Here is a 177368-nt window from a genome sequence, read left to right on the forward strand (position 1 = left end):
CGGACCGCAGATGATGCCAGCCTGAGGACGAAGGCGGTCCTCGTCCTGCGCCGCCCGCGTATCCCCGCCGGCCGCGAGGCGACTTTTTCAACGACATCCGCCAGGAGCGGAACTAGGTCGCGTCCCAAGAAGCGGACGTTGCAGATGGGCGGTTTAGCCCCATACGCCGGCCGCACCGGCTCGGCGACCCGTACCGGACGTTGCCACCACACCGGTGAAGTCCACCTCTAGGACCGCCGCAACGATGGACTTATGGACACCCCATGAAGGCCGGTGCGAAGCGCAATGATCCCGACCAGGCTGAACAGGAAAGCACCGATAAAGGCGCGATCGCATTCTGCGATGTCCGATCCTCGACGAGCATCTGCGCCGCGCGGGGGGTGGTGGTCGTTGCGCCGCCAATAACCGGAACCAAGCGTGGCGCTCGCGGGGAATTCCCTTGTCGCCGTTCGTCACGGCGCTCAAGCTCGACCTGCCGGAGTAATTGCGATCCCGCCTCGCCGGCACAAGCAGCGAACGCACACCGCCTATGATCCGGGGGCGAGCAAAAGGCACCTGATTCCCCGGACGCTGTAGTTGAAACCGCCCGGGCTCGAGCGAACGTCGGGACAGGCCCAGGCGCGGCCGTCGGGGCTGGCGGCGCCCAGCACGTTAGTGAGCGGGACCGTATACCGCCGGTCGGCGATGGTGACCTCAAGTTCACCGTCGCGCATCGCCGAGACCGCTTCAGTCGGGATGGGGCGGCAATCGTTTGCGCCGCAGCACAGGGCGCCGCCGCCATTCCGGACGCCCTCCAGCCAGTCGTTGGAGGGGTTTCCGTCGGCCATAGTGTCGTGGGCGCCCGCCGGGACTCCGAACAGGAATACAGCGATCGCCAAGACGAAGCGGAAAGACTCGGAGCTGGTCATTGTGTTCCTCCATGGGTTGAGCTCGGAGGATGAACCGGGTGCGTCTGCAGCCCGTCTCGCGGCCGTCACCGCCGCGTCTTGGCTTCGTCAACCTGCCCGTTCTTCAAAAGACGGAGTAGACTGCGCCAGCCTCGGTGCTGAAAATGCGTATCGCTCTGCAGCTACTCGGAAGATTTCGCGTGCTCGATGCGAGCGGACGCGTGGCGGCGCTTCCTGATCGTGCACGATTTCTGATTGCGTTCCTGGCTCTGCAACCAACTCCCGTCCCGCGCCAAGGGGTGGCGATGCTCCTGCGCGACTGTGACGAGAGCGAACAACGCAAAACCCTCAGGCAAGCCATCTATCGCGTGCGCAGATCGCTCGGCGAGGGCGTTGTTCTAGAAGACGAACACGGAGATCTGTTCATTTGTGACGCCCTCATCGAAACGGACGCCCTCGAATTTCAGCGCTTGGCCGCAGGCGACCCCGACGCAAAGATGCGGGCGCTCGCCCTATATCGCGGACCGTTCCTGGATGGTGAGCCGTCCTTGTCTCCTGAAGCGGAGAGCTGGCTGGTCGCGCAAAGACGCGACCTCCAGGAGAGGGCGCTACGCGCAGCCTTGGACATCTGCGCAAACGACCTCGCACGAGGCGATTTCGCCGTCGGACTGGCTCATTCAAGGCGCGCGCTTGAACTCGATCCTCTCTGCGAAGAGGCCCATCGGACGGTGGTGCTATGCCTCAACGGGCAGGGCGAACGCGCCAGCGCGCTCCGCCATCTCGAACGGGCTAAGCGGCAGCTCCGTCATGAACTCGGCGTCGATGTCGACCCAGAGACTGCGGCCTTGGCGGAAGCTTTGGCCAGCCGGCCAACCGTGGCCTCCCCGCGCGCGGAGCGTTCGTCGATACGGGCGAGATCGGCGGCCCCGACCGAAAGCCGCTGGGTCGGCGGGGCCGCGGCACTTGCTGTGCTGGCCCTGAGCGCCGTCGCCTTGTTCTCGGCCGGGCCCTTTCGCCAACGCCCTTCTATCTCGTCAGCAGCCCCATCGGTGGCGGTCCTACCGTTCACGGTCGCGCAAGGCGAGGCGATGGACAAGGAAGAGGGCGAGTCGCTTGCCGCTGAGCTCGCCTCGATCTTGGCGTCCTATCCCGGTCTGAGCCTGGTTGTTGGGCGCCATGCGGTAGGACCGACGGCCATTGCTGTGGGCGAGAGTCGGGATGCGCCCTCTCAATACGTTGCGACCGGCGAACTTCGCCGAACCGGCGACGACCTGCGCGTCCGCGCGCAGCTCGCCGACACACGAACAGGCGTCTCCGTCTGGTCCGGCGAATTTACGAGCTCGAGTGGAGGATCATCCTTGCTGCGGGCTCGTATCGCGGAGAGCATCAACGAGACGCTGGTCGGGTTCACGGGCGTCATCGAGAAGGAGGAACAGCGGCAGGCCTGGCGAAAGCCTGACGGGGATCTCCTCGAGCACGACTACGCCCGCCGCGGCGAGCAGCTCCTAATGCGGTTCGATCCTCATTCGCACGCGGCGGCGCGCGAAATCTGGCGAAAGGGCCTCGACCGCTATCCGGATTCGTTGCGCCTTCGGCTCGATCTCGCATTCAGCTACCGTGCCGCAGTCGAGGCCGGTTACGGCAGCAACCCGGCAGCCGATCTGGCCGAAGCCTGCCGGCTCGGGGGCGAGGTCGCTCGGGCGCCGCGCAAGACGCGGGTCGAAGACTGGCTGAGCCACTGGTTAGAGGCCAAGCTGGCCCAATGGTGCCGGGGGGATTTCGGGCGCTCAATCCTGGAAGCGGAGGCGGCTCACGCAATGGCGCCCCACAATTCACGGGCGCAGGCGGATTTGGCGGAGCTGTTGGCCAACGCTGGGCGCGTCGATAAGGCGGCGGCTTGGCTCAAGAGCGCAATCGATCGGGACCCGGCGCCCCGAGATTGGTATTTCCGGAACTTGGCGTGGGTCTACTATCTGCAAGGCCAAGACGCCTTGGCTCTCGAGACCTTGCGGCGACAACGCGATATGCGGCCGAGCGCCCTCCTTGCGGTCCTTTATGGGCGGCTCGGTCAGCGCGACGAGGCCCAGCAGACGCTCTCGAATGCGCCCGCGATCCAAACTACGCCCAGTTTTATCCAGGAAATCCGGCGCCCTCTTTCTCCCATCCTAAAACCGACCTGGGCGCGAGACCTCAACGCGATTGGTGTCATGCACGATTGAGAGCTTGGACGGCCCAGCGGAGGGACTTGGAGCGGGCGACCGCGCCCAACCGGTTGGCCAGCGTTTTGTCTGTTCCGCCCTTCCAACCTCGCTCAGATTCGAATATCGTATGTAACCCACTTCGTTCGTTCCGCGACTCGGTCGTATAGGCCTCTGGCGCGATAGTTGTTCTCAGCCGTGATCCATCGGATTACGGATTACAGACCAGCCGCGAGCTCGGCCTTCCGCCGTGACTGCAGCGACCAGGGCTTCTGCCGCTCCCGACCCGCAGCGCTCCGGGATCCACAAAAAAGGTCATCGAGAAATCCTCCGGTTGAAGCTGACAGTGGGCGGGCGAAAGCGCGGAAATGGGCGAGGCCGATGAGCTGGCCCGCGTACTCCGCCATCAACGCCTGAACCACGTGGGCCTGGTCGTGGATCCAACTCCACACGCGATTCCGCATGGCTTCATCTTGCTCGACTCCGTAAAACGCGTCGTAGCCAGCGTAGAGCCGCGCCCAAGCATCTCCATCCGCTGTAACCGGCGGCCTAATCCTGATCTCCTGCTTCATTTCTGCATTCCCCATAGTCAAGAGCCTGACATCGACTAGTCCGAGAGTCACACAATGGCTAAGCCGCGGATCACGTCACGAGCCACGTTGTTCTGCGCGGCGATGTCCTTCCTTCGCCCGCCGGTGGGTCGCAAGCATGCGCCCAGCCCTGCGCAACCCACAGAAGCTCGCCCGCCCACAGCGCCGGCCTCCGTTCGAAGGCGCTGTAAACCAAAATCCGGCGTTTTCGCGAAGTCGTCTTCGCTGATCCGAAGCTCGACATCAAGGCAGCCCGCAGGATGCTCGAAACAATGGCGGAGGCAAAAGCGCACCTGCAAGAGACTACGCACGTCGGCGGCGCCGCGCGCTAGCTTGGCGCCTGGACCATGAAGGCCGGGCACACTCGACATGCGGTGGACGACACGGAAGAAGGTCACGATTGAGCGGGTAGCCGGCTACCACGAAGCCGGTCACGCTGTGCCTGTCCCCCCGGTCATTGCGTTGTCATGCCCGTCAGCCTGTCCGCGTACGGTGCGGGAGACACCTGCGTTTCCCCGAGCGAGATGAAGCTCAAGCCGCAGATTCGCCTGGCTGGCGGCGAGTTCCTGCCGCGAACCTAGCACGCCGAAAAGCAGAAGCGTCAAACGTCCGCTCAGGGGCAAGAGCGGTCGCGGTGTAATTCTGCTTTGCGCCAGGGATAAAGGGCACGACTGCCTCATCGCGACACTCACCGCCGAAGGCGTGGACGTCGAATCTCTTAATGCCATCCGCCGTTGGCAGCGTTCAATGTCTCGGACAACGTCTACATCGGCGCTTTCGGCTGCCGTACTGATCAGGCCACCTGAGCGACAACTTGGGTGACGTTGCACGCTCGACAAATCGGGTGCCACATCGTAGCGGGGAGCAAAGGGTAGGAGGTCTAATTGGCCCCCCAGGAGCACACGGACGTAGTGGAGCATCCCTCCCTGAGCACAAGGCATGAAAACTTCGACGTTCAGCGTGCGGCTGCCGGACAGACAATATCTGAGAAGGCTGTAGTGCCGAGCACGTAATCAAGATCACCGAAGAGCTGCTGGAAATTTGTTTAATCCTGCCCGATTGGACGCGCGCCATCTCCTGCGTCTGGAGGCGATCCTTCTGACGGTGATAAAGATCACGCGTCGTCACTTGGCTCGGTGGCCGGCGCACTTGAATCAAGTTGTAGGCCGGAGACATCGGGGTACTTGGATTTGATTGCGATCATATCTTGGGCGAGCTCGTATCTAATCCAATTGTAGATTTCACACAGCACCGTGCGCCTGTCGCTCTGTCCGAGGACAAGCTGACATTGACGCCCGGTGCGGATCACTGATTTGGATGCGGGCACCAGCGTGCCCTGAGCCAGGAGGAGAGACACGGTATTGAGCCACCCCAAGGCGATCCCTTGGCCCACAAGCGCTGCCTGTACGACGAGCGAGTAGTCGGCCAGGGCGAACTGCTCAACGCTGAATGGCTCCCCTGCGCGGGAGACGATGCTTGACCAGTCTGGCTGAGCGTCGCTCAACGTGATCATCCGGGGCAATGGATCCAACCCGATCGCGTCAGCGCGGTCCGTCGAAACGAAATTAGGTGCGCAAACGGGTAAGAGCAGTTCCTCCATCAGCGGAAGCACCTCCTCGCCGCCGGGCTCGTAATCATAGCGCATCGCTAGGTCGACCCCGTCCACCGGCCCCCGCATTGCGCCCGACATGAGCTGAAACTGGATCTCCTCGCCCGGGAACCGCTCGTGAAAGGCCGCGAGGCGAGGCATGAACCAGTGGGTCGCGAATGCGGATGACACGGAGAGCACGATGGGCCTTCGGCCGGTTCTCCGCGATTGGGTGAGCCGCGTCAGCGACCGTTCGATCTCGCTGAAGCCCTTGGTCACGGCCGCAAACAGGTCAGAACCCTCCGTCGTCAGTTCCGCGCCGGTAGGCTTGCGCAGGAACAGCTTGACCCCGAGATAGTCCTCCAGCCTACCGATGGTCCGACTCACCGCCGGTCCTGTGACGCCAAGCTCCTCCGCTGCACGAGCGAACGTGCCGCACCGAACGGCCGCCTCGAAGGCGAGGAGACCGTTTAGGGACGGAAGCAGCCGACGAAGTTTCGACATTACAGAATGTAACCCCCCGCTGAGAATTTGTCGGATTGCTGGCGCCGGGTCCACCGGCCAGTATGTGTTGCACACGCTGTCGTCGCGGCGGCCCACCGGAGTGTCGTAGAATGACTTTCGCAGACTTCAAGGTTTTGACCTTCGACATCGTCGGAACGTGCATTGATTTCGAAAAAGGCATCCTGGATGCGTTCCGCGCCATTGGCGGCGCTGCTGCGCAACGGCTCAGCGACGAGGAGATCTTCGCTCCCTACCTTGTCGGGCGTGAGAAGCTGCCCGGCCGATCGAGCGTCGTCATGAGGGACGTCTACCTTCATGCCGCCAGGGAACTCGGCCTGCCGCACGACGATGCTGCGGGAGACGCCTTCATGCGGCGCTTCTTCCAATACCCGGCCTTTCCGGATTCGGCCGAAGCGCTGCGAAGGCTGCGTCGCCGGTTCCGCCTGGTCGCCATGACGAACTTCGACCGCGTCGCTTACAGCGCCTGCGCGAACACCCTCGGGCTGCCATTTCACGACAGCGTCACGGTCGACGACGCCCAGTATCCGAAGCCCGACCCGCGCTTTTTCTCCTATAACTTGGGTCGCCAGTCCGCCTTCGGCTACAGGCAGGAAGACATCCTCCATGTGGCCCAGAGCCAGCACCATGACATCGGGGTCGCTCGCGAGCTCGGGTACAAGGTCTGCTGGATCGAGCGCCGTCAGGGCATGAAGGGGTTCGGCGGGACGCCGGAACCCAAGGCCGTGACCAAGCCAGACTTCCATTTCTCCAGCCTCGGCGAACTGGCCGACGCCGTCGAACGAGAGTTCGCCCGCTGAAGCGCCGATGGGTCCGCCGCTGATGAACAGCCTGAACCTCCCGGCTTCGCTCTGGCGAGAGACAGCGGAGCCGGGAGTAGCCTCCACCCCGCTGGCCGGCGAACAGGACGCCGACGTGGCGATTGTGGGGGCCGGGTATTCCGGCCTGTCGGCGGCGTTACGCGCGGTCGAACGGGGGCTGCGGCCGGCGGTGCTTGAAGCCAGCGAAGTCGGGTTCGGAGCCTCCGGCCGCAATGGCGGCGTCGTCTCGACCAAGTACAGGGTCTCACTGGTCGACATGGCGCGCCGGCACGGTGTGAAGACGGCGCGCCAAATGAGTCGGCTGGGGCACGAGGCGATGGATTGCGTGGCCGGCTATGTCGCCGACCTGGAAATTCGCGCCGCCGCTTTCGCCCAAACCGGGAATCTCAGGTGCGCCCACAACGCGCGCGCGCTGGAGCGGCTCGTCGCCGAGGCCGAGACGGCGCGCGGCGCCCTGGGCGACGAGAGCCTGAACGTGCTCAGCGCGGGAGCGATCGCGGAAGAGACCGGGACCGATGCCTTTGTCGGGGGCGTCCTCAACCGGCATGCGGGCGTGATCCATCCCCTGAACTACGCCCGCGGGCTCGCAAGGAGCGTTGTGCAAAAAGGCGGCGCGATCTTCGAGCGTTCCCCCGTGCTCGCCATCAGGCCGCACGGGGACACGTTCGAGCTGGAAACCTGCGGCGGGCGCCTGCGCGCGCCGAGGATGGTGATCGCCACCAACGCCTACTCGACCGTAACTGGCGCCACGGGGGCTGTGCGAGGCGCGGTCATCCCGTTCCGCAGCGCGATGGTGGCCACGGAGCCGCTTCCACCGAGCCTGTTCGAGACGCTGCTTCCGCACGGACGCAGCTATAGCGAGACCCGCCGCATGATGCGGTGGTTCCGTCGGGTCGACGACCGCGTACTCTTCGGCGGTCGCGGTGCGTTCGGCAAGGCGGACTCCGCTTCTGCTTTCGCAGCTCTTGAAACGGCCATGAAGCGCATCTTTCCCCAGCTCGCGGACAAGGCCGTCACTCATCGCTGGTCCGGCCTGGTTGCAATGACTCTCGACAGCTTGCCGCAGATCGGCCGCCTCAACGACCGAGCGGCGTTCTGCGTCGGCTACAATGGCACGGGCATCGCCATGGCCAGCCTGCTGGGACGACATGCGCTTGATCTCGCATTTGGGGATGAACCTGACCTGGGGCTGATGCGTCGTCCGCGGCCTGAGAACATCCCGTTCTCCTTCCTCCGTGAACCGGCCGTCCGGAGCGTCGCGGGCTGGTACCAGATCCTGGACCAGCTGGGGTACTAACGCGCCCCGCCCGCGGCTTGCTCCGGAAATCGGCTTACCGGACCCGCCGCGCCCCGCAAAATGCGATGTGCCACTAACGGTATACGCGCGAAGTTCGATGGGGCGCAGAAGTCGGGCTGATGTCGTAGCTCATGGGCGCCGGCATCACCGTCGCTCGGCGGCCGCGTGCTCGCGGCCGTTGACCGGGAAGGGGCGCCTGGAAGTGCCGAACTGGCCGGCGCCTTGGGGGCCGAGCGCGGGGCCTGTATCAGGCCTGGGCTTCCGGCCCGAGCCGCTGGGCCGCCACAATATCGAGTGCGGCGGCCAGGAGCCGCTGCGACGCCTCGCGGGTCATGTAGGCGGCGTGGGACGTGAGGGTCACGTTGGGCAGAGTCGTCAGCGGATGCCCGGCGGGAAGCGGCTCGACGTCAAACACGTCGAGGCCCGCGTGGCGCAGCCGACCGGACCGCAGCGCGTCGATCAACGCGGCTTCGTCCACCAGCGCTCCGCGGGCTGTATTGATCAGGATCGCCTCGGGCTTCATCAGCCCGAGGCGCCTCGCATCGAGGAAGCGCCGCGTCTCGGGCGTGAGCGCGAGGTGCAGCGAAACGACGTCCGACGTCGCCAGTAGCTCGACCATGCTCGCGGCCGAGCAGGGCAGGGCAGGGTCGACGCCGCTCCGGCTCCACGCGAGCGCCGTCATGCCGAAGCCGGCGGCGATGCGCACCATCTCCCGCCCGATGCCGCCAAGGCCGATGACGCCCAGCGTCTTGCCGCTGAGCTCGACGCCTTCACGCGGTCCCCATTCGCCCGCCCGGAGCCGCCGGTCCATGGCGGCCACGTCCCGGGCGCAGGCCATCAGCAGCGCGAAGGCGTGCTCCGCCACGGCCCGGTCGCCATATCCGGTGACGCGATGCACGGCGACGCCGACCCGTTCGGCCGCCGCGAGGTCGATGTAACTGCCGGGGCCGCTGCCCAGAAACACAATCGAGCGCAGCCGCGGCGCCTCGGCGAGGAGCTCCGCGTCCATGGCGGTGTGGCCGTTGATCACGAGCTCCGCGTCCCGCAACATCGTGGCGAGTTGAGACCGGTCGGGATCCCCGACGAAGACGTCCATCTTGGCCGCCTCTTGTGGGTGATCGCCCAGCAGCTCGCGCATCAGCGTCGTGCAATCAATGTAGCGGACAATAGTCATGCTGCTTCGCCTTCAATCCTTACTGAAAAAGCAGCGCCGCCGCAGGCGACCTCCACCCTCATTCTCTCCCCGAAGGGGGCAGAGAGGAGCGCCTGCTGCCAGCCATGACCACCGTCACAGCGCCCGGCAGAGCCGCATGGCGTCCAGCACGGCGGCATGGACATTGCGGCTCGCCACGGCGTCGCCGATGCGGTGCAGCTCGATGCGCGCCTCCGGGCGAAGGTGCAGGGGCTGCGGCTGGAGCGCCAGCAGCGCTTCGATGTCGGTGACGCCGTCATTGGCCGAGTGGGGCTTTAGCGCGTGGTAGAGATCGTCCGCCGGGCGGGTGCCGTGCTCCACCAGGATCTGGTCGGCCTCGCGCTCCATCAGCTGCTCTGAGGCGAGATTGCGGAACGTCGCCGCGATGCGGTTGCCACGGCGCTCGACCTTGACGATCTCGTGGTCGAAGGTCATCGGCACGCCGAGTTCGTAGATGCGCTTCTTCCAGATCACCCGCTCCGCGTAAGTGAGCTCCTGCGAGATTTGGGCGTCGATGGATACGAACTGGACCTTGCGGCCCTCCTGGGCGGCGAGTTCGGCGGCCTGCGGGCCCGGGTGTCGGCCAGTGCCGTCATAGACCAGGACCTCTGCGGCGAGGGGCGTCGCGCCGCCGATTACGTCCCAGACGCTGGTGCAGTGCTCGGCGCCGTCGATCCAGTCGATGTCAGGCACGCCGCCGGTCGCGACGATCACAGCGTCGGGGCTTTCGGCCAGCACGTCCTCGACCTCGGCGTAGCGGTTGAGCTCCACCCGGACGCCGAGGCGCCGGATCTCCTCGGCGCGCCAGCCCACGATGCCGATCAGGTCGCGCCGCCAGCTGGCGCGCTCGCCCAGCAGCAGCTGTCCGCCGAGCTTGGCGCCCGCTTCCAGCAGCACGACCTCGTGCCCGCGCTCGGCCGACACCCGCGCGGCTTCCAGGCCGGCCGGTCCGCCGCCCACCACCACGACCTTGCGGCCGGCCCGGTCCGAGCGCGCGATGGCGTGCGGCAGGTCCTTCTCGCGCCCGGAGGAGGGATTGTGCAGGCAATGCGGCCGAAACGGCGACTGGCAATGCGTCGCGCCCACGCAGGGGCGGATGCGGTCTTCCTCGCCGGCCTCGATCTTGCGCACGATGTGCGGGTCTGCGATGTGCGCGCGCGTCATCGCCACCATATCGAGCAGGCCCTCGCGGATGGCGTGGCGCGCCGTCGCGATGTCGGAGATGCGCGCCGCGTGGAACACCGGCAGCCCGACCTCGCGCTTGAAGGCTCCCACCTGCTGCAGCCACGGCGCGATGGGGGACGCCATGCCGGGCATGTTGGCCACCGCCAGCGCCCGCTCGGTGTCCATGCGACCGTAGATCGCGTTGAAGAAGTCGAGCATCCCGGTGCGCTCGAACACATGCGCGACCTTGATGGCGTCGCCCATGGAGAGGCCCGTCTCGCCCTCGTCGATGACATAGCGCATGCCCACGATGTAGTCGTCGCCGACCTCGCGCCGGATCGCCTCGAACACTTCGAGGCCGAAGCGGCAGCGGTTCTCCAGCGAGCCGCCATAGCCGTCTGTGCGGTGGTTCGTGGAGGGAGACAGGAACTGGCCGATCAGGTGGCCCCCGGCCAGCGTTTCGACACCGTCGAGGCCCCCCTCCTTGCAGCGTCGCACGGCCGCTGCATAGGCCTGCACGACGCGTTTGATGTCGTGCTCGTCCATCTCCTTGGGGAAGCTGCGATGCAGCGTCTCGCGCATGGCGGTGGGGGCGATGGTGGGCAGCCATTTGTCCGCATAGGGCTCGCCGCGCCGGCCCAGATGCGTGATCTGCACCATCAGGGCCGCCCCGTGGACGTGCATGCGCTCGGAAAACTGCTGCAGCCAGGGTATGATGTCGTCCGTGCCGACATTGAGCTGGCGGAAGATGTTGGGGCTGTCGGGCGCCACGTTGGACGATCCGCCGAACATGCTCAGCGCGATGCCGCCCTTGGCCTTTTCCTCGTGGTAGAGCTGGTACCGTTCCTTGGGCATGCCGCCTTCCTCCATTCCGGAGGCGTGGCTGGTGCTCATGACTCGGTTCTTCAGCACCAGGTTCTTGATGCGAAGAGGTTGCAGCAGGGGGTCGCGCGCGGCGGCGGCCGGCGCGAGGATCGCTTCAGCGAACGACATGAGATGCGCTCCGATAGGGGTTTGGGCGGGTCAGCCTTGGCCGGTGGTAGCCGGTGCGGCCGTGTTCGATCGTGGTGGTGGAATGCCGAGAAGCTGCGCTTCGCGCTCGAATGTCGCGTCGACGATTCGCGCGCAAAGCGCAGGCGCACCGGCGTTCAGCGCCGCGATGGCCGCCTCGGTGGGGCCGCCCGGCGTGGCTGTGCGGGCGACCACGTCCTCGAAGCGCGCGCCTTCGTCCAGCAGCGCCGCGAGCGCGCCGACGGATTCAGTCATCACGGCCCGAAGCTCGGCGGGATCGAGCGCCCGGGCCCGGCCGGCGTTCGCCTCCAGGAAGGAGCCGCAGAACCCGGCCAGGATGGCGGGCGCACAACCGGCGAGATTGGAGGCGATGCGGCCATCCGCCGGGTCGGTCAGCACCGGCCGGCAGAAGCGGGCCAGCAGCGCGCGCACGCGCTCAACCTGTCCGGCCGTAGCGCGCGGCCCCGGCGTCAGCAGGCAGACGCCGCGACCGGCTGCATGGGCGGGCGAGGGGATAATCTTGATGACGGGCTGCGCGCACCAGCGCCCGAGATCCTCCAGCGAAACGCCATTGGTGACGCTGACCAGGATCGCGTCCGGCCGCATTCGCGTCGCAAAGCTCTCGACCGCCTCGCGGTAGGCGCCGGACGGCAGGCACAGCACCACGAGGTCGGCGGTCGAAGCGAGCTCTTCAGCGTCGACTGCCCGGGCCATCGGCCAGTTCGCCACGCTCGCGGCCACGCGCGCCGGGTCCCGGCCGGTGGCCAGGACTGCGGTATCTGTAGCGAACCGGCCGAGCGCCGTCAGCAACACGGTCCCGATACGGCCGAGACCGACAAGGCCGACACTGAGCAAAGGAGGAGCGGATAATCCGGTCGCCATGGCTCAGGCCTTCATCGCGGCGGGCGCGGGTGCGGCGGCAGCGGCGGCCGGAACCGGGTTGAAGCACGCAAAAGCATGCGTGGGTTCGCCAAGGCGCGGCCGCTCCACGAGGCATTGCGGCAGCCGTCGGGCGCAGCGCGGAGCGTAGTGGCAGGCCCGCGCCGGGTCCGGAATGACGAGGCCCGCCTCGTCGGCGTCGCTGGCCACGGGCGCCCGGTCATGCTGGCGCGCCCGCAACAGGCTTAGCGTATAGGGATGCTTCGGGTCCTCGAAGATGGACTCCGTCGGCCCCTGCTCGACGATTCGGCCGAAATACATCACCGCGATCCGATCGCAGAGGAACCGCGCCACGCCGAGGTCATGGGTGATGAACACGAGCCCGACGCCCGTTTCACGGTTCATGCGCTTCAGCAGATTGAGCACCTGCGCGCGCACCGAGACGTCGAGCTTTGACACCGCCTCATCGGCAACGATGAAGCGCGGCCGCACGCTGATGGCGCGCGCGATGGCGACGCGCTGCAGCTGCCCGCCCGAGAGCTCGTGCGGGTAGCGCCTGGCGTGGTCCGGCGTCAGCCCCACGCGGGTGAGGAGAGACGCGACCTCGTCCGGGATCTGCTGTTTCGGCACGATGGCGTGAAGCGCGAGCGGCAGGGCCAGCGAACTGCCCAGCGTGAAACGCGGGTTGAAGGACGAGAGCGGGTCCTGGAACACCATCTGCAGATCGCGCCGGAGCGGCTTCCAGACGCTCGGCGAAGCCGCCGCAAGGTCGGTCCCGCGATAATGGATGGCGCCGGACGTGGGCCGGTGGACGCCCAGCATGGTCTTGCCCAGCGTCGTCTTGCCGCTGCCTGACTCGCCCACGAGCCCGACGATCTGGCCCGGCGCGACGTCCAGGCTGACGCCGTCGAGCGCCCGGAACACCTTGTCCTGCCCGAAGCCCGAGCGCGTGCGGAAATCCAGCACGATATCGCACAGCTGCATGGTCGGCCCAGGCTGGCCGGGGAGGGCGGTCGGCTCAGTCCCCATGGAGGAGGCACCTCGCCTGGTGGTCGGGGCCAACGGCCCGCATCTGCGGGTGGATGGTCCGGCATTGCGGCATCGATTTGGGGCAACGGCCCGCGAAGGCGCAGCCCTCGTCCGGGATGGCGCCGCCCGGCTCGCCGGCGAGCTCGAACAGGTATTCCTGCCGCTGCTCCAGCGAGATCGAGGTCTGCAGCAGGCAGGCCGCATACGGATGTTGCGGGTTGCGCAGCACCGCGTCCGCCGGGCCGATCTCGACGATCTCGCCGGCGTACATCACCGCGATGCGGTCGCAGATGTCCTCAGCGATGGCGAGGTCGTGCGTGACGAACAGCACCGAGGCCTTGAGGCGGCGCTGATGCACCCGGATCAGCTCCAGGATCTGGCGCTCGACGAGGTTGTCGAGATTGGTGGTCGGCTCGTCGGCGATGATCAGCGCGGGCCGCAGCGCGATCACCATGGCGATGAGGGCGCGTTGCAGCATGCCGCCGCTGAGCTGGTGCGGGTAGGACGACAGCACGCGCTCGGGCGCCCGGATGCCCACGTCCTGCAGCAGGCTCTCGGCCTCGGCTTGCCAGGATTTTCTGTCCGTCTCGGAGCGGCGCGCGATGGCGTGCTCCAGGTGCCACCCGATCGTCTTCGCGGGATTGAAAGACCCCACCGGGTCCTGGAAAATCATCGCCAGCTGCACGCCGCGAAGGCGCCGGAACGCCTCCTCGTCGAGATTCGACAGCTCTTCGCCGCGAAACCGGATGGCTTCGGCCTCGATCGCCGCATGGTCCGGCAAGAGCCGCAGCAACGACAGGCCGGTCACGGTCTTGCCGGAGCCGGACTCGCCGATCAGCCCGAGCACTTCCTCGTCGCCGATCGTGAAGCTGACGCCGCGAACCGCCTTCACGCGGCGTTCGCCGACCGCAAAGGAGGTGCGCAGGTTCATGACTTCGAGCAGGGGCGCGGACGCGTTCACAGTCGGGCCCTCAGCTTGGGATCCATGAGGTCGCGCACGCCGTCGCTCAGCAGGTTCAGCCCTAGTAGCGCCACCGAAATGGCGACCCCGGAGAGCGTCAGCACCCAGGGCGCGCGGCCGAAATATTCGCGGCCGTCAGCCATGATCGAGCCGAGCGATGGGTTGGGCGGCTGCACGCCGAGGCCGAGGAAGCTCAGGCCCGCCTCGATCACGATGCCGAACGCGACGGCGAGCGCGACCTGCACGAAGACGGGGGCGGCGATGTTGGGCAGGATCTCGCGCGTGATGATGCTCCAGGTCGACTGGCCCATCAGCGAGGCTGCCTGCACCCAGGGCTCGTCCTTCACCAGCACGGCCATGTTGCGGGACAGCCGTGCGAAAATCGGCGCGTAGATGAGCGCGATCGCGACCGCGATGTTCACCACCCCGAAGCCGAGCACCACCATGAGGAAGAGCGCCAGCACGAAGCTCGGGAACGAGAACAGCAGGTCGGAGACCCGCATGAGAATGGCCTGCCACCAGCCGCCGAAATAGGCGGCCATGAGACCCGCGGTCGTGCCGATCAGCGCGCCCGCCAGCACGCCGCATACGCTGACGGTGAGCGACACGCGCGCGCCGTAGAGGATGCGGGTGAGGACGTCGCGGCCGAACGAGTCGGTGCCGAACGGATGGGCGCCGCTGGGTGGGTCGAGCAGCGCCATAAAGTCGGCGTCGGTCGGCGAGTAGGGCGACAGCCATGGGCCGACGATCACGCCCGCCAGCACGATCGCGGTGATGATCGCGCCCACGAGGGCGAGGCGATTGGCGATGATGGCTTTCATGGCGCCCCCTCAGGCCTGTCTGGGGTTGAGGGCGGCGCAGACGAGGTCGACCACGAAGTTCACCAGCAGCACGCTGAGCAGGAAGGTGAGGGCGCAGGCTTGCACGAGCGGGTAGTCGCGCCCGAACGCCGCGTCGACCATCAGCGCCCCCACGCCCGGGATGCCGAAAATGCGCTCCACAACCACGGTGCCGCCAAGCAGGTAGCGCACCTGCAGGCCGATCACCGTCACATAGGGAATCAGCGCGTTTCGCAGCACGAAGTGGATGAACACGAAGGCGTCTCGATAGCCCAGCGAGCGGGCGACGCGGACGTGGTCGCGGTACAGCGTCTCCAGCAGAGCCGTGCGCAGGATGCGGGTGAAAGCCGCCGCCATCGGGGCGGCGATCGCCAGCGCCGGCAGGAAACCGCTATAGAGCGCGCCCGTAAAGGAGTCGGCCGGAGGCGTGAAGCCGTAGGATGGGAAGATCCCGAGCCCCAGCGCCAGCGAGTAGACCAGCACATAGGACAGCCAGAAATCCGGCATCGAGATGCCGAGCACCGCCAGGGAGGTCGCGGCCGTGTCGGTGAACTTGCCATGCCGCAGCGCCGAGAGCGTGCCGGCGAAAAGCGATACCGCCACGGCGATGATCAGCGCATAGAAACCGATGAACAGGGTGTTGGGCAGCCGCGATCCGATGAGGCCCATGATGGGCCGCCCGCCCGCCACCGTCATGGACTGGCCGAAGTCGCCCATCACGGCGCCGGACAGCCAGCGCCAGTACTGGACGACCAGCGGGTCGTCCAGCATCCATTTTTTGTGGAAGGCCGCGATGGCCTCCGGGGTGGCCTGGTCGCCCAGCACCGAGATGGCCGGGTCGCCCTGGCCGGCGCGCATGACGAAGAACACCGTCGCGGAGCCGAGCAGGGCCAGCAAGGCGACGCCGCCGAGCCTGCTCGAGACCCGGCCGACGCTGATCGCGCGCGCCATGTCAGTCAGCCTACCGTCATCTTCGCGAACTGGTCCGCGAAGTTGGAATAAGGGAGCTGCGTGAAGCCCTTTACGTTCGGGCGCACGAGGTTGTGCACGTTCGAACAGAAGCAGGGCAGCACCGGCATGTCCTCGACCGCCAGCATGTCGGCCTCGCGGTAGACCTGCCGTCGCTTGGCCGGATCCATTTCGCCCCGGGCCTTCTCGAGCAGGGCGTCCATCTTCGGGCTGCTGTATCCCTGGATGTTGCGGAAACCCTTGGAGCCCAGGATCTCGCCCAGATACTCGTCGGCGTCCACGAGGCCGAGCCAGCCGAACACCAGCGCGTCATAGTCGCCGACCTTGGCCTTCGCGAAGGCGGCGTTGAACTCCATGGCCTGCAGCTGGAACTTGGTCCCCAGCGTCTGGTTGACCATGCCGACCATGATCTCGCCGGTCCGGCGCCACCAGTTGGAGCCCCAGATGATCACGGTGGCTTCCGTGCCGGCGCCATACTTGGACTTGGCCAACTCTGCCTTGGCCTTTTCGGGATTGAAAGTCGTGTATTCTGACGTGAAGCCCTTGCCTTCCGGCCACAGCGAGGGCGGCAGCACGCCCGGAATGGCGACGCCCTCGCCGAAGATCGCGGCCTTCACGAGCACGTTGCGGTCGAACGCCATCGAGACGGCGCGACGGAAATGAACGTCGTCGAAGGGCGCCTTCTTCACGTTCAGGGCGAAATAGCGGGTGTTGAGGCCCGGCTGCTTGAGCACGGTGACTTCGGCGGTGCGCTTCTCCAGCCCGGGCACGTCGGCGAAGGGCGCCGTGCTGGTGAGGTCGATCTGGTTGCCCAGGATCGCCGTCATACCGCTCGACTCCTCGGCGATGAACGGGATCTTGACCGTGCGGATGGCCGGCTTGCCGCCGAAATAGCCGTCGAACGCCACGAGATCAACGCTCTCGTTCGACTTCCAGTCCTTCACCATATAGGCGCCGGTGCCCACCGGCTTGCGGCCGAAACCGTCGGCGCCTGCCGCCTCGACGGCCTTCTTGGACACGATCTGCGTGCCCGTGCGGGTGTTGGTGAGGTAGTTCAGCAGCGGCGCGTAGGGCGTCTTTGTCGTGATGCGGACCGTGTTGGGATCCACCACCGTGATCGCCGAGATAGCCGTCACCTTGCCGCGGTTGGGCGAGGCGAGCTTTTCGTCCATGAGGCGCTCGATCGAGAACTTCACGTCCTCGGCCGTCATCTCACCGCCGTCGTGGAACTTCACTCCCTTGCGCAGCTTGAACTCGGTCGTGGTCGGGTCCACCACCGTGTAGCTCTCGGCGAGGTCGGGGACGATCTCCATCTTCTCATTGAATTTCAGCAAAGCGTTAAAGACGCCGTAGATGATGAAGAATTCCGGAACGAGGCTGGCCTTGGCGGGGTCGAGCGTGTTGATGACGTTGAAGCCCGAGATGCCGGCGCGCAGCTCATCGGCCGCGAAGGCTGCGGAGCTCATCCAGGGTAGCCCGGCCAGCGCGGCCGCGCCGGTCCCGATCTTCAGCGCCGCTCTGCGGCTTATGGTGTGCTCGTTCATCAGTCCCTCCACAAGAAGGCGTCCGGCGTCAGGTCGCCGGCGCCTCGCTCCATGCACCGATCATCCGGGTTCCCGGCCGGAAGATCGCGTCCGCTTCGGCCCGGTAGGCGGCGATCTCGCGCCGCGTCCGGTCCTCGTCCCAACCCAGCAGGGCGCCGGCGTCAGCCGCCGTCTTCGCCACGACGGCGTCGTCGAAAGGATCGCTCCAGGCCACGCCGGTGCGCCGGAACATCACGTCCGCGAGAGTCTCGGCATAGGCCAAGGCGTCGGCTGCGCTTGACGCCTCGGATGAGGCGCCGGCTCGCATAGGTTTTCGCGTAGGTTGCAACTTGTGCGCCAGCGCGGCAACGACCTCGCGGCCGGCGGAGCGATGGGTCATCACCGGGCCAGCCGTCATCGCGATGGCGTTCGGCAGCCCGTCCTGGCTGAGGTCGTGCAGAACGCGCGAGCGGTTGCCGAAGGGGACCGCCTCATCATAGGTCAGGGGCCGAACGCCCGCCCAGGTGAAGCGCACGTCGGCGCGCGTCAGGCGCAGCGCCGGCAGGAGCCGGTTGGCCTCGGTCAGCAGGCCGTCGCATTCCTCTTCGGTCACGAACACCCGGTCGGGGTCATCGCGGTATTGGGTCTCGGTCGGGCCGAAATAGTGTAGATGCTTCCACGGGATGCAGTAGAACGGTTCGTCGCGGCTGTTGAGGGTGGCGATGCCCAGGCCACGGCATTCGTCCGGCAGCTTGACCACAATGTGGCAGCCCTTCGTGCCGAAGATCTTGCGCTCAGCCTGCGGCGCCGCGCCCTTGAGCAAGCCGTCCATCCAGACGCCCGCCATGACGACCACCGACTTCGCCCGCACGGTCACGGGCGCGGCCTGGTCGCGCATGTCGGTGAGCTCCACCGTCCAGGTCCCGTCCGCATCCGGGCGCGACAGGGCGGCACAGGTGTAGTTGCGCGCCGTGGCGCCTGCCCGCTCGGCGTCCGCGAGTGCGTCGACGCAGATGCGCTCGGGCCAGTCGAACTGGTACTCGCGGAAGCGGGCGACGCCGGCGAGCCGGTCCTGGTCCCGCAAGCCGCCAATTAGCGGCATCCGGGCGACCTCGGCGGGCGAGAGCCGCTCATAGTCGAGCGGCAGGTCCTTCGGCCCGAGCCCGCGCAGGAGCCGGAACGCGAGATCGACCTGCCACCCTTTGTAGGGACCGTCGCGGTAGATCGGGAAGTGCAGCTTCATGGCGACCGCCCGCGTGGGGCTCGCCTGCACGAACTCGCTGCGCGCCTCCATGGCGAGCTTCGCCATCCTGAGGGCCACCCGGAACCGGCCGGGGTGGCGAATAAAGTCCAGGATGGAGCGGCCGGGGGCGAGGTAGCGCAGTCCGCAATGCAGCAACCGGCTCGAGCGCGACGATGCGCCGGAGCCGAAGTCGCCCTTGTCGACGACGAGGACGCTGTAGCCGGCCTGGGCGAGTTCGCGCGCCGCGCTGGCCCCGTTGACGCCCCCGCCGACCACGACGGCGTCGAAGTCGGCTCCCTCGAGAGCAGTGAGCGGGGCGCGCGGCATGGTGCTAGGCCCGTGTCCGGCGATATTGCGGGATGAAGTTGGCGGAACGCACGGGGCTCGCACTCCAAAGCGTGACCCCTGCAGTGTGACGGCTTTCCGTATGCCGTCAAATACATCCAGATGCGTCGTGTATGCGTTTTGGTTATAGGCCCTTGCGGTCAAGCATCCGCTCGACCTCGGCCAGGGTTTCGCGCCGGCGCTGCCGGAGGATCCCGGCGAAATCTCGCCCGGTGCGCGACATGGGCCTGTGCGTCGGGTGCAGCATGCCGATGCGCATCTCCAGAGCGGGCTCGAAGCGCACCGGCACGATCTGGCGGTCGGCGAAGTCGAGCGCCGTGAAGGGATCGATGAAGCCGACGCCGAGCCCGTAGGAGACGAAGGTGGCCACGCCCGCGATGACCTGCGTGTCCAGAACGAGCTCGCGCCGCACGCCCTCCTTGTCGAACAGGCGGTCCATCAGGATGCGCCCGACCGTGTTGCGGGTCTGCGAGATGAAGCGCTCACCCTCCAGGTCGCGCGGGCCGACGACGCGGCGGGACGCCAGCCGATGGCCGGCGGGCACGCCCAGGAGGTAGTTGAACCGGGCGAACTCCTCCACGTCGATGCCGGTGCGCTGGAACGTCCCGGGCTCCAGCGGATATTCGGCGAAGCCGAGATCGATCTGCTGGGCCGCGGCCCATTCCTCGATCTTTGGGGACATCTGCACGTTCAGCGAGATGCGGGTGCGCGGATGGGCATCGTTGAAGGCGCGGATCGCCTTGGGCAGGAATCCCAGCGCCATCAGCGGAAAGGCGGCGAGGTTGAGGCTGCCGGCTTCGGCCGACTTGATCTCGCGCGCCAGCTCCCGGATCTTGTCGACCGATACGAAGGTGCGCTCGACCTCCTCGTGCAGCAGCAGCGCCTCGGGCGTGGGCGCGAGCCGCCCGGAGGAGCGGTCGAACAAGGTGAGCTCGAGCGAGGCCTCGAGCTGGACGATGAGCCGGCTGACCGCCGGCTGCGACACGTCAAGCAGTTCCGCTGCCCCTGTGGTGGAGCGCGCGATCATCACCGCCCTGAAGGCCTCGAGCTGTCGGATGTTCACGGCCGTTGCGGATCCGGTGGGGCGCGAGGCGCATTCTGTCGTTCCTATACGAGGTGACCTCCATCATGGAAGCCGGAACCGCGGCGGCGGCAGGCTGGCGCTGAACGCCTCGGCGGCCCGCTGGCCTGTCGGTTGGGCTGCCGAAACATTGGATCGGCACGAAGAGCCGCGGCGCGAAGGGACGGAACGCCACGCCGGAGCCGGCCCGGATGCACGCCGTCACGGAGCCCGGGCTCCACCATGGCGGAGACGGTCCGGCCCAGGCTGACGTCGATCTGCGCGTTGGCGCGCAATTGAGGGTTCATTCGTCAAAACCGGTGAGGGCCGCACGACGGGAATTCGTTAACCGAACGTTTGCACTGCAGACCTGTGCGGCTTGCCCCGGGTGCGGGCCAGACTTGAACACTGGCCCGCAAGCGAAGGCCCTCGCGCGGACAATCACGTGGCTTGATGGCTTGCTCGACAGAATCACACCGAAGTGTTACACAGGCTGGCCTCCTGGCGACAGCAAGCCATTGATATTTCTGGCGTTTAAAAGGAGAAGGGACAATCCTCTCTTGGGCGCCAACACTGTCAATACGTGTTGGTGCGCTGCCCCGGCAAGAGAGGCCAATCGCGCTCGTCGCGGCCAGAAGGAGCCCCTGGTCATGAGATGTGCTCCATCGTGGTCGAGACGGAGTTCATCGCGGCTGTTTCCATGGCGAGACGCCGGGAAAGGCGGTTGAGGGTCAGGCCGTCGGGACGGTTCCGCCGTCGATGACGTATTCGGTCCCGGTGATCGTCGCTGCCCGATCGGACGCCAGGAAGGCGATGAGGTTGGCGACCTCCTCGGGCCGCGAGGGCCGCCCGATCGGAATGCCGCCGATCGAGTCCATGATGATCTTCTTGCCGCCTTCCAGATCCGTGCCGGCCTCCTGCGCGAGGCGCGCGGCCAGGTGGTTGGAAGATTCCGTGAAGATCCAGCCCGCCGCGACGCGCACGACCCGCACAAGGCCCTCGTCAGCATGGCCCGCGAACGAGGCGTCGCGGCCCCGGCGGAAGCGGGTTAGACAAAAGAATCCCAGCGCGGTCGGGGGAGCATTGCGGCGTCTGCCCGCGCTGAGTTCAGGCCCGCCCACTTGCGCTACCTCGAGGAGCGCGTCGCCATAGTCCTAGCGGCAGGCGCCAAGCCTACTGAGGATGGGGAGGCCGGTGATGGCAGCTTCTACCTGGTCGATGTTCCCAATGCGGAAGAGGCGCGTCGCTTCCACGACGGCGATCCCTATGTCTCCGCTGGCCTGGTCACATCCTGCACGTTCAAACGTGTTCGCACCGGGTTTTCGACCGGCGCAGGGTGGCTTGAGAGCGCGATCAGTGAGCGAACGCCCCGCACGTAAGGTCACTCGCACGACCTTGGCCGAGCAGGCCTACAAGATCATCAAGGGACGCATCCTCGACCGTGACCTTCCCCCGGGCGCGCGCCTCAACATCGACGCCCTTGTCCGTGACCTCGGCGTCAGCTCGTCGCCGCTTCAAGAGGCTTTGGCCAAGCTCCAGGCCGAACGGCTTGTCGTATTCGAACTCTACAGCGGCTACTCGGTCGCGCCCGAACCGTCCCTCAGCTACCTTCGCGATCTCGTCGACTGCAGGATCCTGCAAGAGGGCCGCGGCACGGGCTCTATCCGCCGCCCGCGTTTATCAGCTTCCGGTAAGCCCGTTTTACCGGAAGGTTGAGACCAAGGCCGCAACCCGTCCGCATTGCCGCAGCACGATACAGATTGGTTCCGGGTGAGAACCTGGCCAAGGCGCACGCGGAACTAATGAATGACGAGCTACATGGACGGAAGCGGCGCCCCTGCGGCGATCATGGCCTATGCGGAGCGGGCCCGCGCCTACGCCGCCTCCTCCAAAGCAGAGAACACCAGGCTGGGATACCGGAAAGATTGCGCCGATTTCTGCGCCTGGTGCGCGGCGAAGGGGGTCCGGCCGGTCCCGGCCCAGCCCATGGTCGTGCTGGCGTATCTGATCGACGTCGCCGACCGGCTGAAAGTCTCCACGCCACGACGGCGGCTGTCTGCCATCCGAGACATGCACCGGAACGCCGGTCATGACCTTGAAACAGGTCACGCTGGATTTCGTGAGGCATGGCGCGGGATCTGCCGGACGAAGGGGGCGCCCGCGGCCAAGAAGGCGCCGTTGCTGACGACGGATCTGCGTCGGCTCGTTGCAGCCTTGCCAGCTGAGACGCTGTCTGGGGCACGCGACCGGGCGATCCTGCTCATCGGGTTCGCCGCCGCCCTGCGCCGCTCGGAGCTCGCCGCCCTGAGGGTGTCCCCCGCCCTCTGCTGCTCCTTTGTCGAACTGACCGGCGACGGGCTGTTGGTCCATGTCGCCCGCTCGAAGACCGACCAGACAGGGGAGGGGAGCACGATCGGCGTCCCCTTCGGGACTCACCCAGAGACCTGCCCTGTCCTCGCCTGGCGATGCTGGCTCACGGTCTCGGGTATTCAGGACGGCGCTGCATTTCGCCAGATCAGCCGGCACGGGCGTCTGGGCGCGCGACCGATTACCGGCGAAGCGGTCGCCTTGGTGCTGAAGCGAGCGGTCACGGCAGCGTCACGGGACGGCGGGGCAAGCGCGGAACAGGCGGTGGCGGAGGCGCGACGCTTCTCCGGACACTCCCTGCGATCCGGCCTGGCCACCTCGGCGGCGTCGAACGACGTCCCAGGGCACGTCATCCAGGCGCAGCTGCGCCACAAGAGCTTTGAAACGACGGCCGGGTACATACAGGCAGGGCGGATACGGCGTCGCGCCGGCGGGACGCATCCGTAAGTTGCAACAATCCGTTTGACACGTCCCGGGCGCCATACAAGCATGCGCGCGCCGCCATGGAGGCGGGCGTTCGCGATTTGTAGGGAGTAAAGCCATGCTGGGCGTTCGGGGAATTTTGCTTGGCTTGGCCCTGTCGCTCGGGTCCGTGGCCGGCGCGGCCGCCCAGACGGTCGAGATCGAGTATTGGCAGTATGTGTTCGACGCCCGCATCAAGGCGATGGACGAGCTGATCAAGCGCTTCCAGGCCGCCAATCCGACCATCAAGGTCAAGCACACGACCTTCCCCTACGCCGACTACCAGACCAAGATCGCCGCCGCGCTTCCGGCGGGGCAGGGGCCGGAGGTGGTCCAGCTGTTCTATGGCTGGCTCGACAACTTCGTGGGCGCCAAGTTCCTGCAGCCCCTGCCGAAGGACGCGTTTCCGCCCGCGACGATCGAGAAGGAGTTCTACCCGATCGTCTCGGCGATGAAGCGCAACGGCGACTATTACGGCCTGCCGACGGCGGTGCGGTCTCTCGCGCTCTTCTATAATAAGAAGCTCTTCCAGGACGCGGGCCTCGACCCGGCCAAGCCGCCGCAGACCAATGACGAACTGCTCGACTTCGCCAAGAAGACGGTGAAGCGGGACGCCGCCGGCAACCTGCTGTCGGAAGGGATCACGCTCGACTTCCCCGGGCAGGACTATCATTGGTGGCGCGAGACGCTTCTGCGCCAGATGGGCGGCGCGCCCTACAGCGACGACAACAAGAAGGTGACGTATGACAGCGAGGCCGGCGCCAAGGCCCTGAACTGGTACGCGGACCTCCAGCGCGTCCACAAGGTCGGCCAGGCCGGCTTCATGGACGAGGGGCAGGCCGCGTTCCGCGCCGGCCGGGCCGCCATGACGATCGACGGCAGCTTCCGCCTGGGCGCGTTCAACGGCATCAAGGGCTTCGAGTGGGGCGTCGCCGAACTTCCGGCCGGGCCGGACGGCAAGCGCTACGACTTCGCCAGCTACTGGGTGAACGCCATCACCACCAAGGCGACCGGCGAGAAGCTCGAGGCCTCCAAGAAGTTCCTCGCCTATGTCACCTCGCCCGAGGCCATGCAGGTGTGGCTCGACATGGTCGGTGAGCTGCCCGCCCGCAAGGCCGCGGCCGAGACGGACAAGAACCTCGCCAACCCCATCTACGGGCCGTTCCTGAAGGCGCTGAACTACTCCACCGCCACCGTCTTCGTCGACGAGGCGGGCCAGCGCCAGGTCGCGCTCGACCTCGCCAACCGCGTGCTGATCCAGAACCAGGACGCGAAGGCCGCGCTCGCGGAGGCGGCCAAGGCGGAGCAGGCGATCCTGGACCGCTTCTACGCGCCGAAGTGACCCGGCTGTCGAGCCTCATCGGAGGCCAGGCCGGGCTCGGGCTTCGCCAGAAACAGGTGGTCTGGGCCTGGACCTTCCTGGCCGTCCCGGTCCTGTTCTACGCGACCATCCGGTTCTACCCGACGGCGGAGGCCTTCTATCTCTCCACCACCAACTGGAACCTCCTGTCGAAGCCGGCTTTCGTCGGGCTGCTGAATTTCAGGAGGCTCCTGTCGGACCCGGTGTTCTGGCAGGTGTTCCGCAACACCGTGCTGTATCTGGCGATCGGCACGCCCCTGAGCCTCGTGCTGGCGTTCACGATCGCCTATCACCTGGACCGGGTCCGCTTCCTGCACGGGTTCATCCGGGCGCTCTATTTCCTGCCCTTCCTGACCACGGCGGCGGCCATGGCCTGGGTCTGGCGGTGGTTCTACCAACCGGTTCCGATCGGGCTCTTCAACGACGTCCTGGCCACGCTCGGGATCGCGCAGCAGCCTTTCCTGCGGTCCACCACCCAGTCACTGCCGTCCGTGCTCGCGCCGGCGATCTGGGCGGGGCTGGGCTTCCAGGTGATTATCTTCCTCGCCGGACTGCGGGCGATCCCGACCACCTATTATGAGGCGGCGCGCATCGACGGGGTGTCGGACCTGACGATCCTGAGGCGCATCACCATCCCGCTGCTGCGGCCCACCATCATCTTCCTGGTCGTCTTCTCGTCGATCGGGTTCCTGCGGATCTTCGACCAGGTCTACAACATGACCACGAACGATCCGGGCGGACCCTTGAACGCCACCAAGCCGCTCGTCCTCCTCATCTACCAGACGGCGTTTTCGTCCTTCGACATGGGTTATGCGGCGGCCCAGACCGTCGTGCTGTTCCTGGCCCTTCTCTGCGTCTCGCTCGTGCAGCTGCGCCTCTTGAGGGATCGCTGATGAGCGCCTCCGCGTTGCAGTCGCGGGCCGGCTTCGGGCGCGCCGTGGCGTGGGTCCTGCTCCTGGCGGGCGGCCTCGCCATGATCCTGCCGCTGGTGTTCATGTTCTCGACCTCGCTGAAGGAGTCGTCCGAGGTCTATGACCTGAGGCTCGTTCCGGCCCACCCGACGCTGGACAACTATGTCGCGGTGCTGTCGGACGGCCGCTTCCTGCGCTGGTTCGCCAACTCGATGGGCGTGGCGACCGTGGTGACGCTGTCCAACGTGTTCTTCGACAGCCTCGTCGGCTACACCCTGGCGAAGTTCGAGTTCCGGGGCCGCTACTTCGTCTTCCTGGCCATCCTGTCGACCCTGATGGTGCCAACGGAGATGCTGGTCATTCCCTGGTATGTGATGGCCCGCAACGTCGGATGGCTCGACACCTACTGGGGCATCATGTTCCCGGGCATGATGACGGCCTTCGGGACCTTCCTGATGAAGCAGTTCTTCGAGACCGTGCCCAACGACTTCCTCGAAGCCGCGCGCGTGGACGGGTTGAACGAGTTCGCGATCTTCTGGCGCATCGCCATGCCGCTCGTGACCCCCGCGCTCTCCGCCCTGGCGATTTTCACCTTCCTGAGCAACTGGACCGCCTTCATCTGGCCGCTGATCGTGACGACCAGCAAGGAGCTGTACACGCTCCCGGTGGGGCTCTCGAGCTTCGCGGTCGAACAGCAGATCCAGTGGGAGCTGATCATGACCGGCGCGGCTCTCGCCACCTTGCCCACGCTTCTCGTTTTCCTGGTCCTGCAGCGCTACATCGTCCGCGGCGTCGTGCTGGCCGGTCTGAAGGGTTGAACCCATGAGCCGCGATCCGCGCGCCGACGACCGATCGGTCTTTCCCGACCCCGTCTACAAGGAAACGGTGCTGAGGCCGCTCTTCGACGCCGCCAAGGCGCATCATGTCGAGGGTTTCCGCGCCATCGACCGCGCCCACCTGGTCATGCTCGCGGAGACCGGGATCCTGCCGCGCGACGCGGCCGCCCGGATCGCCGGGGCCCTGAGCGAGATCGACGCGCAGCTCGACCCTGCGGCGCTGGTCTATACGGGCGAGGTGGAGGACTATTTCTTCGCCATCGAGGCCGAACTGCGCGGGCGCCTCGGACCCGACGAGGCGGGCCGCCTGCATACGGGCCGCTCGCGCAACGACATCGACCATACGCTTTTCAAGCTCGCGTTGAAGCCGCGCGTCGACCGGTTGGCGGCCCAGCTGCGGAGCCTCGCTGCGGCGGCGCTGGACCTCGCCGAGCGGGAATCGCGCACCCTCATCGTGGCCTATACGCATGGACAGCCGGCACAGCCGTCCACCCTCGGCCATTACCTGGGCGCCGCCATCGAGGTGATGCTGCGCGACCATGAGCGCCTGATGCAGGCCCGGGAGCTGCTGGACCTTTCACCCATGGGCGCGGCGGCGATCACCACCTCCGGGTTTCCGATCGACCGCGCGCGCGTCGCCCGCCTGCTCGGTTTCCAGGCTCCGCTGGAGAACTCCTACGGGTGCATCGCGGCGGTCGACTATGTGACGGCGACGTTCAGCGCGCTGGAGCTGGTCTTCCTCCATCTCGGCCGGGTCATCCAGGACCTGCAGTTCTGGACCGCCTTCGAGGTGGGGCAGATCTACGTCCCCAACGCCTTCGTCCAGATCTCCTCGATCATGCCGCAAAAGCGCAACCCGGTGCCGATCGAGCACCTGCGCCATCTGGCGTCGCAGACGATGGGGAGGGCGCGGATGATCCGCGACGTGATCCACAACACGCCCTTCACGGACATGAACGACGCGGAAGGCGAAACCCACGAGGCCGGCTACCAGGCTTTCGAGACCGGCGGGCGCGTGCTCGACCTGCTCGCGGCGCTGCTGCCCAGCCTGCAGGTCGACGACCGCCGCGTGGCCGACACCATCCGCCGCTCCTGCATCACGATCACCGAACTGGCCGACAGCCTGGTGCGCGGCGAGGGGCTTTCCTTCCGCCAGGCGCATGAGATCGCAGCCGAGGTCGCCCGCGAGGTCGTCGCCGCCGACGGCGACCTGCCTGGCGACGGCTACGCTCCCTTCCTGGCGGCGTTCCGCCGTCACGCCGGCCGCGACCCGGCGCTGTCCGCCGAGGGCTTCGGCGAGGCCGTGTCGCCCGAGCGCTTCGTGGCGGTGCGCGAGCGCTTCGGCGGGCCGGGGCCCAGGGCGCTCGCCTCAGCGCTGGCCCGCTACCGCGAGCGGCTCGACGCCATGACGGCGGAGGCCGGGGCGATCGCCGCGCGCGAGCGGGCGGCCCGGGGCGAGTTGGACGCGGCGTTCGCCGCCCTGCAGGGAGCCGCCTAGTGGCCGCCATCGCGATCGAAGGCCTCGTCAAGCGCTACGGGCCGGTGCAGGTCGTGCACGGCATCGACATCGACGTCCGGGACGGCGAGTTCGTCGTCTTCGTGGGCCCTTCGGGGTGCGGAAAATCCACCACCCTGCGCATGATCGCGGGGCTCGAGGAGATCGACGGCGGCGAGATCCGGATCGGCGGGCGCGTCGTCAACCGGCTGGAGCCCAAGGAGCGGAACATCGCCATGGTGTTCCAGAACTACGCGATCTACCCGCATATGAGCGTGGGCGAGAATATCGGCTTCGGCCTCTACACGTCGAAGCTGTCGAAGGCCGAGAAGCGCGCCAAGATCGAGGAGGTCGGCCGCATCCTGGGACTGGAGGCGCTGCTTGAGCGCCGCCCCTCGGCGCTCTCGGGCGGCCAGCGGCAGCGCGTCGCCATCGGCCGCGCCATGGTGCGCGACCCGGCCGCGTTCCTGTTCGACGAGCCGCTGTCGAACCTGGACGCCCAGCTGCGATCCCAGATGCGGCTGGAGATCAAGCGGCTGCACCAGCGCCTGGGCGCCACGATCGTGTATGTCACGCACGACCAGGTCGAGGCGATGACGATGGCCGACAGGATCGTGGTGATGCGCGAGGGCCGCATCCTGCAGATCGGCGAGCCGATGCAGCTCTACGAGAATCCCGCCGACGTCTTCACGGCGCGCTTCATCGGCTCCCCCACCATGAACATCATGGCGGCGGAGCTGCGCGACGGCGCGGTCCGGCTGCGCGACGCAGAGGTTCGGGTCCCGCGCCAGACGCTCCCTCGATCCGGGCGCGTCTGGCTGGGCGTGAGGCCGCAGGAGCTGCGCGTCCTGCAGCCGGACGAGCCCGCCGACCTGGTCCTGACGGGGCTGGTCGCCGTCGTGGAGCCCCTCGGCCCGGAGACCTTCGTGCATGTGGAGATGGGCGATCAGCTCATCCTCGCCTCCGCGTCGGCCAAGACGCCGCCGGCGGTGGGCGGCGCCGTCCGGCTCGGCGCTCCAGCATCGGCGCTGAAGCTGTTCGACGTGGAGACCGAGCGCGCGCTGTAGCGCGCTCCCTATCCGGCTGGCGCGGGAGGACGCGCGACGACGGGGACGTAGTCCTCCAGGTCCTCGTCGTCGAATTGGACCGTGCGGCCCAGCTCCGCCGAGCGATAGAGCGCCATCAGCATGCGCACGACCTCGACGCCGTCGCAGAAGGTCTCCATCGGGACCTCGCCCTTGCGGAAGGCTTCGACGAAGTGGCGGTTCTCCAGCGTGTAGCCGTAGACGCCGGCCTCGTCCTCGAGCACCGGCATGAGGCCCTGCTCGGCGTTCTGCTTCTCGACGAGGTCTTCGCCGGCGCTGCCGGTGACGGCGCGCGACATGAAGACCTTCAGGCCCGTGCCGAGCGAGTTGAACTCCATCGCGTATTCGGGCCCCAGCAGCTCCAGCGTGATGCGCAGGCCCGCGCCCACATAGGCCCAGGAGGTCGTGGCCTCGATGATCAGCTCATGGCCGTCGGCGTCCTGCAGGGTCAGCAGCCCGCGGGCGAAGTCCTCCGCCGGGCGGCGGCCATAGTCGACCGCCGAGCCCATCGAGGCCCTCAGGCGCTCCGCATAGGCCGGCCGGGTCCATTTCAGGTTCGCCACCGTGGCGCTCGCCGAGACGAGCTTCAGCGCGTCGCGCCGCTCGCCAGGCGCGGTGAGCATGAAGCGGGCGACCTCGACGCTATGGCACATCATGTCGGAGAGCACGCCGCCGCCCTGCAGCTCTCCCTGCCAGAACCAGGGCTCGTGCGGGCCGCTGTGCTCCTCGGTGGCGCGGGCGATGTAGGGGCGCCCCGTCGTCGGCACGGCTCGCCGCCAGATGATGTCGCGCCCCCGCAGCACCGCGGTGGAGAACAGCTGGTTCTCCAGATAGCCATGCAGCAGCCCGCAGTCCTCGACCAGCTCCAGCATGCGCCGGGCCTCCCGAAGCGTCCGCGCCAGCGGCTTCTCGCACGCGACGGCGCGAAGCCCGGTCGCGCCCTGCTTCACGAGGCGGTGGATCTCGGTCATCGCCTCGATCCGGGCGTGGTTTGGATTGACCAGCCACACCGCGTCGACCTGGCCCGAGGCCAGCATCGCCTCGATGCTCTCATAGGCGACGCAGGGGCCGAGCTCCTGCTCGCGCGCCTTGGCGGCGAACGCGTCCCGCCGGCCGGGCCGGGGGCTGTAGACGCCGGTGACCTCCACGTTGCGCACGCCCGTCAGGGAGGCGAGGTGGAAATTGGCCATGAACCCGGCCCCGATGAATCCGATCCTGAGCGTGGGGATCTGTTCGCGTGGCACTCTCGTCTCCTCTGTGCGGCGCCGGCCGGCGTGGCGTCCGAGCGCGGCTGCGTCACTCGCGCGGGTTCAGGGCGTCGTTCAACGCGTCGCCGAGCATGTTGAAGGCGATCACCACGGTGACGATGGCCATTCCGGGCCACACCGCCATCCAGGGCGCCTCCACCAGGAACTGGCGCGCCGCGTCGAGCATGCTCCCCCAGGACGGGGCGGGCGGAAGCTGGCCCAGGCCCAGGAAGGCGAGGCTCGCCTCGGCCAGGACCGCGATGGCGGTCGTGAGCGCCGTCTGGACGATGATCGGCGGCATGATGTTGGGCAGGATGTAGGCCGTCAGGATCTTGGGGTGCGACAGCCCGACCGACACCGCGGCGCTGACGTAGTCCTCCTCCCGGACGGCCAGCGTCTGCCCGCGGGCGAGCCGCACGAAGACCGGCATCGCCGAGACTCCGATGGCGATCATGGCGTTCTGCAGGCTCGGACCCAGAAAGGCGGCCAGCGCGATGGCCAGCACCAGGAAGGGACAGGCCAGCAGGGCGTCGGTCAGCCGCGAGATCACGACGTCGACGACGCCGCCGAAATAGCCGGCCAGCATGCCGAAGGGCAGGCCGACCACGAGCGCGATGGCGACGGAGAGGAAGCCCGCCGCCAGGGACGCGCGCGCGCCGTAGATGACGCGCGACAGCACGTCCCGGCCGAGATCGTCGGTGCCGAACCAGTGCGCCGCCGACGGCGCCTGCCGGATGGCCATCCAGTCGGAGGCGTTTGGATCATAAGGCGCCACGAAGGGCGCGAGCAGCGCCGCGAGCGCGAAGGCGACGATGATGAAGCCGCCCACGATGGCGGCCGGCTCGCGGACGAGGCGGCCCGCGACCGTCTTGCGGCCCATCCAGCCGCGGCCCGCGAGCGGCGCGGCGACGTCCGGCGCGCTCATGTGCGGATCCTCGGGTTCAGGGCCGCATATGCGAGGTCGGCCAAGAGGCTCAGCAGCAGGAAGAACGCCGCCGCGCACATCACCACCGCCTGCACCACGGCGTAGTCGCGGCCGAACACGCCGTCGACGATCATCTTGCCGAAGCCCGGGATGCCGAAGACCTGCTCGGTCAGGACCGCGCCCGAGAGCAGCTGGCCCAGCTGCAGGGTGGCCAGCGTCACCACCGGGATCAGTCCGTTGCGCAGCGCGTGCCTCACCACGACGATGCGCTCGGGCAGGCCCTTCGCCCTGGCGGTGCGCACGAAGTCCTGGCGCAGCACGGTCAGCATGGAGCTTCGCGTGTGGCGCATGATGATGGCCGCCGACGCCGACCCGAGAACGACGCTCGGCAGCAGCATCGTCTTCAGGTTCCCCCACGGACTCTCCAGGAAGGGGACGTAGCCGCCGGACGGCAACAGGCCGAGCGTGACCGAGAACAGCAAGATCAGCATGATGCCGAACCAGAAGCTCGGGATGGACAGGCCGGCCAGGCCCAGCACGCCGACGACGTAGTCGACCATCCCGCCGCGCTTCAGCGCCGCCGCGACCCCGGCCGGAACGCCGAGCGCCAGGGCGATGATCATGGACAGGATGGACAGTTCGAGGGTGACCGGCAGCTTCTCGGCCACCATCCGGCCGATGGGAAGTCCGGTGCGCACCGAGGTCCCGAGATCGCCCGACGCGAAGGCCTTCAGCCAGATCCAGTACTGGACCGGCAGCGGCTGGTCGAACTGGTACTTGTGCCGCAGGAACGCGATGATCTCCGGGCTGCGGTCCTCGCCGGCGAGCGCCAGGGCCGGGTCGCCCGGCAGCAGCTTCTGCAGGCTGAAGACCAGCACCGACACGAGGAGCAGGGTGGGGACCGCCACCGCGACCCTGCCGGCGAGAAATCGCAACATCACGGCTCCGCGAAACGAGGTCGGGGCGGCGCGGGCCGCCCCGGGCGCGTCAGGAGGCGGGCTTGACGCCCTTCAGGCGCAAGAGCCCGTCGGGGTAGACGACGACGCCGTCGACATTGGCCCGCGCGGCGAAGAACCAGTTGGGATGGTAGATCGGGATGGTCGGGAGGTCGGCCAGGTAGATGCCCGTCGCCTTGTCGTAGAGCTGCTTGCGCTTGGCGACGTCGCCCTCCGCCCGCGCGGCGTTCAGCACGCCCTCGAGCTCCTTGTTGCAGTATTTGTTGACGTTCTGGCCGCCATTGCAGGCGAAGAAGGAGTAGAGCGTCGGGTCCGGATCGGCGCGGCCGCTCCAGTTGCCGATATACATCTCGAAATTGCCGGCCAGATAGCGCTGGATCGCGGTCGCGGTCTCGAGCGGCAGCAGCTTGACGTCGAAGCCCGCCTCCTTCGCCATGGACTGGACGATCTGGGCGACGCGGGCGTCCGTGAGGGCGTTTTCGAACGTGATCTCGACCGGAACGCTGGTCGCCCCCGCTTCCGCCATCAGCTTCTTGGCCGCCGCCACGTCGCGCGCCGGCGCCGGGTGGGTCTTGGGGTAGAACGGGTCCGAGGGCGGGATCATCTGGTTGTCGGCCGTGTATTCGCCGTTGAACGCCACCTTGTTGATGACGTTCCGGTCGATCGACAGCTCGAAGGCCTTGCGCAGGCGCGCGTCCTTCTGCAACGGGGAGTTCGCCTTCTCGGGCTCGCCGACCTTGACCATCAGGTGGGAGACCGCCAGCCCGGGCGCGCTGTGCAGCTTCAGGTTCTTGTCGTCGCGCACGGTCTTGAGGTCGGTCGGCGCGATGCGTTCGGCGATGTCCAGGTCGCCCGCCCGCACGCGAGCGAGACGCACGGTGGAATCGGGGATGTAGGAGTAGACGATCTCGTCATAGCCGTAGCGCCCGGCGTCCCAGTATCCGGGGTCCTTCTGCAGCCGGATGAGGTCGCGCGACTTGCGCTCGACGAACTTGTACGGGCCGACGCAGACCGGCTTGGCGGCGAAGTCCTCCTTCGCGCCCGCGGCGGGCGACACCATCATGCCGGCGCGGTCGCTGAGCACCGACAGGAGCGGCGCGAAGGGCTCCTTGAGGTTGAGCCGGACCTGGTCGGGGCCCAGCACGTCCACGCTGGCGACGGCCGCCAGTTCGGCCTTCCGGCGCGAGTCCTTCATGGTCAGCATGCGGTCGATGTTGAACTTCACCGCCGCGGCGTCAAAGGGCGTCCCGTCCTGGAAGGCGACGCCCTTGCGCAGCGTGAACACGACCGATTTCTGGTCGTCCGCGAAGGTCCACGTCTCGGCGAGCTGGGGAACGATGCCCAGATCCGGGCCGATGTCGACGAGCTTGTCGCACATCGCCGCGAAGACGAAGCGGCCGATATAGGTGCCGCTCGTGGCCGGATCGAGCGCGTCGGGATCGTCCTGGATTCCGACCCGAAGGGTCGTCGCATGGGCGCTCGAGAGGGCGAGGACTGGCGCGAACGCCATGGCGGCGAACAGGGACCGACGCATGCGCATGAGAAACTCCCTCTCGTCGCCGTCATTCGTGACGGCGTTCGACTTCAAGCGTCATGGATGCACGCATAGCGATGTTTGTAAAGGAGCCTGACGAATGATCGATTCAGCATGCCTCGCAGGTGCGAAAAGACCGCCAACCCACAAGCCCAAGGTTGACAGCACGACTATATGGCATCCAGTTTGTCTGCAGCCTGGACGAATTGGGTTCGCATGACAGACGCGATGACGACACCGCTGGCCCGCCAAATGTCGGTCCGCGCCGTGATGGAGACGCTGATGCGCGCCGGGCCGATCTCCCGGGCCGAGCTGGCGCGCGTCACCGGCCTGTCCAAGCAGACGGCGTCCGAGGTGGTCCGCGACCTGGAGGCGAATGGCTGGGTGCGGGAGCGCGGCCAGACGCAGGGCCTTGTCGGCCGCAGCGCCACGACCTATGAGCTCGACGTGAGCCGGGCCTATGTGCTCGGCGTCGATCTCGGCGGCACCAAGGTGCATGTGGCCCTGGCCGACCTCGCCGGCGCCATCGCGGCGGAGGAGATCGAAGCCACCGACAAGCGGGGCGGCCAGCACGTGGTGGAGCAGATCGCCGCCCTCACCAGCCGCGCCGCGTCCCGCGCGGGGGCGGACCCCCGCCGGATCCGCTATGGCGCGATGGGCAGCCCCGGCGTGTTCCAGCCCGGGTCCGGCCGCATCAACATCGCGCCCAACATCCCCAACCTGGACCGGATCGACGTCGTCCAGGCGCTGCGAGACCGGCTCGGCTTCGCGGTCGCGGTCGAGAACGACGTCAATCTGGCGGCCGTGGGGGAGCGTTGGCGCGGGTGTTGCCGGGACGCGTCCACTTTCGCCTTCGTGGCCCTGGGGACCGGCATCGGCATGGGCCTGATGGCCGACGGCAAGCTCATCCGGGGCGCGCGCGGAGCTGCCGGGGAGATCGCCTATCTGCCGCTGGGAGGCGATCCCTTCGACTCGCGCGGCTACCGCCTCGGCACTCTGGAGACCGCCATCGGCAGCGTCGCCATCCTGGAGCGCTTCCGCGGGCTGGGCGGCGAGGGCGTCGAGGACGTGCGCGGGGTCTTCGACCGGCTCGTGGACGGAGATCCGGCCGCCCGGACGACCATCGACGAGGTGGCGCGCCTTCTGGCGCAGGCCCTCATGGCCGTCCGCGCGCTGCTCGACCCCGAGCTCGTAGTGCTGGGGGGCAGCATCGGCTCGCGCCCGGAGCTGGTGGAGCGGGTGCGCGCCCTGCTGGCGGGATTCATGACGGAGCCGCTCCGGGTCGAGGCGAGCCCGCTGGGCGGCCGCGCCGCCCTCCTGGGCGCGGTCGGCACGGCGCTGTCCACCCTCTACGACGCCGTGTTCGGCCTGACCGGCCTGCCCGGGGAGCAGGCCCGTGAGGACGCGCCCGCTGCGGCGGTCACGGCGGCCTGACATGCGCCGGTCGCTCACCTTGACCATCCTGCCCGACGCCGCGGCCGTCGCCGAGCGCGTCGCCGACAGGATCCTGTCGCTCGCCGCGTCCCGCGCCCGCGTCACGCTCGGGCTGGCCACCGGGGACACCATGCGCCCCGTCTATGAGCGGCTCGTCGCGGCCGCGGCGCGCGGCGCCAGCTTTTCGGGCGCGACCTGCTTCAACCTGGACGAATATGTCGGGCTGGCGCCGGACCACCCGTCCGCCTTCGCGCACTTTATGCACCGGCACTTCTTCGACCATGTCGACGTCCCCGCGCGGGCGCGGCGCTTTCCGCCGACGGCCCCGGCGGAGGACGCCGGCCGGTACGACGCGGCGATCAGGCAGGAACGAGGCATCGACCTCCAGGTCCTGGGCGTCGGCCGCAACGGGCACATCGCCTTCAACGAGCCGGGCTCCAGCTTCGGCTCGCGCACGCGCGTCGTGACGCTGGATCCCTCCACCCGGGCCGCCAACGCGAGCGCCTTCGGGGGCGAGGAGGCGGTCCCGCGCCAGGCCGTGACGGTCGGGATCGCGACCATCCTGGACGCCCGCGAGATCCTCGCGGTGGCGACCGGCCGCGCGAAGGCCGGCGCGCTGCGCGACGCGCTGGAGGGGCCGGTGACGCCCGACTGCCCCGCTTCGGCGCTGCGGCTCCACCCCAACGCCTCCATCCTATGCGACCTCGACGCCGCATGCCTGCTGCAGGGCGCCGATGCGGCGCGCGCCCAGGACGATCCGACAGGGTGGAGACGATGCGCGATTTCATGAAGCCCGGCCGATCCGTGGCCATCGCCGAGAACGGCATGGCCGCGACGTCCCACCCGGCGGCCACGCTCGCCGCCGTCGAGATCCTGAAGGCGGGCGGCAACGCCATCGACGCCGCCATCGGGGCGGTGGCGCTGCAGGGCGTCATCGATCCGCACATGACGGGGATCGGGGGCGACTGCTTCGTCCTGTTCAAGCCGGCCAGGGGACGGCCCATCGCGCTGAACGGATCGGGCAGGGCGCCGCTGCGGGCCGAATGCGGGTGGTTCGCCGAGCGCGGGATGACCGCCATCCCGGACGGCTCGGCCCATGCGGTCACGATCCCCGGCGCGGTGGACGCCTGGCTCCGGCTCTCGGGGGACCACGGACGAAAGGGCCTGGACGAAGTGTTCGCTCCGGCCATCCGGGCCGCCGAGGACGGCTATGTGCTCACGCCGCGGGTCGCGCTGGATTGGGCCCGTTACGCCGACCGGCTGCGGGCCCACGAGGAGGCCGCCCGCATGTTTCTGCCCGGCGGGCGCGCCCCGGTCGCCGGCGACCGCATGCGCAATCCGGCCCTGGCGGCGACGCTGCGCCGGATCGCCCGGGAGGGCCGATCCGCCTTCTACGAGGGCGAGGTGGCCCAGGAACTGACTTCCGTGCTCGCCGCCAAGGGCGGCCTCCACGCCCTGGACGACTTCGCCGCGCAGGCGTCGGACTATTGCGAGCCGATCGGAGCCGCCTACCGGGGCCATGAGCTCTTGGAATGCCCGCCCAACGGACAGGGCCTTGCGGCGCTCCTGATCGCGCGCATCCTGGAGGGCTTCGATCTCGCCAGCCCGGCTCTGAGCGAAGCCGACCGCATCCATCTGCTGGCCGAGGCCACCAAGGCCGCCTATCGACAGCGCGACAGGCTGGTGGCCGATCCGGCCTTCCATGCGCTGGACGTCGGCGAGATTCTCTCCGATCGATCCGTGGCGCGCCTTCGCGCGCCCATCACCCTGGAGAAGGCGCTCGACGCCGGCGCCTTCGACGGCCCGGCTCATCGCGACACCGTCTATGTGACGGTGGTCGATCGCGATCGGAACGCCGTATCGTTCATCAACTCGCTGTTCTTCGCCTTCGGCAGCGGCGTCTACGCGCCGCGCTCCGGAGTGCTGCTGCAGAATCGGGGCGCGGGATTCAGCCTCGACCCCAAACACCCCAACGCCGTCGCTCCGCGCAAGCGGCCGATGCACACGATCATCCCCGGGATGCTGATGCGCGACGGCGAGGCCGTCATGTCCTACGGCGTCATGGGCGGCCAGTACCAGGCCGCCGGCCACGCCCACATCCTCTCGCGCATCGTCGATTTCGGGGAGGATCCGCAGGAGGCGTCGGACCAGCCCCGCTCCTTCAGCTTCGACGGGGTGCTGTCCCTGGAGCCGACCATCGCGGAGGACGTTCGGGCCGATCTCGCCGGGCGGGGCCACGCGACCGCATGGGCCGACGAGCCGCTGGGCGGGTGCCAGGCCATTGAGATCGACCACCGCAGGGGCGTGCTTCTCGGCGGCACGGACCACCGCAAGGACGGCGTCGCGCTGGGTTACTGAGGCCCGGCTGCAAGCCAAGGAGAAGCGCCAGCGTGACCGAACCCCTGCTGTCCGTCGAAGGCCTCACGCTCGCCTTGCCGCAGGACGCGGATCGCCTCCATGCGGTCGAGGACGTGTCCTTTTCAGTCGGGCGAGGCGAGATCCTCTGCCTCGTCGGCGAGTCGGGATCGGGCAAGTCGGTCTGCGCCCAGGCCCTGATGGGCCTCCTGCCGGCGGCGATCCGCCCCGTGGGCGGCGCCATGCGCTGCGCGGGGCGCGATCTCCTGGCGCTCGATGCGGAGGCGTGGCGCTCCGTCCGCGGACGGGAGATCGCCATGATCTTCCAGGAGCCCATGACGGCGCTGAACCCGGTGATGCGCATCGGCGACCAGATCGCCGAGGCCTTCGAGGCGCACGGGCTGCATGCGCCGGCGGAACGGCGGGCGCGCGCGCTCGACCTCGCGAGCGAGGTGGGCCTGCCCGACCCGGCCCGCATCCTGCGCGCCTACCCGCACGAGATCTCCGGCGGGCAGAGGCAGCGCGCGATGATCGCCATGGCCCTGGCGCTGGAGCCGGCCCTGCTCGTCGCCGACGAGCCGACCACGGCGCTCGACGTCACCACGCAGGCGCAGATCCTCAAGCTCATCCGCGAGTTGCAGCGTCGCCGGCGCATGGGCGTGGTGTTCATCACGCATGATTTCGGCGTGGTGCGGGAAATCGCCGACGCGGTCGTGGTGCTGGAGAAGGGGAGGGTGGTGGAGAGCGGTTCGGCCGCCCAGGTCCTGACGCAGCCGCGCCACCCATATACGCGCGGGCTCCTCGACGCCATCCCGTCCCTCGATCCTGCGGCGCACGCCCCCGCCGAGGCGCAACTCGTCTGCGAGGTCGCTGGCCTGACCAAGACCTACGCCAGCCGCTCGGGCCTTCTCGGCGACGTGCGGGTCGTCCATGCGGCCAAGGATGTGAGCTTCGTCATCCACCGCGGCGAGACGCTCGGCCTGGTGGGCGAATCGGGGTCCGGCAAGTCCACGGTCGCCCGGCTGGTGGTGCGCGTGCTGGACCCGGACTCAGGCCGGATCAGCGTCGGCGGAGCCGACCTGTCGGTCGTCAGCGGACCGCGCCTGCGGCAGGCGCGGCGACGCGTGCAAATGGTGTTCCAGGATCCGTTCGCGTCGCTGAACCCCAGGCGCAGGATCGGGATGAGCATCGCCGATGGTCCGATCGCGGGCGGAACGCCGAAATCCGTGGCGCTGGAGGAAGCGCGCGCGCTGCTGGCGCTGGTGGGCCTCGACCCGCGCGCCGCGGACCGGTTCCCGCACGAGTTCTCCGGCGGCCAGCGCCAGCGCATCGGCATCGCAAGGGCGCTGGCGCTGCGGCCGGACCTGATCGTGGCCGACGAGCCCGTCTCGGCGCTGGACGTCTCGGTGCAGAAGCAGGTCCTGGATCTGCTGCAGGACCTGAAGACGAGGCTCCGGCTGTCCATGCTCTTCATCACGCATGATCTTCATGTCGCCGCCCAGATCTGCGACCGCATCGCCGTGATGCGCCGGGGCGAGATCATCGAGATGCGGCCCGCGCGCGACCTCTTCGCCTCGCCGGAGCACCCCTACACGCGCGAGCTCCTCGCCGCCGCCCCGCGCCTGCCCGAGCGCCTGCGCCGAGTCCCCGACTGATCTGCGTCAATGCCTGACGGGGACGCCGCCGCTACGTGATTCCGAACGTGGCCGGGGTCCCAGCGGTGTCGCTTCTTGCATTCGTCTCGGCGGTCGCCGCGCTGCTCGTCGCGCCCGGACCCACTAACGCCTTGATGACGGTCGCCGGAGCGCAGGGCGGATTGGGCCGGGCGGCGAGGCTGATTCCGGCTGAACTGGCGGGCTACTGCACGGCGGTCTTGCCCCTGGTCTGCCTAGGCGGAAGCGTGGTCGAGCAATGGCCGGCCCTGGCTTCCGCCTTGAAGATCGTCGCGGCGGCCTGGGTGATGCGCGTCGCCCTCAGGCTCTGGCGTCGTCGGCTGGCCCGCGACCCTGTCGTGGTGTCGCGCCGCATGATTTACGTGACGACCCTGCTCAACCCGAAAGCGCTCGTCTTCGGCCTCGCCTTGCTCCCGTCCCCTGGCGACCCGTCTTTCGTCCTGAAGCTGGAGCTCTTCTGCCTCATGGTGGTGGGCGCGGGGCTCGCCTGGGGCGCGGCGGGGACGCTGACCCGACGCGGCGAGGGCGGCGGCGCCGGACTGACGACGATCCAGCGAGTCGCGTCCGTCTGGCTGGCCCTCGTGTCGGCGACGCTGATCGCCGCGGCGATCAGGGCGTAGCGCACGCCGCGGCCATTCGTCCCGCCCGCTCACAACATCGTGGAGCGGTCGCGCCCTCGCTTGCGGCGTTAAACGCGTTCAGCGAGATTGCGTTGAACGAACGCCTGAACGGCGCGGCGAGGGAGGAACTCCGATGGTGCGGCTCACCGTGAATGGGAGCGTCAGAGAGGTCGATGCGGAGCCGGACACCCCCCTCCTGTGGGTGATCCGCGAGCAGATCGGCCTGACCGGGAAGAAATATGGGTGCGGCGTGGCGGCCTGCGGGGCCTGCACGGTCCACATCGACGGCGTGGCGGTGCGCTCCTGCAGCCTCCCGGTCGGCGAGGTGAAGGCCGACCAGAAGGTCGTCACCATCGAGGGGCTGTCGCCGGACGCGTCGCATCCCTTGCAAAAGGCGTGGCTGGACCAGGACGTGCCGCAATGCGGCTACTGCCAGTCCGGCCAGATCATGGCCGCCGCGGCGCTCTTGGCCGCGACTCCCAAGCCCACCGACGAGCAGATCGCCGCGGAGATGACCAACATCTGCCGCTGCGGCACCTACAACCGCATCCGCGCCGCGATCAAGCAGGCCGCGGGCGTCGCAGGCTGACGGGGACACGCCATGACCGCTCACGCACGTCCCTCCCGCCGAACCTTCCTGGCCGGCTCCGCGGCTGCGGCCTCCGGGCTGACGCTCGGTTTCCACATTCCCTTTGCGGGCGACGCTCTCGCGCAGGCGCAGGCGCCCGAGATCAACGCCTGGGTGGTGGTGAAGCCGGACGACTCCGTCGTGGTCCGCATCGCCCGCGTCGAGATGGGGCAGGGGACCCTGACCGGCCTCGCCCAGCTCGTGGCCGAGGAGTTGGAGGCCGACTGGTCCAAGGTGACCACCGAATACCCGACCCCGGGGCAGAACCTCGCCCGCAACCGCGTCTGGGGGAACTTCCAGACGGCCGGCAGCCGCGGCATCCGCGACTCGCAGGACTATGTGCGCAAGGGCGGCGCGGCCGCCCGCATGATGCTGGTTCAGGCGGCCGCCAACGCCTGGAACGCGCCCGTCTCCGAATGCGTGGCGCAGAAGGGCGTGGTGCTTCACAAGGCTTCCGGCCGAAGCCTGAGCTACGGCAAGCTCGCCGAGGCCGCCGCCAAGCTCGAGCCGCCCAAGGATCCCCCGCTCAAGGACCCGAAGGACTGGACCATCGCCGGCAAGCCGCTGAAGCGGCTGGACACGGCCGACAAGCTCAACGGCAAGCAGGTCTACAGCATCGACGTGAACCGTCCCGGCATGCTGAACGCCGCGATCCGCGACTGCCCGATCTTCGGCGGCAAGCTGAAGAGCTTCGACGCCGCCAAGGTCATGGGCATGAAGGGCGTCCGCAAGGTGGTCGCGGTGGGCGACACCGGCGTGGCGGTCGTGGCCGACACCTGGTGGCGGGCGAAGTCGGCCCTGGAGGCGCTGCCGATCGTGTGGGACGAGGGCCCGAACGCCAGGCTCTCCTCCGCCGACATCAAGGCGATGCTCAAGGAGGGCCTCACGGCCGAGCAGGCCTTCGTGGGCAACCAGGCGGGCGACGCGAAGGCCGCCATCGCCGGGGCCGCAAAGGTGGTGGAGGCGACCTACAGCTTCCCGCACCAGCACCACGCCACCATGGAGCCGATGAACGCCACGGCGCTGTGGACGCCGGAGCGGTGCGAGGTCTGGACCGCGACCCAGAACGCGGAGGCCGCGCTGGCCACCGCCGCGGCGGCGTCGGGCCTGCCCATCGGCCAGTGCGACGTGCACCGCCTCAATCTCGGCGGCGGCTTCGGACGTCGGTCCTCCAGCCACGACTTCGTGCGCCAGGCGGTGCTGATCGCCAAGGAGCTTCCCGGCTCGCCGGTGAAGCTCATCTGGTCGCGCGAGGAGGACATGCTCCACGGGCGCTATCACCCCACGACGATGTGCAGGATGACGGGCGCCCTCGACGCCTCCGAGGCGCTGGTGGGCCTGCACATGCGCATTTCGGGGCAGTCGATCCTGGCGGGCCTCAACCCGCAGGGGCTGCAGAACGGCAAGGACCCGGCGACCTTCCAGGGCCTCAATGCGAGCGGGACGGAGGGCGTCCTCGGCTACGCGATTCCGAACCTCCTGATCGACCACGCCATGCGCAACCCGCCGGTGCCGCCCGGCTTCTGGCGCGGCGTGAACAACAACCAGAACGCGCTCTATCTGGAGTGCTTCATGGACGAGCTCGCGCTGGCGGCCGGAAAGGATCCGCTGGAGTTCCGCCGCGCGCTGCTGGCCAAGAGCCCGAAGCACCTCGCGGTGCTGAACGCGGTCGCCGAGAAGGGCGACTGGGGCAAGCCCGCCCCGGAAGGCGTGCATCGCGGCCTGTCGCAGCACATGGGCTATGGCAGCTACGTGGCGGCCTGCGCCGAGGTGAAGGTGGACAAGGACGGGACCGTGAAGGTGCTGCGCATCGTGGCGGCGACCGATTGCGGCCACGCCGTCAACCCGCAGCAGATCGCGGCGCAGATCGAGGGCTCCTTCGCCTTCGGCCTCAGCGCCGCCCTGCACGGGGAGATCACCATCAAGGACGGCCGGGTCGAGCAGGAGAACTTCGACACCTATCCGGTGATCCGGATGGACGAGATGCCCAAGGTGGAGTCGGTGATCGCGCCCTCCGGCGGGTTCTGGGGCGGCGTCGGCGAGCCGACGATCTTCGTGGCGGCCCCCGCGGTCCTCAACGCGATCGCGGCGGCGACCGGCAAGCGGCTGCGCGACATGCCGATCAAGCCCGAGGAGCTGCGGCGGGTATGACGCCGTGGGCCGGATGGGCGGCGCTGGCGCTGGTCGCCTGGAGCCAGCAGGGGGCCCTGGCCGGGCCTCCCCCGCCGGCGGGAGCGGCGGCGTGCTCGGGATGCCACGGCGCGACTCCGGGCGCATCGGCGGGTCCCGTGCTCCAGGGCCGGTCGGCCGACGAGATCGTGGCCGCCATGCGGGACTACCGCGAGGGACGGGTTCCGGCGACCGTGATGGACCGCATCGCGCGAGGCTTCAGCGACGAGGAGACCCGCGCCGTGGCGGCCTGGATCGCCGAGAAGCCGTGACGCCCGCATGACCGCGCCCCTCCACCGCAGGACCGTGATGGCGGGTCTGGCCGCGAGCCTGGCGACGGCCACGGCCCGGCCCGCCTTGGCGCAGGGCCGGGCGCGAATGGTCGTGGTCGGCGGCGGCTTCGGCGGGGCGACGGCCGCGAGGGAGCTCGCCCGGGCCGGCTTCGACGTGACCCTGCTGGATCCGGACCCGACCTACTGGGCCTGCCCGATGAGCAACGCGGTCGTGGCGGGCCTGCGCCCGATGGAGGCCCAGCGCTTCGACCGCGCCGGCGTGGCCGGGGAGGGCGTGACCATGGTCGCGCAGGCGGCCAAGGCTGTGGACGCCGCGGCCAGGAGGGCCGTCCTGCAGGACGGGACGCGTCTCGCCTATGACCGGCTGGTGCTGGCGCCTGGCGTCGACATGCGCTTCAACGCCGTCAGGGGCTATGACGAGGCCGCGGCGGAGCTGGCGCCGCACGCCTGGAAGGCGGGGCCGCAGACGCTGCTCCTGCGCCAGCAGCTCGAAGCCATGCCGGACGGCGGCGTGGTGGCCATCTCCGCGCCGGCCAATCCCTATCGCTGCCCGCCCGGCCCCTATGAGCGGGCCAGCCTCGTCGCGCATTACCTCAAGACACGAAAGCCTCGCTCCAAGTTGCTGATATTGGACGCAAAAGATGCGTTCTCGAAACAGAAGCTGTTCCAGAACGCCTGGGCGGAGCTCTATCCCGGCCTGATCGAGTGGGTGGGCCTCTCGGGCGGCGGCGCGGTCACCGAGGTCGTCGCGGCGGAGCGCATGCTGGTCACCGATTTCGGCCGCCATAAGGTCGACGTCGCCAACGTCATCCCGCCCCAGCAGGCGGCCCGCATCGCCCGCGAAGCCGGCGCGGCGGACCGGACCGGCTGGTGCCCGGTCGACCCCGTCACCTTCGAATCGCGGCTGCTCCCCCACGTCCATGTGATCGGAGACGCCGCCGTGATGGGCGGCATGCCGAAATCGGCCTTTTCGGCCAACGCGCAGGCGAAGGTCTGCGCCGCCGCCATCGCGACCCTCATGGAGGGTGGCGAGCCTTCCCCGCCCAAGCTGATCAACACCTGCTACAGCCTCGCAGCGCCGGACTACGGCGTCTCGGTCGCCGGCGTCTATCGTCCCCAGAACGGCGTGCTCGCCGATGTGGAGGGCGCGGGCGGGACGAGCCCCGTCGACGCGCCCCGCTCGCAGCGGGCGCAGGAGGCGCTCTACGCGGAGGCGTGGTTCCGCACCATCACGGCCGAGGTCTTCGGGTGAGGGCCACGTTCGCAGCGCTATGCGTGGGGGCGGCGCTCGGCGCGCCCGCAACGGCCTCGGACCGCATCGACGCGCCGCTGGACGGCCTCTCCGGCGACCCCGCCCGCGGCAAGGCCATCGTGCTGAACCGGCGGAAGGGGCTCTGCCTGCTCTGCCATTCCGGCCCTTTCCCGGAGCAGCCGTCGCAGGGCGACCTGGCGCCGGACCTCAGCGGGGTCGGCGCGAGGCTCGACCCTGCCCAGCTGCGCCTACGCATCGTCGACAGCCGCCGCCTCGACCCGGCCAGCATCATGCCGGCCTATCGCCGGACGGAGGGGCTCGCCCGGGTCGCGGCGCCTTACCGGGGCAAGCCGATCCTGGCCGCGCAGGAGGTCGAGGACGTGGTCGCCTTTCTGTCGACGCTGCGCTGAGGAGCCACCATGGCCGACATGCCCCGCTCGTCGACCCTGACCCGCCGCGGCGTCCTCGCCGGCGCCTGCGGCCTCGCGGCCTGCGCGTGGGCGCGGCCGACGCGGGCGACGCCCGCCGCCATGCAGGAGGCCATCCGGGCCTTCACCGGCGGCGCCCCGACCGTGTCCGGCGGCCTTGTGCTGGAGATCCCGCCGCTGGTGGAGAACGGCAACGCCGTGCCGCTGACCGTCCGGGCCGAAAGCGCGATGGCGGACGACGACATGGTGAAGGCGATCGCGGTGTTCAACGAGCGCAATCCGCAGCCCCATGTCGCGGTGTTCCGGTTCTCCGGCCTGTCCGGCCGGGCGGCGGCGTCGACCCGCATCAGGCTGGGCGACTCGCAGATCATCGCCGCGGTGGCCGCCATGGCGGACGGCTCGTTCCGCATGGCGAGCGCCGAGCTGGTCGTGACCCTCCCGGCCTGCGTGGAGAACTGAGATGGCGCGCGCGCTCGTCAGCGTCCCGGCCCGGGCCAAGCGGGGCGAGGTCGTCGAGATCAAGGCCCTGATCTCCCATCCGATGGAGACGGGCTACCGAACCGGGCCGGACGGAACGCTCGTGCCGCGCGACATCATCCACCGCTTCCTGTGCACCTTCGAGGGCGAGGAGGTGTTCAGCGCCGACCTGGCGCCCGCGATCTCGGCCAACCCCTTCCTCAGCTTCACCCTGCGGGCGGAGCGCAGCGGCGTCCTGACCTTCCGGTGGTTCGACGACAAGGGCGGCGGGCAGGTCGAGACGGCCTCCCTGGTCGTGGACGGCTGATGGCGAACGCCGAAAGGGGCGCGTTTCTCGCCGCCGCCGGACTGCTCGCGGTTGTCTGCGCCACGCTTCCGTCCGCGGCCCAGCAGGCGGCCGAGCCGGGACGACGCTCGGGCTTCGGCTTCATGAGCCCGCAGACCCAGGCCATGCAGCGCGACGACGCCGCCAATCCGGGCATGCTCTGGGCGCTGGAGGGCGACGCGTTGTGGCGCGCGCCGGCGGGCGAGGCCGGGCGGTCCTGCGCCGCGTGCCACGGCGAGCCTGCGTCCATGACGGGCGTCTCGGCGCGCCACCCCGCCTGGAGCGAGGCGGCCGGCAGGCCGGTGGACCTGCAGACGCGGATCAATCTATGCCGCGTCGATCGCCAGAACGCGCCGGCCTTCGCGCTGGAGTCGCGCGAGCTGCTCGCGCTGGCGACGCTGATCGGGCGTCAGTCCCGCGGGCTTCCCGTTTCCCCGCCGGAGGATGCGAGGCTCACCCCCGTCCGTCAGGCGGGCGCGGACCTCTACGCGCGCCGACAGGGCCAGCTCGACCTGTCATGCGCCGATTGCCATGACGCGCATGTGGGAGGGCGGCTCGGAGGCAGCGTCATCCCTCCCGCGACGCCCACCGGCTATCCGCTGTACCGGCTCGAATGGCAGGACCTCGGCTCGCTGCAGCGGCGCCTGCGCAACTGCCTGACCGGGATGCGGGCCGAGCCCTATCCGTTCGGCGCGCCCGAATACGTCGCGCTCGAAGCCTTTCTGGCCGAACGGGCCCGAGGCCTCCCGGTGGAGACGCCGGCCGTGCGGCCCTGAGGCTCAGCCTCAGCCCAGCACGAAGTCGTAGATCAGCTTCATGTTGAGCGCGATGATCACGAAGGCGATCAACGCCGCGCTCAAGGTCAGCCAGAGCGGAGCGACGAGGGCGCCGAGCTTGCGGCGCGAGGCCGTGAACGTCACCAGCGGGACCACCGCGAAGGGAAGCTGCAGGCCGAGCACGACCTGCGACAGGATCAGCAGCTTGCTGGTCCCGGCCTCCCCGTACCAGATCGTCACCACTGCGGCCGGCACGATCGCGATGGCGCGCGTGACCAGGCGGCGCAGCCACTGGGGCAGTCGGATGGACAGGAAGCCCTCCATCACGATCTGCCCCGCCAGCGTCGCCGTGACCGTGGAGTTCAGGCCGCAGCCGATGAGCGCGATGGCGAAGAGGCTGGGCGCGAGGGCGTTTCCGAGCAGGGGGCTGAGCAGGGCATGGGCCTCGCCCAGCTCGGCGACCTCATGCCGGCCCGTGGCGTGGAACGCCGCGGCGGCCAGGATCAGGATGGAGGCGTTGATGGTGAGCGCGAACATCAGCGCCAGCGTCGAATCGATGGTGGCGAACAGCAGCGCCTCGCGCTTCTCCGGCAGGCTGGCCCCATAGGCCCGGGTCTGCACGATCCCGGAGTGCAGATACAGGTTATGCGGCATCACGGTCGCGCCGATGATGCCGAGCGCCAGATAGAGCATGTCCGGGTTGGTGACGAGATCGGTCGTGGGAGCGAAGCCGCGCACCACCGCGCCCCAATCGGGATGAGCCATCACGATCTGCAGGCCGAAACAGGCCGCGATGATCGCCAGCACCGCGATGATGAAGGCTTCGACCACGCGAAAGCCGACGCGCTGCAGATAAAGGATCAGGAAGACGTCGAGCGAGGTGAGGAGAACGCCGAGCTCCAGCGGGATCCCGAACAGCAGGTTGAGCCCGATGGCCGTGCCGATGACTTCGGCGAGGTCGGTCGCCACGATGGCCAGTTCGGCCAGAAGCCAGAGCGCCCAGGCGACGGGGCGCGGATAGGCGTCCCGGCAGGCCTGCGCGAGGTCGCGGCCCGCTCCGATGGCCAGGCGCGCGGCGAGCGCCTGCAGCACGATGGCCATGACGTTGGAGAGCAGCGCCACGAAGAGGAGCGCGTAGCCGAAGCGCGAACCGCCGGCCAGCGACGTGGCCCAGTTGCCCGGATCCATGTAGCCGACGGCCACCAGATAGCCCGGTCCCATGAAGGCGAAGAGCCTGCGCCAGTAGGAGCCGCCCGCCTGCACCGACACGCTGGCGTGGACGTCCGACAGCGACGCCTCGCCCCGGCCCAGTCGCCAGTCGCCCTCCGTCTCCAGGCCCGGGACGCGTTGATCCATCGTGTGCTTCCTCGCTCCCTATGCGGCAACGTGAGAAGGATGGTTTAGTTGCAAATGATTTGCAAGTGCATGAACCGACGCGGGTCCGCCCCGCCTCCCGCTGCGATCTCAGGCCGGGCTGCAACCCGAGGTGGGGCTTCAGCGCCACATTTGTTGCGGCCCAGCCACAGTCACAATGCATTCGGATGACTCCATCGGCTCGCTGCAGATGCGCCAAGAAGCCGCCATAAACCGAGCGAGAATGCATGGACCTGCAATGGACTGATAATCCATCGTTTTTTGCAGCTTGGAGGCTGTTAACCGGCTCCGTTAAGTTCGGGACGGTTAATTTCAGGAAGTTGCTTGGTTGCTCATACGCGTGGCACACAACCGGTGTTTCACCGGCCAAAAGGGCAGGCGGGTCTGAACATGGACGAGCGGGTCGTCGACAAGTCCAAACTGCCGAGCCGGCACGTGACCGAGGGGCCCGAACGCGCGCCCCATCGCTCCTACTACTACGCCATGGGTCTGACCCGGAACCAGATCCACCAGCCCTTCGTCGGGGTCGCCTCGTGCTGGAACGAGGCCGCCCCCTGCAACATCTCGCTGATGCGTCAGGCGCAGGCGGTGAAGAAGGGCGTCGCGGCCGCGGGCGGCACGCCGCGCGAGTTCTGCACCATCACGGTGACGGACGGCATCGCCATGGGCCACCAGGGCATGAAGTCCTCGCTGGTGTCGCGCGACGTGATCGCCGATTCCGTCGAGCTCACCATGCGCGGCCACTGCTACGACGCCCTGGTCGGGCTGGCCGGCTGCGACAAGTCGCTGCCCGGCATGATGATGGCGATGGTGCGCCTGAACGTGCCCTCCATCTTCATCTATGGCGGCTCCATCCTGCCCGGCACCTTCAAGGGCCAGCCCGTCACCGTGCAGGACGTGTTCGAGGCGGTCGGCAAGCATTCCGTCGGCGCGATGTCCGACGAGGACCTCGAGGAGCTCGAGGAGCACGCCTGCCCGTCGGCGGGCGCCTGCGGGGCGCAGTTCACCGCCAACACGATGGCGACCGTGTCGGAGGCGATCGGCCTGGCCTTGCCCTATTCGGCGGGCGCGCCCGCGCCCTACGAGATCCGCGACAGCTTCTGCATGACGGCCGGCGAGATGGTCATGGAGCTGATCGCCAAGCAGATCCGCCCGCGCGACATCGTCACCCGCAAGGCGCTGGAGAACGCCGCCACCGTGGTCGCGGCGTCCGGCGGCTCCACCAACGGCGCGCTGCACCTGCCCGCGATCGCGCATGAGTGCGGCATCGACTTCGACCTGTTCGACGTGGCCGAGATCTTCAAGCGCACGCCCTACATCGCCGATCTGAAGCCCGGCGGCCGTTACGTCGCCAAGGACATGTTCGAGGTCGGCGGCATCCCGCTGATGATGAAGACGCTGCTCGACCACGGCTTCCTGCATGGCGACTGCATGACCGTCACCGGGCGGACCATCGCCGAGAACATGGCCTCGGTGAAATGGAACCCGGACCAGGACGTCGTCTTCCCCGCCGACAGGCCCATCACCGCGACCGGCGGCGTGGTCGGCCTGCGCGGCAACCTCGCCCCGGAGGGCGCGATCGTGAAGGTCGCCGGGATGCCGCCCGAGAGGCAGGTCTTCTCCGGCCCGGCGCGCTGCTTCGACACCGAAGAAGAGTGCTTCGCGGCGGTGAAGAACCGCGACTACCGGGAAGGCGACGTGCTGGTCATCCGCTACGAGGGTCCGCGCGGCGGGCCGGGCATGCGCGAGATGCTGGCCACGACGGCCGCGCTCTACGGCCAGGGGATGGGCGACAAGGTCGCCCTGATCACCGACGGCCGGTTCTCGGGCGCCACCCGCGGGTTCTGCATCGGCCATGTCGGGCCGGAGGCGGCGGTCGGCGGCCCGATCGCACTGTTGCAGGACGGTGACATCATATCGATGAACGCCATCGAAGGCTCCCTCACGGTGGATTGTTCCGACGAGGAACTCGCCCGCCGCAAAAAGGACTGGAAGCCGCGCGAGACGGACTACGGCTCGGGCGCGCTGTGGAAATACGCCCAGACGGTGGGGTCCGCCAAGAATGGCGCGGTCACACATCCGGGCGGCAAGGGCGAAAAGCATAGCTATGCGGATCAGTAACTCCCTGCGGTCGGGCCTCGCGGCGGCGGGCTTCATGCTCGCCTGCGCGCCCGCCTGGGCCTTGGACGCGAAGGTCCAGGGACAGGTGACGGCCGCGATTCCGCTCGACGCGTTCAAGTCGACCCGGGACGCGCTCAAGTCCGGCGTGAAGGACTACAACGCCGGCGACAAGGCGGGCGCGGTGAAGGCGCTGGAATACGCCGCCCAGCAGGGCCACGCCCTGGCGCGCTGGAAGCTCGGCCGCATGTATGCGGACGGCGACGGCGTCCCGCAGAACGACCTCAAGGCCTTCGAATATTTCTCCCGCATCGCGGACGAGAACGCCGACGAGAGCCCCGAATCGGCCAACGCCCGGGTCGTGGCGACGGCCTTCGTGGCGCTCGGCTCCTATTATCTGGACGGCATCGCCAACACCTATGTGAAGCCCAACAGCGCCCGCGCCCGCGACATGTTCCAGTATGCGGCGATGTATTTCGGCGACCCCGACGCGCAGTACAACCTGGCCCGGATGAACATCGACGGGCAGGGCGGCGCCAAGGACCCGCGCCAGGCGATCCGGTGGCTGTCGCTGGCCGCCGACAAGGGCCACGTGCCCGCCCAGGCCCTGCTCGGCCATCTGCTGTTCGCCGGGGAGGCGGGAGCGCGCCAGAAGGCGCGCGGCCTGATGTGGCTGACCATCGCGCGCGACGCCGCCAACCCCGAGCATGACGCGTGGATCCTCGAACTCCACGACAAGGCTTTCGCCGAAGCCGCCGACACGGACCGGCAGGCCGCCATGGCGTATCTCGAGCAGCAGATCCGCCGACGGCCCTAAGAGCCTGAAGTTCCAGCAGAACAGGCCGCTGCGGCTGCGCCCTACAAAGCGAGGTCGGCGCGGATCGGCACGTGGTCCGAGGGCTTTTCCCAGGCGCGGACCTGCTTGTCGATGACGCAGGTCTGGAGCCGGTCCGCCGCCTGCGGCGAGAGCAGCAGGTGGTCGATCCGGATGCCGTGGTTCTTCTGCCAGGCGCCCGCCTGATAGTCCCAGAACGTGTATTGCCCGTCCCGGTCGTCGCAGGCCCGGAACGCGTCCGTGAAGCCGAGCGCCAGCAGTTCGCGGAACCGCTCCCGCGTGCGGGGCAGAAACAGCGCGTCCCCGGCCCAGGCCGCCGGATTGTGCACGTCCCGCGGGGTCGGGATGACGTTGTAGTCGCCGGCCAGCACGAGCGGCTCCTCCAGCGCCAGCAGGGACGCCGCATGCGCGGTCAGCCGGTCCATCCAGGCGAGCTTGTAGTCGTATTTTTCGGTCAGGGGCGGGTTGCCGTTGGGCAGGTAGATCGACGCGACCCGCACCGCGCCCGTGTCGGTCGGGATCTCGGCCTCGATGTAGCGCGACTGCGTATCCTCGTCGTCGCCCGGCAGGCCGCGCATGACCTCGAAGGGCCGCTTCGACAGGATCGCGACGCCGTTATAGGACTTCTGCCCGTGGGTCGCGACGTTGTAGCCCAGCGCCTCCACGTCCGCCGTCGGGAACGCCTCGTCGAGGCACTTGATCTCCTGCAGGCAGACGACGTCCGGCTCGGCCTGTTTGAGCCAGGCGAGCAGGTGCTCCAGCCGGGCCTTCACCGAATTGACGTTCCAGGAAGCGATGCGCATGAGGGACTCCGGCGGGCTGGCGGGAAACTAGGGCCCGGAGCCCGGGTCTGCAAAGGATTTCCGGGGGCTTCTCAACCGGCGCGGATGAGCCTGATCGCGGCGTCCCGCTCGAAGAGATAGAGCAGCGCCCGCAGCGCCTGGCCCCGGTCACCGGCGAGGTCCGGATCGGTGGCGAGCACGAGCTTGGCGTCGTCGCGCGCGGCCTGGAGCAGTTCGCCGTGCTTCTCCGGGACAGCCAGGCGGAACCCCGGCATGCCGGACTGCCGCGTGCCCAGCACGTCGCCTTCGCCGCGCAGCTTCAGGTCCTCCTCGGCGATCTCGAAGCCGTCCTCGGTGCGCCGCATGGTCTCCAGCCTCGCCTTGGCGACCTCGCCGAGCGGCGCCTTGTAGAGGAGGAGGCAGCTCGACTTGCCGCCGCCCCGCCCGACCCGGCCCCTGAGCTGGTGGAGCTGGGCGAGGCCGAAGCGCTCGGCGTGCTCGATGACGATGATGGTGGCCTCCGGCACGTCCACCCCCACCTCGATGACGGTGGTCGCCACCAGGATCGCCGTCTCGCCCGCCGCGAAGGCCGCCATGGCGGCGTCCTTGTCCTTGCCCTTCATCTGGCCGTGCACCAGGCCTACGCGCGCGCCGAAGATCCGGGTGAGCGTCTCGAAGCGCTCCTGCGCGGCGGCGACGTCGAGCTCCTCGTTCTCCTCGACCAGCGGACAGACCCAATAGGCCCGCGCGCCCGAGGCGATCGCCCGGCCCACCCCGGACACGACCTCGTCGAGCCGGTCCAGCGAGACGACCCGGGTGTCGATGGGCTGGCGTCCGGCCGGCTTCTCGCGCAGGACCGAGACGTCCATGTCGCCGAAATAGGACAGCACGAGCGTCCGCGGGATCGGGGTCGCGGTCATGACCAGCACGTCCGCGGCCTCGCCCTTGCGCGACAAGGCGAGCCGCTGGTGCACGCCGAAGCGATGCTGCTCGTCGACCACGGCCATGCCGAGGTCGGAGAAGGCGACGTCCTCCTGGAACAGCGCGTGGGTGCCGAACAGGATGTCGACCTCGCCCGACGCAAGGCCCTCCAGGACCGCGCGCCGGCCGGCGCCCTTGTCGCGCCCCGTCAGCAGCGCGGTTCGCAGGCCCGCCGCTTCGGCCAGCGGCCGCAGCTTGTCGTAGTGCTGGCGGGCCAGGATCTCGGTCGGCGCCATCAGGGCGGCCTGGCGGCCCGCTTCGACGACCGTCGCCATCGCGATCAGGGCCACGACGGTCTTGCCCGAGCCGACGTCGCCCTGCAGCAGCCGCAGCATGCGCTCGGGCGCGGCGAGATCCTTCCGGATGTCGGCGATGGCGGCGGTCTGGGCGCCGGTGAGCCCGAACGGGAGCGACCGAATGAGACGCTCGGCGATGCGCCCGTCGCCGGCCTGCGACCGTCCCGCCGCCTTCTTCATGTGCTGGCGCGCCAGGAGCAGCGCGAGTTGGCTGGCCAGGAGCTCGTCATAGGCGAGGCGGATCCGGGCCGGCGCGTCGGGAGCCAGCGCGGCCGCCGAGGACGGGTGATGCAGCGCGCGCAGCGCGTCGGCGAAGGACGGCGACTTGCGCGAGCGCAGCCAGGCCGCGTCCTGCCACTCCGGCAGGGTCGGGATGCGCTCCACCGCCGCCCCGGCCGCCTTGGCGACGCTGCGCGGGCCAAGCCCGGCCGTCAGTCCGTACACCGGTTCGAAAGGCGGCATGGTTTCGACGGCGGCGGCGTCGAGCACTCGGTCCGGGTGCACCATCTGCCGCCGGCCGTCCCACATCTCGATGCGGCCGGACACCCACCGCTTCTCGCCGAGCGGCAGAAGCGCCTCCATGCGGCGAGCCGAGGCGTTGAAGAAGACCAGCGCGATGTCTCCGCTGTCGTCGCTGACCACCACGCGGTAGGGCGCGTTGCGGCGGTTCGGGGGACCGGGCCGATGCTCGTCCACCCTGACCTCCAGGGTGACGATGGCGTCCAGCGGCGCGTCCGCGATGCGGGGGCGGGCGCTGCGGTCGATGACGCCGTGCGGCAGGTGGAACAACAGGTCGACGACGCGCGCGGGCCTGCCGGGCTCTCCCAGCAGCGTGTCGTAGAGCGGCGCCATCTTCGGCCCGACGCCGGGCAGCGTGGTGACGGGCGCGAAGAGCGGGTTCAGGAGGGCAGGGCGCATGGACGATTCGCAGCCGCAGGGACGCGCAGCATACACGCGCCCGCTGGCGCAGGCCCGGCGCTAGGCCTTGCTGTGATTCGATGGAAACGCAGCATGGCCTAGGTTTTTCGGGTGTCGCACGCTGAGTGCGAAAAGCCGGATTCCACCTTTTCGCAGCATGCTCTAGGCCTTGCCGGCGCGGGCGGCCTGGAACTCCTCGACCATGCGGTCGATCGCGGGACGGCTGGTCACGCCGGCCGGGTTCGCGCGCGTCGCGAAGGCGCCCGAGAACGGAATGTAGCGCTCATGCGCCACCGTCCAGAGCCGCCGCAACTCGGCGAGGGGATCGGGATGGTCGTCCACCCGCATGTCGAGGATGGGGTATTCCTCGGTCGTCCAGATCTTGAGCGCGGCGGATTGCTTGCCCCGCTTGTCGCCGCCGGCCGCCTCTCCGGCCTCCAGCGCCAGGATCAGCCGTTCCGCCAGCGGCCGGTCGACATGGGCCTGGTAGGCGGCGAGCGTGTCGCCGATCACGGCAGGGCCGGCCAGCATGTTGCCCGCCACCGAGACGTTCTCGGCGACCAGGTGCCCGCACCACTCCACGCATCCCGGGCCGGTCCAGGCGGCGTTCCGGCCGTCCCGATCGATGACGTGCAGCTGGCGCTGGTCCCGACCTTCGTCGTGACCGGTGAGCGCCGCCACGACATGCTCGGCATGGATGCCGTCGGCCAGCATGCGCAGGCCCTTGTAGCCGTAGAGGGGGTTGATGAGGGCCTGCGTGGCGAGGGCGCCGACGCCCCCGCCGCCGAAGGGGCAGAGCGCCCCCACGGCGAAGAAGCGGGTGGCGACCGCGACGGCGAAGTGTCCGGTTTGCGGATCCTTGGCGACGATGGACCAGGTCATGTCAGCTCCAGAGGGGGCGGGGGCGCTCAGCGCCCGATCGCGTAGGCCTGCATGAGGCGCGGCGTCGCGGCGGCCTTGAGCACGCCGTCGGCGCCCTTTTCGGCCGCCGTCAGGCGCCCCACGGTCCAGGGCTCGGCGACCTCCACGTCGTGGCCGCGCCGGCGCAGCTCGGCGATGGTCGCCTCGCCCACGCTGGATTCCACCATCAGGTGGCCGGGCCTCGACTCGCGCGGGTAGAAGGAGGACGGGAAGTGCCCCGTGTGGAACAGCGGCAGGTCGATCGCCTCCTGCAGGTTGAGGCCGTGATGGACCCGGCGCAGGAACAGCGACAGCTGCCACTGGTCCTGCTGGTCGCCGCCTGGCGTGCCGAAGACGAGGGTCGGCTCGCCATCCTTCAGCGCCAGCGACGGCGTCAGAGTGGTGCGCGGGCGCTTGCCGGGCGCGAGACTCGTCGGCAGGCCGGGCTCGAGCCAGAACATCTGCGCGCGCGAGTTCAGCGGGAAGCCGAGCTCCGGAATCACCGGCGACGACTGCAGCCAGCCGCCCGACGGCGTGGCCGAGATCATGTTGCCGTGCCGGTCGATGACGTCGATGTGGACGGTGTCGCCGCGCTTGGCGGTCTTGAGATGGGCCATGGTCGGCTCGCCGGCCCCGACGCCGGTGCCCTGGTGGCGGCGGCGCGAGAGGTTCTCCAGCGTATGGCGGACCTGCTCCTCGAAACCGGGCAGCACCGACGGGCGCAGCTCGCGCGACGCGGTCTCGCCGATGAGCTTGCGCCGCTCGGCCGCGTGCGCCTCCGAGAGGAGCTGCTCGATGGGGACGTCGCAGAAATCCGGGTCGCCGTAATAGGCCTCGCGGTCCGCATAGGCGAGCTTCATGGCCTCGACCACGAGGTGGATGTAGTCCGCCCCCGCGGGGTCGAGGCTGGCGATGTCGAACCCTTTCAGGATCGACAGCGACTGCAGCAGCGCCGGCCCCTGGCCCCAGGGGCGCTGCTTGCACACCGTCCAGCCATGATAGTCATAGGTCTGCGGCGCATCGAAGCTGGCCTGCCAGCCGGCGAGGTCCTGGCCGGTGAGGACGGCGCCGTTCTTCTGGCCGCTGGCGTCCATCACCTCGGTGGTGCGGCAGAAGCGGTCGATCGCCTCCGCCACGAAGCCCTTCATGAAGGCGTGGCGCGCCGCCTCGATCTGACCCACCCGGTCGCCGCCCGCCGCCTCGGCTTCGTCTAGGATGCGCTGGTAGGTGGCGGCCAGCACGGGATTGCGGAACAGCGAGCGGGGCTCGGGGACCTTGCCGCCCGGGGTCCAGGTCTCGGCGGAGCTCGGCCATTCCTTGGCGAAGAACTCGGCCTGCGCGGCGATGCCGTCGCAGACGCGCGGCAGGATCGGATGACCGTCGCGGGCGTAGCCGATCGCCGGACCCAGGATGTCGCGCAACGGCAGGGATCCGTGCTCGCGCAGCAGCAGCATCCAGCCGTCGAACGCGCCCGGGATGACGGTGGCCAGCAGGCCGGAGCCGGGGATGAGGTCGAGGCCGCGCGCCTTGTAGGCCTCGATGGTCGCGCCGGCGGGCGTGACGCCCTGGCTGCAGAGCACCTCCACCTTCCCGGTGCGCGCCGAATAGAACACCGCCGGCGCCTCGCCGGCCGGGCCGCACAGATGCGGCTCGACGATCTGCAGCACGAACCCGGCCGCCGCGCAGGCGTCGAAGGCGTTGCCCCCCTTCTCGAGGACGGCCATGCCGACGGCGGAGGCGATCCAATGCGTCGACGTGATGACCCCGAAGGTGCCCTGGATTTCGGGACGGGTGGTGAACATGGGCGTAAGCCTTCTTGTGCGCCGGGAGAGGGATGGGGGAGCCGTCGAACCTGGCGCAGGCGCTTCGACGGCCGGACCGAAGGTCAGGTCTCGCGGGGGTCGAGCGCGTCGCGCAGGCCGTCGCCCAGGAGATTGAAGCCGAGCACGGTCAGGAAGATGCCGACGCCGGGGAACATCGACATCCACCACTGCCCCTGCTGCAGGAAGTTCTTGCCCGTGTTGAGCATCGCGCCCCAGCTCGGCGCCGGCGGCTGCTGGCCCAGTCCGAGAAAGGACAGGCTCGCCTCGGCGATGATCGCCTGGGCGATGATCAGCGTCGCCTGCACCAGGATGGGGGCGAAGATGTTGGGGATGACGTAGCGCGCCAGGATCCACCGGTCGGGCAGGCCGATGGCGCGGGCTCCCTCGACATAGTCCTCCGTCTTCACCGCCAGCGTCTGCGCACGGGTGAGCCGGGTGAAGATCGGCGCCGCCGCAATGCCGATCGCGATCATGGCGTTGGTCAGGCTCGCGCCCAGCACGCTGCCCAGCGCGATCGCCAGGATCAGGAACGGGCAGGCCAGCATCGCCTCCGTGCAGCGCGAGATCACGGCGTCGATCCACCCGCCGAAATAGCCGGCGGCCAGGCCGAGCGGCCCGCCGATGGAGACCGCGATCGTGACCGAGACGATGCCCGCCAGCAGCGACGCCCGCGCGCCGTAGACGACCCGCGCCAGCACGTCGCGGCCGAGATCGTCGGTGCCGAACCAGTGCGCCCAGGACGGGGCCTTGCGCACCAGCGACCAGGAGGTCTTGATCGGGTCGTCCGCCAGCGCATAGGGACCCAGGAACGCGATCAGCGCGAAGGCGACGACCACGGTCCCGCCGATCAGCGCGGAGCGGTTGCGCAGGAGCTTGCCCCAGACCCGGCTTCGCGGCGCCGGGATGGCCTGGTCGGCCGTGTCGAGCGCGATGGTCATCAGCGCACCTTCAGCCTGGGATTGAGCACCACATAGAGCACGTCGGCCAGCAGGTTGAGGCCGATATAGCCGATCGCGGTGCACAGGACGACGCCCTGCACGACCGCGTAGTCGCGGTTGAACACGGCGTCGACGATGAGCTTGCCGAAACCCGGGATCGTGAAGATCTGCTCGGTCAGCACCGCGCCGGCCAGCAGCTCGCCGAACAGCAGCGTGCCGATGGTCACGACTGGGATCAGCGCGTTGCGCAGCGCGTGCTTGAGGATCACGCGCGGTTCGAGCAGGCCCTTGGCGCGGGCGGTGCGCACATAGTCCTGCCGCAGCACGCCCAGCATGGCGCTTCGCGTATGCCGCATCATGGAGGCGGCGAGCGCGTTGCCGAGCACGAAGGCCGGCATGATCATGGTCTTCAGGTTCTGGGACACGCTCTCGCTCAGCGGCGTGTAGCCGGACGCCGGCAGCCAGTTCAGCTGCACCGAGATCAGGAAGATCAGCAGGATGCCCAGGAAGAAGTTGGGGATGGACAGCCCCCACAGCGCCACGGCGGTGGCCCCGTAGTCCCAGGCCGTGCCCTTGCGCACGGCGGCCATCACGCCGGCCGGGATGCCGATCAGGATGGCGAAGCTCATCGCCATGGCGGCGAGCTGCAGGGTGACGGGCAGCTTGTCCTTGATCAGCGCCAGCACCGGCACGTTGGTGCGCAGCGAGACCCCGAGATTGCCCTGCAGGGCCTGGCCCGCCCAGGCGAGGTACTGGATCGGGAGAGGGTCGTTGAGATGGTATTTCTCGCGCAAGAGCTCGATCACCGCCGGATCGCGCTCCTCGCCCGCCAGCACCAGGATGGGATCGCCCGGCAGCAGCTTCTGCAACGTGAAGACGAAAATCGACACCAGGATGATGGTGGGGATCGCGATCAGGACGCGCCGGCCGATGAAGCTCAGCATGACAAGGCTCCGCTCGCGCCCTGCGGACGCCGCCGGCTCCGCCGGGCGACGATCTCCGGTCCCTTCCCCCGTCGGGGGAAGGGCTGCACGGAGCTAAGCTGGGCGAGGCTCAGGCTCACGACTTCTTCACGTTATCGAGGCGGATCATGCCGTCCGGGTGGGGCTGGAAGCCGGTCAGCGACTTCTTCAGGCCCCAGATCCAGCTCTCGTGATAGATCGTGATCACAGGCAGGTCCTTGGCCAGGATCGCCTGCGCGGCGTCGTAGCGCTTCTTGCGCTCGTTCTGGTCGGAGATGGTGCGCGCTTCGTCCAGCAGCTTGTCCACCTCGGGATTGCAGTACTTCCAGTCGTTCAGGTTGCCCTTGCAGGTCACGAAGGCGTGGATGTTGCCGTCTGGATCGGGCCGGCCCGACCAGCCATACTGGTTGGCTTCGAAGTTCCCCTTGGTGCCCTCGTTCAGCATGGTGGCGAACTCGGTCGCCCGCAGCTGGATGTCGAAGCCGGCCTCCGCCGCCATGGACTGGATCACCTGCATGACCGCCTGCGAGCGCGGGCTGTTGGACATGGTGACCTCGAACTTGACCGGCGTCTTCACGCCGGCCTCCTTCAGGAGCGCCTTGGCCTTCTCCACGTCCCGCTGCGGGATCGGGATCTGGGCGTTGTAGTAGAAGTTCTTGGGCGAGAAGTACTGGTTGCCGGGGCTGAACTGGCCCTCGAACACGACCTGGTTGATGGCGTCGCGATCCAGCGAGAGCTCCAGGGCCTGGCGCACCCGCTTGTCCTGGCCGATCGGCGTCTTGGCGCGGTCGGAATTGGCCAGGTTGACGTTGATCGCCTGGTAGCCGAGGCCCACGGCCGACGCCGTGGTCAGGCTGGCGTCGCCCTTGGCGGTCTTCACGTCGGTCGGCTCGAGGCGCTCGATGATGTCGAGATCGCCCGACCGCAGATTGGCGAGCCGGACCGTCGAATCGGGGATCGGCAGATAGGTGATCTTGTCGAAGGAGAAAGCCTGCTTGTTCCAGTAGTCCTGGAACTTCTCCAGCACGATGCGGTCGTTCTGCACGCGCTCGACGAACTTGTAGGGCCCGGAGCAGACCGGCTTGGCGCCCAGATTGGCGCCGGCCTCCTTGGCGGCCTTCGGCGACACCATCATGCCGGCGCGGTCGGAGAGCTGCGCCAGCACGGTCACGTCAGGCTGGCTCATGACCAGCCGGACGGTCATCGGATCGACGACCTCGACCTTCTCCACCGAGGCGATCTCGCTCTTGCGGCGGGATTCCGGCAGCGTCTTGGCGCGCTCGATGTTGAACTTGACGGCCTCGGCGTCGAAGGGCTCGCCGTCGTGGAACTTGACGCCGCTGCGCAGCTTGAACGTCAGCGACTTGTTGTCCGGCGCCCACTCCCACGACGTGGCCAGCCGCGGCGTGAATTTCAGGTCGGGCGAGACGTCGACGAGCTTGTCGCAGAGCGCCGTGAAGACGATGCGGCCGACGAAGGTTCGGGCCTGGTGGGGGTCCATGACGTCGGCGTCCTCGGCGAGGCCGACCCGCAGGGACTGCGCGAAGGCCCCGCCGGCGAAACCGGCGGTCGCGACGGTGAGCGCGGTCGCGCAGGCCAGGTGGCGCAGCGTTCGATATGTCGTCGTCGTCATGGCGTCAGTTCTCCCCTGGGCGTCGTTGTCTCGATCGGCGCATCCGGCCGAGCGCCGATCTCCTGGCGCCGGCGGTGATCCTTGTAGAGCGCCAGCCTGCGCGCCTTCGCGGGGCTGTCGGCTGGTCCGAGCGCCCGGCCGGCCGTCTCCGGCGGGAGCGTCTCGTAGAAATGGCAGGCGGCGAGCCGTCCCTCCGATCCCCTCAGGAGCGGCTCCTCGACCCTGCAGCGCTCCTGCGCGAAGGGGCAGCGTGTGTGGAAGCGGCAGCCCGAGGGCGGGTTCGCCGGGCTGGGGATGTCTCCCTCCAGCAGGCGGCGCTCGGCCCGGACGCCCGGGATCGGCAGCGGGATCGCGCTGAGAAGCGCGCGCGTATAGGGGTGCAGCGGCTCCGCGTAGAGGGACGCCGTCGGGGCGACCTCGACGATCTTGCCGAGATACATGACGATGACCCGGTCGCTCATGTGCCGGATCACGGCGAGGTCATGGGCGATGATGATCAGCGTGAGGGCGAAGCGCTCCTTCAGGTCCTCCAGAAGGTTGATCACCTGCGCCTGGATCGAGACGTCCAGCGCCGAGACGGGCTCGTCGCCGATCACCAGCCGGGGCGAACTGGCGAGCGCGCGGGCGATCCCGATGCGCTGGCGCTGTCCGCCCGAGAACTCGTGCGGGTAGCGGTCGGCGTGGTCGGGGCGCAGGCCCACGGTCTGCAGCAGGTCGAGGGTCTTCTCGCGGCGAGCCTTGGCGGAGCCCTCGCCATGAAGCCACAGCGGCTCGCCGACGATGTCGGCCACCGTCATGCGCGGGTTGAGCGACGAGAACGGGTCCTGGAAGACCATCTGCATCTCGCCCCTGAGGCGGCGCAGGCCCGCGGCGTCGAGCCCGACGAGGTCCTGACCCTCGAACGAGACGGCGCCCGCCGTGGGCTCGATGAGCCGCATCAGCATGCGCCCCACGGTGGACTTGCCGCAGCCGGACTCGCCGACGATGGCCAGGGTCTCGCCTTTCTCGACCGAGAAGGACACGCCGTCTACGGCGCGGATGATGGTGGGCTTCTCGAACAGCCCGCCGCCGCTGCGGAAATGCTTTTTGAGGCCCTCGGCCTCCAGGATCGCGCTCACGCCGCCTCCGTGACGTGCAGTTCGAGCGGAGCGCGGATGCAGGCGGCCTCGTGGCCCGGCGCCACCTCGATCAGGGGCGGCGGCGCGGCCGTGCAGGCCGCGATGGCGAAGGGGCAGCGCGGCGCGAAGCGGCAGCCTTTCGGCATGCGGTCGGCGGGCGGCACGCTGCCCGGAATTGTGGCCAGGCGCTCCTCCCGGCCGGTCAGCGAGGGCAGGGAGCCCATCAGGCCGATCGTGTAGGGATGCTGCGGATCGGCGAAGATCTCGCGCACCGGCGCGCGTTCGACGATGCGGCCCGCATACATCACGGCGACGTCGTCGGCGACCTCGGCCACCACCCCGAGATCATGCGTGATCAGCAGCATGGCCGTGCCGGTCTCCTTCTGCAGGGCGCGCACGAGCGACAGGATCTGGGCCTGGATGGTGACGTCGAGCGCCGTCGTGGGCTCGTCGGCGATCAGCAGCCGCGGCCCGTTGGCGAGCGCCATGGCGATCATGATTCGCTGGCGCATGCCGCCGGAAAGCTGGTGCGGGAACTCGTCGAGCCGCTTCTCGGGGGCGGGGATGCGCACCTTCCGGAGCATGTCGAGGGCGGTTTCCCGCGCCTGCGCGGGCGTCGAGCGGCGGTGGCGCAGCACCACCTCGCTGATCTGGTCGCCGATCGTGAAGGCCGGGTTCAGCGACGTCATCGGCTCCTGGAAGATCATCGTCATCCGGTCGCCACGCAGGTCGGCCCGCTCCCGGGCCGGCAGGGACCGCAGGTCCCGGCCTTCGAACAGGATCTCGCCCGCGCTGATCTCGAGCGGAGGCGACGCCAGCAGGCCCATGATGGCGAGAGACGTGATGCTCTTGCCGCATCCCGATTCGCCGACCAGACACAGCGTCCGCCCCGCATCCAGCGAGAACGAGACATCCTCCACCAGCGTCGTCGCGTGCTCCCGGCCGCGGACCGAGATGGTCAGGCCTTCGACGGACAGGATGGGGGTCTGCTCAGCGGGCCGGGGGCGCCCGATGGGAAATGACATACGCATGCACTCGCTTGGGCGGGTTCGCCGCACTGGCATTTGTTGTGCCAGATCGTAGACCCCAGCGGCGAGGGATCAAGCTGAATTCGGCATGCGGCGAATTCGCCGATCGCCGCCCGCATGGATTGTGACAACGGCGCTTGCTAGGCTGGCTCCCACACAGAGGAGCCCGCCATGGGACTGAAAGCGCAGAAGAAGTTCGCAGCGCTGCACGAGGCCTACGAAAGCGCCCGCAGCGTGAGGGAGTACTCCGCCGTCGCGGCCCGCGCGGCCAGCCTGGAGGAAGCCGCCGCCGCGCTGCTCGCCGAAGACGGGTTGGGGCGGGCCGAAGCCCATCTGGCAGCGTTGTCGGAGGAGCGCAAGGCGCTCAAGCGCGTCCTCCGCTACGCCAAGAAGCACGGGGCCAAGATCACGCCCGAAAAGGCGGCCGCGCCGAAGCTGGTCAGCCGCAAGCGTCAGAAGACCGACGAAGCCGCGGCCTGAAGGTCAGGCCGTCACAGTCCCTTGCCCAGGCCCAGGGCGGCGGCCCAGGGAAGCGCGGTGAACATCAGCCCGATGATCGACCGCTTGAGCGACCGGAACTTCGAGCGCAGGATTCTCGAATTGGTGTAGCACTGCGTCAGCAGGTCCTCCAGGTACCCATCCTCGTCGAGCGCGCCGAACTGGCGCTGGTACTCCTGCAACGTGAGCCCCGCGACCGTCCCGAAGAAGAAGAGGGACGGCGTGGCCCGGAAGCGCGGAAACTGACCGCGCAGCAATTCGGCCAGCACGAATCCGAAGCCCGCGGCCGAAGCCGCAAGCGCGACGCCGTACGGCAACGTCCAATGGGACGGCGCTGGAATGGACGACGACAGGGCGCCCAGCATGGCGAGGCTGATGCCCAGCACCGCGGCGCTTCGCGTGTCATGCCGGGCGATCCAGTCGAGCATGCGCTGCAACGTCTTCTCGGCCCTCTCGATCTGTTCGCGCTTCATGATGCCCGGTCCGGATCCTGCGTGTTTCGACTGTATAGGGGACGTGACCGCGACGTTTCCGTCCGAGCCGGCTTGGCCCTCGCAGTGACGTACAGATGAGTCTCGTCTCTATACGATCACTTGCTGGATCTTTGAACCCATGTTGCTGAAACTGTTCTGGATTGTTCCAGAAGAGTCGGAACATGGGCTGGAGCCCCGCGTTTTCTCCCCTCGCAGGAGATCACGACATGACGCGTTCGAGATTCTGCGCCGCAAGCCTGGCTTTGGCTTTCGGCGCGCTCACCGCCATTCCCCTGGCCCATGCGGCCGCGGGCGATTCGTCGGGGGGCGGCAGCGCCGCAGGCGGCGGGGGCGCGGGCTCAGGAGCCGGAGCGGGAGGTCAGGGCGGCGGCGGAGGGGCCGTCGCGGGTCCCGGCGCGAACGGCCCGGCGGGCGGCGCCGGCGGCGCCGGCGGCGGATCCGCCGCATCGGGAGCGGGCGTGAACTCCGGCGCGGGAACGGATCGCACCGGCGAGACCGGCACGGTCGGGACGTCTCCCAATGGCGGCGACATCAAGCAGCAGGGGAACCGGAGGCTCTCTCCGACGCCCGGCAAGACCCAGTGACGGCGTCGCCGCCCGGCGCGTGAGAGAGCGACCGGCGCCCGGAACCGTTTCGGGCGCCGTCTCGCGCCGGTCAGTCGGCCGCGGGCGCCGGGGCGGAACGGCCGCGCAGCGGCCTTTCCTCCATCGCCACGAGGAAGACCAGCGCCATCGCCAGCGACGCGGCGGCGCCCTGGAACATGCGCGCGAAGGCGGCGAGCGCCCCGGGATCCGCCGCCGCATGGGCCTGGCCCGGCGTTGAGCCGTGAAGCCCCCCGACCACGCCGCCGGCCAGCAGGATGGCCCCGAACGCGGCGACCAGCAGCGCGCCGCCGAGGCTGCGGAAGAAGTTCATGCTGGCCGTCGCGGTCCCGAGCTGGTGAACCGGGGCGGCGTTCTGGATGCACACGGTCGTGACCGGCAGCAGCGTCCCGAGGCCCAGGCTGATGACGCCGAACAGGATCTCCAGCCCCACGAAAGGCAGGTCCGCGCCCCAGCGGGCCAGCGCCAGCACCGCCCCGATCGCCACCATCAGGCCGCCGATGGGCAAGCGCTTGTAGTGGGTGACGTGCGCCATGGCCCGGCCCGAAATGGTGGCGCCCATCACGGTGCCGATCATCAGCGGGATGAGCGCGAGGCCCGAGTCGCTGGCCGAAAGGCCCTTCACGGTTTCCAGATAGACGGGCGTGTAGATGGTCATGCCGATGAAGGCGCCCATGCCGAAGCAGGCCGCCAGCGTGCCGTTGCGGACGACGCCGTTGGCGAAGAGCGTGAGCGGAATGAGAGGCTCGCTGGCCGAGCCCAGCCGAAGCCCGAACGCGACCCATCCGGCGGCGGACGCGGTCAGGAGCGCGATCACCTGCCAGGACGTCCAGGAGTAGCGCAATCCGCCCCAGTTCAGGGCGAGGAGCAGGAGCGTCGTCGCCGTGATCATCAGCGCGGCGCCGAGCACGTCCAGCGAGTGCGGCCGGTTGTTCTGCGGCAGCTTGCGCAGCAGGGAGTTGGTCATCGCGAAGGCGACGATCCCGAGCGGGATGTTGATCCAGAAGATGATCGACCAGTGCAGGTGCTCGGCGAAGAAGCCGCCCAGCACGGGGCCGGCCAGGCTCGAGCTGACGAACACGCCCGCGATGTAGACCTGGTAGCGGCCCCGTTCCTTGGGGGCGACCATGTCGGCGATGATGGTCTGCGCCATCGAGATCAGCCCGCCGCCGCCGAGCCCCTGCAGGGCCCGGGCCAGGATGAGGGCGATCATGTTGGGCGCGAGCGCGCAGGCGACCGAGCCGAGGACGAACACTGCGATCCCCACCAGCATGGTGGGACGCCGCCCATGGATGTCGCTGAGCTTGCCGTAGAGGGGGGTGATGGCCGTCGCGGTCACCAGATAGGCGGTGACGATCCAGGACAGCAGCTCCGCATTCCCCAGCTCGCGCCCGATGGTGGGGAGCGCCGTCGCCACGATGGTCTGGTCCAGGGCGGCCAGGAACATGGCCACCAGGATCCCGAGGATGACGAGGCGGATCTCCTCATGGGTGAGAGCGGGGCGGATGGCGTCGGGGGGAGAAGCGTTCATGGCGTCGAGCCGCCACGCGAGCCGCTCGGCGCAGCGCTGGCAGGCTCCCTCTCTCGGGACGAGCGGGCGACGCCGATCAGGCCGCGCCGCTCTGGCTAAGGGCTGCGGCGTGGCCGCCGCGTGTCCGCAACATGGAGCGGCGGGCGGGAGAGTCCATCCCGTCCGACGCGGCGGTCCCTGCGCGGAGCGCGGGGCGGCTCTGCCCGCGACGGCGAACGGCGCGGCGTCGGACGGGTCAGCCGCCCCGCATCAGGGTCATCACATGGGCAGCGGTGGAGCGGGCCAGCCCTTCCAGGTCGTATCCGCCCTCCAGGAGCGAGACGACGCGTCCCTGGGCGTGTTTGTCGGCGATGTCCATCAGCTTCGCCGTGGCCCAGCCGAAGTCGGCCTCGACCAGATTGAGATTGGCGAGCGGGTCCCGCACATGGGCGTCGAAACCGGCCGAGATGATGATCAGGTCGGGCTGGAACGCCTCGACCCGCGGCAGCACCGCGACCTCGAACGCCTCCCGGAACTCAGATCCGCCGTCGCCGGCCCGCAACGGCGCATTGACGATGGTGTCGTGCTCGCCCCGCTCGCGGGTCGCGCCCGTGCCCGGATAGAGCGGCATTTCATGGGTCGAGCAGTACATCACGCTGGGATCGTCCCAGAAGATGTCCTGCGTGCCGTTGCCGTGGTGCACGTCCCAATCGACGATCGCGACCCGGCCGATCCCGTGCGCCTTCTGGGCGTGACGCGCCGCGATGGCGGCGTTGTTGAAGAAGCAGAAGCCCATCGCGCGCGTCTTCTCGGCGTGATGTCCGGGCGGCCGGGCCGCATGGAAGGCGTTGTCGACCTTCCCGGACACGACCTCGTCGACGGCCAGGATCGCGCCGCCCGCGCCCCGAACGGTCGCCTCCCAGGTGCCGGGCGACATGGTGGTGTCGGCGTCGAGCTGCACGAGTCCGCTGGCGGGCGCCGCGTCCTGCAGGCCCAGCACATACTCCTCCGGATGGGCCAGGCAGAGCTGTGCGATGGTCGCCTCGGGGGAGGCCTCCCGCTGCAGCGACTGGAAGCGCTCGTGCTCGAGGATGCGCTCGACGACGCGCATGCGGTCCGGCCGCTCGGGATGGCCCATCGGGGTCTGATGCCGGATGAAGCAGGGGTGGGTGATCAGCAGGGTCGTCACGTCGCCTCCCGGGGAGCGTTCTCGTTGCCGAGATTGTCGCCCCTGCGCCGCGTTCCGTCCATCCGGCAATGAGCGCGGGGCGGGTTTGCGGGAGATCATGGCGCCGGCCGAGATCCTGCCCGGGGGATACAAACCCTCGTGATGCGTCCGACACACAACAGCCTATGCGGGAATAATCTGGTATCGCTGGTCCGAGTCGCGGAAGGCGGCGATTGACGAAGGTGGTTTTTCGATGCGGCTCATGTCTCTCATGTTGGCCTTCGGGGTGGCGTCGGCCGTCGCCGGCTGCCGCTACGAACCCATCCCGGCGCCCGAGGTCAGCAGCCGCGACGCGGAATGGATGGCGCTGGTGCCGACCGCCGAGCTCTATCGCCCGTTCGAGCGCTACCGCATCGACGATCCGACCGGCGAGAAGCCCGGCACGGTCGTGGTCGACACCAAGTCGCGCTTCCTCTACCTCGTCGAGCCCAACGGCAAGGCGGTCCGCTACGGCGTGGCGGTCGGGGACGAGGCCTATGGCTGGTCCGGACGGGCCACAGTCCAGCGCAAGGCCGAGTGGCCGGACTGGCATCCGCCGGCCGAGATGATCAAGCGCTGGCCGCATGTGCACTACACGAAGGGCGGGCCGGACAACCCGCTCGGCGCCCGCGCGCTGTACCTCTTCGAAGGCAACAAGGACACGCTCTACCGCATCCACGGCACCAACGAGCCGGAGACGATCGGCAAGGCCGTCTCCTCCGGCTGCATCCGGATGCGCAACATCGACGTCATCGACCTCTACAACCGCGTCCCCACGGGAGCGACCGTCATCGTCAAGTGACGCGGGCGTCCGGCGACGCCCGGCCCTGAATCAAGAAGCCGGCGGATGGTCCCGCCGGCTTTTCCATGTCAGGGGCCCGATCAGGCCGTCTCGTCGTCGTCCCTCAGGACGGCGGGCACGTCCTTGCGGAAGCCTGCGGCGCGCAGCGCTTCGTCGATCTGCGCGCTGCGGAGCTGCGCCGTGGCGGCCGCGACCGCCGGTATCCCGATCGGGGAGTACTTGTCGACGTCCGAGGCCCGGCGCGGGTTCGAGAGCGCCTGCTGCTCGGGGGCGCGCGGTTGGGCATGGTGGGCGGGCATGATGTCCTCGTGAACCGTTTCCTCATCTCCCGGCTGTCGCGGGAGCGGGGCCAGACTGCTTCGGCAATCGAGCCGGGCGATGGCGGTCTTGTGGACGAAACGGGGCGTTGCGCCCACAAGGCCTGTCGATGCCCCTGATTGAGGCCTCACGGTTAACGAGACGTTAAGCGCCCCGTCGCAGCTGCGCCGTGCGCGGGCGCACGGCGCCGGCGATGCGAAGGGCGCGGCGACGCTTTATCCGGCGCGCAACCCGTCGCGGCGGACATGCGCCTCGAGACGGTCGAGGGCGCGCGTCAGCTTGGCGAACATCTCGTCGACTTCGCCGTCCTTGATGATCAGCGGCGGGCAGATCGCGATCGTGTCGCCGAGATTGCGGACGATCAGCCCTTCGTCCTGGGCCAGCGACGTCGCCATCGCGCCGACAGCCTGCTTGGCCAGGAAGGCGCGCTTGGTGGCCTTGTCCGCCACCAACTCGACGCCGGCCACGAGGCCCTTGCCGCGCACCTCGCCGACCAGCGGGTGGTCCTTGAGGCCGTCCAGATGGCGCCAGAAGCCGGGCAGAAGCGACTGCACGTGACCGATGATGTTGTCGCGCTGGTAGATCTCGATGGTCTTGACCCCCATCGCCGCGCCGACCGGGTGCCCCGCATAGGTGTTGCCATGGCCGAAGGTGCCGATCTTGCGGCTCTCGTCGAGCATGGCGTCGTAGATCTTCTCCGGGATCAGGACGGCCGAGACCGGGAAATAGGCGGAGGTGATGGCCTTGGCCAGCGACATGGTGTCGGGCCGCATGCCCATCGCTTCCGAGCCGAACATGGTCCCGAGGCGCCCGAACCCGCAGATCACCTCGTCGGCGATGAACAGCACGTCGTATTTGTCGAGGACCTTCTGGACCTTCTCGTAATAGGTGGGAGGCGGGACGGTGACCCCGCCCGCGCCGCCGACCGGCTCGGCGATGAACGCCGCGACCGTGTCCGGCCCTTCCTTCAGGATCATCTCCTCCAACTCGTCGGCCATCCGGGTGGCGAACTCCTCCTCGGTCTCGCCCTCGTTGGCGAAGCGGTAGTGGTGAGGGCAGGAGGTGTGGAGGATGTTGGGAATCGGAAGGTCGAAGTCGATGTGGTTGTTCGGCAGCCCGGTGAGCGAGGCCGACGCGACCGTGACCCCGTGATAGCCCTTCAGCCGGGCGATGATCTTCTTCTTCTTCGGGCGTCCGATGGCGTTGTTGTAGTACCAGATCAGCTTGACCTGGGTGTCGTTGGCGTCGGATCCCGAGGCTCCGAAAAACACCTTGGAGACCGGCATCGGCGCGATCTCCTTCAGCTTCTCGGCCAGCTCGATCGCGGGATCGTGGCTCTTGCCGCCGAAGAGATGCGTGAAGGGCAGGCGGGACATCTGCTCGCGCGCCGTCTCCACCAGCTCTTCGTTGCTGTAGCCGAGCGACGTGCACCAGAGGCCGGCCATGCCCTCGATATAGGCCTTGCCGTCGCTGTCATAGACCCAGACCCCCTTGCCGCTCTCCAGGACGAGGGGCCCCGCCTGTCGGAACGTCGCCAGATTCGTATAGGGATGGATGAGGGTCTCGACGTCGCGCGTCTGCAGATTGGTGAGCATGGCCTTGTCACGTGTCCTGTGGCGAAGGCTGCATCTTGGTGGGGCGGGCGCCGCAGGTCAAAGCCAATCAGGCTGTCGAATGGCTGGCATGTCCTGCGCGGGCCGGAGCGCGGCCATGAAAAAGGGCGCCGATCGCTCGGCGCCCCGTCGCATGCGTAAAGGCGAGGCTCAGGCCTGCTGCTGGATGGCCGAGAGCTTCCAGTCCTCGCCGGCGTCGCGCCGGAAGGTCCAGATCTCGGTGACCTCCTGCGGCTTCACCGGGTCGCCGCCCACCACCTTGCCGCTGGCGCGGTCGAAGAGGGCGTTCACGACCGAGAAGCGCATCGCCACGGTGGCGTAGTCCACCGGACCCTCGCGCCAGGCTTCCGCCAGGTCGCCCTGCAGCAGCTTCACGTCCTTAACGCGGTCGTGCTGGCCGTTGGCGCCGTTGCGCGAGAGCTCCTCGCCGAAATAGGCCGCCATCTCGGGCGTCGTGAACCGGCGCAGCGCGCCCTCGTTCTCGGCGTCCCATGCGGCGTTGACGTCGGCGAGCAGCTTCTCGAAGGCCGCATAGTCCTGCGGGCCGATCTCGAGAGGCTGGACGGCCGGCTGCGCCGGGGCGGCCGACGCGCCGCCAAGGCCCATGCCGGATCCATAGCCAGCGCCGCCAAGAGCGCCGCCGAGCCCGGATCGGGCGTTGGAGGCGGCTCCGGCCATCGCCGGGCCGTTCGGCGCGGCGGCGTTGCGCGAGCGGAACCAGCGCAGCGCCAGCATCACGAGTCCGCCGACGAGCGCGACCTGCAGCAAGAGGCCGAGGAACGACGCGACGCCGCCGAGGCCGCCGAAGAAGCCGTTGCCCATCAGCGCGCCGAGCAGGCCCGCGCCAAGCAGGCCGCCCATGAGGCCCATGCCGAAGCCGGGCCGGCCGAAGAAGCCGCCGCGCTGGCCGGCGGGCGCCTGGGCCACCGAGGACGGGGCTCCGGGCTGGGTGATCGTGCGCTCCATAGGGGCCGCGGTGCGCGGGGCGGTCGCGGTCGGCGGGGGCGCGGAGAACGTCTTCGTTCCCCGGCTGCCGAAGCTGCCGCCTTGACCGGGCCGCGCCTCGGCCGCGCCGAGGCCCAGCGCGAGCACGGCGGCGGCGGTGAGGAGAACGCGGCTGCGCCGCGACGTGATCATCGACATCATGGTCCTACCATCAGGGCCTGCGCGAGCCCCATGCCCGCGCCCGCATGATATGGGAGGAAGATTGCGGATTTGTAAGGGGTCGCTTCACGCGCTTGCGCTTCGACCGTCGCCCGACTATAAGCGCGCGCATTCCACACGCGGATTTATCGGCTCAGGCCGTTCCGGTGCCCGGGGGACAGCTCCCGGTTCACTTTCCGCGGAGGCTCAACCGGAGAAGTAGACCCCATGGCTCTGCCAGATTTTTCCATGCGCCAGCTCCTCGAGTCCGGCGCTCATTTCGGTCACCAGTCGCACCGCTGGAACCCGAAGATGCAGCAATACATCTTCGGCACCCGCAACAACATCCACGTGATCGATCTCGCCCAGACGGTGCCGATGCTGCACCGCGCGCTCCAGGCGGTCTCCGACACCGTGGCCCAGGGCGGCCGCGTGCTGTTTGTAGGCACCAAGCGCCAGGCCGCCGACTCGATCGCCGACGCGGCGAAGCGCTCGGCCCAGTACTACGTCAACTCCCGCTGGCTCGGCGGCATGCTGACGAACTGGAAGACCATCTCCGGCTCGATCCAGCGCCTGCGCAAGGTCGACGAGACGCTCGCCTCCGGCGCGTCGGGCCTGACCAAGAAGGAGCGCCTGATGCTGTCCCGCGAGAAGGACAAGCTCGAGCGCGCTCTCGGCGGGATCAAGGACATGGGCGGCGTGCCCGACCTGATCTTCGTCATCGACACCAACAAGGAGCAGCTGGCGATCCAGGAGGCCAAGCGCCTCGGCATCCCGGTGGCCGCCATCGTCGACACCAATAGCGATCCGGACGGCATCACCTATCCGGTGCCCGCCAACGATGACGCGGGCCGCGCCATTGCGCTCTATTGCGACCTCGTCTCGCGCGCCGCCATCGACGGCATCTCCCGCGGCCAGGGCGCGCTCGGCGTCGACGTGGGCGCGTTCGAGGCGCCGGTCGAGGAGGAGCTCGCTCCCGCCGACGCCGCCGCTCCGGCGGCCGGCGAGACCTTCGAGCTGCTCGCGGCTCCCCGCGGCGCCCCGGACGACCTGTCCAAGCTGACCGGCGTCGGCCCGCAGCTCGAGAAGAAGCTGAACGAGACCGGCCTGTTCCACTACTGGCAGTTCGCCGCCATGACCCCGGCCGACATCGCCCAGGTCGACTCCGCGGCCAAGCTGAACGGCCGCATCGAGCGCGACGGCTGGGTCGCCCAGGCCCGCGGCCTGCTCGAGAACGCCTGATCGGAATCTCCGGAGGGAGCGCCCGCATCGGGCGTCTCCTTCGGAGCCGGACGCAAGGTTGAGGGGGCGGGCCAGGGTCCGCCTGTCACGGGAGCGGCGAGCCGCCCCCGTGTTTTCACATGATCGATCGAAAGGTGAACCATGGCTACGATCACCGCCGCTCTGGTGAAGGATCTGCGCGAGAAGACCGGCGCGGGCATGATGGACTGCAAGGCCGCGCTCGAGGCCAATGCGGGCGACGTCGAGCAGGCGATCGACTGGCTGCGCAAGAAGGGCCTCGCCAAGGCCGCCAAGAAGTCCGGCCGCGTCGCCGCCGAGGGCCTCGTCGCCGTCGCGGTCCGCGACAACCGCGGCGTGGTCGTGGAGGTCAACTCCGAGACCGACTTCGTGGCGCGCAACGAGGAATTCCAGGCGCTCGCCCGCACCATCGCCGACGTCGCGCTGGAGAAGTCCGCCGACGTGGAGGCGCTCCTCGGCACGCACTACCCGGGCGGCGGAACCGTCCAGGACGCGGTCGCCAACGCAATCGCGACCATCGGCGAGAACATGACGCTGCGCCGCGCCGCGGAACTGCAGGTCCATAAGGGCGTGGTCGGCCAGTACATCCACAACCTCGTGGCTCCGGGCCTCGGCAAGATCGGCGTGATCGTCGCGCTGGAGTCGGAGGGCGACCCCATCGAGCTCGCCGCCCTCGGCCGCCAGATCGCGATGCACATCGCCGCCGCGAACCCGCAGGCGCTCGACGCGGCCGGCCTCGATCCCGCCGTCGTGGCGCGCGAGAAGGGCGTTCTCGCCGACAAGAACGCCGGCAAGCCGGCCCATGTGCTCGAGAAGATCGTCGAGAGCGGGCTGAAGAGCTACTACAAGGAGGTCTGCCTCGTGGACCAGGCCTTCGTGCACGATCCTTCCAAGACGGTCGCCCAGGCCGTCAAGGAGAGCGAAGGCCGGATCGGCGGCGCGATCGCCCTCAAGGGCTTCGTCCGCTACGCCCTCGGCGAGGGCGTGGAGAAGCAGGAGAGCGATTTCGCCGCTGAAGTCGCGGCCGCCGCGGGCGGCCAGGCCTGACGGTCTCTCCTTCGAACGGCGGCGCACGGCGCCGCCGTTTTTGCATGGCGGCCCTTTCGATCGCGGAGCGTGCGCATGACTGACGGCAAGCGGGTCCTGGTGAAGCTCTCGGGCGAGGCTTTGATCGCCGCTGACGGGTACTGGCTCAATCCGCAGACCCTCACCACGCTCGCAGCCGATCTGAAATCCGCCGTCGACGCCGGGTTCCGCATCGCCGTGGTGATCGGCGGAGGCAACGTCATCCGCGGCGCCAAGGTCGGGGCGGCGGGGTGGATCGACCGCGCCACGGCGGACTCCATGGGCATGCTCGCCACGGTCATGAACTCCATCGCGCTGGAAAGCGCGCTGGAGGCGGCCGGCGCCTCGGCCCGCACCATGTCGGCGGTGGCCATGCCGTCCGTCTGCGAGACGTTCGCCAGGCAGCCGGCGCTGCATCATCTCGCGAAGGGCAGGGTGGTGGTGCTGGGAGGCGGCACCGGCAACCCTTTCTTCACCACCGACACCGCCGCGGTGCTGCGCGCCATCGAGCTGAACTGCGACGCCGTGCTGAAAGCCACCCAGGTGGACGGGGTCTATTCGGCCGATCCGAAGACCCATCCGGACGCCACCCGCTACGACGTCCTCACCCATGATCAGGCGATCCAGCAGGACCTGAAGGTGATGGACACGGCGGCCTTCGCCCTCGCGCGTGAGAACCGGCTTCCGATCATCGTGGGCTCGGCGCACGGGCCGGGAGCCGTCACCGCCATCCTGACGGGCGCCGCGCCGGCGACCCGGGTGACGCCCTGACGGGGCGTCCCTTCCGTGACGCTTCTTGCGTCACCCCTTGAACCTGCCAGCGGGCGGGCGTAAGCCCATCGCGAACGGTGCAGCACGAATCCGGGTGTCACGATGAGTACTCAATTCGATCTCGGCGATCTGAAACGTCGCATGGCCGGCGCCGTTCAGGCGTTCGGGAAGGATCTCGCCAGCCTGCGGACGGGCCGGGCCTCCCCCAATCTGCTCGATCCCATCCAGGTCGACGCCTATGGCTCGCCGACTCCGATCAGCCAGGTCGCGACCATCAACGTGCCCGAGCCCCGCATGCTCACCGTGCAGGTCTGGGACCGCAGCCTCGTCGGCGCGGTGGAGAAGGCGATCCGGGACTCCAATCTCGGCCTCAACCCCGCCACCGAAGGCCAGACCATGCGCATCCGCATTCCGGAGCTGAACGAGCAGCGCCGTAAGGAGATGGTCAAGGTCGCGCATAAATACGCCGAGGAGGCCCGCGTGGCCGCCCGCCATGTCCGCCGCGACGGCCTGGACCTGCTCAAGAAGCTGGAGAAGGACGGGCACGTCAGCAAGGACGACCTCGACCGCCAGTCCGACCAGGTGCAGAAGGCGACGGACCAGACGATCGCCGAGATCGACGCGGCGCTGGCGTCGAAGGAAAAGGAGATCATGCAGGTCTAGGCGGCCGGCATGAGCATCAGCCCCATGGCGCCCAGCAGCAATCCGGGTCCTGAAGCGCTCGCCTCCCAGGCGGGCGGCGGCGCGCCGGCCCATGTGGCGATCATCATGGATGGGAACGGCCGCTGGGCGGCTTCGCGCGGGCTACCCCGGTTCGAAGGGCACCGCCGCGGCGTCGAGGCCCTGCGCCGCACGGTGCGCAGCGCCATCGACCTCGGGATCCGCTATCTCACGGTCTACAGCTTCTCGTCGGAGAACTGGCGCCGCCCGGCCCAGGAGGTCAGCGACCTCATGGGGCTCCTGAAGCGCTTCATCCGCAACGACCTCGCCGACCTCCACCGCAACCAGGTCCGCGTCAGGATCGCCGGCACGCGCGACGGGCTGTCGGAGGAGATCAAGGCGCTTTTGAGCGAGGCCGAGAGCCTGACGCGCGACAACGCCGGCCTGACGCTCGTGGTCGCGTTCAACTACGGCTCGCGCCAGGAGATCGCCGAGGCCGCCGCCGCCCTGGCGCGCGACGTCGCAGCCGGCGCGATCGACGCCTCCGCGATCACGCCCGAGGCGCTCTCCGCCCGGCTCTACACCCACGGCGTTCCGGACCCGGACCTCGTGATCCGGACCTCCGGCGAGGTGAGGCTCTCCAACTTCCTGCTGTGGCAGGCCGCTTATTCGGAGTTCGTCTTCACTCCGGTGCTCTGGCCCGATTTCGACCGTGCGGCGCTCGAAAGCGCCATCGCCGAGTTCCACGCGCGCGACCGCCGCTTCGGCGGCGTGTCCGTCAGGGTGGGAGCCAGCGCTTGAGCGACCCCGCGCCCGAAGCGGTCAAGCCGCCCAAAGGGCCGTCGGAACTCACGCTGCGCGTCCTCTCCGGCGTCGTCATGGCGGCCCTGGCGATCGGGACGGCGTGGATCGACGGCTGGAGCTTCGGCCTGTTCTGGACCGTGGCGGCGGTCCTGGTGCTGCGCGAATGGCTGTCGCTGATCGGCCTCGGCGGAACGCGGATGACGGTCTGCTGGACGGTCGGGGGACTGGCGATCGCCTTCGCCGGGACCATGGCGGAGGTCTCCGAGGCCCCGGAGCCGCGGGCCTGGGCGGCGGTCCTGGCAGGCGCGCTGCTCGTCGCCGCCCTGGCGCCCTCGCGCCGCGGCTGGGCCGCCGCTGGGGTCGTCTACGCAGCCGTGCTGGCCGTGGCGCCGATCGACCTCAGGGGCGACCCGTCCTTCGGCGTGGTGGCTATCTTCTGGATGTTCGCGGTGGTGTGGATCACCGACATCGCCGCCTATTTCGTCGGCCGCTCCGTCGGCGGTCCCAAGCTGTGCCCGCGCGTCAGCCCCAAGAAGACGTGGTCCGGCTTCATCGGCGGCGTCGCCGGCGGAACGCTCGCGGGCCTGGCGGTGGTGCATGTGGCGCGCAGCTCCTACGGCCTGGGCTGGACCTTCGGCGGCTTTGGCCTGGTGGCCCTGACCCTGGGCTCCGCCATCCTGTCCCAGGGCGGCGATCTCTTCGAATCCAGCATGAAGCGCCGGTTCGGCGCCAAGGACTCCAGCCATCTCATCCCCGGGCACGGGGGCGTGATGGACAGGCTCGACTCTTTCTGGGCGGTCAGCGTCGTGCTGGCCGTTCTTCTCTACGCCAGCCTGCCGGCCTGAAATGGCGACGCGGGTCAGCATCCTGGGGGCCACGGGGTCGATCGGTCGCTCGACCGCCGACATCCTGTGCTCCAACCGCGATCGATTCGAGGTCGAGGCGGTCGCGGGAGGCCGCGACGCGGCGGCCCTGGCCGAGATGGCGATCCGGCTCGGCGCCCGTTTCGCGGCGATCTCGGACGAGGCCGCGCTGCCCGCGTTGCGCGAGGCCCTGGCCGGGAGCGGCGTGGCCGCCGCGGCCGGCGAGGGGGCCGTGATGGAGGCCGCCCTGCGGCCGGCCGACATCGTCGTCGCCGCCATCGTCGGAGCGGCCGGCGTCAGGCCCACGCACGCCGCGGTTCAGGCCGGGCGCACGGTGGCGCTCGCCAACAAGGAATCGCTGGTCTGCGCCGGGTACGCATTCATGCGCGACGCGCGGGAGGCCGGCGCCACCCTCCTGCCCATGGATTCCGAGCACAACGCCATCTTCCAGGCGCTGGGACGGCATCGGCCGGACGAGATCGAGCAGATGATCGTGACCGCGTCGGGCGGCCCGTTCCGGACCTGGCCGGCCGAACGGATCGCCGTCGCCCGGCGCGAGGAGGCGCTCGCCCATCCCAACTGGTCCATGGGCGCCAAGATCACGATCGACTCAGCGTCTTTGATGAACAAGGGACTGGAACTTATTGAGGCGCATCATATTTTCGGCGTGGCGCCCGAGGCTCTCGGGGTCGTGGTCCATCCCCAGTCGATCGTGCACGGGCTGGTGTCGTTCAGCGACGGAGCCGTGGTGGCCGGGCTGGCCGTTCCGGACATGCGCGTCCCGATCGCGCATTGCCTCGGCTTTCCGGACCGGCTGGGGACGTCCGCGCGACGTCTCGACCTCGCCGCGATCGCGCGGCTCGACTTCGAGGAGCCGGACCTCGTCCGGTTCCCGGCCCTGAGGCTTGCGACCGAAGCGTTGCGGGCGGGGGCGGGGGCGCCGACGGTGCTGAACGCCGCCAACGAGATCGCCGTAGAGGCGTTCCTGTCGGGCGCCATCCGGTTCGGCGACATGGCGATCCTCACCGAGACGATCCTGCAGCGCTTCGGCGAGGCGCGCGAATCGGGCGTCACCGAAAGCGTCGAGGCCGCGCTGGCGTTGGACGCCGAGGTGCGCGCCGCTACCGCATCCGTGATGTCCACAGCCTGGAAATCGACGTATTAACCATCTATTCACCATTTGGCGACGCCGATCGCTGATCGGCATACATTCACGGTGATCCGCGTCGGGCCCATCGTTCGGGCGAAGACCATCTCGAGGTTATCCCATGAATCTGATTGAGGCGCTGACCGGATGGGCCGGGTCCCTGGGCGGCTATATCGTTCCGTTCCTTTTCGTCCTCGTCATCGTCATTTTCATTCATGAGTTCGGCCACTTCATCGTGGGCCGCTGGTGCGGCATCAAGGTCCAGGCCTTCTCGATCGGCTTCGGCCCCGAGCTTCTGGGATACACCGACGGCCGGGGCACGCGCTGGAAGCTGTGCGCCATCCCGCTGGGGGGATATGTCAAGTTCTTCGGCGATTCCGGCGCGGCGAGCACCCCGGACGGGTCCGCCCTGCGCCAGATGACGCCGGCCGAGAAGGCCGTGAGCTTCCATTACCAGCCGGTCTGGAAGCGCGCGGCCGTGGTCGCGGCCGGTCCGCTCGCCAACTTCATCCTGGCGATCGTGGTGTTCACGGTCATGAACCTCGCCTATGGGCGCCAGGTGCTGGTCCCGCGCATCTTCCAGGTGGTGGAAGGCAGCGCCGCGCAGCGCGCGGGCCTGGTCGACAACGATCTGGTCCTGTCCATCAACGGACGGCCGATCGACAGTTTCGGCGACATGCAGCGCCTCATCTCCACCTCGCCCGGCGCGACCCTGGCCATCGTGGTCGAGCGCGGCGGCAAGGAGCTGACCATTCGAGCCACGCCCGAGCTGAAGGAGATCACCACGCCCTTCGGCAAGCAGCGGCTCGGCATCCTGGGCGTCCAGGGTTCCCGCGATCCCGCGGACGTGAAGGTGCAGACGCTGGGCTTCGCGGCGTCCCTGGCCGGCGGCGTCAGCGAGACGTGGTTCATCGTGGACCGCACCGGCGCCTATATCGGCGGGCTGTTCGCCGGAACCGAGAGCACCGACCAGCTATCGGGGCCGATTCGCATCGCGCAGGTCTCGGGCCAGGTGGCGACGGCGGGCATCGTGGCTCTCCTCAACCTGGCGGCGATTCTCTCCGTGTCCATCGGCCTGATCAACCTGGTGCCCGTGCCACTGCTGGATGGCGGCCACCTGATGTTCTACGCCTTTGAGGCGGTCCGCGGCCGTCCGCTCAGCGAACGCACGCAGGAATTCGGCTTCAGGGTAGGCCTCGCCTTGGTGGTGATGCTGATGCTCTTCACCACCTTCAACGACGTGCTGCACCTCGTCGGCTCGCGGGGCTGACGGCCTCGGGACCTCCTCGCTTCACGCTCGAAACCGGCTCGGCCGCGCCCGCGAGGGCGCGGCCATTGCTCATTAACCATGTGCTAAGTGTCATCATCGCCACGCGAACCTGGATTCGGCGGCAAGGGCGCTTTCACCGTTTGCAGCGCCGCCGAAAGTTGGTAGATGCGACGGGTAGCTTCGGGAATTCCGGTCGGGCCCTGAGGGTTCGGACGGGAATGGTAAAAGAAATAAGGGCGGGTTACTCGATGGCTTTCGAGACTGGCGGATTGCGGCGCAGGTCGCGCGCGCTCCAGCAGACGGCGGTGAGCATCGCCCTGGTCGTCGCGATGGGGGCTCCGGCCTTCGCGCAGAGCGTCGTGGTTCAGGGCAACCGCCGCGTCGATGCGGAAACCATCCGGTCCTATGTGAATGGCCAGTCTCCGGACCAGGCCCGCCAGGACCTGATGCAGACCGGCCTCTTCTCCAGCGTGAACGTGTCCCGGCGCGGATCGCAGACGGTGGTCGCCGTTCGCGAGAACGAGGTCGTCAATCGCGTCGTCTTCGAAGGCAACAAGAAGCTCAAGAGCGACGCGCTCACCCAGGAAGTCCAGACCAAGGCCCGCGGGCCGTTCAGCCAGGCCACCGTCGATGCGGACGTGCAGCGCCTGAAGGAGATCTACAGCCGCGGCGGACGCAGCCTGGCCTCGGTGTCCTCGCGCATCGTCCCGCTCGACAATGGCCGCGTCGACGTCGTCTACACCATCAACGAGGGTGACAAGACCGGCGTGAAGGCGATCGAGTTCGTGGGCAACCGCGCCTATGGATCGGGCCGCCTGCGCGACCAGATGACCACGACGGAGAGCAACTTCCTCTCCTGGCTGAAGACCTCCGACGTCTACGACCCGGACAAGATCCAGTCCGACCTCGAACTCGTGCGCCGCTTCTATCTGAAGCATGGCTACGCCGATTTCCGCGTGGTCGGGACCGACGTGCAGTTCGACCAGGCCGCGGGCGGCTATCGCATCACCGTGACGGTGGACGAGGGCCAGCAGTACCGGGTCGGCGCCGTGGGCGTCGAATCCAAGATCGCCGACGTGGATCCCGAGCGCCTGCGCCGGCTGGTCCGCTCCTCGGCCGGCGACGTCTACAACGCCGAGGACGTCGAGAAGACGCTTCAGTCGATCACCACCGAGGTCGCGAGCCGCGGTTACGCCTTCTCGCAGGTTCGTCCGCGCGGCGACCGCGACCCGAACACGGGCACGATCAACCTCAGCTACGTCGTCGAGGAAGGTCCCCGCGTCTATATCGAGCGCATCAACATCCGCGGAAACACCCGCACGCGCGACTACGTGGTCCGCCGCGAGTTCGACGTGGGCGAGGGCGACGCCTACAACAAGGTGCTGATGGACAAGGCGGAACGCCGCCTGAACAATCTCGGCTACTTCAAGAAGGTCCGGATCTCGAACGAGCCCGGCTCCACTCCCGACCGCGTCATCGTGAACGTGGACGTCGAGGATCAGCCCACGGGCGCCTTCGCCATCTCGGGCGGCTATTCCACCTCGGACGGCTTCATCGCCGAGCTCTCGGTCACCGAGACGAACTTCCTGGGCCGCGGCCAGTATGTGAAGGCGTCGGTGTCGAACGGGCAGTACTCCAAGGGCGTGGAGTTCTCGTTCACCGAGCCTTACTTCCTGGATCGCCGCATGGCGGTCGGCTTCGATCTCTTCGCCAAGCAGAGCGACAACACCCGGTACTCCTACTACGAGAACCGCATGACGGGCGGCACCATCCGCCTCGGACTGCCGCTGACCGAAGAGACCAGCGTGCTGTTCCGGTATTCGCTCTACCAGCAGAAGATCAAGATCCCGAACACCTACAGCAAGCCGTTCAACGACTGCTTCTATCCGCTCCCCGGCCTAACCAACCCGGTCTACTCGCTGAACCCGCTCGATCCCGGCAACTGCCTGGCGAATGGCGAGGCGTCGCTGGCCTTGAAGGAGGCGGCCGGTTCGTACCTGACCTCGGCCGTTGGATACACGGTCAACTACAACACGCTGGACAACAACAAGAATCCGCGTTCGGGCTTCTACGGCGAGGTGAAGCAGGACTTCGCCGGCCTCGGCGGCGACTCGCGCTGGGTTCGCACCACCGGCGAGGCCCGCTACTATCGCGAGCTGTCCGACGACTTCGTCGGCCTGCTGAAGGTCCAGGGCGGCAACATCTTCGGCAAGGACCTGCGCATCACGGACCAGTTCTTCCTGGGCCCGAGCCTCGTGCGCGGCTTCGCTCCGTCGGGCATCGGCCCGCGCGACGCGTCGGATCCGAAGAACAACGCGCTGGGCGGCACCACCTATTTCGGCGGGTCCGCCGAGGTGCAGTTCCCGATCTTCGGCCTGCCGCGCGAGCTGGGCTTCAAGGGCGCGGTCTTCGCCGACGCCGGCACCCTGTTCGGCTACAAGGGCAAGACCAACTTCGCGGGCCTGATCCCGCCGACCGCGGTCGCGGGCTATCCGACCACGATCAACGTGATCGACGATCACCAGATCCGGTCGTCGGTGGGCGGCAGCTTGCTCTGGCAATCGCCGCTCGGCCCGATCCGCTTCGACTTGGCCTATCCGATCACGAAGGCCAAGGACGACAGAACCCAGATCTTCCGCTTCTCCGGCGGCACCAGCTTCTGATGGCGGACGGCTCCGGACCAGTGCGGTCCGGAGTCCGCCCGTCGGAGATGTGATGACAGACCCCGTCTTCTTTCGGCTCGCGACCGCGATCACGCTGACCGACATCGCGGCCTTGACCGGCGCGGTCCTTCCCGCCGATGCGGACGGCTCCTTGACGATCGAGACCGTCTCGCCGCTGGACAGCGCTTCGCCCGGCGACCTCGTCTTCCTCGACAATCCCCGCTATGTCGGCGACCTGGAGACGACGCGCGCGCGCGCCTGCCTCGTCGCCGCCAAATACGCCGCCAAGGTTCCGGCCGGCTGCGTCGCCCTGGTGACGCCGCAGCCCTACCGAGCCTGCGCGCTCGTCACGGCGAAGCTGTTTCCCGAGGCCATGCGTCCCGGATCGACCTTTGGCGGCCACGGAATCTCGCCCGGCGCCTTCGTCCACCCCGAGGCCCGCCTGGAGCCCGGCGTCACGGTGGACCCGGGCGCCGTGATCGGGCCCGGCGCCGAGATCGGGGCCGGAACGGTGATCGGCGCCAATGTGGTGATCGGTCCGCAGGTCCGTATCGGCCGCCAGGGCGCGGTGGGCCCGAACGCCTCCATCGTCTACGCCCTGATCGGCGACCGCGTGATCATCCACGCCGGCGTCCGGATCGGACAGGACGGCTTCGGCTTCGCCATGGGCCCGCAGGGGCACCTCAAGGTGCCGCAGATCGGGCGCGTGATCGTCCAGAACGATGTCGAGATCGGCGCCAACACGACCATCGATCGCGGGGCCAACCGCGACACCGTCGTGGGCGAGGGCACCAAGATCGATAACCTCGTGCAGATCGGCCACAACGTGGTGATCGGCCGCCACTGCGTGATCGTCGCGCAGGTCGGCATCTCCGGCAGCACGACGCTGGGGGACTTCGCCGTGCTGGGCGGCCAGGTCGGCGTCGTCGGTCACGTCCATATCGGCGCGGGAGCCCAGATCGCCGGCTCCAGCAGCATCGCCGAGAACGTGCCTGCGGGCGCGCGCTGGGGCGGCACGCCGGCGAGGCCGATCCGGCAGTGGTTCCGGGAGTTGACGGTCCTCAGCAATCTTGCGAAGCCGAAGGGCGGGGCCGTCGATCCGCCGGCTGAGCCCAGGGATTGATCCGCGGAGGCGACGAGCGTCGCCGCCGACCATGACGACGAGGCTTTGCCGATGACCGAGACGGAGACGACGACCCTGGGGTCCGCAGACATCATGCGTGTCATGGACCTGCTGCCGCATCGCTATCCGTTCCTCCTCGTCGACCGGATCGTCGAGATGAACGGCGACGAAAGCTGCATCGGCATCAAGAACGTCACGATCAACGAACCGCAATTCGCCGGTCACTTTCCGACCCGACCGGTGATGCCGGGCGTCATGCTGATCGAGGGCATGGCGCAGACGGCCGGCGCCCTGTGCGTCAGCGCCAAGCTGGGGACGTCACGGCCGAAGCTCGTCTACTTCATGACTATCGACAAGGTGAAGTTCCGCAAGCCCGTGGAGCCCGGCGACGTCGTCGAGTACCACATGTCCAAGCTGCGCCAGCGCGCCAACATGTGGTGGTATCGCGGCGAGGCCAAGGTGGCCGGCAAGGTGGTCTGCGAAGCCGAACTCAGCGCCATGCTGGTCACCGAGTGACCGCCATGGCCCACATCCATCCGACCGCCATCATCGAGCCCGGCGCGGAATTGGGCGCCGACGTCCGGATCGGCCCGTTCTGCATGGTCGGCTCGCAGGTGCGTCTGGGCGACGGCTCGGAGCTCATCAGCCATGTCGTCCTCGCCGGCCGCACCACCATCGGCCCGCGGGCGCGCATCTTCCCCTTCGCCTCCATCGGCCACCAGCCGCAGGACCTCAAATTTCACGGCGAGCCGTCCACGCTCGTGATCGGGTCCGACTGCATGATCCGCGAGAGCGTGACCATGAACCCCGGCACCGAGGGAGGCGGCTTGCAGACCGTCGTGGGCGACCGCTGCGTGTTCCTCACCGGCTCCCACGTGGCGCATGACTGCAAGGTCGGCGACAACGTCATTTTCTCCAACAATGTCATGCTGGCCGGCCACTGCACGGTGCAGGACTTCGCCATCATCGGCGGCGGCGCGGCCGTCCACCAATATTGCCGCATCGGCGCTCACGCCTTCATCGGCGGCCTGTCCGGCGTGGAGAACGACGTCATCCCCTACGGGATCGCGCTCGGAAACCGGGCGCATCTCGCGGGCCTGAACATCGTCGGGCTGAAACGCCGCGGCTTCTCGCGCGAGACGATCCACGACATCCGCAAGGCTTACCGCCTGCTCTTCGCCGACGAAGGCACCTTGCAGGAGCGGGTGGAGGACGTGGCCAACAGCTTCGAGGACCACGGGGTCGTGCACGAGATCCTCGATTTCATCCGCGCGGGCGGAAGCCGGTCCATCTGTACGCCGCGCGACGCCCACGAGGGCTGACCGTGGCCGAACAGCGCCGGCCCGTCGCGATCGTGGCCGGAGGCGGCGCCTTCCCGGCCGAGGTCGCCCGGGCGGCGCGGCAGGCGGGCAGGCCGGTCCGGGTGATCGGACTGCGGGGCTTTTCACCGAGATCCGTCGACGGAGAGCGCGTGCCGCTCGTCGACATGCTGGATCCGAGCCGGCTTCTCTCGCTGCTGAAGGAGATCGGGCCCGACTGCGTCGTGCTGGCCGGCTCCGTCACCCGGCCCGGGCCGTCCGCCATCGCCTCCGTCTACTCGGCCTTCCGCAACCGCGAGGAACTGGCGCGCGTGCTCTCCAGCGGGGACGACCGGCTCCTGCGCGGCGCCGTCGCCCTGGTGGAGGACGCGGGGTTCCGCGTCGTCGGCGCCCAGGAGATCGCCCCGTCGCTGCTGGCGCCGGAGGGCGTTCTCACGGCCGCCGTCCCGGAGAGCGGGCACCTTCGCGACATTGAGCTCGCCTTCGAGCTGTTGGCCGCGACGGGACGCTTCGACATCGGACAGGGCGTCGTGGTGAGCGGCGGCCGCGTCCTCGCGGTCGAAGGACCGGAGGGCACGGACGCGATGCTGGATCGCGTCGCCGGCCTGGTGCGGTCGAGGCGCGTGCGTCTCGACGGCCAGGGCGGCGTGCTCGTGAAGCGGCCGAAGCCGGAGCAGGATCTGCGGGTCGACATGCCGGCCATCGGGCCGCGCACCATCGCCCGGCTCAGCAAGGCCGCGCTGTCGGGCGTCGCCGTGGCGGCGGGCGGCGTCGTCATCGTGGATCGGGACAGCGTCGTCCGGGCCGCCGACAAGGCCGGGCTGTTCGTGGCGGGCCAACGGACATGAGCGACACGCCGCCCCTGAAAGTCGCCATGGTGGTCGGGGAGCACTCGGGCGACCAGCTCGGCTTCAAGGTCATGCGCGCCCTCAAGGAGCGGCTCGGCCCGGACGGGGTCGCCTTCTCCGGCGTCGGCGGCGAGGCGATGGAGGCGGAGGGCCTGCACAGCCTGTTCCCGCTGGCCGACATCGCCGTGATGGGCATCGTGCCGGTGATCGCCCGCCTGCCGACGATCGTCCGGCGCGTGCATGCGACGGTGGACGCGGTGCTGGCCGCGCGGCCTGACGTGCTGGTCATCATCGACAGTCCGGACTTCACGCATGCGGTGGCCAAGCGGGTCAGGCGCAAGGCTCCGGGGCTGCCGGTCGTCGACTATGTCAGCCCCAGCGTCTGGGCGTGGCGCCCCGGCCGGGCCCGCGCCATGCGGGCCTATGTGGACCACGTGCTGGCCCTGCTGCCCTTCGAGCCCGAGGCGCATCGGCGCCTGGGCGGACCGGACTGCACCTATGTCGGCCATCCGCTGATCGAGCGCCTGGACGAATTGCGGCCCACGCCTGCGGAGGCCGCCCGCAGGGCGCAGTCGCCCCCGATCCTGCTTGTTCTGCCGGGCAGCCGGCGCTCCGAGATCGCAAGGCTGCTGGAGCCTTTCGGGGAGGCCCTGGCCCTCCTGGCGCAGCGGGGTCTCGCCTTCGAGGCGGTCCTGCCGGCCGTCTCGCATCTGGCGGACTCCATCAGGGCGGCCGTCGCCGCCTGGCCGCTCCAGCCCCGGATCGTGCTGGGCGAACGAGCGAAATACGAGGCGTTCCGCACCGCGCGGGCCGCCCTGGCGGCCTCCGGGACCGTGACGCTGGAGCTCGCTCTGTCCGGCGTGCCGATGGTCGTGGCGTACCGGGTGTCCAGGCTCGAGGAGCAGTTGAAGCACCTCATCAAGGCGCCCTCGATCGTGCTGCCGAACCTCATCCTGGAAGACAACGCCGTCCCGGAGCTGCTGCAGCGCGATAGCGCTCCGGACCGGCTCGCCGAGGCGCTGGCGCCGCTGCTGGGCGAGACCGACGCCCGCAGGGCCCAGCAGGCGGCGTTCGGCCGGCTCGACGGGCTGATGACCCTTCCGGACGGCGACGCGCCGAGCCGCCGCGCCGCGCAGGTGATCCTCGACGTCGTCGCGGCGAGCCGGCGTTAGCCGGGCCGGCCGGCTTCGACGCGCTGGATCGCGAGCCTCACCGCTTCCGGGATGGGCTCGACGATCGGGACGGGCACGCGCTCGCGGATGGCGCGCGCCGCGGTCGCCAGCGGTCCGCCGCCGATGACGACTGAGCGCACGCTCCCATCCGCCGCCACCCGGCAGGCGAGCTCGAGCGCTTCGAGCAGCTGGTCCGGCCGGCTCATCAGCAGGGCGGGATCGCCCGGCGTCAGCACGGTCCCGGCGTAGCGCTCGGGCCAGGGTCCCGATGCGTTCATGAGGTCGATGGAAGCCATCAGGTCCGGCGTGGTCGTCACGATGGCGTAACGGCCGAGCGCCGACGCGGCCAGCATGGCGGCCTCGCCGATCCCGACCACGGGCGTGGGCGCCAGGGCCGCCTGCAGCGCGGCGCGACCCGGGTCGCCGAAGGCCGCGACGAGCACGGCGTCCGGCCGCAGGGCCGCGATGGCGTCCCGCATGGAGGCCACCACGGCGGCGGCGGCTGCGAGGTCCCGCTCGGTCGTGATGAGGTTCGGGCCGCGGGGCGCCGTGAGCGCGACGATCTCGACGCCGTCCCCGGCCGCCTCGACGGCGACCGCCGCCATGGCCGCGGTCGTCGCCGCGCTGGCGTTCGGATTGACCAGGACGATCCGCAGCGTCTTCGGCCTCACACGAGCTCGCCCGACCGGATGCAGGCGGCCGCATGTCCGGCGGCGACGGCGGCCAGGGGAGGGACCGCCGCCCGGCAGTCCGGCGACGCCAGAGCGCAGCGCGGCGCGAAGGCGCAGCCGGGCGGCAGCGCCGACAGGTCCGGCGGCGAGCCGGGGATGGTGTCGAGCCGGTCGCCCTTGGCCGCCCGCTCCACCCGGGACGCAAGCAGCCCGCGCGTATAGGGGTGGCGCGGCGCGCGCATGACGTCCCTGACCGAGCCGCTCTCGACGACGCGGCCCGCATACATCACCGAGATGCTGTCGGCGATCTCCACCGCGACCCCGATATCGTGCGTGACGAAGATGATGCTGAGGCCGAGCTCGCGCTGCAGCTCGCGCAGGAGAAGCAGGATCTGAATCTGGACCGTGGCGTCGAGCGCCGTCGTGGGCTCGTCGGCCAGGAGGACGCTGGGCCGGCACGCCAAAGCGAGGGCGATCATGGCGCGCTGGCGCATGCCGCCGGACATCTCGTGCGGATAGGCGTCGAGGCGCCTGTCCGGGGAGGGGATCCGCACGCGCTCGAACAGCGACAGCGCGCGCGCCCGCGCGTCCGCCGTCGAGATCGCCTCGTGCCGGCGGATCGCCTCGATGATCTGCTGGCCCACCGTGTAGACGGGATCCAGCGCCAGCATGGGCTCCTGGAAGATCATCGAGACCGTCCCGCCGCGAAAGTCGGCGAGATCGTCGCGAGACAGGGCCAGCACGTCCCGGCCCGCGACCCGGATCGCGCCGGTGACCCGCGTCCGCTTCGGGGCGTGCAGCCGCAACAGCGACCGGAGCGTCACGCTCTTGCCCGAGCCCGATTCGCCCAGCAGCGCCATGACCTGGCCCTGCGGCAGGGCCAGCGAAACGCCGTCCACGGCCCGGACGTCGCCGCGCCCGCTCTGGAAGGTGACGGTGAGGTTTTCGATCTCGACGGCGTGGCTCATGCGGCCGCCTCCGCCAGGGAGGGCGCACGGCTATGGCCCGAACCGGGGAGCGCCATCAGGCAGGCGGCGGCCTGGGAGCCTGCGATCGCCGCGAGGGGCGGCTGCGTCGAAGAGCAGACGGGCTCGGCGAAGCCGCAGCGCGTGTGGAAGCGGCAGCCGCTGGGCGGGTCGATCGGGTTGGGCGGATCGCCGGAGAGCGGCGCCTCCAGCGTGCGGGCGTCCGGGTCCATCTTGGGCATGGAAGCGAGCAGCGCCGCCGTGTAGGGGTGCGCGGGCGCGCTGAACACCGCGTCGCCGGACCCGATTTCGGCCACCTTGCCCAGATACATCACCATGACGCGGTCGACCATGAAGCGCACGACGTTGAGGTCGTGCGAGATGAAGACGTAGGTCAAGCCGAACTCGGCCTTCAGGTCCTGCAGCAGGTTGAGCACCTGCGCCTCGACGGACTTGTCGAGCGCCGACACAGCCTCGTCCAGGATCACGAGCCGCGGCTCCAGGGCGAGCGCCCGGGCGATGTTCACGCGCTGCCGCTGGCCGCCGGAGAGTTCATGAGGATAGCGACCGGCGAAGCGGACCGGCTCGAGGCCGACCCGCGCCAGCAGGTCGTGCGCGCGCCGCCGGGCCGCATCCTCCGGCACGCCGTGCACGCGCGGGCCGAAGGAGACCGAGTCCTCGTTGGTCAGGCGCGGGTTGAGCGAGGCGTAACTGTCCTGGAACACCATCTGGACCTGCCGGCGATAGGCCGTCAGGTCGAGATCCGCGCCCACCTTCTCGCCATCGAAGATCATCTCGCCCCGATCGGGGCGGATCAGCTGCATCAGCAACCGCGCCGTGGTCGACTTTCCACAGCCGCTCTCGCCGACGACGCCGAGCGTCTCGCCCTTCTGGATGTCGAAGCTGACGTCGTCCACGGCGCGGACCAGCGCGCCGCGCCCGAACAGCCCCTTTCCCTTCACCGGGAAGTGCTTCACCAGCCCGCTGACCGAGAGCAGCGGCTGGGCGGGCCCGCCGCGGTCGCGGCCGTCAGCGCCGTCGACAGGCATGCTCATGATTTCACGTCCATGGCGGAGCGCAGGCCGTCCGAGACCATGTTGAAGGCGATCGAGGTGATGAAGATCATGCCGCCCGGCAGCGCCGCGACGAGCGGCTGGTTGTAGATGGCCGTCCGCAGGGTGTTCAGCATCAGTCCCCATTCGGGCTCCGGCGGCCGGACGCCGAGTCCCAGGAAGGAGAGGCCCGAGGCCAGGATCATGGACACGGAGACGAGGCTCGTGGCGTAGACGAAGATGGGGCCGAGCACGTTGCCGAGGACGTGCACGCGGATGATCGTCCACGCATGGGCGCCCGACGCCCTGGCCGCATCGATGTAGTCCAGCGAGCGGACCTGCGTGGTGACGCTCTCCGCCACGCGCGCGATGGGCGGCACGAAGACCAGCGTCAGCGACACCAGCGCGTTGGTGAGGCCGGCGCCCAGCGCCCCGGACAGGGCGACGGCGAGGAGCACCGACGGAAAGGCGTAGAACACGTCGACGGTGCGCATGATCAGCGTGTTCGTCAGCCCGCCCGCGAAGCCGGCCACGATGCCGAGAAGGGATCCGATCACGAAGGCGACCGGCACGGGCGTCACGCCCATCAGCAGCGACAGGCGCCCGCCATAGATGAGGCGCGACAGCATGTCCCGGCCGAGTTCGTCGGCGCCGAGCGGATAGCCCGGCGTGCCGATCGGCTTGAGCCGGCGCAGCATGGAGCCCTTGGAGGGGTCCGCCGGCGCCAGATACGGGGCGAAGACCGCGATCAGCACCACCGCCACGATCACGGCCAGCGCCACCATGGCGACCGGATCGCGCGACAGGCGGCGCAGGACGCCGCTCCAATATCCGGGAGAGCGGATGACGGCGTCCGCCGCCGTAGGGGAAGGGACCGCGGCGAGGCTCATGCTCATGATCGTTGCACCCGGGGGTCGATGGCGGTCTGCAGGATGTCCACGGCCAGGTTGAGCATCACGAAGAAGAGGGCCAGGACCAGGATGGTGCCCTGCAGGAGAGGCAGGTCGCGCTGGAAGATGGCGGCGTTCAGGAGGAAGCCGGTGCCCGGCCAGGAGAACACCGTCTCGATCAGGATGGAGCCGCCCAGCAGATAGCCGAGCTGGAGGCCCATGACGGCGAAGGCCGTCGGCGCCGCGTTCTTCATCACGTGCCGGAACACGCCGCGTTCGGTCAGGCCCTTGGCGGTGAGCGCCTGGACGAATTCCTGGTTCAGGATCTCGCCCACCAGCGCCTTGACCGTCCGGGCGATGATCCCCATCGGGATCACCGACATGGTGACGGCCGGGAGCACCAGGAACCGCAGATACTCCCAATCGAAGGAGCGGCTGGCGGATCCCCCGGGGCCGCCGCCCGTCGCCGGGAACCATCCCAGCTGCACGGAGAAGATGATCACCAGCACCATGCCGAGCCAGTAATGCGGAACGCTGACGCCCAGCACGGAGACCAGCGATGCGACCCGGTCGATCCAGCCGCCGCGGAAATAGCCGGCGACGACGCCCAGCAGCGTTCCGAACACGAAGCCGATGCAGGTCGCGGCGGCGGCGAGCGCCAGGGAGTTCTTCACCGCATTGAGGACTTCGCTCGCCACCGGCCGGCCGGTCGCGATGGAGGAGCCGAGATCTCCCAGGACGACGCGGGAGATCCACAGGCCGTACTGGACGGGCAGGGGCTTGTCGAAGCCGTAAAGGGTGCGCATCTGCGCCTGCAGCTCGGCCGTGGCGTCGACCGGCAACACGGCCGTCAGCGGGTCGCCGGGCGTGATGTGGACCAGGAGGAAGCACACCAGGCTCACGCCCAGCGCCACCGGGATGACGTAGATCACGCGCTTGATCGCATAAAGCAGCATCGGTTGCCTCGGGGGACGCCAGGGCGGCCCCGGCGCCGAACCCACAGTGTGCGGAGACGGGCGCCGGGTCTTGCGAGAGGCTCGGCTACTTGGCCATCGTGATCGGCGAGAAGTCCTGGAACCAGTTCTGGGCCTGCACGAAGCCTTGCACCTTCTTGCTCATGGCGCGCGGGTTCACGTCATGCGTGACCATGAGGAAGAGCGCGTCGTCGACGTATTTTTCGTGGATCTTCTGCAGGATCGCGGTCTGCTCCTTCGGGTCGAAGCTGTTGCGGACCTGGTCGAAGAGCTTGTCCATCTCCGGGTCGCAGTAGTAGCCCCAATTGGTCCCGGTCGGCGGCGCCAGATTGCACTGCAGGTGGCGGATGAGCCCGGTGAAGGGGTCCTGGATGAAGTAGGTGTAGTTCATCCCGGTCGCGCCGCGGGCGCTCTCGTGCTTGGCGCCGGCGCGCCAGATATTGATGAGCGTGTTCCACTCGACGACTTCGAAGTCGATCTTGATGCCGATCTCGGCCAGGTTCTGCTGCACGAACTCGTTCATCGGCAGCGGCTGCATCTGGCCGGATCCGGAGGCCGAGATGAGGATCTTGGTCTTCAGCGGCTTGTCGGGGCCGTAGCCGGCCTCGGCCATCAGCTTCTTGGCGGCGGCCACGTCGTGGCTGAGCTTGAAGCTCGGCTTGCCGAACCACTGGTGGCCGGGCGGGAAGAAGCCTTCGGCCGGGATCATGAGGCCGCTCAGCAACTCCTTCAGGCCCTCGCGGTCGATGGCCAGATTGGCCGCCTTGCGCACGCGGACGTCGTTCCAGGGCGAACCTTCGACGCGCGACAGGTGCCAGGTCCAGTTATGCGGATAGGCGTTCGTCACGATGGTGAAGCTCGCCTGCTTCAGCGACGGCACGGCGTCCGGCGGGGGCGCCTCGATCCAGTCCACCTGGCCCGACCGAAGCGCGGCGACGCGGGCGTTCGCTTCCGGCAGCGGCAGCAGGACCATCCTGTCGAGCTTGGGCACGCGCGCCTTGTCCCAGTACTCCGCGTTGGGAACCATCTCGACCCGCTCGCGCGGCACGAAGGCGACGATCTTCCAAGGGCCGGTGCCGGACGGCGCCTTCGCGACCGCGTCCCAGCTCTTGCCCTGCTTCTCCCAGTTGGCGGGAGACGACATCATGATCCAGGCCAGCTGGTAGGGCAGGGTGGCGTCGGGCGTCTTCGTCGTGATTTCGAGCGTCAGCGGGTCGATCGCCTTGTAGGAGGCCACGGCCGGAATGCGCGACCGGCCCTGCGCCGACTGGCGCGGATCAAATTGCGGCGCCTCTTTTGTAAGCAGCTTGTCCAGGTTCCACACGACGGCGTCGGCCGTGAACGCGGAGCCGTCGTGGAATTTCACGCCGTCGCGCAGCTTGAAGACCCACTTGGTCTTGTCGGCGGGGTCGACCGCCCATGAGGTCGCCAGGCCGGGCACGAGGTCGGACGCCTTGGTGGCGCTGCTAAGGTCCCAGTTGACCAGCGCGTCATAGGCCGTGAACCCGAGGAAGCGCTGTCCCTCGCCGCCATTGTCGGTCTGGCCGGTGGTGAGCGGGATGTCGGAGGCGGTCATGCCGATCCGCAGCGTGCCCTGCGCCAGGGCGGGACCCGAAACGCCGAGGAACAGGCCCAATGCCGTGATGCGTCCGGCCAGCTTCAATCGTGTCATGGGTCGCGGTCTCCAACCATCTGAGACCGCGCAATTCGCAAGATCCGGGCCAGAGCTCTGGGAGCCGGGCGGGGCGGCGCGCGAAGCGTCGCCTCCGGCAGGCGCCTTCAAAACAGGCGTCCTGACCGGGGGAACGCTTCAAACGCCGTCACGCGGAAGGATCGATCAGCCCTTGGCGGCCGTGACCACGATCTCGATGAGCGCGCCGCCGCCGAGGTCGGCGACGCCCACCGTCGCGCGCACGGGCAGGTTCTCGGGCGCCAGCCAGGCGGTCCAGGCGGCGTCCATCTCCTTCTTCTTCGTCAGATCCGTGACGAAGATCGTGGCGGCGACGAGCTTGGTCTTGTCCGTCCCGGCTTCGGCGAGATAGCCGTCGATCTTCGCCAGAATCTGCTCGGTCTGGCCGGCCATGGAGGCGGTCGTGTCGTCGGCGATCGTGCCGCCGACGAAGACGAGGCCGTTGGCCTGCACGACCCGGTGCATGATGGGCGTGCGGATGGAACGGGCGATGGTCATGGATGGCGTCCTTTCTGGGGGGGAGAGTCAGGCCTGGAAGCGCTGGATGCGCAGGCCGTCGATCGGAACCTTGGTCGAGCCGGTGGCGACCAGCTCGGCCATGACGGCTCCCGCGCCGGGCCCGAGCTGGAACCCATGCGCCGAGAAGCCGAACTGGTGGAAGAGGCCGTCATGCCTGGCGCTCGGGCCGAACACCGGGAGATCGTCGCTCATGCGCGCCTCGATGCCGGCCCAGGCCCGCACGATCACGGCCGAGCGCATGATGGGGAACAGCTCCCAGACGGTCCTGGCGCTTTGCGCCAGCTTCGTCCAGTCGAGCTCCGTGCGGTTCTCGTCGGGGAACGCCCGCCCGAGATGCCCGCCGCCGATCAGCACCGTGCCGTTGGCGAACTGCTTGAAGGACAGCTTGCGGCCTCGCAGGATGACGACGGGCCGGATGAAGGGCTCGACCCGTCCGGTGATCATCAGCATCGGGGCGATCGCCTCGACCGGCACGGGCTCGCCGAGGCTTTCGGCGAGGCGGCCGGCCCAGGCGCCCGCCGCGTTGACCACCTTCGGGGCGAGGACGGCGCCGTCCGAGGTCTCGACGATCCATCGCGGGCCGTCCGCCCTCACGCTTGTCACCCGGACGCCTTCGCGCAGGTCCACGCCGAGCGACACAGCCTTGCGTTTGAACGCCTGGGTGGCGCGGAACGGGATGGCCGCGCCGTCCTGGCGGGACACCACGCCGCCCGGGCAGCTCTCGGAGATCGCGGGAGCCAGCCGGCGCAGCTCGCCGCCGTCAATCATCTCCTCATGCGTGAAGCCGCGCAGCCTGAGGTCTTCGACCCGCTTGCGGAAGACGGCGAGCTCCTCCTCGGTCTCGGCGACCAGCACTTGCCCGTCGCTGACGAAGCCGCAGTCGTCGTCCACGAGGTCCGCCACGCGACGCCAGATCGCCATCGAGTGCAGGGAAAGTGGGATCTCGGCCACGTGCCGGGCCAGCTGGCGGACCCCGCCGGCGTTGACGCCCGAGGCGTGGCGGCCGGCGTGATCCTTCTCCAGGAGCACGACCTTCATGCCGCGCAGCGCACAGTGCAGCGCGGTGGAGCACCCGTGGATGCCCGCGCCGACGATGACGACGTCGGCGGTGGTCCGGCTCACCGGCAGACCGCCTTCACGGCGGCGTCGGACTTGGGCAGATTGGCGAGCTCGCCCAGCGTCACCGGCTTCACGGGCGGCCGCAGGCGGTAGTAGCCGACCTCCGCCGGCGATGCGCCGCGCTCCTGCGCGATGATCTCCGTCACCGTCGGCCCGCACAGGCGGCCCTGGCAGGGCCCCATGCCGCAGCGCAGGAAGGACTTCATCTGGTTGGGGCCCTGAACGCCCAGCGTGCGCGTCGCCTCGCGCAGCTGGCCGGCCGTGACCTCCTCGCACCGGCACACGATCGTGTCGGCGTCCTTGGGCGCGAGGAACGCCGCCGCGGGCCGGTAGAGGACGTCCAGGAAGCGTCGGCCGCGCATCGCCTTCGCGAGCGCCGCCCGCACCGGCGCAGCGCGCCGGTCCCGCTCGCCCTGGTCGATGCGGCCGATCCGGCGCGCGGCCTCATAGGCCGCGATCTCGCCGCGCAGGGCGGCGCTCTCGGCCCCGCCGACGCCCGCTCCGTCGCCGGCGATCGACACGCCCGGCACGCTGGCCCCGAACCAGTCGTCCAGCTTCGGCGTCCAGCAATGCTGCTGCGCGTCCCAGGCCTGCTCGCAGCCGACGGCGCTCGTCATATTGACGTTGGGGATCACGCCCTGGTGCAGCAGCAGCACGTCGCAGGGGATAATCTCGCGGGCGCCGCCGCGCTCGGCGACGACCTGCCGGACGCGGCCTTCGCCCTCGGCGCGCAGGCCAGTGACGCCGCCGAGGAACCGCAGCCTGCGGCGGGCCGTCAGCATCAGCTTGAGGCCCTTCGCCAGATAAGGCGACAGGAGGAAGTCCGGCAGCGCGCCGGCCGCGGCCAAAATGTTGGCCCGCTCGGTCGTGTCCAGCACGGCCACGATGTCGGCCCCGGCGGCCTGCAACTGCGACGCGAGCAGGTAGAGCAGGGGGCCGCAGCCCGCCAGCACGACCCGGCCGTCCGGGACGATGCCGGAGGTCTTGCGCGCGATCTGCGCCGCGCCGGCCGTCATGACGCCAGGAAGGGTCCAGCCCGGGATCGGCATCGGGCGCTCCAGCGCGCCGGTCGCCAGGATCACGTTGCGCGCATCCACGAGGCGCGCCTGGCCTCCGGCCGAGACGCCGATCTCGAAGCCCTCGCCGGAGGGGAGATCCGTCCTGCCGACGGTCCAGACGGTGGCCCCGGGGGCGTAGTCCGCCGCGCTGCGCTCGAACCGGTCGACCACGTCCCGGCCGCGCCAGTAGTCATCGCCCAGCACCTCGCGGCGTTGCACGGGCGTGGTGGTGACTCCGCGATAGATCTGGCCGCCGGGGGCCGGGTTCTCGTCGGCCAGTAGGGCCGAAAGGCCGAGATCGCTGGCCGAGGCGGCGGCGGCGAGGCCGGCCGGGCCCGCGCCGACCACGACGAGGTCGTAATGGTCCTGGAGAGCGGAGACGTCGCCGATGCGGTTCATGCGCCGATCTCCGCGCCGCGGGCCTCGTCGGGCGCCTCGGCCTGGCGGGGTCCCCGCTGGGTCTCGATGTTCATTCCGTCGGCGAGCGGGACGAGGCAGCCCTGCCGGTTGCCGACCCCGTCGATGACGACAAGGCACTCGAAGCAGACGCCCATCATGCAATAGGGGCCGCGGGGCGCCCCGGACACGGGGGTCTGGCGGTTCACCGCCACGCCGTTGCACAGCAGCGCCGCCGCGACCGTGTCGCCGGCGCGCGCCGTCATCGGCGCGCCGTCGAAGGTGAAACGCAAGGGAGCGCCCGCGGGCGCGCCGGAATCACGCATGGGCCGGAACATGGAATCTCCGTGCGGTGAAGGGCCTGACGGCCTCGGGCAAGGCTCCGGCCAGAATGGCCGGCGCCAGCGTCAGGACGTGGTTGGCGGCGAGCGTGACGCCCGAATGGCAGGTGGTGACGAAGGCGCCGGGATGGGCCGTCGACTGTTCGTAGATCGGGAAACCGTCCGGGCTCATGACGCGTAGCGCCGACCATGTCCGCACGACGTTGAGGCCCGCCAGGCGTGGGAACATCCGGACGGCGCGCTCGGCCATGAGGGACACGACCGGCTGGGTCACGACGGTGTCGAATCCGAGGTCTTCCTGGCTGTCGCCGATCATGACGCCGCCCTCGTCCGTCTGGCGGACGGTGACCATCGGATGGTGCAGGAAGGGCGCGGTCTTCTCGGTGACGATCACCTGCCCCTTGCTGGGCCTCACCGGCGCATGCAGCCCCACCATGGGGGCCAGCCGGGCGTTGTCGAGGCCGGCGGCCAGCACGATCCTGGGCGCCTGGACCTCGCCCCAGGGCCCGGCGACGCGAAAGCCGCCCGCCACGGCCGTGATGCGGTCGACCGGGCGGCCGGGCCTGTAGTCCACGCCGCGCCGTTGCATGGCCTCGTGAAGGGCGCGAAACAGCCGCAGCGAGTTCACGTGGCCGTCGACAGGGCTGTAGATGGAGCCCGCCACATCCTTGCCGATGTCGGGCAGCCGGCGCTTCGTCTCGGCGTGGTCGAGCACCTCGTAGCCGTATTCGACCATGTTGATCTGGTTGTGCAGCCGCGTCATGCCGTCGACCCGCTGCTGCAGCTCCGCCTCCGAGAGGCACAGCGTGAAGCCGCCCGGCTGGCTGTGGGCCACGTCGATCCCGGTCTCCTCCTGCAGGATCCGGGCGAGGTCACGCCAGCCATCCGCCGAGCGCTTCGACCAGGCGGCGTATTCGGGCATGCCCATGCCCTTGGACTGCACCCACACGAGCGCGAAATTGCCCCGCGACGCCCGGAAGGCGACGTCTCCTTCGTCCAGGACGCAGACCCGCGCGCCGGCGCGCGCCAGACCGAACGCCATGGCCCCGCCGACGAGGCCGCCGCCGACGACGACGACGTCGGGCTCAGGCTTAGATGTGCTTGCTTGCGACACGGGAGGTCAGCCCTTTCCGGCTCCGACGAACAGGCGATCGAGCCCGAAGATACGGTCCAGCGCGAGCAGCATCAGCGCGGTGAGGGCGATGAGGCAGGCCGAGACCGAGGCGATCAGCGGGTCGATGTTGTCCTGGATGTAGAGGAACATGCGCACGGGCAGCGTGACCGTGGCGGGAGAGGCGACGAAGACCGTCATCGTGACTTCGTCGAACGAGTTGATGAAGGCCAGCATCCACCCGGAGACGACGCCGGGCAGGATCAGGGGCAGCGTGACGCGGCGGAACACCGTGGCCGGACCGGCGCCGAGCGAGACCGCCGCATGTTCGATGCGGGCGTCGATCCCGTAGGAGGCCGCCAGAACGAGGCGCAGCGCGAAGGGGATGACGACGATCACGTGGCTGAGCGCCAGCCCTGTGAAGGAGCCGGCCAGCCCGACCTGCGTGAAAAAGCGCAGGAAGGCGATGCCGAGCACCACGTGCGGCACCATCAGCGGCGACAGGAACAGCGCCGTCAGGGCCTCCCGGCCCGGAAAGCGGTAGCGCGCGATGGCCAGGGCCGCCGGGACGGACAGCATGATCGCGATGGTCGAGGACAGCGCCGCCAGCCACAGGCTCGACCAGAACGCGCGCAGGAACTCCGGATAGGCCAGGATCTGCCGGAACCAGCGCAGGCTGAAGCCATTCGTGGGCAGCGACAGATAGCCTTCCGGCGTGAAGGCGACGGCGCACACGATGGCGAGCGGCGCCAGCATGAAGGTCACGAAGGCGAGGTGGAAGGCGACCGCGAGGGGACCGTTGCGGGTCATTCGAACACCTGCGCATAGCGGCGTTCGATCAGCCGGTTGGAGCCCACGATGATGGCCACGAGCGCCACGAGCAGGAGCGTCGCCACCGCGGCGCCGAGCGGCCAGTTCAGCGTGTTGAGGAACTCGTCATAGGCCAGCGTCGCCGCCACCTTGAGGCGACGGCCGCCGATGATGGCCGGGGACGCGAAGGCGCTCGCCGCCAGGGCGAAGACGATCACCGAGCCGGACAGGATTCCGGGGACGATCTGCGGCAGGACCACGCGCCGCCACGTCGTCAGCGTCGAGGCGCCCAGCGAACCGGCCGCGTTCTCAACCTGCGGATCGAGGCGCTGCAGCGCCGCCCAGACCGCCAGCACCATGAACGGCGCCAGGACGTGGGTGAGCGTCACCACCACGCCGGTCTCGGTGAACATGAAAGGCAGGGGCGCGCTGATCGCGCCGATCCTCATGAGCCCCTGGTTCACGACGCCGGTCGAGCCGAACAGCAGCGCCCAGCCCAGCGTCCGCGCCACGACCGAGACCAGCAGCGGACCGAGGATCGCCAGCAGCGACACGCTGCGCCAGCCGGGGCTCATGCGGTTCAGCACATAGGCCTCCGGCACCCCGATCGCGATCGACGCCAGCGTGACCAGGATCGCGATGCGGAAGGTGCGAAGGAAGACCTGGAGGAAATAGTCGTCGGCCGTCATTTCGCGCCAGTTCTTCAGCGTGAACTCCGGCACGATGCCCTTGTACTGCCCCCAGTCGTAGAAGGAGAGCAGCACCGTCATGGCGAGCGGAATCAGCACCAGGCCGAGAAAGACAAGGGCGGTGGGTCCGGCCAGCCAGTAAGGCGTGAGAGGCGCCCGCTCCTTCACGACGCGCCTCCGGCCGGAAGGATCGCCGCGTCCCCGGCGGCGAAGGTGAGCGTGACGCGCTGGCCCTCGGCCGGAACCGGCGATCCGTCATTGGGCCGCACGAGCGTCACGGGGCCGGCTTCGGTGTCGATCTGCAGGAGCCAGTGCAGGCCCTGGAAGACCCGGATCTTCACCGTCCCGGAGATGCCAGGTCCGGAGGTGAGCGACAGGCGCTCCGGCCGCACCGCGATGGTGTGAGGCCCGGGCGCGGCGCCGGCGGGAGCCGGCGCCCTGAAGCCGCCCACCGTGATGACGGGCCCGTCGGCGCCCCGCGCGACGGCGCCGGCCAACAGATTGGTCTTGCCCAGGAAGTTCGCCACGAAGGCGGAGGCCGGGCGGGCATAGGCGTCGTCGGGCCGCGCGACCTGCTCCACCCGGCCCTTGTTCATCACCACGATGCGGTCCGAAAGCGCCATGGCTTCGGACTGGTCGTGCGTGACCAGGATGGTGGTGGCGCCGCTGATCCGCTGGATGGAGCGCAGCTCGATCTGCATCTCCTCGCGAAGCTTGGCGTCCAGATTGGACAGCGGCTCGTCCAGCAGCAGGATCGAGGGCTTGATCACCAGCGCGCGCGCCAGCGCCACGCGCTGCTGCTGGCCGCCGGACATCCGCTTGGGGTAGCGGTCCGCATAGCCGGCGAGGCCGACCAGGGCCAGCGCCTCGGCCACCCGTCGGTCGCGCTCGGCGCGGCTGACGTCGCGCATCTCCAGGCCGAAGGCGACGTTTTCGGCCGCCGTCATGTGCGGGAAGAGCGCGTAGCTCTGGAACACGATTCCAAGCCCGCGCCGGTTGGGCTTCACCTTGTTCAGTTCGGCCCCGTCGAGCATGACGCGGCCGGCCGTCGGCTCCACGAAGCCGGCGATCATCTGCAAAGTGGTGGTCTTGCCGCAACCCGACGGGCCCAGGAGCGAGATGAACTCCCCCTTGTCGACCGCAAGTTCGAGCGCCTCCACAGCGACATGGTCGCCGTAGCGCTTGGTCAGTCCCTCAAGGGAGATATAGGCCATGCGGGGACCGTCCGGTTCCGTGTCGCGTCGGGGGAGGGGGCCGCGGCCGAAGCCGCAGCGATCAGCGCTCGATCTCGCGGTTCCAGCGCTTGGTCCACTCCTCGCGCTTGGCGTTCACGACGTCCCAGTCGACCGCCTTCAGCGTCTTGGCCAGGTCGCCATAGGGCAGGCCCTTCTGGTCCTCGGGCGCCAGCTTGACGGTCATGTTGGCGGGACCCGTGCCGGCGCCCCTGGCGAGCGCGACCTGGATCTCGGGCGAGAGCAGGTGCTGCACGAAGGCGTTGGCCTCCTTCTCGTTCTTCGAGCCGGCGACCGGACAGGCGGCCGTGCCGAGGGCGTAGCCGCCTTCCTTCGGGTAGACGAACTCCACCGGGAAGCCCGTGTCGGCGAAGGCCTTGACACGGCCCGAGCCCCAGACCGCGAACACCGCCTGGCCGTTCTGGAACAGCTCGGTCATCTTGGCGGGGGAGGGCTCATAGGCGAGCACGTTCGCGTTGATCTGCTCCTTGAAGGCCTTGAAGCCGGGCTCGATGTCCTTCTCGCCGCCGCCGCCCAGCTGCGCCTCCGCGATTAGCGCGTGCAGGCCATAGGTGTTGTTGATCGGCGGAATGACGATCTTCTGCTTGAACTTGGGATCCTTCAGGTCCGCCCATGAACTCGGGATCGGCTGCTTGCTCTCCTCGAAGGCCTTCTTGTTGACCATGAAGCCGGTGGCCACCATGCCGATGCCGACCGCCTTGTTGGAGGAGAACTTCATCACCGGCGCCACGTCCTTGTAGACGTCGCCCGGGGCCAGTTCGCCGCAGAAGCCCAGCGAGACCGCCTGGTAGGCGGGACCGTCGTCGACGATGATCACGTCGATCTGCTGGTTGCCTTTCTGGGCCTGCAGCTTGGCGAGGGTGTCGGTGGAGTTTCCGGCCACATACTCGATCTTGACGCCGGACTTGGCCTCGAAGGGCGGGATGATGTCCTTGCGCATGGCCTGCTCGTAGGAGCCGCCATACCCCGCCACATAGAGCGTCTTCTGTTGCGCCAGCGCCTGGCCTGACGCCAGCGCCGTAGAGGCCAAAAGCAGCCCCGCCCAAACGTTCTTCATCAAGACCCTCCTGTGGCGACCGAAACCAGGGCCAGCTTGGACGGCGCGCGACCAGGGGGTCAAATCGAATGATTGCGGCAGCCCATAACGGAATGTTATGGGCTGCCCATGCTCAACCCGCGCCAGATCGAGGCCTTCAGGGCCGTCATCGTCATGGGAAGCGTGACGGGCGCGTCGCAGGCGCTCAACGTCACCCAGCCCGCCGTCACCCGGCTGATCCACGATCTCCAGCGCAGTCTGGGCCTGCCCCTCTTCGTCCGCCGCGGGTCGCGGCTCGTGCCCACCGAGGAGGCGCTGGCGCTCTATCGCGAGGTCGAGCGGCAATTCGTGGGCCTGGACCGCATCGCCCGCGCCGCACGCGACCTTCGGGAAGGCCGGGCCGGCACGCTGCGCATCGCCGCGCTCCCGGCCTTCAGCGTGGGCTTCATGCCGCGTGCGGTCGGAGAGTTCATGGTCGAGCGGCCCGAGCTCGACGTGGCGCTACGGCAGCATCTCCTCGCAGGTCGTGGACTGGATCGCGTCCGGCTTTTGCGAGGTCGGGTTCGTCCAGACCCCGATCGAATCCGCCCATCTGGACATCGAGCCCCTGGTCTCGGCGCCGGCCGTGGCGGTGCTGCCTGCCGGCCATCCCCTGTGCGCCAAGACCGTCCTCGAGCCCGCGGACTTCGCCGGCGAGCGGTTCGTCTCCCTCGAGAACAGCACGCAGCTGCGCTACCGCATCGACGCCGTGTTCTCCCAGGCGCGGATCTCGCGCCAGTCGCGCGCCGAGACGCCGCTCTCCATGATCGCCTGCGCGATGGTCGCGGCCGGAGCGGGCCTGAGCATCGTCGACCCCTTCACGGCCGCCGAATATGACAGGCGCGGCGTGGAGATCCGGCCTTTCCGGCCCCATATCCATCTGGACGTGGCTTGCATCTGGTCCGCTCGGCGCTCCAGGTCCGGCATCGCCCGGCAATTCGTGAGCTTCGTCACAGGCAAGCTCGCGAGCTTCGCCGACGTCGAGCCCTGACGACGGGATCGCTCGGCAGCCGTTCGCGGGCGGCTAGTGGGAGAGCCGCTCCTTGTCGAGCTTCAGCGTCACGACGGCGCCTTCGACGGCCCAGTCGACTGCGAGGGATCCCCCAAGCTGGCCGACCACGCTGGATCTCAGCAGCCGGCTGCCGAAGCCCGGCGCGTCCTTGGGGGCCGCCACCGCCGGACCGCCCCGCTCCATCCACACGACCGAGATCATGGGGTCCGTGTCGGTGCAGGAAATGTCCAAGGTCCCGCTGTCGGAGGACAGGCAGCCATATTTGACGGAGTTGGTGGCCAGCTCGTGGACGATCAGCGCCAGGCTCGTCGCCGCCCTCTCGCCCACGCCCATGCGCGGCACGGCCACGCGGATGCGGCCGCTGAACGCTCCCAGGTCGTCGTAAGGCGCCAGCAGGATCGAGATGAGATCGCCCAGGAGGGCCGCCGATCCCTGCTGGCCCGGCAAGGGCCTGACCATGTCATGGGCCCGCCCGAGCGCAGCCAGCCTGGCGGTCAGCTCCCGCGCCATGTCGACGGGCGTCTTGGCCGACTGCGACGTGAGCCGGGTCAGGCCGGACGCGATGGCGAGCAGATTCTTGACGCGGTGGCTCATCTCGCCGGCCAAAAGCTCGCTGCCTTCTTCGGCCTGCTTGCGTCCGGTCACATCGAGGAAGATGCCGAACATCACCCGGCCCACCATGCCGATGTCCTCGCCCTGGCCCCGGGCCGAGATCCATCGCACGACGTCGCCCACGAGGATCCTGAAGTCGATCTCGTAGTGGCCCAGGACGGCTCTCGTCGCGGAAAACGCCGCTCTCACCCGGTCGCGGTCGGCCGGGTGGATGTGGGCGGAGAGATCCTCGAAGGTGACGTGGCTGGTCGGCTGCACGCCCCACAGCGTATAGGCCCGGTCGTCCATGGTGAGGCGGTCGGTGTCGACGTTCCACGACCAGAGGGCGATGCCTGCGGCGTCGACAGCCAGCCGGAGATGTCGGGCGTCCCAGGCCCCGGGCGACCAGGGAGACTCGTCGCGCGTCACGGAGCGACAGCCGGAAGTTGATTCCACATCGCCCATCCTTCATCCGAAGAAACGCACAACTAGCACAATTGGTGCGCGAAGGTCAGGTTCCTGAGCGACACGCCGGGACAGGGGTCAGCCGCACGGCCCCGGCATGGCCCGGGCGTGCGCTCGGCGTCGGCTTTGATCGCCCGGACGGCCGCCAGTAGTCTCGACCCGGCCGGAAGCATCGGCGGACCGCCTGCTTGCGCTGAAGCGCCGAGCGTGCGCAGACGTGGAAGGGAGCGGCAGCCGTGATGAAAGAGACGAATTCCCGGCAAGTCGAGGGGGCTCCGGATGCGAGCCTTTCGCGTCATATCCTGCCGACCTCCGGCACGATGATCGGCATCTGCACCACGCTGGTCGGCCTGGTGAAGATCATCGAAGCGAGAACCGGCCCGAGCAGCGTGGACGAACTGGCCGCTCTGACCTCGCTCCTGTTCCTGGCGAGCGCCGTCATGTCCTACGCCTCGATTCGAACAGGCAGACCCCACCGGCTCGGCGAGCGGCTGGAGCGGGCCGCCGACGTCTGCTTCATGGTCGGGCTCGTGAGCGTCGTCGCGATCGCAGCCTTCTTCGCCTATGAGGTGCTCTAGCGTCCTGCTCCCGCGTGGCAGGGTTGCCGCCGGCTAGGAGGGCGTATTTGATGAGCGCCCTTCGGATCGGACGGCGCACAGGAGATCGCCATGGCCTATCAACCGCTCGCTGAGCGCTATGAGAGCGGGATGCGGTACAACCGCGTGGGCCGCAGCGGGCTCATGCTGCCGGCGATCTCGCTCGGCCTTTGGCACAATTTCGGCCATGACCAGCCGCAGGACCGGGCGCGCGCGATCTGCCGCAAGGCGTTCGACCTCGGCGTCACGCATTTCGACCTGGCCAACAATTACGGTCCGCCTCCCGGCTCGGCCGAGGCCCATTTCGGCGAGATCCTGCGGACCGACTTCGCCGGACTCCGCGACGAGCTGATCATCTCCACCAAGGCCGGCTACCGCATGTGGCCCGGCCCCTATGGCGAATGGGGCAGCCGCAAATACCTGATCTCCAGCCTGGACCAGAGCCTGAAGCGGCTGGGCGTCGACTATGTGGACATCTTCTATTCCCACCGCTTCGACCCGGATACGCCTCTGGAGGAGACCATGGGCGCCCTCGACGCCGTGGTACGCCAGGGGAAGGCGCTCTATGTGGGGCTCTCATCCTACAACTCGCAGCGCTTTCGCGATGCCGTCCGCATCCTCCGGGACCTCGGAACGCCCTGCCTGATCCACCAGCCCAGCTACTCGCTGATCAACCGCTGGATCGAGGACGACGGCTTGCTGGACACGCTCGAGCAGGAGGGGGTCGGCTGCATCGCGTTCTCGCCGCTGGCCCAGGGCCTGCTCACAGGCAAGTACCTGAACGGCGTGCCGGAGGACAGCCGGGCCGCGGCGGGCAAATCCTTGCGGCCGGCTTTTCTCACGCCGGAGAACATCGAGAGGGCGCGGGCGCTCGACGCGATCGCGCGGCGGCGCGGACAGACGCTGGCCCAGATGGCGCTGGCCTGGGTGCTGCGCGGCGGGCGGGTCACGTCCGCCCTCATCGGCGCGAGTCGGCCGGAACAGGTGCAGGATTGCGTGGCCGCGCTTCGCCATCCCGACTTCACGGCGGACGAGCTCGCCGAGATCGACCGCTACGCCGTGGAAGGCGGCGTCAATCTGTGGGCCGCGTCGGCGGAACGCTCGGGTCCGCAGCGCTGAGCCGCGCGATCAGCGCCGGCGGGTGCTGTCCCGCGCGACGATCTCGGCGGGCAGGCGCACGTCCCGGGCCGGAGGGCTCCGGCCCTCGATCAGGTCGACCAGCATGGCGGCGGCGCGGGCGCCGATCTCGCCGCGCGCCTGGCGCACGGTGGTGAGGGCCGGGTTGTAGGCCCCGGCGAACTCGATGTCGTCGAAACCCGCCACCGAAACGTCGCCGGGGACCGACAGGCCTGCCCCGACAAAGGCGCGGATAACGCCCATCGCCATCGCGTCGTTGCAGGCGAACACGGCGTCCGGCCTCGAGGGAAGCGCCAGAAGGGCTCGGGCCGCGGCTTCCCCCGCCGCGATGGAGAAGTCGCCGGGCCGGACCAGGGCGTCGTCCATGGTCAGGCCGTGGGCCGATAGGGCGTCGCTGTAGCCGGCGAAGCGGTCGTGCTCCAGCACGTTCGCGGCCGGCCCGCGCACATAGGCGATGCGGCGGTGGCCCTCGGCGATCAGGCGCTCCGTCATGGCCCGGGCGGCTTCTCGGTTGGCTGTTTCGACATGGGGCAGGCCGGACCCGGGGATGCGCTCGCAGAGGCTGACGGTGGGCACGACGATCTGGGCCCCGTCCGGCTTGGACAGCAGCCGGCCATTGAGCAGAAGCAGCCCGTCGACGCGCCCGGCGCGGACGAAATCGGCATGGTCCCGCTCCCGGGCGGGGTCGTTGCCGGTGTCGGCGATGATCAGGCTGTAGCCGGCCGAGCGCAGCAGGTCGGAGATGCCGTGAAGCACCTGCGAGAAGAAGATGTTGGACACGTCCGGCACGACCGCGAGCACGGCGTGCGTGCGGCTGGTGCGCAGGTTCCGGGCCGCGACGTTGAGCACATAGCCGGTCTCGCGGACGGCCTTCATCACCGCTTCGCGGGTCTTGGCCTTCACCTGGTCCGGGCTGGCGAGGGCGCGGCTGACCGTGGCGGTGGACACGCCGGCCCGCTGCGCCACGTCCCGGATCTTCGGTCGCGCCACCCGCTCGTCCATCCTCCGCCCCAGCCCTTCACGCAAGCCGCCGACAGTCCGCGACCTCGGCCGAGGCGCTTGACACGCGCCTCTCATATGGCACTCTAGAAAAAAATGTAATCGATTACAAATCGAAACGCGCCGCATGCAAGACGGCGTCCTGGGAGGAAGCAGCCATGGTTTTCAAGTCGCGGGATCGGCGTGCGCCGACCACTCTCCTCACCGCCCTGGCGTTGGCCGGGGCCGCGTTTTCGGCGCAGCCGGCCGCAGCGCAGGAGCTCAAGGCCGAGGTGATCCACTGGTGGACCTCGGGCGGCGAGTCCGCCGCCGTCAAGGTCTTCGCCGAGCAGTTCAAGAAGGCCGGCGGGACCTGGGTCGACACCGCCATCGCGGGCGGGGCCAACGCCCGCACCGCCGCGATCAACCGCACCGTCGGCGGCACGCCGCCCACCATGATGCAGTTCAACACCGGCAAGCAGTTCGACGAGCTGGTCGAGAACGACCTTCTGAACGACGTCGAAGCGATCGCGAACGAGCAGAAGTGGAAGGACAAGATACCCGGTCCGATCCTGGCGGCCACCACGCGCAACGGCAAGATGTTCGCCGTGCCGGTCAACATCCACGGCCAGAACTGGCTGTTCTACAACACGGACGTGCTCAAGAAGGTCGGGGCGGATGAGCCCAAGACCTGGGACGACATCATCCCGATCCTCGACAAGATCAAGGCCGCCGGCCTGATCCCGCTCGCCTTCAGCGGCCAGAAGACCTGGGAGCGCAACCTCTTCAACGCGGTGCTGATCGGGCAGGGCGGGCCGGACCTGTGGATGGCCGTGTACGGCAAGAGAGATGCGTCCGCCGTGAAGAGCCCGGCCTTCAAGTCCGTGGCCGAGACCTACGGCAAGCTGCGCAACTATGTCGATCCGGGCGCGCCCGGCCGCAACTGGAACGACGCGTCGGCGCTGGTGATCCAGGGCAAGGCGGGCTTCCAGGTCAACGGCGACTGGGCCAAGGGCGAGTTCATCGCCGCCGGCCAGACGGCCGGCAAGGAATATGGCTGCACCATCCTGAGCAAGGCCGGCGGCGGCTACGTGATGGGCGGCGACGTCTTCGCCTTCCCGAAGACCAAGGACCCGGCCGCTCAGAAGGCTCAGGTGGTCTTGGCCAAGATGATGCTGGAGCCCGAGACCCAGATCGCGTTCAACACCAAGAAGGGCTCGATCCCGGTCAGGACGGATGTGGACGTCAGCTCGATGGACGTCTGCGCCCAGAAGGGCGCCAAGATGGCCGCCGACAAGACCCAGCAGGCGCCCGCCATGGAGCTGCTGACGCCGCCTTCGGTGACCGGCGCGGTGGAGGACGTGATCTCCTCCTACTGGAACACGCCGGGCCAGAGCACCGACCAATTCGCGGACAAGTTCGCGGCGGCCCTGAAGCAGATCTGAACCGCCGCACCCCGGCCCGCCACGCATGCGGGCCGGATCCCTGCCGTTCGCTCCGGGCGCCCGGCGCCGTGGGAGGACCGCCATGCGCGTGATCAGGCCTCGCCTCGCGTCCCGCTTCGCCGCCCTGCTGGGGCTGACCCCGGCGCTGGCGATCCTGCTGGTCGTCTATGTGGGCTGCACGGCCTGGACGATCTGGATCTCGATGACGTCCTCCCGGATGCTGCCGAGCTCCAACTTCGTCGGGCTGCGCCAGTATGAGGCGCTGTTCGCGAACGAGCGCTGGCAGGTCTCGGTCGGCAATCTGGCGGTGTTCGGCGTGCTGTTCATGCTGGTCAGCATCGCGCTCGGCTTCCTGCTCGCGGTGGCGATCGACCAGCGCGTCCGGGGCGAAAACCTGCTGCGCTCGATCTTCCTCTACCCGTTCTCGATGTCCTTCATCGTCACCGGCCTTGTTTGGCAGTGGCTGCTGAACCCCACCTTCGGCATCGAGAAGATGGGCCGGGACCTCGGGTTCGCCGACTTCCGTTTCGACTGGATCGTGCGCCAGGACATGGTGATCTACACGCTCGTCTTCGCGGCCGTGTGGCACGCGGCCGGGCTCGTGATGGCGATCATGCTGGCGGGCCTTCGCGGCATCGACGAGGACATCTGGAAGGCGGCCCGCATCGATGGCTTGCCGCCCTGGCGGGTCTACCTCTCGGTGGTCATCCCGATGCTGGGCGCGAGTTTCGCGACCGCATCCGTGCTGCTCGCCACCAGCGTGGTGCGGCTCTACGACCTCTCTGTCGCGATGACCAATGGCGGCCCGGGGGTCGCCTCCGAGGTGCCGGCCAAGTTCGTCATGGACCACCTGTTCGAGCGCGGCAATCTCGGTTTGGCGACGGCGGCCGCGACTTCCATGCTGATCACCGTCGCGGCCGTGGTCGGGCCCTGGCTCTATTGGCAGAGCCGCCGGACCGGGAGGGCGCACGCATGACCGCGCCCGCCGAGAGCATGCGCCCGGCCTGGCCGGATTCGTCTACCGCCCCGCGAGCCCTGGAGCCCAGCGGCGCGCGGCCACGGCGGCTCACGCCCGCCCGGGTCGGGCTCTACGCCTTCCTGGCCATCACGGCGCTGTTCTTCCTGACGCCGCTCTACGTCATGGTCGTCACTTCGCTGAAGGACATGAGCGAGATCCGCTCTGGCGCGATCCTGTCCCTGCCGCAGGCGCCCACGGTCGAGCCCTGGATCAAGGCCTGGTCGTCCGCCTGCACGGGCCTCAGCTGCAACGGCATCAGCGTCGGCTTCTTCAACTCGGTGGCGATCCTCGTGCCGTCCGTCATCGCCTCCATCGCGGTGGGAGCGCTCACCGGCTATGCGCTGTCCTTCTGGCGCGTGAAGGGCGCGGGCGTCCTGTTCGGCGCCCTAATGATCGTGGCCTTCGTGCCCTACCAGATCTTCATCTACCCGCTGGTGCGCGTCTTCGCCTTCGCGGGCATCAACAACTCGATCCCCGGCATCGTCATCATCCACACCATCTTCGGCCTGCCGACGATGACGCTCCTCTTCCGCAACTACTTCGTCTCGCTGCCGATCGAGCTGTTCAAGGCTGCGCGCGTCGACGGCGCGGGCTTCTTCCGCATCTTCTGGTCCGTGATGCTGCCCATGGCGACGCCCATGCTGATCGTCGCCGTGATCCTGCAGGTCACCGGCATCTGGAACGACTTCATCCTCGGCCTCGTCTTCGCCGGGCGCGAGAACCTGCCCATGACCGTGCAGCTCAACAACATCGTCAATTCGACCCAGGGCGAGCGCGCCTACAATGTCGACATGGCCGCCACCATCCTGACGGCGCTCGTTCCCCTGGTCGTCTATTTCGCGTCCGGACGCTGGTTCGTCCGCGGCATCGCCTCCGGCGCGGTGAAAGGCTGACCATGAGCAAACGCTGCGACGTGTCCATCCGGGGTGTCGAGATCTCGTTCGGCTCCGTCCGCGTGCTGGAGAAGCTCGACCTCGAAGTCGCGCAATCCGAGTTCCTGGTGCTGCTCGGCCCGTCCGGCTGCGGGAAATCGACGCTGCTGAACGCCATCGCCGGGCTGATCGACGTGCAGGCCGGCCAGATCTGGATCGGCGGACGCAACGTCACCTGGGAGGAGCCCAAGGACCGGGACATCGCGATGGTGTTCCAATCCTACGCGCTCTACCCGCGCATGACGGTGCGCGGCAACATGTCCTTCGGCCTCAAGGTCGCGGGCATGCCGGCCGCCGAGATCGAGAAGCGCGTCTCGGCCGCCGCCTCGATGCTCAAGATCACCGAACTGCTGGATCGGCGTCCCGCCGAGCTCTCGGGCGGCCAGCGCCAGCGCGTCGCCATCGGCCGGGCGCTGGTGCGCGACGCCGGCGTCTACCTCTTCGACGAGCCGCTCTCGAACCTCGACGCGCAGCTCCGGGCCGAGCTCAGAGTCGAGATCAAGAGACTGCACCATCGCCTTGCAGCGACGATGATTTACGTCACGCACGACCAGATCGAGGCGCTCACGCTGGCGGACCGTATCGCCGTCATGAAGGACCGCGTGATCCAGCAGCTCGGCACGCCGAACGAGATCTATCGTCGCCCGGCCAACCGTTTCGTGGCCTCCTTCGTGGGCTCCCCCGCCATGAGCTTCGTGCCGGGCTCCTACGAGGTGCGCGACGGCTTGCCCTGGTTCCAGGCCGAGGGCGTCGCGGCGCCGTTGCAGGGCTACGGCTTCGCTGACCGCCTCCAGCCCGGAGCGCCGATCGAGCTCGGCGTCAGGCCCGAGCATGTCGAGCCCGGCCTCGAACTCAACGCCACGGTCGAGATGGTGGAGCCGATGGGGTCGGACCAGCTCGCCTGGCTGCGCCTCGGCAAGCATCCCGTTTCCATGCGCCTGCCCGCCGAGGCTGCCGCCGCGCCCGGCGCGCCCATGCCGATCCGCCTGCCGCCCGACAAGTTGAACCTGTTCGACGCCGCCTCCGGCCGGCGCCTCTGATTTTCCTGATAGGACATCCCTGATGACGCCCCTCGACGGCCTTTCCTTCCAGCTTTACTCGGCCCGCATGATGGAGCCGCTGGATGCCCAGTTCGAACTGCTCGCCGGCCTCGGCTACACCAAGGTCGAGCCCTATGGCGGCCTGCTCGGCGACCCTGACCGGCTGAAAGCGCAGCTTTCTGAGCACGGCATGACGGCGCCGAGCTGCCATGTCGGCATGGACCGCCTTCGCGCCGACCCGGTCGCCACCGTGAAGCTCTGCCGCGGGCTCGGCATCGAGACGATCTACGCGCCCGCGCCGCCTCCGGGCGAGCGCGACGGCGGGGAGGCGGAGTGGACGGCCCTCGGCCGCGAACTGAACCGCATCTCCAAGGCCGTGACCGGCGAGGGGATGCGCTTCGGCTGGCACAACCATCATTGGGAGTTCGCCAAGGCGCCGGATGGGCGGCCTTTCATTCACATCATGCTCGAGGAGGCGCCCGAGATGCTGTGGGAGGCCGACCTTGCCTGGATCGTGCGGGGCGGCGCCGATCCGATCGCCGAGGTGAAGCGCTATGCCGGACGGGTCGAGGCCGTGCACGTCAAGGACATCGCCCCGCAAGGCCAGTGCGCCGACGAGGACGGCTGGGCCGATCCCGGCCACGGCGTGCTGGACTGGAGCGCGCTCGTGCCGGTGCTGAAGGAGATCGGCGTGAAGCTTTATGTGGCCGAGCATGACAAGCCCAACGACGTGGCCCGCTTCGCCCGCCGGGCGATGACCACCGTCGCGGCGTGGCGCTGAGGAGAACACCCATGCGGGAGCTTGGAATCGGCGTCGTCGGCTGCGGCGTCATCTCGACCATCTACATGCAGAACATGCCGTCGTTCCGGGGCGTGCGGCTCGTCGCCTGCGCGGACCTCGCGCCGGAGCTGGCCCGCTCGCAGGCGGAAAAGTTCGGCGCGCGCGCGCTGACCATCGATGCGCTGATGCGTGACCCCGAGGTCGACATCGTCCTGAACCTCACGCCGCCCAACGCGCATTTCGAGGTGAGCCATGCGGCGCTTACGGCCGGCAAGCACGTCTTCACCGAAAAGCCGCTCTGCGTCTCGGCCGAGGACGGCCGCCGTCTCGTGCGCGAGGCCGACGCGCGCGGCCTGAAGCTCGGCTGCGCGCCCGACACCTTCCTGGGCGCCGGCGGCAGGCTTGCGCGCGAGACCATCGACAGCGGAAAGGTCGGCCGGATCCTGGCCGGCTCGTGCTTCCTGATGTCCCATGGCATGGAGCACTGGCATCCGAACCCCGAGTTCTTCTTCAAGCCCGGCGGCGGGCCCATCCTGGACATCGGGCCCTATTATCTCGGCGCCCTGTGCAACCTGCTCGGGCCCGTCGAGAGCGTGCAGGCGCTTTCGTCGACAGGCTTCGCTGAGCGGATCGTGTCGGCCGACGGGCCGCGCAAGGGCGACCGGATCAAGGTGGAGACGCCCACCACCGTGATGGCGCTGCTGCGCTTCGTTGCGGGCGCCGACATCGTCCTGTCGATGAGCTGGGACGTGTGGAAGCACGGGCACCCACCTATCGAGCTCTACGGTACGGAAGGCTCTTTCAGGGCGCCCGACCCGAACTTCTTTGGCGGCGTCGTGGAGGTGACGGCGCGCGGCGAGGACTGGCAGGTGCTGGATTCCTCCTCGCGGCTCTACGGCAAGCCGAACTGGCGCTCGCCGAACTGGGCGCCGAGCCTGCCGGACCGGGCGAACTACCGCTGCCTCGGCATCGCGGACCTCGCCAGCGCGGTGTTGCACGGCACGCCGCACCGCTCCTCCGGCGCCTTCGCGTCGCATGTGCTCGACGTGATGCACGCGATCCTGCAGGCCGGCGAGGGCGGCGGCGCGGTGCGCATCGAATCGCGGATCGAGCGGCCGGCGCCGCTCACCGACGAAGAGGCGGCGTCCTATTGGCGCGGCCAGGCGGCCTGAGGAGGAACGAGATGCCAGCCACCATGAAAGGGCCTGCGATCTTCCTGGCCCAGTTCGCGGGCGACGATGCGCCCTTCAACAGCTTCGACGCCATCTGCGGCTGGGCCGCCGGGCTCGGCTACAAGGGCGTGCAGATTCCCACCTTCGATCCGCGGATGATCGACCTCGACAAGGCGGCCGAGTCGCAAACCTATTGCGACGAGATCGCGGGCGTGGCTGCGAGCCACGGCCTGGCCATCACGGAGCTGTCCACGCATCTGCAGGGCCAGCTCGTGGCCGTGCATCCGGCCTATGATGAGGCCTTTGACGCTTTTGCGCCCGCCGCGCTGCGCGGCAAGCCCAAGGAGCGGCAGGAATGGGCGGTGGACCAGATGCTCAAGGCCGCCCGGGCGTCCCGCCGGCTCGGCCTCACCGGCAGCGTGAGCTTCACGGGCGCGCTGGCCTGGCCCTTCCTGTATCCCTGGCCGCAGCGACCGCCCGGCCTGATCGAGACCGCCTTCGCGGAACTCGGCCGGCGCTGGAAGCCCATCCTCGACGCCTATGAGGAGGCGGGCGTGGACCTCTGCTACGAGATCCACCCCGGCGAGGACGTGTTCGACGGCGCGACCTTCGAGATGTTCCTGGAGGCGACGGGCAATCACCCGCGCTGCGCCATCAATTACGACCCCTCGCACTTCCTGCTGCAGCAGCTGGACTACCTCGCCTTCATCGACATCTACGCCGACCGGATCCGGGCCTTCCACGTGAAAGACGCCGAGTTCAACGCGTCGGGCAGGCAGGGCGTCTATTCGGGCTTCCAGCCGTGGCTGAACCGGGCCGGGCGTTTCCGCTCGCTGGGCGACGGGCAGGTCGACTTCAGGGCGATCTTCTCCCGCCTCGCCGCCATCGGCTACGACCGCTGGGCCGTGCTGGAGTGGGAGTGCTGCCTGAAGAACGCCGAGGACGGCGCCCGGGAAGGCGCGGGGTTCATCCGCGACCACATCATCCGGGTGACCGACAAGGCCTTCGACGACTTCGCCGGCGGCGCGGCCGATCCCGCGCAGGCGCGGCGCATGCTCGGGCTGGGGAGGGACTGATGGCGCAGCATCGCATCCGCCTCGGCATGGTCGGCGGCGGGGAGGGGGCCTTCATCGGCGCCGTCCACCGCATCGCCGCCCGCCTCGACAACCGATACGAGCTGGTCGCCGGCGCCCTTTCGTCCACGCCCGACAAGGCGCTGCGCTCCGCCCAGGCGCTCGGGCTGGCGGCCGATCGCTCCTACCCGGACTTCGCCACGATGGCGCGGGCGGAGGCGGCGCGGCCGGACGGGATCGAGGCCGTCGCGATCGTGACGCCAAACCACATGCACGCGCCCGCCGCCGAGGCCTTCCTCGACGCCGGGATCCACGTGATCTGCGACAAGCCGCTCACCGCGACGCTGGAGGAGGCGCGGCGCCTGCGCGACAAGGCCCGCGCCAGCGATCGCATCTTCGCGGTGACCTACAATTATTCGGGTTACCCGCTCGTCCGCCACGCCCGCGCGATGGTGCGCGACGGCGAGCTTGGCGCGATCCGGGTGATCCAGGTCGAGTACCCGCAGGAATGGCTCTCCACGCCGCTCGAGCAGACCGGCCAGAAGCAGGCGGACTGGCGCACCGATCCGGCCCGCTCGGGCGCGGGCGGCTGCATCGGTGACATCGGCACCCACGCCTACCAGCTCGCCCATTTCGTCAGCGGGCTCGCGCCCGCGCAGGTGCTCGCGGAGGTGACCACCTTCGTGCCGGGCCGGCGGCTGGACGACAACGTCCAGGCGCTGTTGCGCTACGCCGGGGGCGCGCGCGGCGCGATCTGGGCCAGTCAGGTCGCGCCCGGCAACGACAATGGCCTGCGCCTGCGCATCTTCGGCGAGAAGGGCGGGATCGACTGGCGCCAGGACGAGCCCAACCGCCTCACCTGGGCGCCCTTGGGCGAAGCGCCGCGCCTGATCGGGCGGGGGACCGCGGCCATGAACGCCGACGGCCAGCGCGTCAACCGCATCCCGGCCGGCCACCCGGAAGGCTATCTGGAAGCCTTCGCGACGCTCTACTCGGAGGTGGCCGACGCCATCCTGGCCAAGCGCTCAGGGACGGCGCTCGACCCGGCCGTCACCTTCCCGACGATCGCGGATGGCTTCGCAGGGGTGGCGTTCGTCGATGCGGCGCTGCGCTCCAGCGCGGCCGGCGGAGTCTGGGTGGAGCCTGAGCGCTGAGGCGATGCGCCGGCGCCCGTGCGCGCCAAACTGCGACGACCATGCGAAGTCGCGGCGGCGTCGGGCCGTCCCCGTCGCTCGTGGTGAAGGGCGTACGATCTGATGGCGGTGGTTCGGGATGCGCGAGGCGAGCGCCGGCAGCCGGTCCGGCCCGCACCGTCTTCGGGCGTCCCGGCGCGCCTCTACGCGGCGCGAGCCGTCCGCGATTTCGGCGACGGATTCGTAGCCGTGCTGTCGCCCGTGTACCTGACCGTGCTGGGCCTTGGCGCGCTGGAGATCGGCGTCGTGGCCACGGCGGCGTTGCTGGGCTCGGCGGCGACGACCCTGGCCATCGGCTGGCTCGGCGGGCGGCATGACCAGCGCGCGCTCCTAGTTATGGCGTCCGCCCTGATGGGGGCCACCGGCCTCGCCGTCATGGGGGCCGAAACCTTTCCGGTGTTCCTGGTCATCGCCTTCGCGGGGACGGCCAACCCGTCCGCCGGCAGCGTCAGCATCTTCGTTCCGCTGGAGCACGCCGCTCTGTCCCACGCGGTGCAGGATGAGGAGCGCACGGCGGCTTTCGCCCGTTACAGCCTCGTGGGCGCGCTTGCGGGCGCGCTGGGCGGCTTCGCCGCGGCCGCCCCGGACGCGATGGCGTCGCTGGGCGTCTCGACCCTGACGGCGCTCAAGGCCATGTTCTTCGCCTATGCGGGGCTCGGTCTCGTCGCCGCCCTGATCTACCGCGGGATGCCCTCCGCCGCGGCGGGCGAGCCGCGCAAGGCGAGCGCCCCCCTCGGTCCCTCGAAGGGCGTCGTCTATCGGCTGGCCGCCGTGTTTTGCATCGATTCCTTCGCCGGCGGCTTCGCCGTGCAGTCGCTGCTGGCGCTGTGGCTGTTCAACCGCTTTGGGCTGTCGCTTTCGCAGGCGGGGTTCTTCTTCCTGTGGTCAGGCGTGCTGGCGGCCTTCTCATTCCCGGTGGCGTCCTGGCTCGCGGGCCGCATCGGGCTCGTCAACACGATGGTGTTCACCCATATCCCATCGAGCCTGTGCCTGGTCGGGGCGGCGCTTTCGCCCAACCTCGACCTGGCGCTGGCGCTCTTGCTGGTGCGCTCGGCCTTGTCGCAGATGGACGTGCCGACCCGCTCGTCCTACGTGATGGCCGTGGTGACGCCGCCCGAGCGCGCGGCGGCGGCGAGCGTCACCTCCGTCCCGCGCAGCCTCGCCTCGGCCGCCAGCCCGGCGCTCGCCGGGGCCCTTTACGCGGCCGGCTACGAGGCCTGGCCTTTCGTGATCTGCGGGACTCTGAAGATCGCCTACGACCTGCTTTTGCTGTGGATGTTCCGCCATGTGCGCCCGCCGGAAGAGTCGTGACGGACTCGGAGGCTGAGCCTCGAGGACGACCGCAGCTATCTCCGGACATCACGCGGCCCCCGCGCGCGGGCGGCGGAACCGTCCGCTCCAGGCGTGCGTCGGGCGCCGCCGCGCTGCTGCGACGGACCCGCCGCCGGAGGAGGGGATTGCGCCCATTCTCGGTGAACGTAGGAGCTCATGAACGCGCCTCCGGCGCTCGGCGTGCTCGCAGGTTCCGATTGGGCGAGCGAACCGGTCCAGAGCATGGCGACGATCAGAACGAGAAGGCGCAAGGTGCGTCTGCGCATGCGGCGCTCCCCCTATCGCGACGAGTCCGGCCAGGCGATGGCGCGTCCAGGCGCATTCTTCGACGATCCGCCGGCTCGCCCCTCTCCTCACGAGCCTGCTGCGCGGTGGCCGCGTCTGGGTCGGATGCGGAGGGAACGACAGGCCCGGCGAAGGCTCGCGCCTCGAAATGGACCCACGAACAGTTGGCGAATGGGCGACGATGGGCGCCAGTATCTTACTGTAACTAACCTCCGCCGCGCTGACGGCGGTGGTAGCAGGAGGCACGCCAGCGCTGCGGCCCCGGGACAACGCGGCCGTCACGTGGCGCCCTTTGCAACAGACGAAAGGCAGCCCCGTGTCCGTCGCCGTCAACCCAGCCGCCCCGCATGACCTTCCGGTTTTCATCACGGGTCCGGGGGAGACCGACCTGCTCATGGTGGGAACCGGGATCTTCCTCCTCTTCGCCGTGCTTGGGGTCGGGCTGCTGTTCCTGCGCATCCACACGCTGCCGGAGCGCATGGCTCACAAGTCCCAGAAGCTGCAATTCGAGATCGTGGCCGTGCTGGGCCTCCTGGCTCTGTTCACGCACGAGCACATCTTCTGGGTGGCGGGGCTCCTGCTGGCCCTGGTCGACCTTCCCGACTGGGGGTCGCCGCTTCGGCGGATGGCCGGTTCGCTGGAGAAGATGGCCGGGATCGCTCCGGATTCCGGGGCGGACGCCGCCGACGCGGTCGAGCGCAAGGGCGTTCCGGAGATCCACGCTCCCATCGACGACCGGGAGCGGGTCGGGGAACGGCCCCTCAAGCATGCGGAGGGCTGAGACATGCTCGAACTCATTCTCTGTTCGCTGCTGACCATCTTCCCGGACTACCTGTACAGACGGTTCGCGCAGGGCAAGCGGCTCGGCAAGGAGATCAACCTCTTCTCCGTGTGGTTCGAGCTGCGCTGGGGCCTCGTCGGCTGCCTGATGCTGACGATCGCGCTGATCACGACCGTCTTCTACAACCATCCGGCCACCACCAACGTGACCGCCTTCTTCCGCACGGTGCCCATCGTGCCTGAGGCCAACGGACGCGTGGCGGAGATCTTCATCAAGGGCAGCGAGGAGGTGAAGAAGGGCTCGCCCATCTTCCGGCTCGACAACTCCCGCCAGCAAGCCGAGGCAGAGACCGCGCGGCGCAAGGTGGCCGAGATCGACGCCCAGTTCGTGATGGCGCAGGCGGACCTGGCCGCAGCGGAAGGCCAGATCACGCAGGCGCAGGGCGCCTATGATCAGGCCCTCGACGAATTGCGCACGAAGCAGGAGCTCAACCGCCGGAACGCGGACATCGTGGCGCGGCGCGAGATCGAGAAGCTGCAAACCCTTGTCGATACCCGTCAAGGCGGGGTCGATGCGGCCCAGGCGGCCAAGAAAGCCGTCGAGACGCGCGTGTCCACGCTCCTGCCGGCCCAGAAGGCGAGCGCCGAGGCCGCGCTGGCCCAGGCGGACGTGGAGCTGAGCAAGACGGTGATCCGCGCCGGCGTCAGCGGCCGCGTCGAGCAGTTCGCGCTGCAGGTGGGCGATATCGTCAACCCGTTCATGCGCCCCGCTGGCGTGCTCATCCCTGAAGGCGCGGGCCGACGGTCGCTTTATGCGGGCTTTGGACAGATCGAGGCCCAGGTGATCCGGCCCGGCATGGTGGCCGAGGCCTCCTGCATCTCCAAGCCCTGGACCATCATTCCGATGGTGGTCACGGACGTGCAGGACTATATCGCGGCCGGACAGTTCCGCGGCGGGGAGCAGCTCATCGACGCCCAGCAGGTCGCCAAGCCGGGGACCATGCTCGTGCGCCTCGATCCGCTCTACGAGAACGGCCTCGCGGACGTCACGCCGGGCAGCAGCTGCGTGGCGAACGCCTATACGAGCCATCACGAGGAGCTGAAGAACGGCGAGCTGGGCTCGTTCCAGCGGTTCGTTCTCCACGGCCTGGACGCCGTCGGGCTCGTCCATGCGCTCCTGCTGCGCATCCAGGCCCTGATCCTGCCGATCAAGAGCCTGATCTTCAGCGGCGGCCACTGAGTCCCGTCGGCCGCCGCCCGAGGCAGGCGCGATCGACTGCGAAGCCGCACGAGCCCGGCCGCGCTGCGGCCGGCGTTCTCCCTTGTCAGAGCAGAAGAGGACCTGGGTGGACGGGCGCCCTTGGGCGCAGCCGCGCCAGGCCGTCGTGGCGGCTGCCGCGACGACCGCGCTCAGGTCTTGGCGCCCTTGTCGGTACGCCTCTTTGCGCGACCCAGATGTTCGTCCGCGTGCTTCACGTAGTCCCTGAGCTCGCCCACGAGCTCGGCCACGAGCCGATCGCACTCCGCCAGGGCGGCGGCGTTTTCGGGCGTGTGCGGGAGGGTTTCCGAAAGTCGGATCACCTCCTCGAGGTCATCGCAGAGGGTCTGGAACTCGGGGCTGTGCGCGAAGAGCTCCGCGGCGCGGCGCTCCGCGCCGAAGGCCGCTGCGATCGCGACGATCCTCTTGTGCATGGCGGCTCGCTAGAGGCGTTCCAGTTGATCAAGACAGCATGCGGCCTCGCGCGCGAACCTTGGAGTATCTTACCGTAGGAGGCGGCGCCGAGCGCCGGACCGAGCCGCCTGGTCCGGTCGCCGCCCAGGCGCAACAGTAAGATACTTCCCGCTCATTCCCGGCCCGAAGATCCTTCCAGCCTGCGTGCGGCATCCTTTTCGGCATGCCGCCTCACCCGCTAGAGGGAGGCACTCATGGCCACGGCGGCGCCCCGCATCGACCAGTTCTTTGTCCTTCACGCCACGCGCAACGACCGCTGGCAGGCCGTGGCCGACCAGGCGCGGGAATGGTGCGCAGGGGGGCAGCGCCCGGACGGACTGGTCGGGGCCGTCGACGAACTCGCCGTCCTGGAGCAGTTTCACGCCATCCCCGGAAGCCCGACGGTCGAGCGCCTGCGCGGATTGATCGAATCCGGAGATTCCGACGAAGCGGCCCGCCTCGCGCGCCATGTCGCCGAAGTCCTCATGCTGGGCCGTGGCTCGGATCTCGCCGACGAGTGGGAGGCCGAGGAAGACGCCGTCCTCGCCGACATCGTGCCCAGCGTCGTCGCGCCCGGCGAAGGGCGGCGGCCCTATTTCGAAGTGCTGTACGTCACGGGCCAGGAGGAGCCGCGCTGGAAGGCGCTGCGGGGCCAGGTCCGGCGCCTGCGCCGGCGCGAAGACCAATTCGTCTATGAGCCGGTGTTCGTCGGTTCGGTCGAGGACGCGATCTGCGCGACCGTGATCAACCCGCGCCTCGCGGCCGTGGTGATGGGCGAGAACGTCACCCTGCATTCCCGCCATGACGCCCCCGTGATCCGCGAACTGCTGGAGCATGCGTCCTACGCGAAGACCGCCGGAGGAACGGGCCTCGAACTCGCCCGGGCCCTCAAGCGGATCCGGCCGGAGCTGGACCTCTACATGCTGTCGGGCCGCAATGTGGAGGCGATCGCGGGCGACCCGCAGGCGGATGTTCTGCGGCGTGTGTTCCACTCCATCGAGGAGCCGGTCGAGCTTCACCTGTCCATCCTGGAGGGCGTGGCGGCGCGCTATGAGACGCCCTTCTTCGACAACCTGAAGAAATACGCGCAGCGTCCCATCGCCACGTTCCATGCGCTGCCGATCGCGCGCGGCAAGTCGGTGTTCCAGTCGGACTGGATCCGCGACATGGGCGAGTTCTACGGCATGAACCTGTTCCTGGCGGAGAGCAGCGCCACCACGGGCGGCCTCGACAGCCTCCTGGAGCCGACCGGCAACATCAAGAAGGCGCAGGACATGGCGGCCCGGGCCTTCGGGGCCGACCACGTCTTCTTCGTCACCAACGGCACGTCCACCAGCAACAAGATGGTCGTGCAGGCGCTGGTCAGGCCGGGCGACGTCGTCATCGTCGATCGCAACTGCCACAAGTCGCACCACTACGGCCTGGTGCTCAGCGGCGGACAGCCGAGCTATGTCGAAGCCTTCCCGCTGACGCAGTACTCCATGTACGGCGCGGTTCCGCTCGCGGCGATCAAGAAGACCCTGCTCGATTTCCGCGACGACGGCCGCCTCGATCGCGTCCGCATGCTCGATCTGACGAACTGCACGTTCGACGGGCACATGTACAACACCCGGCGCGTGATGGAGGAGTGCCTCGCCATCAAGCCGGACCTGATCTTTCTGTGGGACGAGGCCTGGTCCGGCTTCGCGCACTGGTCGCCCTTCCTGCGCCCGCGCACGGCCATGGGCGCCGCGGCGGACCTCAAGGACTGGCTGGCGAGCCGCGAAGCGCTCGACGCCTACGAGCGCCAGCAGGCCGAGCTGGGCGCCGAGCCGTCGCGCGAGACGCTGATGGGGGCCCGCCTGGTCCCGGATCCCCGCAAGGTGCGGCTGCGCGTCTACCAGACCAACTCGACCCACAAGTCGATGTCCGCCATCCGCCAGGGCTCGATGGTGCTGGTGCGCGACGTCGACTTCCCGCACGTGGAGAGCCAGTTCCACGAGGCCATCTTCACCCACGCCTCGACGAGCCCGAACCAGCAGCTCATCGGCAGCCTCGACGTGGCGCGCCGGCAGATGGAGCTGGAAGGCTACGGCCTGGTCATGAACGCCATCACCATCGCGCTCAAGATCCGGCTGGCCGTCAACGGACACCCGCTCGTCTCCAAGTACTTCCGCGTGCTCGGGGCCGACGAGATGATACCGGAGCAGTTCCGCAACTCCGGCTTCGTCGACTACCTGTCGCCGGGCGTGAACTGGGGCAAAGTGCTCCAGGCCGTGCACGAGGACGAATTCTTCCTGGATCCCACCCGCATGACCCTTGTGTGCGGCACGGCCGGGTTCGACGGCACGAGCTTCAAAGGGCTGCTGGCCAACCGCTTCAACATCCAGGTCAACAAGACGTCCCGCAACTCCGTCCTGATCCAGTCCAACATCAACAACACCCGCAGCGACGTCGCGCTGCTGCTGCGTGTGCTGGTGCAGGTGTGCCGCGAACTGGAGGAGGGCGGCGGGACATCCACGGACGGGTTCAAGCGGAAGGTCCACAGCCTCATGACCGAAGTGCCGGACCTGCCGAATTTCAGCCGGTTCCACGACGCCTATCGCAAGGACGGCGGGGCCTCGACCACCGAGGGCGACATGAGGACGGCCTTCTTCGCCGCCTATCGCGAGGAGAACTGCGAGTTTGTCCCGCTCCGCAGCGCGGAGATCGACAAGCGGCTTGAGAGCGGCCCCGAACTGATCTCGGCGAACTTCGTGATCCCCTATCCGCCGGGGTTCCCGATCATGGTGCCTGGTCAGGTCCTCACCAAGGACGCCATCGCCTTCATGCGCAAGCTCGATGTCAAGGAGATCCACGGCTACGAGGCGGCCAGGGGGCTCAAGCTGCTCAAGCCCGACCGGCTGTGAGCGGTGCTGATCGTAGTTCTCGTATGAACGGGTGACATCATGACCGACTGGTTCGTTCAAACCCTGCGCAGCTATCCGGAAATCGCGATCTTCCTGTCCCTCGCGTTCGGATACTATTTCGGCTCGTTCACCTATAAAGGCCTCGGCCTTGGGGCGGTGACCGCCACGCTGATCGCCGCCGTGATCATCGGCCAGCTTGACATCAAGATCACCGGGCCTCTCAAGCCGACATTCTTCCTGATGTTCCTGTTCGCCATCGGCTACGGCGTTGGACCGCAATTCGTCCGAGGCATCGCCAAGGACGGGATTCCGCAAGCCCTGTTCGCGGTGGTCGTCTGCATCTTCTGCCTGGGCGCCGCCTATTTCGGCGCGAGGATCGCGGGCTACGACGTCGGGGCCGCCGCCGGCCTCTACGCCGGGTCGCAAACCATCTCGGCTTCGATGGGGCTCGCGACCGACGCGATCAACCGGCTCGGATTGCCGCCGGACGAGAGCAAGAAAATCTTCGACGCCATGCCGGTCGCCTATGCGGTGACTTACCTTTTCGGCACGATCGGCTCGGCGATCGTTTTGGCCCTGCTCGGCCCGACGCTTCTCGGCATCGATCTCGAGGTCGCCTGCAAGCGCTACGAGGAGGAGCACGGGGCCAAGAAGCAGCTGGGCGGTCCTGGCACCGCCTGGCACCAGTTCGAACTGCGCGCCTTCCGGGTCCGCGAGGGCGGGCCGGTCGTGGGCAAGACGGCGCAGGAAGTGGAGGCGCTGCTTCCCGACCAGAGGGTGTTCGTCCAGCGCATCCGGCGCGACAGCCAGATCGTCGACGCGACCGCCGACACCGTGATCCAGGCGGGCGACGTGGTCGCCTTGGCGGGTCGGCGCGATGTGCTCGTGAGCCTCGCCGGCGCCGGGGCTCAAGAGGTCGACGACCGCGAGCTTCTTGCGGTGCCCGCCGAGGGCCTTGACGTCTACGTCACGAGCAAGTTCGCCGATGGAAAGACGCTCGCCGAGCTCGCCAAGGCTCCCGGAGCGCGGGGCGTCTATTTGCGCAAGATCACCCGTGGGGCCGTCGCGACCGACATCCCCATTCTGCCGGACACCCAACTGCAGCGGGGCGACATCGTCACGATCGTCGGGCGATCGCAGGACATCGCGTCCGCGACGAAGATGCTGGGCGTTCCGGACCGGGCGACCGACGTGGCGGACGTCGCGTTCATCGGCGCGGCGATCGCCATCGGCGCCCTGCTGGGAGCGACCGTCTACAAGGTGGGCAGCGTGCCGTTCACCCTGTCCACGTCGGGCGGGGCTTTGATCTCGGGCCTGTTCTTTGGATGGCTGCGCTCCGTGCGCCCGACATTCGGGCGGATCCCGACGTCCACGGTCTGGTTCATGAATTCGGTGGGCTTGAACGTGTTCATCGCCGTGGTCGGCATCGCGTCTGGGCCAGGCTTCGTAGCTGGCTTGAAGCAACTCGGCTTCAGCCTCTTCCTCTGGGGCGTGGCGGTGACCACGGTGCCGCTGATCCTTGCGATGTATGTCGGAAAATATGTCTTCCGCTTCCACGACGCCATCGTGCTCGGCTGCTGCTCGGGCGCCCGGACGACGACCGCCTCGCTCGGGATGATCAACGACCGCGCGAAGAGCCAGATCCCTGGCCTGGGCTACACGGTGACCTACGCCGTCGGGAACACCCTGCTGACGATCTGGGGAATGGTGCTGGTCATGCTGTTGGCATGACTTTCCTGGATTGGAGGTGAGATCTGAGCGCCCGCGAGCCCGTTCGGAAGCGCGGGCGCAGAGACATGGCGGCGGCGGATGCGCCGCCGATATGCAATCCTAAGATGCGATTTGAAAGGTTTTCGAGCAAGTGTTGCATCCGCGTGCTTTCGGGCCGGTCGAATCCTCCATAGGATCGCTCGTCAGGATTGTGTCGTCCGGCGGGAGGTCTTGCCGACGGCGTTCAGGTGGGGCGGGCATGACGACGAGATTCAAACTGGCGGCAGCTGTCGGCGTCCTGTCCGCAACCCCGCTGATGGCGGCGGACCTTCCGGCGCGCAAGGCCGCTCCCGTCGAGTATGTGCGCGTGTGCTCGACCTATGGGGCAGGCTTTTTCTACATCCCGGGCACCGACACATGCATCCGCGTCGGCGGCCGTATCCGCTACGAATTCCAGATGCAGACGCCCTACACGCGCAACGACGACCAGACGGGGACGCGCGGGCTGGGCCGGATCTACGCGGACGCCCGCACCGCGACCGAGTATGGCCTCCTGCGGGCCTTCGTGCGGCTCGACGTCGCCCGGCGCAACGGCGCGATCTACAGCGGCACCGCCGCGCGCATCGGCACGGCCTTCACGGGCTCGAGCGTGGACTACAACGGCGCCGCCCAGACCCAGGTCGTTCTCGATCGAGCCTTCATCCAGTTCGGCGGCCTGACGGCCGGGCGCAGCCAATCGTTCTTCGGTTTCTATCAGGGCGACCTGGAATGGGTGGGCATCACGGCAGGCCAATCGTCCCTCAATGACCTGACCAACCTGCTGGCCTACACCGCCACCCTCGGCTCAGGCTTCTCGGCCACCGTGGCGATCGAGGATCCGGTGGAGGCGCGCAACGCGATCGCGACCGCGGTCACGCCTGCGCCCGGGCTCGTTCCCACTTACGCTTACACGGGCTCCGGCGCGCCGGACCTTGTGGCCCTCTTGCGTTACGACGGCTCGTGGGGCGCGGCTCAGCTGTCAGGCGCGCTCCACCAGGTCAGGGTCGGCGAGCAGACGGCGCTCGCCAATGGCGTCACGCCTCAGGGCTTCGCGCCCTCGACCGAGTACGGCTATGCGCTGAACGCCGGCGTGAAGTTCAACCTTCCCATGATCGCCTCGGGCGATGCGCTCTACCTCCAGGGCACTTACACCCACGGCGCCAGCTCCTACATCATGGGCAACTATTTCGGCCTGGGCAAAGCCGCCGGCTGGGGCATCGGCGGCGTGGGCAATCTGGGCATGCCGGACGCCGTCGTGGCGGGGGCGGCTCCCGGCGATCTCAAGCTCACCAACATCGGTGGCGTGACGGCGGCCGCGCTGCACTACTGGGCTCCGACCGTTCGGCAGTCTCTCTTCGCCACCTACATGTCCATCGATTTCGGCGGCGGCGCCTATTATGCGGCGAATGGGTTCAGCCTCGCCTACAACGGAACCAATCCCTATCGGGACTGGCGCTACTGGGGCATCGGCTCGAACCTGATCTGGTCTCCTGTGGCCAATCTCGACATCGGCGCGGAGTTGAACTATGTCCGCGCCGAAGCCGGCCAAGGCGGCGTCTACAGCACTGTCAGCACTGATCCCCGCAACTGGGTCCGCAAGTCGGGCGATCAAGTCATCGCACGGTTCCGAATTCAGCGTGACTTCTGATTCCTGTCCGCTCGACGACGCAATGACATAAATCAGTCTCGGGAGAGCTTTCAGGAGTTTTCGTCTGGCCCAGGTGAACTAGTCCTATATGAGTTCGTAATTCAACCAATAATACGATGACTTCGCCTGCGTGTACCGTATCCTGCAATGGATAGGGGAGGCGGCGTTGTCTGATGTCACGGCGAAGCTCGGTGGTTTGGACTGCGACCTCGTCGACCGCTGCGTGGAGACCATCTGCGCCAGCACCGAGTTTCGACGATCCGAGCGCCTCAAGCGCTTCCTGCGCTATGTCGTTTCCGAAAAGCTGGCGGGCCAGGACGCGCGGTTGAAGGCGTATTCGATCGCGCTTGCGGTATTCGACCGGCCATCCTCCTTCGATCCGCAGATCGATCCCGTCGTGCGCATCGAGGCGGGGCGGCTGCGCCGCGCTCTCGAGCGCTACTACCATTCGGCGGGGAACGACGACGCGGTCTTGATCACGATCCCACGCGGCGGATATGTGCCGATGTTCGAGCTCCGCGCCGACGCCTGCCGCCATCAGGATGACGAGCCCGCGCAGGGCGCGGACGCGAACGGCATGGAGAGGAGCTTTTCCTTCGGCGGCTCTGAGGAAGGCTCCCCGAGCGCCGCGGGGACCCAGCGGGCCGCTCATGCGGCGCGGGATGGCTCCCGCCTGCGGGCGGCGACGGCGGCGCTCGTCTCGGCTCTGGCGACGGCGACGCTGGCGATCTGGATCGCCAGGGGGCCGTCGATCGATGCGGAGCATCCGGGCGCCAAGCCGCTCGTCGCCGTCACGCCATTCGCCAGCGCGCACGGCGACGAGCGCGCGAGACGGATTGCGCAGGACTTCTCGGAAGACCTGATCGATCGCCTGGCGAGGTCTGGCGAACTGCGCATTCTGGGCCGTCAGGCGGCTCGCCAGGTTGCGGATGGGGACGCTGGCGCGGCCATGTCCCGCTATCGGGTGCGCTATGCGATCGAGGGCAGCGTCTCCACCTCGGCCCGAGGCGGAAACCTGACGGCGCGTCTGGTCGACGCGCCGACCGGCGAGGTTCTGTGGACCGAACGCTATCCGATCTCCGATCCCGATATGGCGTTCGACCTCCAGGGCGATCTGGCGGCCAAGGTGGCCGAAGCGATCGGCCGACCTTGGGGAGCGATATCCCGAGTGAACGCCGAGCCCTCCGGGGCCCGGCCTAAACGGGAGGGCAGGGCGCCCCCTTTCGACCTTGAGGCCCAGGCCGCGTCGGAAGGATCATGGCGCGCGCGCTTGGACGAAGAGAACTGGCCAGGCGTTCCGGGCCAAGCGCTCAGGAACCGGCTGTAGGCCCGCATCCATCAGTCGCCTGGACCGCGCTTCAGCCCTTTGACATGCGTCAGGATCGACCGGCCGCCATCGTGGCATGCTTTGCTCATGGGACAGCCTGAACGGCGTCTAGGGGCCGTATCGCTGCCTCGCTTCGTTCCACGGCGGTCCAGCGTCGGCGACGCCGGCCCAGCCACGGACGTCGTTCATCGCAAAGGAGATCGACATGGCGGGCAAATTCCCGACAGCGCGACGGGCCTCGCGCGCCGCGCGCGTCGCCACGGTCTTGCTGGGGGCGGGGCTCCTTTCGGGGCTGGCGTCTCCAGCCTGGTCGGATGAAGAGGCCATGCAGTTGCTGAAGAAGACGAGCGACTACATGGCCAGGCAGCAGACGATCTCGATCAAGTTCGACAGCGACATCGAGATCGTGACGCCCTCACTCCAGAAGATCCAGTTCGCAAGCTCGGGAGAGGCGCTGCTCAACCGACCCGACAAGCTGCGCCTGTCGCGGCAGGGCGGCTATTCGGATGTCGAGCTGGTGTTCGACGGCGCCGTGGTCACCCTGCACGGCAAGAATGCGAAAGCCTATGTGCAGACGCCGTTCACGGGATCCATCGACGGTCTGGTGGACAAGCTCCGCGCCGAGTTCGCCGTCGACGCGCCCGGCGCCGACCTGCTCCTGGCCGACATGTTCAAGCAAATGAGCGCAGACGTCCTCGACGGCAAGCATATCGGGCAGGGCGTCGTGGATGGCGTCGAGTGCGAGCACCTGGCCTTCCGGGGTCCCGAAGTGGACTGGCAGATCTGGGTCGAGTCCGGCTCCAACCCGGCGCCCAGGAAATACGTCATCACCAGCAAGATGGTGGCTGGAGCGCCGCAATACACGCTCCGCATCAAGGAGTGGAAAGCGGGGTTGGCCGCCCAACCGGATGCATTCGCTTTCCGGCCGGGCGACGCGAAGCGGGTGGAGATGAAGGAAGCGGCGGGGTGGGACGAAGTGCCTCCCGCAGTGAGCGAGGGGACGGCGCGATGACGCGGCGAATGATTGTGCTGTCGAAATGGATCGTGGCCGGGTTCGTCGGGACGTCGGCATTCCTGGTTGCGGATCGCCCGCGCCTGTTCGCGAGCGGATCGTGGACGGCATCGGCCGAGGCCCGGGTCGGACGGCCCATGACGCCCATGAGCTACGCTGGCGTGGCGCGCAGGACCACCCGCCGCTCGGTCGCGGTGGGCGCCGCGGGCGCGGCCGCCTATGGGGCCTCCGGCTACTACGCGCGGGGCTGCACGCAGGTCGTCGACGCCTACGGGGCCGTCTACTACCGGTGCCCCTAGCGGATGCGAGCCGCAGGCTCCAGGCGGGGCCGCATCGGCGGCTCCGCTCCTTGCGCCCGCGCCATCGACGCTCGGGTTTCGCTCAGGGGTGTCGGACATGGTCGAGCGCACACCCGCCAGATGGAAGACGCCCCGCGCGGCGGCATGGGCGGGAATCGTGTTCGCCGTCGTTATCCTGGTCGCCTTCGCCATCCTCCTGCACTCCCTCCAGCCCCGGGCGGCGGACACCGGCGCGTGGGCGCGCGAGAAGGCTCACGCGGTGGGCTTCGCGCTCCAGCTGATCCCTGTCGCGGGGGTGGCCTTTCTGTGGTTCATCGGCGTGCTGCGGGACCGCCTCGGGCCCGATGAGGACAAGCTCTTCGCGACGGTGTTCCTGGGGAGCGGGGTTCTGTTCGTCGGGCTGCTCTTCGTGGCCGCGGCGGCCACCAGCGCCATGGTCTTCGCGGCGCAGGATCCCGCCTTCCTTGGCGGACCGACATTCCGGCTGGCGCGATCGCTCGCCTTCGACCTCACCAGCGTCTACGCCATGAAGATGGCCGCCGTGTTCATGTTCACGGCGTCCTCGCTGATCGTGCGGACCGGCTTCACCTCGCGCTGGACGGCGCTGCTGGGATATGGCCTCGGGCTCGCCGTGCTCATGTTGAGCCAATCGGCGCCGTGGACGCTGTTTCTGTTCCCGCTCTGGGTCCTGACGGTCAGCGTGACCATCCTGGCCGAGCAATGGCGGCGGGACGAGCCCGATCTCGCCGCGGCTAGCGAGCCCTCGGGCCCGCCGCTGGCGCCAGGGTCCTGACATGCGCCTCTGGCTGATCCCGGCCGCCTACACCGCCGCCAGCGTGGGGGCCGCCACGATCGTCCCCCGCCTCGAACAGGCCTGGGCTCCGGGACTGGTGCACGGCATGTCGGCGGCGTCGGCCACTGCGTTCCTGTCGGCGACGGCGTCCGGCATGCTGGCCATGACGGCGATCGTCTTCTCCATCGCCTTCGTCATGGTGCAGTTCAGCGCCGTCGCCTACTCGCCCCGCCTGGTCCTGTGGTTCGCGTCGCGGCCAGGCCTCTATCATGCGCTCGGCGTCTTCATGGCGACCTTCGCCTACGCGATGGCGGCCCTGATGTGGACCGATCGGGCGGGAAGCGGCTCCGCGCCCCTGATCTCGACCATGCTGGTGATCCTCTTGCTGGTCGCCAGCATGCTGGCCTTCGCCATGCTCGTGCAGAGCCTGTCGGGACTGCAGATCACCGAGGTCCTGTGCCTGATCGGCGATCAGGGCCGGAACGTGCTGGCTTCGCCCGGATCCGTCTACGGCGCGCCAAGCCGCCCCGAAGACGACCGGCCGAGCCTGCGTATGGCCGCCCTGGGGCCCCCCGTGCGCACGCTGCTGTTCCAGGGGAGCCCCCGCAGCATCACGCGGCTGGACGTGCGCCGGCTGGTCGAGGAGGCCGAAGCCGCCGGCGCCGTCTTGGTGATGGCCTGCGGCGTCGGCGACACGCTCGTGGACCAAAGCCCGATCCTCCATGTTCACGCCGCGTCGGCCGGCGGAGCGCCGGAGGTGAACGAGGCGGCCATGCGCCGCGCCATCGGCCTTGGCCGGGAGCGAACCTTCGACCAGGATCCCAAATGGGCCCTGCGGCTGCTCGTGGACATCGCCATCAAGGCGCTTTCGCCCGCGATCAACGATCCGACGACGGCGGTCCAGGCGCTGGACCAGATCGACGATCTCCTGCGCCGGCTGGCTCGGCTGCACCTGGACAATGTCTGGGTTGGCGGGGTCGACGGCGTTCCGCGCCTGTTCATTCCCCTGCCCAGCTGGGACGACATGCTGGCGCTGTCCTTCGACGAGATCCGCCAATTCGGCGCAAACTCCGTTCAGGTCATGCGCCGGCTCAGGGCCGCTCTGGTCGGCGTGCGGGACGTCGCGCCCACGCCGGAGCGGCGCGACGCCGTCGGCCGCTATCTCAACCACCTTGACCAGAACATCCGGAAATCGGCGCTGGACACGCAGGATCGGATCACCGCACGCCAGATCGACCTCCAGGGCCTGGGACTGACGCGGCTCGTCCCCAAACAGCGGCGCGGCACAGACGCCTAGACCCGGCGCCGGGTCAAAGCCTCCTCCCAGGGCGTCGCGCGTCGCCGGCTACCGCAAGGGAGCGCGAACCTCGGCGATGAACCCCGGCCCCGCCGGGGCTTAATTTCGCCCGACCGATCTTTTCCGCCTGTGCAAGGCCGGCTCAATGACAGGGGCTTGGCGATAGAGGTTCTTCAGTATCGTCGTCGCGGATTTCGGGCGAGCGGCGGCCAGTGCGGCTGACAGCCAGGCCGCTTTGGCCTGGGTGACGTGTCCACGCGGATCCAGTCCCCAAAGTGCGAACTGCCCGACGGTGTCCGTCAGATAGTCGGTCCAGTCGCGGTCGGCGCGCGCCAGGGCTCCATCAACGGTCAGCAGCAACTCGGCCTCATCCGTCGTCGCAATCCGCTGCGGGAGCACGTCGCGCTGCAGCCGGCGAAGGTCGCCAAAGCTGATGCGGTTGCTCTCCAGAGCCTTGGCGGCGAAGTCGTGAAGAGCGCTCATGCGTGATCCTCCCGTGGCTACCATGGATGACGGGCGACTCCTCGACAGGCCTGAATGCGGACCGCAGCCGGCCGAAATGCTGGCGGGGCGGTTAGGGGTTGGTGGACGCCCCGAGGATCGTCTGGAGGGCGGTCAGGGTCAACGGGAACGGACCGCGACGGGGGTGTAGGAAGCGCCGCCCCATTTGTTCCCTCGTCGAGCTTGACCGGCCAAAGCCGCTGCCTTTGAGAGTCGACCTATGCCCGACGCTGTCCCGTCCGCCATCGGATCCGCTATCGAGAAGGAACCTGACTCCTTCTGCCCGGCCACCGCCGAACGCCGGGAACGCAGCGTTTGCGTTGACGTTCACTCGTCAACCAGGCGGGTCGACATGCAAGAAAATATTGCGGAAAAGATTGCTCGCGGCGGCTATTTGGCCCGCGGCGTCGTCTTCATGATAGTGGGCGGGCTCGCGGGCCTCGCCGCCACGGGGCAGCGCGGCCAGGCGCCTGACAGTAGGGGCGCGCTTCAGACCGTGCTTTCTCAGCCTCTCGGCCGGGGTCTGCTGGCTCTCCTAGCCATCGGCCTCATGGCCTTCGCGGCTTGGCGCGTGGCGCAATCTGTGCTGGACGTCGACCATCTGGGCTCCCGGCCCAAGGCGCTGGCCCGCCGGTTTGGCTACGGCGTTGGCGCCATCGTAAATGGCGGTCTCGCGGTCTCGGCGGCTGCGCTGGCGCTCAGGTCCGCTTCGGCCTCAGGCAGCGGTGAGCAGTCTGCCCATGACTGGACCGCTTGGCTGCTGAGTATGCCCTTCGGGCAGGTTCTCGTCGCGCTCGTCGGCGCCGGCGTCGTCGCCGCAGGCCTCGGCGCCGGATGGAAGGCTTGGACGGCCGGGTTCACCGAGCACCTTGCCTGCGATCACAATTCCAGAACCTGGATCTTGCCGCTAGGACGCCTGGGTTACGGCGCGCGCGGCTTGGTGTTCGTCATCGCCGGCGGCTTCCTGTTTGCGGCCGCTGTACACGCCAACGCCCGGGAGGCGAAAGGACTGGCAGGGGCGCTTCAGGCCCTGGAACGGCAGCCCTATGGCTGGCTGTTGCTGCTTGCGACCGCGATTGGCCTGCTCTGTTTCGGGGCGTTCCAGATCGCTGCGTCCCGCTACCGGCACATCGATGCTTCCGACCTCGACCGGGCCGGCGACAGGCTGCGCCATAAAGCCGGCGCCGCGCTGGGTTCCTGATCGGAACGGTCCGGGACTTTCAAGCTTCCCGCCATTGCGCCGCACCGTTGCTTGCGGTTGCTCCGAGGGCGCGCGCGACCCGAACGCCGGAAGAGAAACCTTTGGAAGAACCGTCCATCCAACCGTGAACGAGGGCTAGGGTAGAATAGGTCGAGCAGGTCGGCCGCGGACACGACAGCGGGGGCAAGAAAGGCCGGATGCAGTCAACGGCCACGTTGGCCGCAGGGCCGCGCCGCCGGCCAGGGCTCTATCGCGCGGCCCCAGTGGCCACATCCGCAAGCGCGTCGGCGAGGCATGATCGATGATGGCCGTCGCGTCCTGTCATGGCAGGGCTCGAGAGCATGGAGTCGAGGACCGCTTCCTGAGTCGCGCCCGCAACGGCCTCGAACACAGGATCCATGCGTCGTTCGCTGAGCATCGCGGCCGGGACGACATCCCGCTTTTCGTTGTGCTGAATGCGCCGCGCCACGGTGAAACCGATCGCGACGTCGCCGCTGCCGTGGCCCCAGAAGGAGCCCAGCCGCGCCAGCCCGACCCCGGCGCGCCGGATGGCGCGGGTGAGCTGGCGATGGTCCAGCGGCAGGTCCGTCCCGACCACGATGATCACGGAGCCACGCTCGGGCGCAGCCTCCGAGGCTGGCGGGGGCGCGCGTCGCCCGTCCGGAAGCACGAGATCGCCCGCGCGGCCGAAATTGGCCAGGGTCAGGGCCCCGACGTGGAACGGCCCGCCCTTGAGATCGAGCCGACGGGAGGCGGTGCCGATCCCGCCCTTGAAGCCGAAGGCGCTCATGCCGGTCCCGGCGCCGACCGAGCCGCGTTCGAAATCCTCGCATGCGTCGGCGAGGGCTTCGAGCGCGTGATCCTGCGTCACGGCCTGCGCCTGGATGTCGCTGAGGTAACCGTCGTTGCACTCGGCAACCACCGGGTTCACGGTCGAGGTTCGCCGGCCGATGTCGGGGTTGCGGCCGATCGCGCGCCGGATCAGCGCATCCGCGCAGGCGCCGACCCCGAAGGTGTTGGTGAGCAGGATGGGCGTCTCGAGGTTCCCAAGCTCCTCGACCTGCATGAGGCCGACGCTCTTGCCGAAGCCGTTGATCACATGGACGGCGGCCGGGACCTTTTCGCGGAAGAGGTCGCCGCCATGGGGCAGCACGGCGGTGACGCCGGTGCGCAGGTCTCCCGTCGCCAGCGTCACGTGGCCGACCGTCACGCCCGGCACATCCGCGAGGCTGTTGCGCGCGCCGGTCGGCTGCGGTCCGAAGGACCAGCCGAGCGCGCGGGCCGGAGAAGGCGCCTGAGACATCGGCTCAGGCGGCGTTGTCGCGGGCGAAGCGCGCCACGTCCGCATGGGTGGCGAACCACGCGCCTGCATGGCCCTTGATGTGCGCGATGAGCTCTTCGAGGATCCAGATCCGCGACCGATAGGTGATCACGTGCGGATGCATGGTGAGCAGGAAGAGCCCGCCGTCGCGATAGGCCCGGTCGAACTCGCGCTTGAAGATGTCGAGCACCGCGGTGGGCGGCGTGTAGGGCCGCAGGGCGGTGAAGCGGTTCATGTTGAAATAGACGGCGTCGTCGCGCACCCACTCGACCGGCAGCTCGACGATGCCGGTCGGCTCGCCGTCTTCCAGGATCTCGTAGGGATCGTCGTCCGCCATCAGCGACGAGTCGTAGAGCAGGCCCAACTCGCGCTCGATCTTGAGCGTCTCCTGCGAGAAGTCCCATGAGGGCGTGCGCATCCCCACGGGCCGCACGCCGGTGATCTTCTCCAGCGTATCGGCGGCGCGGAAATGCAGGTCGCGTTCGGCGTCCGCCGGCACCTTGGTGTTGAGTTCGTGGATCCAGCCATGCAGGCCGATCTCATGGCCTTCGGCGATCACCCGCCGCTGTTCGTCGGGATGCAGCAGGGCCGAGACCGCAGGCACGAAGAAGGTCGCCGGCACGCTCTCGCGCGCCAGGATGTCGAGGATGCGCGGCACGCCCACCCGGGCGCCGTACTCCCCGCGCGACATCGCCCCGATGGACTCGCCGCCGTCGCGCAGATCGTTGGTCTCGTGGTCGCTGTCGAAGGACAGCGCCACCGCGCAGCGCGCGCCGTCCTTCCAGGCCGCCGGCTTCAACGAACGGCCCGCTCGCACCTTGTTGACCTTTTGGCGCCAGGTCTCTTCCGGCCACTGCCACGGTTCCATGGGATGTCTCCTCGATCGGGCGCCGTTCAGGCGCCTGTTGTTGGATCGGTCTTGGCGAAGTGGCACGCCGCAGCGCGTCCCGGCGCGACGGGCCGGAGCGCCGGACGCTCCACGGCGCAGCGCTCGACGGCGTAAGGGCAGCGCAGGTGGAAGTGGCAGCCCGGCGGCGGCGCAAGCGGGGAGGGGAGTTCGCCCTGGATGGGCTTGAAGCGCACCTCCGCGCCTTCCTCGAGCACGAGCTTCGGCACGCTGTCGAGCAGCGCCTGCGTGTAGGGATGGCGCGGGTCCTCGTAGACCTGCCGGGTCGGCCCCTCCTCGACGATGCGGCCGAGATACATGATCGCGACCCGGTCGCAGAGGTGCCGCACGACCCCAAGGTCGTGCGAGATGAACAGCAGCGTCAGGTCGAGCTCGCGCCGCAGCTTCAGGAACAGGTTGATGATCTGCGCCTGGATCGAGACGTCCAGCGAGGCGACCGGCTCGTCGCAGACCAGCACGTCGGGCTGCATGGCGAGCGCCCGCGCGATCGCGACGCGCTGGCGCTGTCCGCCCGAGAACTGGTGGGGGTAGCGGCTCACATAGTCGGATTCGAGTCCCACCTGCGCCAGCCAGTCGCGCACATAGGCGACGGCGTCGGCCTTCGTGACCAGCCCATGGTGGATGGGGCCCTCGGCCAGCGCGTCGCCGATGCGCATGCGCGGGTCGAGCGACGCGAAGGGGTCCTGGAACACCATCTGCACCCGCGTGGTGGTCTTGCGCGGGTTGGCGCCGCCCGTCATCACGGGCTTGCCCTCGATCGCCAGCGCGCCCTCGCTGGGCGGCAGGATGCCGGCGATCATGCGCCCGAGCGTGGTCTTGCCGCAGCCGGATTCGCCCACGAGCCCGAGCGCCTCGCCCTTGCGCAGGGACAGGTCGACATGATCCACCGCCCGAACCGAGCGGCGCTCCACCCTTCCGCCAAAGGCGGCCACGATTCGCTCGCCGAGCGGCAGGTTCGGCGTGAAGCGGCGGCTGACATTCGCGGCCGTGAGGAAGGTCTCGCTCATGCGCGCGCCCCGAGCGGGAAATGGCAGAGATAGGTGCGGTCGCCTTCAACCGCGTGCGGCGGCTCCGTGGCGCAGACGTCCTGGGCGCGCGGGCAGCGCGGCGCGAAGGGGCAGCCCGGCGGCAGCTTCAGCAGAGACGGGGTCGTGCCCGGGATGGAGGCGAGGTCCTCGCCGGCCTGCGCGATGGCGGGCAGGGAGTCCAGCAGTCCGCGGGTGTAGGGGTGGCGCGGGTCGCGCAGCACGGTCGCGGTGGGGCCGCTCTCGACGATGCGGCCCGCATACATCACCGCGATCCGGTCGGCCATGGACGACACGGTCGCGAGATCATGGCTGATCCAGATCATCGCCGTGCCGGTGTCGCGCGCCAGCGCCTTCATCTCGGTGAGGATCTGCGCCTGAATGGAGACGTCGAGCGCCGTGGTGGGCTCGTCCGCGATCACGAGGTCGGGCTTGTGCAAGAGCGCGATCGCGATGGCGACGCGCTGGCGCATGCCGCCGGAGAACTGGTGCGGGTAGCTGTCGAGCCGCCGGCCGGGATCCGGGATGCCGACCCGCTCCAGCGCCGCGACGGAGCGGCGGCGACCGTCGGGCGCCGAGACCTTCTCGTGGGCCCGCAGCGCCAGCAGCATCTGGTCTCCCACCGTGAGCACCGGATTGAGCGTCATGCTGGGGTCCTGGAACACCATCGAGATGCGCTTGCCCCGGATGGCGCGCAACTCGCCATTGGGCAGGCCGACGATGTCGCGCCCGTCGAGCTTCACTGTCCCGGCCGCGATCCGCCCTGGCGCATCGACGAGCCCGATCAGCGAGAACCCCGTGACGCTCTTGCCCGAGCCGGACTCGCCCACCAGCCCCAGGATCTCGCCGCGCTCGATCGTGAAGGACACGCCGTTCACGGCCTTCACCACGCCATCGCGGGTCGGGAACTGGGTCTCGAGGCCTGATACCTCCAGCAGGGGCGCGCTCATCGCCGCAGCCTCGGGTTCAGCTGGTCGCGGATCTGGTCGCCGACGAGGTTCACGGCGAAGATCAGGATGATCAGCGCCACGCCCGGATAGATCGAGATCCAGTAGCGGCCGGAGAGCATATAGGGGAACCCGTTGGCGATCAGCATGCCCAGGGACGGCTCCGTCGGCGGAAGGCCGACGCCCAGGAAGGACAGCGTGGCCTCCAGCGAGATCGCGCTCGCGATCTGCACGGTCGCGACCACGATCAGGGGCGGCAGCGCGTTCGGCAGGATGTGGCGGAACACGACGCGCCATGCGGGCAGGGGCGTGGAGAGCGCCGCCTCCACATAGTCCTTGTGACGCTCGGCCGAGGCGGCGCCGTGCGCGGTGCGGGCGAAATAGGCGTATTGCGCGGCGACCAGCGCGGCCACGAGCTGGCCCTTGCCCTGGCCCAGCAGCGCCGCGATCACGAAGGCGAGCAGGATGGCCGGGAATGAGAGCTGCAGGTCGATGAGGCGCATCACGGAGGCCTCGAAGCGGCCGCCCAGATAGGCCGCCGTGGTGCCCACGCTGGCGCCCAGCACGAGGCCGATCACGCCCGCCACCAGCCCCATCTGGATGGAGATGCGCAGCCCGTAGAGGATGGCCGAGAGGAGGTCGCGCCCCTGCGCATCCGTGCCGAGCCAGTGCGTGAAGCCGGCCGTGCCCACATAGCCGGGCGGACGGCGGGCGTCGCGCAGCGTCAGGCTGGCGAGGTCGTAAGGGTCCTGCGGGGTGATGAGCGGGGCGAGCAGCGCCAGCGCGATCATCAGCCCCACGATCACGAGGCCGGCCAGGGCGGCGCGGCTTTCGCGGAATTCGGCGAAGAAGCGGGCGAGGGGAGAGGCGCGATCGATCATGCCCGGCCCTTGCGCATCCGCGGGTCGAGCGCCGCGTAGGAGAGATCCACCGCCAGGTTGATGACGATGAAGAACAGCGCGACCAACATCAGGTAGGCGACCATCACGGGCCGGTCGAGCGACGTGATGCTGTCGATGATGAGCTTGCCGAGGCCGGGCCAGGAGAAGATCGTCTCGGTCACCACCGCGAAGGCCAGCGTGGAGCCGAATTCGAGGCCGAACACGGTCACGAGCGGGATCGCGATCAGCCGCAGCACGTGGCGCAGCAGCACCGTACGCTCGGAGAGCCCTGCCGCGCGGGCGAACTTCACCGTGTCGGTCAGCATCGCCTCCCGGGTGCCCGCCCGGGCGAGGCGGATCATCAGCGCGAACTTGAACAGCGCGAGGTTGATGGCGGGCAGGACCATGTGGCGCAGCCCGTCGCCGGTGACGAAGCTCCACTCGACGCCGAACAAAGGCGCGGTTGCGCCGCGGCCGCCGGCCGGCAGCCAGCCGAGGTTCACCGCGAAGGCGAAGATCAGCACCAGCCCGACCCAGAAGGTCGGCACCGAGAAGCCCAGGATCGAGAGCGCCATCACGGTCTTGGAGAACCGGCTCTGCGGCCGGTAGCCCGCATACATGCCGAGCGGCACGCCGATCAGCGTCGCGCCCAGCACCGCCGCGAGCGTGAGCTCCAGCGTCGCCGGCAGGCGCGACAGGATCAGCCGCCCCACCGGCATGTTGTAGACGAAGGACTGGCCAAAATCGCCCTGCAGCGCCCGGCCCAGGAAAGTGAGGTATTGCTCCCAGAGCGGCCGGTCGAAGCCATATTTGGCGATGGTGGCGGCGCGGATGTCCTGCGTGGCGTCAGGCGAGATCAGCACGTCGATCGGGTTGCCGATCGCGAACACGCCGGCGAACACCAGCGCCGACATGGCGAGCACCACGAGGGCGGCCTGAAGGATGCGCTGGATCAGGAAACCGAGCATGTCCAGCGCGCGTCCTCGCCGACGCGCGCCTCCCTGCTGTCCGACTTCCGTTCGACGACGTGCATCACCCCTCCGCGTGCGCGCGGCAGTCCGCCCGCAGGAAGACCTGCGGCCGCCCAAATGGTTCCGTTTGGAACTTGTTCTTCAGAATTGACGAGGGCTCAACCTGCTGTCAAGTTTCAGCGTGAACCAGTTGGGGCTGACATGACGTCGCTCCCGGGACGCCGCGAGACGCATGCTGGAACCGCATCTCCACGCCCTGTCCAACGATCCGCTCGGGACGCCTTCGGGGCTCGACCCGCTGATCGCCCAGAAGCTGTGGCGCAACCCGTGCTGGTTTTCCTTCCGCATCAACTACGTGGCGCTGCATTTCAATATCCCGGTCTATGGCTGGATCGAAAAGACCTTTGATCTGACCCGGCCGGAATTCGTGGTGCTGTATTCGCTGGGCCTGCAGGGTGGCGTGGCTGCCCGCGACATCTGCGCGTCCAGCGGCTTCCCCAAGCCCACCATCAGCCGCGCCATCCAGCAGCTCTTGAAACGCAAGCTGATCAGCCGGGACGCCGACGCCCGCGACCAGCGCAGCTACGTCTTGAACATCACCCCGGCGGGGCGGAGCATCTTCGATGCGGCCATGCCCGTCATGGTCGAGCGCGAACGCATCATGCTGGCGCGGCTCACGCCGGGCGAGCGCTCGATACTGTCCGAGCTTCTCGCCAAGGTGGTGTTCGACACGCCCAATTGGCCAACGACGATCCATCCAGAGGAACAGGCATCATGACATTCGGACGGACCCTGCGCTCGCTGTCGCTTGCGGCGCTCCTCGCTTCCACGGCCTCCGGGGCCGTGCTGGCGCAAACGCTCACCATCGGCGTACGCGCCGGCCCGGCCTCGATGGACCCGCACTTCACCGCCACCGGCGTGCAGGCCGAAGCCGTGAAGCATGTCTTCGACACGCTGGTGAAGTCCGGCGACGACCTGTCGCTGGAGCCCGGCCTGGCCGAGAGCTGGAAGGCGATCGACGACACCACCTGGGAGTTCAAGCTCCGCAAGGGCGTGAAATTCCATGACGGCTCGGACTTCACCGCCGAGGACGTGAAGTTCTCGATCGAGCGCATCCCCAACGTCACGGGCCCGAACCCCACCACCGTCTATGTGCGGCGCGTGAAGGAGATCCAGATCCCAAATCCGCTGACGCTCGTCATCAAGACCGACGGCCCGGCCCCGACGCTGCCCAACGACTTCATCCGCCTTTTCGTGGTGTCGCACACGGCCGCCAAGGACTTCTCCACCAAGGACACGGCCGGCGAAGGCTTCAACTCCGGCAAGGCGACGATCGGCACCGGCCCCTACAAGTTCGTCTCCTGGACGCCCAAGGAGGAGATGGTCCTCGCGCGGTTCGACGGCTACTGGGGCGGCAAGGAGCCCTGGGAGAAGGTCGTCCGCAAGGAGATCCCCAATGACGCCGGCCGCGTCGCGCAGCTCAAGGCCGGGCAGCTCGACCTGATCGCCCGCGTGCCCGCGGCCGACGTGCCGACGCTCGAGAAGGACAGCAAGCTCAAGGTCGTGAAGGCCGACAGCGTTTACCTGTTCAATGTCGAGTTCGACTTTCGCGATAAGCCCGCCATGGTCTCGGCCAAGGATGGCTCGCCGTTGCCCAAGAACCCCTTCCTGGACCCTAAGGTGCGCGAAGCCTTCGACCTCGCGATCGACCGCGAGACGCTGGCTGAGATCGCCATGGAGGGCATGGGCAAGCCCGCTTCGCAGCTCGTGACAGAGACGATCTTCGGCTTCAACAAGAGCCTGAAGGTGACCAAGTCGGATCCCAAGAAGGCGAAGGCGCTTCTGGCCGAGGCCGGCTACCCGAACGGTTTCAAGCTCACCTTCAGCTACACCAACGATCGCCTGGCCGGCGACGGCGCGGTGGGCGCGACCATCGCGCAGATGCTAGCCTCCATCGGCATCGACGCGCAGGCCAACGGCGCGCCGGGCGCGGTGTTCTTCCCGGCCAAGCAGCGCGGCGACTACGGCCTCGCGATGTCGGGCTGGGGCACGCTGACCGGCGAAGCCAACTACACGCTGGCGGGCCTGATGCACACCAACACGCCGGCCACCAAGATGGGCGGCTTCAACGTGCGCGGCTGGAGCAACCCGGCGCTCGACAAGCTGATCGACGCCGCCGCCGTCGAGATGGATGTCGCCAAGCGCAAGGCGCTGCTCGAGGAAGCCAACGCCATCGTGGCCAAGGAACGCCCGAGCCTGCCGATCGCCTCGCTGGTCACCGCCTGGGCCATGCAGAAGAGCAAGGTCACGATCGTGCCGCGCGCCGACGAGGACACGCTGGCGATGAACGTGAAGCCCGCGAAGTAAGTCCGAGATCTCCCCCGTCCTGGCAGCGCGCGGCTTCAGCCGCGGGCTGCCAGGTTTGTGGGGCGGCCACGGGGCCTAAGGTCGAGCTTGGCTGCCCCCCGTGTTTTAGATCAGCCGGTTAGACGGGGTTGAACCTTCTGATTGCAAGTCGAGCGCGTCTGCCAGGACAGCACTCAGGATTGGGGGAGCGGTTGCCTGGACGCCAAACCACCCACTGTTAAGTCTGTTCTGCGCCGTCTAGGACGATGTCAGCCTTTGACCCGTTGCTGACATTGCGAATGTCCGCTCCTGGGCGGCGACTTGCGAGATCTTGCGAGTGTTTCTGGCCTAGAGGTCGCTGACAGTCTAGGCAGCGTCCGCGCCCATGTATCCCAATCGGAGCATCTCGCGGGCGTCAGGGTCGGAGGCGAGGCCTTGGTGGCGAATCTCGCCCCTATCGATGACCGCGAACCGGTCGACATATTGCAGCGCCTTCACGGCCAATTGTTCGAACACGATGACGGTGACGCCCGTCTGGCGCAGCATGGCCAGGGTTTCGTAGACCTTGTCGATCAGGATCGGTGCGAGCCCGAGTGATGGTTCATCGATCAGGACAAGGCGAGGTCGCGCCATCAAGGCTCGCCCGATTGCCACCATCTGCTGCTCGCCCCCGCTGAGCGTCGCCACCGCGCGGTGTTTGCCGCTGCGAACAGCGTCGGGCATCAGCGCGTAAATCTCGGTCAGGCGCCGGGTGGTCTCCGACCGGCTTGCCCCGGCCCCGAACGCGCCGAGCGTGAGGTTCTCGTCCACAGTGAGCTGGCCGAAAAGACGCCGACCCTCCGGAATCAGGGCGACGCCCGAGCCGACCAATCCGCGGCGCCCGGCGCGCTCTGTGACGTCGGTGTTTTCCAGCAGCAGGCGACCAGCGGTGGGCCGGATCGCTCCGGCCAAGATGAGAGCCAAAGTCGACTTGCCGGCCCCATTCGGTCCGACGATGGCCGTAAAGGAACCGGCGGGCGCAGACACGGCGACGTTGTGCAGCGCTAGAACGCCATCGTAGCGATGCTCGACGCCGACCGCCTCGATCATGGGATTGCGTATCTGGGTCATGGCGGGAGGCCTCACGCTCGCTCACGCAGCTTCGATCTGGGCCGGCGCCCCGTCCGCGCCGAAATAGGCGCGGTGGACCTCAGGGTCGTGGCGGATCTCCTCAGGCGCGCCTTCGGCCAGGACCCTGCCGAACTCCAGAACGACGATCCGGTCGGCGACGCGCAGCACCTCCTGCACGGCGTGATCGATGATCAGGATCGTGACCCCGGCGTCCCGCATGCCTCTCAGGATCGCCCGGATGGCGGAGCGCTCCCTTTCGTCGAGGCCGGAGAACGGCTCGTCCATGGCGACCAGCGATGGCGCGAGGGCCAGCGTGCGCCCGATATCGGCCACCTTCTGGACGCCGAAGGGCAGGGCGCTCGGCAGAGCCTCCGCGTTCGCCGTCAGGCCGAGCGCGGAGAGGATCATGGTGGCGATCACTTCGGGAGACCTGGCCGAGAGCCCCGCCTGGGCACGGCGCGCTGCGCCGAGGCGCGCGGCCGACTCGATGTTCTCGCGCAAGGTGAGTTCGGCGAAGAGTTCGGCATGCTGGAAGGTGCGCCCCAGGCCGAGCGCCGCGCGCGCGTAGGGAGGCTGGCGGATGAGGTCGTGCGCGCCGAAGCGCACGGCCCGGGCGGCCGTCGCGCGGTAGAAACCGCCGATCACGTTAAGCAGGCTGGTCTTGCCGGCCCCGTTCGGCCCGATCAATCCCAGCGTCGCGCCGGCCGGCGCTACGAAGGAGATGTCCTGGAGCGCCTTGACGCCGCCGAAACTGAGGTCGAGCCCATCCACGATCAGGGCTTCCGTGGCCCTCGGCAAACAGGTTCGCACCAGCTCCTCGATGGCGGCGGGATCGATGGCCGAAGACTCCTGCGCGCTTTCGCCGGCTTTGCGCCTTGGGGGGCGGAGCCAGTCGGCGAGAGTCGGGACGATGCCCTTCTGCATGAAGAGGAGCACAGCCACGGTTGCGGCCCCGAACACGAAGACGGAGACGTTGGGCACCCCGCGCGCGGCCTCCGGAACGGCGACGATGAACGCCGCGCCGAGCAGGGCGCCGAGGAGGTTGCCGGCGCCGCCGACCACGGTCGCGACGATGAGCTGCACCGAGGCGTCCAGACTGAACGCGATCGGGTCGAGATAGGAGATCGTGAAGGCGATCCCCACGCCGGCGAGCGACGCGACCGCGGCGCTGAATGCGAAGGCCTTGGCGTTCTCCACATGCGGGCGCAGGCCCATGGCGGCGGCGGCCGTCCGCTGGCTCTTCACGGCCAGCCAGCGCCGGCCGATCGAGCCGGACGCCACCACGTCGACGACGATGAGGGCGAGCGTCGCCAGCGTGACGGTCATCACCACGGCGCCGCGCAGGTCCAGCGTCCGGGCGAGCAGGACGCTCCGGGCGGGGGAGACCTGGATGCCCTCGTCTCCGCCCGTGACGGAGGTCCAATGCCCGATCACCTCGGTCGCCGCCATGCAGAGCGCCAGCGTGAGCAGTCCGAAGTAGAGGATCGAAAAGCGACCGGCGCTGATCCCGAGAATGAAGCCCGCGACGGCCGACAGGGCGATGGCGCACAGGACGGACAACTCGACCGGCCAGCCATGCAGGGCGAACTGGGCGGCCGTGTAGGCGCCGATGGCCATGAAGGCCGTGTGGCCCATGGACCAGATGCCGCACAGGCCGGCCAGCAGGCTGACCGCCGCCACCGCAATGGCGTAGAAGGCGATCGAGGCGATGACGAACTGTCCATAGTCGCCGACGAGGCCTGGCCAGCCGACGACGGCGGCGACCAGCGCGCCTGCGACGAGCGTGAGGATGCGGCGGAGCGAGGCGTTCATACGCGCTCCTTTCGGGCGGCGCCCAGGAAGCCGGACGGGCGAATGAACAGCACCGCCACGATGATCCCGAACACGATGGTGTCGCGGTAATTGGCCGAGAGGTAGCGACCGGCCACGTTGTCCAGCACCCCGATCGTGAACGCGCCGACGGCCGCGCCCAGCATGCTGGTCAGCCCGCCGAGGAACACGCCCGCGAAGGCGCGGAAGAGGGGAGACAGCGTCAGGTTGGCGTTGGCCGAGCCGTCCGCGGCGAGAAAGAACGCGGCGATGGCCGCGATGCCGCAACCGATGAACCAGGCCAGCGACGCGATCACGGTCGGTCGGATCCCGATGATCCGGGCGGCGAAATGATCCTCGGCGCTGGCCCGCATGGCGACGCCGATCGCGGTGAAGCGGAACAGCCAGGCGATGGCCCCCATGGCGGCGAGCGCGATCACGGTCGCGATGATCTTGTTGAGCGTGAGCGCGACGCCGAAGATGCGGACGGTCCCGGTCGCCACCGGCGCGACCACGATGGGCCGCTGGCCCCAGATCGCGCCGATCACCGCATGGATGACGAGCCCGAGCCCGATGGTCACCACCAGGGCGATGAAGAGGCTCTTGGGGCCGGCTCCAAGCGGCCGGATCAGGAAACGCTCCGTCGCCATGCCGGCAACCCCCGCGATGAGGACCGCCAGCACCAGCGCGGCGGCGGGCGGCAGCCCGGCCGCCATCGCGGAGGTGGTGAGGAACACCGCCAAGGTGGCGGTGTCCCCGATGGCGAAGTTCACCGTGTCGGTGGAGCGGAAGATGATCACGATGCCGAGCGCGAGCAGCGCATAGGCCGATCCGCTGACCAGGCCCGAGGCGATCACGGCCGGCAGGTCGCCCATCTGATGTCCTTCCAGTTGCGTGCGGGAGCAGGGGAGCGGTCGTTCGGGCGCTTACGCGCCGGTCACCACTCGGCGGCGGTGTCGATCGGCTCGCCCACGGCCTCCCAGACGCCGTTCTTCAGGACGACCCGCTGCAGCGTGGAAAGGCCGAGCGGCCGGTCGGGCGCGAAGGTGACGGGCGGCAGGATGCCGCTGTCATAGTTCTTGAGCTTGTAGAAGCCCTCGATGAAAGTGGCGCGGTTCAGCGGCTCGTCCGCCCGGCGCAGCGCCTCGACCACCACCTTGGCGAAACCGAAGCTCAGGAGGGAGTCGAAATCCGGCTTCTGGTCCGGCGCGTATTTGGCCAGGGCGGCGCGATATTCCTTGAGCGCCGGCGTGTCGAGCGAGGCCGGCACGGTCCAGGACACGCCCTTGACGCCCTCCACGGCGGCGCCGCCCAGCAGCGGCAGCGACTGGGTGACGTTGGGCGAGTAGGTGTAGATCGGGATCTGCGAGTTTTGCTGGCGCAGCTCCTTGGCCAGGGCGGAGACTTCCTGGACAACGGCGATCTGGATGATGGCGTCGGGCGCGCGGCGCAGAACGTCGAGGGCGATGGGGGCATAGTCCTGCGTTCCCCACTTCACCGAGATCGCCTCGACCTTGGCCGACGAGTCCGCCTTGCGGATCGCCGCGACGGCGGATTCGCCCGGCTTGTGGTAGGCGGCCGGGTCCGAGTGGATCACCAGGATATTCTTGCGGCCGTCCTTGACCGCCCAGCGGCCGACGGCCGCGGCCTGGTTCTCGTAGAGCACCTGCGCGCTCAGGAGGCCAGGGCGGGGCGGGTTGTACCAGTCCTCGGCCCCCGCGTAGGGCGTCACGAAGGGAGCCTTCTCCTGTTGCAGCACATACGGGAAAGCGGCGGCGGACGGCCCCGTGCCGAACCCGACTGCGATGGCTAGAACTTCGTCGCTGCCGATGAGCTTGCGCGCCGCCGCGACGGTGCGCTGCGGATTGAAGGCGTTGTCCTCGACGATGAACTTGATCTTCCGGCCTTTCACGCCGCCCTGGTCGTTGACGAGGTTGAAATAGGCGTCGGCTCCGGCCCGAACGGGCACGCCGTAGATGGAGACCGGCCCGCTCAACGGCTGCCAGGATCCGAGCTTGATCTCCTTGTCCGTCACGCCCGGCCCGACCTGGGCGGAAGCATGCGTCCCAGTGAACAGCACGCCCGCAAGCAGCGCCGCCACGCCAGCCCAGTTCTTCATCGATTCCTCCCGGACAAGGTCTTCGCCTTCTGAGAAGAAGCCTACGAGGCTCGACAAGGCCGCGCAACTAAATTATTAGACCATATCAAAGAGCGATGATTGAGCTCCGAAGCACACAGGGGAGGAACGGATGACTTTATGTCGGGCGAGGCTTCGCGCTGGCGCGTTTTGCGCCGCTGTGCTGGGCGTTCTCGCCCAACCCGCAACCGCCCAGGAGGCGCCCGGCGTCTCCAAGACGGAGATCACGCTGGGAAGCTGGTCCGCCCTGAAGGGTCCCTTCGCGCTCTATGGCGTCCCTGGCGTGGCCGGGCAGACGGCGTTCTTCGGCCGGCTGAACGACGCGGGCGGCGTCAATGGTCGCAAGATCCGCGTCATCGTCGAGGACCATGGCTACAACCCGCAGCAGGCGGTCGCCGCCGCGCGCAAGCTGGTGGACAGCGACAAGGTTCTGGCGATTCAGGGCTCCTACGCCACCGGCCCCAGCGCCGCAACCTTTCCGTACCTGACCCAGGCGGGCGTGCCCTATGTCATGCCTTACGGCGGCGCCCTCGACTGGTACGAGCCCACGCGCCCGCTGCTCGTCGGGGCTCAAACCCTGCTCGACTATCAGGCCCGCGCCGTCGGCCGTTGGGCCGGCAAGGACAACTTCAAGAATGTGCTGGTGATCCACGCGGCCGCGCCGGCCTTCGAGAAGGTCGCGCAGAACGTGGAGCCCGGCGTCAAATCCGCCGCCGCCGACGCGAAGGTCGAGATGATGCCGGTGAAGCTCGGCACAAGCGATTATGCGCCCATCGCCCTGGAGGTGGCCCGCAAGGCTCCGGACGCGCTGGTGTTCATCGGCACGATCCAGGAGCTCTCGGCCCTCGCGAAGGAACTCAAGCAGCAGAAGGTGCAGACGCAGCTCTTCACCTATGGCGGCAATGTGAGCGCCGACCTGATCAAGATCGGCGGCGAGGCCGTGGAGGGTCTGCGCAGCGTGTCGCTGTCCTATACGGTGGAGTCCGACCAGCCGGCTGTGCGTGAATACCGCGAGGCTCTCGCCAAGTATGCGCCGAACGAGCAGCCCGACTATGGCTCGCTGCTGACCTATGCGCTGGCCAAGATCACCGCGGAAGCCATTCGGCAGGCGGGCGAGCCCTTGAACCGCACCACGCTGGTGCAAGGCTTCGAGAAGCTGAAAAACTATGATTCCGGCATCATCGGGAAGGTCACGCTGACGCCCGAGAAGCATCTCGGCACGACCGACGTGCTCCGGGTGCAGATCCGCGACGGCAAGTGGGTTCCGGTCGGGGACTTCGTCGACGCGCTCGGCGCCTGGTGATCGAGTGGAAGCCGGACGCGCCGCCCCGGCGGAGGGGAGGGTCGCGTCCGGCGCCAGCCGCCTCGGCAACTTGCCGTGTGCTTTCAGCGCTTCTCATCCTTCGAGACGCATCGCCAAGGGGCGATGCTCCTCAGGATGAGGGGCTTGTTGAGTTTCCGGCCAGGCTCTCAGGATGAGGGGTTGGGCATGTTGCTGCGGCCGCCTCACGACATCGGCGTTCCGGCCATCAGGCCGCCATCGATGGAGAATGCGCTGCCGGTGCAAAAGGCGGCTTCGTCGCTGAGCACGTAGGCCAGCAGGGCTGCGACCTCGTCCGGCGTCCCGTAGCGCTTGAGCGGCAGGCGGGCGAGCGACGCCCGCGCGGCGGCTTGCGGGTTCTCGGGCGCGAAGCCGTGCTCGATGTTGTGGATCATCTGCGTGTCGACCGGGCCCGGATGGAGGGTGTTGACCCTCACGCCATGTGGCGCTCCCTCGAGCGCCGCACAGCGCATGAGGCCGAGCACGGCGTGCTTGCTCGCCACATAGGGGGCCATGGCGGGGCTGCCGCGCAGGCCCGCGGTGGAGGACGTGAGGACGATCGACCCGCCCCCCTGGCGCTTCATCAGCGGCAGCAGTCGGCTGAGGCCGATGAAAGGGCCCCGGACATTGATCGCCATCACGCGATCGAAATCGGCGACCTCGGCGGCGCCGAGCATCGCGACCTTGCCCTCTGTCCCGGCGTTCAGGAAGGCGCCGTCGATGCGCCCGAACGCGTCGAGCGCCGCCCGGATCGCGTCGTCCATGGCGCTCTCCTGGGTGATGTCCCCGGCGCTGGCGACCACGTTTCCGTCGAGCTCGCCCGCCAGTGCGTCCAAGGGCTCCCGCGCGATGTCGGTGAGCACGAGCTGCGCGCCCTCCGCCGCGAGACGGCGCGCGGCCGCCCTGCCGACGCCGCCGGTCGCCCCGGTGATCAGGATGGTCTTGCCGGCGAAGCGGGCTTGCGTGGTCATGGGCTTGGCTCCCAATCCTGGCGGGCTGGCAGCTCGAGCTCCAGCAGCATAGCGCTGAGGCTCTTTCCGTGCGGGTCGAGGGCGAGCGAGCGCGTGACGCCGCCGCCAAGCGCCCTCGTCATCACGAAATTGAGCGCCCCGATACCCGGAAGCTCGTAGCGCGCCACCTTGCCGTGGACGATTCCTGCGAACAGCGCTTTCACGCGCTCCGCGGTGACGTGCTCGACCAGAAACGCGTAGTCGCCGGGCTCATGCGCGATCAAGGCAATGTTGGACGTGTCGCCCTTGTCGCCGGCGCGGGCGTGGGCGAGTTCGCGCAGCCGCATCTCAGGCCTCCAGCCAATGCACGGATGGGAGCGCGAGCGTCCGATCCAACAGCGCCGACGCGGCCGCGACGACCTGGCGTGTCGACCATGTCGCGCCGCCTCCTCCCGCCGGGCCGTTGATCCATACGGCCTCGACTTCGCGGCCGATGCGCTGGGCGTCCTGCAAGGTCGCGGTGCGGCCCGCCACGCGGGCGCGGACATCCAGCACCTCGCCGTCGGGCCTTGGCCCGCGGTAGACCGAGTCGACGCCGATCACGTCCATCCGAAGCTCCGAGACCGCGACGCCCAGCATGCGCAGGCGCTCCTCCACGATGGCCAGCGCCAGCCGGGCCCGGGCCTCGGCGCCGGTCCCCCCATAGGAGATCTGGCCTTCGCCGATGAAGCCGTCATGGTAGCCGATGGTGACCTTGAGGCTGTCGGTGCGGGCGGAGCCGCCGCCGCCCGTGAGGCGCACGCGGTTGGGGGCCATCTGCTCGAAACGCGCGCTGGTGAAGTCGGCGACGACGTCCGGCTGGATGTAACGGGCGGGGTCGTGAACCTCGTAGAGCAGTTGCTCCTTGCAGGTGCGGAGGCTGAGTTCGCCGCCGGAGCCGTCGACCTTGCCGAGCACCGCCCCGCCATCCGCGTCGATCTCCGCGAAGGGGAAACCGAGGCGCGCGAGGCCGGCCACGTCCTTGACGCCAGGATCCGCGAAATAGCCGCCGGTCAGCTGCGAGCCGCATTCCAGCAGGTGGCCGATGAGCGCGCCGCGGCCGAGGCGCTCCCAATCGTCCTCCCGCCAGCCGAATTCATGGACGAGGGGCGCCATGAACAGCGCCGGATCGCCCACCCGGCCGGTGATCACCACGTCGGCGCCGCCCGCCAGGGCCTCCACGATCGGGCCGACGCCCAGATAGGCGTTGGCCGAGATCGCCCGGTCGGCGATGGCGCCGAAGGCGCCGGGGCCGTCGGTGAGCGCCGGGCTGGTTTCCCGCACCTGGTCGAGCACGTCGTCGCCGAGCACATAGGCGACCTTCAGTCCCGCGAAGCCGAGCTCCCGGGCGAGGGTCGCGATGGCGCGGGCCGCCCCCGCCGGGTTGGCCGCGCCCATGTTGCTGACGATTCGCACGCCGTTGCGGCGGCAGACCGGCAGGACGGCGCGCATGCGCTCGTCGAGGAGCCGGTCATAGCCGGCGTTCGGGTCCTGCAGCCGGGCCTGCTGGGCGAGCGCGATGGTGCGCTCTGCCAGACACTCGAAGACGAGGTAGTCGAGCTCGCCCTTTTCGGCGAGCTCGACGGCGGGCTCGATGCGGTCGCCGCCGAAGCCCGACCCCGCGCCGATCCTGATTGTCTTCAACGGACTGCTCCGCGGCGATCGGCGGCCATGGCGTCACTCCGCCTCGATGCCGGCTTCCTTGACGAGCGTCGTCCACTTGGCGACTTCGCTCTTCACGTAAGCCGAAAAGGCCTCGACGGACTGCGGCTGCGCTTCGATGCCGAGGGTCGCGAAGCGCTCCTTCACCTCGGGCAGCGCCAGCACGGCGTTCACCTCGCGGTTGAGCCGCTCGATGACGTCCTTGGGCGTCCCCGCCGGGGCGAAGAGGCCGGTCCAGGAAGCGAGGTCGAAATCCTTGACGGCTGTCTCGTCGATGGTCGGCAGGTCGGGGGCGAGCGTGCTGCGCGCCTTGGTGGTGACGGCCAGCGCCCTGAGCGAGCCCGCCTGCACGGAGGTGACCGCCGACGACATGTCGCAGAACATGATGTTGACCCGGCCGCCGATCACGTCCGTGAGGGCAGGCGGATTGCTGCGGTAGGGCACCTTCAGCATCTGCACGCCCGCGCCTCTGGCGAAGCTCTCGGCCATCACGATGCTGGTGGAGCTTCCCGCCGCATAGGTGACGTCGGCAGGCTTGGCTTTCGCCAGCGCGACGAGATCGGCGACGCTTTTCACCGGAAGGTTGGGGTCGACCACCAGGAAGTAGGAGAACACGCCCGTGTGGGCGATCGGGGCGAAGTCCTTGATCGGGTCGTAGTTGAGCTTCTTGTAGAGCGCGCTGTTTGAGCCGTGGGTGGAGTTGGTGCCAAGCAGCAGCGTGTAGCCGTCCGCAGCGGCGCGCGACACCGCCGTGGTGGCGATCGCGCCCGTGGCGCCGATCCGGTTCTCGATCACGAAACCCTGGCCGAGGCGCGGCGCGAGATATTGTCCGAGGATGCGAGCCGCGGTGTCGCTGCCGCTTCCGGCCGCGAAGGGGACCACGATGGTGATGAGCCTCGTGGGATAGGACTGGGCCCCTGCGGTCGCTGTCGCCCCGACGCACGCCAGCACCGCCAGCAACGCTTTCGCCACGCTCCTCATCGCCATCTCCCTTCAACGCGCCGTCATCGGCGTCGCTTTCCGCCCACGTTGGTCGGGGCGCGAGTCTGGGATGACGTTAAGGTCTCGGGGCGGCCGGAGCAACCAAAAGGTCTGATTATTTCAATGGTCTGCTGAGACGTGGGATCACGCCGGTGTTTCGGCCCCGGTCGCAACCGTGGACGTCGCGATGTCGCGGTAGCCGCTGACATGGCGGTCCATGCGCTTGAAAGCGGCGTCCTCATCCCGGTCGCGGATCGCCTTCAGGATCACCGTATGCGCCTTGACGGCGAGGGCCCGCAGTTCGGGCGTGGTGACGTGCTGGTAGTCCATGGCGTCCCTGATGGGCGTCGAAATCGCCTCCATGAGCGCCATCAGCGGCTCATTGCGGCTCGCCCGCGCGATGGCGAGATGCCAGTCCAGATTGATGTTCTTATAGAGGGCCACGTCGTCCACCGACGCCGTGAACTGCTCGTGAATGGCCTCCATCTCGGCCAGTTGCTCGTCGGTGCGATGCCGCGCTGCGAGGCGCGCCAGGGTCGGCTCCACGGCGACGCGACACTCCAGCAGCGAGTCCAGCCGGATGCCGTGCGTGCGCACGAAGAGCTCGACCGAACGCGCCACGGACGCGCGGCCGGGCAACGTCACCATGGAGCCGCCTGTCCGGCCCACCTTGGTGGTGATCAGGCCCTCCGATTCCAGCACGCGAAGCGCGTCGCGGACCGATGTCCGGCTCAGCCCCGATTCGACCACGAGGTCGCGTTCCGTGGGAAGGAAGCTGCCAGGCGTGATCTGACCCTTCACGATGAGCTCGCGCAGCCGGGTCGCCAGGATGTCCGACGCCTTTGGGACGACGACCGGCGAAATGAGCGTGTTGATCTTGATGGTCATGCAGGTCTCCCCGCGTCTGTATCGATCATTCCGGCGCAATGGTCCAACTGTTTACTACAGGCCCATGTACGTTTCCTGAATGGATCGGTCGGTCAGGAACTGTGCGGCCAGCCCCGAACGCGCGATGCGGCCGTGATCGAGGATATGGGCCTCATCGGCAATCTCCAGCACCTCGGTGACGCGTTGCTCGACGATGACGACCGTGAGCCCTTCATCGCGCGCCAGGCGTGTGACGATCTCGAGCACGCGCTCGGCCATGAGGGGCGAGAGGCCCACCGAGGGTTCGTCCAGGAGCAGCAGGGTCGGCCGGCACATCAGCGCCCGCGCGATGGCGCACATCTGCCTCTCGCCGCCCGAAAGCTTGCCGGCGTGCTGGTCCTGACGCTCCAGCAGGATCGGGAAGGCGTCCATGACCTCGCGCATGCGCGCGGCCATGTGTGTCCGCGCCGTCGGCGCATAGGCGCCGAGTTGCAGGTTCTCCTGCACGGTCATGAACGGGAACAGGCGTCCGCCTTCGGGGACCAGCGCCATGCCGAGGCCCGGGAGGGCGTCGGCGCGGATGCCGGTGACGTCGCGTCCGCCGAACGTGACCCGGCCCCGGCTTGGCTTGATCAGCCCCGCGATCGTGGACAGGAGCGTCGTCTTGCCCGCTCCGTTCGCGCCGACGATCGCGGTCACGGCGCCCTTGGGCACCCGGAAGGACACCTCGTGCAGCACCGGCATGTCGTTGTATCCGGCCGAGAGGTCCTCGACGACGAGTTGATCGCTCATGCGCGCCTCTTGCCCACATAGGCCTCGACCACTTCGGGATCGGACAAGACGTCCTCTGCCGAACCTTCGCGCAGGAGCCTGCCGCGATTCATCACGATCACGCGCCGCGAAAAGGCTCGGACGACCTTGAGATTGTGCTCGATGACCAGGAAGGCCACGCCGCCGGCGTTGAGGCGGTGAACCAGGTCGATGATGTCCTGCACCTCGGTCTGGTTCAGGCCCGCCATCACCTCGTCGAGCAACACGATTTGCGGCTCCATGGCGAGCGCCCGCGCCACCTCGAGGCGTCGGCGCTCGCCGAGCGTCAGGTCTCCGGCGCGGTCGCCCGCGCGTCGCGCCAGTCCGACCATGTCCAGCGCCTCGGCCGCCTTTGCGGCGGCGGCCGGCAGGGAGCGGTGGTGCAGGAAGGCGCCCACCATGCCGTTTTCGAGCACGCTCATGGAGGTCAGCGTCTGGGAAATCTGAAAGGTCCGGCCGAAGCCGAGCATCGCCCGCTCGTTGGGCCGCAGCGGACCTATGTCGCGGCCGCCGAAGCGGATCGCTCCGCTCGACGGCGGCAGTTGCCCAGTCAGCAGGTTGAAGAGGGTCGTCTTGCCCGCGCCGTTTGGCCCGATGATGCTGACGACCTCGCCCCGGCCGACATCGAAGCTGACCTGGTCCACGGCGCGCAGGCCGCCGAAATGGCGGGAGGCGTTCTGCACCTGCAGGAAGGGTTCGCCCGTCATGCGGCCGCTCCTTTGCGTCGCAGGCGGCCGAGGCCGCCGCTACTGCGAAACAGCGAACGGAGCCCTCCGACGATGCCCCGGCGCAGGAAGAGCGCGGTCAGCATCAGGATGAAACCGAGCACGATCAGGTTGGCGCCCGGGACCGATCCGCCGAGTTCGGCGCGCAGCCAGCTTTCCAGCGGCACGATCAGCAGCGCGCCCAGCATGGGACCGTAGATCGTGCCGATGCCGCCGATGAGCGCGATCAGCGCCATCTTCACGCCGACGTCGAAGAGCGAGAAGAGGGTGGGCGGATCGGCGACGCGCACATACATCATGTAGAGCACGCCGCCCATGCCGGTCAGCGCCGCGCTGATCGCCATGCCGGCGAGCTTGGTGCGCAGCACATCGATTCCGGCGGCCGCCGCCGCATCTTCGTTGTCGCGAACGGCCTGCAGAGAGTAGCCGAGCCGGCTGCGGGTGACAGCCGCCATCACGACGAGGCACAGCGCCAGGAAACCCAGCATGAGCAGGGCGTAGCTCAGCCGATCCCGGAAGATCATGTTCTGCAGCCCCGCCCGGAACGGGATCGACATCCCGCGCGAACCGCCGGTGAACCGGTCGAAGTAGAGGGCCAGCGACAGCAGCACTTCCGTCATCGCCATCGTGGCGATGGCGAAGAAGGGCCCGCGCAGGCGAAACACCGGCCAGGAAATCAGCACGCTCAGCCCGGCCGACAGCAACGCAGCAGGCAAAAGCGCCAGCCAGGGCGACACCTGCAGGCCGATGTAGAGGTTTCCGACGGTGAACGCCCCGATGGCGAAGAACACGCTGTGGCCGAGGGAGAACTGGCCCCCGAGCCCGCCGATGATGTTCCACGCCGTCGCCAGCCCGGCGAACAGGAACGCGCTCGCCAGGATGTTGAGCGTGAAGCTGTCGCCAGACAGCACGGCGACGAGCGCTCCAAGCGCCGCCACCACGCCGAGCGTGACCGGCAGCTCGTGCCGCAGCGTCTTGACGCCGCCTGTAGTGCGCCATGCGAGGCGCTGCTCACGATTGCTCACGGAGCCCCACTTCCTCTGCGCCAGCGATGCCGAAAAGCCCGGCGGGGCGGATGAGCAGAACGGCGATGAAGACCAGGAACAGAACCGCATGCTTCAGGGCCGGATCGAGGTAGAAGCCGGCGAAGGCTTCCGTCAGGCCCACGACGAAGCCGCCCACATAGGCCCCGGCGACGCTGCCCAAACCGCCCAGCACCACCACGGCGAAGGCCGGCATGATGAAGTTCATGCCGATCTGCGGCGACATGGAATAGAGCGGCGCAAGCAGGCAGCCGGCGAGGCCCGCCAGCGCGGCTCCGACGCCGAAGCTCACCATGTACATGCGTTCGACATTGATCCCCATCAGGCGGGCGGCCTTCCGGTCCTGCGCTACGGCACGGATGGCCTTGCCGGGGAGGGTGGCGCGCAGCCACCAGCCAAGGGCGCCCGCCACCACGGTGGCGGCGACCAGCACGAGGATGCGGGCCAGCGGCACCTGCACGGGTCCGAGCGAGACGGACGACTGGGCCACGGCTGAGTTGACGCTGAAGCTCACGCCCCGCGTCAGCGCCAGCACGACGTTCTCAAGCACCATCAGCAGCCCGAAGGTCGCGAAGACCTGCATCATCGGCTCGCCCTGCAGGGGCCGCAGCAGCACCCAGTAGACGAGGCAGCCCAGCGCGAACAGCGCCGGCGCGACCACCACGGGCGCGATATAGGGATCGAACCCTATCGCCACCTGGGCCGCGAAGGCGCCGTACATGCCCAGCATCACGAACTCGCCCTGGGCGAAGTTGACGATGCGGATCACGCCGAAGATGAGGTTCAGGCCGACGCTGACGAGGCTGTAGATGCCGCCCAGCAGGAGCCCGATCGCCATGATGTTCAGAAATTCGGCCACCAGAGGCTCTCCGGTTCAAGGCTTGGGGCGGGGACGCCGAAACGCCCCCGCCGACAGCGTCAGGCGCGAGGAACGTTGATGACCGAAACGCCCTCGGACGCCGCCTCGGCGGGATAGACCGCCCGCACGGCGCCGCCCTGCCACTGCGCCACGACCGGCAGGGCCCGGGTGTTCTGCATCTTGTCGTCGAACTTCACCCCGTAGCCGGTCTCATAGGTCCCGAGCGGCTTGTCCATGGCGGCGGCGGCCTTGATCACCTTCTCGTAGTCCACGGAGCCGGCGGCCTTGATCGCCTCGAACAGGATTTTCATGCCCACGAAGGCGTTCATGCCCTGCGGAGCGACCGGATCGCGGCCGAGCTTCTCGCGATAGAGCTTCAGGAACGCGCCCGCGCCGGGGCCGTATTTCTCGCTCACATCCGGGCGCGGATAGGACACGAGCAGGATGCCTTCGAGGAAGTCCTTGCCGATCGCCTCAAGCGTTTCCTTGGTGTCGCCGACGCCGCACGACATCATGGCCGCGGGCTTGAAGCCCTGGTCGCGGGCGGCCCGCAGCAGCAGGTTCGTGTCCACCACATAGGCCGTGCTGATCCAGACGTCCGGCGCGAAGTTCTTGGCGCGCAGGATCGAGTCGGTGACGTCGATCGCCTTGGCGCTGTGCGAGCCGATGCCGACCGTGACGCCGGCCGCCTTGAACAGCCGCTGCTGCTCCAGCGCGATCGAGGTGCCGTAGGCCGAGTCCTCGTGCTCGATCCAGACCTTCAGGTCCTTGGGCTGCTTGTTGAGCTTTGCGCCCACGACCTTGATGGCGCCTTCCACGGCCCGGGACGCGAACTCGTTGCTGCTCGGGCCCGTGCGCACGAAATTGGGGAGCCCCCGGTCGGTGAGGTCGCGCGCCAGCGCGTTGGTCTCCCAATAGAGCTTGTTGTAGTTCAGCGCGCTCTCGCTGGCGGCGTTGGAGATGGCGGTCACATAGGTGCCGGCCAGGATGTCGACCTTGTCGCGCCCGACGAGCTGCTCCACCGCGCCGATGCCCTCCTGCGCCGAGGTGGCGTTGCCGCGCACGATCTGGACCTGTCGGCCGAGGAGGCCGCCCTGACCGTTGACCCACTCGGCTGCGAGTTCGTAGCAGCGGGTGACCTCGTCGCCATACTGGGCCATCGCGCCCGAATAGGGGTTCACGGCCCCGATCTTGATTGGCGCGCCCTGCGCGAAGCTGGCGCGTGAACCGGCCGCGAAGGCCGCCCCGGCCGCCAAGACCCCGAATCGCCGTCTGGTGATGGTCATTTCGTCCTCCCGCTGTGTTTTCTTGTTTGCGCGTCGTTTCTAGCCAGCGCGGCGCTGTTTTGGCCGCATCCCGCTCCGCTTCGCCCGGCTGCGTTCCGCGTCGAGCGCGTAGACAGGGCGATCGCCGATCATCCGCTTGGAGCCGACCACCGCCCCGTAGACGGACTCCGCCGCCTCGGCGTCGATGAAGCCGCCGTTCAGGTCCGCCTCAACCGCCGCAAGGTCGCGATCGAGCGGATCTCCGAAGCCGCCGCCGCCCGGCGAACCGAGATGGAAGCTGTCGCCAGCCGCGAAGGGGATCTTCTCGGCCTTGCTGCGCATGGGCGGGATCCAGGTCTTCCCGCCCGTCCGGAGTTCGACGCTGTTGGGGGCGGCCGGCGAGCCGCCCTGCACGCCGAAGGGCGCATGGTCGACGCGGTCGCCGAGAATGGACACCACCGCGTCCGAGAGGGTCTCGATCTCGTAATGCGACCCGCAGCCGCCGCGGTGCATGCCGGCGCCGCCAGAGCCCTCGCGCACGCCATAGCTGCGGAAGCGCACGGGGTAGCGATGCTCGGACATCTCCACCGACATGAACTTGGCCATGGAGCCCGGCGGCGTGCCGTTCAGCAGCCCGTCAGACGCCTGGCTGGCCCCATAGCCGCCCGGGTAGGGATAGACCGCGACGAAATACTTGCCCGTCGCCGGATGCCGGCCCGACACGGTGGCCACGCCGGTGGTGCCGAACGGGGCGGCGGGCGTGTGCTCCGGAATGGCCTGCGCGAGCGCCCCGAACACCACGTCGACGATGCGCTGCGTGACGTCGGTGGTTCCGCCCACCGCCGAAGGGTACTCGGCCGCCAGGATGCTCGGCTTCGGGATCACGAACCGCGCCGGCCGGAATGCGCCGCCGCTCACCGGGGCCTCGGGGAAGATGTGCTTCAGCGCCACGAGGCAGAGCGAGCGCGTGGTCGCGTCCGAGATGTTCATCGGCCCGGCGGCCTTGGCCGAGGTGCCGGTGAAGTCGAATGTCAGGTCCGACCCCGACACCGTGACGGCGAGCGCCACCGTGAGCGGCTCGTCGACGACGCCGTCATTGTCGAAATAGTCCGTGATCCGGTAGGTCCCGTCGGGGATCTCGGAGATGTAGGAGCGCATCTCGGCTTCCGAGCGGCGCATCATCTCGTCCATGCAGGACTTGAGAACGTCGGCCCCATAGCGGCCCACCAGCGCGTCGAGGCCACGGCGGCCGAGGCTGAAGACGTTGGTCATGGCCTCGAGGTCGCCCAGCAGCTGCTGCGGCAGCCGCACATTGGCGGTGATCATCGCCACCACGGCCTCGTTGCGCCGGCCCTCCTCGAAGAGGCGCAGCGGCGGGATGATGATGCCTTCCTGGTGGATCTCGCGCGCCGTCGGCGCCCAGCCGCCCGGCACGCTGCCGCCCATGTCCATCCAGTGGCCGGTGTTGGCGAACAGCGCGAACAGCTTGCCGTCCACGAAGTGCGGCGACACCAGCACGACGTCGTTGAGGTGGGTGCCGCTGAGATAGGGGTCGTTGGTGATCCAGATGTCGCCCGGCTTGAAGCCGCCGGCCGCCTCGGCGATCGGGATGAGCCGCTGCACGGTGAACTGCATGTTGGCGAGGAACATCGGCAGGCCGTAGCCGCCCTGCGCGATGGTTTCGCCGGTCGTCGGCTCGTAAAGGCCGTGCGCGCAGTCGTTGGTTTCCGAGATGATGGGCGAAAGCGCGGCGCGGATGAGATGCAGATCCATCTCGTCCGCGATCTGCTCCAGGGCGCCGCGAACCACGGCGAGCGTCACCGGATCCATGTCAGGCCACCTCGATCAGGATGTTGCCGAAGGCGTCGACCCGGGCGTGCATGCCGGGCTCGACCACGCTGGTGGTGTCCGCCTGCTCGATGATGGCGGGGCCGTCGAATGTCATGCCGGGCGACAGCGCCGTCCGGTCGTAGATCGGCGTGCGCTTCCAGCCGCCGAAGTAAACGTCGCGATGGTCGCGGGCCGGAGCGGGGCGCGATTCGAGCCGCCCCGGCGCGCTCACCGGCTTGGCGCGGACCCCCTGGACGGCGGTCTTGAGGCCGACCAGCACGACCGGGATGTCTCCCAGAACGTTGCCGTATTCGAGCCGGTAGACCTCCTCGAAGGCCTGCACCATGCGGGCGTGGTCCCAGGCTGGGTCCACGACGGCGCGCAGCGTGTGGATCTGGCCGAGATAGGACATCTCGGCCGCGTGCGAGACCGCCACCGAGTCGAGCGGCGTGCCGCTTGCCGCGAGCCGCTCCTCGCCCTCGCGGCGCTGGCGGGTGAGCACGTCCCGGCTGAAGTCCGGCGCGATTTCGGCGAGCGGCTTCTCGACTGTCTGGGACAGGTCGTAGCGCAGGTCGGCGACCGCGCAGCCCAGCGCGCAGAGCACGCCCGGGTGCGGCGGCAGCAGCATGGTGCGGATCCCGACCTCGCGCATGATCGCCGCGCCATGCAGCGGTCCCGCGCCGCCGAACGCCACCAGGGCGAAGTCGCGCGGATCGTGCCCCTGCTCGACGCTGAGCAGGCGGGTGCGCCGGGCCATGACGTGGTCGACGATGGTCAGGATGGCTTCGGCCGTCTGCTCGACGTCAAGGCCCAGCGGCTCGCCGAGCTTCGCCATGGCGGCGCGGGCGCTCTCGACGTCGAGGCGCGTGAGGTGCTTCATGCCGATCGGATGCTCGGCGTTGATGCGCCCCAGCACCGCGTTGGCGTCCGTGACGGTCGGCTCCACGCCGCCGCGGCCGAAGCAGACGGGGCCCGGCACGGCGCCGGCGCTGCGCGGACCAACCTGCAGCGTGCCGCCGCGATCCAGATAGGCGATGCTGCCGCCGCCGGCTCCGATCGTGTGCACGTCGATCATCGGCAGGCGCAACGGGACGCGGAAGTCGAGCTCGGTGGTCTCGGCGATGCGCGGCGCGCCGTTCACCACCACGGCGACGTCGTAGCTGGTGCCGCCCATGTCGCCGGTGATGACGTGGGTGAAGCCCGCCTCGGCGGCGAGCCGGGCCGCCGCCATCACGCCGGCCGCCGGGCCGGAGCGCACAATGTTGGCCGCCCGCTGCGACAGTTGCGACAACGGGATCAGGCCGCCATTGGACTGCATCACGAGCGTCTGGCGCGCGAAACCGAGTTCGCCGAGCTTTTCGGTGAGATTGCGGGCGTAGCGCGACACCAGCGGCTGCAAATAGGCCTGCACGGCGGCCGTGCTGGTGCGCTCGAACTCGTAGTATTCGCGCACGACGTCGCTGGAGATCACGACCTCCCAGGCCGGGTTGGCGACCTGGACGATTTCTTTCGCGCGGCGTTCATGGGCCGGGTTCGCGTAGGCGTGCAGAAAGGAAATCACGACCGCGTCCACCGGCTCGCGGGCGAGCGCGGCGGCCAGGCGCTCGAGGCCGGCCTCGTCGAGCGGCTTCAGCACCTCGCCCCTGTGGTCCAGGCGCTCCTCGACCTCCCAGCGCATCTCGCGCGGGATCAGCGGCTGCTGCACGCCGGTGAGGCCATACATGCGTTGCCGATCGCGTCGGCCGAGCTCCAGGATGTCGCGGAAGCCCTGCGTGGTGATCAGCGCGCAACGGGCGCCGCGCCGCTCGATCACCGCGTTGGTCGCAATGGTGGTGCCGTGCAGGATGACGTCCAGCGACGCCGGCGCCGCGCCGACGGCCTTCAGGGCGTCGATGAGCCCGCGGCTGGGGTCGTCCGGCGTCGACGGCACCTTCAGCACCGCGTCCACGCTCAGCCCGTCCGCCGAGTAGAACAGGTCGGTGAAAGTGCCGCCGACGTCGATGCCAACGATTCCGCCCATGGCGCGTCCTGCTCTCTAGACTTGCGTGCGCGACAGGCGCGGCAGCGCCTCCGCGATCGTGGCGTCGTCCCAGCCGAGCCGATCGCGCAACACGGCCGCGGTGTCGGCGCCGAGGAGGTGGCTGGGCTCCAGCGCGCGGCGGGGCGCGCCCGCGTAGCGCAGGGGCGAGTGCTGCACCACGATGCGGCCCAACTCGGGGTGGTCCTGCCATTGCAGCGAGCCGCGGGCGTGCATGTTGGGGTCGTTCACGACCTCCTCGAGGTCGCGCACCGGCGCGCAGGGGACCTTGTTGGCCATCAGCGACTGGAACGCCTCTTCCTTGGTGCGCTGGCTCGTCCAGGCGGACACGAGCGCATCCACGGCGTCCATGGACGCCACCCGCAGCTTGAGGGTGAGGAAGCGGGGATCCGTGGCGAGCTCGGGCCGCCCCATGGTGCGCACGAGGGAAGCCCAGTGCGCGTCGCCGACGCAGATGATGGCGATCCAGCCGTCGCTGGTCGGGTAGACGTTGTAGGGCGCTTCGGCGAGACCTCCGTGGCGGTTGCCGGTGCGCGGGGGCGGCGGGTTCTCGGCGTCGCGCTGGCCCCAGAACATGCCGAGGCTGGAGCTCAGCGCCGGGTACACGGCGTCCTGCATGGCGACTTCGAGCCTGCGCGCCACGCCGGTGCGCTCGCGCTCGAACAGGGCCGTCGCGATGGCGCCATAGAGATGCACTCCCGCGAAGAAATCGCACAGCGCAGGGCCGGCCTTGACGGGCGGGCGATCCGGGTAGCCGGTCGTGCTCATCACGCCCGCCATGGCCTGGACCGTGAGGTCCATGGCTGGGTAGTTGCGGTAGGGCCCATCGCTGCCGAAGCCCGAGCTGGAGGCGTAGATCAGGCGCGGGTTCAGGGCCTGCAGCACGTCGGGGCCGAGGCCGAGGCGCTCCATCGCGCCCGGCGCGAAGTTCTCCACCAGGACGTCGGCGTCGCGGACCAGGTCGCGCAGCGCCGCCTTGCCTTCCTCGGCCTTCAGGTCGAGGACCACGCATTGCTTGCAGGCGTTGAGCATCGCGAAGGGCAGGGCGGCTCCGCCCACCACGCCCCGGCGGCGCAGCGGCTCGCCGCCCGGCGGCTCGATCTTGATCACGGTGGCGCCCGCGGCCGCCATCAGGAACGTCGCGTAGGGGCCGTTGTAGATCTGGCTGAGGTCGATCACGACCACGCCGTCGAGCGGCTGGCGCGCGCTGTCCGGCGTCTGCGGCGCGGTGGTCCGGTCGGCGAGGCTCACGAGGCGCGTCCCTTCCTGGCGTCGCGGCGGAAGGCCGACCAGCGATGGACGGGCCACATGTCCTGGTCCTCTCCGTGACCCGTCTTGCCGTTGATCGTCCACTCGATCAGGCCGTTGCTGTCGATGAAGCTGTGGCGGTTGATGATGATGCCGCTGAGCCGGCGACCTGTCGCCTGGAGGTCGCGCCCGAACTCGTCCTTGGCCTCGATGGCGATTGTTTCGACGACGCCGGTCTGCGGATCGCGCTCGACGATGCGGCGGCCCGAGACGAGGTCGCCGATCTTGCCGTCCTTGATCATGAAGCCGTAGGCGATCGGATCCGTCTCGTCGTTCCACTTGGTGACCGCCAGGAAGGCGTCGTCCGGCGAGGCGATTCCGGTCACATAGGCGCTCTTGCCCGGGCGATGTTCCGGCCGCGGGCCCCAGCTGCGGTCGCGGATGGCGTAACAGTCGATCGGGATGCGTTCGCCGTGCAGGACGATCTCGCCCGTCACGTGACCGAACTGGTCGAAGTGATTGAGATTCTTGAATGAAGAGTCGCCCTTGCGGAGCGGGCGCGCCGGCATCACGGCCTCAAAGGTGAGGTCGACGCGCAGCCGGTCCTCGTCCTCGAAGCCGATCGCATAGCGCTTCAGCGGCTCCAGAGCCTTGATCCTGACGCCGGTTGGCAGCGTGATGTCGGTGAGATCCTGGTCCTTGGGCAGCCGTAAGGCCGTGTAGTTGGCGGAGTAGGGCACTTCCCACGGAACCACGGCCGTTTCGTCCCAGATCCAGCATCCGCCCGCGATCGTTCCGATGTTCGGCCGCGCCATGCTGTAGAGCCAGCCGCCGAGCTTGCGCTCCGGGTTGCAGAAGGCGAACCAGGCGGTCTCCGTTTCCCACCAGCGATCGCTCATCTGGTCGAAATGGAAGCTGTCGTCCCTCGCCGTGAACGGCGAGTCGAGGGCGGCGTCAGACATGGTCGGTCTCGGATCGTGTCAGTGGGGGGAAACTGCGGCCAGCGAGGCCGCCTGACGAGGAGGCGGCCAGTTCGGCGTCGCGGGCGACGCTGCCGGCGAAAAAGGCCAGGGCGGTCTCGAACGGAATGCGACCGGCCTTCAGCGCTGCGCCGAGTCTGGCCATGCCGTCCTGCAGCGAGGCCGGACGTTCGCCGAGCAGACTGGCCAGCTCGTCGCATTCGGTCGCCTCGATCAGCGGCCCGTAGCGATCATAGGCGCGCAGGTACTTGATCACCTTGGCGGCGTTCTTGGCGGCCGCGACCACGCCGGGCTCCGCGCTGACGTCGGCGATGTCGTGCCGCAACTCGTGCAGCACGTGGTCGAACAGCGCGCCGCGTTCGGTCCTGGGCGCCTGCAGCGGCGGCCTCGGCGGCAGCGCCAGCCCGGTGGCTTCCGCCATGGCGGTCACCAGAAGGCGACGGTTCAGCGCCCGCGAGACGATCGAGTTGCCGGGCAGCCCGGTGACGTTGCGGTGGCGGATGATCACCACGCGGGTCGAGACGAACACCCGATGATAACGGATGCGATCGAGATCCGCGGCGGCGCCCATCAGGTCGCCATATTCGCGGATGCGGGCGGCGAAATCGGGCACGGGCTCCATCACGCAGCGCATGGAGAACCACGCCAGATCTTCCATGGGATCGCCCGGATGCGCCAGCTCCCAGTCGAGCAGGGCTGTGAAGTGGCCGTTCTCGAACAGGAAGTTGCCCGGTCCCGCGTCGCCATGCACCAGCACGGGCCGACCTTCCGGCTCGGGGACATGGGATTCGAGCCAGGCCAGCGCAAAGTCGATCAGCGGGTCGCCTTCGCGGGTTTCCTCGTACATGGCCCGCCAGATGGCGAGTTCCCGGCGCACGCAGTCGGCGATCGTCGATCCGGCGTCGAAGACCTGCAGTCCCGTTGCGGGGATGCGGTGCAGCGTCGCCAGCGCCTCGACGAATTCGCGGGCGATCGTCTCGCGCTCGCTCTCGTCGGTGACGCGCCGGTAATCGGCGCGGCCGGGCGCCCGCTCGGTTAGGATCGCCTGGTGGCCGGGATGCACGGCGATGAGCCTGGGCGCCGGGACGGCGCTGCCGCTCAGGGCCCGGTAGAATTCAGCCTCACGCCATACCGTGTACGGCTCGGCCGAGGGCGGCCGGGGCGGCTGATAACGCAGATAGAGCTGCTCCACTCGCGAGTCCGCGTCCACGTCGACCGCCCAGGAGTGGCAGCGGTTGCCGCCGCTGATCTGCTGCCAGCGCGTGACGGTTCCGCCCGTCTCGGCCTGGATCCAGTCCCGGAGCTCATCCGGGCTGGCCGGCCGGTTGGCGGCGGAGTCCTGCTTGTCGACAGGCCGATGATCCGGCTCGATGCCCAACGGAGCGCTTCCCTGTTTCGTTGCTCCAACGATAGGGGGCTCGACAACGCTGTGCAACTAAATTATCAGACCATATAAAAGAGCGATGATATGGGAGGTTCCGGCGATGGCTGGGCTCTACTTCGACGAACTCACGGTGGGGCAGGTCTTCCGCCACGAGATCCGGCGCACGATCACGGAGACGGACAATGTCTGGTTCAGCGCCATCACGCACAATCCCGCCTATCTGCATCTCGACGAGGAGTACTGCCGGACTGAAACGGAGTTCGGGCAGCGCCTCGTCAACAGCGCCTTCACGCTGGGGCTGATGGTGGGCGTCTCGGTCGGCGACACCACGCTCGGCACGGCGGTGGCCAATCTGGGCTGGGACGAGGTGCGCTTCCCCAAGCCGCTGTTCCATGGCGACACCATCCGGGTCGAAACCGAGGTGGTCGAGCTGCGCGAAAGCCGGTCCCGGCCCGAGGCCGGCATCGTGGTGTTCCTGCATCGCGCCTTCAACCAGCGCAACGAGCTCGTCGCCCACTGCAAACGCTCCGGCCTGCAGCGTAAGAGGCCAGCGGCATGACGCTCCGCTCCTTTCTGTTCGTCCCCGGCGACAGCGAAAAGAAGCTCGCCAAGGGCGCCGGCTCGGGCGCCGACGCGCTCATTCTGGACCTCGAGGATTCGGTCGCGCCGTCCCGCAAGGCGCTGGCGCGCGACATGGTGCGCGACTACCTCGCAGCGCCGCGCGCGGGCGGGTCGGAGCTGTGGGTGCGCATGAACCCGCTCGCGGACGGAGGCCTCGACGATCTCGTCGGCGTGGTCCGGGCTGCCCCCGACGGCATTGTGGTCCCCAAGGTGGACGGCCCGGCCGACCTCGTACGCATCAGCGCCTTTCTGGACGCGCTGGAGCGCCGCGACGGCGTAGCCAAGCCGATCCGTCTGCTGCCGGTGGCGACGGAGACGCCCCGGGCGCCGTTCGGGCTGGCGCATTATCACGACACGCCGCTGCCGCGCCTCTTCGGGCTGACCTGGGGCGCGGAGGACCTGAGCACGGCCGTGGGGGCCAGCACCAACCGCGACCGGTCGGGCCAGTGGGCCTTCACCTACCGGATGGTGCGCTCGCAGTGCCTGCTGGCCGCAAAGGCCTGCGGCGTAGCCGCGATCGAGACGCTCTACGCCGATTTCCGCGACGACGCGGGACTGCGGGGGGATTGCGCCGAGGCGTCCCGCGAGGGTTTCACCGGCCGCATCGCCATCCACCCGGACCAGGTCGCCGGCATCAACGAGGCGTTCTCGCCGTCGCAGTCCGAAATCGAGCACGCCCGGCGGGTGGTGGAAGCGTTTTCGGCCGCTCCAGGCGTCGGCGTGGTCGGCCTCGACGGCAAAATGCTGGACATTCCGCACCTGAAGCAGGCCGAGCAGGTCTTGGCCCGCGCGGACGCGATCTCCAGCCGCGGATCGAGGTCCTGATGGCCGCGACCGCCGCCACCGCCGCGCCGCGCCGCGCCGCCGACCCGGCCGGGCTGGTCCGGCTGCTGTCGCCGGGCGATCGGGTGTTTCTGCCGGGTGCGGGCGCGGAGGTCCCGGCCTTGATGGACGCGCTCTGCGCCCCGGATGCGCCGACGCTGCACATCACGGCGAGCTTCGTGCCGGGCATCAACCCCGTGCCGCTGGAGCGCTTGCCGGAAGGCTCCACCTGGTCGAGCACCTTCGCGCAGCCGACGCCGGCCGGCTCGCAGGCGAGTGGGCGCTTCCGCCATTTGCCGATGTCCTATGGCGTGTTCGCCTCCCACTTGCGCGGCGCCGAGTTCGACGTCGGCTTCGTGCATGTCTCGCCGCCGGACGGGCAGGGCGTGTGCTCGCTGGGCGTCGCCGTCGAGTTCACGCCCATCGTGTTGAAGCGCTGCCGGCGCGTCTTAGCGGTGGTCAATCCGCGCATGCCGCGCATTCCCGGCGCTGAAACCTTCGATCTTGCGGGCGCCGAGGCCGTGCTGGAGCTCGACTCGCCTCTGCGCGAGTACGATGTGGGCGCGCCGTCCGCCCAGGCGACCCGGATCGCCGAGCTGATCGCGCCTTTCGTGGCCGATCGCTCGACCCTGCAGGTCGGCCTCGGCAAGACGCCGGATGCGCTGATGCGCATGGTCGCCGACCGGCGGGGCCTGCGCCTGCATTCCGGCATGCTGTCGGACGCCGCGCGCCTCCTCGCGGACAGCGGCGCCCTGGACGCGTCCGCGCTGCACGCAAGCTGCGTGCATGTCGGCACGGCCGGCTACTACGACTGGCTCGCCGGCCGCGACGACTTCGCCGTGCGAGCCTGCGACTTCACCCACGCAGCCGCCACGCTGGCCGGCCTGCCGCGCCTCGTCGCCGTGAACTCGGCGCTGAGCGTCGACCTCTTCGGACAGGCCAATCTCGAGATGCTCGACGGCCGCATGGTCAGCGGCGTCGGCGGCGCGGCGGACTTTGCCCATGCGGCCAGCCTCGCGCCCGACGGCGTGAGCATCATCGCGCTGCCAGCGACGTCAGGGCGCAGCGCGGTCTCGCGGATCACGCCCCGGTTGGAAGGCGTGTGCTCGCTGCCGCGGCACGCCATCGACGTCGTCGTCACCGAGCACGGCGTAGCCGATTTGCGCGGCCTGTCCGTGATGGACCGGGCCGAGCGCCTCATCGCCATTGCGGGCCCGGAGCATCGCGGCGCTCTGCAGGACGCCTGGAAGGACATCGCCGCGCGGCTCTGAGCGCAGGCGCAACTTGGGAATACGCACATGAAGCGAGCCGAGAAGGTCATCATCAGCTGCGCCATCACGGGGTCGATCCACACCCCCAGCATGTCGCCGCACCTGCCGGTCACGCCGGAACAGATCGCCCAGAGCGCCATCGGGGCCGCCAGGGCGGGCGCGGCGATCCTCCATTTGCACGCCCGCAACCCGGAGACGGGCCGGCCGACGCAGGATCCCGAGATGTTCAAGCGCTTCCTGCCGGCCATCAAGGCAGGCTGCGACGGCATCATCAACATCACCACCGGCGGCGGCCTCGGCATGACGCTGGACGAGCGGCTGGCGGCGGCGAAATGGGCCCAGCCCGAGATCGCGTCCATGAACATGGGCTCGTTCAACTTCAACATCTCGGCCGCGGGCGGACGCATCGCGTCGTTCAAGAACGACTGGGAGCAGCCCTATCTGGAGATGACCAAGGACTTCATTCTCTCCAACACCTTCACGCAGATCGAGCGCGGCATGACGGAGCTCGGCGCCTTCGGCACCCGCTTCGAGTTCGAGTGTTACGACGTCGGGCACCTCTACAACCTCGCCCATTTCGCCGACCGCGGGCTGGTGAAGCCGCCCTTCTTCGTCCAGTCGATCTTCGGCATCCTCGGCGGCATCGGGCCCGAGCCCGAGAACCTGATGCACATGAAGGCGACGGCCGACCGGCTGTTCGGGCAGGACTACTACCTCTCCATCCTGGCGGCCGGCCGCCACCAGCTTCCCTTCGTGACCATGGGAGCGATCCTGGGCGGCAACGTCCGCGTCGGGCTGGAGGACAACCTCTATCTCGGCAAGGGCCAACTCGCGCCGTCCAACGCCGATCAGGTCGCCAAGATCCGCCGCATCCTGGAGGAGCTGTCGCTCGAGGTCGCCACGCCCGACGACGCCCGCCGCATGCTTGGAACCAAGGGCGCCGCCAACGTCGCCTTCTAGGAGCGTCCCATGCCGACCGACATTCCGACCTACTCGACGCCGGGCGAGAACCGCCAGGTGCTGCTGGCGAAGCGCCCCGCCGGCGTGCCGCAGGCGACCGACTTCGAGCTGGCCAGCGCGCCCCTGCCGAAGCCCGGCGCCGGCGAGATGCTGGTCCGCAACGTCTATCTCTCCGTGGATCCCGCCCAGCGCGGCTGGGCTTCGGCGGAGGCCAACTACTCCGCGCCCGTGCCGCTCGGCGGCCCCATGCGGGCGCTGGCGGTCGGCATAGTGCAGGAGAGCCGCCATCCCGACTTCAAGGCCGGCGACGCGCTCTATGGCTGGTTCGGATGGCAGGACTACGCCGTCGCTGCGCCCCAGCAGGTCATTCACCGCGCCACGCAGGACCTGCCGCTGACGGCTTTCGGCAGCCTGCTCGGCATCAACGGCGTCACCGCCTATCTGGGCCTCACCGAGCTGGGGCGCCCCCGCGAGGGCGACACCCTGGTCGTGTCCACGGCGGCCGGCTCCGTCGGCAGCTTCGTCGGCCAGATCGGCCGCAGCCTGGGGGCCCGTGCGATCGGGCTCACGGGCGACGACCGCAAGGTGGCGCTGTGCCGGGAGCGCTACGGCTATGTCGACGCCATCAACTACAAGACGGCCGACCTCGACGCCGCGGTGGCGGCGGCCGCGCCGGACGGGGTGAATGTCTACTTCGACAACACCGGCGGAAGCATCCTCGACACGGTCCTGCGCCGCATGGCGGTCGGCGGGCGCATCGTCCAGTGCGGCACGGCCTCGGTCGGCTCGTGGAATCCGCTCCCGACCGGGCCCCGCAACGAGCGCGAGATCCTGACCCGCCGGCTGGTCTGGAGCGGCTTCGTGATCTTCGACCACATGGCTCGCTACGCCGCGGCCTGCGACGAACTCACCCGCCTCTGCAAGGCCGGGACGCTCACCTACGACATCGACCTCGCCCACGGGATCGAGGCCGCGCCCGGCGCGATCGCGTCCCTCTACGCCGGCGAGAACCTTGGCAAGAAGCTGATCTTTATCGGCTGACGGACTGCCTCTCCACCCCCAGCATCGGATACCCTCATGGACATCCAGCTCAGCGACGACCAGAAGGCCATCGACGCCAGCGTCCGCCAGATCTGCGCCTCCTTCGATGACGACTACTGGACGGAATGCGAGGAAGAGGCCCGCTTTCCCAGCGAGTACTACGCCTTGATGGCCCAGAACGGCTGGCTCGGGATCACCATGCCGGAGGAGGTCGGCGGCGCGGGCCTCGGCGTCACCGAAGCGGCGATCATGATGCACGCCGCCACCTCCAGCGGCGGCGGCTACTCGGCGGCGTCCGCCATCCACATCAACCTGTTCGGCCCGCACGCCATCGTGGTGCACGGCTCGCCCGAGCAAAAGCAGCGCTGGCTCACGCCGCTGGTGAAGGGCGAGCAGAAGGCCTGCTTCGGCGTCACCGAGCCTGACGCCGGCCTCGACACGACGAGCATCAAGACCTTCGCCACGAAGGCGCCCGGCGGCTATATCGTTCATGGCCGCAAGATGTGGACCTCGACCGCCCAGGTGGCGGACAAGATCCTGCTGCTGACGCGCACGACCCCCAAGGACCAGTGCCGCAAGCCGACCCAGGGCATGACGCTGTTCTACACCGACCTTGACCGCGGCAAGGTCGAGGTGCGGCGCATCAAGAAGATGGGCCGCAACGCCGTGGATTCGAACGCCGTGTTCATCGACGGCCTGTTCATCCGCGAGGAGGATCGCGTCGGCGAGGAGGGCAGGGGCTTCGAGTACCTGCTGGACAGCCTCAACCCCGAGCGCATTCTCGTCGGGATCGAGGCCGTCGGCGTCGGGCGCGACGCGCTGAACCGGGCGGCGCAATACGCGAAGGACCGCGTGGTCTTCGGCCGGCCCATCGGCCAGAACCAGGGGATCCAGCACCCGCTCGCGGAAGCCTGGACCTATCTCGAGTCCGCCTACTGGATGCTCATGCGGGCGGCCTTCCTGTACGACAGCCGCCAGTCCTGCGGGGCGGAGGCCAACGCCGGCAAGTTCCTGGGCGCACGCGCAGCCTTCGACGCCTGCACCAGGGCGGTGATGACCCATGGCGGCATGGGCTATGCCCGCGAGTACCAGGTCGAGCGTCTGTTCCGGGAGTCGATGCTGCCGCGCATCGCCCCGGTGACCGAGCAGCTCATTCTCTCCTTCATCGCCGAACGCGTTCTCGGCCTGCCGAAGTCCTACTGATGGGGAGCATGTCAGAGCGCTTCAGCGCGCCGCGCCCCCGCGTCCGGGCCGGCGCGTTGGCGGCGCTCGGCGCCGAGCGGCCGTCCTGCGCCGACGCGGCCGAGCGGGTGAGGCCGGGAGGGGACTTTCTCAACGACCAGGAGAGTTTCGCGGAGCGTGTGCGCACGCTCACCCCGGTCCAGCGCGCCATCCTGCGCCAGATCGCGCAGGGGATGCTGAACAAGCAGATCGCGCATGACCGGGGCGTCAGCGAGGCGACCGTGAAGGCGCACATCTCGGCGGTTCTGGCCAAGCTTGGCGAGCGGTCGCGCGTGTCCGCTGCGGTTCGCTTCGCCGTGTTGAGCGAGCGGGAAGGCCGCGAGGCGCCTCTGGTCGAGGCCTAGCCCGTCCGACGCTGCGAAATCGCGCTCCCGTCATCGCAGAACTGCACGGCAGCCAAGCGACGCCGCAACCCGATAATGGTTGACCAAAAAATCTATCGAGCCAAAACTACGAACAAGCGCCGGCCGACCGAGCGCATCGCTGAACGGGAGGAACAACATGAAGCGGACAGCCGGCTATGGATTCGCCGTCGGGATCGCAGGCGCGCTCGCGGTGTACGGAACGGTTTTCGCCGCACAAGCGCAGACCAAGCCGTTGAAGATCGGCCAGCTCAGCGACATGTCCGGCATCGTGCGCGACCTCTCGGGGCCGGGCACCAATGTGGCCATGACAATGGCCATCGAGGACTTCGGCGGTTCGGTGCTTGGTCGCCCAATCCAGCTTCTGAGCGGCGACCATCTCAATAAGCCCGATGTGGGTCTGGGCATCGCCCGCAAATGGTACGACGAGGATGTCGCCGCGATCTTCGACATCGGCATCACCACCGTCGCGCTCGGCATGCAGGAGCTCTCCAAGAACAAGGACAAGCTCGTCATCTATCTCTCGACCGCCAGCTCGGACCTGACTGGTCCGAAATGCAGTCCCAACGGCATCCACTGGACCTACAACAACTACAGCCAGGCGCTCGGCGTCGTGAACCAGCTGCTGAAGCAGAACAACGACACCTGGTACTTCATGACCGTGGACTACGGCTACGGCGTGAACGTCGAGCGCGACACCACGGCCATGATCAAGAAGGGTGGCGGGACCATCGTCGGGTCCACCAAGCACCCCTTCGACACCACGGATTTCTCCTCCGACCTGCTGAAGTCGCAGGGCTCCGGCGCCAAGGTGGTCGCCCTGGCCACCACGACCGCGCATGCGGCCAATATCGTGAAGCAGGCGGACGAGTTCGGCGTTCGGCCGAAGCAGCACCTCGCAGCGCTTAGCCTGACCCTTCACGACACCAAGGCCATGGGCCTCAAGACGGCGCAGGGCCTGCTGGAAACGGCGCCCTTCTACTGGGACCAGAATGACCAGACCCGCGCCTTCTCGAAGCGTTACTTCGACCGCTTCGGCAAGATGCCGAACATGATCCAGGCGAGCGCCTACGGGGCGGTGACGCACTACCTCAACGCCGTCAAGGCGGCGGGGACGGACGAAACCGCCGCGGTGAACAAGAAGATGCGCGAGACGCCCATCAACGACTTCATGACCCGCAACGGCTCCATCCGGCCGGACGGGCGCGTGATGCGCCCGATGTACGTCTTCGAGGTCAAGAAGCCCGAGGAATCCAAGGGCGAATGGGACCTCTACAAGCAGGTCGCCGAGATCGCTCCGGAAGACGCCTTCGCGCCGGCCGACCCCTCGGTGTGCCCGCTGGCGAAGTGAACCGCGGCCTCGCCCGGCGAGCGAGCCGTCCGGGCGATCGCGGCCCTGAAGTTGGGAGAGCATGGATGTTGGATCGCAAGCTGGATCACGGCCTGCTGGACGTGGCGGTCGTCGGCGCCGGGTTCTCGGGGCTTTACCTCATCCACCGCCTGACCCGCATGGGCTTCACGGTGCGGGCGTTCGACAGCGCCGGCGACGTCGGCGGCACCTGGTACTGGAACCGCTACCCGGGCGCGCGTTGCGATGTCGAGAGCATGCAGTACTCCTACTCGTTCGACGACGAGCTGCAGCAGGACTGGAACTGGTCTGAGCGCTTCGCCACCCAGCCCGAGATCCTGGCCTACGCCCGTCACGTCGCCGAGCGCTTCGACCTGAAGCGCTTCGTCCAGTTCAACACGACCGTGACCCGCGCCGACTTCGACGAGGCGTCGCAGAGTTGGACCCTGACCACCGACAAGGGCGAGACGATCCGCGCCCGCTTCTGCGTGATGGCGACGGGCTGCCTTTCCGCCTCGCGCATGCCCGAGATTCCGCGAGCGGAGACCTTCGAAGGCGAGGTCTATCACACGGGCGCCTGGCCGCATGATCCAGTCGACTTCGGCGGGAAGACCGTCGGGGTGATCGGCACCGGCTCTTCGGCCATCCAGGCCATCCCGGAACTCGCCAAGCAGGCGGCGCATCTCACCGTCTTCCAGCGCACGCCGAATTTCAGCATCCCGGCCCGCAACGCGGCGCTGACGCCCGATGAGATCGCGCGCTGGAAAAAGGACTACCCGGCGCTCCGCAAGCGCGCCCGCGAGGAGACGCGGTCGGGCACGATCTACGAATTCGCCGTGAAGTCGGCGCTGGAGGCGACCCCGGAGGAGCGCGAGGCGGAGTACCAGCGGCGCTGGGACAAGGGCGGGGCGAACTTCATGCACGCCTACAACGATCTCGTGGTGAACGAGCAGTCCAACGAGACGGCGGCCGACTTCGTGCGTCGAAAGATCAAGGAGATCGTCAAGGACCCGCAGACGGCCGAACTGCTCACCCCCACGGACTATCCCATCTTCACCAAGCGCATCTGCGTGGACACCGACTACTACGCCACGTTCAACCGGCCGAACGTCACGCTGGTCGACATCCGCCGCGACCCCATCGAGGCGATCACGCGCGATGGCCTGGTGACCCGGTCGGCCGCCCGATACGCCTTCGACGCCCTGGTCTACGCCACCGGATTCGACGCCATGACGGGCGCGCTGCTGCGGGTCGACATCCGCGGCGAGGGCGGCGCCTTGCTGCGCGACAAGTGGCGCGACGGCCCCAGGGCCTATCTGGGCCTCATGAGCGCCGGCTTTCCCAACCTGTTCATGGTCACCGGACCGGGCAGCCCGTCCGTGCTCAGCAACGTCATTACGTCGATCGAGCAGCATGTGGAGTTCATCACCGACTGCATCGACCACATGCGGAACAAGGGCCTCGCGCGCATCGACCCTGACGCCCGCGCGGAGGAGCGGTGGGTCGCGCATGTCGGCGAGGCCGCGGCCGGCACGCTGCTGCCGAAAGCCGCGTCCTGGTACATGGGCGCCAACATCCCCGGCAAGCCTCGCATCATGATGCCCTATGTGGGCGGCGTGGACCGCTACCGGCGCATCTGCAACGAGGTCGCGGCGAAGAACTACGAAGGCTTCGTCTTCGCATGACCGGCGATCGCGAGCGGAGCAGGCCATGACCCTCCATCCCTTCATTGCGGCCATGCTTGAGCAGTTGAAAGGTCGCCCGGCCTTGTCGGCCGGGTCGCCCGAGGACGCCCGCGCGATGGTGGCGGCCGCCCGGGCCGTGATCGGGCGGGGCCCGGCCATGGCCGAGGTCCGCGACATCCAGATCCCGACCCGGGTCGGCTCAGTCGCGGCGCGGCTTTACCGGCCATCCGACGCGCCTGCCGGCATGCTCGTGTATCTCCATGGCGGCGGATGGGTCGTCGGCGCGCTGGACGACTACGACGCCCTGGCCCGCACCCTGGCGGCGCAAAGCGGCTGCGCCGTTCTGCTGCCCGACTATCGCCTGGCGCCAGAGCATCCCTTTCCGGCCGGGCTGGAAGACGCCGTGGACGCTGTCCTGCATGCGCGGACTCTCGCCGGGCCCGAAGCGCCGCTGCTGGTCGCCGGCGACAGCGCGGGCGCCAACCTGGCGGTCGTCGCGGCCCGCAAGCTGCGCGGCGAAGTTGCCCTCGCCGGCCAGGCCCTGATCTATCCCGTGGCGGACAGCGACTTCGACCGGCCGTCCTATCGCGAATACGGCGCGGGCCTGCCGCTGACGCGCGACGACATGGTCTGGTTCTTCCGCCATTACGCGCCGGAAGCCCTGTGGACCTCGCCTGACATCGCGCCCCTCCGGGCGGCCCACGATCTCGCGGGCCTGCCCCCGACGCTCCTCGTGCTGGCCGAGTGCGACGTGCTCGCCGACGAGGGACGCGCCTTTGCGGACGCCCTCGAAGGCGCCGGCGTTCAGGTGGCGCGTCGCACGGCCGAGGGCGTCACCCACGGCTTCATCCGCCTGCACAATCTCTTCGACGTGGCCGCCCGGGAAGTCGAGGCGGTGGCCGATTTCGCAGCCCGCGCCTCCCGCGCGGCGAACTGACATTCAGGAAAGGAACAGAGCCATGAAGGCGTGGGCCGTCGTTCGCCACAGCGAGCCGCTGGAATGCATCGAGGTCAAGCGTCCGGAGCCGACCGGAACCGAGGTCGTGGTCGCCGTGGAAGCGTGCGGCGTCTGCCACTCCGACCTGCATTTCTGGAAAGGCGTCTACAACATGGGCGGCGGCAAGGTGCTGACCCTCGCCGACCGCGGCGTGACCCTGCCGCGCGCGCCAGGCCATGAGATCGCCGGACGGGTTGTCGCGGCCGGGCCCGACGCGACGGGCGTGACGGTGGGCGAGCGCTACGTCGTGTACCCCTGGATCGGCTGCGGCCATTGCGAGCACTGCCTGAACGAGGACGACAACCTCTGCGCCAGCCAGAGCAGCATCGGCGTGGTCCGCCATGGCGGTTTCGCGAGCGAGGTCGTCGCCCCGCACCCGCGTTACCTCGTGCCGCTGGGCGGCCTTGACCCGGCGTTGGCGTCGACCTTCGCCTGCTCGGGGATCACCGTCTACAGCGCCATCCAGAAGATCATGCCGATGGCGCCGGACAAGCCCATCGTGCTCATCGGCGCGGGCGGCCTCGGGCTCGCCGCCATCTCGATGCTGCGCGCTTTCGACCATCGCGCCATCATTTCGGTCGACATCGATCCCGCCAAGCGGCAGGCGGCGCTCGACCTCGGCGCCACGGCCGCGGTGGATGGAACGGGCGACGACGTCGCGCAGAGGATCATCGCAGCGGCGGGTGGCCCGGTGGAGGCCGTCATCGACTTCGTCAACGCCAGCGCCACCGCAGCCGCCGGCATGGGCGCCCTGGCCAAGGGGGGGACCTTGGTCAATGTCGGCGTGGCCGGCGGCGAACTGACATTGTCACTGGCCGGGATGGTCTTCCGCGCCCTCAGCGTGATGGGCAGCAACACCGGCACCGTGAAGGATCTTCGCGCCGTGGTGGCGCTGGCGCAGTCCGGGAAGCTGCCGCCATTGCCTGTCACCCGCTTCCAGAAAGACGACGCGAATCTCGCGATGCAGCAGCTGAAGGCGGGCGAGATCACGGGCCGCGCGGTTCTGGTCGATAGTTGATCAGCAGCCATACCCGGGGGACGCCTCACGCTGCGTGTTGCAGCCAATGCCATGTTGCGGGGCGGCGACGATCAACGTCGGCTCAGTTGGACCCAAGGGCGGCTTCCGCCGGCGCCGCGCCGCCGCGTTCGCGGGCCATGCTGACGAGGGCCTTGAATGCGGCCGAGGGGTTCTTCCGGGAGGGGTAGTAGAGGCACAAGGTCGCCATCGGCGGCGTCCAGTCCTCCAGGATGCGGACGAGCCGCCCGGCGGCGATGTCGTCGCGCACGTCGGATTCAATGACATAGCCGATGCCGAACTCGGCGAGCACGGCGCTTCGCACCAGGCTCACCTCGTCCAGCGTGAGGGGGCCCGTGACATCCACCTTTAGAGGTTGGCCGTCCTTCTCGAAACGCCAGCGGTAGAGACTGCCGTCGGGCAGCCGGACTCGGATGCAGGCGTGGCCGAGCAGATCCGGCGGGACTCTGGGCTCCCCATGCGTTCGCAAATAGGCCGGCGAAGCAACGACCGCGTTGCGCCGCGACAGGCCGAGGGGAACCGCGATCATATCGGTGGGAACGAGATCCAGACCGCGGACGCCGAGGTCGAAGCCGTCGGCTACGATGTCGACGAGCCGTCCTTCGGTGACGAGGTCCACATGAACCTGCGGATAGCGCCGCAGGAACTCCAGCAGCAGCGGAGCGAAGATCTCCCGCGCGGCGGCTGCGAAGGCGTTGATCCGCAGCGTGCCGGAGGGGGTGGCCTGGTGCGAGCGCGCCGCCTCGATCGCAGCATGGATGTCCTGCAGCGCGGGGCCGACCTGCGCCACGAAGCTCCGGCCCGCATCGGTCAGCGAGACGCTGCGCGTGGTCCGATTGAGCAGGCGAACCCCGAGGTTGCGCTCCAGCTTCCCGATCGCGTTGCTCAGGGCGGTCGTCGACAGCCCGAGCTCCAGGGCCGCCGCGCGGAACGAGCCTTTCCGCGCGATCGCCAGAACCGCTTCCATCTCGACCAGACCTGGACTGCTCATTGTCCCGTTTTCCGAAACCTGACGTCCTGTTCTGTGCCGATGATCGCGACAAAGGTCCATCCTAGATTGGACGCATCGTTCCATTCGGAGGACACGACAATGGATATGCCGGACAGCATCAAAGCTTTTTTCGACGCCGAACAGCGCGGTGGCCCGGAGGCGCTGTCGGCCGCGTTCCTGGAGGAGGCCATCGTGCGGGACGAAGGCGCCCGCCGCGAGGGCCTGACCGCCATCCGCGAGTGGTGGGAAGCCGGCAAACAGAAATACCAGCACACGGCGATGCCCATCGAAATGACGGGAACAGGCGACGCGATTTCCGTTTGCGCCGTTGTGACGGGCAGGTTTCCCGGCAGCCCGGCGACACTGACTTACAGCTTCACCCTGCGTGATGGCGGGATCGCCGAGCTGGAGATCCAGTGATGGCCGAATTCCTCACGCTTTCCGGCAAGCGCGCCCTGGTCTCCGGCGGAACGAAGGGCGCCGGGGCCGCCACCGTCGCGCTCTTGAGCGAACTGGGCGCTCAGGTGCTCACGGCCGCCCGCTCCAGACCGGAGGACCTCCCGGGCTATCGCTTCGTGGCCGCCGACCTCATGACGGAGGAAGGGTGCGCGAGCGTGGCCGAGGCCGTACGCCAGCGTTTGGGCGGGGTCGACATCGTCGTGCACATGCTCGGAGGATCCACGGCGCGGGCGGGCGGCTACGCCGCCCTGGGCGACGCCGAGTGGCGCAGGGAGTTCGACCTCAACCTTTTTCCGGCCGTGCGGCTGGACAGGCTGCTCGTACCCGACATGGTGAGGAAGGGCAGCGGAGTCGTCATCCACGTCACGTCTATCCAGCGCCTGCTGCCCCTGCCCGAGGCGACGACGGCCTACGCCGCGGCTAAGGCTGCGCTGTCGACCTACAGCAAGAGCCTTTCTAAGGAGATTTCGCCGAACGGTGTGCGGGTCGTGCGCGTCGCGCCGGGCTGGATCTTCACGGAATCTTCCAACCACCTGGCCGCGCGCCTCGCGCAGGGGGCCGGCACGGATCTGGAAGGCGGCAAGAAGATCATCATGGACTCGATCGGCGGCATTCCGATCGGGCGGCCATCGCGGCCCGAGGAGGTCGCCAACCTCATCGCCTTCCTGGCGTCCGACCGGGCAGCGACGATCACCGGGACCGAATACGTCATCGACGGCGGAACCGTCCCGACGGCCTGACCCTCAAGCGCCTTTTCCCGGCGTCTCGCCATAAAACAGCCGCGACGAACTCCGTCTCGACCACGATCGCGCACATCCCATCACCAGGGACGCCTCCGGCTGCCTTACTACGCCAATTGAATGACCGGCCGTGAGCGCATCGAAATAGCGCTCGCTGTTGCAACGTGCGGACTTGACATGATCGGGGGACTAGGGCGCGCCAAACAAGCTGGAGGGTGCGGGTCGGCATCGATCTTGGTCCCGTGGTGGCCGGTGTCATTGGCCGGCGCGGCTTCGCCTGCGACTTGTGGGGCGAACCGGTGAACACGGCAGCCCGCGTGACCGGCCTGGCTGGCCCAAAGGAGGTGGTGGTTACGGCCGCGCTCTTGCCGCTCCTGAGCAAATCCTGCCAAGGACGCGCTCGGACCGTGCCGTCGATGAAAGGCAAGGGTCCTATCGAACTCATGCACGGCCTGACCGCCAGCAGCGAACTCCCGCGGCGGCCCTGACGCGCCAAGAGAAAATCTATCGGGCGTGGGTAGATGTCCGCGCTAGGCTGCACCGTAGTTACACGTAATAACCCAGACGCTCTGTCGGTCGTCTAAGTTCTGCCTCCTTTTCGGAGGATTGGAGACGCCGTCAGCAAAGACGAGTGTTGACCAGCGCGGCTCCGCGCTGGTCTTTTGCTGGCCGAGCGCAGCATCCACCAGTTGGGCGCACTTCCCTCACGATCAAGGAGATCGTTCTCAACCCGGGACAGCTCACCAGCAGCTGTCTCAGCCACTCGTGCGCGCCAGTGCAATACCACGGCCTGCACGACGGTTCGGAGGATCAGCCGAACCCCTTGCCACACCCAGACTCGCCGGGACGGCATCGCAAATCACAGGAGTCTTCTAACTCATGAACAAGACCATGGTCGCCGTCCTTTTGGCGATGGTACTTGCCTCTCCAGCAAGCGCCGAGGTCCATCCAGGACCGACGGAGAATGCAAAGCCTGATATGGCCGATGGCGCCCCGGTCCCCACAGCGTCGTCCAGCGACGGCCAACATGAGGCCAGTGACCCATCCGCGGCGCGAAACTCCGACAACATCAGAGATCTGGTCACGGCAGTGGCTGAGGAGCACGGCGTACCTCCCGCAATGGCTCACGCTATTGTTCAGGTCGAGAGCCGCTACGACTGCGCCGCCAAAAACCCGCGCTCGAGCGCGACGGGATTGATGCAGACGCTTCGCGGAACGGCCCGCTCGGTCGGCGTGACTGGAGATCTGCAGGATTGCCGCAATGGGCTAGAGGCCGGAATGCGGTACCTCAAGCGGGCTGTCGAGGTGCACGGTCTGGGCTGCGCAGCCGCTTCCGCCTACAACACCGGAATATCCAGCAGGGGGCGTTGCACGCCCTACGGACGTAAGGTGCTGACCCTGATGGACAGGGCCGGAGAGAAGGCCCAACAAGCCAAGCTCTAACCAAATGCGATGCGGCTTCGGACGTGCGGCGCCCGGGTTCCCGGTCCGGCGAGGCGGCTAGAGCGCACGGCTGCCGGTTGGAGATCCGTGCACAGTGAGAACGCCTTCACTGGCCAGAAGCGCATCTGCGGATGCGGCGGAGCTAGACTCCGGGGCTCGGAATCAGGCCGTGCTTCGTCATGACGGCCGCCATGGAGGCCGGCGCTGCGCCTTTGGCCAGGAGATCGGCGATCTCCTGGAAATAATCCGAGCCGAGAATCCCGGGCGTCAGCACGCAAAGGCATTTCGCAGATCGGCCGCCGTCATTGCGGAAGCTATGTACGACGCCTCTCTTGATGAACGCGGACTCGCCCGGACCAACTTGGACGTCCTGACCATCGACCCGCCACGTACTCACGCCATCAAGGCCGTAGACCGTCTCGTCCCAGCTTTCGTGGTGGTGGGCGATGGGCATGCGCGCGGCCGGCTCGACCGTCATTTCGAAGATGGTCGCACTTCCGGCCGTGTCCGCCTTGTCCTGTACAAAGCGTAGGTGCAGGCCGCCGATCGTGATCGTCTTGGTCATGGAGAACATCCGCTCCGAGCGCTGCGCCAGCCTAGCGCCACCCGGAGCCGAAGAACAAGCCGGGACAGAAAGCCCGACCTGACCCGACTGCGACCGGGGCTGCGCGAGGACGGGCTGGATCGGGCGACCGCGATCAGGCCGCGCGTGGCCAGGCCTCGTCCCGTGCTACGATGGCGTTCTCTCAAGCTTGGGAGCTGATCGATGAAGACGCTTCCGACAGTGACGATCGCAGTGACCACGGGCGCGGCCCTTGGCGGGATCGCCGTCCATAGTCTTGAGGCGCAGGCTCGCCCTCCCGCCTTCGTTGTTTCAGAGATTGAGGTGACCAACCCCGACGCCTATGCTCGGGAGTACGTGCCTCTCGCCAATAAGGCGCTGGCCGACAGCGGGCAAAAGCGGCTCGCATCTGGTGGCCGCACCGTCTCTCTGGCGGGGTCTCCGCCTGCTGCAAGGGTCGTGATATCCATGTTTGAAAATTTTGAGGTGGCTCAGGCGGCCTACCAGTCGCCGGCTTATCTCGAGGCCAGGAAGATCGGCGACAAATATGGGAAGCTTCGCATCTTCGCTGTCGAAGGCCTGCCTCGCTAGCGAATCGATCCGGCGGCAGCTCAACCGCGCCTCCATAAAGAAAAAGGCCCCGCGAAATGTCGATGGCCGCGAGGCCTTGCTTGGAGGGGCAATCTTCGCTGCGCCAGGAGAACGTCGCAGCTTGGCTCAGGCTCCTGAGGAGCCCAATCCTCTGTAGTTGGCAAGGCTCGGTTCCTCGTCGGACAGAAACCCGCGTCATCAAAGCAGGTTAGCGTGGCGCGCCCACATCGCGTCCTGGGTCACGCCGAGCAGCCGCATGAGGCGGTGGACCAGCAGCTCGGTCGCACC

General features: G+C 68.7%; 162 protein-coding genes and 3 pseudogenes. 86 read left to right on the forward strand and 79 right to left on the reverse strand.

The window, feature by feature from the left end; genetic code table 11:
* Positions 1-527: 527 nt before the first annotated feature.
* A complete protein-coding gene (locus ACYVO7_RS16515; RefSeq protein ID WP_460450904.1) occupies positions 528-908 on the reverse strand; it encodes a hypothetical protein in 381 nt (126 codons plus the stop codon).
* 143 nt (positions 909-1051) lie between these two features.
* Here ACYVO7_RS16515 and ACYVO7_RS16520 point away from each other — a divergent pair, with 143 nt between their 5' ends.
* Positions 1052-3106: a BTAD domain-containing putative transcriptional regulator gene (locus ACYVO7_RS16520; RefSeq protein WP_460450905.1), complete on the forward strand. Its 2055-nt coding sequence runs from the start codon at positions 1052-1054 to the stop codon at positions 3104-3106.
* A gap of 1683 nt (positions 3107-4789) precedes the next feature.
* On the opposite strand, the gene ACYVO7_RS16525 is transcribed toward ACYVO7_RS16520, so the two are convergent.
* A complete protein-coding gene (locus ACYVO7_RS16525) occupies positions 4790-5767 on the reverse strand; it encodes a LysR family transcriptional regulator (protein WP_460450906.1) in 978 nt (325 codons plus the stop codon).
* 110 nt (positions 5768-5877) lie between these two features.
* Here ACYVO7_RS16525 and ACYVO7_RS16530 point away from each other — a divergent pair, with 110 nt between their 5' ends.
* Together ACYVO7_RS16530 and ACYVO7_RS16535 are read left to right on the forward strand one after the other, a co-directional pair.
* Positions 5878-6585: an HAD-IA family hydrolase gene (locus tag ACYVO7_RS16530; protein WP_460450907.1), complete on the forward strand. Its 708-nt coding sequence runs from the start codon at positions 5878-5880 to the stop codon at positions 6583-6585.
* A 22-nt stretch (positions 6586-6607) separates the two neighbouring features.
* Positions 6608-7903 (forward strand): NAD(P)/FAD-dependent oxidoreductase, encoded by a 1296-nt coding sequence (locus ACYVO7_RS16535; RefSeq protein WP_460451054.1) that lies wholly within the window; start codon positions 6608-6610, stop codon positions 7901-7903.
* Between the two features lie 247 nt (positions 7904-8150).
* Here the strand turns inward: ACYVO7_RS16535 and ACYVO7_RS16540 are convergent, their stop codons facing one another.
* The 11 genes and pseudogenes from ACYVO7_RS16540 to ACYVO7_RS16590 all read right to left on the reverse strand — a co-directional run.
* On the reverse strand, positions 8151-9077 hold the full coding sequence (locus tag ACYVO7_RS16540; RefSeq protein WP_460450908.1) for a 2-hydroxyacid dehydrogenase: 927 nt from the start codon (positions 9075-9077) through the stop codon (positions 8151-8153).
* 114 nt (positions 9078-9191) lie between these two features.
* Positions 9192-11252 carry an oxidoreductase gene (locus ACYVO7_RS16545; RefSeq protein WP_460450909.1) on the reverse strand — a complete coding sequence of 687 codons (2061 nt, stop codon included), beginning with the start codon at positions 11250-11252 and terminating at the stop codon, positions 9192-9194.
* A 30-nt stretch (positions 11253-11282) separates the two neighbouring features.
* Complete coding sequence (locus ACYVO7_RS16550) at positions 11283-12152, reverse strand: pyrroline-5-carboxylate reductase family protein (RefSeq protein WP_460450910.1); 870 nt, start codon at positions 12150-12152, stop codon at positions 11283-11285.
* Positions 12153-12155: 3 nt separating this feature from the next.
* Positions 12156-13133 (reverse strand): oligopeptide/dipeptide ABC transporter ATP-binding protein, encoded by a 978-nt coding sequence (locus ACYVO7_RS16555; RefSeq protein ID WP_460450911.1) that lies wholly within the window; start codon positions 13131-13133, stop codon positions 12156-12158.
* Positions 13134-13167: 34 nt separating this feature from the next.
* Positions 13168-14139, reverse strand: coding sequence for an ABC transporter ATP-binding protein (locus ACYVO7_RS16560; protein WP_460450912.1), 972 nt, complete (start codon positions 14137-14139; stop codon positions 13168-13170).
* Complete coding sequence (locus ACYVO7_RS16565) at positions 14136-14960, reverse strand: ABC transporter permease (protein WP_460450913.1); 825 nt, start codon at positions 14958-14960, stop codon at positions 14136-14138. Before ACYVO7_RS16565 ends, ACYVO7_RS16560 begins: the two co-directional genes overlap by 4 nt.
* Positions 14961-14969: 9 nt before the next feature.
* Positions 14970-15929: an ABC transporter permease gene (locus ACYVO7_RS16570; protein WP_460450914.1), complete on the reverse strand. Its 960-nt coding sequence runs from the start codon at positions 15927-15929 to the stop codon at positions 14970-14972.
* Positions 15930-15934: 5 nt separating this feature from the next.
* Positions 15935-17491 carry an ABC transporter substrate-binding protein gene (locus ACYVO7_RS16575; RefSeq protein ID WP_460450915.1) on the reverse strand — a complete coding sequence of 519 codons (1557 nt, stop codon included), beginning with the start codon at positions 17489-17491 and terminating at the stop codon, positions 15935-15937.
* A gap of 28 nt (positions 17492-17519) precedes the next feature.
* Positions 17520-19040 (reverse strand): FAD-dependent oxidoreductase, encoded by a 1521-nt coding sequence (locus ACYVO7_RS16580; protein ID WP_460450916.1) that lies wholly within the window; start codon positions 19038-19040, stop codon positions 17520-17522.
* A gap of 142 nt (positions 19041-19182) precedes the next feature.
* Entirely contained in the window at positions 19183-20121 is a 939-nt protein-coding gene (locus ACYVO7_RS16585; protein WP_460450917.1) for a LysR substrate-binding domain-containing protein, read from the reverse strand.
* A 728-nt stretch (positions 20122-20849) separates the two neighbouring features.
* Positions 20850-21110, reverse strand: a pseudogene (locus tag ACYVO7_RS16590) (SDR family oxidoreductase); the annotation flags it as partial.
* Positions 21111-21200: 90 nt separating this feature from the next.
* Between ACYVO7_RS16590 and ACYVO7_RS16595 the strand changes: the two are divergent.
* The 8 genes from ACYVO7_RS16595 (at position 21201) to ACYVO7_RS16630 (ending at position 28616) form a co-directional block, all read left to right on the forward strand.
* Positions 21201-21497, forward strand: a complete 297-nt coding sequence (locus tag ACYVO7_RS16595; protein ID WP_460451055.1) for a YciI family protein — start codon at positions 21201-21203, stop codon at positions 21495-21497.
* Positions 21475-21834, forward strand: a complete 360-nt coding sequence (locus ACYVO7_RS16600; RefSeq protein WP_460450918.1) for a GntR family transcriptional regulator — start codon at positions 21475-21477, stop codon at positions 21832-21834. Before ACYVO7_RS16595 ends, ACYVO7_RS16600 begins: the two co-directional genes overlap by 23 nt.
* A gap of 90 nt (positions 21835-21924) precedes the next feature.
* The gene (locus ACYVO7_RS16605) at positions 21925-22932 is read left to right on the forward strand and encodes a tyrosine-type recombinase/integrase (RefSeq protein WP_460450919.1); all 1008 of its coding nucleotides are present in this window, start codon (positions 21925-21927) and stop codon (positions 22930-22932) included.
* Positions 22933-23026: 94 nt separating this feature from the next.
* The gene (locus ACYVO7_RS16610; RefSeq protein ID WP_460450920.1) at positions 23027-24289 is read left to right on the forward strand and encodes an extracellular solute-binding protein; all 1263 of its coding nucleotides are present in this window, start codon (positions 23027-23029) and stop codon (positions 24287-24289) included.
* 5 nt (positions 24290-24294) lie between these two features.
* Positions 24295-25200: a carbohydrate ABC transporter permease gene (locus ACYVO7_RS16615; protein WP_460451056.1), complete on the forward strand. Its 906-nt coding sequence runs from the start codon at positions 24295-24297 to the stop codon at positions 25198-25200.
* A complete protein-coding gene (locus ACYVO7_RS16620) occupies positions 25200-26036 on the forward strand; it encodes a carbohydrate ABC transporter permease (RefSeq protein ID WP_406857474.1) in 837 nt (278 codons plus the stop codon). Before ACYVO7_RS16615 ends, ACYVO7_RS16620 begins: the two co-directional genes overlap by 1 nt.
* Before the next feature lie 4 nt (positions 26037-26040).
* Positions 26041-27552, forward strand: a complete 1512-nt coding sequence (gene argH, locus ACYVO7_RS16625) for an argininosuccinate lyase (RefSeq protein ID WP_460450921.1) — start codon at positions 26041-26043, stop codon at positions 27550-27552.
* On the forward strand, positions 27552-28616 hold the full coding sequence (locus ACYVO7_RS16630) for an ABC transporter ATP-binding protein (protein WP_460450922.1): 1065 nt from the start codon (positions 27552-27554) through the stop codon (positions 28614-28616). The genes argH and ACYVO7_RS16630 overlap by 1 nt, the downstream gene beginning before the upstream one ends.
* A gap of 8 nt (positions 28617-28624) precedes the next feature.
* Here the strand turns inward: ACYVO7_RS16630 and ACYVO7_RS16635 are convergent, their stop codons facing one another.
* The 4 genes from ACYVO7_RS16635 to ACYVO7_RS16650 are packed head-to-tail and all read right to left on the reverse strand — an operon-like array spanning position 28625 to position 33302.
* Positions 28625-29878 (reverse strand): Gfo/Idh/MocA family protein, encoded by a 1254-nt coding sequence (locus ACYVO7_RS16635; RefSeq protein ID WP_460450923.1) that lies wholly within the window; start codon positions 29876-29878, stop codon positions 28625-28627.
* 52 nt (positions 29879-29930) lie between these two features.
* Positions 29931-30761, reverse strand: a complete 831-nt coding sequence (locus ACYVO7_RS16640) for an ABC transporter permease (protein WP_460451057.1) — start codon at positions 30759-30761, stop codon at positions 29931-29933.
* Between the two features lie 41 nt (positions 30762-30802).
* A complete protein-coding gene (locus ACYVO7_RS16645) occupies positions 30803-31744 on the reverse strand; it encodes an ABC transporter permease (RefSeq protein WP_460450924.1) in 942 nt (313 codons plus the stop codon).
* Between the two features lie 49 nt (positions 31745-31793).
* A complete protein-coding gene (locus tag ACYVO7_RS16650; RefSeq protein WP_460450925.1) occupies positions 31794-33302 on the reverse strand; it encodes an ABC transporter substrate-binding protein in 1509 nt (502 codons plus the stop codon).
* Between the two features lie 222 nt (positions 33303-33524).
* Between ACYVO7_RS16650 and ACYVO7_RS16655 the strand changes: the two genes are divergently transcribed.
* The 13 genes from ACYVO7_RS16655 to soxA all read left to right on the forward strand — a co-directional run bounded on the left by ACYVO7_RS16655 (position 33525) and on the right by soxA (position 45726).
* On the forward strand, positions 33525-34730 hold the full coding sequence (locus tag ACYVO7_RS16655) for an ROK family protein (protein ID WP_460450926.1): 1206 nt from the start codon (positions 33525-33527) through the stop codon (positions 34728-34730).
* A gap of 1 nt (position 34731) precedes the next feature.
* Positions 34732-35520 (forward strand): glucosamine-6-phosphate deaminase, encoded by a 789-nt coding sequence (locus ACYVO7_RS16660; RefSeq protein WP_460450927.1) that lies wholly within the window; start codon positions 34732-34734, stop codon positions 35518-35520.
* Positions 35505-37088 carry a gamma-glutamyltransferase family protein gene (locus ACYVO7_RS16665; protein WP_460450928.1) on the forward strand — a complete coding sequence of 528 codons (1584 nt, stop codon included), beginning with the start codon at positions 35505-35507 and terminating at the stop codon, positions 37086-37088. Before ACYVO7_RS16660 ends, ACYVO7_RS16665 begins: the two co-directional genes overlap by 16 nt.
* Before the next feature lie 32 nt (positions 37089-37120).
* A complete protein-coding gene (locus tag ACYVO7_RS16670) occupies positions 37121-38740 on the forward strand; it encodes an ABC transporter ATP-binding protein (RefSeq protein WP_460450929.1) in 1620 nt (539 codons plus the stop codon).
* Positions 38741-38805: 65 nt separating this feature from the next.
* The gene (locus tag ACYVO7_RS16675; RefSeq protein WP_460450930.1) at positions 38806-39378 is read left to right on the forward strand and encodes a hypothetical protein; all 573 of its coding nucleotides are present in this window, start codon (positions 38806-38808) and stop codon (positions 39376-39378) included.
* 133 nt (positions 39379-39511) lie between these two features.
* Positions 39512-39967, forward strand: coding sequence for a (2Fe-2S)-binding protein (locus ACYVO7_RS16680; protein ID WP_460450931.1), 456 nt, complete (start codon positions 39512-39514; stop codon positions 39965-39967).
* A 12-nt stretch (positions 39968-39979) separates the two neighbouring features.
* On the forward strand, positions 39980-42157 hold the full coding sequence (locus ACYVO7_RS16685) for a xanthine dehydrogenase family protein molybdopterin-binding subunit (protein ID WP_460450932.1): 2178 nt from the start codon (positions 39980-39982) through the stop codon (positions 42155-42157).
* On the forward strand, positions 42154-42447 hold the full coding sequence (locus ACYVO7_RS16690; RefSeq protein WP_460450933.1) for a c-type cytochrome: 294 nt from the start codon (positions 42154-42156) through the stop codon (positions 42445-42447). The genes ACYVO7_RS16685 and ACYVO7_RS16690 overlap by 4 nt, the downstream gene beginning before the upstream one ends.
* Before the next feature lie 7 nt (positions 42448-42454).
* Positions 42455-43720, forward strand: a complete 1266-nt coding sequence (locus ACYVO7_RS16695) for an FAD-dependent oxidoreductase (RefSeq protein WP_460450934.1) — start codon at positions 42455-42457, stop codon at positions 43718-43720.
* The gene (gene soxX / locus ACYVO7_RS16700; RefSeq protein ID WP_460450935.1) at positions 43717-44130 is read left to right on the forward strand and encodes a sulfur oxidation c-type cytochrome SoxX; all 414 of its coding nucleotides are present in this window, start codon (positions 43717-43719) and stop codon (positions 44128-44130) included. Before ACYVO7_RS16695 ends, soxX begins: the two co-directional genes overlap by 4 nt.
* Before the next feature lie 9 nt (positions 44131-44139).
* On the forward strand, positions 44140-44607 hold the full coding sequence (locus tag ACYVO7_RS16705; RefSeq protein WP_460450936.1) for a thiosulfate oxidation carrier protein SoxY: 468 nt from the start codon (positions 44140-44142) through the stop codon (positions 44605-44607).
* A 1-nt stretch (position 44608) separates the two neighbouring features.
* Positions 44609-44932: a thiosulfate oxidation carrier complex protein SoxZ gene (soxZ, locus tag ACYVO7_RS16710; RefSeq protein ID WP_460450937.1), complete on the forward strand. Its 324-nt coding sequence runs from the start codon at positions 44609-44611 to the stop codon at positions 44930-44932.
* Entirely contained in the window at positions 44932-45726 is a 795-nt protein-coding gene (gene soxA, locus ACYVO7_RS16715; protein ID WP_460450938.1) for a sulfur oxidation c-type cytochrome SoxA, read from the forward strand. Before soxZ ends, soxA begins: the two co-directional genes overlap by 1 nt.
* 9 nt (positions 45727-45735) lie before the next feature.
* Here the strand turns inward: soxA and ACYVO7_RS16720 are convergent, their stop codons facing one another.
* Positions 45736-47082 (reverse strand): Nramp family divalent metal transporter, encoded by a 1347-nt coding sequence (locus ACYVO7_RS16720; protein ID WP_460450939.1) that lies wholly within the window; start codon positions 47080-47082, stop codon positions 45736-45738.
* A 408-nt stretch (positions 47083-47490) separates the two neighbouring features.
* On the opposite strand from ACYVO7_RS16720, the gene ilvD reads away from it, so the two are divergent.
* Both ilvD and ACYVO7_RS16730 read left to right on the forward strand, forming a co-directional pair.
* Positions 47491-49221 (forward strand): dihydroxy-acid dehydratase, encoded by a 1731-nt coding sequence (ilvD, locus tag ACYVO7_RS16725; protein WP_460450940.1) that lies wholly within the window; start codon positions 47491-47493, stop codon positions 49219-49221.
* Positions 49208-50035 carry a tetratricopeptide repeat protein gene (locus tag ACYVO7_RS16730; protein ID WP_460450941.1) on the forward strand — a complete coding sequence of 276 codons (828 nt, stop codon included), beginning with the start codon at positions 49208-49210 and terminating at the stop codon, positions 50033-50035. Before ilvD ends, ACYVO7_RS16730 begins: the two co-directional genes overlap by 14 nt.
* Positions 50036-50076: 41 nt before the next feature.
* Here the strand turns inward: ACYVO7_RS16730 and xth are convergent, their stop codons facing one another.
* From xth to ACYVO7_RS16775, 9 genes are all read right to left on the reverse strand, one after another.
* Positions 50077-50856 carry an exodeoxyribonuclease III gene (xth, locus tag ACYVO7_RS16735; protein ID WP_460450942.1) on the reverse strand — a complete coding sequence of 260 codons (780 nt, stop codon included), beginning with the start codon at positions 50854-50856 and terminating at the stop codon, positions 50077-50079.
* A 71-nt stretch (positions 50857-50927) separates the two neighbouring features.
* A complete protein-coding gene (gene recG / locus ACYVO7_RS16740) occupies positions 50928-53030 on the reverse strand; it encodes an ATP-dependent DNA helicase RecG (protein ID WP_460450943.1) in 2103 nt (700 codons plus the stop codon).
* Positions 53031-53192: 162 nt separating this feature from the next.
* Positions 53193-53912, reverse strand: coding sequence for a DUF1028 domain-containing protein (locus ACYVO7_RS16745; protein WP_460450944.1), 720 nt, complete (start codon positions 53910-53912; stop codon positions 53193-53195).
* 26 nt (positions 53913-53938) lie between these two features.
* The gene (locus tag ACYVO7_RS16750; RefSeq protein ID WP_460450945.1) at positions 53939-55732 is read right to left on the reverse strand and encodes a gamma-glutamyltransferase family protein; all 1794 of its coding nucleotides are present in this window, start codon (positions 55730-55732) and stop codon (positions 53939-53941) included.
* Positions 55733-55815: 83 nt separating this feature from the next.
* Positions 55816-56691, reverse strand: a complete 876-nt coding sequence (locus tag ACYVO7_RS16755; RefSeq protein WP_460450946.1) for an ABC transporter permease — start codon at positions 56689-56691, stop codon at positions 55816-55818.
* Positions 56691-57635 carry an ABC transporter permease gene (locus ACYVO7_RS16760; RefSeq protein WP_460450947.1) on the reverse strand — a complete coding sequence of 315 codons (945 nt, stop codon included), beginning with the start codon at positions 57633-57635 and terminating at the stop codon, positions 56691-56693. The genes ACYVO7_RS16755 and ACYVO7_RS16760 overlap by 1 nt, the downstream gene beginning before the upstream one ends.
* A gap of 115 nt (positions 57636-57750) precedes the next feature.
* The gene (locus tag ACYVO7_RS16765) at positions 57751-59253 is read right to left on the reverse strand and encodes an ABC transporter substrate-binding protein (RefSeq protein WP_460451058.1); all 1503 of its coding nucleotides are present in this window, start codon (positions 59251-59253) and stop codon (positions 57751-57753) included.
* A 29-nt stretch (positions 59254-59282) separates the two neighbouring features.
* Positions 59283-60446, reverse strand: a complete 1164-nt coding sequence (locus ACYVO7_RS16770) for an ABC transporter ATP-binding protein (protein ID WP_460451059.1) — start codon at positions 60444-60446, stop codon at positions 59283-59285.
* Complete coding sequence (locus ACYVO7_RS16775) at positions 60401-61429, reverse strand: ABC transporter ATP-binding protein (protein WP_460450948.1); 1029 nt, start codon at positions 61427-61429, stop codon at positions 60401-60403. The genes ACYVO7_RS16770 and ACYVO7_RS16775 overlap by 46 nt, the downstream gene beginning before the upstream one ends.
* Before the next feature lie 174 nt (positions 61430-61603).
* Between ACYVO7_RS16775 and ACYVO7_RS16780 the strand changes: the two genes are divergently transcribed.
* Entirely contained in the window at positions 61604-61912 is a 309-nt protein-coding gene (locus ACYVO7_RS16780) for a hypothetical protein (protein ID WP_460450949.1), read from the forward strand.
* An 11-nt stretch (positions 61913-61923) separates the two neighbouring features.
* Here the strand turns inward: ACYVO7_RS16780 and ACYVO7_RS16785 are convergent, their stop codons facing one another.
* Positions 61924-62403 (reverse strand): Pycsar system effector family protein, encoded by a 480-nt coding sequence (locus ACYVO7_RS16785; protein ID WP_460450950.1) that lies wholly within the window; start codon positions 62401-62403, stop codon positions 61924-61926.
* Positions 62404-62630: 227 nt separating this feature from the next.
* On the opposite strand from ACYVO7_RS16785, the gene ACYVO7_RS16790 reads away from it, so the two are divergent.
* On the forward strand, positions 62631-63008 hold the full coding sequence (locus tag ACYVO7_RS16790) for a hypothetical protein (RefSeq protein WP_460450951.1): 378 nt from the start codon (positions 62631-62633) through the stop codon (positions 63006-63008).
* Positions 63009-63078: 70 nt separating this feature from the next.
* On the opposite strand, the gene ACYVO7_RS16795 is transcribed toward ACYVO7_RS16790, so the two are convergent.
* Together ACYVO7_RS16795 and ACYVO7_RS16800 are read right to left on the reverse strand one after the other, a co-directional pair.
* A complete protein-coding gene (locus tag ACYVO7_RS16795) occupies positions 63079-64557 on the reverse strand; it encodes an MDR family MFS transporter (RefSeq protein ID WP_460450952.1) in 1479 nt (492 codons plus the stop codon).
* Between the two features lie 235 nt (positions 64558-64792).
* A complete protein-coding gene (locus ACYVO7_RS16800; protein ID WP_460450953.1) occupies positions 64793-65725 on the reverse strand; it encodes a histone deacetylase family protein in 933 nt (310 codons plus the stop codon).
* 232 nt (positions 65726-65957) lie between these two features.
* Between ACYVO7_RS16800 and ACYVO7_RS16805 the strand changes: the two genes are divergently transcribed.
* A complete protein-coding gene (locus ACYVO7_RS16805) occupies positions 65958-66545 on the forward strand; it encodes a L,D-transpeptidase (RefSeq protein WP_460450954.1) in 588 nt (195 codons plus the stop codon).
* 80 nt (positions 66546-66625) lie between these two features.
* On the opposite strand, the gene ACYVO7_RS16810 is transcribed toward ACYVO7_RS16805, so the two are convergent.
* The 3 genes from ACYVO7_RS16810 to ACYVO7_RS16820 form a co-directional block, all read right to left on the reverse strand.
* Complete coding sequence (locus tag ACYVO7_RS16810) at positions 66626-66844, reverse strand: hypothetical protein (protein ID WP_460450955.1); 219 nt, start codon at positions 66842-66844, stop codon at positions 66626-66628.
* A gap of 234 nt (positions 66845-67078) precedes the next feature.
* A complete protein-coding gene (locus ACYVO7_RS16815) occupies positions 67079-68458 on the reverse strand; it encodes an aspartate aminotransferase family protein (protein ID WP_460450956.1) in 1380 nt (459 codons plus the stop codon).
* Between the two features lie 168 nt (positions 68459-68626).
* The gene (locus ACYVO7_RS16820) at positions 68627-69622 is read right to left on the reverse strand and encodes a Tim44 domain-containing protein (protein ID WP_460450957.1); all 996 of its coding nucleotides are present in this window, start codon (positions 69620-69622) and stop codon (positions 68627-68629) included.
* A gap of 225 nt (positions 69623-69847) precedes the next feature.
* Between ACYVO7_RS16820 and ACYVO7_RS16825 the strand changes: the two genes are divergently transcribed.
* The 14 genes from ACYVO7_RS16825 to lpxB all read left to right on the forward strand — a co-directional run bounded on the left by ACYVO7_RS16825 (position 69848) and on the right by lpxB (position 84584).
* Positions 69848-70861 carry a 30S ribosomal protein S2 gene (locus ACYVO7_RS16825; protein ID WP_460450958.1) on the forward strand — a complete coding sequence of 338 codons (1014 nt, stop codon included), beginning with the start codon at positions 69848-69850 and terminating at the stop codon, positions 70859-70861.
* A gap of 141 nt (positions 70862-71002) precedes the next feature.
* The gene (gene tsf, locus ACYVO7_RS16830) at positions 71003-71926 is read left to right on the forward strand and encodes a translation elongation factor Ts (protein ID WP_460450959.1); all 924 of its coding nucleotides are present in this window, start codon (positions 71003-71005) and stop codon (positions 71924-71926) included.
* Between the two features lie 75 nt (positions 71927-72001).
* Positions 72002-72715 (forward strand): UMP kinase, encoded by a 714-nt coding sequence (pyrH, locus tag ACYVO7_RS16835; protein ID WP_460450960.1) that lies wholly within the window; start codon positions 72002-72004, stop codon positions 72713-72715.
* A gap of 102 nt (positions 72716-72817) precedes the next feature.
* Positions 72818-73378 (forward strand): ribosome recycling factor, encoded by a 561-nt coding sequence (frr, locus tag ACYVO7_RS16840; RefSeq protein ID WP_460450961.1) that lies wholly within the window; start codon positions 72818-72820, stop codon positions 73376-73378.
* A 24-nt stretch (positions 73379-73402) separates the two neighbouring features.
* Positions 73403-74176, forward strand: a complete 774-nt coding sequence (locus tag ACYVO7_RS16845) for an isoprenyl transferase (RefSeq protein WP_460451060.1) — start codon at positions 73403-73405, stop codon at positions 74174-74176.
* The gene (locus ACYVO7_RS16850) at positions 74173-75024 is read left to right on the forward strand and encodes a phosphatidate cytidylyltransferase (RefSeq protein WP_460450962.1); all 852 of its coding nucleotides are present in this window, start codon (positions 74173-74175) and stop codon (positions 75022-75024) included. Before ACYVO7_RS16845 ends, ACYVO7_RS16850 begins: the two co-directional genes overlap by 4 nt.
* Position 75025: 1 nt before the next feature.
* Positions 75026-76207, forward strand: coding sequence for a 1-deoxy-D-xylulose-5-phosphate reductoisomerase (gene dxr / locus ACYVO7_RS16855; protein ID WP_460450963.1), 1182 nt, complete (start codon positions 75026-75028; stop codon positions 76205-76207).
* 103 nt (positions 76208-76310) lie between these two features.
* On the forward strand, positions 76311-77459 hold the full coding sequence (gene rseP, locus ACYVO7_RS16860) for an RIP metalloprotease RseP (RefSeq protein ID WP_460450964.1): 1149 nt from the start codon (positions 76311-76313) through the stop codon (positions 77457-77459).
* Positions 77460-77707: 248 nt separating this feature from the next.
* Positions 77708-80122: an outer membrane protein assembly factor BamA gene (bamA, locus tag ACYVO7_RS16865; protein WP_460450965.1), complete on the forward strand. Its 2415-nt coding sequence runs from the start codon at positions 77708-77710 to the stop codon at positions 80120-80122.
* A gap of 52 nt (positions 80123-80174) precedes the next feature.
* Positions 80175-81245 (forward strand): UDP-3-O-(3-hydroxymyristoyl)glucosamine N-acyltransferase, encoded by a 1071-nt coding sequence (gene lpxD / locus ACYVO7_RS16870; RefSeq protein ID WP_460450966.1) that lies wholly within the window; start codon positions 80175-80177, stop codon positions 81243-81245.
* Between the two features lie 51 nt (positions 81246-81296).
* Complete coding sequence (gene fabZ / locus ACYVO7_RS16875) at positions 81297-81761, forward strand: 3-hydroxyacyl-ACP dehydratase FabZ (RefSeq protein WP_460450967.1); 465 nt, start codon at positions 81297-81299, stop codon at positions 81759-81761.
* Complete coding sequence (lpxA, locus tag ACYVO7_RS16880; RefSeq protein WP_460450968.1) at positions 81758-82567, forward strand: acyl-ACP--UDP-N-acetylglucosamine O-acyltransferase; 810 nt, start codon at positions 81758-81760, stop codon at positions 82565-82567. The genes fabZ and lpxA overlap by 4 nt, the downstream gene beginning before the upstream one ends.
* Positions 82568-82569: 2 nt before the next feature.
* Entirely contained in the window at positions 82570-83412 is an 843-nt protein-coding gene (locus ACYVO7_RS16885) for an LpxI family protein (RefSeq protein WP_460450969.1), read from the forward strand.
* A complete protein-coding gene (gene lpxB / locus ACYVO7_RS16890) occupies positions 83409-84584 on the forward strand; it encodes a lipid-A-disaccharide synthase (protein WP_460450970.1) in 1176 nt (391 codons plus the stop codon). Before ACYVO7_RS16885 ends, lpxB begins: the two co-directional genes overlap by 4 nt.
* On the opposite strand, the gene ACYVO7_RS16895 is transcribed toward lpxB, so the two are convergent.
* The 15 genes from ACYVO7_RS16895 to ACYVO7_RS16965 all read right to left on the reverse strand — a co-directional run bounded on the left by ACYVO7_RS16895 (position 84581) and on the right by ACYVO7_RS16965 (position 99179).
* Positions 84581-85255 carry an aspartate/glutamate racemase family protein gene (locus ACYVO7_RS16895; protein WP_460450971.1) on the reverse strand — a complete coding sequence of 225 codons (675 nt, stop codon included), beginning with the start codon at positions 85253-85255 and terminating at the stop codon, positions 84581-84583. The two genes, lpxB and ACYVO7_RS16895, sit on opposite strands and share 4 nt — an antisense overlap.
* Positions 85252-86223 (reverse strand): ABC transporter ATP-binding protein, encoded by a 972-nt coding sequence (locus tag ACYVO7_RS16900; protein WP_460450972.1) that lies wholly within the window; start codon positions 86221-86223, stop codon positions 85252-85254. Before ACYVO7_RS16900 ends, ACYVO7_RS16895 begins: the two co-directional genes overlap by 4 nt.
* The gene (locus tag ACYVO7_RS16905; protein ID WP_460450973.1) at positions 86220-87275 is read right to left on the reverse strand and encodes an ABC transporter ATP-binding protein; all 1056 of its coding nucleotides are present in this window, start codon (positions 87273-87275) and stop codon (positions 86220-86222) included. Before ACYVO7_RS16905 ends, ACYVO7_RS16900 begins: the two co-directional genes overlap by 4 nt.
* A complete protein-coding gene (locus tag ACYVO7_RS16910; RefSeq protein WP_460450974.1) occupies positions 87272-88162 on the reverse strand; it encodes an ABC transporter permease in 891 nt (296 codons plus the stop codon). Before ACYVO7_RS16910 ends, ACYVO7_RS16905 begins: the two co-directional genes overlap by 4 nt.
* A 2-nt stretch (positions 88163-88164) precedes the next feature.
* The gene (locus ACYVO7_RS16915; RefSeq protein ID WP_460450975.1) at positions 88165-89118 is read right to left on the reverse strand and encodes an ABC transporter permease; all 954 of its coding nucleotides are present in this window, start codon (positions 89116-89118) and stop codon (positions 88165-88167) included.
* 85 nt (positions 89119-89203) lie between these two features.
* Positions 89204-90808: an ABC transporter substrate-binding protein gene (locus ACYVO7_RS16920; RefSeq protein WP_460450976.1), complete on the reverse strand. Its 1605-nt coding sequence runs from the start codon at positions 90806-90808 to the stop codon at positions 89204-89206.
* Between the two features lie 165 nt (positions 90809-90973).
* A complete protein-coding gene (locus tag ACYVO7_RS16925) occupies positions 90974-91324 on the reverse strand; it encodes a RidA family protein (protein ID WP_460450977.1) in 351 nt (116 codons plus the stop codon).
* A gap of 27 nt (positions 91325-91351) precedes the next feature.
* Positions 91352-92467 carry an NAD(P)/FAD-dependent oxidoreductase gene (locus ACYVO7_RS16930; protein WP_460450978.1) on the reverse strand — a complete coding sequence of 372 codons (1116 nt, stop codon included), beginning with the start codon at positions 92465-92467 and terminating at the stop codon, positions 91352-91354.
* Positions 92464-93921, reverse strand: coding sequence for an FAD/NAD(P)-dependent oxidoreductase (locus ACYVO7_RS16935; protein ID WP_460450979.1), 1458 nt, complete (start codon positions 93919-93921; stop codon positions 92464-92466). Before ACYVO7_RS16935 ends, ACYVO7_RS16930 begins: the two co-directional genes overlap by 4 nt.
* On the reverse strand, positions 93918-94256 hold the full coding sequence (locus ACYVO7_RS16940; protein WP_460450980.1) for a (2Fe-2S)-binding protein: 339 nt from the start codon (positions 94254-94256) through the stop codon (positions 93918-93920). The genes ACYVO7_RS16935 and ACYVO7_RS16940 overlap by 4 nt, the downstream gene beginning before the upstream one ends.
* Positions 94237-95373 carry an NAD(P)/FAD-dependent oxidoreductase gene (locus tag ACYVO7_RS16945; RefSeq protein WP_460450981.1) on the reverse strand — a complete coding sequence of 379 codons (1137 nt, stop codon included), beginning with the start codon at positions 95371-95373 and terminating at the stop codon, positions 94237-94239. The genes ACYVO7_RS16940 and ACYVO7_RS16945 overlap by 20 nt, the downstream gene beginning before the upstream one ends.
* Before the next feature lie 6 nt (positions 95374-95379).
* Complete coding sequence (locus tag ACYVO7_RS16950; RefSeq protein ID WP_460450982.1) at positions 95380-96180, reverse strand: ABC transporter permease; 801 nt, start codon at positions 96178-96180, stop codon at positions 95380-95382.
* Positions 96177-97037 carry an ABC transporter permease gene (locus tag ACYVO7_RS16955; RefSeq protein ID WP_460450983.1) on the reverse strand — a complete coding sequence of 287 codons (861 nt, stop codon included), beginning with the start codon at positions 97035-97037 and terminating at the stop codon, positions 96177-96179. Before ACYVO7_RS16955 ends, ACYVO7_RS16950 begins: the two co-directional genes overlap by 4 nt.
* Positions 97034-98083, reverse strand: a complete 1050-nt coding sequence (locus ACYVO7_RS16960; RefSeq protein WP_460450984.1) for an ABC transporter ATP-binding protein — start codon at positions 98081-98083, stop codon at positions 97034-97036. The genes ACYVO7_RS16955 and ACYVO7_RS16960 overlap by 4 nt, the downstream gene beginning before the upstream one ends.
* A gap of 61 nt (positions 98084-98144) precedes the next feature.
* Positions 98145-99179 carry an ABC transporter substrate-binding protein gene (locus ACYVO7_RS16965; RefSeq protein WP_460450985.1) on the reverse strand — a complete coding sequence of 345 codons (1035 nt, stop codon included), beginning with the start codon at positions 99177-99179 and terminating at the stop codon, positions 98145-98147.
* A gap of 153 nt (positions 99180-99332) precedes the next feature.
* Between ACYVO7_RS16965 and ACYVO7_RS16970 the strand changes: the two are divergent.
* Both ACYVO7_RS16970 and ACYVO7_RS16975 read left to right on the forward strand, forming a co-directional pair.
* Positions 99333-99413 (forward strand): annotated as a pseudogene (locus ACYVO7_RS16970) (helix-turn-helix domain-containing protein); the annotation flags it as partial.
* A 199-nt stretch (positions 99414-99612) separates the two neighbouring features.
* Positions 99613-100188: a LysR substrate-binding domain-containing protein gene (locus tag ACYVO7_RS16975; RefSeq protein WP_460450986.1), complete on the forward strand. Its 576-nt coding sequence runs from the start codon at positions 99613-99615 to the stop codon at positions 100186-100188.
* A 33-nt stretch (positions 100189-100221) separates the two neighbouring features.
* Here the strand turns inward: ACYVO7_RS16975 and ACYVO7_RS16980 are convergent, their stop codons facing one another.
* Positions 100222-101229: a sensor histidine kinase gene (locus ACYVO7_RS16980; RefSeq protein ID WP_460450987.1), complete on the reverse strand. Its 1008-nt coding sequence runs from the start codon at positions 101227-101229 to the stop codon at positions 100222-100224.
* 275 nt (positions 101230-101504) lie between these two features.
* Here ACYVO7_RS16980 and ACYVO7_RS16985 point away from each other — a divergent pair, with 275 nt between their 5' ends.
* Positions 101505-101843: a hypothetical protein gene (locus tag ACYVO7_RS16985; RefSeq protein ID WP_460450988.1), complete on the forward strand. Its 339-nt coding sequence runs from the start codon at positions 101505-101507 to the stop codon at positions 101841-101843.
* A gap of 90 nt (positions 101844-101933) precedes the next feature.
* Positions 101934-102980, forward strand: a complete 1047-nt coding sequence (gene mgrA, locus ACYVO7_RS16990) for an L-glyceraldehyde 3-phosphate reductase (RefSeq protein ID WP_460450989.1) — start codon at positions 101934-101936, stop codon at positions 102978-102980.
* Positions 102981-102989: 9 nt separating this feature from the next.
* Here mgrA and ACYVO7_RS16995 read toward each other — a convergent pair whose 3' ends face one another.
* Positions 102990-103988 (reverse strand): LacI family DNA-binding transcriptional regulator, encoded by a 999-nt coding sequence (locus ACYVO7_RS16995; protein ID WP_460450990.1) that lies wholly within the window; start codon positions 103986-103988, stop codon positions 102990-102992.
* A 167-nt stretch (positions 103989-104155) separates the two neighbouring features.
* On the opposite strand from ACYVO7_RS16995, the gene ACYVO7_RS17000 reads away from it, so the two are divergent.
* The 11 genes from ACYVO7_RS17000 (at position 104156) to ACYVO7_RS17050 (ending at position 116267) form a co-directional block, all read left to right on the forward strand.
* Positions 104156-105421, forward strand: coding sequence for an ABC transporter substrate-binding protein (locus ACYVO7_RS17000; RefSeq protein WP_460450991.1), 1266 nt, complete (start codon positions 104156-104158; stop codon positions 105419-105421).
* An 82-nt stretch (positions 105422-105503) separates the two neighbouring features.
* Complete coding sequence (locus ACYVO7_RS17005) at positions 105504-106397, forward strand: carbohydrate ABC transporter permease (protein WP_460450992.1); 894 nt, start codon at positions 105504-105506, stop codon at positions 106395-106397.
* A 17-nt stretch (positions 106398-106414) separates the two neighbouring features.
* Positions 106415-107332 carry a carbohydrate ABC transporter permease gene (locus ACYVO7_RS17010; protein ID WP_460451061.1) on the forward strand — a complete coding sequence of 306 codons (918 nt, stop codon included), beginning with the start codon at positions 106415-106417 and terminating at the stop codon, positions 107330-107332.
* A gap of 2 nt (positions 107333-107334) precedes the next feature.
* Positions 107335-108411 (forward strand): ABC transporter ATP-binding protein, encoded by a 1077-nt coding sequence (locus ACYVO7_RS17015; protein ID WP_460450993.1) that lies wholly within the window; start codon positions 107335-107337, stop codon positions 108409-108411.
* A 22-nt stretch (positions 108412-108433) separates the two neighbouring features.
* Positions 108434-109192, forward strand: a complete 759-nt coding sequence (locus ACYVO7_RS17020; RefSeq protein ID WP_460450994.1) for a sugar phosphate isomerase/epimerase family protein — start codon at positions 108434-108436, stop codon at positions 109190-109192.
* 11 nt (positions 109193-109203) lie between these two features.
* Positions 109204-110364, forward strand: coding sequence for a Gfo/Idh/MocA family protein (locus tag ACYVO7_RS17025; protein WP_460450995.1), 1161 nt, complete (start codon positions 109204-109206; stop codon positions 110362-110364).
* Positions 110365-110375: 11 nt separating this feature from the next.
* Positions 110376-111440, forward strand: a complete 1065-nt coding sequence (locus ACYVO7_RS17030; RefSeq protein WP_460450996.1) for a sugar phosphate isomerase/epimerase family protein — start codon at positions 110376-110378, stop codon at positions 111438-111440.
* A complete protein-coding gene (locus ACYVO7_RS17035; RefSeq protein WP_460450997.1) occupies positions 111440-112591 on the forward strand; it encodes a Gfo/Idh/MocA family protein in 1152 nt (383 codons plus the stop codon). The genes ACYVO7_RS17030 and ACYVO7_RS17035 overlap by 1 nt, the downstream gene beginning before the upstream one ends.
* 102 nt (positions 112592-112693) lie before the next feature.
* Positions 112694-113941, forward strand: a complete 1248-nt coding sequence (locus ACYVO7_RS17040; protein WP_460450998.1) for an MFS transporter — start codon at positions 112694-112696, stop codon at positions 113939-113941.
* Between the two features lie 622 nt (positions 113942-114563).
* On the forward strand, positions 114564-115028 hold the full coding sequence (locus ACYVO7_RS17045) for a hypothetical protein (RefSeq protein WP_460450999.1): 465 nt from the start codon (positions 114564-114566) through the stop codon (positions 115026-115028).
* 3 nt (positions 115029-115031) lie between these two features.
* Positions 115032-116267 carry an HlyD family secretion protein gene (locus tag ACYVO7_RS17050; RefSeq protein ID WP_460451000.1) on the forward strand — a complete coding sequence of 412 codons (1236 nt, stop codon included), beginning with the start codon at positions 115032-115034 and terminating at the stop codon, positions 116265-116267.
* A gap of 170 nt (positions 116268-116437) precedes the next feature.
* Here ACYVO7_RS17050 and ACYVO7_RS17055 read toward each other — a convergent pair whose 3' ends face one another.
* Positions 116438-116719, reverse strand: coding sequence for a hypothetical protein (locus ACYVO7_RS17055; protein WP_460451001.1), 282 nt, complete (start codon positions 116717-116719; stop codon positions 116438-116440).
* Positions 116720-116953: 234 nt separating this feature from the next.
* Between ACYVO7_RS17055 and ACYVO7_RS17060 the strand changes: the two genes are divergently transcribed.
* The 8 genes from ACYVO7_RS17060 (at position 116954) to ACYVO7_RS17095 (ending at position 127751) form a co-directional block, all read left to right on the forward strand.
* Positions 116954-119626, forward strand: a complete 2673-nt coding sequence (locus tag ACYVO7_RS17060; protein ID WP_460451002.1) for a decarboxylase — start codon at positions 116954-116956, stop codon at positions 119624-119626.
* Between the two features lie 39 nt (positions 119627-119665).
* Positions 119666-121357 (forward strand): aspartate-alanine antiporter, encoded by a 1692-nt coding sequence (aspT, locus tag ACYVO7_RS17065; protein WP_460451003.1) that lies wholly within the window; start codon positions 119666-119668, stop codon positions 121355-121357.
* A gap of 238 nt (positions 121358-121595) precedes the next feature.
* A complete protein-coding gene (locus tag ACYVO7_RS17070; RefSeq protein ID WP_460451004.1) occupies positions 121596-123023 on the forward strand; it encodes a porin in 1428 nt (475 codons plus the stop codon).
* A 130-nt stretch (positions 123024-123153) separates the two neighbouring features.
* A complete protein-coding gene (locus ACYVO7_RS17075) occupies positions 123154-124350 on the forward strand; it encodes a hypothetical protein (protein ID WP_460451005.1) in 1197 nt (398 codons plus the stop codon).
* Between the two features lie 205 nt (positions 124351-124555).
* Positions 124556-125362 carry a DUF2092 domain-containing protein gene (locus tag ACYVO7_RS17080; protein ID WP_460451006.1) on the forward strand — a complete coding sequence of 269 codons (807 nt, stop codon included), beginning with the start codon at positions 124556-124558 and terminating at the stop codon, positions 125360-125362.
* Complete coding sequence (locus ACYVO7_RS17085; RefSeq protein ID WP_460451007.1) at positions 125359-125661, forward strand: hypothetical protein; 303 nt, start codon at positions 125359-125361, stop codon at positions 125659-125661. Before ACYVO7_RS17080 ends, ACYVO7_RS17085 begins: the two co-directional genes overlap by 4 nt.
* Before the next feature lie 157 nt (positions 125662-125818).
* The gene (locus ACYVO7_RS17090; protein WP_460451008.1) at positions 125819-126454 is read left to right on the forward strand and encodes a hypothetical protein; all 636 of its coding nucleotides are present in this window, start codon (positions 125819-125821) and stop codon (positions 126452-126454) included.
* Position 126455: 1 nt separating this feature from the next.
* Positions 126456-127751 (forward strand): DUF2254 domain-containing protein, encoded by a 1296-nt coding sequence (locus ACYVO7_RS17095; RefSeq protein ID WP_460451009.1) that lies wholly within the window; start codon positions 126456-126458, stop codon positions 127749-127751.
* A gap of 99 nt (positions 127752-127850) precedes the next feature.
* Here ACYVO7_RS17095 and ACYVO7_RS17100 read toward each other — a convergent pair whose 3' ends face one another.
* Complete coding sequence (locus tag ACYVO7_RS17100; protein ID WP_460451010.1) at positions 127851-128234, reverse strand: hypothetical protein; 384 nt, start codon at positions 128232-128234, stop codon at positions 127851-127853.
* A 238-nt stretch (positions 128235-128472) separates the two neighbouring features.
* On the opposite strand from ACYVO7_RS17100, the gene ACYVO7_RS17105 reads away from it, so the two are divergent.
* Positions 128473-129453, forward strand: coding sequence for a DUF1206 domain-containing protein (locus ACYVO7_RS17105; RefSeq protein ID WP_460451011.1), 981 nt, complete (start codon positions 128473-128475; stop codon positions 129451-129453).
* Between the two features lie 247 nt (positions 129454-129700).
* Here ACYVO7_RS17105 and ACYVO7_RS17110 read toward each other — a convergent pair whose 3' ends face one another.
* The 6 genes from ACYVO7_RS17110 to ACYVO7_RS17135 are packed head-to-tail and all read right to left on the reverse strand — an operon-like array spanning position 129701 to position 135502.
* Positions 129701-130756: a DmpA family aminopeptidase gene (locus ACYVO7_RS17110; protein WP_460451012.1), complete on the reverse strand. Its 1056-nt coding sequence runs from the start codon at positions 130754-130756 to the stop codon at positions 129701-129703.
* A gap of 4 nt (positions 130757-130760) precedes the next feature.
* Positions 130761-131642, reverse strand: coding sequence for a polysaccharide deacetylase family protein (locus ACYVO7_RS17115; RefSeq protein ID WP_460451013.1), 882 nt, complete (start codon positions 131640-131642; stop codon positions 130761-130763).
* Between the two features lie 26 nt (positions 131643-131668).
* A complete protein-coding gene (locus tag ACYVO7_RS17120) occupies positions 131669-132688 on the reverse strand; it encodes an ABC transporter ATP-binding protein (protein WP_460451014.1) in 1020 nt (339 codons plus the stop codon).
* Complete coding sequence (locus ACYVO7_RS17125; RefSeq protein ID WP_460451015.1) at positions 132685-133656, reverse strand: ABC transporter ATP-binding protein; 972 nt, start codon at positions 133654-133656, stop codon at positions 132685-132687. Before ACYVO7_RS17125 ends, ACYVO7_RS17120 begins: the two co-directional genes overlap by 4 nt.
* Positions 133653-134534 (reverse strand): ABC transporter permease, encoded by an 882-nt coding sequence (locus ACYVO7_RS17130; protein ID WP_460451016.1) that lies wholly within the window; start codon positions 134532-134534, stop codon positions 133653-133655. The genes ACYVO7_RS17125 and ACYVO7_RS17130 overlap by 4 nt, the downstream gene beginning before the upstream one ends.
* A complete protein-coding gene (locus ACYVO7_RS17135) occupies positions 134531-135502 on the reverse strand; it encodes an ABC transporter permease (protein ID WP_460451017.1) in 972 nt (323 codons plus the stop codon). Before ACYVO7_RS17135 ends, ACYVO7_RS17130 begins: the two co-directional genes overlap by 4 nt.
* 235 nt (positions 135503-135737) lie before the next feature.
* On the opposite strand from ACYVO7_RS17135, the gene ACYVO7_RS17140 reads away from it, so the two are divergent.
* Entirely contained in the window at positions 135738-136283 is a 546-nt protein-coding gene (locus ACYVO7_RS17140) for a MarR family winged helix-turn-helix transcriptional regulator (RefSeq protein ID WP_460451018.1), read from the forward strand.
* A complete protein-coding gene (locus tag ACYVO7_RS17145) occupies positions 136280-137872 on the forward strand; it encodes an ABC transporter substrate-binding protein (protein ID WP_460451019.1) in 1593 nt (530 codons plus the stop codon). The genes ACYVO7_RS17140 and ACYVO7_RS17145 overlap by 4 nt, the downstream gene beginning before the upstream one ends.
* A 345-nt stretch (positions 137873-138217) precedes the next feature.
* Here ACYVO7_RS17145 and ACYVO7_RS17150 read toward each other — a convergent pair whose 3' ends face one another.
* The 4 genes from ACYVO7_RS17150 to ACYVO7_RS17165 form a co-directional block, all read right to left on the reverse strand.
* On the reverse strand, positions 138218-138961 hold the full coding sequence (locus ACYVO7_RS17150) for an ABC transporter ATP-binding protein (protein WP_460451020.1): 744 nt from the start codon (positions 138959-138961) through the stop codon (positions 138218-138220).
* Between the two features lie 21 nt (positions 138962-138982).
* Complete coding sequence (locus ACYVO7_RS17155; protein WP_460451021.1) at positions 138983-140773, reverse strand: branched-chain amino acid ABC transporter ATP-binding protein/permease; 1791 nt, start codon at positions 140771-140773, stop codon at positions 138983-138985.
* Entirely contained in the window at positions 140770-141645 is an 876-nt protein-coding gene (locus ACYVO7_RS17160) for a branched-chain amino acid ABC transporter permease (RefSeq protein ID WP_460451022.1), read from the reverse strand. The genes ACYVO7_RS17155 and ACYVO7_RS17160 overlap by 4 nt, the downstream gene beginning before the upstream one ends.
* A gap of 62 nt (positions 141646-141707) precedes the next feature.
* Positions 141708-142889 carry an ABC transporter substrate-binding protein gene (locus ACYVO7_RS17165; protein ID WP_460451023.1) on the reverse strand — a complete coding sequence of 394 codons (1182 nt, stop codon included), beginning with the start codon at positions 142887-142889 and terminating at the stop codon, positions 141708-141710.
* A gap of 178 nt (positions 142890-143067) precedes the next feature.
* Here ACYVO7_RS17165 and ACYVO7_RS17170 point away from each other — a divergent pair, with 178 nt between their 5' ends.
* The gene (locus ACYVO7_RS17170; protein ID WP_460451024.1) at positions 143068-144210 is read left to right on the forward strand and encodes an ABC transporter substrate-binding protein; all 1143 of its coding nucleotides are present in this window, start codon (positions 143068-143070) and stop codon (positions 144208-144210) included.
* A 203-nt stretch (positions 144211-144413) separates the two neighbouring features.
* Here the strand turns inward: ACYVO7_RS17170 and ACYVO7_RS17175 are convergent, their stop codons facing one another.
* From ACYVO7_RS17175 to ACYVO7_RS17245, 15 genes are all read right to left on the reverse strand, one after another.
* Positions 144414-145199, reverse strand: a complete 786-nt coding sequence (locus tag ACYVO7_RS17175; RefSeq protein ID WP_460451025.1) for an SDR family NAD(P)-dependent oxidoreductase — start codon at positions 145197-145199, stop codon at positions 144414-144416.
* Positions 145196-145525 carry an AtuA-related protein gene (locus ACYVO7_RS17180; protein ID WP_460451026.1) on the reverse strand — a complete coding sequence of 110 codons (330 nt, stop codon included), beginning with the start codon at positions 145523-145525 and terminating at the stop codon, positions 145196-145198. Before ACYVO7_RS17180 ends, ACYVO7_RS17175 begins: the two co-directional genes overlap by 4 nt.
* 1 nt (position 145526) lies before the next feature.
* Positions 145527-146861 (reverse strand): acyclic terpene utilization AtuA family protein, encoded by a 1335-nt coding sequence (locus ACYVO7_RS17185; RefSeq protein ID WP_460451027.1) that lies wholly within the window; start codon positions 146859-146861, stop codon positions 145527-145529.
* A gap of 33 nt (positions 146862-146894) precedes the next feature.
* Entirely contained in the window at positions 146895-147860 is a 966-nt protein-coding gene (locus ACYVO7_RS17190; protein ID WP_460451028.1) for a Bug family tripartite tricarboxylate transporter substrate binding protein, read from the reverse strand.
* A gap of 144 nt (positions 147861-148004) precedes the next feature.
* The gene (locus ACYVO7_RS17195; RefSeq protein ID WP_460451029.1) at positions 148005-148748 is read right to left on the reverse strand and encodes a FadR/GntR family transcriptional regulator; all 744 of its coding nucleotides are present in this window, start codon (positions 148746-148748) and stop codon (positions 148005-148007) included.
* A gap of 54 nt (positions 148749-148802) precedes the next feature.
* On the reverse strand, positions 148803-149519 hold the full coding sequence (locus tag ACYVO7_RS17200) for an ABC transporter ATP-binding protein (RefSeq protein WP_460451030.1): 717 nt from the start codon (positions 149517-149519) through the stop codon (positions 148803-148805).
* On the reverse strand, positions 149516-150244 hold the full coding sequence (locus ACYVO7_RS17205; RefSeq protein ID WP_406857607.1) for an ABC transporter ATP-binding protein: 729 nt from the start codon (positions 150242-150244) through the stop codon (positions 149516-149518). The genes ACYVO7_RS17200 and ACYVO7_RS17205 overlap by 4 nt, the downstream gene beginning before the upstream one ends.
* Positions 150241-151287, reverse strand: a complete 1047-nt coding sequence (locus tag ACYVO7_RS17210; RefSeq protein WP_460451031.1) for a branched-chain amino acid ABC transporter permease — start codon at positions 151285-151287, stop codon at positions 150241-150243. The genes ACYVO7_RS17205 and ACYVO7_RS17210 overlap by 4 nt, the downstream gene beginning before the upstream one ends.
* Positions 151274-152164 carry a branched-chain amino acid ABC transporter permease gene (locus ACYVO7_RS17215; protein ID WP_406857609.1) on the reverse strand — a complete coding sequence of 297 codons (891 nt, stop codon included), beginning with the start codon at positions 152162-152164 and terminating at the stop codon, positions 151274-151276. The genes ACYVO7_RS17210 and ACYVO7_RS17215 overlap by 14 nt, the downstream gene beginning before the upstream one ends.
* 59 nt (positions 152165-152223) lie before the next feature.
* Complete coding sequence (locus ACYVO7_RS17220; protein ID WP_460451032.1) at positions 152224-153450, reverse strand: ABC transporter substrate-binding protein; 1227 nt, start codon at positions 153448-153450, stop codon at positions 152224-152226.
* A 39-nt stretch (positions 153451-153489) separates the two neighbouring features.
* Entirely contained in the window at positions 153490-155259 is a 1770-nt protein-coding gene (locus tag ACYVO7_RS17225) for a hydantoinase B/oxoprolinase family protein (RefSeq protein ID WP_460451033.1), read from the reverse strand.
* A 1-nt stretch (position 155260) separates the two neighbouring features.
* Entirely contained in the window at positions 155261-157279 is a 2019-nt protein-coding gene (locus tag ACYVO7_RS17230) for a hydantoinase/oxoprolinase family protein (protein WP_460451034.1), read from the reverse strand.
* 15 nt (positions 157280-157294) lie between these two features.
* Positions 157295-158548, reverse strand: coding sequence for a CaiB/BaiF CoA transferase family protein (locus ACYVO7_RS17235; RefSeq protein ID WP_460451035.1), 1254 nt, complete (start codon positions 158546-158548; stop codon positions 157295-157297).
* Positions 158545-159507, reverse strand: coding sequence for a DUF7065 domain-containing protein (locus ACYVO7_RS17240; RefSeq protein WP_460451036.1), 963 nt, complete (start codon positions 159505-159507; stop codon positions 158545-158547). The genes ACYVO7_RS17235 and ACYVO7_RS17240 overlap by 4 nt, the downstream gene beginning before the upstream one ends.
* Positions 159500-160903, reverse strand: a complete 1404-nt coding sequence (locus ACYVO7_RS17245) for a phosphotransferase family protein (RefSeq protein ID WP_460451037.1) — start codon at positions 160901-160903, stop codon at positions 159500-159502. Before ACYVO7_RS17245 ends, ACYVO7_RS17240 begins: the two co-directional genes overlap by 8 nt.
* Positions 160904-161009: 106 nt before the next feature.
* Here ACYVO7_RS17245 and ACYVO7_RS17250 point away from each other — a divergent pair, with 106 nt between their 5' ends.
* From ACYVO7_RS17250 to ACYVO7_RS17300, 11 genes and pseudogenes are all read left to right on the forward strand, one after another.
* Entirely contained in the window at positions 161010-161468 is a 459-nt protein-coding gene (locus tag ACYVO7_RS17250) for a MaoC family dehydratase (RefSeq protein WP_460451038.1), read from the forward strand.
* A complete protein-coding gene (locus ACYVO7_RS17255) occupies positions 161465-162355 on the forward strand; it encodes an HpcH/HpaI aldolase/citrate lyase family protein (protein ID WP_460451039.1) in 891 nt (296 codons plus the stop codon). Before ACYVO7_RS17250 ends, ACYVO7_RS17255 begins: the two co-directional genes overlap by 4 nt.
* The gene (locus ACYVO7_RS17260; protein ID WP_460451040.1) at positions 162355-163623 is read left to right on the forward strand and encodes an acetyl-CoA hydrolase/transferase family protein; all 1269 of its coding nucleotides are present in this window, start codon (positions 162355-162357) and stop codon (positions 163621-163623) included. The genes ACYVO7_RS17255 and ACYVO7_RS17260 overlap by 1 nt, the downstream gene beginning before the upstream one ends.
* Positions 163624-163650: 27 nt before the next feature.
* The gene (locus ACYVO7_RS17265) at positions 163651-164583 is read left to right on the forward strand and encodes a beta-keto acid cleavage family enzyme (RefSeq protein WP_460451041.1); all 933 of its coding nucleotides are present in this window, start codon (positions 163651-163653) and stop codon (positions 164581-164583) included.
* A gap of 9 nt (positions 164584-164592) precedes the next feature.
* Positions 164593-165624, forward strand: a complete 1032-nt coding sequence (locus ACYVO7_RS17270) for an NADP-dependent oxidoreductase (protein WP_460451042.1) — start codon at positions 164593-164595, stop codon at positions 165622-165624.
* 36 nt (positions 165625-165660) lie between these two features.
* Entirely contained in the window at positions 165661-166827 is a 1167-nt protein-coding gene (locus tag ACYVO7_RS17275; protein ID WP_460451043.1) for an acyl-CoA dehydrogenase family protein, read from the forward strand.
* Positions 166828-166967: 140 nt separating this feature from the next.
* A pseudogene (locus ACYVO7_RS17280) lies at positions 166968-167210 on the forward strand (LuxR C-terminal-related transcriptional regulator); the annotation flags it as partial.
* A 157-nt stretch (positions 167211-167367) separates the two neighbouring features.
* Positions 167368-168579 (forward strand): ABC transporter substrate-binding protein, encoded by a 1212-nt coding sequence (locus tag ACYVO7_RS17285; RefSeq protein WP_406857622.1) that lies wholly within the window; start codon positions 167368-167370, stop codon positions 168577-168579.
* Positions 168580-168644: 65 nt separating this feature from the next.
* A complete protein-coding gene (locus tag ACYVO7_RS17290) occupies positions 168645-170261 on the forward strand; it encodes a flavin-containing monooxygenase (protein WP_460451044.1) in 1617 nt (538 codons plus the stop codon).
* Positions 170262-170286: 25 nt separating this feature from the next.
* Positions 170287-171198 (forward strand): alpha/beta hydrolase, encoded by a 912-nt coding sequence (locus tag ACYVO7_RS17295; RefSeq protein ID WP_460451045.1) that lies wholly within the window; start codon positions 170287-170289, stop codon positions 171196-171198.
* A 22-nt stretch (positions 171199-171220) separates the two neighbouring features.
* The gene (locus ACYVO7_RS17300; RefSeq protein ID WP_460451046.1) at positions 171221-172276 is read left to right on the forward strand and encodes an alcohol dehydrogenase; all 1056 of its coding nucleotides are present in this window, start codon (positions 171221-171223) and stop codon (positions 172274-172276) included.
* Between the two features lie 82 nt (positions 172277-172358).
* On the opposite strand, the gene ACYVO7_RS17305 is transcribed toward ACYVO7_RS17300, so the two are convergent.
* Complete coding sequence (locus ACYVO7_RS17305) at positions 172359-173285, reverse strand: LysR family transcriptional regulator (RefSeq protein ID WP_460451047.1); 927 nt, start codon at positions 173283-173285, stop codon at positions 172359-172361.
* Positions 173286-173384: 99 nt separating this feature from the next.
* Here ACYVO7_RS17305 and ACYVO7_RS17310 point away from each other — a divergent pair, with 99 nt between their 5' ends.
* The 4 genes from ACYVO7_RS17310 to ACYVO7_RS17325 all read left to right on the forward strand — a co-directional run bounded on the left by ACYVO7_RS17310 (position 173385) and on the right by ACYVO7_RS17325 (position 175927).
* Positions 173385-173705, forward strand: coding sequence for a nuclear transport factor 2 family protein (locus ACYVO7_RS17310; protein ID WP_460451048.1), 321 nt, complete (start codon positions 173385-173387; stop codon positions 173703-173705).
* Positions 173705-174484, forward strand: a complete 780-nt coding sequence (locus ACYVO7_RS17315) for an SDR family oxidoreductase (protein WP_460451049.1) — start codon at positions 173705-173707, stop codon at positions 174482-174484. The genes ACYVO7_RS17310 and ACYVO7_RS17315 overlap by 1 nt, the downstream gene beginning before the upstream one ends.
* A 215-nt stretch (positions 174485-174699) precedes the next feature.
* On the forward strand, positions 174700-174972 hold the full coding sequence (locus tag ACYVO7_RS17320) for an adenylate/guanylate cyclase domain-containing protein (RefSeq protein ID WP_460451050.1): 273 nt from the start codon (positions 174700-174702) through the stop codon (positions 174970-174972).
* A gap of 391 nt (positions 174973-175363) precedes the next feature.
* Positions 175364-175927, forward strand: coding sequence for a transglycosylase SLT domain-containing protein (locus ACYVO7_RS17325; protein ID WP_460451051.1), 564 nt, complete (start codon positions 175364-175366; stop codon positions 175925-175927).
* Between the two features lie 142 nt (positions 175928-176069).
* On the opposite strand, the gene ACYVO7_RS17330 is transcribed toward ACYVO7_RS17325, so the two are convergent.
* Complete coding sequence (locus tag ACYVO7_RS17330; RefSeq protein ID WP_460451052.1) at positions 176070-176492, reverse strand: cupin domain-containing protein; 423 nt, start codon at positions 176490-176492, stop codon at positions 176070-176072.
* A gap of 201 nt (positions 176493-176693) precedes the next feature.
* Here ACYVO7_RS17330 and ACYVO7_RS17335 point away from each other — a divergent pair, with 201 nt between their 5' ends.
* Complete coding sequence (locus ACYVO7_RS17335; RefSeq protein WP_460451053.1) at positions 176694-177080, forward strand: DUF1330 domain-containing protein; 387 nt, start codon at positions 176694-176696, stop codon at positions 177078-177080.
* Positions 177081-177368 lie beyond the last annotated feature (288 nt).

This window comes from Alsobacter sp. SYSU BS001988, assembly GCF_054796215.1.

Coding starts and splice junctions, on each gene's coding strand:
- ACYVO7_RS16515 (WP_460450904.1), bottom strand. CDS start 908: ATGACCAGCTCCGAGTCTTTCCGCTTCGTCTTGGCGATCGCTGTATTC.
- ACYVO7_RS16520 (WP_460450905.1), top strand. CDS start 1,052: ATGCGTATCGCTCTGCAGCTACTCGGAAGATTTCGCGTGCTCGATGCG.
- ACYVO7_RS16525 (WP_460450906.1), bottom strand. CDS start 5,767: ATGTCGAAACTTCGTCGGCTGCTTCCGTCCCTAAACGGTCTCCTCGCC.
- ACYVO7_RS16530 (WP_460450907.1), top strand. CDS start 5,878: ATGACTTTCGCAGACTTCAAGGTTTTGACCTTCGACATCGTCGGAACG.
- ACYVO7_RS16535 (WP_460451054.1), top strand. CDS start 6,608: ATGAACAGCCTGAACCTCCCGGCTTCGCTCTGGCGAGAGACAGCGGAG.
- ACYVO7_RS16540 (WP_460450908.1), bottom strand. CDS start 9,077: ATGACTATTGTCCGCTACATTGATTGCACGACGCTGATGCGCGAGCTG.
- ACYVO7_RS16545 (WP_460450909.1), bottom strand. CDS start 11,252: ATGTCGTTCGCTGAAGCGATCCTCGCGCCGGCCGCCGCCGCGCGCGAC.
- ACYVO7_RS16550 (WP_460450910.1), bottom strand. CDS start 12,152: ATGGCGACCGGATTATCCGCTCCTCCTTTGCTCAGTGTCGGCCTTGTC.
- ACYVO7_RS16555 (WP_460450911.1), bottom strand. CDS start 13,133: ATGCAGCTGTGCGATATCGTGCTGGATTTCCGCACGCGCTCGGGCTTC.
- ACYVO7_RS16565 (WP_460450913.1), bottom strand. CDS start 14,960: ATGAAAGCCATCATCGCCAATCGCCTCGCCCTCGTGGGCGCGATCATC.
- ACYVO7_RS16570 (WP_460450914.1), bottom strand. CDS start 15,929: ATGGCGCGCGCGATCAGCGTCGGCCGGGTCTCGAGCAGGCTCGGCGGC.
- ACYVO7_RS16575 (WP_460450915.1), bottom strand. CDS start 17,491: ATGAACGAGCACACCATAAGCCGCAGAGCGGCGCTGAAGATCGGGACC.
- ACYVO7_RS16580 (WP_460450916.1), bottom strand. CDS start 19,040: ATGCCGCGCGCCCCGCTCACTGCTCTCGAGGGAGCCGACTTCGACGCC.
- ACYVO7_RS16605 (WP_460450919.1), top strand. CDS start 21,925: ATGACGAGCTACATGGACGGAAGCGGCGCCCCTGCGGCGATCATGGCC.
- ACYVO7_RS16610 (WP_460450920.1), top strand. CDS start 23,027: ATGCTGGGCGTTCGGGGAATTTTGCTTGGCTTGGCCCTGTCGCTCGGG.
- ACYVO7_RS16620 (WP_406857474.1), top strand. CDS start 25,200: ATGAGCGCCTCCGCGTTGCAGTCGCGGGCCGGCTTCGGGCGCGCCGTG.
- argH (WP_460450921.1), top strand. CDS start 26,041: ATGAGCCGCGATCCGCGCGCCGACGACCGATCGGTCTTTCCCGACCCC.
- ACYVO7_RS16640 (WP_460451057.1), bottom strand. CDS start 30,761: ATGGGCCGCAAGACGGTCGCGGGCCGCCTCGTCCGCGAGCCGGCCGCC.
- ACYVO7_RS16645 (WP_460450924.1), bottom strand. CDS start 31,744: ATGTTGCGATTTCTCGCCGGCAGGGTCGCGGTGGCGGTCCCCACCCTG.
- ACYVO7_RS16650 (WP_460450925.1), bottom strand. CDS start 33,302: ATGCGCATGCGTCGGTCCCTGTTCGCCGCCATGGCGTTCGCGCCAGTC.
- ACYVO7_RS16655 (WP_460450926.1), top strand. CDS start 33,525: ATGACGACACCGCTGGCCCGCCAAATGTCGGTCCGCGCCGTGATGGAG.
- ACYVO7_RS16660 (WP_460450927.1), top strand. CDS start 34,732: ATGCGCCGGTCGCTCACCTTGACCATCCTGCCCGACGCCGCGGCCGTC.
- ACYVO7_RS16665 (WP_460450928.1), top strand. CDS start 35,505: ATGCGCGATTTCATGAAGCCCGGCCGATCCGTGGCCATCGCCGAGAAC.
- ACYVO7_RS16680 (WP_460450931.1), top strand. CDS start 39,512: ATGGTGCGGCTCACCGTGAATGGGAGCGTCAGAGAGGTCGATGCGGAG.
- ACYVO7_RS16685 (WP_460450932.1), top strand. CDS start 39,980: ATGACCGCTCACGCACGTCCCTCCCGCCGAACCTTCCTGGCCGGCTCC.
- ACYVO7_RS16690 (WP_460450933.1), top strand. CDS start 42,154: ATGACGCCGTGGGCCGGATGGGCGGCGCTGGCGCTGGTCGCCTGGAGC.
- ACYVO7_RS16695 (WP_460450934.1), top strand. CDS start 42,455: ATGACCGCGCCCCTCCACCGCAGGACCGTGATGGCGGGTCTGGCCGCG.
- ACYVO7_RS16705 (WP_460450936.1), top strand. CDS start 44,140: ATGGCCGACATGCCCCGCTCGTCGACCCTGACCCGCCGCGGCGTCCTC.
- soxZ (WP_460450937.1), top strand. CDS start 44,609: ATGGCGCGCGCGCTCGTCAGCGTCCCGGCCCGGGCCAAGCGGGGCGAG.
- soxA (WP_460450938.1), top strand. CDS start 44,932: ATGGCGAACGCCGAAAGGGGCGCGTTTCTCGCCGCCGCCGGACTGCTC.
- ACYVO7_RS16720 (WP_460450939.1), bottom strand. CDS start 47,082: ATGGATCAACGCGTCCCGGGCCTGGAGACGGAGGGCGACTGGCGACTG.
- ilvD (WP_460450940.1), top strand. CDS start 47,491: ATGGACGAGCGGGTCGTCGACAAGTCCAAACTGCCGAGCCGGCACGTG.
- ACYVO7_RS16730 (WP_460450941.1), top strand. CDS start 49,208: ATGCGGATCAGTAACTCCCTGCGGTCGGGCCTCGCGGCGGCGGGCTTC.
- xth (WP_460450942.1), bottom strand. CDS start 50,856: ATGCGCATCGCTTCCTGGAACGTCAATTCGGTGAAGGCCCGGCTGGAG.
- recG (WP_460450943.1), bottom strand. CDS start 53,030: ATGCGCCCTGCCCTCCTGAACCCGCTCTTCGCGCCCGTCACCACGCTG.
- ACYVO7_RS16745 (WP_460450944.1), bottom strand. CDS start 53,912: ATGACCTGGTCCATCGTCGCCAAGGATCCGCAAACCGGACACTTCGCC.
- ACYVO7_RS16750 (WP_460450945.1), bottom strand. CDS start 55,732: ATGTTCACCACCCGTCCCGAAATCCAGGGCACCTTCGGGGTCATCACG.
- ACYVO7_RS16755 (WP_460450946.1), bottom strand. CDS start 56,691: ATGACCATCGCGCTCGACACGGCCGACCAGGCCATCCCGGCGCCGCGA.
- ACYVO7_RS16760 (WP_460450947.1), bottom strand. CDS start 57,635: ATGCTGAGCTTCATCGGCCGGCGCGTCCTGATCGCGATCCCCACCATC.
- ACYVO7_RS16775 (WP_460450948.1), bottom strand. CDS start 61,429: ATGTCATTTCCCATCGGGCGCCCCCGGCCCGCTGAGCAGACCCCCATC.
- ACYVO7_RS16780 (WP_460450949.1), top strand. CDS start 61,604: ATGGGACTGAAAGCGCAGAAGAAGTTCGCAGCGCTGCACGAGGCCTAC.
- ACYVO7_RS16785 (WP_460450950.1), bottom strand. CDS start 62,403: ATGAAGCGCGAACAGATCGAGAGGGCCGAGAAGACGTTGCAGCGCATG.
- ACYVO7_RS16790 (WP_460450951.1), top strand. CDS start 62,631: ATGACGCGTTCGAGATTCTGCGCCGCAAGCCTGGCTTTGGCTTTCGGC.
- ACYVO7_RS16795 (WP_460450952.1), bottom strand. CDS start 64,557: ATGAACGCTTCTCCCCCCGACGCCATCCGCCCCGCTCTCACCCATGAG.
- ACYVO7_RS16805 (WP_460450954.1), top strand. CDS start 65,958: ATGCGGCTCATGTCTCTCATGTTGGCCTTCGGGGTGGCGTCGGCCGTC.
- ACYVO7_RS16810 (WP_460450955.1), bottom strand. CDS start 66,844: ATGCCCGCCCACCATGCCCAACCGCGCGCCCCCGAGCAGCAGGCGCTC.
- ACYVO7_RS16815 (WP_460450956.1), bottom strand. CDS start 68,458: ATGCTCACCAATCTGCAGACGCGCGACGTCGAGACCCTCATCCATCCC.
- ACYVO7_RS16820 (WP_460450957.1), bottom strand. CDS start 69,622: ATGATGTCGATGATCACGTCGCGGCGCAGCCGCGTTCTCCTCACCGCC.
- ACYVO7_RS16825 (WP_460450958.1), top strand. CDS start 69,848: ATGGCTCTGCCAGATTTTTCCATGCGCCAGCTCCTCGAGTCCGGCGCT.
- tsf (WP_460450959.1), top strand. CDS start 71,003: ATGGCTACGATCACCGCCGCTCTGGTGAAGGATCTGCGCGAGAAGACC.
- pyrH (WP_460450960.1), top strand. CDS start 72,002: ATGACTGACGGCAAGCGGGTCCTGGTGAAGCTCTCGGGCGAGGCTTTG.
- frr (WP_460450961.1), top strand. CDS start 72,818: ATGAGTACTCAATTCGATCTCGGCGATCTGAAACGTCGCATGGCCGGC.
- ACYVO7_RS16845 (WP_460451060.1), top strand. CDS start 73,403: ATGGCGCCCAGCAGCAATCCGGGTCCTGAAGCGCTCGCCTCCCAGGCG.
- dxr (WP_460450963.1), top strand. CDS start 75,026: ATGGCGACGCGGGTCAGCATCCTGGGGGCCACGGGGTCGATCGGTCGC.
- rseP (WP_460450964.1), top strand. CDS start 76,311: ATGAATCTGATTGAGGCGCTGACCGGATGGGCCGGGTCCCTGGGCGGC.
- bamA (WP_460450965.1), top strand. CDS start 77,708: ATGGCTTTCGAGACTGGCGGATTGCGGCGCAGGTCGCGCGCGCTCCAG.
- lpxD (WP_460450966.1), top strand. CDS start 80,175: ATGACAGACCCCGTCTTCTTTCGGCTCGCGACCGCGATCACGCTGACC.
- fabZ (WP_460450967.1), top strand. CDS start 81,297: ATGACCGAGACGGAGACGACGACCCTGGGGTCCGCAGACATCATGCGT.
- lpxB (WP_460450970.1), top strand. CDS start 83,409: ATGAGCGACACGCCGCCCCTGAAAGTCGCCATGGTGGTCGGGGAGCAC.
- ACYVO7_RS16900 (WP_460450972.1), bottom strand. CDS start 86,223: ATGAGCCACGCCGTCGAGATCGAAAACCTCACCGTCACCTTCCAGAGC.
- ACYVO7_RS16905 (WP_460450973.1), bottom strand. CDS start 87,275: ATGAGCATGCCTGTCGACGGCGCTGACGGCCGCGACCGCGGCGGGCCC.
- ACYVO7_RS16910 (WP_460450974.1), bottom strand. CDS start 88,162: ATGAGCCTCGCCGCGGTCCCTTCCCCTACGGCGGCGGACGCCGTCATC.
- ACYVO7_RS16915 (WP_460450975.1), bottom strand. CDS start 89,118: ATGCTGCTTTATGCGATCAAGCGCGTGATCTACGTCATCCCGGTGGCG.
- ACYVO7_RS16920 (WP_460450976.1), bottom strand. CDS start 90,808: ATGACACGATTGAAGCTGGCCGGACGCATCACGGCATTGGGCCTGTTC.
- ACYVO7_RS16925 (WP_460450977.1), bottom strand. CDS start 91,324: ATGACCATCGCCCGTTCCATCCGCACGCCCATCATGCACCGGGTCGTG.
- ACYVO7_RS16935 (WP_460450979.1), bottom strand. CDS start 93,921: ATGAACCGCATCGGCGACGTCTCCGCTCTCCAGGACCATTACGACCTC.
- ACYVO7_RS16940 (WP_460450980.1), bottom strand. CDS start 94,256: ATGTTCCGGCCCATGCGTGATTCCGGCGCGCCCGCGGGCGCTCCCTTG.
- ACYVO7_RS16950 (WP_460450982.1), bottom strand. CDS start 96,180: ATGACCCGCAACGGTCCCCTCGCGGTCGCCTTCCACCTCGCCTTCGTG.
- ACYVO7_RS16960 (WP_460450984.1), bottom strand. CDS start 98,083: ATGGCCTATATCTCCCTTGAGGGACTGACCAAGCGCTACGGCGACCAT.
- ACYVO7_RS16965 (WP_460450985.1), bottom strand. CDS start 99,179: ATGAAGAACGTTTGGGCGGGGCTGCTTTTGGCCTCTACGGCGCTGGCG.
- ACYVO7_RS16985 (WP_460450988.1), top strand. CDS start 101,505: ATGAAAGAGACGAATTCCCGGCAAGTCGAGGGGGCTCCGGATGCGAGC.
- mgrA (WP_460450989.1), top strand. CDS start 101,934: ATGGCCTATCAACCGCTCGCTGAGCGCTATGAGAGCGGGATGCGGTAC.
- ACYVO7_RS17000 (WP_460450991.1), top strand. CDS start 104,156: ATGGTTTTCAAGTCGCGGGATCGGCGTGCGCCGACCACTCTCCTCACC.
- ACYVO7_RS17005 (WP_460450992.1), top strand. CDS start 105,504: ATGCGCGTGATCAGGCCTCGCCTCGCGTCCCGCTTCGCCGCCCTGCTG.
- ACYVO7_RS17010 (WP_460451061.1), top strand. CDS start 106,415: ATGCGCCCGGCCTGGCCGGATTCGTCTACCGCCCCGCGAGCCCTGGAG.
- ACYVO7_RS17015 (WP_460450993.1), top strand. CDS start 107,335: ATGAGCAAACGCTGCGACGTGTCCATCCGGGGTGTCGAGATCTCGTTC.
- ACYVO7_RS17020 (WP_460450994.1), top strand. CDS start 108,434: ATGACGCCCCTCGACGGCCTTTCCTTCCAGCTTTACTCGGCCCGCATG.
- ACYVO7_RS17025 (WP_460450995.1), top strand. CDS start 109,204: ATGCGGGAGCTTGGAATCGGCGTCGTCGGCTGCGGCGTCATCTCGACC.
- ACYVO7_RS17030 (WP_460450996.1), top strand. CDS start 110,376: ATGCCAGCCACCATGAAAGGGCCTGCGATCTTCCTGGCCCAGTTCGCG.
- ACYVO7_RS17035 (WP_460450997.1), top strand. CDS start 111,440: ATGGCGCAGCATCGCATCCGCCTCGGCATGGTCGGCGGCGGGGAGGGG.
- ACYVO7_RS17040 (WP_460450998.1), top strand. CDS start 112,694: ATGGCGGTGGTTCGGGATGCGCGAGGCGAGCGCCGGCAGCCGGTCCGG.
- ACYVO7_RS17050 (WP_460451000.1), top strand. CDS start 115,032: ATGCTCGAACTCATTCTCTGTTCGCTGCTGACCATCTTCCCGGACTAC.
- ACYVO7_RS17055 (WP_460451001.1), bottom strand. CDS start 116,719: ATGCACAAGAGGATCGTCGCGATCGCAGCGGCCTTCGGCGCGGAGCGC.
- ACYVO7_RS17060 (WP_460451002.1), top strand. CDS start 116,954: ATGGCCACGGCGGCGCCCCGCATCGACCAGTTCTTTGTCCTTCACGCC.
- aspT (WP_460451003.1), top strand. CDS start 119,666: ATGACCGACTGGTTCGTTCAAACCCTGCGCAGCTATCCGGAAATCGCG.
- ACYVO7_RS17070 (WP_460451004.1), top strand. CDS start 121,596: ATGACGACGAGATTCAAACTGGCGGCAGCTGTCGGCGTCCTGTCCGCA.
- ACYVO7_RS17080 (WP_460451006.1), top strand. CDS start 124,556: ATGGCGGGCAAATTCCCGACAGCGCGACGGGCCTCGCGCGCCGCGCGC.
- ACYVO7_RS17085 (WP_460451007.1), top strand. CDS start 125,359: ATGACGCGGCGAATGATTGTGCTGTCGAAATGGATCGTGGCCGGGTTC.
- ACYVO7_RS17095 (WP_460451009.1), top strand. CDS start 126,456: ATGCGCCTCTGGCTGATCCCGGCCGCCTACACCGCCGCCAGCGTGGGG.
- ACYVO7_RS17100 (WP_460451010.1), bottom strand. CDS start 128,234: ATGAGCGCTCTTCACGACTTCGCCGCCAAGGCTCTGGAGAGCAACCGC.
- ACYVO7_RS17105 (WP_460451011.1), top strand. CDS start 128,473: ATGCCCGACGCTGTCCCGTCCGCCATCGGATCCGCTATCGAGAAGGAA.
- ACYVO7_RS17110 (WP_460451012.1), bottom strand. CDS start 130,756: ATGTCTCAGGCGCCTTCTCCGGCCCGCGCGCTCGGCTGGTCCTTCGGA.
- ACYVO7_RS17115 (WP_460451013.1), bottom strand. CDS start 131,642: ATGGAACCGTGGCAGTGGCCGGAAGAGACCTGGCGCCAAAAGGTCAAC.
- ACYVO7_RS17120 (WP_460451014.1), bottom strand. CDS start 132,688: ATGAGCGAGACCTTCCTCACGGCCGCGAATGTCAGCCGCCGCTTCACG.
- ACYVO7_RS17125 (WP_460451015.1), bottom strand. CDS start 133,656: ATGAGCGCGCCCCTGCTGGAGGTATCAGGCCTCGAGACCCAGTTCCCG.
- ACYVO7_RS17130 (WP_460451016.1), bottom strand. CDS start 134,534: ATGATCGATCGCGCCTCTCCCCTCGCCCGCTTCTTCGCCGAATTCCGC.
- ACYVO7_RS17135 (WP_460451017.1), bottom strand. CDS start 135,502: ATGCTCGGTTTCCTGATCCAGCGCATCCTTCAGGCCGCCCTCGTGGTG.
- ACYVO7_RS17140 (WP_460451018.1), top strand. CDS start 135,738: ATGCTGGAACCGCATCTCCACGCCCTGTCCAACGATCCGCTCGGGACG.
- ACYVO7_RS17145 (WP_460451019.1), top strand. CDS start 136,280: ATGACATTCGGACGGACCCTGCGCTCGCTGTCGCTTGCGGCGCTCCTC.
- ACYVO7_RS17150 (WP_460451020.1), bottom strand. CDS start 138,961: ATGACCCAGATACGCAATCCCATGATCGAGGCGGTCGGCGTCGAGCAT.
- ACYVO7_RS17155 (WP_460451021.1), bottom strand. CDS start 140,773: ATGAACGCCTCGCTCCGCCGCATCCTCACGCTCGTCGCAGGCGCGCTG.
- ACYVO7_RS17160 (WP_460451022.1), bottom strand. CDS start 141,645: ATGGGCGACCTGCCGGCCGTGATCGCCTCGGGCCTGGTCAGCGGATCG.
- ACYVO7_RS17165 (WP_460451023.1), bottom strand. CDS start 142,889: ATGAAGAACTGGGCTGGCGTGGCGGCGCTGCTTGCGGGCGTGCTGTTC.
- ACYVO7_RS17175 (WP_460451025.1), bottom strand. CDS start 145,199: ATGACCACGCAAGCCCGCTTCGCCGGCAAGACCATCCTGATCACCGGG.
- ACYVO7_RS17180 (WP_460451026.1), bottom strand. CDS start 145,525: ATGCGGCTGCGCGAACTCGCCCACGCCCGCGCCGGCGACAAGGGCGAC.
- ACYVO7_RS17190 (WP_460451028.1), bottom strand. CDS start 147,860: ATGAGGAGCGTGGCGAAAGCGTTGCTGGCGGTGCTGGCGTGCGTCGGG.
- ACYVO7_RS17195 (WP_460451029.1), bottom strand. CDS start 148,748: ATGACCATCAAGATCAACACGCTCATTTCGCCGGTCGTCGTCCCAAAG.
- ACYVO7_RS17200 (WP_460451030.1), bottom strand. CDS start 149,519: ATGAGCGATCAACTCGTCGTCGAGGACCTCTCGGCCGGATACAACGAC.
- ACYVO7_RS17205 (WP_406857607.1), bottom strand. CDS start 150,244: ATGACGGGCGAACCCTTCCTGCAGGTGCAGAACGCCTCCCGCCATTTC.
- ACYVO7_RS17220 (WP_460451032.1), bottom strand. CDS start 153,450: ATGACCATCACCAGACGGCGATTCGGGGTCTTGGCGGCCGGGGCGGCC.
- ACYVO7_RS17225 (WP_460451033.1), bottom strand. CDS start 155,259: ATGGATCCGGTGACGCTCGCCGTGGTTCGCGGCGCCCTGGAGCAGATC.
- ACYVO7_RS17230 (WP_460451034.1), bottom strand. CDS start 157,279: ATGGGCGGAATCGTTGGCATCGACGTCGGCGGCACTTTCACCGACCTG.
- ACYVO7_RS17240 (WP_460451036.1), bottom strand. CDS start 159,507: ATGTCTGACGCCGCCCTCGACTCGCCGTTCACGGCGAGGGACGACAGC.
- ACYVO7_RS17250 (WP_460451038.1), top strand. CDS start 161,010: ATGGCTGGGCTCTACTTCGACGAACTCACGGTGGGGCAGGTCTTCCGC.
- ACYVO7_RS17255 (WP_460451039.1), top strand. CDS start 161,465: ATGACGCTCCGCTCCTTTCTGTTCGTCCCCGGCGACAGCGAAAAGAAG.
- ACYVO7_RS17260 (WP_460451040.1), top strand. CDS start 162,355: ATGGCCGCGACCGCCGCCACCGCCGCGCCGCGCCGCGCCGCCGACCCG.
- ACYVO7_RS17265 (WP_460451041.1), top strand. CDS start 163,651: ATGAAGCGAGCCGAGAAGGTCATCATCAGCTGCGCCATCACGGGGTCG.
- ACYVO7_RS17270 (WP_460451042.1), top strand. CDS start 164,593: ATGCCGACCGACATTCCGACCTACTCGACGCCGGGCGAGAACCGCCAG.
- ACYVO7_RS17275 (WP_460451043.1), top strand. CDS start 165,661: ATGGACATCCAGCTCAGCGACGACCAGAAGGCCATCGACGCCAGCGTC.
- ACYVO7_RS17285 (WP_406857622.1), top strand. CDS start 167,368: ATGAAGCGGACAGCCGGCTATGGATTCGCCGTCGGGATCGCAGGCGCG.
- ACYVO7_RS17290 (WP_460451044.1), top strand. CDS start 168,645: ATGTTGGATCGCAAGCTGGATCACGGCCTGCTGGACGTGGCGGTCGTC.
- ACYVO7_RS17295 (WP_460451045.1), top strand. CDS start 170,287: ATGACCCTCCATCCCTTCATTGCGGCCATGCTTGAGCAGTTGAAAGGT.
- ACYVO7_RS17300 (WP_460451046.1), top strand. CDS start 171,221: ATGAAGGCGTGGGCCGTCGTTCGCCACAGCGAGCCGCTGGAATGCATC.
- ACYVO7_RS17305 (WP_460451047.1), bottom strand. CDS start 173,285: ATGAGCAGTCCAGGTCTGGTCGAGATGGAAGCGGTTCTGGCGATCGCG.
- ACYVO7_RS17310 (WP_460451048.1), top strand. CDS start 173,385: ATGGATATGCCGGACAGCATCAAAGCTTTTTTCGACGCCGAACAGCGC.
- ACYVO7_RS17315 (WP_460451049.1), top strand. CDS start 173,705: ATGGCCGAATTCCTCACGCTTTCCGGCAAGCGCGCCCTGGTCTCCGGC.
- ACYVO7_RS17325 (WP_460451051.1), top strand. CDS start 175,364: ATGAACAAGACCATGGTCGCCGTCCTTTTGGCGATGGTACTTGCCTCT.
- ACYVO7_RS17330 (WP_460451052.1), bottom strand. CDS start 176,492: ATGACCAAGACGATCACGATCGGCGGCCTGCACCTACGCTTTGTACAG.
- ACYVO7_RS17335 (WP_460451053.1), top strand. CDS start 176,694: ATGAAGACGCTTCCGACAGTGACGATCGCAGTGACCACGGGCGCGGCC.